Origin of the sequence: Cryobacterium soli, assembly GCF_003611035.1 — a bacterium.
Classification (GTDB): Bacteria; Actinomycetota; Actinomycetes; order Actinomycetales; family Microbacteriaceae; genus Cryobacterium; species Cryobacterium soli.
Map to the genome: position 1 here is coordinate 3,590,393 of NZ_CP030033.1, position 227,514 is coordinate 3,817,906.

A 227,514-nucleotide genomic window follows, 5' to 3' on the forward strand; every position below is an offset into this window, starting at 1 on the left:
GGCAGCACGTAGGACCAGAAGTTGGTGAACTCGCCCTTGAAGGCATCCGCCGGCGCCACGAAGGCGGGGATGCTCTGGATCAGCAGGAAGGCGGCGACGGCGGCGAGCACCGCCAGGATGAGGCTGCCTGCCACAACGGTGGCCGTGGAGAAGATACGGTCGCCCGGTCGTTCCTTGGCCTTGATCGCAATACGGTCAACTGCGGTCGTCATTCCGAGCGTCTCCCTGAGGGGCTGGGTCTTACCGGTACGGGTGGATCTGAAGCCTGACCCCACGCCTCAGTGTGCCCGACCGGGCGACCGCGTGCAACGCGGAGGCCCGGTCGGGCAGGGTGCTGAGGTGTGGAGCAGCGGATGTTTACTTGAGGGTGGCGAGGACCGCGGCGACCTTGGACTGCAGGTCGCTGGAGAGCGGCGCGGCACCAGCGGAAGACGCGGCGACTTCCTGGCCGGCTGCGCTGGCCATGTAGCTGACGTACTCCTTGACGAGGGCGCCCTGTTCGGCGTCCGCGTACTCGGTGCAGACCACGGCGTAGCTGACCAGAACGAGCGGGTAGTGCGTCGCGTCGGTGGTGGTGCGGTTCAGCTTGATGGCCAGGTCGTTGTCGGCGCGGCCGTCGACGAGGGGGGAGTCGTTGACGACGGCGGCTGCGGCCTCGGCGGTGTAGCCGACGAATTCCTCGCCGACCTTGATCTTGGCGACACCGAGGTCACCGGCGCGCGAGGCGTCGGCGTAGCCGATGGTGCCGGTGCCGTTGGTGACGGCGTCGACGACACCGGAGGTGCCCTGGGCGCCCTCACCGGACTGGTACGGGAACGGGTCGGCCGGCTTCTCGGTCCAGACGTCAGCGGCGTTCTGGTTCAGGTAGTCGGAGAAGTTCTTGGTGGTGCCCGAGTCGTCCGAGCGGTGCACGGCGGTGATCGGGGCGGCCGGCAGCTTGGCGTCGGCGTTCAGCGCGACGATGGCCGGGTCGTTCCAGGTGGTGATGTCGCCCTTGAAGATCTTGGCCAGGGTGGGAGCATCGAGGTTGAGGTCGGAGACGCCCTCGATGTTGAAGATCACGGCGATGGGGGAGATGTAGACGGGCAGGTCGACGGCCGTGGTGTCCGGCGCGCAGGCGGCGAAGGTGCCGGCGAGCTCGTCGTCGTTGAGGTAGGAGTCCGAACCGGCGAAGTCGCTGCCGCCGGCGATGAAGGTCTCGCGACCGGCGCCGGAGCCCGACGGGTCGTAGTTGATGGTGACGTCTGGGTTGGCCGTCTGGAAGGCGGAGATCCAGGCCTCCTGGGCCGAGCCCTGCGAGGAGGCGCCGGCGGCGTTGATCGTGCCGGAGAGGGTGCTCGCGGGAGCAGCGTCGTCGGTGGACGTGCTGGCGCCACCTTCGTTCGACGCGCAGGAGGAGAGAACGAGAGCTGCGGCGATGGCAATGACCGCGGGGCGGCCAAAACGCATGAGATTCACAAGGATCCTTTTCAGGTCGAATACAGGGAATGCGATCGCAGGAGAATCCCGCGAACATGGGCCGGTGCTGGCCCTCGTCAGACGCTATTCGCTGTGGTTAACGACACTCCCCCTCCCGGGTGAACGGGAGGTAAACGGCATCCGTCGTTTCGGGCTCGACGACAGAGCGCCCACAGCCCGTGTCGGGGCTGCGGGCGCTTTAGTCCGCGGGCTATGGGTGCGGCTGTCTACAGGCGCGGCGGGTGGGTTTCGATGGCGAGGATGCCCGCGCTCGGGTTGTCGGTGGACAGATGCACGACCGAGAACCCGCTGGGTGCGAGCGCCGCGGCGTTGGAAACCTGCTGGGTCACCGGCGAGCCGGTCGCAAGGGCGATCTCCCGCAGGATGTCGGGCAGCACCGGTCCGTGGCTGCAGAGCACGGCGGTCTTGCGGGCACGGATGCGCTTGCCCACGCTGTGGCGAACATCCGAGGTGCCCTGTTCCCAGGCGTCCTGGCTGATCAGGTCGGTGCGCTTGAACGGCACACCGGTGGCCGCCGACAGCGGGGCCACGGTGGTGACGCAGCGGGTGGCGGTGCTGGTGAAAATGCGCTGCGGATGCCACGCGCTCACGGTTCCGGCCAGGGCCGCGGCCTGCGTGACACCGCGTTCGCTGAGCGGGCGGGTGGCGTCGGGCCCTGGCCAGTCGTGCGGCGAAGTGGCCTTGGCGTGGCGGAGGGCGATGATGGCGAAGGTGCTCGTGATGCCCTGCGCCACCAGCCGGGCGAAGGCATCGATGATCTCCACGTCCGGGGCGTAGCTGAGGTAGGTCCTGGCCTTCTTGATGGTCACCCATTCCAGGGCGGCCACTTCGCCGTTGGGTACGAAGGTGGAGCGCAGGATGTGCTCGGGCAGCACCTCGGCGGCCCAGTAGTGCACGATCTTGTCCTTACCGTTGGGCATCGGGTACTCGGACACACCCAGCGGCATGCCCAGGGCGATGGCCAGGCCGGTCTCCTCCTCGATCTCCCGCACGGCCGTGACCGGCAGCGTTTCGCCGGGGTCGACCTTGCCCTTGGGGATCGTGATGTCGCCGTGCACGGTGCGGTGGATCAGCAGCACATGCATCTTGCCGTCGATCAGGCGCCAGCAGACGGCTCCGGCCGCGTACACGGCGGTGGCGGCGTCGCTCATCGGCGGCTCACCGGGCGCTTGCGCTGCCCGATCTGCTGCATCAGCCGGTTCTGCATGTCGTCGAGGGGCTTGCCCTCGGCGTCCTGGTGGTGCCGGGTCCACTCGCCGTTCTCGTCGAGCCACCAGGACGAGGTGCGCTCGTCCATGGCCCGGGTGAAGAGGGCGTCCACCTCGGTGAGGTGCCGCGGGTCGACGAGCCGCACGAGCGCCTCCACCCGGCGGTCGAGGTTGCGGTGCATCATGTCGGCGCTGCCGATGAACACCTGCGGCTCGCCCAGGGTGTGGAAGCAGAAGATCCGTGAGTGCTCGAGGTAACGGCCCAGGATGGAACGCACCCGGATGTTCTCGCTCATGCCCGGCACGCCCGGCTTGAGGCTGCAGATGCCGCGCACCCACACGTCGATGGGCACTCCGGCCTGGCTGGCCCGGTAGAGCGCGTCGATGATGTCCTCGTCGACCATCGAGTTCACCTTGATCCGGATGCCCGACGGCTTACCGGCCGACGCGTTCGCGGTCTCGTCGGCGATGCGCTTGAGCAGGGCCTTGCGCAGGTGCAGCGGGGCCACCAGCAGACGTTTGAACTTCTTCTCGATGGCGTAGCCGGAGAGCTCGTTGAACAGCCGGGTGAGATCCTTGCCGACCTGGTCATCCGCGGTCAGCAGCCCCATGTCTTCGTAGATGCGGCTGGTCTTGGGGTTGTAGTTGCCCGTGCCGATGTGGCTGTAGTGCCGCAGCACGCCCTTCTCGTAACGCACCACGAGCGCGAGCTTGCAGTGCGTCTTGAGCCCGACGAGCCCGTAGACCACGTGCACGCCAGCCTTCTCGAGCTTGCGCGCCCAGGAGATGTTGGCCTGTTCGTCGAAGCGGGCCTTGATCTCCACCAGTGCGAGCACCTGCTTGCCCGACTCCGCAGCGGCGATCAGCGCCTCCACGATAGGGCTGTCGCCCGAGGTGCGGTACAGGGTCTGCTTGATGGCCAGCACGTTGGGGTCGGCGGCGGCCTGCTCGAGGAACGCCTGCACGCTCGTCGCGAACGACTCGTACGGGTGGTGCAGGAGCACGTCGCCGCGGCTGATCGCGCGGAAGATGTCCGGGGTCTCGTTGGGTTCGCCGGTGAGCAACTGCGCGGCCGTGGTGGGCACGTGCTTCGTGTAGTGCAGGTCGGGGCGGTCGATGCGCAGGTCGAAAAGACCTCCGAGGTCCAGCGGCGCGGGCAGCCGGTACACCTCCTGCTCGGTCACGTCGAGCTCGCGCACGAGCAGGCCCAGGGTCACCTCGTCCATGTCCTCGGTGACCTCGAGGCGGATGGGCGGGCCGAACCGGCGGCGCAGCAGCTCCTTCTCGAGGGCCTTGATGAGGTTCTCGGTGTCGTCTTCCTCGATCACGACGTCTTCGTTGCGGGTGACCCGGAAGACGTGGTGTTCGAGGATGTCCATGCCGGGGAACAGGTCTTCGAGGTGGTTGGCGATGAGGTCTTCGAGGGTGATGAAGCGCACCTTGTCCACCGATTCGGTGCGGTCCACCCGCACGAAGCGCGGCAGCATCGAGGGCACCTTGAGCCGGGCGAACTCCTGCTTGCCGGTCTTGGAGCTGTGCAACCGCACGGCCAGGTTGAGCGAGAGGCCGGAGATGTAGGGGAACGGATGCGCCGGGTCGACGGCCAGCGGCATCAGCACGGGGAAGATCTGGTTGGAGAAGTAGCCGCGCAGCGACCGGCGGTCGTCGTCGTTCAGGCTGTCCCAGGTGACGATGTCCACGCCATGTTCGGCCAGGGCCGGGCGCACGAGCTCCTGGAACGCGTGAGCGTGCCGGTTCTGCAGCACGTGGGCGGCCTTGGAGATGTCGGAGAGCACATCCTGCGGGGCGCGGCCGATGTTGGTGGGTACTGCCAGCCCGGTGAGGATGCGGCGCTTGAGGCCGGCGACGCGCACCATGAAGAACTCGTCGAGGTTGCTGGCGAAGATGGCCAGGAAGTTCGCGCGTTCGAGCACCGGCAGGGCCGGGTCTTCGGCCAGCTCGAGCACTCGCTGGTTGAAGGCGAGCCAGCTCAGCTCGCGGTCGAGGTACCGCTCGCTCGGAAGTGCCGGATCGTTTTTGCCGATCTGAGGGTCAAAATCGTCGTCAAGTTCACTCTCGAGCCCCGAGGTGCCTGGGATGTTGTCGCCGTCCATCTGTCCATCTTGACACCCGGCGCCGAGCGGGCGCGACGCCCACGGTGAACGGAGTCTTAACGCGGGGCCCTGCGGTACTGCACATCCACGGTGCGGTCGGTGAAACCGAGGCTGCGGTACAGCCGCACGGGTGCGGCGCTTTCGGCCTCGACGTAGAGCTCGACGGCCGTGCAACCGCGTTCGCGAAGGCGACGCAGGCCCGCGAGCATGAGGGCGCGGCCGAGGCCGGCTCCCGCGGCATCCGGGTGCACACCGAGCACGTAGATCTCACCGAGCGTGGCGCCGGGCTCGATCTTGAGCCAGTTGTAACCGACGATCCCGCCGGGCTCGCCGGGCCGGGTCTCACGGACCAGGAGCACGTCGCCGGCGTCGAACCAGGGCTCATTCATGCGATCGGCGAGGTCGGCCTCGGTGATGGCGCCCTGCTCCGGATGCGTGGCGAAGACGAGGGCGTTCAGCCGCACCCACTCGGCGGCGTCGCCGGCGTCGCCGGGCGTGGCCGCACGGAAGACGTCGATGCCCAGTCCGCCGGGCAGCTCCGGGGTGGTCGCGGCGTCCGCGTCCGTGAGCGGGCGTTCCAGCTGCAGCAGGGTGCGCTCGGCGCTGAAGCCGAACCTGTCGGCGAGCCGGCGGGCGGCGGGGTGGTCGCGGTGCGCCCAGGCGGTGAGGTCGCCGGACATGCCGCCCTCGTCCTCGAACAGGCGACGGAGCGCGGCCGTGGCGTGGCCTTGGCGGCGGTAGCGCGGGTGGACGACCAGGTCGATCTCGCCGCGGCCGACGATGGCGGCGCCGACGGCGTCCTCGCCCTCGATCAGCAGTTGGGGGGAGCGCCGACCCGAGCGGGCGTCGAGCAGGGCCTGCTCGTTGAACGGGCGGTAGCCATCCGTGTGCGAGCTCGCGTCGGCGACGTCGTGGAACCGGGCCGCGAAGGCCGTGTCGGAGAGGTCAGGAGCCGACAGAGTGTGCGACACGTTCGCCGTCCTCTTCGTAGACGTTGAAGCGGTAGCCCACGTTGCGCACGGTGCCGATCAGGGATTCCTGGTCGCCGAGCTTGGCACGCAGGCGCCGCACGTGTACGTCGACGGTGCGGGTGCCGCCGAAGTAGTCGTAGCCCCAGACCTCGCTGAGCAGCTGCTCGCGGGTGAACACCCGGGACGGGTGCGCGGCCAGGAAGCGCAGCAGCTCGAACTCCTTATACGTGAGGTCGAGCGGTTTGCCGTGTACCTTGGCCGAGTAGCTGGCCTCGTCGATGACGACGCCGGCGGCGCGGATGGTGGGGGAGGGCTCGTTGTGCGGTGTGCGCCCGGCGGCCAGGCGGATGCGCGCATCCACCTCGGCGGGACCGGCCGTGTCGAGCACCACGTCATCCACTCCCCAGTCGGGGCTGACCGCGGTGAGGCCGCCCTCGGTGATCACGAGGAGCAACGGCACGCTGCTTCCGGTGGTGCGCAGGATCTGGCAGAGCGACTTGGCGGCCATCAGATTGGACCGGGCGTCGACCAGGATCAGGTCGGAATCGGGCGCGGTGATGAGCTGATCCGGCTGTGCCGGAATGAGTCGTGTGCTGTGCGACAGCAACGCCAGGGCTGGAAGAACTTCGTCGTTCATAGCCGAGGTTAGGATCAACAGCTGCGCCACGCAGGTCCTCCAAGTATCGTGCGGCCCATCCTAGCGTGCCACGGAAAGAGACTCGGGCGTGCAGAATGGGACAGTGAGCTGGAAGCGTTTGAGTGTAGTGATGATTTGGCTGGTCGCCGTGGTCTGCGCGGTCCTGACCGGTGTGCTCGTCGCCCCCGAGAATCGGCTGGTCTGGCTCAGCCTGTCGCTGGCCGGCTGCACCATCCTCACGCTGGCCGCTCAGCTGTCCACCGGGCAGAAGGAGGGCTACGTGCATCGGGTCACCCTCAGCGTGGTCGGCGCCGTCACGGTCCTGGCCGCGGCCACGGGCGTGTTCGCCTTCTACGGCCTGGTCTGACCCGCCCCACCCGCCGCATCCGGCGTTTGGTCCCAGGGTCGCACCCCTGCGGTGATCGAGCCTGTCGAGATCCGCTCAGGCCACGCAGGCGTCGCACCAGAGCGACTCTCCGCCCGATTCGGGCCTGCCGCGCCCGCCAGAGGATAGAGTTGGGGCATGTCAACGCTCGCACTCGAAATCCTGTTCCTGGGCCTCCTCGCGCTGGCCAGCCTGTCGATCGCCTGGGTCTCCGGCGTCGTGCTGTTCAAGCTCTTCCGCGGCCAGCGGTAACGTGTACGAACTTCCGGTCGGCTTGCCGTCCGAGCTCGTTCCCCTGTCATGGTTGATCGGGGTCTGGGAAGGTTCGGGAATCCTCGACTACACGGTCGACGGCGAAACCGTCACCCGCGAGTTCGGGCAGCGCATCAGCTTCAGCCATGACGGCCTGCCGCACCTCAACTACAGCTCCTACACCTGGCTCGAGCCCGAGATCCCGGCGCCGGATGCCTCCGCGCCCGCCTCGGGAGGCGCCGCCGGTGAGCCCGCAACAGCCCCGACCCCGATCCCGCTGGTGACCGAGACCGGGTACTGGCGGCTCAGCCGTCCGCAGCAAGCCGGCGACGCCGGCCCGGGCCTGCTCCCCGGCGTGGGTGCCGCCCCGTTCCAGACGGCCGAGGCGGTGGAGACCCTGCGGAACGCCGACGGTGGCTTCGATATCGAGGTGAGCCTCGTGCACCCCGGCGGAATCCTGGAGCTCTACCTCGGCCAGGTGAAAGGTCCCCGGATCGACCTCGCCACCGACGCGATCGTGCAGACCAGCGGCGCCAAGCCGTACGCGGCCGCGACCCGGCTCTACGGGCTGGTCGACAGCCATCTGCTCTGGGCGTGGGACATCGCCGCGCTCGGCCAGGATCTGCGCACGCACGCCTCCGGCCGGCTCAGCCGGGCCTCCTCTTAGGCGGAATCCCAGGCCGGTCCGGGCGTGCCGGGTGTCGGCCGCACCGTGATGATGCGCACCCGGCTCAGGCCGAACACCGCCGCGCCCGCGGCGATGAAGGCCACTGCGATCAGCAGCACGTAGCCGAAGACCGAGCCGTACCCCATGGTCGGGCTCAGGAACGGGTACGGCACCCAGCCGTCCGTCGCCCCGCGCAGGAGCACCACGGCGGTCCAGAGCACCGGGTAGACCAGCACCGTCCAGAGCCGCCGCCACGGCTGCGCGCCCCGGTCGGCCACGAGCAGCCAGTCCACCAGGCAGTACAGCGGGAACACCACGTGCAGCATGGTGTTCGCCCACGGCAGCGTGACCCCGCCGGTGAGGCCGGTCAGCAGGGTGTTGTAGACGAGTCCGACCACGATCATGTACGCCGTGGTCGCCGCCCGGGCCAGTTCCAGGCCGGGGGACACCCGTCGGCCCCGCAGGCCGAGCACGGCGGTGACGCCCAGTACGACGGCGGCGAGGAGGTTGCCCTGGATGGTGAAGAAGCCGAAGAAGTTGAACGGGTTCACCGTGCCGCGCCCGGCCGTGTCCAGGAACGTGGCGGTCACCGCCACCACCGTGATCAGCGTCGCGACCAGGCGGAGGGCAGCGACGTAACGGGCGGGAAGTGTCATCGGCGACTTTCGCTGTCTCACGGGTTCCGGCCGCCGGGTGGGAATACCCGATGCCGCACAGTCCGTTGGGTTAGCATATGGGCCTCGTGTTCCCGCTGTCGACCCTCCCGCATCGAGGCGACGGATCGAGTGCCCGCCACCCAACGCCGTTGTAGACGCCGTTACGAAGGAGACCCGATGAGCACCGTCGCCCCGTCCGTACCCGCCGCCGCCTCACCGCTGCTGAGCCTGGACGGTGCCGTCGGAGCCGAGGGCATCGACGCCGGCGTGGCCGCGCACTACGGCGGACCGAACGCCGAACAGCGCCGGCTGTTGGGCGGCACTGCCGTCGTCGACCTGTCCCACCGCGGGGTGCTCTCCATCTCCGGCCCCGACCGGCTCACCTGGCTGAACTCCATGTCCAGCCAGGAGCTGCGCGGGCTCACCCCCGGCCAGTCCACCGAGACTCTGCTGCTCGACCCATCCGGGCACCTCGAGTACGCCATCGCGCTCATCGACGACGGCGTGGAGAGCTGGCTGCTCATCGAGGCCGCCGAGCTGCCCGGCCTGCACGCCTGGCTCGACCGGATGCGCTTCACCCTGCGGGTGCAGGTCGTCGACCACACCCCCGCCTACGCCACCATCGGCACCATGGCCGCCGACCCGGCCGCCGTGGCGCTCACCCCCGCGAGCCCGAACGGGGTGCCGCTCGTCTGGCACGACCCCTGGAACGCCGTGACCCCGGGCGGCTGGCAGTACGCCGCCGAGACCGCCCACCCCGGCGCGGCCTGGCAGTGGAGCGAGGTGCTCATCGACCGGTCGGAGTTGCCCGCCCTCCGCGACGCCGTGGCGGCCGGTACCGTGGCCGCCGCCGGTCTGCTGGCCCTGGAGGCGCTGCGCATCGCCGCCTGGCGGCCGCGCGGTGCCCTCGACGCCGACGAGCGCACCATCCCGCACGAACTGGACTGGCTGCGCACCGCCGTGCACCTCAACAAGGGCTGCTACCGCGGCCAGGAGACCATCGCCAAGGTGCACAACCTCGGCCACCCGCCCCGCCGGCTGGTGCTGCTGCACCTCGACGGCTCCGACTCCGTGCTTCCCGCCCACGGCGACGAGGTGCAGGGCGACCGGTTCGTCGCCGGCGGCGAGCCCGACCGTCGCACCGTGGGCACCATCACCTCCAGCGCCATCCACTACGAGCTCGGTCCGATCGCGCTCGCCGTGATCAAGCGCACCGTGCCCGGCTCGGTGACGTTGCACGTGCTCTCGCAGGGCCTCTCGATCACCGCCAGCCAGGAGGTCATCGTGCCCGAATCGGCCGGCTCCGTCGCCGAGATTCCCCGGCTGCCCCGGCTGGGCGTGCGGGCACCCCGCGGCTGAGCGGGCTGCATCCGGCAGGACTTTCGTCACGCCGCCGGGTGCGGCAGGGCGGCGGACCGCTCGCTAGAGTTGGAACATGTCTGCTCCTTATACCCTCATCCTCCTCCGCCACGGCAACAGCACCTGGAACCAGCAAAACCTCTTCACCGGTTGGGTGGATGTGCGTCTGAGCGACCAGGGCCGGGCCGAAGCGCTGCGCGCCGGCGAACTGCTGGCCGAGTCGGGCCTGCTGCCCGACATCCTGCACACCTCGCGCCTCACCCGCGCCATCCAGACCGCCGACATCGCCCTCGAAGAGGCCGACCGCCTGTGGATCGACGTCAAGCGCTCCTGGCGCCTCAACGAGCGTCACTACGGCGCCCTGCAGGGCCTGGACAAGGCCGAGACCCTGGCCAAGTACGGCCCAGAGCAGTTCCAGACCTGGCGTCGTTCGTTCGACGTGCCGCCGCCCCTGCTCGACGACTCCTCCGAGTGGTCCCAGGTGGGCGACGCCCGTTACGCCGACCTCGGCGACGACGTGCCCCGCACCGAGAGCCTCAAGGACGTCATCGCACGGATGCTGCCCTACTGGGAGTCCGACATCGCCGCTGACCTCCGCACCGGCAAGACCGTTCTCGTCACCGCGCACGGCAACTCGCTGCGCGCGCTGGTCAAGCACCTCGATGGCATCTCCGACGCCGACATCGCCGAGCTGAACATCCCCACCGGCATCCCGCTGGTCTACCGTCTCGACGAAGACCTCAAGCCCATCGGTGCGGGCGAGTACCTCGACCCCGCCGCCGCAGCGGCCGGCGCCGCAGCGGTCGCCGCGCAGGGCAAGAAGTAACCCCAGCCCTCACAAGAAAAGCCCCCGTCGCAAGACGGGGGCTTTTGTCGGTGATCGAGCCGAACCGGTGATCGAGCTTGTCGAGATTTACGCCTCGGCCACCGCGGGCTGGTGCCAGTCGCCGGTGCCCAGGTACTGAACCTTCTTGGCGATCGACACCGCGTGGTCGGCGAACCGTTCGTGGTAGCGGCTGGCGAGGGTGGCGTCGACGGTGTCGGCGGCCTGGCCCTTCCAGGTCTCTCCGAGCACGGCGTCGAACACACTCAGGTGCAGCGCATCCACCTTGTCGTCCTCGTTGCGGATCGCCTCGGCCAGCTGCATGTCCTCGGTGGTGAGCAGCTCGGCGAGCATCTTCGCGATCTTCACGTCGAGCGCGCCCATCTCGGCGAACGTCGGGCGCAGGCTCTTGGGGATCACCTTGTCGGGGAACCGGTACCTGGCCAGCTGGGAGATGTGCGTGGACATGTCGCCCATCCGCTCGAGCGAGGCGCTGATGCGCAGGGCGCTCACCACGATGCGCAGGTCCCGGGCGACCGGCTGCTGACGGGCGAGGATGGTGATGGCCAGCTCATCGAGTTCGACGGTGAGCGCGTCGATCTTGTCGTCGTCGGCGATGACCTCTTCGGCCAACGCCACATCGGACTTGTTGAAAGCGTGGGTGGCCTTCTCGATCGAGATGGCCACGAGGCGCGCGATCTCGGCGAGACGATCCTGCACCTCGGCGAGCTCTTGCTGAAATACTTCACGCATGTGTTTGTGTGGTCCTTCCTGGTCGCGCCAAAGCGCGCGAACGCATGAGACCCGCCTGGCCCCCGGCCAATACTGGCGAACGTAGGTTAACGGCAGGTGCCGCACGATTGAACAGTTCCTAAAGTAGCGTGTGCTCACCCTTGCTGCTGCGAAAGCCCTGTGCAAGAGTCACTAATCTGGTGAAATGGAATCGACGTGGCTCGTGTTGCTGTCCCTGGCACTGGGCCTCACCGTCGGTGGAGGGTTCGTGACTCTCCTCAATGTGGCCGAGCGGCACGGCAAACGGGCCGCCGAAGTGGTCAACCCCGCCGTGCCGGACGGCATCGACCAGGTTCTCGACGCCCTCGACAGCGCCGGCGTGGTGCTCGACCCGTCCAACAACGTCATCAAGACCTCTCCGGGCGCGCTGGCCATGGGCATCGTGGTGAACCAGCAACTGGCCCATCCTGAGCTCCTCGAACTGGCCCGCGGCGTGCGCCGCACGGGCGAATCGGTGTCGGAAGACCTCGTACTCTCCCGCGGCCCGTTCGGCGACGCGAGCATGCACCTCAGGGTGCGCCTGGCCCGGCTGGGCTCCCGGTACGTGCTGCTGCTGGCCGAGGACCGCACCGAGGCGTTCCGGCTCGACGAGGTTCGCCGCGACTTCGTGGCCAACATCAGCCATGAGCTGAAGACCCCGATCGCCGCGGTGGGTCTGCTCGCCGAGGCCCTTGGACATGCGGCGGACGAGCCCGTGCAGGTGCGCCGCTTCGCCGACCGGCTCACGACAGAGGCGGGCCGGCTGGCCAGGCTCACCCAGGAGATCATCGAACTGTCCCGGCTGCAGGCCCAGGATGCGCTGCGGCAGCCCGAGCTGCTCGACATCGACGACATCGTGGCCGCGGGCGTCGACCAGAACCGGGTCGTGGCCGACGCCGACCGCATCACCATCGCGGTGGGCAAGAAGTGCCGCGCCCAGGTGTACGGCGACGAACGCCTGCTCGTGATGGCCGTGCACAACCTCGTGGCCAACGCCGTGCACTACTCGACTCCCGGTTCCCGGGTCGGTGTGGGCGCCCGTGTCACCGATGGCGTGATCGAGGTCACCGTGACCGACCAGGGCGTCGGTATCCCGGAGAGCGACCTCGACCGTATCTTCGAACGGTTCTTCCGCGTCGACCAGGCCCGCTCCCGCAACACCGGCGGAACCGGGCTGGGCCTGTCCATCGTCAAGCACGTCGTGCAGATCCACGGCGGTGACATCCGCGTCTGGTCCCAACCCGGCAGCGGCTCGACCTTCACCATCCGCCTCCCCGAGGCCACCCACCCCGCTACAGCGGCGACAGGAGACACCCCATGACCCGAATCCTTCTTGTTGAAGACGAGCAGGCGCTGAGCGAGCCGCTGAGCTTCCTGCTCGAACGGGAGGGCTACGAGGTGGCCGTTGCAGAGGACGGCCCGAGCGCCCTGGCCGAGTTCGACCGTGCCGGCGCCGACCTGGTGCTGCTCGACCTGATGCTGCCCGGCATCCCCGGCACCGAGGTGTGCCGCGAGATCCGCACCCGCTCGGCCGTGCCGATCATCATGCTCACCGCCAAGGACTCCGAGGTGGACATCGTCGTGGGGCTCGAGCTGGGGGCGGACGACTATGTCACCAAGCCGTACTCGACCCGGGAACTGCTCGCCCGCATCCGCGCCGTGTCGCGTCGGCACACCGACCCGGCCGACGCCGACGACAGCGTGCTCACCGCCGGCACCGTGCGGATGGACCTGGAGCGGCACACCGTGTCGGTCTCCGGCGCCGTGGTGAACATGCCGCTGAAGGAGTTCGAGCTGCTCGAGTTCCTGCTCCGCAATGCCGGCCGGGTGCTCACCCGCGGCCAGCTGATCGACCGGGTCTGGGGAACCGACTACTTCGGCGACACCAAGACCCTCGACGTGCACATCAAGCGCATCCGTTCGCGCATCGAGGTGACCCCGTCCGAGCCCACGATGCTCGTCACCGTGCGCGGGCTCGGCTACCGCTTCGAGGCCTGACCCGCGCAGGCGCCCGCCGCCCCGAGTCGCCGCAACGTCCCCCTTCAGCACGTCGGGAGGGGGACTTTCGCGCATCTGGGCCGATGCGGCCCGGCCGACAGGCGCGAAAATGCCCCGTGGCGCACGGCCACGGGGCATTCTCAGGCAACTCGACGGCGCTACTCCGGCGCGGTCGTGGGTTCCGGGGTCGCGGTGGGGGCATCCGTGGGCGCTTCGGTGACGCCGGGCGTCGACGTCGGCGTCACGGTGGGGGTGGGCGTTGGCACCAGCGTCGAGTACGCGGCGAGCGTGCCGTCGAGCACGGGGACCAGAAGCTCGGTGCCGGTGAGGTCGCCGTACTGGAAGAACACCGGGAACAGCGAGCCGGCCGAGGCGTTGAGGCTCTGCACTCCCACATTCGCGCCACCGGGCACGCCGATCTCGGTCGTGGCGTTGGCGTCGATGGTCACCGTCTCGGTGATCTTCTCGTCGGTGCCCTGGTACTGCACGAGCAGATCGATGTCGTCGCTGCCCTTGTTCACGACATGAACGAGCAAGTTGGCGTTCTCACCGTCGTCGGTGAGCAGGATCGCGTTGCGGATGGCGAGGTCGCCCAGATTGCCGCTCACACCGTCGCTCGCGTCGTAGTGGATGGTCGTCGCCTGGGGAGCGTACAGGTTGCATCCGGTCGTCCCCAACAGGATTCCGGCCGCCACAACGACGGTTGCCATGGTTCGCGCTCTCACAAGACCTCCACAAGAGTTCAGCGTTCAGCCGAAGTGGCGTGAACGCTGCAGATTTCCGTTGAGTTTACCTTACGGATGAGTCCCGCCCGGGCGCGTCGGATAGGAAGGCCCGTCGGGCTCTCCGGAGGGGGTCGGAGCGGGGTGGTATCATAGACGTTGCTGAAGGGATATCAATACATGTTATTTGAAGTCGGCGAAACGGTCGTTTATCCCCACCACGGCGCTGCGACGATCACCGAGGTGAAAACTCGCATCATCAAGGGTGAAGAAAAACTGTATTTGAAGCTCAACGTCACCCAGGGGGATCTCACCATCGAGGTTCCCGCGGAGAACGTCGACCTCGTCGGCGTGCGCGATGTGATCGGGCAGGACGGCCTCGACAAGGTCTTCGAAGTTCTGCGCGCACCGTTCACCGAGGAACCCACCAACTGGTCACGACGGTACAAGGCCAACCTCGAGAAGCTCGCCAGCGGCGACGTCATCAAGGTGTCGGAGGTCGTGCGCGACCTCTGGCGCCGCGACCAGGACCGCGGTCTGTCCGCCGGAGAGAAGCGGATGCTCGCGAAGGCGCGGCAGATCCTCATCTCCGAACTGGCCCTGGCCGAGAAGACCGACGAGGAGAAGGCCTCAACCGTGCTCGACGAGGTGCTCGCCTCGTAACCCAACCCTGTTCCCTGACAGGCGGCGCCCACCGGTGCCGCCTGCCGCATGTTCGGCCCCGTTTCCGCTCCGCCTCACCGCGCCCCACCAGATAGCCTCCAGACATGACTGAATTACCGGTTCCCGCCGTCGCGGTCATCGTCGTCGCCGCCGGCAGCGGCAGCAGGCTCGGCCGCGATCAGCCCAAGGCCTTCGTGCCCCTCGGCGCGCACAGTATCCTCGAACACGCCCTCACCGGGGTGTTCGGCCTGGAGGAGCCCGCCCAGGTGATCGTGGTGGCGCCCGACGCCCAGCTCGACGAGGCCCGCAGCATCGCCGCCCGCGTGGCCGGGCCCGCCGCCGGGTACCTCGACGTCGTGGCCGGCGGTGACACCCGCCAGGCCTCGGTGGCCCGCGGGCTCGCCGCAGTGCGCGCCGGCGTCAGCGTCGTCCTCGTGCACGACGCAGCCCGGGCGCTCACCCCGAGCAGCCTCATCGCGGCCGTCGTCGCCGCGGTGCGCGCCGCCGGCCACGGCATCGTGCCCGGACTGCCCGTGGTCGACACCATCAAGAGCGTCACCGCCGACGCCACCATCCAGGGCACCGTCGACCGGTCCCTGCTCTCCGCCGTGCAGACCCCGCAGGGCTTTCCCCGTGCCATGCTCGACGCCGCGTTCGCCTGGGCCGCCGGCCTGCCGGGCACGGACGCCGCAGCGCAAGACCTCACCGACGACGCGGCACTCGTCGCCGCGGCCGGCAACCCCGTCACCGTGATCCCCGGCGACCCGCTCGCGTTCAAGGTCACGACAGCGTGGGACCTCCGCCGCGCCGAGCTCCTGCTCGGCGAGAACGAGCCGACCCCCGCTTCCGCCCTGCCCCGCGTGGGCACCGGCCTGGACGTGCACGCCTTCGACGACACCAGCGCCCTCTGGCTGGCCGGCCTGCACTGGCCGGGCGAGCGCGGCCTGTCCGGACATAGCGACGGAGACGCCGCCGTGCATGCCATCTGCGACGCCCTGCTCGCCGCCGCTGGTCTGGGCGATATCGGCCAGGTGTTCGGCACCGCCGACCCCCGCCTCACCGACGCCCACGGCGAGGTCTTCCTCGCCGAGACCCTGCGCCTGATCGAGGAGGCCGGGTACCGGGTCGGCAATGTCACGGTGCAGATCATCGGCAACCGGCCCAAACTCTCGCCCAGGCGGGCCGAAGCCGAGGAGTTGCTCAGCGGCATCCTGCACGCCCCGGTGTCGGTGGCGGCCACCACCACCGACGCTCTCGGCTTCACCGGGCGCGACGAGGGCATCGCCGCACTGGCCACCGCGGTCATCTACCCGAGCATTTACCGGCCCTCGCCTAAACTGAACCAGTGAGCATGCGACTATACGACTCGAAGGCCCAGGCCCTTCGCGATTTCCTGCCGATCGTCCCGGGCCAGGTGGGAATCTACGTCTGCGGACCCACCGTTCAGTCGTCCCCCCACATCGGTCACCTGCGCAGCGCCCTGGTCTACGACCAACTGCGTCGCTGGCTCAGCTACCGCGGCAACGACGTCACCTTCATCCGCAACGTCACCGACATCGACGACAAGATCCTGCTGAACGCCCAGGGCACCACAGAGCAGTGGTGGGCGCTGGCCTACCGCTACGAACTGGAGTTCACCGCGGGCTATCAGAAGCTCGGCATCCTGGCCCCCACCTACGAGCCGCGCGCCACGGCGAGCGTGCAGGAGATGCAGGACATCGTCTCGCGGCTCATCGCAGCCGGCCACGCGTACCCGGCCGCGGACGAGTCGGGTGACGTGTATTTCGACACCCGGAGCTGGCCCGCCTACGGCGAACTCACCCGGCAGAACCCCGACAACATGGAGGCGGCCGCCGACGCCGACCCGCGCGGCAAGCGTGACGCCCGCGACTTCGCCCTGTGGAAGGGACACAAGGAGGGCGAGCCCGCCTCGGCCGCCTGGGCGTCCCCCTGGGGTTCCGGGCGGCCCGGCTGGCACATCGAGTGCTCCGCGATGGCTGCCCGTTACCTGGGCCCGCAGTTCGACATCCACGGCGGCGGCCTCGACTTGCGCTTCCCGCACCACGAGAACGAGCTCGCGCAGTCCACCGCGGCCGGCGACGCCTTCGCCAACTACTGGGTGCACAACGGCCTGGTCAACACCAACGGTCAGAAGATGTCCAAGTCGCTGGGCAATTCGGTCTTCGCAGCCGAACTGCTCGACCAGGCCCGCGCCATCGTGGTGCGCTACTACCTCGGCGCCGCGCACTACCGATCCACCCTCGACTTCCACGAGGGGTCCCTCGCCGAGGCCGAGGCCGCCCTCGAGCGCATCGAGAGCTTCCTCGACCGCGCCGACCGGCGCCTGGCCGACACCCGCTTCGCCGGCTCCGGCGTCGAGATCGTTCCGGATGCCTTCGCCGAGGCCATGGACGACGACCTCGCGGTTCCGCAGGCGCTTGGCGTGTTGCACGACACCGTGCGCGCCGGCAACGCGGCCCTCGACGCCGAGGACCTGCACGCCGCGGCGGCCGCTCGCGGTCAGGTGCTCGCCATGAGCGAGGTCCTCGGCATCAACCCCCTGTCGCCCGGCTGGGCCGTGGCGACAGACGAACCCGCCATGGTGGCTCTCACCGCCCTCGTCGAGCGCCTGCTCGATGACCGCGAGACCGCCAGGCAGAGCCGCGACTACGCGGCCGCAGACCGTATCCGGGACGAGCTCGTCGCCGCCGGCATAACCATCGAAGACACCCCGTCGGGTGCACATTGGAGTTTTGACTGATGAAGAACACAGATCGCAAGTCGCGCACCGGCGCGGTGCGCAAGGGCAGCAGGGGACCCCAGGTCGGCTCGGGCGGACAGGGCCGTCAGGCGCTGGAGGGCAAGAAGCCCACCCCCAAGGCCGAAGACCGTCCGTACCACCCCGCGGGCAAGGCCAAGGCCGCCAAGGACCGTTTCGCCGCGGCCGGCGGCGGACGCAGCCGCGCCCCCGGCGGCTCCGGCTCCGGCGCCCCGCGCACGGGCCGCAACACCGGCACCGGCAACACCGGCGGCGGCGGCTCGTCCACCCGCAAGGCCAAGTCCGAGGCCGAGTTCGAGGTCGTCACCGGCCGCAACTCGGTGCTCGAGGCACTGCGCGCCAAGATCCCCGCATCGGCGCTCTACGTGGCCACGCGCATCGAAATGGATGACCGGGTCAAGGAAGTGCTCAAGCTCGCGACGACCCGCAACATCCCAGTGCTCGAGGTCATGCGCCCCGAGATCGACCGGCTCTCGGGCAAGGACGCCGTGCACCAGGGCCTCGCGCTCAAGGTGCCCGCGTACGAGTACGCGCACCCGGTGGAGCTGCTCGACCTCACCATCAGCCGCGGCCACAAGCCGCTGTTCGTGGCCCTGGACGGCATCACCGACCCGCGCAACCTCGGTGCGATCATCCGCTCCACCGCAGCATTCGGCGGCCACGGTGTCATCGTGCCGCAGCGCCGCTCTGTGGGCGTCACCGCGTCGGCCTGGAAGACCTCGGCCGGTGCCGCCGCGCGCCTCCCCGTCGCCATGGCGAGCAACCTCACCCAGACGCTCAAGGCGCTCAAGGAGCGCGGCATGCTCGTGATCGGCCTCGACGGCGGCGGCGACACGCAGCTGCCCGAGCTCGGCCTCGGCTACGCGGAACGCCCCATCGTCGTGGTCGTCGGCAGCGAGGGCAAGGGCCTGTCCCGCCTCGTCACCGAGACCTGCGACGCCATCGTGTCGATCCCGATCAACGCGAACACCGAGTCGCTGAACGCCGGAATCGCCGCCGGCGTCACCCTGTACGAGATCTCGAAGCTGCGCGCTGACGCGCTTGCAGCGAAGGTCGCGAAGGCGGCGGCCGCGCAGGCGTAACAGCCCGCCCTGCACCCGAAAACGGCGCAGATCATCCCGCTGGGATGGTCTGCGCCGTTTTTTTCCTGGCCACCGTGGAAAATGCCGTGTCCGCGCCGTGTCCGCGGCGTGTCCGCGGCGTGTCCGCGGCGTGTTCGCGGCCTGCTCGCGGCGTGTTGCGGCGTGTTGCGGTGTCTTGCGGGACCGGTGCCGTGCAGGATTAGGGCGCGCCGCAGGCCGATTGCTGCGATCCGGGTCTCTGCCCGCACCTGACCGCGTGCTGCATCGGCACGGCCAACCCAGCCTCCAGTCGTGACTGGCCCATTTTTGCCAGTCGGACGTGTACCTGCACTAGCGATTTTGGGCCACCCATCGTTGGGTGAGCGTGCTCGTGGTCGCACCCGAAGATGACTGGCCCACTTTTGCTAGTCGGATGTGTACCTGCACTAGCGATTTTGGGCCACCGATCGTTGGGGCGGGGCTCGTGGTCGGCCCTCGAAGATGACTGGCCCACTTTTGCTAGTCGGATGCGCCCTGGACTAGCGAATTTGGGCCAGCCATTGCGGGGCGGGGGACCGAAGGGCGTGGGGGCCGATGTGAATGACATCACCGTCCGCGCGGGCGGGCGGGCGGGCGGGCGGGCGGGCGGGCAGTCAGACGTTCAGGCGCCAGTCGTCGGCGTCGGCCTCGTCGGCGTCGATTCCTTCGGCTTCGAGGTCGGGCAGGCTGATCGGCGTGGTGGGCGGGTCGATGACTGTGGCTTCGTCGCGGCGGTGGCGCAGCACATCCTGCACGTACGAGGTCACGGCCTCGGCCAGCGGGATGTCCCGGTTGGCGTTCTGCGCCATGTACCAGCGGTGGTCGAGTAGCTGGTGGAAGACCTCGGCGGGCTCGAGCTTGCCCTTGAGCTCGCGCGGGATGGCGCGCACGACGGGTTCGAACACCCGCACAAGCCACTCGTGAGCCATCATCTCCTCGTCGGCGTCCGGGTTGCCGTACGCGACACCGTAGGAGTCGAGGTCGTTCAGCAGGCGGCGGGCCTGGTTCTCCTCGGCGTCGAGGCCGGTGAGGCGCAGCAGGCGGCGCTGGTGGTGGCCCGCGTCGACAACCTTGGGCTGGATACGCACCGTCGTTCCGGTCTCATCCGTCTTGATGGCCAGCTCCTCGATGTCGAAGCCCAGGTGGTTGAGACGTTCGACGCGCTCCGTGATGCGCCAGCGCTCGTTGCTGGCGAACGACTCCGAGCCGGTGAGCTCCTTCCAGAGCAGCCGGTAGGCGGCGACGATGCCGTTGCTGACGATGATGGGGTCGAGCTCATTGGCGACCCGGCCGCCGGCCTCGAGGTCCATCAGCTCGCCGGCGATGTTGACGCGGGCGATCTCGAGGTCGTTCTCGCGCTGGCCGTTGGAGAGACCGCCCGGGTAGAGCTGCCCGGTCTCGGCGTCGACGAGGTAGGCGGCGAAAGCACCGGCGTCGCGGCGGAAGAGGGTGTTGGACAGGGAAACGTCGCCCCAGAACAGGCCGACCATGTGCACCCGCACGAGAAGCAGGGCGAGGGCGTCGACGAGCCGGGTGGCCGTGTCGGGGCGCAGGGCCTGCGAGTACAGCGCCCGGTACGGCAGCGAGAACTTGAGGTGCCGGGTGACGAGCACCGAGTTGAGCGGGTCGCCGTCTTCGTCGGTGCGGTTGGTGATCACCGCGAGCGGTTCGACACAGGGGATTTCGAGGCCCTGCAGGGTGCGGAGCATGTCGTACTCCCGCTTGGCCATCTCGCTGGTGGTCTCCTTGATGGCCACAACACGTCCGCTCAAATGGGCGAACCGTACGAGGTGCCGGGAGAGGCCCTTGGGCAGGGAGGCGATGTTCTCGTTCGGCCACGCATCCAGCGGCAGGTGCCAGGGCAGGTCGAGCAGGGCCGGATCGGCCGTTGCCGAGGTGATGTTGAGAGAACCGCTCATGGGGAGCCTAACTATCGAGAGGCCCGGCGGGCCGCAGGTGGCCCCGGCCGGGGTCGGCGCTGGGGCACGGGGAAATGTCGGCGACCGGAATCCGGCCGCCGAAATGACAAACTCGACCGCCGGAATCGACGGTCGAGTTTGTCAGATTGTGCTTAGTCGCTGACGGCGCCGCCGAGACGGGCGCCGGACTCGGCGTCGAACACGTGAAGGTGGTTCGGCGTCGGGGTCAGGTAGACGGTCTCGCCCGCGGACGGGTGCGAGCGGCCGTCGACGCGAGCGACGATGTCCGTGCGCTTGCCCTCGACGGTGGAGTGGCCGTACAGGTAACCGTCGGCGCCGAGCTCCTCGACCAGGTCGACGTCGACCGCGAGGCCCTCGCCGAACGTGGTGGACAGGTGGATGTCCTCGGGGCGGACACCGATGGTGACCTTCTTGCCGGTGGCGCCGGCGAGGGTGTCGCGCTGCACGGGGACCGTGGCGGTACCGAACTTGATGCCACCGTCGACGGCGTCGGCCAGGAACAGGTTCATGGCCGGGCTGCCGATGAAGCCGGCAACGAAGACGTTGTTCGGCTTGGCGTACAGGTCGCGCGGGGTGCCGACCTGCTGCAGGACGCCATCCTTGAGCACGGCGATGCGGTCGCCCATGGTGAGCGCCTCGGTCTGGTCGTGGGTGACGTAGACCGTGGTGACGCCCAGGCGACGCTGCAGCGACGCGATCTGGGTGCGGGTCTGCACGCGCAGCTTGGCGTCGAGGTTCGACAGCGGCTCGTCCATGAGGAACACCTGGGGCTGACGCACGATGGCGCGACCCATGGCAACACGCTGACGCTGGCCACCCGAGAGGGCCTTCGGCTTGCGGCTGAGGTAGGGTTCGAGGTCGAGCAGCTTGGCAGCCTCGAGAACGCGGGCGGCACGCTCGTCCTTGTTGACGCCGGCGATCTTGAGCGCGAAGCCCATGTTCTCGGCGACGGTCATGTGCGGGTACAGCGCGTAGTTCTGGAAGACCATGGCGATGTCACGGTCCTTCGGGGGAACGTCGGTGACGTTGCGCTCACCGATGAAGATGTCGCCGTCGTTGACCTCTTCGAGGCCGGCGAGCATTCGGAGTGACGTGGACTTGCCACAGCCGGAGGGGCCGACCAGGACGAGGAACTCACCGTCGGCGACCGACAGGTCGAGGTGGTCGACCGCGGGGCGGGTGGAGCCCGGGTACAGGCGGGTGGCCTTGTCAAAAGTTACTGAAGCCATTATTTCGTTATTCTCCTTCACCGGCAGGTACGTGCCGGACGATCCGTTGTGATGGGATTTGCTGTCCGGCTGACGTAGCACCAGCGCAAGACCTTCCTAGTATGGCATGTCCCAGGTGAGCGTCGCCTGAATCGGCATCCGGACTGCCGTCAGTGTGTCGCCCGTGAGCCCCCAGGGAGGCCGCTGTGAGGCTCCGGTTGGTTAATTCCCAGACTGGGGTCCTACTATTTGGAATGCAATCGCGCGCATTCGCGAGCGCACCCCCTCAACTCGGAGTGATCATCCATGACAACTGGTGGCCCTGGCGAACCTCGCCCCTCGAAGAATCAGCGACGCGACGCCGCACGCACCAAGGCTGCCCAACTCCGAGTCGAGCAGAAGAAGCGCGACCGCCGCAACCGGGTCTTCCTGCAGGGTGGCATCGCCATCGCCGCCATCGCGGTCGTCGCCGTCGTCGTGCTGATCATCGTGAACTCGGTTCGCCCCGACGGCCCCGGCCCGCGCAACATGGCCAGTGACGGCCTACTCGTCGGCGAGGGCCTGACCGCCGTGACGACCCCGGCCCTGCAGCCCAAGGCCGACCCGATTCCCTCCACCCCGGATGCGTCGGGCACCGTCGCCGACATCCGTATCTATATCGACTACCTGTGCCCGTTCTGCGGCCAGTTCGAGACCACCAACGCCGACCAGATCTCGCAGTGGGTCGACTCCGGCGCAGCCACGGTGGAGATCCACCCTATTTCCATCCTCACCAGCAAATCGGCTGGAACCCAGTACTCGCTGCGCGCCGCGAATGCGGCCGCCTGCGTGGCGAACTACTCGCCGGACGACTTCCTGCCGTTCAACGCGGCGCTCTTCGCAGACCAGCCCGTCGAGGGCACGGCCGGACTCAACAACGACGACCTCAAAGCCCTCGTGAAGAGCTCGGGAGTATCGACGAACCTGTCTGAGATCAACACCTGCATCGATGAGACCACGTACAAGTCGTGGGTGCAGGATGCCACCGATCGCGCGCTGAGCGGCCCGATCCCGAATTCCTCGCTCAAGGCCATCACCGGCACCCCCACTGTTCTGGTGAACGGCAAGCAGTACGTGGGCGCCCTGGACGACCCGAAGGAATTCGCGGCCTTCGTTTTACAGGCCGCCAGTGACGCGTACTCCACCGCCACGCCGACTCCGACGCCCGCCCCGGCCGGGTAGCCGCAACGGACCCCGACGGTGCCGGCGGCGCCGAATGCGTCGGCACGAGCGTGCCGAGTGATTTAGGATGAATGCTCGAGGCGCTTCGCGCGCCTCATGCCGGCCTGGCGCAATTGGTAGCGCACCACTCTTGTAAAGTGGGGGTTACGGGTTCAAGTCCCGTGGCCGGCCCCATCGCCCGCGTTCCCCCGGGCCCCGTAGAACGGCGACGAGGAGCGGAATGACCAGCCCACTCGATAAGGTCAGCCCGCACACAGCCTCCGCGTCAGCGCCCACGAGCATCTCGGCCGGCGATGAGGCGCATTTGCTGCGGGCCATCGCCGTGGCCGCACTGGCTCGAGCCAATGGCAACCACCCGTTCGGTGCCATCCTGGTGGCCGCCGACGGCACCATCATCGAGAGTCAGAACACCGTGGTGACCGGCAACGATCCCACCGGGCACGCCGAGACGAACCTCGTGCGCCTCGCCAGCGCCCAGCTCGACAAGACCGCGCTGCGCGCGAGCACCCTGTACACGAGCACCGAGCCCTGTGCGATGTGCTCCGGCGCCATCTACTGGGCCGGGATCGGGCGGGTCGCCTACGCGCTGCCGGAGCAGGACCTCGGCGCCATGGTGCCCGCCCAGGACGGCGAGCCCACGTTGGACCTGCCTTGCCGCGAAGTCTTCGCCCGCGGCGGCGGCACCGTGATCGTGGCCGGCCCGGCCCTGGTCGCGGAGGCGAGAGAGGTGCACCGCGGATTCTGGGACGCCCGCTAGTTCCGCTAGCCCAGGCCCGGAGCGTTCGGAGCCGGGCCAGGAGCGATCGGCGCGGGATCTCGGCGGAGCCACCGGCCCGGTGGCTCGGGCAGCCGGCCGGTGAGCACGTGCGCCACCACTACCGCCACGATGACCAACGGCATCACGGCGTAGGCGTCACTGGTGAGCAGCACGGTGGCCAGAAGCACGCTCGTGAGCGGCAACCGCAGCATCGACACACACATGGCGCCGATGCCCACCCCCACCGCCGGAACCAGGGCCATGCCCGGCAGGTGTGAGGCCATGATGCCCAGGGCGGCGCCGATGAACATGGCGGGGAACACCGGCCCGCCCCGGAACGCGCTGAGGGACAGGCCATAGGCCAACGCCTTGCAGAGCGCCAGCAGGCCCAACGCGCCGATCGGCCAGGAGGCGCCGTCGCTGATGAGCGCGGGCAGCGTCGACTGGCCGGAGAAGAGCACCTGGCCGGTGTCTTCCCCGGTGACCAGCGCGAACCCGATCGCGAGTCCGGCGACGAGCAGGCCGAGGACCGGAGTGACGAGCAGCCGCTGGGCATGCACCGCTGGGCGCACCACGCGAGCGAGCGCCTTGATTCCCCAGGCCAGGAGCGGGCAGGCCACCCCCAGCACGAGCGCCCAGAGGAACATCCCCAGGGTGGGCGTGCTGAAGGCCGGCAGATCGGGGATGGCGAGGGAGAACGTGCCCAACCCGGTCCAGGAATCCAGCCCGACGAAGACCAGAGAGCCGATACCCGCGGCGAGCAGCCCGGGCAGCAGGCCCACCCCGAGCATGGCCCCGCCCAGACCGGATGCTTCCATCAGAAGGAAGGCGCCCAACAAGGGCGAACCGAGCAGGGTGCTCACCGCAGCGAAGCTGCCCGCCGACGCGATCACCGCCAGGGCGGTGGGTGGCGAGTCCTTCTTGATCAGGAGCACCGCCAGGGCGCCCAGCCCGCCACCGAGGGCGATCAGCGGCGCCTCCGGGCCCAGCACTGCGCCCAGGGCGAGCGTGGCCAGCGACGCCAGTATTACGCCGGGCAGCTCTGGCGGTCGAGGGAACCCGCCGGCCGCGAAGCCCTCCGACGGTGGATGCCCGCTGGTTCCCGGCAGGAACCGGATGCACATCGCCACCAGCAGGCCCGACAGGGCCAACAGCGGAAGCGGCCACCACACCGGTACACCGCCGAACCCCAGAGCGGCCGGCAGCTCGGTGAACAGGTAGCCCTGCAGCCAGGAGACCAGGGCGAGGAACCCGTAGGACACCACCGAGACGGGCACGCCGATGAGCCCGGCCAGGAACAGCACCCGCAGGTAGCCGCGCGAGCGGATGACCGCCAGCGGGTCGACGGTTTGGGCAGGGTTGGCCGGGTGGCCATCGGAATCGGGGGCGGGGCTCGCCGGTGGCTCGGGGTGCGCGGGCATGTCGCGGTCCTCCTCGGCCGGTCTCCTCCGCCGATCTGGCACTCTGGCTGGACCGATCCGGGCCGGTTGGTCCCGGGTTGAGCCGGCATCGCTGACCACGCTGGCCCGGTGTTCGCGCGGGCGCAAGCCCCACGCCGGCGCCGCGGGTGCCCGCGGAACTGGGGGCTGGTCGCTCGTTCACAGCGTTCACTAAGCTGACCGCCATGTATGCGCTGTTCTCGATTGTGATTCTGGTGCTCGTCGTTGCTGCCCTCGTGGACATCATCACGCGACAGGACGGCCAGGTGAAGCATCTGCCCAAGGTGGTCTGGGTTCTCCTGGTGATCTTCCTCCCGATGATCGGCAGCCTGCTCTGGTTTGTGATCGGACACGACTACGACACCCCGGTGGTGCGTCCGCAGTTGGGTGCGCCCCGGCGTCGCGCGGGTTCCGCCTCGAGCGCGGAGGCGACCCCCACGGCCCAGGCGGAACGGCGGATCAGCAGCACCGAGGAACAACTCGCTTCGCTGGACCGCGAGATCGCGTTCCACGCAGAGCAGGCGCGCATCCGCCGCATCGAAGCCGAACTGGCCGAACGCCGTCGGCTGGCCGAAGGACCCTGACGACGATCGACGTGCGGGGGCCGCGGTGACGGGCTAGGCTCGTGTTTGTGGTTATAGACAACAAAATGCCCCCGGCCGTGGTCCGCTCCGAGTACGACAAGATGATCGCGGGGGAGTGGTACCGCTACCGGTCCGGGCCCGAACTTGCCGAGTTGACGACCAGCACGCAGCGCACCTGCCGGCAGATCACTGCCCTCTACGACGACGACCAGGCCGCGGCGCACGCCTTGTTCGTGGGGATGCTGGCCAGTGTCGGCGAGGGCGCCGACTTCAGGCCTCCGCTCTACCTCGACTACGGCTCCCGGCTGCGGGTGGGCGCCAACACGTTCATCAACGCTGACTTCCTGGCACTCGGCGGCGGCGAGATCACCATCGGCGCCAACGTGCTGGTGGGCCCCAGTGCCCGCTTCTACACGCCCAGCCATGCCGTCGACGTCGTCGAGCGCCGGGCCGGATATGAGCGGGTTTCCCCGATCGTGATCGAAGATGACGTGTGGCTCGGCGGTAATGTCGTGGTCTGCCCGGGCGTCACCATCGGGGCCGGGAGCATCATCGGTGCGGGCTCCGTGGTCACGCGGGACGTTCCGCCAGGAGTCATCGCCGTGGGCAACCCGGCGCGGGTCGTGCGGGCTATCGGCCCTGACGACCGGGTCGGGCTGGACGCGGCCTGATTCGTCGGCTCAGAGCAGGCCGAGGATCTCCCGGCGTTTGGCGTCATACTCGGCCTCGGTGACGAGCCCCTGGGCACGCAGCTGATCGAGCTGCGCCAGCCGGGCCGCGGGGTCCGTCGGGTTGCCGGAGCTTGCCGGGCGTCGCCGCGCAAGATACACGACCGTGAGCACCACGGCCAGCGCGATCAGGAGCATCGCGGCGAGGACGCCCGCGATGATGAGAAAGTGCCAGCCGGTCAGATTGCTGATCATATGAATCCCCCTGTGCCGGCGCGTTCGGCCGGACGCCGAGAGTCTATCCAGGCGGCGAGCGAGCGTACGCTGGAAGGATGACAACAACATCCCAGCACGCGCTCCCCTCCGGGTTCGGAGCGCGCACCACCGCCACCGAGGTGCTCGCCGGCATCGACGTGAACGGCCGCACGGCCATCGTCACCGGCGGCTACTCCGGCTTGGGCATCGAGACCGTTGCGGCGCTCGCCGCCGCGGGCGCTCGGGTCCTGGTGCCGGCCCGCCGGCCCGAGGTTGCCCGCGCCGCGCTCGACGCCCGCGGGTTGTCCGATGTTGAGGTTGAGACTCTCGACCTCGCCGACCTTGGCAGCGTACGCGCCTTCGCGGACCGCTTCCTGGCGTCCGGGCGCAGCCTCGACATCCTGATCAACAACGCCGCCATCATGGCCTCCCCTGAAGCCCGCGTCGGCGACGGCTGGGAGTCCCAGTTCGCCACCAACCACCTGGGCCACTATGTGCTCACCAACCTGCTCTGGCCCGCTCTGGCAGCCGGCGGGGGAGCCCGCGTCGTGGCCCTGTCGTCGACAGGGCACAAGCTCAGCGGCATCCGTTTCGACGACCCGCAGTTCGAGACGGGCTACGACAAGTGGCTGGCGTACGGTCAGGCCAAGACCGCCGACAGCCTGTTCGCGGTGCAGCTGGACGCCCTCGGCGCTGAGCAGGGCGTGCGCGCGTTCGCCGTGCACCCGGGTGGCATCATGACCGAACTGCAGCGACACCTGCCGCGCGAGGAGATGATCGCTTCCGGGTGGATGACCGAGGACGGCACCGTGAACTCCGTGTTCAAGACGCCGGAGCAGGGCGCCGCGACGGCGACCTGGGCGGCGACCTCCCCGATGCTCGACGGCCGGGGCGGCGTCTACTGCGAAGACTGCGACATCGCCGAGCCCACAGTGCCGGGCAGCGACACCGCGCGCATCCGGGGTGTGGACGCGCACGCGATCGACCCCACGGATGCCGCACGCCTCTGGGCGCTCTCGGCCGAGCTCACCGGCGTCAACGCGTTCGCCTAACCTGCCTCCGCCCATCTCCGCGGGCCGAGCAGTGGGCCCGGGCGGGCGGCGGGTTAGGCGGGGAGGGCGCTGAGGTAGTCGTCGACGTCGACCGGCTGGCGCACGGCGGGCTTGGTGGTCTCGGGGATCCCGCCCACGTAGAGCCAGCCGAGTAGCTCCTCGCCAGCGGCGAGACCGTGCACCTGGCGCACCGGTTCGGCGCGAGTGTGCCCGCCGGTGCGCCACATCACGCCCCAGCCCGCGTCCTCGAGCAGCAGGCCGAGGAAGTGGGCCACGCCGGCGGCGGCCGCGTCCTGCTCCCAGGCCGGGACCTTGTGGCTCGGCCCTCGGCTGGCCACCAGGGCCAGCAGCAACGAGGCGCGCAGGGGCTTGCCGGCCAGTTTGACGGCGGCCGGCCCCTCGAGGCCCGCGGCCGTCACGAACGCGTCGCCGAGGGCGGCCCGGGCATCGCCGCGCAGCTCGATGATCCGCCACGGTCGCAGCGCGCCATGGTCGGAGGCGCGCGCGGCCGCCTGGATCAGGGGGACCAGCTCGTCGCGGCCGGGCGCATCCGTGGTGACCACGGAATACGACCGGCGCGACGCGATCGCGTCAAGAACCGCCGACAAAACCGTTACTCGACGGGAGTGAAGTTGAGCGAGATCGAGTTCATGCAGTACCGGTCGCCGGTAGGCGTGCCGAAACCGTCGTCGAACACGTGACCAAGGTGCGAACCACAGGCTGCGCAACGCACCTCGGTGCGAACCACGCCCAGCGAGCGGTCTTCGATGAGCTCGACGGCCTCGGGGCGCACCGACTCATAGAAGCTCGGCCAGCCGCAACCGGAATCGAACTTGGTGCCGCTCTTGAACAGCTCGGCGTTGCAGGCGCCGCAGGTGTAGACGCCTGACCGTCCCTCGTCGAGGAGTTCGCCGGTCCAGGCACGCTCGGTCGCAGCGCCGCGCAACACGGCGTACTGCTCGGGGGAAAGCTCGGCCTTCCATTCGGCGTCAGACTTGGTGACCTCGTAGTCCATGGTGCGTCCCTTCAATACTTCTGTGCGGCATTACTCGTGCGGGTGGCTCAGCGGGCGGATTGCTGCCTCCAGCCTAAACTCGGCCGGGGCCCCGGGCATTCCCGTGGCCAGGGGATTCCCAGCCGCACGGCCTGCCCGCCCGTGGCGGGCGGTGACGATCAGGACAGGCCGCGCCGGTCAGCGAAAACCCAGTCCCCGCCAAATAGGATGACGCGTATGGCGACCAGCGAGCACGGCGAGAGCGATCGGGGCGCCGACGGCGTCACGGCGCTCGGCCCCCGCGACACCGCGGTGCTCGCTTTCGAACGGCGCTGGTGGTCCCACCCCGGCGCCAAGGAACAGGCGATCCGGGCCGAGTTCGGCCTCTCGGCTGCCCGCTACTATCAAGTGTTGGGTGCCCTGCTTGACTCCCCGCTTGCCCTCGCTCACGATCCCATGCTGGTCAAACGCCTGCAGCGGATGCGTGACGCGCGGTCCCAGGCCCGGTCGCGCCGGGCCATCCGCCCCATCGAGTAGGACACTCCTACCGCGTGTTCAGCCAAACGAGGATCGAACCAGACTCACGATGCCCACTTCGTACCCGAAAGACCGCTTCGACGACCTTCCGCACAAGCTCGACCGCGTGGGGGCGCACCGAGCCCCCGGTCGGAAGGGCCGCCGGTGGGTGGCCTTCTGGTGGGCGCTGGCGGCGACGGCCCTGCTCATCGGCGTGGGGGCGATCGGACTGACTGTGCTCAACAACCGGCTTAATTTCACGATCCCCGGCATCACCGCCGAGACCGGTACGGAGACGGCGACCGAGGCACCCGCCGCCGAGGTCGTGCCCACGGCCGAGCCCACCACCGACCCCAGTGCGAGTGTCACAGTGCTCAACGGCACCGCCACCAGCGGTGTCGCCCGCTCGGTGGGCGAACTGCTGACGGGCAGCGGCTGGAGCGTCGGCACCATGAGCGACGCGGACACCGAAGACGTCGCCACGACGACCGTGTACTACGCGGATCCCGCCCTGGAGGGCGCTGCGCGCGGGGTTGCGGCGCTGCTGCCCAATTCGACAATCCTGCTCTCCAGCGACTTCGCGGGCTCGGATGCCACGCTGACCGTTGTGGTCGGAGCCGACTACGCGATGCCGGCCGGTTGACCGCCGGATTCCTACCGGCCTGAGGGCCGCCAGTCAACCCCCTGTCGATCCCCGCTTTCGTTACTACTATCTGCAGTGGTCGCTCATTTTATGCGAGTTGCGTTCTCAACCTGAGAGCGCTCTTTCGCGGACGGTGGACGCAGCTACTGCGCCAGGCCCGGTAACACCAGCGGGTGAAAGCCGAAAGATAACACTGCACTAGGGGAGTTTCACATGGCGAACGGAACCGTCAAATGGTTCAACGCTGAAAAGGGTTTCGGCTTCATCACGGTCGATGGAGGTGGGCAGGACGTCTTCGTCCACTATTCCGCTATTGACATGCACGGATACAAGGTTCTCGAAGAAGGCCAGCACGTCGTCTTTGAACTCGGTACCGGAGCCAAAGGTCCGCAGGCAGAGTCGGTTCGTCCGGCGTAGCCCACGCGTAGAACAGCCGGTCCCAACGGGCCGGCAGCACACAACTGAACAGGCACCGACGATGTATCGGTTCCCGTGACGGTCAGCACGCCACCCATCTTGTCCCGCTCGGCAGACATACCTCGCGGAGCTAAGGTGTGTGGCGTGACTGCGTTACGGATGACCACGCCCGCTCGAGGCCCCCGCTTCCGCCGCGCCGGCATCCGCGCCTGGGCCGCCATCGTGCTGATCGGCGCCGTGGGTGCCCTGACGGGCTGTGTCACCGGGCCGCCCACCGCCCCGAGTCCCTCTGCGGAGACGCCCGCCGTGGCCCCGTTGCGCGGCACCCCGATCGACCCGGCGGAAGCGGAGCATCCGTCTCTGGCCGTGAAGATCGACAACCTCGCCGCCGCCCGGCCGCAGATCGGCCTCGAGCGGGCTGATCTGGTCTTCGAGGAGCTGGTCGAGGGCGGGCTCACCCGGTATGCCGCCCTGTGGCACTCCGATGTGCCCGACGACGTGGGACCGGTGCGCTCGATCCGGCCCATGGACCCGGACCTGCTGAGCCCGTTCGGCGGAATCGTGGCCTACTCCGGCGGGCAGCCGCAGTTCGTCGAGGCCATGCAGAACACCCCGGTGCTCAACGTGATCTTCGACCGGGATGACAGCGGAGCATTCCGGCGCGTGGACGACCGGGAATCGCCGCATGACGTCGTGCTCAGCGCGGCCGATCTCGTCGACCGGCATCCAGACCTCGCCGCGCCCGAACGGCAGTTCGACTACGCCGACAGCGCGGCCGCCGCCGGGGCGGCCACGGCAGGCGAAGCCGCCGGCACCATCGTCACCCGGTTCTCCGATTCCAGCGAGCGCTCCTGGACCTGGGACCCCGCCGGCGCCGCGTACCTGCGCAGTCAGGACGGCGCGCCCGATTTGGACGCCGACGACACCCGGCTGTCCGCCACCAACGTGGTGGTGCTCAGCGTCAGCGTCGACCGCAGCACCGACGTGCCCCGTACCCTCCTGGAGGGCACGGGCCAGGCCTGGGTGTCGGCCAACGGGTCGACCCTGCCCGCAACCTGGACCAAGGAGGCTCCGGCGGCCCCGATCCGGTTGACGGATGCCGACGGCGCGGCCATCGACCTCGCACCGGGCAATACCTGGATCGAACTGGTGCCCACCGACGGTGGCGGTGCCGTCGAGATCCAGCCGTAACCCGGTCCTGCAGGGGCATCGTGCAGCCGACGTTCACTTGCACTCTCGACCCCAGAGTGCCAGAATCGGTTTAGCACTCTGTGGTTTGGAGTGCTAACCCATCATCGTTTTGGTAACGTCCGGGAGGGACGAGAAACACATATGGCAAAGATCATTGCTTTCAATGAAGAGGCCCGTCGCGGCCTGGAGCGCGGCCTGAACATCCTCGCTGACACGGTCAAGGTGACCCTCGGCCCGCGCGGACGCAACGTCGTGCTGGAGAAGAAGTGGGGCGCCCCCACGATCACCAACGACGGCGTGTCCATCGCCAAGGAGATCGAACTCGACGACCCGTACGAGAAGATCGGTGCCGAGCTCGTCAAGGAGGTCGCCAAGAAGACTGACGACGTCGCCGGCGACGGTACCACCACCGCCACCGTCCTCGCTCAGGCGCTGGTCCGCGAAGGCCTGCGCAACGTCGCAGCCGGCGCCGACCCGATCAGCCTCAAGCGCGGCATCGAGAAGGCCACCGCTGCGGTCATCGCAGAGCTCATCTCCAGCGCCAAGGAGATCGAGACCAAGGAAGAGATCGCGGCCACGGCCTCCATCTCCGCCGGCGACGCCGAGATCGGCGCGATCATCGCCGAAGCCATCGACAAGGTCGGCAAGGAAGGCGTTGTCACCGTCGAGGAGTCGAACACCTTCGGCACCGAGCTCGAGCTCACCGAGGGCATGCGCTTCGACAAGGGCTTCCTGTCGGCGTACTTCGTCACCGACCCCGACCGTCAGGAAGCGGTCTTCGAAGACCCCTACATCCTGATCGTCAACTCCAAGGTCTCCAACATCAAGGACCTGCTGCCGATCGTCGACAAGGTCATCCAGAGCGGCAAGCAGCTGCTCATCATCGCCGAGGACGTCGACGGCGAGGCCCTGGCCACGCTCGTTGTGAACAAGATCCGCGGCATCTTCAAGTCCGTTGCCGTCAAGGCTCCGGGCTTCGGCGACCGTCGTAAGGCGCAGCTGCAGGACATCGCCATCCTCACCGGTGGCCAGGTCATCTCCGAGGAGGTCGGCCTCAAGCTCGAGAACGTCACCCTCGACCTGCTCGGTAACGCCCGCAAGGTCGTCATCACCAAGGACGAGACCACCATCGTCGAGGGTGCCGGCGACGCCGACGCCATCGCCGGTCGCGTTCAGCAGATCCGCAACGAGATCGAGAACACGGACTCCGACTACGACCGTGAGAAGCTCCAGGAGCGTCTCGCCAAGCTCGCCGGTGGCGTTGCCGTCATCAAGGCCGGCGCCGCGACGGAGGTTGAGCTCAAGGAGCGCAAGCACCGCATCGAAGACGCCGTCCGTAACGCGAAGGCAGCCGTCGAAGAGGGCATCGTCGCCGGTGGTGGCGTGGCCCTCATCCAGGCCGGCAAGACCGCGTTCGAGAGCAAGGCCATCCTTGACCTCGTCGGCGACGAGGCAACGGGCGCGAACATCGTGCGCGTCGCCATCGACGCTCCGCTCAAGCAGATCGCACTCAACGCCGGCATGGAGCCGGGCGTTGTCGCCGACAAGGTGCGCAACCTTCCCGTCGGGTTCGGCCTCAACGCCGCAACCGGCGAGTACGTCGACATGATCGCTGCCGGCATCAATGACCCGGTGAAGGTCACCCGCTCCGCGCTGCTGAACGCATCGTCGATCGCCGGACTGTTCCTCACCACCGAGGCCGTCGTCGCCGACAAGCCCGAGAAGAACCCGGCCCCGGCCGGCGACCCCTCGGGTGGCATGGACTTCTAAGTCCCGCCAGCAGTACCGCACGACCGGTAGTACCGCACGACCACAGGCTGGGCGTCTCCCTCGGGAGGCGCCCAGCCTTCGTCGTACCGCCGCCCGCCGCCGCCAGGCCCGCCCTAGCGCGCGAACAGCCGGGCGTTGGCCTGCTCCACCTCCGCATATTGCTGACCGGCCTGGCCGAGCGCCTGGTTGAGTGCATCCGCGCTCTGCTCCACGTGCTGTTGGGTCGTGCGCCAGGCCGACACCGCCCCTTGGAACTGGGCGGCGGCCTGCCCTGACCAGGAGCCCTCCAGCCCGGTGAGCTGCCCGAGGAGGGCGGCCACTTCGGCCTGGATACGCCCCATGGCGGCGCGCGCCGCGCCGGTAGTGCTGATCAGGGCCTCGCTGTCGACCTGGAACTGGGTCATGGTTCTCTCCGCTCGCTCGCCTGGACGACCGGTCGGCCGCCTACGGTTGACGGTACGACCCTCAGCCGGCCCGCCGCAGTGCGTCCCTGCGCTCTGGGGAAAACCGCGGCACGACGGCGCTGGGGAGGACCGGGCAGGCCCGCCCCTGCACGCGGCCGGAGCGGTCAGGCCTGGGGAGCCGGCAACGCCTGCGGGGCGGCGGGGGACTCCGCCAGCGGGAACCAGACCCGGAAGGTGGCACCGCCGCCCGGCGTTTCGACGACCTCGATGGAGCCGTTGTGGCTGGCCACGATGGACGCCACGATCGCAAGGCCCAGTCCGCTGCCGCCGGTCTCCCGGGCACGGGACGTGTCGGCCCGCCAGAACCGCTGGAAGATCTTGTCGCGAATCTGCGGGGGGATGCCCTCACCGTGGTCGATGACCGAGACGGATGCGCGCTGGTTGCGCCGGTCCACGGCCACCTCGAGCTCCACGGGACTGTCGGCCGGGCTGAAGCGCAGGGCGTTGCCCATCAGGTTGGTGATCACCTGGCGCACCTTGTTCTCCTCGGCCATGATCACGGCGTCGAGGGCCGGCGGAGCCTCGACGGTCTCCATGGTCTCGGCGACCGGAGCAGACGCATCCGTGCGCTTGGGCCGGCGAGTGCGGAGACGGGCAAGAGTGGCACCGGCGAAGGAGATCGTGCCGGTTGTCGAGCCGGACTGTTCGGGCTTGGCCGCGGCGGGTTTGGGGGTGGCCTTGGCCATGCCGGCCTTGCCTGCGGCGGCCTTGCCCACGGCGGCCGCGGTGGCCGGAACGGCGGCCGGCTCGACCGGGCGCGGCGCGGCGTCGGCCACCTCGCCCGTGGAGTGGGCCAGGTCGATCGGCGGTGCCACGATGTCGTCGTTGTACTCGGCAGGACGACTGGTGCGCACGGTGACGCTGCGGCCGGGAGACGAGGCCATGGCATCGAGCGCGGCGTCCTGAGCGAGCGGGAGCAGGTCGACCCGGGTGAGGGCGAGCGGTTTGGTCTCGTCGAGGCGGGCCAACTCGAGGAGATCCTCGACGAGGCCGCCCATCCGGATGGCTTCCTTCTCGATGCGCTCCATCGCCTGGGCGACGTCCTCGGGGGTCTGCAGCGCGCCCATCCGGTAGAGCTCGGCGTACCCGCGCACGGAGACCAGCGGGGTGCGCAGCTCATGGCTGGCGTCACCGACAAATCGGCGCATCTGGTCGATCGTGCGGGCGCGGTCCTTGAAGGCCCGGTCGATGCGGCTGAGCATGGTGTTGAGCGAGCGGTTCAGCCGACCCACCTCGGTGTTGGGAGTGGCTCCGCCCAGGCGTTGGCTGAAGTCGCCGTCGGCGATGGCCGCGGCGGTGCGCTCGGCCTCACGGAGAGGCGCGAAGGTCGTGGTGACGAGCAGACGGGTGAGCATGGCGCCCACCACGACCACGCCGACGCCGAAGCCCAGGAAGATGCTCAGATAGGTGTTGACGGTGTTCTGAGCCGACTGCAGCGACAGTGCGAGGAGGACGGTGCCGTAGGTCCCGCTGGAGTTGATGACGAAAGGCACGGCCACGGCGTGGAACTCCGTGTCGCCCTCGGCGTCGTGGAGTTTCTGGATCGACCCGTCCAGCTCATTGGAACTCTGCAGGTCAAGGGGGATCGTCACGACGGGCAGGCTGGCAACCGGCCGGTCTTGCCACGTACGGGCTTTGAGGTCGCCGTTCTGATCGAACACGGCCACGAAATAGTCGGAGTCCACGACGCCGTTGGCGCTGCTGGCGACGAACGGAGAGTCGAGATAATTGGAGGAGAGTCCCTGCGCGGACGCCTGTAGCCGGGCATCCACTTGCTGCACCATGTAATTCTGCAGGATCACCATGGTGCCCACCCCGGAAACGAGCAGGCCCAGCGTGAGCATCAACACCGTCACACCGGTGATCTTGGAGCGGAGCGAAACCCGGCTCCACGGGTCCATCAATGGCACACGCATGGGTCCAGTCTAGGAAGGGAAACTGGGTCTATGCCTTGGCGGCCTTGAGCATGTAGCCGAAGCCGCGCTTGGTCTGGATCAGCGGCTCGCTGGAGTGCATGTCGACCTTACGGCGGAGGTAGGAGATATAGGACTCCACGATGCCGGCGTCACCGTTGAAGTCGTATTCCCAGACGTGGTCGAGGATCTGCGCCTTGGAGAGCACCCGGTTCGGGTTGAGCATCAGGTAACGCAGCAGCTTGAACTCGGTGGGGCTGAGCTCGATGGGCTGGTCGCCGACGAGGACCTCGTGGGTGTCCTGGTCCATGGTGAGCTCACCGGCGCGGATGACGGCATCCTCGTCGGCGTGCATGGTGCGGCGCAGGATGGCCTTGATGCGGGCCACGATCTCGTCGAGGCTGAACGGCTTGGTGACGTAGTCGTCCCCGCCGACCGTGAGCCCGGTGATCTTGTCCTCGGTGTCGTCTTTCGCCGTGAGGAAGAGAATGGGTGCGGTGTACCCGGCCGAACGCAGGCGCTTGGTCACGCCGAAGCCGTTCATATCGGGCAGCATCACGTCGAGGATGATGAGGTCGGGCTCTTCTTCCAGCACAGCGGAGATCGCCTGGGCACCGTTACCCACGGCCCGCACGGCGAAGCCGGCGAAGCGGAGGCTGGTGGTGAGGAGATCCCGGATATTGGGTTCGTCGTCAACGATAAGGATGCGGGGGCCGTCAGTCATGTCCCTAGTATCTGCGCGTTAGCTGGTGCTTTCCTGTGAGTGGCCGGTACGGGTCCGGGGGAAACGGGGATAGGCCTTTCGGAGTGCGCCGGATGCCTCTACCGTCGAGCCCATGGCGCACCCTGGTGCGCGGGCGGAGGGCCGGGCAGGAGTGGGAGCAGCGGATGAGTGAGGCAACGCAGCAGGGCGCGGCGGGCGAGGACCCGGTGGTCATCGTGGGCGCCGGACTGGCCGGGGCGCGAGCGGCCGAGGCCGTGCGCGACGGCTTCGGCGGGCGGGTCGTGCTCGTGGGCGAGGAGGTGGCCGCGCCGTATATCCGTCCGCCGCTGTCGAAGGAATACCTCGCCGGCACGGCTGACCGAGATTCGGTGGACGTGCATCCGCTGGGCTGGTACGCCGAGCAGGCGATCGAGCGGATCGCCGGCCACCGGGCGGCAGTGCTCGACCGCGGTGCCCACCGTCTCACCCTCGACGACGGCCGCAGCCTGCGCTACAGCCGGCTGCTGCTGGCCACGGGCGCGTCGCCGCGCCCGTTCCCCGGCCCGGGCGCCAGCCTGCCCGGCGTGCACTATTTGCGCAGCGTGGACGACTCCAGCAGGTTGCGCACCGCCCTGGCTGAGGGCGGCCGGCGGGTGGTCATCGTCGGCAGCGGGTGGATCGGACTCGAGGTCGCCGCCACCGCCAAGGGGTACGGCAACGACGTCATCGTGCTCGGCCGTGGGACGGTGCCGTTGGAATCAGCCATCGGCGCCGAGCTGGGCGGGGTGTTCGACCGGCTGCACCGCGACCACGGGGTGCACCTGGGCAATGACACCACCGTCGTGGAGCTCGAGGGCGAGATCCGCAGCGGTGGCACCCGGGTGACCGGGGTGCGGCTGAGCGACCGCACCCTGGTGCGGGCGGACCTGGTGGTGGTGGGCATCGGGGCCACGCCGAACACCCAGCTGGCGTTGGGCTCCGGTCTCGAGGTCGACGACGGCATCGCCGTGTCGGCCACCTTCGCAACGAGTGACCCCGACGTGTTCGCGGTGGGCGACGTGGCGAATGTGTACCACCCGTGCCTGGGGCACGGGCTGCGGGTGGAGCACTGGGCGAACGCCGACACCGCGGGCGCGGCCGCAGGCCGGGCCGTGCTCGGCGACACGACCGGGTACGACGCCATTCCATACTTCTATACCGACCAGTTCGACCTCAGCATGGAGTATTCCGGGTTCGGCGAGCTGGCCTCAGGCGCGGAGCTCGTGTTCCGCGGTGACCGGGCCACGCGGGAGTTCGTGGCCTTCTGGCTCAGGGACGGTCAGGTCGTAGCGGGCATGAACGTGAACGTCTGGGACGTGAACGAAACCGTGCAGCGCCTCATCCGTTCGGGGGTGCGGGTGGATCCGAAGCGGCTGGCGGATGAGAACATAGCTCTGGGGGACCTGCTCACCGGATCGGAGTGACCCGGCCCGCAGTCCCCGACCAGCCCGAGGAGTACAGATGGCCCGTTCGACCGCCGCCGCCGGTGTGATTCTGCCGCGGCTGGACGTGCCGGTGCGCAGGATCGGCGGGCGCGACTTCGACTTCGCCCGCGAGATCGCGGTGATGGCCGTGATCAACCGCACGCCGGACTCCTTCTATGACCGCGGCGCCACGTTCGCCCTCGACGCGGCCGTCGCCGCGGCCCGTGCCGCCGTCGCCGACGGCGCCGACTGGGTCGATATCGGTGGGGCCAAGTTCGCCCCGGGGCCGGCGATCCCCGTCGCCGAGGAGATCGACAGGGTCGTCCCCGTTGTCGCAGCCCTGCAGGGCTCGGGCGCGGTCATCTCCGTCGACACCTTCGACCCCGACGTCGCGCTGGCCGGCATCCGCGCCGGCGCCCACGTCATCAACGACACCACCGGCGTGCACGACCCACGGATGGCCGAGGTCGTCGCCGACAGCGACGCCACCCTGGTGATCACGCACAGCCTGGCCCGCCCGCGCACGCCCTACCCGGCGCCGCAGTACGGCGATGTCGTCGGCGAAGTCGCCGAGTTCCTGCTCGCCCGCGTCGACCGGGCTCTGGCGCACGGGATGCCCGCCGAGCGACTGGTCATCGACCCGGGCCACGACCTGAACAAGAACACCCGGCACTCCCTCGAACTCACCCGCCGGCTGGGCGAGATCACCGCGCTCGGCCTGCCGACGCTTGTAGCGGTGTCCAACAAGGACTTCATCGGCGAGACCCTCGACCGTGACAGGGACCGCCGCGTGGAGGGCACCCTCGCCGCGGCCGTCTACTGCATCCTGCAGGGCGCCCGCATCGTTCGCGTGCACAACGTCGCGGCCGCCGTCGACGCCGTGCACATGACCGAGGCCATCCTGGGCTTCCGTGAGCCCGCCTACCTGCGCCACAACCTCGCCTGATGACCGGCCCTGCAGACCCCGATGGTCCCGACGCTGCCGAGGTGCTCCGCCGCTACCTCGTCGCCGACCGGGCCACGCCGCACCTGAGGGTCAACTTCGTCAGCAGCCTCGACGGAGCCGCCACGCACGACGGCGTCAGCGGAGGCCTCGGCGACGACGCCGACCGGCTGGTCTTCGACACCCTGCGGATGCTCACCGACGTGATCCTGGTGGGCGCCGGAACCGTGCGCGCCGAGGGGTACGGCGGAATCCGGTTCAGCCAGGAGGCCGTGGCCTGGCGGCTCGCCCACGGTCTGTCGGAGCACCCGCCGGTGGCGATCGTGTCCGCCCGGCTCGACCTCGACCCGGCGCACCCGGTGTTCACTCGCGCGGCCACCCGGCCGATCGTGGTGACCCGGGGGCAGGCGCCCGCCGAGCGACGGGCGGCACTGGCGGCGGTGGCCGACGTGCTGGTCTGTGGGGAGGCATCCGTGGACCACTCGCTGATGCTGACCACCCTGACCGAGCGGGGCTACCCGCAGGTGCTCTGCGAGGGCGGCCCCAGCCTGTTCGGGTCGCTGGTGGCCGCCGATGCCGTGGACGAGCTCTGCCTCACCCTGGCGCCGCTGATCGAGTCCGGTTCCGCCCGCCGCATCGCCGCCGCCGCGGAGGCCACACCGCGCCGGATGCGCCTCCTGCACGCCCTCCCGGCCGGCGACACCCTCCTCCTCCGCTACCAGCGGGCCCGCGAATTGTGACCTAGGCCACAAAAAACCCGGATTCTTGGGGCTTTTCTCGCAGTTCGCGGTGGGGGTCAGGGGACCGGGGCGGGGGTGGGAGCGTCGAGCGCGTGCGCGTCGAGGATCGTGTAGGAGTAGCCCTGCTCGGCGAGGAAGCGCTGCCGGTTCTGGGCGAAGTCCTGGTCGACGGTGTCGCGGGCCACGAGCGTGTAGAAGCTCGCGGTGAGGCCGGACTCCTTGGGGCGCAGCAGCCGCCCGAGCCGCTGGGCCTCCTCCTGGCGCGAGCCGTAGGAGCCGGACACCTGGATCGCCACCGACGCCTCGGGCAGGTCGATCGAGAAGTTCGCCACCTTGGAGACCACGAGCAGCTTCTCCTCGCCCACCCGGAACGCCTGGTAGAGCCGTTCGCGCTCGTTCACGGGCGTCGCACCGGTGAGCGTGGGGGCCTGCAAGACCTCGGCGAGCTCGTCGATTTGGTCGAGGTACTGGCCGATCACGAGGATGCGTTCGCCCGGGTGCATCGCGACCAGCTGCTTCACGACGTCCAACTTGGCCGGCGCTGTCGCTGCCATCCGATAACGCTCGTCATCGGGGGCGGCGGCGTAGCTGAGCCGTTCGGCGTGGGGCAGGTCGATGCGCACCTCGTAGCAGGCGGCGGGAGAGATGAAGCCCTGGGCCTCGATCTCCTTCCACGGGGCGTCGAAGCGTTTGGGGCCGATCAGGCTGAACACGTCGCCCTCGCGACCGTCCTCCCGCACCAGGGTGGCGGTGAGGCCGAGCCGGCGGCGCGCCTGCAGTTCGGCGGTGAGCTTGAACACGGGTGCGGGAAGCAGGTGCACCTCGTCGTAGATCACCAGGCCCCAGTCCATGGCGTCGAGCAGCGCGAGGTGGGCGTATTCGCCTTTTCGCTTGGCCGTGAGGATCTGGTACGTCGCGATGGTGACGGGTTTGACCTCCTTCACCTGTCCGGAGTACTCGCCGATCTCCTCGGCCGTGAGCGTGGTGCGCTTGAGCAGCTCGTCGCGCCACTGCCGGGCGGACACGGTGTTGGTCACCAGGATCAAGGTGTTGGTCTTTGCGGTGGCCATCGCGCCGGCGCCCACCAGCGTCTTGCCGGCGCCGCAGGGCAGCACGACCACCCCGGAGCCCGCGTCGAAGAAGTTGGCGACGGCCTTGTTCTGGTAGTCGCGCAGCGCCCAGCCGTTCTCGAGCAGCGCGATGTCGTGCGGCGTGCCCGGCGTGTAGCCGGCGAGGTCTTCGGCGGGCCAGCCGAGCTTCACGAGTTCCTGTTTGAGCTGCCCGCGCGCCCACGGCGCCACCAGGAACGACTCCGGCGTGGGGTGCCCGACCAGCAGTGGGGCGATCCGGCGGGCGCCGGCGACCTCGGTGAGCACGGGGGAGTCGGTGCTGCGCAGCACCAGCTGCCCCTCGTCGTCACGGTCGATCACCAGACGGCCGTACCGGCCGACGGTCTCCTCGAGGTCGACGGTGACCGACGCCGGAATCGGGAACTTGGAGTACTTCTCGAGCGTGGCCAGCATGTTCGCGGCGTCGTGGCCGGCCGCGCGCGCGTTCCAGAGGCCGAGACGGGTGATCCGGTAGGTGTGGATGTGCTCGGGCGCGCGTTCCAGCTCGGCGAACACGGCCAGGTCGTGCCGGGCATCCTCGGCCAGAGGGTGCGCGACTTCGAGCAGAACCGTGCGGTCACTTTGGACGATCAGCGGGCCATCGGACATAACCGTCAATGGTACGCCCGTGCGCCGCGAGCCTCAGCCCCACTATGCGGGGTGACGCCGCCGCTCAGGGCGCGGGCAGGATGCTGACGATGCTCGACAGCGGCAGCGTGCGTTCGATGTCGGCCCGACGGTCACGGGCGCGGAACCGCCCGCCGCCGACACTGGCGGGTTCGAGGAGGTAGTCCACCACCTCGCCGTCGGGCATCTGAACGCTCACCTGAACGGTCTGGCGGTGCTTGATCGCCGAGTCGAGTTGCCGGGCCAGCCAGGCGTGCGCGGCCTTCGCCTCGCCGCCGTCCGTGGCGCGCAGTTCCGCGACGAGGGCCACGGTGGGATCCGGCGACTCCGGGCGGTGCGCCGGTACCCGGGGGTGCCGGCGCAGGTGCACGATCTCGCCGGCCGGGTTCTCGGCGGCGACCGGATAGCGGGCGTCGGTGAGTGCCCAGAACACGGCCTCGGGCGAGTGTGCGCTGGTCAGCCGGGTGGGCGAGAGCGTGGTCAGAGTCAACGCCGAGAGCGTCTGGTCGACCGCGATGGCGCCGAGCGCCGCCGTATCGTCGGACCTGATGTAGCTCGCACCATCCGGCTGGGTCGCATCCACGCTGCCAACGCGCACCCGCCCGTACCGGTCGGCGGCGTCGCGGATGAGGTAGTCCACCGGTTGCGGGATTCCGGTCAGTGAGATGGAACCGAGGAAGGCCAGCAGCGTCTCGGCGTCGTCGCCGGTGGCCAGGGCGCGATTGACGGAGGGGCCGCTCAACCTGTAGCTGGAAGCCAGTTCGCGGCTCTCGACATCCGCGAACGTGCGCAGCCGTGCGTCGATCGCCGGCGACAGCGGGCCGGGCGCCACGATCGAGAGGTCGTGTTGCAGATAGACCGTTCCCACCTCGGCGGGCAGCGACGCGGTGATCAGACCGATCGCGCCGTCGATGTCGCCGGCGAGAACGGATGCTCCGGCCGCGCTGGTGGATTGCCGGGCGGTGATGCCGATCAGTTCGCCGTCCCGGGCGAAGTCGGCGATGCGCGCGTCCATCCAGGTGCCGCCGGCCGGGTAGAGCCAGGCGACGAAGCGGTGCAGGGCGTCGCCCCAGGCGACCTCGGGACGGCCCGCCACGATCTGCCGGATGTCTGCGGGCAGCGCAGCGAGCCAGGACCGGGCCAGCACGCCCCAACGGGCGCCGGCTCCGTCGACCAGCCAGGCCTCCCCGGCGGCCGATTCCGCCCAATAGCCGGCGTCGAGGACCACAAGTTCGGCGCGGGCGGCGATGCTGACCAGCGCGGCGACGTCGTCGAGGTCGACGCCCATCGCGGCCGAGAGTCGCTTGGTATCGGGCAGGCCGAGTCCGCCGCGGCTGAGCTCGCGGGCGGGCTCGCGGTCGAGCTCGGTGAGCAACTCCGCGATCGCGGACACCGAGGTGAGAGCCCGCTCGGCGGCGAGCCGTTCGGTGAAGCGGCCCTCGGTGGCCGAGAGTGGTGCCAGCGGTGTGGGGGCGGGCACGCCGGCCAGCTCGGCGGCGCTGGGCAACCCCTGCGCGGGCCAGTCGCGCAGTCCCGCGGTGACGGCGGGGTATGGCCGTACGGTGTCGCCGACGCGTGCGAGCAGCATCAGGTCGGCCAGCCGGTCGATGCGGGCGTTCATCTCCTCGGCGGGACCGGTGTCGTGGCCCAGGTCGGCCAGCCCCTCGGTGAGCTCGTCGAGAGTGGGGGCGCCCAGTTCGCCGGCCACTGCCAGCACGGCCAGCGTGCCGCGGTCCAGATGAGACAGTGCCGACTGGATGGCGTCGGGGTCGAGCAGGGCCTCTGCCAGGTCGAAGAAGTCGTGGATGCCGTGGGCCGGGATCGATCGGAGGGCGATCGTGCGGCGCAATGCTGCGTCGTCCAGTGCGCGAAGGCGGGAGGCGAGCGTCAGCATGGGTGTTACTCCCGGTTCTGTCGAGCCTCGCGTGCACGGCGGATTCCACTGACGATCATCAGCGTGATGATCAGGAGGAAGCCGAGGGGGAGGCCGAACAGGGGCAGGGTGAGTACGGCGGGCCACACTCCCTGGCTGAACCCGTCGTTGTCGCCGGCGCCGGCGGCAGTGCCGAGGATGACGGCGAGGAAGGCCAGGATGGACAGGCCGACCACACCCGCGACCATGTAGGCCAGGATCTTCTCGAGCCGGCCGGGGTCGTGTGGAGTTTGAGTGGTCACAGACCAAGGATACGGGGCATAGTCAGCTACAACGGAATAAGCTGGGTCAGGTTGGCACGCATTCTGCGCGCCCCAAAATCACAGCGAGGTTCAGATGCCCACCGGCAAAGTCAAGTTCTACGACGAGGAGAAGGGTTTTGGCTTCATCAGTTCCGATGATGGCCAGGAGGTCTTCCTGCACGCATCCGCGGTGCCCGCCGGAGTGACGGTGAAGGCCGGGATGAAGCTCGAGTTCGGCATCGCCGATGGCAAGCGCGGCGCGCAGGCGCTGTCGGTGCGGGTCATCGAGGCTCCGCCGAGCCTGGCCAAGCTCAGCCGCAAGCCGGCCGACGACATGGCCATCATCGTGGAAGACCTCGTCAAACTGCTCGACGGAATCGGCTCGAGCCTGCGCCGCGGACGTTACCCCGACAGCGCACACGGCAAGAAGATCGCGGCGATGCTGCGCAAGGTTGCCGAGGAACTGGATGCGTGATCCGTTCGATCCCACTCCGCCGCCCGCCCGGCCCGTTGAGACGACCGCGGAGCACGCTCTCGTAGCCGAGACGCCCGCTGACGTGACTGCTTCCGACGCGGTGCCGGCCGAGACTGATCCGGCCGCTGACCACGCGGCACCCTCAGAGGATGTCCCGATCAGCGCCGACGCCGCCACGGAGGTCGACGATGACGAGGTCTTCGAGGCCGACGAGGTGCTCGTCGGGGCAACCGACCAGGCCCGGACGGCTCTGGAGCTGATCACCCCGGCCGACACCATCGGGGAACCCCTCGGTTACATCGTCGAGGGGGAGCACGTGCTCTCGCTGCTCTTCGATTGCCTGATGACCGGTTACCCGGGGTGGCGCTGGACGGTGAGCCTGTCGCGGGTCGACGGCGAATCCGAGCCCCAGGTGCTCGAAACCGAGCTCATGCCCGGCGACGACGCGCTGCTCGCGCCGGAATGGGTGCCGTGGAGCGACCGGTTGGCTGACTCCAAGCTGGCCGAGGAACTCGCCGCGGCCGCCTTGACCGACGCCGACGATGACGACGACAGCGACGATGACGACGACAGCGACGACGACAGCGACGACGACGACAGCGACGATGACGACGACAGCGATGATGACGACGACGACGACAGCGATGATGACGACGACGATGATGAGGCCGACCTGCACGCCGACGACCTCGCCGATGACGGCATCGACGAGGCCCTAGCGGCGGCGGACCAGCACGAAGGCGAGTCCGGCCAGGCCGAGGGCCAGCCCGATCGCGGCGCACCACAGCCACCAGCCCAGGCCGGCGTCGCCCAGTTCAGTTCGGAAAACGAGCGCTAGAACCAGGGCAACCAGCCAGACGGCCGAACCCACCGCCACCGCTTTCCGCGCATTCGCGCGGGCGGGCACGGGGTCCGGCCGTCTTTCGCTGTCCTTGAGCCACAGGCGCATGAGAGCGACTAACCCAGGTTGGCCACTACGTACTCGATCGACGAGACGAGCTTCCGCACATCTGCCGGTTCGATGGCGGTGAAGGTGGCCACGCGCAGCTGGTTGCGGCCGAGCTTGCGGTACGGCTCGGTGTCGACGATGCCGTTGGCGCGCAGCACCTTGGCGATAGAGGCGGCGTCGATGGCGTCGTCGAAGTCGATCGTGGCGACGACCTGTGAGCGGTGGCTCGGGTCGGTCACGAACGGCGTGGCGTAATCCACGGTCGCGGCCCAGTCGTAGAGCACGGATGACGATTCCTGCGTGCGTGCCGACGCCCAGGCGAGTCCGCCGTTGCCGTTGATCCAGTCCAGCTGGTTCTCCATCAGCAGCAGCGTCGACAGCGCGGGGGTGTTGAGCGTCTGGTTGAGGCGCGAGTTGTCGATCGCGTTCTTGAGGCTGAGGAATTCGGGAATGTACCGGCCGCTGGCGGCGACGCGCTCCACGCGTTCGATCGCCGCGGCGGAGAAGAGCGCGAACCAGATGCCGCCGTCGGAGGCGAGGTTCTTCTGCGGGGCGAAGTAGTAGACATCCGCCTGGTCGGCGGCGAAGTCGATGCCCGCGGCGGCGCTGGTGGCGTCGATCACCGTGAGCGCGCCGGCGTCACCGTGCACCCGGGTGACCGGGGCCATCACGCCGGTCGAGGTTTCGTTCTGGGGCCACGCGTACACGTCGACGCCCTCGGTGGGAACGGCCTCGGCACGTGACCCGGCGGGTGCCTTGATCACATCGGGGGCGGTGAGGAACGGTGCGGCGGCGGCGGCGGCGAACTTGCCGCCGAACTCGCCGAAGACGAGGTTCTGGGCGCGGGTCTCGATGAGCGAGAACGCGGCGGCGTCCCAGAACGCGGTCGAGCCGCCGTTGCCCATGATGATCTCGTAGCCCTCGGGGGCGCGGAACAGGTCGCTGAGACCGGTGCGCACCCGCCCGACCAGGTTCTTCACCGGTGCCTGACGGTGGGAGGTGCCCAGAATGCTCGCGCCGGCGCCGGAGAGGTAGTCGAGCTGCTCCCGGCGGATCTTGGACGGGCCGCAGCCAAAACGTCCGTCGGCGGGCAGCAAGTCAGTGGGGATCTGTAGGTCCGGCATATCTGGATTCTAGTTGGCCGGGTCGCACGGGTAGTGTTGTGGCGTTGCACATATGGCCGAGCGGGAGGCTGCGGATGACTGACCTTATCGACACGACCGAAATGTATCTCCGCACGATCCTCGACCTCGAGGAGGAGAACATCGTTCCGTTGCGCGCGCGCATTTCGGAACGCCTGGGCCACTCGGGTCCGACGGTGTCCCAGACCGTGGCCCGGATGGAACGCGACGGTCTCGTCGTCGTCTCCGGCGACCGCCACCTCGAACTCACCCTGAGCGGCCGCAGCAAGGCCGTGCACGTCATGCGCAAACACCGTCTGGCCGAGCGACTGCTCAGCGACGTCATCGGCCTCGAGTGGGAGTTCGTCCACGACGAAGCCTGCCGCTGGGAGCACGTGATGAGCGAGCAGGTCGAGCGCAAGATCCTCGAAATCCTTGGTCACCCCACGGAATCCCCGTACGGCAACCCCATCCCCGGGCTCGACGAGCTGGGCGATTCACCAGCCGTCGCGTTCATGGCCGGTGTCACCAACCTGCTCGATGTCGTTGCCGCGTCGACCCAGCCGGTGAGCGCCGTCATCCGCCGCCTGGGCGAGCCCGTGCAGTTCGACCCCGAGCTGCTGTCTCAGCTGAAACAGTCCGGCGTGCTGCCGGGCAACACCGGCACGTTCTCCGCAGCGGGGTCGTACGTGCTCGTGCAGGTGGAGGGTTTCGGAGACGGGCTCGAGCTGCCGAACGAGGTTGCCGGCCACATCTTCGTGACCACACCGGTCGCTGCCGCAGCGGCCTGACGAGGTCCGCAAGTTCTGTAGGAATTCACAGGTTTGTTACCAATTCGTTAGATTCCGGCCTTTCAGGGTGACAAACGGAAACCCGTGACGTAGCCTCGAACCTGCTCATAGATCAGAAAACGATCGTCGGGCCCGCTCAAGACGTCTTTACCCTCCCGTCTCTTGCTGCGGAAAATTCACGCGATCACACGCATCGGACGGGGGCAACTCCCTAGTGTTGTCAAGGCGCCGGAGGTTCGATTTGGCTGTATTAGGCAGAAGACTGTCCCGGCGCGGTCGGCGTTCGACCGCTGTGGCCGTGCGCCCCGCCCCGCTCGACCCGCTGCGCGCGGCGCAGACCGAGGTCAACCCGCGCACCGTGATGCGTCCGGGGACGCCCGTCAAGCGGCCCGCCCGACGCAACGCCGTGGGCAACATCGTGATGATGACGCTCGCGACCGGCCTCGTCGCCACGATGGCGCTGCCGGCCTACGCCTTCGCGCCGTCTGACAACGCCGAGGGCTTCGCCGCGACCGACACGACCGAACTGGCCAAGGCCGGCGAGCAGGCTGTGGCCGTGGATGACACCGCCGCCACGGTCACCGTCGCGGAGGACGCCTTCGCCGCCACGCCCCAGGCGGAGCTCGACGCGGCCGACGCCGCCGCTGCCGCAGCGGTGGCTGCCGAAGCGGCGCGCACCGCCGCCGCCAGCTCCATGACCTCCTACGCGGCCTCGTACAGCGGCCCGACCGCGGCCGACTACCTGGCTAGCCCGGCCTATCCGAGCTTCAGCCTCTCCTCCGTCTACAACGTCGCGCTGCAGTACCAGGGCGTGCCGTACGTCTACGGCGGGGCCACCCCGGCCGGCTTCGACTGCTCCGGCTTCGTGATGTACGTGTACGCGCAGTTCGGAATCTCCCTGCCGCATTCCTCAACCGGGCAGGGCGCCGCCGGAACTCGCATCTCCCTGGCGGACGCCCAGCCGGGCGACCTGGTCATCATGGACGGTCACGACGGGTTCTACGCCGGGAACGGCAACATCCTGCACGCGCCGTACGAAGGCGCATCCGTGCGGGTGCAGCCGATCTGGACCAGCGACTACTACATCGTTCGACTGGGCATCTGAACCATCCCGCCCTCCCCAGACCGGTCTCCGCGGTAAACACTGGGTAACGCATAGCACAAATGGTGCGCCACGATACCGTGGCGCACCATTTGTGGGTTAACCTGATGCCCTGATGTTCTGCGGGATTTTGGGAGAGCCAATGCGCAAGCTACGCACGATCCACACCATGGATGTGCGCGGACGCTTCGTGCTGCGGCACAGCAGTCAAATTTGTCCGAGTTCCGTGTGCCCCGAGCGCACCGAAGCCCGTGGGGCGTTGTCATGATGACGACGCCCTTTTTGTTTGCCCGCATCTCCTCCCCGTCGACGCCAGGCAGCAGTTCGAATGGCTGGAAGCCGTCCAGCCCTTTTCGAAAGGGAGCGCATGCGCACACTGGTCCTCAACGCGGGGTATGAACCCCTCGCGGTCGTTTCGTTCAAGCGGGCACTCGTCCTCGTCATGAACCAGAAGGCAACAATCATCCAGGCCGATCAGGGTCACCCGGTCTGGGCGGCCACGGAGTCGTGGGAGCGGCCCAGCGTCATCTTGCTCACCCGGTACGTGCGCCTGCCGCGCTCACGGGCCGTACCGGTGAGCCGCAGGGGAGTTCTGCGCCGCGATGAACACCGTTGTTGCTATTGCGGCAAGTCGGCGAGCACCATCGATCACGTGCAGCCGCGGTCCCGCGGCGGGCGAGACACCTGGGACAACCTGGTGGCCTGCTGCCTGCGCTGCAACAACCTCAAGAGCGACCGCACACCCGCCGAGATGGGCTGGGACATGCATTTCGACCCGCGGATGCCGCAGGGCACCACCTGGGTGGTCAGCGGGGTGGAACGGCCGTTGCCGCAGTGGGACGAATTCCTCGCCCCCGTCGCCGCGTAGTCAACCGATGCGTCGGGTGGAACGGTCAGGCGCGCTAGCGGCCGGTCTGTGGCACTCAGGAGGCTCACGCCGACTGCCTCGGCATTCCCAGCAGACGCCCACCGCTGGTTAACCTGGTGCTTACCTTCAGGGCTGAGGATCAGGTCATGATCACCATGACAGCTATCGTGCGCCCGGTTGAACCACTCCGCAGCTTCCCGGTCCTCGGACAGAATCTTCGTCGGCACTACGAACACACTCTGCTCTTCACCGATCAGATGTTTGTGATCTTCCCCGGCATCGGCGCGGTCCTCGTGACCGAGCACGCCAACACCTATCGCTTCGATATCGTCGGCAACGATCAAGCAATTGCCGATCACCGCATCATGAAGCTTGAGGCGTATATCCTGAACGAAACGGGAGGTCAGCGCATCCGGTTCGACTGGGCCAAAGCGGCCCGGGTTCCCCTGCCCTTCCGTTAGCAGGGAGTGTTGTCGAGTTCACCTCCCTGTGGTTGCAGCGGCAGCCGTAGCGCTGGAGACTGTCGCTTATGAGCGAGCTAGACGAAACTCAAGCCATCGACCAAGTGATCGACCGGCTGTCGCAGCGGTTCCCGAGTTTGGCGCGAGATCACATCGCGAACGTTGTCCAAGATGAGCACGGGCAGCTCGGGGAGCGTCGGGTGCGTGATTTCGTTCCCGTCCTCGTTGAGAAGGCCGCGAAGAATCGGCTGAAGAAGGAAGCCAGCGAAACGTTCGTCTCGGTCGAACAACCGGAAGGGCTGGCTCCGCTGCCGGACGGCGCCGCAGACCCGGATCCGATGGAAGTCGAGCGCACAAGTCGCGAGGGTCATGGTAGCCATCTGTTCGGCGGTCTTGTCGGTAAGTCCGGAGAGAACGAGCGCTGACCGAGTTCCGCGCGCCCGCCTTTGCCGCCTGACCCGACCGCGGAAGGCCGCCCGGCACCCCGTTGTAGTCACATTGTCACGAAAACGTAACGCTCGAGGTGACATTGGGTGCGCTCATCCCATATGGTTGTGAGGTCCCCCCACCGGTTGTGGCTGTTAAGAGGATTGTCTGTGACTCATTCCGGCCCCGCCGGCTCGCCCGAGAGCGACGGCGTGCTCCCCACGCGCCGTGAGGCCCGCGCCCTCCGTGAAGCCGCCGAAGCCGCAGCCCTCGCCGCAACCGCCGACATCGCCGTGAGTGCGCTGTCGGCCGCCGCGCCGCTTTCGGAGCCCGCCGTGCCCGTGCCGGCCGTGCCTGTCGTATCGGTGTCGCCCGATTTGGCGGCAGTTGTTGAGAGCGCGACCACCTCCAGCATCTCCGTCGTCGCGTCGGCCCCGCTCAGCCGCCCGGAGACCGCCCCGCCGGGCTCGACGGTTCCTGGACTGTCGGTGCCGGAATCCGTGGTGTCCGCGCCGGCCGGAGACGAGTTTCCGCCCTCCCGCCGCGAGTCCCGTCAGCGTGCCGCCGTGGGGCCGACGCGGGTTGTGCGGGCGCCGAGCGCGCCCGCCAAGCCGGCCGCCGGCTCTGCCAAACCTGCCGGGTCGACACCCGTGCGCCGCCCCAAGCGCAACAAGCCGCTGGCCAAGCTTGTCACTCTCATGGCGATCCCCGCCGTCTTCCTCACCGCGGCCCTGCCCGCCTATGCGTTCTCGCCGCAGGGCTCGGCCGGCTTCAGCGCCCAGTCCTCGGTCGACACCCAGGCTGTGACCGTAGCCGCCGCCGCGGCTGCCGTGACCATCTCGGCCGACGGGTTCTCGGCCACGAGCCAGGCCGAACTCGACGACATCGAGGCAGGCCTGCAGGCCTCCCAGTCGGAGCAGCGCGCGGCAGAACAGGCACGCGCATCCGCGGCCGAGTACGCCGTGTACGGCATCCGCTCCGAGCGTGATGACTATCCGTGGCCTACCTCGGCCACGGATGCGCAGGGCGGCGGGCTCTCCCCCCTCGGCTACTACTACCGCGAGTGCGTGGACTTCGTGGCCTGGCGGCTCAACCGTGATGCCGGCAGTACCGGCAGTCCGTGGAAATGGACCTGGCACTCAATGACCCCCGGCGGCGGAGACGCATCCTCGTGGGCCAACGCCTGGTCGGCGAAGGGGTGGCCCACCAGCAAGACCCCGATCGTGGGCGCGGTGGCCTGGTTCACCTACAACCACGTGGCCTACGTGCAGTCGGTGCCCGGCGACGGCACCGTTGTGCTCGAGGAGTACAACTGGATGGGTTCGCACGCGTATCACACTCGCACCGTGCCGATCAGCGAGGTGCCGATGTACCTCTACCCGCCGTCCTAGGCGCAGCACAACCGGAACCATTGGGTTCTCCCGCCGCAGGCCGGTGCGATGAGTGGACGAACTCCTGCGCCGATTGAAGATAAACTTGCCCGGTCAGCCTCTGTAGCTCAATGGAAGAGCAGTTCCGTCCTAAGGAAAGGGTTGGGGGTTCGAGTCCCTCCAGGGGCACACACGTTTCACCTGCCCGACGGCGCATTCACAGCGAGTCGGCTGCGCGCAGTCCATCAATGAGAACCGTGATGAGTCCCTCCGCCTCTGTGTGCCAGTCCGGTCGATCGTGGGCTCCGCCGATGCCGTGCAACGCCACCATGACGGAGCCCGCGCTGACGTCTGACCGGATGCCGCCCTGCGCAACTCCGGCAGCCACCAGCTCTGTGATTGCACGCTCGAGCGCCCGACTGCCTTCCGTGAATTCGTCCGCTCGACGTGCCATGAGCGCGGCCAGTGTTCGCGCCAGCCTGTGGCGAGGTCCTACATAGTCGACGAATTCGGTCAGGAATCTGGTCAGGGCGACCACGGCCGGCAGCGTCGCTTGCAGTTCCTGGGCGCGCTGGCAGAGGGTGGCGACCTCCTCCTGGTAGACCGCGGCGACGAGCGCGTCCTGGGTGGGGAAATGACGGTAGAGCGTGCCCGTGCCGACGCCGGCCCGGCGTGCGAAGTCATCGAAGCGGATTTCATCCCCGGTCTCGAACACCTGCCGTGCGGCCGCGATGAGAGCTTCGCGGTTTCGCTTCGCGTCCGCCCGTAGCGGTTTGGTCACGTCCACTCGGCACCTCGCATGACACCCGAACCTCCCGCGCATTTGACAAGTGGAGATAATCTCCATATTTTTCAAGTGGAGACGATTTCCGTTTATCCATCAGCCTAACGGACGAGGTACACAGTGAAGATCTTGATGTTCGGCCGAGGCGTCATATCGAGCACCTATGGGTGGGCCTTTGAACGCGCGGGGCACGAGGTGGAGTTCTACGTGCGCCCCGGCCGATCGGTGGTGTACGGGCCGGCCATCGACGTCGACATCGTGGATGCCCGGAAGCGACCCTGGGGGCAGCGCTTTCTCGAGTCGTGGCCGGTGCGCTACCGAGAGGTGCTCGAGCCCAACCACGACTTCGACCTGATCGTGCTGAGCGTGGCGCACCATCGCCTCGCTGAGGCGGCAACGTTTCTCGCGCCGCGAGTGGGCAACGCTACCGTGTTGATCTTCGGAAACGTCTGGGCCGAACCGCTCTCCGCCATAACAAGCCTGCCTCCGGAGCAGGTCGCGTGGGGGTTTCCTGGGACGGGCGGTGGTTTCGGCACGGACGGAGTGCTCCGCACCGCGATTATCCCGTTCGTCACGTTTGGCACATTCGGGCAGCCGCCCACCGAACGAGAGCGAGCCGTGCGCGACGTGTTCCGCGGCGCTGGCTTCCGGATAACGGAACAAGCAGACTTTCGAGGCTGGCTCTGGATGCACTTCGTCTTCGACGCGGGCATTCACGCGCAGGGCTTGAGGTTGGGGTCATTGTCAGAATTGGTCGGGAAACGGAAGGAGCTCCGTGAAGCTCTCCTCACCAGCCGGGAGCTTCTCCCGATTCTCACAGCGCGTGGCGTCGATTTGGGGCGGCACCGAGGTGCCGTGATCGGGCTCAACGGGCCGACCTGGCTGACCGCCCTTGTGGTCTCCTGGCTGATCGTTCACGTTCCGTTGGCACGTCGGAGCCTCGAAGCGCACAGCGATCCATCCGCCGAGGAACCTCGGGTGATCTGTGTCGACACCCTCGCTGAGGCACACCGACGGGGAGTCAAGGCGCCCCGGCTGGAAGCCGCGGCCTCGTACTTCGGGTCTCTGGTCGGTGAGGCTTGACAATCCGCCCCACACGGAACTTGGTAGCGTGACGGCATGACAACTACACGGTGGGCAATCCTCGGACCGGGCGATATCGGCGGCTGGTTCGCGCGGGCGTTGCCCGGGTCGGCGCATGGTACGTTGCACGCCGTCGGCAGCACAGATCCAGGCCGGGCGGCCGATTTTGCGGCACTGCATGGCGCGCCGGTCACCGGTTCCTACGACGAGCTCCTCGCCCGGGACGACATCGACGCCGTGTACATATCCACCGTCAACACGACCCATGCCGACTTGGCCGTGGCGGCGCTGCAGGCCGGCAAGGCCGTGCTCTGCGAGAAGCCCGTCGCTCCGACCCTGGCCGAGGTGGAGCGGGTGCTGGCCCAGGCCGCGGGCTCCGGCCTCCCGTTCGTCGAGGCGTACAAGCACCGGTTCGGTCCGTTCGCCCGGGCGCTCGACGCCGTGGTCGCCGATCACGAGGTGGGCTCGGCGCTTCGGCTGAGAGCATCGTTCGGATTCGTCGCGGGCGAGCGCTCCGGTCGCCTGTTCGACCCAGCGCTGGCCGGTGGAGCGATCCTCGACGTGGGCGGCTACCCGGTGTCTCTCGCGGTCGGCCTCGCCGCCGCCGCCGGCCTCGACCCTGCGGACCTCGTTCTCACGGCCGCCGCTGGCCGGATCGGGGACACTGGTGTGGACGAGCATGCCACCGCAACCGTGTCCGCGCACGGGTTCACGGCGGAGGTGGCCTGCTCCATCGTGACCGAGTTGCCGAGATCGGCGACGCTGAGCGGCAGCGGTGGAAGCATCGAGCTGCCCGACGTGTTCGGCAGCAGGGCCGCCTCCGCGGCATCCTTCACCGTGCGCGCCGGCGCCGGCGATCGTGTCGTCGAACCGGCGACGGTGGACCCGTTCGCCGCGGAGGCCGACGCCGTGTCCCTGGCCCTGCTGGACGGCCGGACCGAAGCGGCCGAGGTGCCGTGGGCGCACAGCCGCGCCATCGCGCGCCTGCTCGATCAGTGGCGCGCGGGGCTCGGAGGCTGAGCATCCGCGTCGTCTGACGGTTCAGGGGGAGTGGCGCCACCGCGCGCGACTCCGATTCCCGTTCGGAACCGCGGAACGCTACGCGCGGGTCGGGCGCCGCCGCGCGCGGGGCGTGCCACGCGCCAAGCGGCGCCGTGCCCGCGGAGCGTAATACCCGGGGCGCGCTGCCCGCGGAGCGGCGCGGTGCCCGCGGAACGCGGCGCGCGGGTCGGGCGCCGGTACGCGCCGGGCGTGCCACCTGCGGAGCGGCGCGGTGCCCGCGGAACGCGGCGCGCGGGTCGGGCGCCGGTACGCGCCGGGCGTGCCACCCGCGGAGCGGCGCGGTGCCCGCGGAACGCGGAGACCGACGGCACCCGGTGCGCCGCCGCCGCCGAGGCGTCGGGGCGCACCGGGGCGCGGGCTGATCATCGGAACTGCGTGAGCTTGAGAACCAGGTACTGGTCTCGAGCGTTCTCCAGATCTCTCCGGGCCTGCACCGACTCGGGCGAGAACACGGGGCGTTCCCGACGGGGTGTGCGCACGGGGCGTCGACCCCACGCGATGAGGGCCATGCCCAGGTGCATCGCGGCACGGTCGAGCGGTCCCACTCGGCGCACGGGCCGGGGTTCGGGGTGCGGGACAGGTTGGGGCGGGTGGTCGTGGCGGCCCGGACGGGGCGCCAGTTGGGTATGCATGGTGATGATTCCTTCGTGAAGGGTGCGAATCCGGGCACGCCGAAGAGCGTCCGGGGTCGCCGAATGAGGATGGCCGCTCGAGGCGGCTAGAGGCGCGGCGCGCGAGGAAAGCGCGACGCGAGCGGGGTGAATGACCCTGGCTGCAGGCACACGAGTGCGGATGCTGCCTGGTCGGGCTTCGAGAGCGTCACCACCGTCTGGACCGGTGGGTTACCTACTGGCCGATCAGGCGGTGAAGACGCCGACGAAGCCGGCGGTGGTACGGATTGCGATTGCAGTCATCTGAATAAACACGCTGGGCTCCTTTCGTCGTATGGCGTAAGCATCACCGTAGTGGGCGGACCGGCCGCGCTGCAACACTTTTTTCGCACTTTCGTCGTTGTGCTCCTCTGGCTACCCTTAAAACATGTGTCGGAACATCCATCAGCTGCACAATTTCGAGCCGGCCGCGACGGACGACGAGGTGCACGCCGCCGCCCTCCAATTCGTGCGCAAAATCAGTGGGTCCACCAAACCGTCCCAGGCCAACCAGGACGCGTTCAACCGTGCGGTTGAGGAGATCGCCCACATCTCCCGGCATCTTCTCGAGGACCTGGTCACGACCGCTCCGCCGAAGAACCGCGAGGTCGAGGCTGAGAAGGCCAAGGCGCGTTCGGCCAAACGGTTCGCCGCGGCCTGACACCGTCGCCGATCGGTCGGCGAGGGCCGCCCGTCGGCACCGGATGCGTGGGGAGCGTCAGTCCGGGGCCGCCAGCGCATCGGCGGCAGCCCGGGCCTCGTGGGCGCGGCGGCTCGTCGCATCCGCCTCGGCCTGGGCGGCGCTGCGCGCGTGGACCAGGGCCTGTGCGTCGTCGGCGACGGCCGTGAGGGTGGATTCCGCCTCCCGCAGCTGCTCCCGCAGTTCCGCCACCTCGGCCTCCAGGCTCTGCCGACGCAGCTCGAGCCGGTGGGCGCGACGGTCGAGGGCATCGAGCTCCGCGGCCGCGGCCTCGGCGTCACCCTCGAGACGTTCGGCCTCCCGGCGTGCCTCTTTGCGGAGGCGCACCTCGTGCAGGTGCACCGGCGGGGGGCTCCCAGGGGAGGCTGGTTTCGACGAGGGAACGGCGGCGGCGCCCGGCACCGCGACCGCATCGAGCAGGTCGACGGGTTCGAAGCCCACGGCCCGCAGAGCACGCACGAGCAGACCGGCGGCAACCGCGGCCGCGGCATCCGGGTCGGAGGTGGCCGCCTGCAGCGTCTGCTCGGCCTCGCCGAGCACGCTCGCGGTGGGCGGATGCCCGGCCGCCTGGGCCAGGTCCGCCGCCTCGCGGGCGAGTCCGGCCACGGCCTCCCGGCGCTCGGCGCCGAGCCGGCGGAGCGCGTCTCGATCGAAGTGCTCCTGCGCCTGGCGCATCTGTTCGCCGAGCCGCAGGAGCTCCTCGAGCTTCTCCGCCCGCTCCCGCGCGAGGAGGTTCACCACCCAGGCCGCGGGCGAAGGCTTGCGCAGGGCGGCGACTTGCTTGGCCAGCGCGGCATCCGTCGGCGTGAGGTCTCGCGCCCGGGCATTGCGCTGGGCCGTGAAGTCTGCGGGGGCGAGACCGTAGAGTTCCCGGGCGACTTCGGTGAGCGAAACGGCCATGGCACCATCCTCACCCGCGGGCGCGCCCGCCGCCAGCCGCCGAACCGGCAACCCGGTGCCGGCCGGGGGTTTCGCCACCGCCCCTGTGCGGCTACCGTGAGCGGGAGAACCGGTCGGCCGGACCAGGAGAGGGAGCGCGTCATGACGACGGATGGGCGGGGCCGCGTGATTGTGCGCGACGGATCGTGGGGGTTCTTCTTCCTGCTGGCCTACATCGGGGCGGCGATCTACTTCATCTCGATCTCGGACGGCTCATTCTGGGGCTTCATCCTCGGCCTGCTCCAGGCCATCGTCTGGCCGGCCTACGCCACCTACCACGTGCTGCTCCTGCTCGGGGCGTGACCGGCGCAGCCCAACCGGCGGCTCGGCAGCGGGAGCCGACTCCTCCGGCAGGTGAGGGGCGCCTCAGGCGGTACGGGCGAGTTCGACCGGTTGGGCCGTCCACAGGGCCATCCGGTCGAGGGAGTGCGCCGGCGCCCGGTCCACAGAGGCGGGCAGATCGGCCGGCCCGTGCGTGCCGGCGGGCACCGCCACGACGCTCGCGGTCATCACGACGGGGTGGAGGGCCCGGTGGGCGGGACTGGTGCGCAGCAGGGTGGTCATGGTCTGTCCTCTCGACGGAACGGTCCGACCCTTCGCTTCCTGATCGGTGATTCCATCGTGCCTGCGGCGCTCCCGTCCCGGCATCCGCCAGACGGATGAACCGGTGTGCTCCGTTGGGTGTAGGCGCCGCGCCGATGGCTCAGCGGTCGGCCAGCTCCCGGGGCACTGTGATGGCGTCGACGAGGGCGCCGTTGCGCCACACCGTGATCTCGATGGGCTTGTCGATGGCGCCCTCGACCATGAGCTGCTGAACGGCCGTGGTGGTGGTGACGGGGTGCCCGGCCAGTTCCACCACGATGTCGCCGCGGTGCAGGCCCGCTTCGGCGGCCGGGCTGTCCGGCGACACCCCGGCCACCTGCAGGCCCGTGGGCGACCCGATCCGGGCGGCCAGCTCAGGGGGCAGCGGCACCTGGGCGCCGGCGATGCCGAGCCAGGCCCGCCGCACCCGCCCCGTGCGGAGCAGCGCGGTGATGATCTCCCGGGTCGTGGCGTTGATCGGCACCGCGAGGCCCACCCCGATGCCCGCCACGGCCGTGTTGACGCCGACCATGCGCCCGGCGCTGTCGGCCAGCACGCCGCCGCTATTGCCCGGGTTGAGCGCGGCGTCGGTCTGGATGACCTCGTCGACCACGCGCCCGGACCGGGTGGGCAGCGACCGGCCCAGCGCCGAGACGATGCCGGCCGTGACGCTGCCGGCCAGGCCCAGCGGGTTGCCGAGCGCCACCACGACCTGGCCCACTCGGAGCCGGGACGCGTCGCCGAGCTCCACGGGCGGCGGAGCATGGCCGAGTGCACGCAGCACCGCGAGGTCGGAGAGAGCGTCGCTGCCCACGATCTCGACCTCGACGGTGGTGCCGTCGGTGAACGCGGCCTCGGCCCGCGTCGCCCCGGAGACCACATGGGCGCTGGTGAGCAGCACGCCGTCGCCCGTGATCACGCTGGCGCTCCCCGCTCCGGCTCCGCGGGGACCCCGCACGGTGATGCTGGCGACGCTGGGCAGCACCCGGGTCGCCACGGCCATGACAGTTTTCGAGTAGGCGTCGAGGAGCCCGTCGTCACTCATCGGTGGCAGATCGTTCATGGCACCAGAGCGTACGTCGCACCGGGGCGGAAGTGGGCCGCGTTCGCTTCAGGCAGACGCGGAACGTGTTATCGGCCGCGGGACTGCAGGAAGACCATGACGAGGGTGCCCGCTCCGTAGAGCAACAGCTTGCCGCGGTAGCCGGCCCACCAGGCGCGGGGCGCGGGCTGCTCGTCGTCGGCGGGCGCAGCATCCGGGAACTCGGCCGTGCTGGAACCTTCGGCATCGGCAGAGCGCACACGGTCACGGCCGGCGGGTGCGGCCGGGGCCGGTCCGCCGCCGCCGAGGCGCTCGAAAGGCCGGGCCAGAAACTCGGGAATCTGGATACGGTCGAACTCGTCGTGCGGTTCGTCGCTCTTGTCCTTCTTCATCCGGATCACGCCCCCTTTGGTCCCAGTCTAGGGAATCCGCGGCGCCGTCGAGACGCCCGCGGTCCCATCGAGCCGCAGCTGTCAGAGGACGCCCAGTTTTCTGGCGTCGAGCACATCGGTCAGCGGCGTGCCGTGGTCTCGGTGTGGCTTGACACGGTGTCATCAGCGGACCGGTCGGGGCCTGAGCCGGCCGAGCGCCGCTTTCTCAGATGCTGCACGATCGACACCACGGTGATGATGACGAGGATCGTGTACAGGGTGATCGTGAATGGACTGGCGACCAGCACAGCGGGGTCACCCGCCGAGACGGCGAGAGCGCGTCGCAGCTCGGTCTCGGCAAGAGGTCCCAGCACCACGGCGATCATGACCGGGGCCAGAGGAATGCGGAAGCGTCGCATCAGCAGGCCGATGAGCCCGATAGCGATGAGCGCCCAGACGTCCACAACCGACGACCCCATGGCGTACACCCCGAGAACGGCGAGCACCGTGATGCCGGCGTAGAGGTAGTGCTTGGGCACCAGGAGCAACTTCGCCCAGAGCGAGGCGAACCCCATGTTCAGGATGAGCAGCGCGACCAGGCCGATGAACAGGGAGGCGATGAGGGTCCAGACGAGTTCGGGAGTGCGCGAGAAGAGCAGCGGCCCCGGCTGCAGGCCGTACTGCTGGAAGGCCGCGAGCATGATCGCTGCCGTGGCCGACGTGGGCAGGCCGAGAGCGAGGAGCGCTCCCATGGCGGTGCCGGCCGTGGCGTTCGCCGCGGCCTCGGGTGCGGCGACACCACGGATGCTGCCGATCGAGCCGAAGTTCTTGTCACCGCGCGCCTTCGCCAGACGCTTCTCGGTGCCGTAGGCGAGGAAGGTGGGAACCTCGGCGCCGCCGGCCGGGATGATGCCGAAGGGCAGCCCGAACGCCGTGCCCCGTAGCCACGCCGGAGCGGCGCGCCGGAGGTCCGAGAGGTTCAGCCAGGCCCGGCCCTGGCGGATGATCTGCACCGACTTGTCTTCGCGGTGGATGCGGGAGGCCACCGAGAAGACCTCACCAAGGGCGAGCAACCCCACCGTGATGACAACGATGGACAGGCCGTCGAAAAGCTGGGGCAGGCCGAAGGTGAATCGTTCGGTGCCGCTGGGGCCGTCTATGCCGACCAACATGAGCGCCAGCCCGACTCCGAGCGAAAGCAGCCCGCGCACGATCGACTCGGAGACGACCGAGCTTACGGCGAGGAACGCGAACGCCGCCAGTGCGAAGTACTCGGCGGGGCCGAACATCGTGGCCATTGACACGAGCAGTGGCATGGCGAAGACCGTCACGAGGGTGGCCAGCGTACCCCCGAAGAAGGCGCCGAGGGCCGCGGTGGCCAGAGCCTTGCCGGCACGCCCGCTCTTGGCCATCCGGTTGCCCTCGAAGGAGGAGGCGATGGCCGACGAGTTTCCCGGCGTGTTGAGCAGGATGCCGGCCGTGGAGTCGCCGAAGAGGCCTCCGAAGTAGATACCGGCGAACATGATGAACGCGGCGGTCGGGTCCAGGCTGAAGGTCACCGGCAGCAGGAGGGCCACCGCCATCGATGAGCCGAGTCCGGGCAGCACCCCCACGGCGGTGCCGAGAACGGCGCCGACGAGCACCCAGAGCAGGTTGATGGGGGTGAGGGCTCCGGAGAAGCCCTCGAGAAGAAGCGTGATCTGGTCCATGTCAGAAGATCCATCCGAAGAAGCCGGAGGGAAGGGCGAGGCCCAGCCCGGCACTGAAAGCGAGTTGTACCGCCGAGCTCAGAATGAGGGCGACGCCGATGTCGAAAACGGGCCGGCGGCTGCCGAGCGCGTACGAGACCAGCCAGAAGAGCAAAGCGGCGCTGAAGATCCAGCCCACGGGGTTGAGCAGCACAGCGAAGAGCACGACGGCGCCGAGCACGAGACCGAAGGTGCGCCAGTCGAACGCTGTCGTGTCGTCCTCGGCCTGGGTGGCGTGCCGGCGATCGAGCTTGATCAGTTCGGTGTCGGTGCCCGCCACATCGGCGAGCATGTCCTTCGAGATGTCGGGGGAGTGCCATACCTGCCGGTCCGCACGGCGGGGCAGGAGCGCCTGCACAGTGACCCAGCCACCGCTGAAGAGCAACAGGCCGATCACGATCACCGGGAAGAACTGCGGGCCTGGCTCCTGCTGGCCGCGCACGTTCATGGTGACGGTGCCGACGGTGAGCAGGGCCGCAGCAACCAGGGCCAGGATCCCCACAGAGAGTTCGCCTCTGCCGGTCCACCAGGACCGCCGACGGATGCCCGGCTGCGGGCCGGGCCGAGCAGTCACGGGCGTTGTGGATGGTGTCGTCATAGTCCGAGCTCCCCGATGATCACGTCAATCTGTTTCTGCTGGTCGATGAGGAAGTCCTCGAAGTCAGGCCCGACCAGGTACGAGTCGGTCCAGTTGTTCCGCTCCAGCACCTCGCGCCAGGCCGGCGACGCCTGCATCTCCTCGACGATCGCCGCAAGCTCCGCCGTCTCCTCGTCGCTCAGACCGGCCGGGGCTACGTAGCCCCGCCAGTTCGACATCGACACGTCGACACCGAGCTCCATGAACGTCGGCACGTCGACTCCGGGCATCCGCTCGGGGGAGGAGACCGCGAGAACCCTCAGCTGCCCCGCCTCGACTTGCCCGGAGATCTCGTTGTAGCCCGACATCCCCCCTGTCGTGGTGTGCGAGAGCATCGCGGAGAGCGCCTCCCCGCCGCCGGAGTAGGCGATGTAGTTGGCCTGCTTGGGGTCCAGTCCGATCGCACCCGCCAGCAGGCCGGTCATCAGGTGGTCGATGGATCCGAGCGAGCCGCCCGCTATCGAGGTTCCGGCGGGGTCGGCCTTCCACTCTTCGATGAAGTCGTCGAGCGAGGTGATAGGCGAGTCCGCGGGCACGACCAGGGCGGCGTAATCGTCGGCGACCCGGGCGATAGGGGTGACATCCTGCAGGGTCTCAGCGGTGTCGCCGAGCGAGATTGCGCCGATCATCACCCCGCCGGTGGCCATCAGGATGTCGTCCCGGCCGGTCATCTGGACCAGTTGGGCGAGCCCAATGGTGCCGCCGGCGCCGGGGACATTGGCGACCTGGACGTTGTTCACGATGCCCTCGGAGCGCAACGCCGCCTGGGATTCCCTGGAGAAGCCGTCCCATCCGCCACCGGGTGAGGCGGGGGCCATCACGGTGAGCTTGTTGCGCACCGTCGAGGACGATCCGGTGGAGACCGCATTGACCACGGCGAAGCCTGTGATGAGCGCGACCGCCGTGCTGAACACGACGGTGCGTAATACTTGATTCACGAAAGCACACCCTTACGACGTTGTAGGAGATCGATTGAGGCCCCAACTTATGGCGACTCAACGCCCCACGCCTGGTTGCGCACATATCTCGCCATATTGGACATTTCGGTCGTGACGAACTCGGCAGCACGTGTATCGCGGGATCGCCCGTGGTTTCGCGTGCGCCCCGAACGACGTGCGGCCGCTCGCCGGCGGGGCTTCGCTTTCGGCCTGTTCGTCGCGCAGGTCGGGGTGATCACGCTCATCGCGGCCGTCGCGGCGGGTGTTGCGGTCGCCGTGCAGACCGATCAGGTGCGTCGATCGGCGGAGGGCGACCTGGAGGTGCTGGCGGATTCCGTCGCAACGCTGCCGGTTGTGATCGAGGGCCTGCAGTCGCCGGATCCGCATACGCTCATCCAACCCGTCACCTCGGCCATGCAGAAGGCCGCGGGGGTGGAGTACATCACTGTGGTCGACCTGAACAATATCCGTGTAGCCCACCCGTGGCCCGAGCTCGTCGGTCAACCCGTCTCGAGTGACCATTCCGGTGTGCGCCGGGGCGAGCGTTACGTGGGAGCGGAGGAGGACGGCCCCGTGGGTCTGACTCTGCGCGCCAAGGTTCCGGTGATCGCCCCTGACGGCCGCGTCGTCGGCACTGTCTCCGCCGGCGTGCCGGTTCGCGCCGTGCAGCAAGAGGTGACGGGTCGGGCGCTGCAGATCATCGTGCCCACTCTCGTTGCGGCGCTCATGGGAGTCATTGTCTCCTGGACGGCGACCGCGCGGCTGCGTCGGCGGCTCTACGGTATCGAGCCGGGGGAGATGCTCGCCCTCGTGCAGTCCAGGGCCGCGATGACCGACGGGGTTCAGGACGGATTCGTCGGCATCGACGATGACGGGCGCATCGCCTTCATGAACACCGGCGCAAGACGACTGCTGGCCGTCACCGGTGACGTCGAGGGCGAACGGGCGGCAGAGGCGCTCCCTGCTCCCATCGTGAGGATGCTCGACACCGAGGGGCAACCGGACACGAGGCAGCTGACCACGGCAGGACGAACTCTCGTCGTGACCCGGTCCACGGCGGTGGCCGACGGCCGCGACGTGGGCACGACCCTTGTCATCCAGGACCGCAGCGAGCTGGAATCGATGCTCGCGACCCTGGGTGACGAGCGCGCCAGGTCCGGCCTGCTGCGTGTCGAGGCGCACGATTTCGACAACAGGATGCACGTCGTGTCCGGCCTGCTCCGGCTGGGCGAGTTCGACGACGCCCGACGGTACCTCGACAGCCTGCCGCGCGCCCAGCGACCGGGGGCGGCGGAACAATGGCACCGCATCGAACCCCCGATGTTGGCGGCACTGCTCGCGTCCAGGCAGGCTCAGGCCGACGCCGAGGACATCACCATGGACATCTCCGCCGACAGCCGGGTCGGCGCCGCCGTCGCCGTGGGAGCGGAGGAGCTCACCGTCGTCGGCAATCTGCTCTCCAACGCCATCGAGGCCGCCGAATCCAGCATCGACGTCTTCCTGGTCGGCGACGCGGACGGGCTGGAACTCATCATCGAGGATGACGGCCCGGGCGTGAGCGACCACGACGCTCAACGCGTGTTCGAACACGGCCACACGTCCAAACCCGCCGACGGCTGGCGGCACGGTATCGGTTTGAGCGTCGTGCGCGAGCACATCTCGCACCGGGGCGGCGAGATCAGCATCGAACGGGCCGACCTGGGCGGTGCCCGGTTCGTGGTGCGGCTGCCGGCAGCATCCGATTCCCCCCGACCCATCAAGGAGCATCTCGAATGACCGACACGATCCGGGTGCTCATCGTGGAGGACGACTTCGCCGTCGCCGCCCTGCATCGGCGGTTCCTCGCAAGACTCGACGGTTTCAGCGTCGTGGGCACCGAGCTGACCGCCGCCGCCGCTGCCGCCGCAATCGAGTCGGGCGAGGTGGACCTCGTGCTGCTGGACATGTTCCTGCCGGACGCGTCGGGCCTGGACCTGCTGCGCACGGTGCGCGCGGCATCCGCAGGTCAACTCGACGTCATCATGGTCACGGCCGCGCCGGATCCGGAGCTGGTCAGGCAGGCTCTGGAACTGGGCGTGGTCGACTACCTGCTCAAGCCGTTCCTGCCCGACGATTTCACCGCCAGGATGCGCCGTTATGCCGACCGACGCCACGAGGCACTGGCCTTGGACAGTGCCGATCTGACCCAGGCTCAGATCGACTCGATGCAGGGCAGGAAGGCGCAGGCTCCCCGTGCGCCCTTGCCGAAGGGGCTCTCCGAGAACACGGCCCGGCTCGTCAGCGAGACCCTGCTCGCCACCGAGACTCCGGTGACGGCGACGGCTTTGGCCGAGACTCTCGGCCTGTCCAGGGTGAGCGCCCGACGGTATCTCGAGCACTTCGCCGCCGTCGATTTGGTGGAGGTGACCGCGAAGTACGGCGACGTCGGCCGGCCGCAGAATCTATACCGCTGGACCGGCAGCAGCGGCTACTGACGAATCCCCGACGATTACGTCCAATATGGCCTAAATCCTCGGCGTGCCGGTGGGCGTCCTACGATCAATAAAGAATCTCGATGTCGAGATACTCGTCAAGGAGGATGACATGGCCGAGGATGACACGACCGCGATCGACGTAATCGTCGTGGGCGGAGGAAACGCCGGATTCAGCGCCGTGCACGCGGCAGCGGAACGAGGCCGCCGGGTGCTGCTGCTGGAGCGCGGCGAGCAGAACGAGGCCGGCGGCAACAGCTTCTACACCGCCGGAGCCACCCGGGTTCCGCACGACGGTCTCGACGACCTGCGTCCGCTGGTGCAGCCCGACGAACGGCACGACCGCTCCATAGTTCCGCCGTATTCCGTCGACGATTTCAGGGCGGACCTGGTGAAGGTCACCGAGGGTGGCAACGACCCCGACCTCACCGAGGTTCTCGTGCATGAGGCACGGCCGACGGTCGAGTGGCTCGCGGGCCTGGGCCTGAAGTACAGGCTCATGTACGAGCGTCAGGCCTACGACAGGCCCGACGGCTCCTACCTTTTCTGGGGAGGCCTGCACATCGGCAACGTAGGCGGGGGCGAGGGTCTCATTGCCGATCACACCCGGGTCGCCCTCGCGGAGGGCGCGGAGGTCCGGTACGGCCAGCACGTCGTCGATCTGGTCACGGGCGACTCAGGCGAGGTCGTGGGTGTGCGCCTGGCGGACGGAACCGAGCTGTACGCTCAGACCGTCGTCATCGCATCCGGTGGATTCGAAGCCAGCCCCGCCCTCCGCGAAGCCGAGATGGGCGCCGGATGGCAGAACGCCAAGGTGCGCGGCACACCGTTCAACACCGGCGAGCTGCTCGAGGCCGGGCTGCGGCTCGGCGCCGCCCGCGGCGGAGACTGGACGACCTGCCACTCGGTGCAGTGGGATGCCTTCACCGCGCAGAACGAGTCCAACCGGAGCCTGACCAACCGGCTCACCCGCCAGTCCTACCCGCTGGGAATCCTGGTCAACCGCGAGGGGACACGGTTCCTCGACGAAGGCGCCGACTTCCGCAACTATACCTACGCCAAGTACGGCCGGGAGATTCTCGCGCAGCCGGGTTCGGTGGCCTGGCAGATCTTCGACGAGACGCTGCGCCCGATGCTGCGCACCGAGGAGTACGACATGCCCGGCATCTCCGTCGAAACTGCCGACACCCTGGAGCACCTGGCCGAGAAGATCGGTATCCCGGTCGCAGCGTTCACCCGCACGGTGGCGGAGTTCAACGAGTCCATCGATCGCTCCGTCGCCTTCGACCCCACGGTCAAGGACGGCCGGAAAGCCGCCGTGCAGCCACCCAAGAGCAACTGGGCGTCCCCGTTGGAGACCGGACCGTTCTACGCCTTCGGCGTGACCTGCGGCATCACCTTCACCTTCGGCGGGCTGAAGACCGACACCAACGGACGGGTGCTGCGCGAGGACGGCACCGAGATCCCCGGTCTTTTCGCTTGCGGCGAGGCTCTCGGGGGCCTGTTCTCGAAGAACTATCCCGGTGGCTCCGGCCTCACCGCCGGCATGGTGTTCGGGCGCCGGGCGGGCCAGCTGGCGTAGCGGCGTCCCGGGCCGGGTCGGCGCGGCGCGGGTTGCCGCGAAGACTGTCTTGTTGAGGCCGGCCCCGGCCCGACCTGCCGAGGCTGCAGCGCCACAGCGGCACAAGGATCAGGGAAGGAGCCCGGCGATGGTCGCCACGGCCTCCTCGAAGATCTCGGGGCGAGCGCGGGAGTAGTTCAGCCGCAGGAACGAGCCGGTCGGTTCGGCGGGGAACCAGTCGTCGCCGGGGGAGAACAGCACACCGGCCGCGCGGCTGCGGCGGGCGAGGTCGCGCATGTCGACGCCGTCGCGTGTGCGCACCCAGAGGTTGAGGCCGCCCCGGGGAATCAGCTCGAGCGCATCTGTGCCCAACTGGCCGCGCACCTGCCGGGCCATCTCGTCGCGGCGGGCGCGCAACGCCGCGCGCAGTCGGGCGAGGTGGCTGCGCCAGCCGGGATCGGTGAGCACGTCGACGGCGGCGGACTGCAGGATGCCGCTGACATAGAGGTCGTCGACGGTGCGATCGGCCTGGATGCGCGCCAGCGCCGGGCCGCGCGCCACGACGGCGCCCACCCGGATAGCGGGGGAGAGGCTCTTGGTGAGCGACCGCACGTACACGACGTGCCCGTTGGCGTCGTCGGCCGCCAGCGGCACGACATCCGTGTCGATGCCGAAGTCGTGCGCCCAGTCGTCCTCGATGAGGTAGACCCCGCGGGCCCGGATCACGGCCAGGATTTCGGCACGTTCGGTGCTTGTCCAGAGCGCCCCGGTGGGGTTGGCAAAGTGCGGTTGCGCGTAGAACAGCCGCGCCCCGCTGGCCGCCAACGCGTCGTCGAGGTCGCCGGCGGCGGGCGCCCCTGCGCCCCGGCCGATGGGCACCACCCGCAGTCCGGCCTGGCGGGCGGCCGCCATCGCACCCCAGTAGGTGGGCGACTCCATCACGATGGCGTCGCCCGGCGCGGCCAGCGCCCGGAAGATCGACGACAGCGCGCTCTGCCCGCCCGGCGTGATCACGACATCGTCGGCGGTGGGCGGGGCGACCGCGGATGCGCCGGTGGGCGCCAACTCCGCGGCGAACCAGGTGCGCAGCTCTGCCAGCCCGGCCAGGGGAGCCCGCTCGACGGCGGTGCTCGTACGGGCCGCGCGCACGAGCGCCGACCGCACCAACCGGGTGGGCAGCAGCTCCTCGGTCGGGTAGCCCGAGTGCAGGGAGATGACTCCGGGGCCGGCGGTGGCCAGTGCGGCACCGATGGTGTCAGCGCCGGTGCGCGGGGTGCCCAGTGCGGTGGTCTGCCAGCCGAAGTCGGCCCGGTGCACCCCGGGCCGCCGGGCCACGAAGCTGCCCGCCCCCGGCCGGGTCTCCACGAGTCCTTCGAGCACCAGCCGCTGGACGGCACGCTGCACCGTGAGCGGACTGGCCGCGTGCTCAAGCACCAGGGTGCGCGTGGAGGGCAACCGCTCACCCGCGGGTCGGGTCGCCGCCAGCCGGCGCAGGCGCCGTTCGATCGCCAGGTGGGCAGATTCGCCGGGCGGGGCGTCGGCCGTGGTGCTATCCTCGTGCATGAAACCAGACAATAGCGCTATCGTCGCTCGGCCGCCAGTGTTATCCGGTCACGTCGAGGTCCCGGCTGCGGTCGCGGTCCCGTCGTCCCTTGCTACTCCTGCGGCCGGCCCGGCCGTGGAGAGTCAGGCAAAGCCGGCGCACCGTGGCTCATCCGCCGCCGGGCTCGGTTTCGGTCTGCTCGGCGTACTGGCGTTCTCCTTCACCCTGCCGCTGACCCGGGTGGCCGTGGGCCAGCTCGACCCGCTCTTCGTCGGCGCCGGTCGGGCCGTCGCGGCCGGGCTCCTCGCGACCCTGGTGCTCGCGGTGTTGCGGCAGCGGTTTCCGCGGGGCCGGCAGTGGGCGCGCCTGGCGCTCGTGGGGGCGGGCGTCATCGCCGGGTTCCCCATCCTCACCTCGTACGCGCTGCAGACCGTGCCGGCCGCCCACGGCGCCGTCGTGATCGGCTTGCTGCCCGCCGCCACGGCCGTGGTCGCGGTGCTCCGGGCCCGCGAACGGCCCACTCCCCGGTTCTGGCTGGCCAGCAGCTTGGGCGTGGCCGCCGTGGTCGGGTTCGTGGCGATCACCGCCGGCGGCCTCGAAGCACTGCAGCCGGCCGACCTGCTGCTGGCGGGCGCGGTCGCGCTCGCCGCGATCGGCTACGGCGAGGGCGCCCTGCTGTCCCGCGAGCTCGGCTCCTGGCAGACCATCTGCTGGGCCCTGATCGTGGCGCTGCCCGTGATGGTGCCGCTGATGCTCGTCGGGCTCGGCTCCGGCTGGCCCCGGGCGGATGCGCCGGCCTGGCTGGCCTTCGCCTACCTCGCCGGGGTGAGCATGTTCCTCGGGTTCTTCGCCTGGTACCGCGGGTTGGCGATCGGGCCGATCGCCCGGGTGAGCCAGATCCAGCTCGTGCAACCCGTGCTCACGATAGTGTGGGCCGCCCTGCTGCTCGGGGAGCGGCTCGACCTCGTGGTGCTGGTCGGCGCGGTCGCGGTGATCGCCTGCGCGGCGACCGCGGTGCGCGCCCGCATCCGCTGACGGCGCTCGCCACCGCCGCCCGAAAGCGGTGCCCCGAGTGCACAACTCCTGCACTGTGACCTGGCTGCACCCCACGGCCCCCGGAAATCCGCCGTTGGGGCCGGCCGGGCGGGAAAATTGCAGGAGCGGTGGACCCCCTTGGGGCACTGTGGGTACAGAAAATACGTCTGTGGTCGCGTTTGTGAGTCTGGCTTGCGGGGGCGATGTGGCGGATGATGTCGGTGTCTGTCACGGCGACGCCGATCTTAACTTGGTGCTGTTTTGTGAGCCTGCGCAGGAGCGTGGTGTGGAGGACTCCCACGGGAACCGTGGATTGTTGCTACGAGCACGAGTGTTAGATTCCGTTTTTTGCCCCTGTCCTCCCCGTGACAGATCCGAATATTGGGTTGAACGGTGAGGAGTTGAATCATGGATGTTGTTCACGACCGGGCCGCGGGAATCGATGTGTCCAAGCGCGACGCGAAGGTCTGTGTTCGAGTGCCGGAGGGCAGGCCGGGACGGTTCACCACCACGGTGACAACGTGGGGGTCCACAACGAATCAGATCCTGGAGCTACGGGCGTATCTGATGCGTCACCAGGTGACGACGGTGATCCTGGAAGCGACCAGCGATTACTGGAAACCGTTCTACTACCTCCTTGAGGAAACCCTGCCGTTGATGCTCGTCAACGCGAAGGCTGCCCGGAATATGCCGGGCCGCAAAACCGATGTTGCCGACGCGGTCTGGCTGGCTGAATTAGCCGCGCACGGTTTGTTGCGGGCGTCGTTCGTGCCGCCGGAACCGATCCGGGAACTGCGCGATCTGACTCGGGCACGCGCGACCGTGGTCCGGGACCGGACCCGGGAGATCCATCGGTTGGAGAAGTTCCTAGAAAGCACCGGCATCAAGCTCTCTTCGGTCGTCACTGACCTCACCGGTGTTTCCGCCAGGGCCATGCTCGAAGCGTTGATCGCGGGCGAACACGACCCCGACGTCCTCGCGGAGTTGGCTCAAGGACGGATGCGGTCCAAGAAACCCGAACTCGTCGAAGCGTTGGTGGGCCGCTTCGGCGAGCACCACGCATTCATGACCCGCTCACACCTGGGCCAGATCGATGTGTTCACCGACCGCATCACCGAGCTGGACGCGCGGATCGAGGCGTCGATGGCGCCCTTTCGTCCACTCCGAGACGCCCTCACCACCATCCCGGGAGTCTCAACCATCGTCGCTGACATGATCATCGCCGAGACCGGCGGTGACATGAATGTGTTCCCCACCGCTGAACAACTCGCGTCCTGGGCAGGCGTTTGTCCGGGCTCGAACCAGTCCGCGGGCCGCATCAAATCCACCCACATCTTGCCCGGAAACAAGTACCTCAAAGCCGCTCTCGGCACTGCGGCGATAGCCGCCGCCCGGTCGAGGAACACTTACCTCGCCGCCCAATACCGCCGAATCACCGCACGCCGCGGCCGGCCCAAAGCGATCGTCGCTCTCGAGCACACCATCCTCACCGCGACCTGGAACATGCTCACCACCGGCGAGTGTTACACCGACCCCGGAGCAGACTTCTATGCGCGGCTCGCCCCGGAACGCACGAAGAACCGAGCCCTCAACCAGCTCCGCACACTCGGATACGACGTCACCCTCACACCGGCAGCCGCATGACCTCACGTTTATTTTCGTGTTAGTTATGCGCATCGCCGGGCGGGATGGCGGGCAGGGGAGGAGAATGTGCCTGTGTGACGTGCGTTCACCCGCCGGTTACCTGATCGTCTTAGGCTGGCCGCGTCGCGGTTCGTCGCGAAAGCCGGACAGGAGCGTGCGTGACCCCGAACCATCCAGAGCCCGATAAGCGCTCAGCCGACTCACTCGCCAGCACAGTCTCGATGCCGGCCACCACGTCGTTTCCCGGCACCGCGATCTCAGACCCGTATGTGCACGCCCACGAGCAAGGCGTGCTGGATGCCGGCCATCTGGTGCACCCTGAGCGCACCCTCGTCGATATCCTGCGGGCCACCGCCGAGGAGTACCCCACCGCTCTGGCGCTCGAAGACGCCGCGGGGGCGCTCAGCTACCGCCGCCTGGTGCGGCTGGTCAGCGACCAGGCCGTGCAGCTCAGCCGCGCGGGCGTGCGCCGCGGCGACACCGTGGGCATCCGCATCCCGTCCGGCACCCGCGAGCTCTACCTGTCGATCCTGGCCACCCTCAGCGTGGGCGCCGCCTATGTGCCGGTGGACGCGGACGACCCCGACGAACGTGCCCGGTTGGTGTTCGGCGAGGCCCATGTCGTGGGGGTGATCGGGGCCGGCGGCCGGTTCGCCGTGCGCGACGGCCTCGACGCCGGTGTGCTCACCGAGCGCCCGGTGCCGGCCGGGGAAGACCCGTCGCTGGCGCACTGGGGCGAGCCGATGCCGGGGCCCGACGACGACGCCTGGATCATCTTCACGTCCGGCTCCACGGGTGTGCCCAAGGGTGTCGCCGTGACGCACCGCTCCGCCGCGGCGTTCGTGGACGCCGAGGCCGGGCTGTTCCTGGCCGGCGAACCGATCGCGCCGGGCGACCGGGTGCTGGCCGGCCTCTCGGTGGCGTTCGACGCCTCCTGCGAGGAGATGTGGCTGGCCTGGCGGAACGGCGCGTGCCTGGTGCCGGCCCCGCGCTCCCTCGTGCGCAGCGGCGCCGACCTCGGCCCCTGGCTGATCGCGCACGGCATCACCGTGGTCTCCACGGTACCCACCCTCGCCGCGCTCTGGCCCGAGGAGGCACTGGAATCCGTGCGCCTGGTGATCTTCGGCGGCGAGGCCTGCCCACCCGAGCTGGCCGCCCGTATCAGCGGCCGCGGCCGCGAGGTGTGGAACACCTACGGCCCCACCGAGGCCACCGTCGTGGCCTGCGGCGCTCTGCTCGACGGCAGTGACCCCGTGCGCATCGGCCTGCCGCTGGACGGGTGGAGGCTCGCCGTGGTCGACGCCGACGGCGTCCGGGTGCCCGCCGGTGCGACCGGGGAGCTGATCATCGGCGGCGTGGGCCTGGCCCGCTACCTCGACGCGACGCAGGATGCCGTGAAGTACGCCCCGTACGCCGGCCTCGGCTGGGACCGCGCCTATCGCAGCGGCGACCTGGTGCGCTTCGACCCCACCGGGCTCGTGTTCGTGGGCCGCGCCGACGACCAGATCAAACTCGGCGGGCGTCGCATCGAACTCGGTGAGATCGATGCGGCGCTGCAGGCCCTGCCGGGCGTGGCCGGTGCCGCCGCGGTGGTGCAGACGACCCCGGCCGGCAACCAGGTGCTGGTGGGCTACCTCTCTCTCGTCGACCCCGCCCCGGCCGGGCCGGCCGACCCCGCGGCCTTCGACCTGACCGCCGCCACCGAGGCCCTGCGTGTCGCGTTGCCGGCCGCGCTCGTGCCGTTGCTCGCCGTGGTCGACACCATCCCCACCCGCACCTCGGGCAAGGTCGACCGGGCCGCCCTGCCCTGGCCGCTGCCCAGCCTGGCCGGCGCCGGCACCGACACGGATGCGCTCACCCCCACGGCCGTCTGGCTCGCCGAGCACTGGGCCGCGATCCTCGGGCTGCCGGTCGCCGACGCCGACAGCGACTTCTTCGCCTACGGCGGCGGTTCGCTCTCGGCCGCCCAGTTCGTCTCCGCGATCCGGGAGCGCTACCCCGACACCCGGGTCAGTGACATCTACGACCACCCCCGCATCGGCGCGCTGGCCGCCGAACTCGACGGCCGCACCCCGCCGGTGGCCCGTCGGAGCCGCGCGGTGCTGCCCACCCCGGCGCGGAGCGGTCTGCTGCAGAGCCTGCTCGGCATCCCGCTGCACCTGCTCGTGGGCGCCAAATGGCTGGTCTACCTGGCCGCGGCCAACAACGTGCTGTCTGCCGCCGGCGCATCCTTCGCCCCCACAGTGTCGTGGTGGTGGATCCTCGCAGGGTTCCTCCTGCTCGTCACGCCGCTGGGCAAGATGGGCATCTCGGTGGCTGCGGCCCGGCTGCTGCTCCGGGGCGTCAAGCCGGGCGCCTACCCGCGCGGCGGATCGGTGCACCTGCGGTTGTGGCTGGCCGAACAGGTGGCCCAGTTCGTCGACGCCGCCAGCCTGGCCGGGGCGCCGTGGATCAGCTACTACGCCCGCCTGCTCGGCGCCCGCATAGAACCCGGCGTCGACCTGCACTCGGTGCCGCCGGTCACCGGGATGCTCAGCATCGGCGAGCGCGCCGCGATCGAACCAGAGGTGGACCTGGCCGGGTATTGGCTCGACGGCGACACCCTACGCCTGGGGCAGGTGAAGATCGGCGCCGAGGCCGTGATCGGCTCCCGCAGCACGCTGCTCGGCGGCGCGAAGATCGGCGCCGGCGCCGAGATCGAACCGGGCTCCGCGGTCTCCGGCCGGGTCCCGGCCGGCGAACGCTGGGCCGGCTCACCCGCCGCCCGGGTCGGCTCCGCCCGGCACGCCTGGCCGGCCGAGCGCCCGCCGAGCGCCCGCCGCTGGCTGCTCGCCTACGGTGCCGGCTCGGTCGGTCTCACCGCCATCCCCACGGCCGCGGTGCTGCTCGGCGTGCTCATCGTCGGGCTGCTCGTAGGGGATGCCGCCAGCCTCGGCGCCGCCGTGGGCCGTGCGGCCCTGGCCGTGCCGCTCGCGGTGCTCGCCGCCGGCCTGCTCTACGCCGGGGCCGTGATCGGCGCGGTGCGGCTGCTCGGCTTGGGGCTGTCCGAGGGGCACCATCCGGTGCGCAGCCGCGTGGGCTGGCAGGTCTGGATGACCGAACGCTTGCTCGACGGCGCCCGCACCCTGCTCTTCCCGGTCTACGCGAGCCTGATCACCCCGGTGTGGCTGCGGTTGCTCGGCGCCAAGGTCGGCCCCGGCGTCGAGGCCTCCACGGTGCTGCTCGTGCCCGCGCTCACCACCATCGCGCCCGGCGCGTTCCTGGCCGACGACACCATGGTCGCCTGCTACGAGCTCGGCGGCGGCTGGATGCGCATCGACCGGGCCAAGATCGGCCGCCGGGCGTTCCTGGGCAACAGCGGCATCGCCGGCCCCGGCCGCACCGTGCCACGGGACGGCCTCGTGGCCGTGCTCTCCTCCACCCCGCGGAAGGCCAAGCGCGGCTCGTCCTGGCTGGGCAACCCGCCGGCGCGGCTGCGTCGCCGGGTCACCGACATCGACGAGGCCCGCACCTTCCACCCGCCGGCGCGGCTGCGGCTGGCCCGGTCGCTCTGGGAATTGCTGCGCCTGGTGCCGGTGTTTGTCTCCGCCTGGATCGCCCTCGGCGTGCTGGCCGTGCTGGAGACGCTCTGGCTTGCGGCCGGCCCCGGCTGGGCGCTGCTGCTGTCCGGGTTCGTGCTCATCGGCGCGGGCGTGGTCGCGGCGGCGGTCAGCACGGCTGCCAAGTGGCTGCTCGTGGGCCGCATCCGCGCCACCGAGCATCCGCTCTGGTCGTCGTTCATCTGGCGCAACGAGGTGTCCGACACCTTTGTGGAGATGGTGGCCCGGCCCTGGTTCGCGCAGAACGCGTCGGGCACCCCGGCCCTGGCGCTGTGGCTGCGCTCGCTCGGCGCCCGGATCGGCCGGGGCGTGTGGTGCGAGTCGTACTGGCTGCCCGAGGCGGACCTGGTCACCCTCGCCGCCGGCAGCAGCGTCAACCGCGGCTGCGTGGTGCAGACGCACCTGTTCCACGACCGGATCATGCAACTGGACACCGTGCACATCGGCGCCGGCGGCACCCTGGGGCCCAACAGCGTGATCCTGCCCGCGGCTCGGATCGACGACCATGCCACCGTAGGGCCCGGCTCCCTGGTGATGCGCGGTGAGCGGGTGCCCACCGACTCGCTCTGGGCCGGCAACCCGATTGCGCCGTGGCACCGTCCGCCATGGAAGACTTGACCCCGTTATGTTGTCTCCCACGCCTCCCATCATCGGCTCCACGTCAGCGGGCGACCCCTACCTGCCGGCGAGTGGGAACGGCGGCTACCAGGTCGAGCACTACGACCTGGTGCTCGACTACCGGGTCTCCTCCAATCGGCTGACCGCGACCGCCACGATCACCGCGCGCGCCCTCACCCGGCTCGACCGGTTCAGCCTCGACCTGGCCGGCCTCAGCGTCGACAAGGTCACCGTGGCCGGGCGGATGCCCACCAAGACCACGCACACCGCCCGCAAGCTGGTGCTCACCCCAGCCGTGCCGCTGCAGCCGGGCGAGCGATTCGACGTGGTCGTGGCGTACCGCGGTGCGCCGCACCCGGTGCGCAGCCACTGGGGCGAGCTGGGCTGGGAGGAACTCACCGACGGCGTGCTCGTCGCCGGGCAACCGAGCGGCGCACCGTCGTGGTTCCCCTGCAACGACCACCCCAGCGACAAGGCCACGTTCCGCATCCAGCTCAGCTGCGAGGCCCCGTACACCGTGGTGAGCAACGGGCCGCTCGTGGCCAAGACCAGCAGGTCCGGCCGCACCACCTGGACCTTCGAGGTGCGCGAGCCGATGGCCGCCTATCTGGCCAGCGTGCAGATCGGCCGGTACCGCCGGCAGGACGTGACCGCCACCCCGGTGGCCTACAGCCTCTTCTACCCGCCCGCGCTGGCCCGGCCGGTCGCGGTGGACTTCGCCAGGCTGGGCGACATGATTTCAGTGTTCGGTGAGGCATTCGGCCCCTACCCGTTCCCGGCGTTCTCCGTGATCGTCACGGCTGATGAGCTGGAGATCCCGCTCGAGGCGCACGGGTTGGCCGTGTTCGGCCGCAACCACGTGGACGGCCTGCACGGCAGCGACCGGCTCATCGCCCACGAGCTGGCCCACCAGTGGTTCGGCAACAGTCTCACCCTCACGCGGTGGGCGGACATCTGGCTGCACGAGGGCTTCGCCTGCTACGCCGAGTGGATCTGGGCGGAGGCCAGCGGCGGACTCACCGCGCACGAGAGCGCGGTGCAGCACCGGGCCGAGGTCGACCTGCTGCCCAAGAACATCGTCGTCGGCGACCCCGGCCCGCAGGACATGTTCGACGACAGGGTCTACAAGCGCGGCGCCCTGGCCCTGCACGCCGTGCGCCAGGCCATCGGCGATGAGGCCTTCTTCACGGCGCTCCGCGCGTACACGCGCACCCACCGGCACGGCAGCGTCACCACCGACGACCTGCTCGGCTGCTTCGATGTGGCCTCCGGTACCCGCGTCGCCGACAAGATCATCGCCCGCTGGGTGTCGGGCAAGAGCCTGCCGCCGCTGGCCGCCTAACCTGCCGCCGGCCGGGGCTCGCGCGCCCGACGTCCACGAGGCGCCGCCCAAGTCACAGTCGGCAGCCGGGACGGGGCACTTCGAGGCGACTCGAGCGAACGTTCTCGCCGCATCCGTCACGGGCCGCGACCTGCCCGGCGGATGCCCGGGGAGGGTTTCGTGCGGACGCCATGCGAGCAGCGCGTCTCCGGGCCGGTTTCCGCAAGCCAGACTCCTCGGCTCGCTCGACCCCCTGTGCTCCGTTCGATGAGTTGTCACTTTGCGCCCGCACACGCTCACCGAATGGCCGACGTGCACCGCGTGGCCAGCGCGCCCGCGCACGAGTGCGTGTTCCATCACGATCGAGTTCTCCCCGATGCTGATCGCGCCGCCGACGCCACTGCAGGCGAACTACACGGTGTCGGGCTCGAAGACCTCGAAGACCTCCAGAAGCGCGGTGCAGGCCGCGATGGCGCGGTGGGCGGCGGGACCGCAGGAGGCCCAGTGCGGGCGGCCCGGCAGCATCCGCTCGCAGGCCGCCATCGAGACGGATGCGGCCTCACGACAGGCGCGCAGCAGGGCCTGCGTCGTGGGCCCGTCGGTGCCGGAGCGCCAGCCCAGCAGCCGGGTCGTGGCCGCGCAGACCTCCACGCAGTCCAGGTCAGCCAGGAAGCATGTCGTGACGACCCCGTCGCCGCCCAGCCGCAGGCAAGCCTCCGCACAGTCCTCACTCACCCGCTCGAGCTCGGCGCAGGCGTCGATGCAGTCCTGTACCTCTACAGGTGGGGCTATGGTCAACCGTTTGGCGTCCATCACCTCACGCTAATCCCGACGACCGGGACGGTGCCAGCCCTGCGCCGATTCGGCTGTCGCCGGCACACCGCGCGGCCGTCGTGGCGACTACGGTGCGATCGCGGAGAGGCGGAGGTAATGTGGCCGGTGCCGGCCGTGGCCGGGCGGGTGAGAAGGGACACACGGTGACCATTGCTGCGACCGGGTTGAGTGCCGTTGAGGTTGAGGAGCGCGTGGCCACCGGCCGTACCAACGCCTTCGTGCAAGACACCAGCCGGAGTATCTGGAGCATCCTGCGTGCCAACGTGCTCACCCTGTTCAACGGCATCATCCTGGCCTGCTTCCTTGTTCTGCTCGCGATCGGGCGATGGCAAGACGCTCTGTTCGGCTTCAGCGCCATCGCGAACGCGGTCATCGGCACGGTGCAGGAGTACCGCGCGAAGCTGGCGTTGGACCGGCTGGCGCTCCTGAACGCACCGAACGCCCGCGTGCTGCGCGAGGCGGGGGAGGAGGAGATCCCGATCGAGGCGGTCGTGCTCGACGACATCCTCGTCTTGCGGGCCGGCGATCAGGTCGCTGCCGACGCAATCGTGACCGGCTCCCGCGGCCTTCAACTCGACGAGTCCATGCTCACCGGCGAATCGGATGCCGTCGAGAAGTCCCCGGGCGACCGGGTGCTGTCCGGCTCCGTCGTTGTAGCCGGGGAAGGCACCGGCGCCGTCGACAGGGTGGGCGCCGACTCCTTTGCCAATTCCCTCGCTGCCGAAGCGAAGAAGTTCTCCCTGGTGGCGTCGGAGCTCCGCTCGTCGATCAACCGGGTGCTCACCTGGGTGGCCTGGATCATCGGGCCGATCGCGCTGTTGGTGCTGAACGCCCAGATGGTCGCGCAGGGTGGCTGGGAAGATGCGACCGCCAGCGGGGCGTGGCGGGACGCGGTCACCGCCACCATCGCCGCCGTCGTGGCGATGGTGCCGCTCGGGCTGGTGCTCATGACGAGCATCACTTTCGCGGTGGGAGCCGTGAAGCTGGCCCGGCAGCAGGTGCTCGTGCAGGAACTGCCCGCCGTCGAGGGGCTGGCGCGGGTGGACCTGATCTGCCTCGACAAGACGGGAACTCTCACGCAGGGCGACATCGTCTTCGATGCGGCGCATCCGTTGACCGCCGTGACCGGTTGGCAGGGCGTGCTGGCCTGGTACGGGATTCAGAACGATGCGAACGCGACCGCGCGCAGCCTGGCCGGGCGATTCGACGACCCGGTCGGGGAGGAACCGCTGGACCGGGTTCCGTTCTCGTCCGCCCGCAAGTGGAGCGCCGTGATCTTCGGCGACGGCATGTGGGTTCTCGGCGGGCCCGAGATGGTCTTCCCGGCCGCCGCTTCCGGAGACCCGGTGCTGCAGGAGCTTGCCAGCCGGGCCGGAGAGCTTGCCGCGACCGGCCGGCGCACCCTGGTTCTCGCGCACGGCAGCCCCACCCACGACGAAACCGTGCCCGTGGACGCCGTGCCGGTTGTGCTGCTCACGTTCAAGGAGAACATCCGGCCCGACGCCGCCGAAACGCTCTCCTTCTTCGCCGCGCAAGGCGTGGGCGTGCGGATCATCTCGGGGGACAACCCGCAGACCGTCGCGGCGATCGCCCGTGAGGTGGGTCTGGATGCGCCGTCCGGCTTCGACGCCCGCGAACTGCCGGACACCGACGCCGAGTTGCTCACGGTGCTCGACGACTACCTGGTGTTCGGCCGCGTGACGCCCGACCAGAAGCGTCGCATCGTGGTGGCTCTCAAATCGGCCGGGCACACCGTGGCCATGACCGGCGACGGTGTGAACGACGCGCTCGCCATCAAGGAGGCGGACATCGGCGTGGCCATGAACTCCGGCGCGGCCGCCACGAAGGCCGTGGCCCGGCTGGTGCTACTCGACGGACGCTTCTCACATCTGCCCAGCGTCGTGGCGGAGGGGCGGCAGGTGATCGCGAACATCGAACGCGTCTCGATGCTCTTCCTCACCAAGACGTCGTACGCGACGTTCCTCGCGATCACCTTCGGCATCCTCCTGCTCCCGTTCCCGTTCCTGCCCCGGCAGCTCTCGGTCACCGACGGGCTCACCATCGGCATCCCGGCGTTCTTCCTCGCGCTGCTGCCCAACGCGCAGCGCTACGTGCCCGGGTTTCTCCGCCGCTCCCTGACCTTCGCGGTCCCGGCCGGTCTGGCCGTGACCTTCGGCCTGGCCGTCTACGCGCGGCTCGCGGCGGACCTGGCGATCCCGGAGGCGGAGATCCGCAGCGGGTCCACCCTCATCCTCACCATCATCGGCCTGTGGATCCTCGTGGTGCTGTCCCGTCCCGTCACGCGCTTCAAGGGGCTCGTCATCGGAACCATGATGATCGGGCTGGTCCTGATGTACACGCTGCCGATCAGTCGCGACTTCCTGCAGCTGGTGGACCTCACCCTGGCCACGGCGGTGCTCGCGCTGGGCACCTCACTGGTGTGCATCGCACTCATCGAGATCGTGCGGTTCGTGCACCGGCGGGTCTCCCGCCGCGACGCGGAGCGGGCGTCGCGTCAGCGCATCGCGAAATAGCGCCGGCCCGGCCCGACCCACAGCGGCAGGACCACGGCTGCCACCAGGACCAGCTGGATCGTCACCCCCGACCAGTCCCCGTCGTCGGCGACCACCAGGTCGATGACCGAGAGCGCCAACCCCAGCAGGATCACCACGGTCGCGCCCAGCCGCGACGCCCTGCTGCCGCGCGCGACGCCCGACGCGAGGGCCACCACGAACAGGCCGAACAGGATGATGCCGGCTCCGACCAACGTGACGCCGAGCGCGATACCGTCGGCAGCCACGTCGGGGGCGTAGCGCAGGAAGAGGGTCACGATCCCGAGCGCGATCTGGGTGATCCCGCCGATGTACATCAGGACCACGGCCCAGGTGACCCAGCCGGGGCGGGAGGGTTCGTCGCCTGTCATGACAGTAGGACACCGTTCGCGCGGTGGTGCAGCCTGTACGTCATCGAAACCGGCCTCCTCGCCGATGCGGTCAGGCTGCAGGCTGTCGAACTGACAGGGCAGCCAACCGATGTTGCGGTCAGGATACCGACGCAACATCCGTCTGTGCAATCACCGCCGAGAGGGTGACACGAACGAGCCCCGCCCTGCCCGAAGGCAGGACGAGGCTCGTCGGCTGAACGGATCGGCCGCTGGCCGTCGCGGCTACTTCACCGTGGCCGTCTTCGCGCTGGTGTTGTACAGCGTGACGTAGCCGGGCTTGGTGGCGGTCACCTTCACCGTGATGCTCTTACCCGCGAGAGCCGGGGTGAGCTTCAGCGTTTTGGTGTTGCCACCGATCGCGTGCAGGTTGGCGTACCAGGTGTACGACAGCGTGACGCCGGCGTCGTACGTCGCCGTCTTCACCGCCAGAGTCTGGCCGACCTTGGCCGTGCCGGTGATGGTCGCTCTCGGGGAGAGCGTCTGCACTCCTGCGACGATGCGCTTTCCGGCACTCGTCTTGCTGGCCGACGTGTACCCGGCCTTCGAACCGGTCACCCGGACGGCGACGCTGTGGGCGTTGTCCGCGGCGACGGGTTTGTAGGCAGTGCCGGTCGCTCCGGCGATCGCCTTGCCGTCTCGGAGCCACTGTATCTTCAGAGCGGTCCCGGAATCCCAGGTGCCTGTCGTGGCGGTGAGCGTCCGGCCCACCTGAGCTGTTCCGGTGACGACAGGGACCGGCGTCGCCGACAGGGTTCCGGCGGCAATGGAGGCTGTCGCACGGCTCGTCCGGATGACCGTGGCATAGCCGGCCTTCGACCCCGTCACTGTGACGGTCAGGGTATGACCGTTGTCTGCGGCGATCAATTTGTAGGCCGTGCCGGTCGCTCCGGTGATCGGCTTACCGTCTCGGAGCCACTGCGTTTTCAGTGCGGTACCGGTGTCCCAGGTGCCCGTCGCAGCGGTGAGCGTCCGGCCGACCCGTACCGTTCCGGTGACGACCGGGACCGGCGTCGCCGACAGAGTGCCGACAACAACGGACGCTGTCGAGCGGCTCGTCGTGGTGAGTGAGGCGTAGCCCTTCTTGGATCCGGTCACCGAGACGGCCAGCGCGTGTGCGAGGTCCGCAGCGGCCACTGTGTACGATCCGCCGTTCGCTCCGGCGATCGCCTTGCCGTCTCGGAGCCACTGGATGCGGAGCGACGTCCCGGCGTCCCACGTTCCGGTGGCGGCCTTGACGACCTTGCCCACCTGCACCGTGCCGGTGATGGTGGGGACCGGAGTCGCCACCAGACTGCCGGACGCGACCTTGGCCGTAGCCGTGCTGGTCGTGCTCAGCGGCGCGTATGCGGTCTTGGTGCCGGTCACTGTGACGGTGATCGTCGAGCCGACAGTGTTCGCGGTCGGACTGTACGTCGCCCCGGTAGCGCCGGAGATCGCCACACCGTCGGCAAGCCACTGGTAGGCCAGGGTCGCCCCGTCGTCCCAGGTGCCGGGGACGACGGTGAGCGCGACGCCCACCTTCGGTGCGCCTTGGATGAGAGGAACCGGTGTCGACGTGAGATGCCCAGCGGCGACCTTGCGGGTCGCCGTGCTGGAGGTGACAACCGTGGCGTACCCGGTCTTGGTGCCTGTGACCGTGACGGTGATGACCGAACCGAGCTGGTTCGCTGCGGGGGTGTAGGTCGGGCCGGTGGCGCCCTCGACGGGTGTGCCGTCGACGTTCCACTGGAAGGTCAGGTCGGTGTCCGCGTCCCAGGTGCCCGGATCGGCTGTGAGTTCGACGGCGACCTGGGCGGTTCCGGTGATGGTGGGAACGGGCGCGTGCACCAGGGTCCCGGGAACGACCGCCTTGGTGGGCTCGCTGGATTCGGAGACCGTGACGTACCCGGTCTTGGTGCCTGTGACCGTGACGGTGATGACCGAACCGAGCTGGTTCGCTGCGGGGGTGTAGGTCGGGCCGGTGGCGCCCTCGACGGGTGTGTCGTCGACGTTCCACTGGTACGTCAGGTCGGTGCCCTCGTCCCAGGTGCCCGGATCGGCCGTCAGGTCGAGGCCGACCTGGGCGGCTCCGGTGATGGTGGGTACGGGCGCGTGCACCAGGGTCCCGGGAACGACCGTCTGGGTGGGCTCGCTGGATTCGGAGACCGTGACGTACCCGGTCTTGGTGCCCGTGACCGTGACCGTGATGACCGAACCAAGCTGAGCGCCGGCGGGGGTGAAGCTCGCGCCGGTGGCGCCGTCGACGGCTACGCCGTCGGCCATCCACTGGTAGCTGAGCGTCGAGCCCTCATCCCAGGTGCCGGGGTGAGCGCTGAGTTCGACATTCACCCGAGCGGTTCCGCTGATGGTCGGCGTCGGCGTGAAGCTCAGGGCTCCGGCCGCGATGGGGGCCGTCGGGTTGCTCGTCTTGGACACGTCAGCGTAGGAGTCCTTGGTGCTCGTGACGGCGACCGTGATGGTGTCGCCCACCATGCTCGCCTCGACGGCGAAGGTGAGGCCGCTGGCCCCGTCGACCGCGGTACCGTTCCTCAACCACTGGTAGCGGAGAGCGGTTCCGGAATCCCACACGCCGGGATCCACTGTCAATGTGGAATCGACCTGTGCCGATCCACTGATCACCGGGGTGGGCGTGAGGGTCTGGGCGGCGGGCGCGATCTTGACCGAGTCGCTGGACACCGTGACCGGTGAGAACCCGATCTTGGTGCCGGTGACGGACACGACGAGTGATCCACCGATCTGGCCGATCAAGGGCGTGTAGCTCGCGCTCGTCGCACCGCTGACGGGAACGCCGTCCACCGACCACTGGTAGCTGTACGTTGTGCCGTCCGCCCAGAATCCGGGCACGGCCTGGACAGGCGACTGTGCTCGCGGTGTGGAGGAGAGCGTGGGGGATGGAGGCGTCGTGAAGGCGCCGGCGGCAACGGCAGCGGATGCCGCGCTCGTGCGGGCGAGGGTCGTGTAGCCGGCCTTCGTGCCCGTGACGGTGACGGCGAGGGTCTGCCCCAGTTGCGTCGCCACAGCAGGGGTGTAGACCGGAGCGGTGGCGCCCGAGATCGGGGCGCCGTTTGCGGACCACTGGTAGGTGAAGTACGCACCGGAATCCCAGGTTCCCGGGTCGACGGAGAGCGGCTTCCCGAACTGCGGGGTTCCGACGATCACCGGCGTGGACGCCGCGAACGTCGCTCGCGTCACAACGGCGGAGGCCGCGCTTGTCGTGGTGACCGGGGATGAGGAGCCGTTGGATCCGGTGGTCTTCAGCGTCAGGGTAAGACCGAGCGTTCCAGGTGTGGGGGTGTAGGTGTTGTTCGTGGCGCCGTCGATGGGCGTACCGTCGACAAACCACTGGTAGGACAGCTTTGTGCCCGCGCCCCATCCGGCGGTGTCTGCGGTGAACGGCTGGCCGACGGAAGGGGTGCCGGTGAAGGTCGGCACCGCTGACGGAGCAACCGGCTCGGCGCCGATGACGAGACTCGGTGAGCAGTCAATGCAGGTCGAGCCCAGCGTGTCGGCTCTCGCGACGGCGCTGAGGGTTGCCCCGACGGTGCCGGCGCGGGGCACGGCCGTGAACGACGCCGTCGTGGTGGCGCCGACCGCCGTCGACGGCACGGCCCAGGTGAGCGTGGCGCCCGAAATCGTGACGCCCTCCGGAAGGGTGCCCAGTTCCGCCTTGTCGACGATCTTGCTGATGTCGACCGTCACCGTGCTGCCCGCTTGAACGACCTTGCCCGTGTTGCGGCTGGTGAGGGTGTAGGTGGCGGTGTCGCCCTCGTTGAGAGGTGCAGCGGGGCCGGTGAGGCTGAGGTTGAACTTCGCGGGCCACGCCGGCTTGCCCGGCGTGTAGATCCAGGAGGCGAAGAACGCCGTGAGATCGCGGCCCGAAATCTCCTCGGCCAGGTCGATGAACTCCGCGGTGCTCCTGCTTGTGCCCGTGTGTCGGAGCTGGTCCTGCTGCATGACCTGCGCGAAGTTCGCCGCTCCGATGGCGGTGCGCAGTGCCTCCAGCGCGATCGAACCCCGCGTGTAGGTCTGGTTGCCGAAGAGCTGAGATGCCTGAGTCATCTTGGCGGTCGGAACGGTCCAGAGCGAGCTGGTCGACGAGGCGGAATTCCAGGCGGAGTAGTAGGACGTTTCGGGGGAGTTGGCTGTCGAGCCGGCGCTTTCGAAGGGGACCTGCTGCTCGGTGTACGTCGCCGATCCCTCGTTGAGCCAGATGTCATTCCAGTCTTTCGGGGAGACACCGTCACCGAACCACTGGTGCATGATCTCGTGGATCGCAGTGCCGCGACTGGCGCTGTTCGGGAAGAACGAGCGGTCCTGGGTCTCCAGGGCATAGTTGATGGCCGAGGGGACGATATCGGTGACGAAACCCACGCTCTTGCCGGGGTAAGGGCCGTACTTCGACTCCAGGAAGTCGAGGATCGACTTCAGCTGGGCTCGGGTGGCATGGGTGGTGGCCTGGTTGGCCACCGAGATCGCCGGGTCGATGAACGTCCATTCGTGGAGGGTGCGTCCACTGGCCAGCAGGATGTCCGATTCATAGCTCGTGTACCGGCCCACCGAGATCAGAACCAGCTCGCTCGCCATGGGCTTGGTCTCATCCCACTGCCAGGTGGTGCGGCTGCCGTCGGCGCTGGGCGTCCGGGAGATCAACTCTCCGTTGCTCACCACGGCAGCGTCCCGCAGACCTGGATTGGCGGTGGCGGCGGTGGCCGATGTGCCCAGCTTGCTCGGGGCGTCGACCGTGATCGTGTACGTCGCCTTGTCGCTGGGCGTGTTGTTGTTCGGGAAAGCGGTCATGGCCCCGACAGGCTGGTTGACGAACGTGGCACCGTCGGTGGTGTTGTTCCACCCCTCGGACGAACCATCGGTGTCGGTGTGCGCGACCGGTGTGCCGGAGTACTTCACGACGGTGGTGAAGGTGCCGTCGACGGGTGTGGCCGGTGTGACGATGAGCTTGTGCACATCCGTTGTCGCATTGGCGGTGGTGGTGTTCTCGATGCGCGTGAACGTCGCCGCCGCTCCATTCACGGAGACAGATTCCACGTTGAGCGTGCTCGCCTCGAGGGTGCTCGTGGAACCCTGGAAATCGAAGGAGTAGGACGACAGGGGGCCGGCGGTGGTGGCGGCCTGAATCGAGGCGGTCGCCGCGGAGATGGTGGTGGAGGAGACAGCGTTGTTGGTGGCCGAGACGGCGACCTTGACGGACATGTTGATGTCGTAGTGCAGGGCGTCGTAGCCGGAGTTGCCCTGATTGGGGAACAGTGTGTCACCGGACGTCTGACCGCCGGCGGCTGCATCGGCCGCGTGGGCGGAGGCGGAGACCGGGATCTGGCTGCCCGCGACAAGCCCGGTGATCAGCAGCGCGGCTGCCGCTCGGTTGGCTCGCCTGTTCGGTTGCCGGGATGGGGGGAATCGGTATTCGTGCATGGCTGTGGCATCTCCTCGATGAGTGGGACCTGACGGCGCGGCATCGATCCCGGGTGCACTGAATTCGAGGTGGAGAAGGGGGGTAAAACCACATCGGGATGGATGCACAGAATGCAGCATAGAAGTGGGTCATTTCTTGCGTATTACAAAAGGAATACGAGAAAAATCTCGCTATATCCCCTGATTTTTGCTCAAATCACGTGTCAAACGTCGTTGCGAATCTGATTTATTGCGCTCAGCACCTTTTCTGGGCTGATCCGGACGGATGGGCCGGGAAATGCGCTCGGTGCCCGCCAATCATGCCCGCGGCGCGACGCTTATGAGGATCACCAAAATAGGGGGCACCCGCACAGGGGAGGGTGCGTCGGTCTCGACACGGGTCGGCTGCAGGACGGGCGGACCCGCCCGCTATCCGACCCGGGCGGGCATCACGTACAGCTCCGGGCGGCAGGCGCCGACGATGGCGACGGTCGCCGCGGTTCCTGGGGGAGAGGACACCGGCAGCAGGTGCAGCGCGGTCGGGGGAAACGGAGACTGAGGCCAGTCGACGAGTCGGCGGCGCGCCATCGTGGCGTTTGGCCCTGGGGCGGTGGCGGGCCCGTCGAGAGAGACGGTGAGGTCACGGGGGTCGACCCGGAGACCCACCCCGGCGACCTTGAGTATCGCCTCTTTCGTGGTCCACAGTGCGGCCACTGCTGCTTGGGCGACGTGCGGGGACAACGCGCTCAGGGCATCCGTTTCGGCTGGGGACAGCAGAACGTCGGTGATCGGTGCCCGGGCGAGGTCGGCGAGCGACTCGAGGTCGATGCCCACCGGGCCGGCGGCGGTGACCGCAAGGGCCAGCCGCCCGCCCGCCCGGGCCAGGCTCACCCAGGGCGCGACGGAGGTGGAGCCCGCGATGCTCACCCGCAATGGGCCGTGGTCGCCCGCGCCGCAGCGGGGGCATCGTTGGGTGAGGGTGACGGATGCGGCGTCCACGCCGGTCAACCGGGCCACCAGCTCGGCGAGGAGGGCATGGTCGCCGGCCTTGGTGTCCGCGCAGTCGCCCAGCGCCACGACCACGGTGTGCGGCAGATCGACCGCGGAGGGGCCGCCGCTCGGCCGGGCGTTGCCCGGCGGACCAGTCGACGGCAGGCCGTTGACGGGGGCGGGAGTATCGGGCACGCCCTCACCCTAACGCCGCCGGCCTTCGGCGGGGTCTGGCGCTGGCAAACCGCCTGCGTGGCCCTTGTTCGGGGGCCGTGCGGGTGCGAGAATCAACGGGACCAGCCCTTCTGGATGCACGTTGGCGTGCGAGGGCTGTCGAGGCTCCAGGCGCGGTGGGTGAGGATTCAGTGAAGCGGTTCGAAGGTCTGGCGAAGCCATCCACCCTCGCTGCCGGAGCGGTCTTCCTGATCGGCGGCATCCTCGACCAGGTCTTGCGCCTGACCGGGGATCCGGCCAGCGAGGTCGTGCTGAGCCCGCTCTACGCGGTGCGCTCCATCGCCCTGCTGGGCGGGGCGCTCCTCCTGATCCTGTCTTTGGTGTCGATCTACGAGCGCCACGCCAAACAGATCGGACCGTTCGGGTTCTCCGCGGCCATCGTGGCCGGCACCGGCACCATCCTGCTCAGCGGCCAATTCTGGGCCGAGTCCTTCCTCTATCCCACCCTGGGCCGCGTCGCCCCCGGACTGCTCGACGGCACAGATCGGGCCGGCTCCTACGCGTTCGGGTTGCTGCTGACCGCTGCGGTGTTCGGGGTCGGCTGGCTGCTGCTCGGCAGCGCGATCCTGCGCGCCCGGGTCTACCGGGTGCTTCCCGCCGTCGTGATCATGGCCGGCGGCGCCGTCTCGCTGCTCCCCGGCAACGCGCTGGGCCAGGCGGTGCTTGGCGCCGGCCTTGTGCTGCTCTCCTTCAGCCCCACCTATCGCAAGCACGAGGGCCCGCAGCGGCAAGCCAGCCCGGCGCGCTGACGCCCGGCTGTGCGGTGCGCCCCTCCGCTGGTGGCACACTTGTACGGCGAGTGAGGAGCAGCAGTGGCGCTGATTGATGACGCGATCTATGTGGATGGCCGTCGGGTGGCAACCCCGGAAACGTTGCAGGATGTGTTCGAGGTACTCAAAGAGAAGGACGGTTTTGCCTGGATCGGCCTGTACCGGCCGACCGACGACGAGGTGCGGTCGGTCGCGGACGAGTTCACGCTGCACCACCTCGCCATCGAGGACGCGCTCAAGGGCCATCAGCGAGCCAAGATCGAACGCTACTCCGACACCCTGTTCCTGGTGCTGCGTCCGGCCCGCTACATCGACGCAGAGGAGCGGGTGGAGTTCGGCGAGCTGCACGTCTTCGTCGGCCCCGACTTCGTCGTGACCATCCGGCACGCCGAATCGCCCGACCTCGCCTCGGTGCGGCAGCGACTGGAGAGCACGCCCAAGCTCCTCGCCTTCGGCCCGCAGGCGGTGCTGTACGCCATCCTCGACCAGGTGATCGACGAGTACGCGCCGGTCGTGGCCGGCCTCGAGAACGACATCGACGAAATTGAGGACCAGCTCTTCGACGGCGACCAGGCCGTCTCCCGGCGTATCTACGCCCTCTCCCGGGAGGTCATCGAGTTCCAGCGCGCCACTCAGCCGCTGATCGGCATGCTCGAGTCTCTCCAGGAGGGCTTCGAGAAGCACAATGTGGACGTGGAGCTGCATCGGCACCTGCGAGATGTGCTCGACCACACCATCCGGGTCGTCGAACGGGGGGATGCGTTCCGGCAGCTGTTGCAGAACGCGCTCACTGTGCACAGCACCCTCGTGGCCCAGCGACAGAACGACGAGACCCGCCGACTCTCCGAAACGGGTCTGGCGCAGAGCGAAGAGGTGAAGAAAATCTCCAGTTGGGCGGCGATCTTGTTCGCCCCCACACTGGTCGGCACCATCTACGGCATGAATTTCACCCACATGCCCGAGCTAAAATGGCAGTTCGGCTATCCGTTCGCGATCACCTTGATGGTCGCCATGGGGTTCGGGCTCTACGCCGTCTTCAAGCGCAAAGACTGGCTCTAGACACCCGATTGTGGTCAAACACCCCCAGAATCCTGCGAATGCGGCAAATAAGCGGGTGGCCTAACCAAGATCGGACCGGCGGAGAAATAGGGTGTGGGTGTGTGGCGCCTCGATAGAAAACCAGAAGATGACGATTTCACATCGGATTACCCCGATGTGTCCTCGCCCGGCTCGCGTCAAGCGACCTCCCCGGACTCGGTGAGCCTGGGGGACCCGTCGCTGGTCGCCGGGAACATCGCCGAACCGACCTGGCAACGCTGGCGGGACGAACTCGCCCTGGTCGGCGGGCACTCTCCACTGCTGCACTTCGGTGACAGCCCCCGCTCCCGCATCGAACTGTCCGCCACCCACCCGGGCGGACTGCCGCAATTCATCACGGGCAAGACCACCTTGCTGTCCAACCTGATCCGCGACGAGCTGGCGCTGCGCAACGCCCGCCTGGCCGCCAACGAGATCACCCAGAAGGGCATCGAACTGCGCTCCATGCGCGGTATCGAGTCGGTGCACCTGGCCATCGGACTGGCCCAGTGGCGACACGGCGACGTGGAGTTCACCGCGCCGGTGCTGCTGCGCCCCCTCGCCATCCGCCGCTACGGCCGCGACTTCGAACTCAAGCTCAAGGGCCAGCCGTTCCTCAACCCCGAACTGGCCAGGGCCCTGCACGATCAGTTCCAGATCACCCTCGACGCCGACGCGTTCGTGGCGCTGGCCGTGACCAACGGCGCGTTCAAGCCGCAACCCGTGATCGACCGGCTGCGCGGCCTCACTTCGCACCTGCCCTGGTTCAACGTGGTGCCCCGCCTGGTGGCGTCCTCCTTCGCCGACGTCGGCCGCGCCATGGCCGTCGACGCGCACAAGCTCACGCATCCGGTGCTCGACGCCGTCGCCGGCAATCCCACTGCCCGCCGCGCCATCGAAATGGCGTACAACCCGGTGCTGCCGATCGGCCAGGACGTGCGCCCGCCCGGTACCGACACGTTGCTGCTGGATGCCGACGCCGAGCAGGAGAACGTCGTTGCGCAGATCAGCGCCGGCAACTCCCTCGTCGTGAAGACCCTGCCCGGCACCGGCGGCACCCAGACCATCGTGAACGCCATCGGCTCGCTCGTCGCGCAGCACAAGCGCGTGCTCGTGGTCAGCGCCCGGCGCTCCAGCCTCGACGGCATCGCGCACCGCCTCGTGCAGGTGGGCCTGCCCGGTGTTGCCGTGACGCCGCGTACGCTCCGCCGCGACCTGATCCAGTCGATCACCCGCAACGAGAAGGCCGCCCAGCCGCGCGTCGGCGACGTCGACGACGCGCTGGTGCGCCTGCGCAAGGTGCTGCTCGACTACCGCTCCGCCCTCACCCGCAAGGACGGCGCCCTCGGCGTCTCGGTGCTCGACGCGCTCGGCGAGCTCGCCCGGCTCGCCCAGTTGCCCGCGCCGCCGTCGACGACTGCCCGGCTCGACCGGGTGGCCCTCGAGCGCCTCGCCCACGACCGGTCCAGTGCCGCCGCGATCCTGATCAAGGCGGCCGTCCTCGGCCAGTTCCGCTACGGCCCGGGCGACTCACCCTGGTACGGCGCCTCCTTCTCCTCCACGGCGGATGCCGGTGCCTCGCACGAGCTCGCCAAGCGGCTCAGCAACACCGACGTGCCCCGGCTGCTCGAGCGCGCCGGCCACCTGGTCGGCCAGACCCGACTGCGCCCGTTCGAAACGGTGCACGAGTTGGGCATCTACCTGCGCCTTCTCCTGGATATCCGCGAAACCCTGGACAAGTTCCAGCCCGCTGTATTCGACCGGTCGCTGACCGAACTCATCGCCGCCACCTCGGCCCGCCGCGACTCGCCGGAGATGACCTCGAGCAACCGTCGCCGGCTGCGCAAACTCGCCGACGAGTACCTGCGGCCCGGCGTGCACGTGAGTGACATGAACGAGAGCCTGCGCCGCATCCAGCAGCAGCGCACCCTCTGGCAGCGCTACGCCGCCGCGGGCGTCACACCCGAGGTTCCCGTGGGCATCAACGATGTGCACGTGGCCTTCCAACGGGTCTCCGAAGACCTCGGCAAGCTCGATGTGCCGCTCGGCAACGCCGGGACTCCGCGCCAGTTGGTCTCCCGTCCGGTGAAGGAGCTGCTGCGCACACTCGTGGGCCTCGCCGCCGAGAGCGAGGTGCTCGCGAACCTGCACGAGCGCACCGCCCTGCTCGCCACCCTGCGCGAGCACAACCTCGACCCGCTGATGACCGACCTGTCCCAGCGGCACGTGTCGGAGCAGAACGTGGCCGCCGAGCTCGAACTCGCCTGGTGGCAGTCGGTGCTCGAGGTCATGCTCAGCGGCGACAGGGCCCTGCTCAACGCCAATACCCAGGTGCTCGACCGGCTCGAGGCCGACTTCAAGCTCGTCGACGAGGCGCATGCCTCCACGACCGGGCAGATCCTGGCCTGGCTGCTCGCCGAGACGTGGAAGATCGGCGTGGTGGACTGGCCAGAGGAGGCCGACCAGCTGCGCCGCCTGCTGCGCGCCGACCGTGCCACCCCTGCCCGCATCAACGAGGCCGCCCCGCACCTGGGTCGCGTGCTCGCGCCGGTCTGGCTCGCCTCGCCGTACGAGGTCGCCGGACTCGACGACACGATGACGTTCGACGCCGTGCTGCTCGTCGACGCCGGCGCTACCACCCTGGCCGAGAACGTCGGCGCGATCCGCCGCGCCAAGCAGGTCGTGGCCTTCGGCGACCCGGTCACCCAGACGCCGTCCGGCTTCGAGACCGGCATCGTGGAACCGGCCGACGTTCCCCGCCCGCAGGAGACCAACGTCGACGCCCTGCACGCCGACTCTGCGCTGGCCCGGCTGGGCGAACTGCTGCCCACCCTCACCCTCACCCGCAGCTACCGGGCCGGCGGCGAGGACCTCGCCGAGCTGGTCAACCACCGGTTCTACGGCGGCCGGATCGACTCGCTGCCCTGGGCGGGCAGCTTCCTCGGCCACGGCAGCCTCACCCTGAATTACGTCAAGGGCGGCCACGGCATGCCCGACGTCGACAGCGGCGCCGTCGAGAGCGTCGATGCCGAGGTCGCGAAGGTTGTCGACCTGGTCATGGACCATGCCGTCAAGCGCCCCCGCGAGTCCCTCATGGTGATCACCGCCAGCGCCCGGCACGCAGTGCGGGTGCACCAGGCCGTGCTCGCCGCGTTCGCCAAGCGCACCGACCTGAGCGACTTCATCCTCAAGGACCGCGCCGAACCGTTCACGGTGCTCACCCTCGAGCAGGCCGTGGCGCAGAGCCGCGATCGGGTGATCTTCTCCATCGGCTACGGCCGCACCCCGCACGGCCGGCTGCTGAGCAATTTCGGTTCGCTCGGCGAACCCGGCGGCGAACGCCTGCTCGCGATCGGCATGACGCGTGCCCGCCGCGCCATGGACATCGTCTCGTGCTTCCGCCCCATCGACATCGACGCCGACCGCCAGCGGCACGGCATCCTGGCCCTGTCGCAGGTGCTCACCGAGACCGAGGCGCGCCGCAACGAGGTCGCGGTGCCGGATGCCCGCGAGGCCATGCTCGTCGACCTCGCCCGCCGCCTGGAACGTAAGGGCCTCACCGTCTCGCTCGGGCACCGTGGCAAGCTCGCGCTGGCCGCCTCGCACGCCGGCCGCGCCGTCGTGGTGGAGACCGACGCCGTGGTCAACAGGGCCAGCCTGCGCGAATCGCTGCGCCTCCGCCCCGAGGTGCTGCGCCGGCTGGGCTGGCACTACCTGCGTGTGCACAGCTTCGAACTCTTCAGCAACCCGGATGCCGTCGCCGCCCGCGTCGCCGCCCTCGCGGGCGTCGTGCCGGCCGAAGGGTCTGGCGGTCCGGCGCACCGTGCCTGACCGGGCGGGCGCGCCTGAGGGTGCTGCGGTGCCCGAGGAGGCCGCTGGGTTCGAGGGCGACGCTGCGTCTCAGGGAGATGCTGGGTCTGAGCGTGCCGTGGACCTCGAGGATCGCCCCGATCCCGAGAAGAGGCCTGTCCACGAGAGCGACACGGTACCCGCGGCATCCGTCGGCGAACCCGGATCGGTGGAGCCGCGCCAGTCGGTGATCCGGTCGGCCGGTGCTCGCCGCGCCCGCCTGACGCCCGCGCCGAACACCGACACCCGCCCGGAGCCGCCCTCCCGCGAAGAAGGCGGCCAGACCTCCGGCGATGGTTCGTCGACGAGCGCAAACGACGCCCGGCTGCGCCAGGACAAACCCCCGCACTGGTAGGGCCGCCCCGCGCCCGACTGGCGCATCCGCGATTCTGAGTTGCCACTTCAGGCCCTCTGGGACGCGCCCAACGGGCACGAACTGGCAAGTCAGCTCGTGTGAGTGTTGCACGTGGACGCGAAGGCCCCAGCCGGCCACCGATGGCGCCAAGGTGCCTCATCCAGGGGATCCACCCGGTCCCGAGATGCAGCAAAGCTCCCTCTCCGCTGCCGTGAGGGGGCTCTATGCCGCAAGTCGGCCCTATGCAACTCGGCGAGATGCAGCAAAGTGCCCCCTCCGGCGCCGTGAAAGGTGCTCTTGCGGCAAGTCGGCGACGTGAAAGTCTTTGCGTCTTTGCGTCTTTGCGTCTTTGCGTCTTTGCGTCTTTGCGTCTACGCAGCGGATGCAGCGGATGCAGCGAGGAGTGCGGGGTGACGCTCCTGCGGGTGCATCGGGGGAGAGGTGGGACGGCTAGAGGGTGTGCTTGGCGCCGTCGGGCCCACTGGGAGAGGTGCCTGCGGTGTACGGAGCGGGGGCATCCGTGGCGGCGGAGGGCGTGACGGCGGCGTTCTGCGCAGCGAGCAGGTCGCGGATCTCGGTGAGCAGGTCGAGGTCGGTGACGGGGTTCTTCTTGGGGTCCAGCGGCACGCCGGCCTGACGGCGACGGGCCTGGTGCTCTTTGAGTGTGTTGAGCGGCATCACGAAGGCGAAGTACACGACCGCGGCCACGAGCAGGAATTGGATCAGGGCGGCCAGGACGACTCCGAACGAAATGACGCTGGCGCCCAGCGGCACGTTCAGGGAACCGTTGAGGGACTCCGCGTTGAAGAGCGCGCCGATCAGAGGGTTGAAAACGCCCTCGACGATAGCCGTGACCACCTTCGTGAACGCGGCCCCGATGACAACGGCGACAGCGAGCTCGATGACATTGCCGCGCATGATGAATTCTTTGAAACCGTTGATCATGCCCATTCGATTACTCCTTGTTGTGCTGCAGTGCGCGTGCGTGGTCGTGCAGGTGCGTTGGTGTCTGACGGATCAGGTCGACTTCGGCGCCGGAGTCGGCGATGAACTCGAGGAGGAGGAGGAGGAGGAAGACGACGACGACCCGCCTGACGACGACCCGCTCGACGAGGTAGATGCGGCGGCGCCGGACTTCTCGGCCGGCTTCGCGGCCGGGGACGAGTCGGACTTGCTGTCCGACTTGGTCGCGCTCTTCTCTGCGGACAGCGATGACTTGCCGCTGGACTCAGCGCGCGAATCGTTGCGGTAGAAGCCCGAGCCGGTGAAGCTCACCCCGATCGACGAGTAGACCTTGCGCAGCTTGCCGCCGCAGGTGGGGCACTCGGTGAGGGTGTTGTCGGTGAACGCCTGCTGGATATCGAAGGCGGTGTCACACTCGGTGCAACGGTAGGAATAGGTAGGCACTGCGTCTTTTCGGTTCGTGAACACGGGTGGTTCGTGGATCAGGCCGGCAGGTGCCGGTCGGCAAAGTCTAGAAGACGACGATGCGAGTGGGCGTGACGAGACCGTTCACCGGCTGGTCGTGCACCTCGCGTGGAACCTCGTCCACATACTCATTGTCGTAGACGACGGCGTACACCGGCGGGCATTTCTCCATCGAGCCGAGGGTCTTGTCGAAATAACCGCGCCCCCAGCCCATCCGCAGGCCGGTGTGGTCGATGGCCGCGGCCGGAACGATGATCAGGTCGACGTCGTTGATGGCGATGGGTCCCAGCAGTTCGCCCTGGGGCTCCGGGGCACCGGAGATACCCTGCACCTCGGTCTCCTCCTCGCCGACGGTCCAGTCGAGCAGGCCGTCGTCGCGCGACACCGGGAACAGCACCCGGATGCCGCGGGCCTCGGCCCAATTCACGAACGGGCGGGTATTGGGCTCGGTGGGGCTGGAGAGGTAGCAGGAAATCGACCGGGCGGACAGGTCGAGCACGATGCTCTGCAGGTTTTCGGTGAACCCGGCGGTGGCCGCGTCGCGTTCAGCCGCCGTCATGGTGTGCCGGCGCTCCCGCAGCTCTGCGCGGAGCGCCCGCTTTCGGTGCTCGATGTCAGAATCCATACAAGTCATCCTAGGTGCGTAAGCCTTTCAGCTTGCCGCTAACCTAATGCCATGGTTACTCACATTACGAAGGCTGTTATCCCCGCTGCCGGTATGGGAACCCGGTTTCTGCCGGCGACCAAGGCCATGCCCAAAGAGATGTTGCCGGTGGTGGACAAGCCCGCCATCCAGTACGTCGTCGAAGAGGCCGTCGCCGCCGGACTCACCGACGTGCTCATGATCACGGGCCGCAACAAGAACGCACTGGAGAACCATTTCGACCGGGTCACCGAGCTCGAGGCGGTGCTCATCCAGAAGGGTGACCGCGACCGTCTCGCCAAGGTGAACGAGTCGACCGACCTCGCCGACATGCACTACGTGCGTCAGGGTGACCCGCTGGGCCTGGGGCACGCCGTGCTCCGCGCCAAGATGCACGTGGGCAACGAGCCCTTCGCCGTGCTCCTCGGCGACGACATCATCGACGCCCGCGACCCGCTGCTCGACAAGATGCTCGCCGAGCAGATCGGCCGCAACACCAGCGTCGTCGCGCTCCTCGAGGTCGACCCGTCGCAGATCCACCTCTACGGTGCCGCTGCGATCGAGAAGACCGACGACCCGGACGTGGTGCGCATCACCGGCCTGGTCGAGAAGCCGTCGGCAGCGGATGCGCCGTCGAACCTGGCCATCATCGGCCGTTATGTGCTGCGCCCCGAGGTGTTCGAGGTACTCGAGCACACCGCGCCGGGCAAGGGCAACGAGATCCAGCTCACCGACGCCCTGCAGGAGATGGCGGTCAACCCGGAGACCACAGGCGGCGTGTACGGCGTCATCTTCCGCGGTCGTCGCTACGACACCGGTGACCGGCTGGACTACATCAAGGCCATCATCCAGCTCGCCGTGGACCGGGACGACCTCGGCACCGAGCTGCGCCCGTGGCTGAAGGAGTTCACCGCCACTCTCGAGTAGGTCGGGCGCGGGCTAAGCTGCGAGACATCATCGGGCCTCGGCCCCCAAGTAGACGGGCTCATCGTGCCGACCGCGATACCTACGCTCCGCGAGGGTGCAGTGACCCTGCGCCCGATCCGCCTGCGGGATGCCCGCGCCCTGGAGCGCGAGCTGATGGCGAACCGGTCCTGGCTGCGCACCTGGGAGGCGACCAGCCCGTACGCACCCATGTCGTTCGACACCCGGGCGAGCATCCGCAGCCTGCTCGCCCACTCGCGCACCGGCAGCGGGCTGCCGTTCCTGATCGAGTACAACGGGGAACTCGCCGGTCAGCTGAACGTCTCGTCGATCACCTGGGGATCGCTCTCGAGCGCGTCGATCGGTTACTGGGTGGGCGAGGAGTTCGCCGGCCGGTCGATCACCCCCACGGCGGTGGCGCTGGCCACCGACTACTGCTTCGCCCAGCTGGGCCTGCACCGGATGGAGATCTGCATCCGCCCCGAGAACGGGCCGTCGCTGCGGGTCGTGGAGAAACTGGGTTTCCGCTACGAGGGCCTCCGCCGCCGGTTCATCCACATCAACGGTGCCTGGCGCGACCACTTCGCCTTCGGCCTGGTGGCCGAGGAAGTGCGCAATGGTGTGCTGCGCCGCTGGCAGGACGGCCTCGTACCGCCCGGAAACGCCACCGTGAACGAGTACGACCGGGCCGCCGCGCAGCATCCGTTGCAGGTGGCCGACAAGTGACACACCCCTCGGTAATCAGGCACGGAGGGGCGCGGGACTCATACCGTAGGGAGCATGAGTAGCGAAGTCCTGGGTGGGGGAGTGATGGTGGCCGTGGCCGCCGCGCTCTGGGTGACGTATCTCATGCCGACATGGGCGAGACGACGGCAGTATCTCGCCACCGAACGCAACGCCGTGCGACTGCAGCAGACCCTGCGCATTCTCGCCGAGACGTCGGAAATTCCCCAGGAGGTTCGCGTGGAGACCAACGCGCGCGGTGTGTCCGCCCAACGCAAGCTGCTGGCCCAGGCCGAAGAAGACGCCCGGATCGCCTCCAAGGCCGCCGGTGACGCCGCCACGGCCGCCCGTCGTGCCGCAGTGCTGCGCGCCGCCGCCGCGCGGCCCAAGGCGCTCACCCCGGCCGGCAAGGCCCGCCGCCTGCGCGCCATGCGGGCCCTCTCGACACTGCTGCTGCTCATCGGCCTGGTCAGCGCCGTCGCCGGGCTCACCCTGCTCTCCGCGGGCCTGTGGACCCTTCTGGTCGGGGGCCTCGTCGCCGCCGGCACCGCCCTCGCCGCGCTCGGCCGACTGGCCAGCGTGAGCCGGTCCGCCCGCGCCCCGCGTCGGGCGACGGATGCGGTGACCACCGAGACCCGCCGCGTTCCCGCGGGCACCCGCGGCCAGCGTTTCGAACCCGTGCACTTCGAGGAGGCGCCCGTGGCAGCGCCGACCCCGTGGACCCCGCAGCCGCTGCCCAAGCCCCTGCACCTCTCGCCCGGCTCGATCGCCCAGGCGGCCATGGCGTCGGTGGATGCCGCAGCCCAGCTGCGCCAGGCGGCCGCAGAGGCCGAGCTGCAGCGCCGGGCGCAGGCCCTCGCCGACGCGATCGCGCCATCTGAGGTCACCCCGATCACCCGCCCGGTGGCCGCGCGCGCCGCCGCGGCCAAAGCGTCGCCGCAGGCCGCGCCGAGCCGGTTCGCGAAGATGGGCATCGTCGGCGAGACCGAGCCGGGCATGACCGACCTGGACGACGTGCTGCGCCGCCGTCGGGCCGTCGGCTGAGGCCCGGCCCGGTTCGAAGCGGTAGCGCTCGCGTGATATTGTAAATACGCAGTCTGGGGCTATGGCGCAGTTGGTAGCGCGTCTCGTTCGCAATGAGAAGGTCAGGAGTTCGAATCTCCTTAGCTCCACCACTGAAGAAGAAGGACCGCAGCCCCCGGGTTGCGGTCCTTCGTCGTTTCCCGGGTATTCCTGGCCCGTGCTGCGCATATCTCCTGCAATTCAACGCCGGGCGAGCAGCGGATGCCGAAATCACGCGGGTGAACACGGCTTCCCCGGAATTCTGCAGGAGTCATGCTCCCCGCCGGGGCGGGGTGGCCGGGCGGGCGGGGCGGAGGCGTTGGTTAGGATTGGGGTCACTGCCGGGGCCGGGCAGGCCGGGGAGCCTCGCGGTTCCACTGTTCGAGACACGCGGAGACGATCATGACAGCGCACCAGGACCAGCCGGTGACGGCGCCACCCGCAGAGGTCGTCGAGGGTGTCTTCGCTCTGGCGAGGGAGGGCCGCACCGGCCCGCTCGGCGAGATGCTCGACGCCGGGGTGTCGTTGGACCTGGTCAACGGTCGCGGCGACAGTCTGCTGATCGTGGCCGCGTACGCGCAACACCGGGACACCGTGCTGGAGCTCCTCCGGCGCGGCGCCGACACCGCCGTGGTCAACGAAATGGGCCAGACCGCTCTCGCCTGCGCCGTGTTCCGGGGCAACGAGGCGATTCTCCTCGACCTGCTCGCGGCCGGCGCCGACCCCGACCTGGGTAGCCACACCGGCATCCAGATCGCCGACCAGTTCGCCCTGCCGCGGATGCGAGAGGTCATCGAGGCCCACACCGGCGCCTGAGGGACCCTCCGCGCACCCATTTGCGGACATCCCGCCTTCCCCGACGAAACGAAGCCCGGAAGTCCGCAACTCATTTCGCGCACCCGGGCGCCGATGTCGCCGGTCGAGGTTACCGTGGTGGCACCTCGACTTCGAGGTGCAGCAGCGACGGGCAGATGCGGATGGACCAGGACTCGGGCACGGCGGGCATCGCCGTGCGGTTCCGCTGCGGGCACGGGGCGGATGCCGCCGAGGCGCGCATCACCCTGCAGCGGGCCTGCCCTCTGTGCATGCTGCTCGGCGAGACCAAGCGCAGCCGCGAGGAGCTGCTGCGCCGCGCGGCACCGGCCGGCCGGGCGGCCTTGGCCCGGGAGACCCGCATCGGCGCGACTTACCAGTGGATTTGCACGCGCGGGCATTCCCGGTACGAGGCCACCGTGCGAGAAACCCTCACCGGTCCCGGCTGCCCGAAATGCCAGCGGAACGCGGCTGCGCCCGCGGCCCGGCACGAGGGCGGGGTGCCGTTCATGAAGCCCGGGCTGAAGACCCGTACCTCGCAGGCGGAACAGAAGCTGCGAATGCTGCTGGGCGAGCGCATCCGGCTGCCGCACCGGGTGAACGCCATCCGGATCAACCGGAGCTTCTACGGCAAGCCCGAGGCATGGCCCGACATCATCATCCCGGGGCTGTTGGTGGCGATCGAATACGACTCGCCGGGGCGGGAGCGCACCGCGCACCGAGGCCTCAAAGAGGCTTCCGACCGCGAGAAGGACGCGGCTCTCGCCGAGGTGGGCTGGGCGGTGATCCGGGTGCGCGCCGACGGGCTGGAACCGCTCGGACCGTACAGCATCGCCTGCGCCGGGGTCACCGCCGCGGTGGTGGACGAGGTGCTGCGCACGCTCGTGCTGATTCGCGGGGAGGAGGCCGTGGCCGCCCTTATGCGAACAGATCCGAGTGGCTAGAGTGGGCCGGGTAAGGGGCTCACGGTCGAGCAGAGGAGTCGAGCAGTTCGTCGAGCAGGGGGACGGCACGTGGGCACACTCTCGCCAACCGAAGGAGCCTGGTCGTGCTGCACACCGATATACCCACCCGAGACGACGTCGACACCCTGGCCGCGGTGCGGCAACATCCCTGCGTCTCGGTCTACCTCAGCACGACCCCGCTGCCGCAGGATTCGGACAAGGCCCGGGTGGAGCTGAAGAACTGCCTGGCGGAGGCGGTGCAGCAGCTGCGCGACGCGAACACCGACAAGGGCGTCATCGAGGCGGTGCAGGAGATCCTCGGGGACCTCGTTGAAGACTCCGACTTCTGGCGCTCCCTGTCGTACAGCCTGGCCATTTTCGCCACGCCCGACAGCGTGCGTACGTTCCGGCTGCCCAACCGGCTCAGCGGCGCCCTGGAGGTCTCCGACCGGTTCTACCTCAAGCCCCTCTTGCGCGCGGTCACGTTCCCGCAGGCGGCATTCGTGCTCGCACTCGCGCAGAACTCCGTGCGGTTGCTTGAAATCAGCGCAGAGGGTCCCGTTTACGCGGTGCCCGTACCCGGCCTCCCCAGCGACGTGGCCAGTTCGGTAGGGCTGCCGTCGATCAGCGGCCGCAGCCAGGACGGCCACAGCATGAACGGGCGAATCCAGGGCAGCGAGGGCCAGAAGGTGCGGATGCGCCAATACGCGCGGGCCATCGACCGGGCGCTCCGCCCGGTGCTCAGCGGCCTCGACCTGCCATTGGTGCTCGCCGCCGCCGAACCCCTTGCGGGCATCTACAGGTCGGTGAACAGCTACCCCAACCTCACCGAGGGCATCATCGCCGGCAACCCGGAGGAGACCCCGGATGAGGAGCTCGGCCGGGCGGCGCGGGGGATCCTCGACCAGCTCTACGCGGCCGAACTCGACGCCCTCAAGGACCGGATGGCCAGCCGGGCCGCGCACGGTCGCGCCGTCACCGACCTGAGCGACGTGGCCAGGGCGGCCACCTACGGCGCCGTCGAGACCCTCTTCGTGGACATCGACCGGAGCGTGCCCGGAGTGGTCGACGAGCAGACGGGGGCGATCACCCTGAGCGACACCGAAGACGCCGTGACGTACGGCGTGGTCGACGAGATCCTGCGCCGGGCGCTCTTGTCGGGTGCCGAGATCTTCGCGGTGCGGGCCGATGACATACCGGGCGGCGGGGCGGTGGCGGCCGGGGTGCGGTTCGTGGTCTGAGTCACCGCGCCGGCCGGCGTCGGGTTGCTATCGAGCGGGGCCGGGGCGGCGGGGGCGAGAAAAACCGGTGCCGCCCGTGGACGGGCGACACCGGTGAGTCTGGCGGGTCGGGCGAGTTCGCCCGGCCGGAAGTGGTCAGCGCTTGCGAGCCTTCTCGGTCTCAGCGGACTTGGCCTGCTTGTCGGCGCGCTTTTCCTTGAGCGACTTGCCGGCGACCTTCTTGGTCGCATCCTTCTTGGGTGATTTGTCAGCCATGTGTACTCCTTCGGACCTGGCCGTGCGGCCAGATGCTTTGACCCTACGCGGGTTCGCCGCAAAGATCATCTCGACGCGGCGGGCCAGCTCAAGCGGGGGCCCGCGCGGCTGCCGGAGCGGCATCCAGAGGTGCGCTGCCGGTGCCCTGTGCCTTTTGATCGTGTCGACGTAGGCTGTCTGCGATGAGACGCCTCGTCAGTGGGACGGGAAGGCGCAGGAGGCCGGGAGATCATGAGCTCACAGGGAACATACAAGGCAGTGCTGTTCGGTCCGAACGTGATCGGGTCCGGCACGGAGGTGGAACTGCACTACGCCAACGGCGGGTACCAGGACGTGGTGGTGCTCGAAGCCGTCGAGGACGGCCAGAAGATCACCCGCACCTACAAGAAGGGCCGGGAAACCGAAGAGCCCATCCCGTACCGTTTCGTCGACGAAGACGTCAGCGACGAGACCGCCGAGGGCGAAGTCCCCAACTAGCTGTACTGAGCCGACAGGTTGGTGACAGTCGGGGTTGAAAAAAAGGAGAACCTCCGGTTCTAGTGGAGATGTCTAAGTCGCCACGAACACGGAGGTTCTCATGCCCCACGCTAATACCCGTTTGACCCTTCACGGTAGGGCATTGCTGATCGAACGAGTCATCAGCGACAACGCCTTCGCCTACCGAAAATCAACAAAGTTCAAAGAAGCCGTCGCCAGGATCGGTGCCGAGCAACGCTTCATCAAAGCGCACTGCCCGTGGACCAACGGCAAGGTTGAACGGCTCAACCGCACCCTCGCCACCGAGTGGGCATACAAGCGCAAGTACACCAGCAACCAACACCGCGCTGACGCTCTTGCACCCTGGCTGCAGTTCTATAACACTGAACGCATCCACACCGGCATCGGAGCAACACCCATCAGCCGAGTGTCACCAACGTGATGGCTCAGTACAACTAGCCGGCCGGCATCCGAGCGGCACGAGCGTCGTACGAAAGCGCGGATGCGTGCCCGTGCGACGCTCTCGTGCGCCCGGGCCGGGTCAGATGCGGGTGCCTGGGCCGGGGTTGCGGCCCAGCCGCACGGGCAGGGCCATGAGCGGACCGACGAAGCGGCGCTGCAGGCGCCGGCCCGGACCCCAGACGTACTGCACGATCAGTTGCGCCAGGATGGCGCTGGCCGCCAGCGCCACGGCGATCGCACCGGCGGTGAGCAGGTTGAGCAGCCCGTTGATGTCGCCGTCGGACATCTGCAGCAGCCCGCGGAACAGCGCGAGGCCCGGCACCAGCGGAACCAGGGCGCAGACGATGATCACCAGCGGCGGGGTGCGCACGATGCGCGCGCCGACCGCCGCGAGGAGGCCCGCCCCCATGGCTGCCGCGCCTGAGGACCAGACCAGCCCGAACCCGGAGCTGGTGGCGCCGAGGTAGATGGCCTCGGCCACCGCGCCGAGCAGGGACACCACCCAGATCGCCCGCCAGGGCACCTGGGTGGCCAGGCCGAAGCCGACCACGATCACCACGGCGGCGACGAGCTGGATGGCGAGGTTGCCCAGCGTGGGGGAGACATCGGCGTTGATGCGCAGGTCGAGACCGAACCGGGCCAGCACCAACGAGGACCCGGCGACCCCGGCGACCAGCCCGCCGGTGATCAATAGCGCCTCGATCAAGCGCGCGGTTCCGGTGAGATAGAACCCGGAAAGGGTGTCGTGCACCGCACCGAAGGTGGTGACCCCGGCCAGGAGCATGATGATCGTGGCGACGACGACGAGCGACGGAGTCGCAGTGGGGTCGACCAGGGGTACGAACGCGGCGAAAATCGGCCCGATGGCCCCGCCGACGACGGTCTGGTAGAACAACGGCACCCGCCGGTTGTCCAGTGCGGTGGTGAGCAGGTCGATCACGAACGCGGCCACGAAGGCGGCCAGGATCACGATCGGGCCACCGCCGATCAGTGCGGCGGCGCCGGCGCCGACCAGGCTCCAGCCGAAGCGCCGGTAGAGCAGCGGCACCTGCGGCTTCGAGCTCACGATGGTGGCCAGGCGCTTGCGGGCCTCCGCGACGTCCGTGGGCTCTTCGATGAGATCGGCGATGAGCTCGGAGGTGGCGGTGAGCTTGGCGTAGTTGAGGGTGCGGTACTTCACGTCACGGCTGCGGGAGATGGCCTCGTGCGTGGACTGGTCCTCATGGGTGAGGGTGATGATGGTGTGCGTGATGTTGGCGTCGGTGCCGCGCAGCCCGTAGGCGCGGGTGAGTGCGTGCATGGCCGCTGTGGCGTCCTCGGCGCCGGCGCCCGACGCGAAGATCACCTCCGCCAGCCGCATGGTGAGGTCGAGCACCGAGCGGGTGTACGCGGCGATGTCGATCACCGGAACGGCGATCGTGGACGTGCTCGGGGCATCCTCGTAGGCTCGCACGGCGGCGATGCCCGTGGCGTCGGCACGCAGGATCGGGATGCTCGTGGTGACCGGGCGCGGGGTGGTGGGGTGCGGCGCCCGGTAGGGGGTGCGGGCGACGTTCACCGGTTCGGTGGGTGTGGGGCTCACCGTGGGGGCGGTCACGGTCGGGCTGGTCTGGGGCACTGCAGTCAACGGGACAACTTCAACACTTCGGGGATCGGGGATGCGGGTGGGAATGGGGCGGGTGCGCTCACTCATCGAGGGGACCGAGCCAGGCGGCGGCCACGGTGGCGTGGGCTGAGTCGGCGTTGGACGGGTGGAACAGCCCGGCCAACACATCGCGATAGAGCCGGCCGAGCTCGTCGCCGGTGAAATAGCTGGCCCCGCCGTTCACGCGCACCATGAGGTCGACCACCTCTTTGGCGCTCTCCACCGCCCGGTGTTTCAGGCCGGACAGCCGGGCGAACCAGAACGGGCCGTGGTCGACGAGGGCGTCCACATCGCGGGCCAGGGTCTCGATCTGTGGGTACAGGGCATCCAGCAGCATCGCCGCCTGCGCGATGCGGCGGCGGATGTCGGGATCCTGGCTGAGCGCCCGACCGTCGTTCTTGGCCGAGCGGCGTCGCTTCGCCGCCAGGACGCCCAGCTCGAGCGCCCGTTGCGCCAGGCCCGTGTACACGGAGGCGAGCAGGATCTCGAAGGTGGCGAAGATGCCGAAGATCAGCGGGTCGGCCACCGGACCGGGCGGGAGTTTCCGCACCACGCGGTGGGCGGGCGCGTACACGGCGTCGAGCCGGGTGGTCTGGCTCTGGCTGCCGCGCATGCCCAGGGTGTCCCAGTCGTCGGACCGGGTGATGCCCGCCTCGGCGCGGTCGAGGAACGCCCAGACGATCAGGGGCCGGTCGGGGTCGCTGGCGTCCAGGCCCATGGTGCCCAGGCTGGTCCAGACCGGGGAGAGCGAGGTGAAGACCTTGGTGCCGGTGAACCTGTAGCCGCCGTCGGGCTGGGGCGCGGCCTCCGTGCCCGACCCGAACAACACCAGGTCGTTGCCGGGTTCGCTCACCCCGAAACCGAAGATCGCTCCGGCGGCGGCTTCGGTGAGGACGAAGTTCAGGGTGGTGTCCCCCCGGTCATGCATGGCCTTGGCGACGCCGGTCCAGACCAGGTGCATGTTGACGGCGAGTGCCGTGGCCGGGGCGTGCGCGGCGAGCCGGGCCTGCTCGGCGGCCAGCTGCGGCAGGGTGAGGCCGAGCCCGCCGAACCGGGTGGGCACCAGGGCGCGGAGGTAGCCGGCCTCGGCGAGTTCGGCGACGTCGTCGAACGGGAAGGAGTTGGCGGCGTCGTGGGCCGCGGCGCGCGAGCGGATGCGGGCCAGGAGTGCGTCGTCGAGCAGCGCCGGTGGGGCGGCGGCGGAGGATGCAGCGGGACGGGAAGACTCGGTCACACCTCCAAGCCTACGTAGCCTTTCCCTTGCGGGTGAACAGGCGCACGATGAGAAAGACGATCCCGCCGAAGACGGCGAGGATCGCCAGCCACGGCAGGGCGAATCCGATGCCCACCAGGAGGCCACCGAGCGCCGCCACGAGGGTGTCCCAGCCGGCCACGATGCCGGTCCAGAAATTGTCCGGCGCGCCGGGGGCGACGGTGCCCGTGGAGTACAGCTCGAGGCTCACTGTGGAGTACTCGACTTGGTCGCTGAGGTAGTCGCGCTGCGAGCGCATGCTCTCCAGCTCGGCCTGCCGGGTGGAGAGTTCGCCCTCGATGGCGACAAGGTCGGTGGTGCTCGTGGCCTGCGTCATGAGCGCGAGCAGCCTGTCGACCGAGGTGCTCAACGCGGTGATGCGGGCATCGAGATCCTGGCTCTGCTGGGTGACGTCGGAGGCGTTCAGCGACACGTAGTTGACCGTGCCGAGCGCGCGGAGTTCGTCGAGGGTGCGGTCGAGGTCGCCGGCGGGGATGCGCAGCGACAGGTTCGCGCTCGCGGGCTGGTTCTCGGTCCTGGGGTTCTCGGTGCGGGAGTCGACCCGGCCGCCGGCCTCCTCGACGATGGTCACGGCGTCCTCGGCCGCGCCGATCGGGTCCTCGACGGTCACCGACACCGAGCCGGTTGTGATCACGGACCGGTCGGTGCTGGCCGCGTCGCCGGCGGCGGGCTCGCCGGGCGCGACGGGTTGGCCGGGAACGGCGCCGGCATCCATCGACTCGGCGGACTGGGCGTCGGAGGTGCCCGAGCTGGAGGTCGTGCACCCGGCCAGGAGGACGGCCGCGAGGACGACCCCGGCGGCCAGGCCGAGCCGCGGGCGGCGCCGGGCCGCGCCGGTGCGAGCCGGCCGGCTGAGTGTCGCGCGGCTACCGCCGGCCGGGTCGCTGATGGCCGGACTGACTGTCTCCGCGGTGTGGCTCATGGCCCCACTGTAGGGTCGGGTCGCAGCCGAAATCTGGGTGGATTCTGGGAGTCGGATCACAATCGAGTCTCGGCCCGGGCCCGCGTCGTACGCTCGAAGAGGCGCCGGAATCGTGCGGCGCCAGTGCCCGATCACCGATTCAGTTCGTGTTCTAGGAGGAACCATGGGATTCGCAGACGACGCCAAAGATGCCCTCGCGGCCACCGGCCAGAAGATCGGACGAGCCGCCGAAGACGCCAAGGAACGCGTCTCCGACAAGGTCGACGAGGTCAAGGCGGACGCCGAAGTCAAGAAAGCCGAGGGCGACGTCAAGCGCGCCGAGGCCGAGCGCGACGCCACGAAGGCCAAGAACGACTACAAGGAAGAGCTGCGCTAGCGCCCAGCGGAGCAGACGCTGCCTGATGCCGCCCAGCCAGGGTGAGGGTCCGGCGCCGACGGGATGGTTCCGTCGGCGCCGGGCCCCGCGTCTGCACATCCACTCCGACACCGGCTCCGGCCCGGTCGTGATCCTGGTGCACGGCATCGCCTCCACCGCGGTCACCTTTCGTAAGGTCGTACCGTTGCTCGCCCCGAACCATCGGGTCATCACCGTCGACATCCTCGGCCACGGGGCCTCACCGAAACCAGTCGGCTGCGAATACACCCTCGACGATCACGTCGCGGCGCTCGCCGCGACCATCCAGCACCTCAGGTTGCGGGAGCCGTTCGTGCTCGTCGGACATTCGCTGGGCAGTCTCATCGCCACCCGGTACGCCTCGGAGCGACGCTGGTTCTCCCCGTCGGGCAGCCGCGTCTCCCGGCTGGTTCTGGTGGGCCCGCCGATCTACCTCTCGCCCACCGACATCGGCGACCCGTGGGTGCGGGCCAGGGTCACCGCGTACCTGCGCGCCTACGAGTTCCTGCGGGCGAACAAGGACTTCACCCTCGCCAACGCCGCGGTGCTGGCCCGACTGCTACCCAAGGGCATCCTGGAACTCACCGCGGAGAACTGGACGCCGTTCGTGAAGTCGCTCGAGCACTGCATCGAGTCGCAGACCATGGTGAGCGACATCGCCGGCCTGCGGATCCCCGTCGACCTGATCTACGGGGCGCTCGACGCCTTCGTCGCGCCCGGCAGCCTCCGGGTGGTCGAGCGGATGCGGCACGTCACCACGCACCGGGTGGAGGCCAACGACCACATCGTGCGCAGCCGCATCGCCAAGGTGCTGGTGCGGGTGATCGATGGTGCGTCCGGCTCGGCGGCCGACACAGCGGGTGGGCCGACACCGGCCGAGGTGGCGGGCTGAGCCGTCGCGCGCGACCGGGCGCGCTGTCCGGGTCGGCGAGGAGCATGTGCAGCCGCTGGACGACGCCTCGACGGAGTCGCCTGGGCCGAGCTGTGTGAACCGAGTTGCCTGGACGTTGGGGTGCTGCCAGCATGGACCCGATGACACTAGCCACGGACTACCTGCAGGCCTACGACGCCCAGCTCCGAACCGATGCCGAAACACCCAGCGCTCTCAGCGTCACCCGACTGGGCCCGTTGCGGCTGGTGACCTTCGCCGGCGGGCGAGGCTTCATCACCTACCAGGATCTCGCCGGCGCCGACGAGCCGGCGATCGCGGCTCTGGTGGCGGGCGCGCTGGAGCACTTCCGAGCCGACCGGGAGATCACGACCGTGGAATGGAAGAGCCGCGGCCACGACCGAGCGCCCGGGTTGCACGAGGCATTGCTGGCGAACGGGTTCTCCGCGGACGAGCCCGAGTCGATCATGATCGGCCCGTTGGAGGCACTGTGCCGCAACGCTCCCACACCCGCCGGCGTCACCCTGCGGCAGATCACCGCTGAGGCCGACGTGCGCGCGATGAGCGCGGCGGTCGACGAGGCGTTCGGGGAAGCCGTCGACACCCGGATGGCCCAGGCGCTGCTTGAGCGCCTCGCCCGTGACGACGGCATGGAACTGTGGGTGGCGGAGACCGATGGCCGGATCGTCTGCGGCGGCCGCCTCGAGCCGGTCCCCGGCACCGACTTCGTCGGCATCTGGGGCGGCGCCACCCTCCCGGCCTACCGCGGCCGCGGCATCTACCGTGCGCTGACGGCCGCTCGGGCCCGTTCCGCCCTCGCGTTGGGCAAGAAGTTCGTGCACAGCGACTCCACCGAGGACTCGAGGCCGATCCTGGAGCGATCCGGGCTCCTCCGCGTGTCGACGACAACCCCATACAACTGGACCCGGTAAGTCGACCGGGTTCTGTCGGGCCGCGTCGTTAGGCTGGCTTCATGGATAAGAGAACACTGGGCAGAACCGGCCGCACCGTCTCCGTCATCGGACTGGGGACCTGGCAGCTGGGCGCCGACTGGGGCGACGTCACCGAGGCCGACGCCACCGCCGTGCTCGCCGCATCCGTGGATGCCGGCGTCACCTTCTTCGACACCGCGGACGTCTACGGCGACGGACGCAGCGAGCAGATCATCGGGCATTTCCTCGAGCACGGTGCCCCCGGAGTGGACATCACCGTCGCCACGAAGATGGGCCGCCGCCTCGAGCAGCTGCCGGAGAACTACGTTCTCGACAACTTCCGCGCCTGGACAGAGCGCTCGCGCCGCAACCTGGGCACCGAGACCCTCGACCTGGTGCAGCTGCACTGCCCGCCGAGCGCCGTGATCGAGTCGGGTGAGGTCTACGACGCGCTCGACACCCTCGTCGACGACGGTGTCATCGCCAACTACGGCGTGAGCGTGGAAACCTGCGAGCAGGCGCTGACCGCGATCGCTCGGCCCGGTATCGCGACGGTGCAGATCATCCTCAACGCCTTCCGGCTCAAGCCCCTCGACGAGGTCGTGCCGGCCGCGCGCGCCGCGGGTGTGGGCATCATCGCCCGGGTGCCGCTGGCCAGCGGGCTGCTCACCGGCAAGTACACCCGAGACACGGTGTTTGCCGAGAACGACCACCGCAACTACAACCGCGACGGCAGCGCTTTCGACGTGGGCGAGACCTTCTCCGGTGTCGACTACGAGACCGGCCTGGCCGCGGCGGCGGAATTCGCCGCCCTGGTGCCCGAGGGCCTCACGCCGGCTCAGGCGGCCTTGGCCTGGGTGGCGCAGATCGACGGGGTGTCCTCGGTGATCCCTGGCGCCCGATCGGTGAAGCAGGCTCAGGGCAACGCATCCGCCGGCGCCGTGCCGGCCCTGCCCATCGAGTTCATGGAAGGCGTGCAGTCCATCTACGACCGCCTGCTGCGGGAGTCCATCCACCACCGCTGGTAGCTCGCTCCACCATTCCGCGAACTGTGACCAAAGCACGCCTCCGAGCCCCGAGGCGTGCTTTTTTCACAGTTCGCCGAGTGGTCGCGAGGGTCAGTCGAGGTCGTCGGGGTCTTTGCCGGTGCGTTCGCCGGCATCGAGCGCGGCGATGGCCTCTCGGTCGGCCGCATCCAGGGTGAAATCGAAGACGTCGAGGTTCTGGCGGATGCGCGACGGCGTCACCGACTTGGGAATCACCACGTTGCCGAGCTCGAGGTGCCAGCGAATCACCACCTGGGCCGCGGACTTGCCGTGCCGGGCACCGATGGCGTCGAGGGTGGCGTTGCCGATCGCGCGGCCCCTGGCCAGCGGCGACCAGGCCTCGGTGAGGATGCCGTGGGCGGCGTTGTACGCGCGCGTCTCGGTCTGCGCTAGCCACGGATGCAGCTCGATCTGGTTGACCGCCGGCACGATGTCGGTCTCGTCGAGGAGCCGGTCAAGGTGGTGTGGGTGGAAGTTGGATACTCCGATCGACCGGGCGCGGCCATCCGCCCGCAAACGTTCGAGCGCGCGGTAGGTCTCGACGTACCGGTTCTGCCGGGGTGCCGGCCAGTGGATCAGGTAGAGATCGACGTAGTCGAGGCCGAGCCTGGCCAGGCTCTCGTCGAAGGCGCGCAGGGTCTCGTCGTAGCCGTGCTGGTCGTTCCAGACCTTGGTGGTGACGAAGACCTCGTCGCGGGGCAACGCAGCCCGGGCCAGGCCCTCGCCGACGCCGCGTTCGTTGGCGTAGAGCGCGGCCGTGTCGATGTGCCGGTAACCGTCTTCCAGGGCGATCTGCACGGTGCCGGCGGCGAGGTCGTCGGGGATCTTGTAGACCCCGAGTCCGAGCTGGGGGATGGCGTGACCGTCGTTGAGCGTCAGAGCATGTTCCATGCCCCCATTAAACCTGCCCCCGCTGGTGTCCCCGCCCCGTTCCGCGAACCGAGAGAAAAGGCTCGGAATTCGGCGATTTTGGGTGTTTAACTCACGGTTCGCGGGAGGGGACTAGGAGACCTGGATGCTGATGGGCTCGGTGTCGGGGATGGGGCTCACGTCTCGTCCGCGCAGGTCGGGGTGCCAGCGGCGGCCGAGCGCGGGGATGAGCGTCCCCAGCGCGGCGAACCCGGCGGCGACGTAGATCGCCGAGCCGGCGCCGGAGTGGTCGATCGCGAAGCCGGCCAGGGCCGAGCCGAGCGCCGCTCCGATGAGCTGACCGGTGCCGATCCAGCCGTAGGCCTCGGCGGTGTCGCTGAACTTGACGCTCGCCGAGACGATGCCGAACAACACCGCGAACGACGGGGCGATGCCGATGCCGGCGATGAGCAGCGCGCCGGAGAGCCACCAGAAGTTGAGGAACAGGCCCGCGATGGCCAGGCCGATCGTGACGATGAGCATCCGGCTGGCCAGTGCCCACGGGCCGATCGGGAGGTGCCCGAGGGCGAGCCCGCCGATGAGCGAGCCGACGGCGAAGATGCCCAGCACCCAGCCGGCGTTGGCGCTGCCGTGGCCGAACACGGCGACGACGCCGGCCTCGACAGCGGCGCAGGCGGCGACGAGCATGAAGCCCACGACGGTGCTGAGCAGCACCTCGGGCTTCTTCAGCACCACGCCGAGCTTGCGGCGGCTGCGGGGGATGCGCACCCGGCCCACCTCGGGCAGCGCCACGAACCAGATTCCGCCGGCGACGAGGAAGAACGCGGCGAGCAGGATGCCCGCGGTGGTGCTGACCTGGATGGCGACGAAGGTCGCGATGACCGGGCCGAGCACCCAGATGATTTCCTGAGCCGAGGCGTCCAGGGAGAACAACGGGGTGAGCTGGCGGGAGTTGACCACCTTGGGGTAGATGGTGCGTACGGCCGGCTGGATGGGCGGCATCGACAGGCCGGCGATGAAGCCGATGATCATGAGCCCAATGATCGGCAGCGGAACGAGAGCCATCGCCACGATCGACACGGTGCAGATGACCATGGTCGCGATGAGCACCGGGCGCATGCCGAGGCGGCCCATCAGCCGGGAGGTGAGCGGGCCGGCGATGGCCTGGCCGATACTCATGGCGGCCAGAACGAGGCCGGCCGCGGCGTAGGAATCGAAGAGCTTCTCGATGTGGATCAGGAATGCCAGCGAGAGCATCCCGAACGGGAATCGGGCGGTGAGCTGGGCTCCGATGAGACGGGCAACGCCCGGAGTTTTCAGAAGGGTCCAGTAGCTGCTCACAACCGTCCAGTCTACGGCCGGAGGAGGGCTCGGCGTATCACGAGGGGCCGAGGTCGGCTGACCGTCTGCTGCGTGGTGTCGGGTGGGGTCGGCGCGGCTACGGCTAACGTGAACGGGTGCACACTCTGATCACGCCGGCGGATCTGGCCGCGCTCCTCGTCGTCGGGCCCGCCCCGCGAATCCTCGATGTGCGGTGGAAGCTCGGCGGCCCTCCCGGTCGTATGGAATTCCGCCGCGGTCACCTGCCCGGCGCCGTGTACGTGGACCTCGACACGGAGCTGGCCGGGCACGGCGAGCCGGCCGATGGCCGGCATCCGCTGCCCGCGCCGGCCGATCTGCAGGCCGCCGCGCGCCGGTGGGGCCTGAACGACGGCGACACCGTGGTGGTCTACGACGACCTGGGCAACATGTCGTCCGCCCGCGCGTGGTGGTTGCTGCGGCACGCGGGCGTGCGCGACGTGCGCCTGCTCGACGGCGGCCTCGGCGCCTGGCGCGCGGACGGCCTTCCCGTGGTGGAGGGCGAGGAACCGGTGGCGCCGGGTTCGGTGTCCCTGGCGTTCGGCGCGCTGCCCACGCTCGACGCGGATGCCGCGGCCGCGCTCGCCCAGGACGGCGTGCTCCTCGATGCTCGCGCCGCCGAACGCTACCGGGGCGACACCGAACCGATCGACCCCCGCGCCGGGCACATCCCCGGTGCGCTGAACGCGCCGACGGGCGGCAACCTCGACGCCGACGGACGCTTTCTGCCGGCCGCCGAGTTGCGAGCACGGTTCGAGGCGCTCGGGGTGCGGGCGCGTAGCGGGGCGGATGCGCCTGCCGAACGGGCCGCGGAGGTCGCTCCACCGACTGAATCTGCTTCGCCGATGGAGACCGTGTCGCCGGGAGCAGCGGGCGCCGACGAGACGGCAGCCTGGACCGGCGCATCCGGCAGCACGGCCGCGGTGCCCGATGAGGCCGGGCCGGGCGCATCCGGTGGCACTGACGCAGGGTCCGACGTGGGCGTGTACTGCGGATCCGGGGTGACGGCCGCGCACGAGGCGGTGGCGCTCACGCTCGCGGGCTTCGCTCCGGCGTTGTATCCCGGCTCCTGGTCGCAGTGGTCGAACCTGCCGGGCCGCCCGGTCGCGACGGGCGACGCTCCCGGACACTAGTCCGGAGCATTGCGCCGCGCAGGATGCGTCTCGCAGCCCGTGGTAATCACACCCAGCGTGCACTAAGGCTCGCAGCGTGCCCTAAGGCGCACGCCGCGAGCGCTGCCGCACGCTGCCGGCATTTTCGCGGGCTGCGAGCCATGGATGCGCGGCCGTCCACGCGTGGTTTCGTGGTGAGGCGGACGCGGAACGGGTGTTGCTGGCATGCGGTCTGCAGCCCCGCAGGGTCGTCGTGGCGCAGGTTAGGCCTCGTGGCGCACGATACGCGGCCCTTTTTCCTGCGCCGCGAGGTTTTTCCTGCGCCGCGAGGTTTTTCCTGCGCCGCGAGGTTTTTCCTGCGCCGCGAGGTTCTTCCTGCGCCGCGAGCGGTCAGGCGATCTCCGCGGCGGCGCCGCTCACCACGATGCCGCCGGTGACGGGCACGTCCACCAGGAGCAGGCTCGGCCGGCCCACGTGCCGGCCCTGGTGGATGACCACCCGGGTCGGCGGGCGCACCAACCCGAGCTCGCGCAGGTAGCCGCCCACCGACGCCGCGGCCGAGCCGGTGGCCGGGTCCTCGACGAGTGTGCCGACCGGGAACAGGTTGCGCGCCTCGAACTCTCCGTCGCCCCGGACCGACAGGGTGGTGACGGTGCCGGCCCAGCCCTGCTCGTCCATCAGCGCGCGCATGGCCGCGGGGTCGAAGGTGAACGCGTCGAACTCGGCCGCGTCGGTGAAGACCAGCACCGGATGCCAATTGCCCGCGAACGCCAGCCGGGGCGGGTATCCGGGATGCAGCGACGAGGGGGATGCCCCGAGCAATGCCAGCAGCCGGGCGAGGACCTCGGGTGCGAGGGCGCGCACCTGCGGATCGACGCTCGTGAACGACGCGGTGAGGCCGGCATCCGTGGCCCGGGTCTGGATGGTGATGGGACCCACGCTGGTCTCGAACGTGAGGGCGCCCACGCCGTCGCGGCGGGCCAGCGCCACGGCGGTGGCGACGGTGGCGTGCCCGCAGAACGGCACCTCGGCTACGGGGGAGAAGTAGCGCAGCCGGCTGTGCCGCGGGTCGCCTCCGACCGACCGCTCCGTGACGAAGGCGGTCTCGGCGTAACCGACCTCGGCCGCAATCGCCTGCATCGCCGCGTCGTCGAGTGCGCTCGCGTCAAGCACGACCCCGGCCGGGTTGCCCCCGGCGGACGCATCGGCACGGTTGGGGTCGGTGAAGGCGGCAAGGCGCAGCACGGGCACGGTCATGCCTCCATGGTGCCAGCCCGCAGCCCGCTCGGCGACGGTCCAATCCGCAATCCGTGGACGTCTCCTCTGCCAGCCAACCGGCCGCAGCCCGATTGTCGCGGCCCCGCCGCCGCCTGTCATACTTAGGTAATGCTTACCTCAGTGGATCCGGGGACGACGGGCGCGCCCGCTCGCGGCTCGGCGCTGCCCACCGAGGCGGTGCGGATGCCGCGCCGCCGGCAGCTGGCCGGCCTGCTGATCGCCGTGGCGCTTCTGGTGCTCGCGATCACGGCCTCGCTCGTGGTGGGCAGCCGCGAGATCCCGCTGGGCACCGTGCTCGACGCGTTGCTGCACCCCGACCTCAGCCTGACCGACCACACCGTGGTGCTCGACCTGCGCGTGCCCCGCACCGCCATCGGCCTGCTCGCGGGCCTCGCCCTCGGCCTGGCCGGCGCGCTCATGCAGGGCATCACCCGCAACCCGCTCGCCGACCCCGGCCTGCTCGGCGTCAACGCCGGCGCCTCGCTCTTCGTCGTGGCCGGCATCGCGTGGTTCGGCGTCAGCTCGGCGCTCGGTTACGTCTGGTTCGCGTTCGCCGGCGCGTTCGTCGCGGCGGTGATCGTCTATGTCATCGGGTCGCTCGGCCGCGAGGGCGCCACCCCGGTGAAGCTGGCGCTGGCCGGCACCGCGCTCACCGCCTCGCTCACCTCGCTGATCACCATCGTGCTGCTCGGCGATTCCGCGGCCTTCGACAAGTACCGGTTCTGGTCGGCCGGGTCACTCGTGGCCCGTGACCTCAGCTCTGCCCTGCAACTGGCCCCGTTCATCGGCGTCGGGGTGCTGCTGTGTCTGCTGGCCGGGCGGATGCTCAACGCTCTGGCGCTCGGTGACGACCTGGCCCGCGGCCTCGGCCAGAACCTCGTCGCGGCGCGCATCGTCTGCGCGGTCGCCGTGGTGCTGCTCTGCGGTTCCGCCACCGCGCTGGCCGGCCCGATCGTTTTCGTGGGTCTGGCCGTGCCGCACATCGCCCGCCGCTTCACCGGCCCCGACTACCGCTGGATCCTGCTCTACTCCGCGGTACTCGGCCCGGTGCTGTTGCTGGCTGCCGACGTGCTCGGCCGTGTGATCGCCCCGCCCGGCGAGATCGAGGCAGGCCTGGTCGTGGCGTTCCTGGGTGCCCCGATGCTCATCGCCCTGGTGCGCCGCGTGAAGCTGGCCGGCCTGTGAGCGCCGGCCGCGGAGCATCCGTGCGCCCCCGCCCGCGCACCGGTGCCGCGAACTTGACGACCGAAGCGGAGGCCGCCGCCCCGCTGGTTCTCGCCCGATTCGTGCGGCACCGCCGGGAACGCCGGGTGGTGCTGGTGCTGGCCAGCCTGGTGCTCCTCGTGGCCGCCGTGAGCCTGATGGTGGGCGCGTACAACCTCAGCGTGCCCGACCTGCTCCGCACCCTGGTGGGCCAGGGCGCCACAAGCGAGAACTTCATCGTCTTCAAGCTGCGCCTGCCGCGGCTCACCCTGGCGATCCTGGTGGGCGTCGCATTCGCGGTCTCCGGCGCCCTGTTCCAGACCGTGCTGCGCAACCCCCTGGCCAGCCCCGACATCATCGGCGTCACCGGGGGAGCGAGCGCCGCCGCGGTGTTCGGCATGCTCGTGCTGGGCGTGGGCAGCGTGGCGACCTCGTTCATGGCGTTCGGCGGCGCGATGGTGGTGGCCTGCGCCATATACCTGCTCGCCTGGCGTGGTGGCGTGGCCGGCTACCGCTTCGTACTCATCGGCGTGGGCGTCGCATTCATGGTGCAGGGCCTGCTCGGCTACCTGCTCTCCCGCGCCGACCTCCGGAACGCCGAGGACGCCCTCACCTGGCTGGTCGGCAGCGTCAGCGGCGCTCGGTGGCCCGAAATCGCCGTACTGGCCGCCTTCCTCGCGGTGCTGTTGCCGGGTGTGGCCGTGTTGGCGGGGCGGATGCGGATGCTCCAGCTCGGCGACGACACCGCCAGCGCCCTCGGGGTGCGCGCCGAGCGGTCCCGGCTGGCGTTGCTCGTGGCCGCGGTCGCGCTCGCGGCCCTCGCCACGGCCTTCGTGGGGCCGCTCGCCTTCGTCGCCTTCGTGTCCGCGCCCATCGCCCGCCGGCTCGTCGCCACCGGCAGCCTCGCCCTGGTGCCGGCCGCACTGATCGGCGTGCTCATCACCACGGTGGCGGACTTCACCGCCCAACACCTGCTTCCCGGCGCCCTCAACCTGCCGGCCGGCATCATCACAGGTGCCATCGGCGCGCCCTATCTGCTCTGGCTGCTGGCCACCCAGAACCGAATCGGAAAGGGAGCCTGATGCCCCAGCCCACCGACCAGCCCACCGACCAGCCCACCGACCAGCCCGCCACCGTGGCCGCCACGACCGGCCCCGTCACCGCGCCCGCCGCATCCGCCCGCCACGAACTCACTGCCAACGGCCTCAGCCTCGGCTACGACGGGGCGCGCATCGTCGACGGCCTCGACCTGGCCATCGAGCCCGGCGCGATCACCGTGATCGTGGGTGCCAACGCCTCGGGCAAGTCCACCCTGCTGCGGGGGCTCGCCCGGCTGCTGCCACCGCAGGCCGGCACCGTCACGCTCGACGGCCGGAACATCGAGAGCCTGCCCAGCAAACAGGTCGCGACCATCGTCGGGCTGTTGCCGCAGCAGCCGGTCGCCCCCGACGGCATCGGCGTCGCCGACCTCGTCGGCCGCGGTCGCTACCCGCACCAGGGCTGGTTCCGGCACTGGTCGAGCACCGACGATGCCATCGTGGCGGCGGCGATGGCCGCCACCCAGACCCTCGAGCTGGCTCCGCGGCGCATGGAGGAGCTCTCCGGCGGACAGCGCCAACGGGTGTGGATCGCCATGGCCCTGGCCCAGAAGCCCGACATCCTGCTGCTCGACGAGCCCACGACCTTCCTCGACGTGACCCACCAGATCGAGGTGCTCGACCTGCTGCACGAGCTCAACCATGAGCAGGGCACCACCGTGGTGATGGTGCTGCACGACCTCAACCTGGCCGCCCGGTACGCCGACCGGCTCGTGGTGATGCGCGCCGGCCGCATCATCGCCGAGGGGCCGCCCGCCGAGGTGCTCACCGAGGCCGTGGTGCTCGAGGCGTTCGGGCTCACCGCGCGCATCATCGCCGACCCGGTCTGCGGATCCCCGATGATCGTTCCCGTCGGACGGTTCCATGGCACCGTCTGACCCGCTATATTAGGTGAGGCTACCCTAATCACGGGCGGCCTTCCTTTTCCAGAACCGGAGTTACCTGTGCCCAGACGTCTGACCACCGTGCTCGCCGCCGCCGCGGCCATCGCCGCCCTCACGCTCAGCGGATGCTCCGCCACGCCCGCCACCGACACGACCACCGACGGTGCAAGCAGCGATGCGTTCCCCGTCACCATCGAGCACGCCTTCGGCGAGACCACGATCGACGCCGAACCGACCCGCGTGGTCACCTGGGGCTGGGGCAGCGCCGATGACGCCATCGCGCTCGGCGTCATCCCCGTCGCGATCCCGTTCCAGGCCTACGGTGGCGACGACAAGGGCGTGCTGCCCTGGATCTCCGAGGCCCTCGACGAACAGGGCGTCGAGACGCCCACGGTGCTCTCCGACTCCACCGAGCCGCCCTACGAGGAGATCGCGGCCGCCGCACCCGACGTCATCCTCGCTGCGTACTCCGGCCTCACCGAGGAGCAGTACGAGCTGCTCAGCGACATCGCCCCCGTGGTGGCCTACCCCGACGAGCCCTGGTCCACCGACTGGCGCGAGCTGATCACGATCACCGGCACGGCCCTCGGCAAGTCCACCGAAGCCACCGCGCTGCTCAGCGACATCGACGCCACCATCGCCGAGAAGGCCGCCGCACACCCCGAATTCGCCGGCAAGTCCGTCGCGCTCACCTCCGACAGCGGCGGAGTCTTCTACGTCTACACGGATGCCGACCCGCGCGTGACCTTCGCCACCGACCTGGGCTTCACCAGTGCCCCGAGCGTCGCCGACCTCGCCAACGGTGAGTCCTCGTTCTACTACACGCTCAGCTACGAGCAGCTCGACCAGCTCTCCAGTGACGTGCTGGTCAACTTCGGCGCCACCCAGGAGGAGTCCGACGCGTTCCTGAGCGCCGGCTACGCCCAGGTCATGCCGCAGGTGCAGTCCGGCGCCGTGGCCTCCCCGGTCGGTGCGGCCTTCATATCGTCGGTGTCGCCGCCGACGGGCCTCTCGCTGCCGTGGGGCATCGACGACTACGTCGACCTGCTTTCCACCGCAGCCCTCGCCGCGGACGCCGCCAAGTAACACCACCGCTCGCACGAGCGCTGCGCCCGGCCGGATTCGGCCGGGCGCAGCGTGCTGCCTGGAGCGCGATAACCTTGACACGCGTCCGTGTCGACTGATCCCGAAGCCGCGATCGTACGAGCCGCATCCCAGCGCAGGGATTCTCAGGCTCGCTCCAGTCGAACCGTTCACGGACCGCTCAGTCGACTCGATCCCGTGAGGCCTCGAGACCCACGAAAAGGTTGTGCCATGCGCGCTAAATACGTCCTCCCCGCCCTCGCCGCCGTAGCGGCGCTCACGCTCACCGGATGCGTCGACAACTCGACGCCCGCGACGTCCGGGTCCGCCGCAAGCACGGCTCCCGCCATCGCGAAGGACGACACGGCGGCAGCGCTGGTCCCGGCCGAGATCACCGATCGTGGCACCCTGATCATCGGCACCGAACCGACCTACGCGCCGAACGAGTTCAAGAACGAGGCCGGAGACCCCATCGGCTGGGACATCGAGCTCGCCGGCGGCATCGCCGCCAAGCTCGGCCTCACGCCGACGTTCCAGGTCGCGAAGTTCGACAACATCATCCCGAGCGTGGCCGGCGGCAAGGCCGACATCGGCGCCTCTTCCTTCACCGACACCGTGGAGCGCGAACAGCAGGTCGACTTCGTCAACTACTACAACGCCGGCATCCAGTGGGCGTCGGCCACGGGCACGGACGTCGACCCCGACAACGCCTGCGGCCTGAAGGTGGCCGTGCAGACCGCCACCTACGAAGACACCGATGAGGTGCCCGCCAAGAGCGACGCCTGCGTCGCCGCCGGCAAGCCGCCGATCGACAAGCTGAAGTTCGACACCCAGGCCGACGTGGCCAACGCGGTCGTGCTCGGCCAGGCCGACGCCCTCAGCGCCGACTCCCCGGTCACGCTGTACGCGATCGCCCAGACCGGCGACAAGTTGCAGGCGGCCGGTGAGACCTTCGATGAGGCCCCGTACGGCATGGTCGTCGCCAAGGGTTCCGACCTGACCGCCGCCGTGCAGGCAGCACTGCAGTCCATGGTCGTCGACGGCAGCTACACGGCCATTCTCGATGCCTGGGGTGTCACCGACGGTGGCGTGGCCGAGATCACGATCAACGCAGCCGCGAACGGCTGACCCCGGCAAGACGCCCCCAGGAGTCCGGCCCCGCGGGACGCGGTAGCCTTGGCGGGCGTCCGTTGGGCTGTTCCCGAACCGATATCGCCGAGCCGTTCCCCCAGCGCAGGGGTGTATTAGGCTCACTGCAGTCGTACCGTCCAGTCGAATCGAAACCTCGACGCCCTACGAAGAAGGTCGTGCCATGCGCGCTAGATACGTACTCCCCGCCCTCGCCGCCGCTGCGGCCCTGATGCTCACCGGATGCGTCGACAACTCGACGCCCGCGACATCCGGGTCCGACGCCAGTACGGCCCCCGCAATCGCAAAGGACGACGCCGCGGCGGCGCTGGTGCCCGCCGAGGTCGCCGACACCGGCAAACTCGTCATCGGCACCGACCCGACCTACGCCCCCAACGAGTTCAAGAACGAGGCCGGCGAGCCGATCGGCTGGGGCGTCGAGATCGCCAGCGGCATCGCCGCCAAGCTCGGTCTCGAGCCCGAGTTCCAGGTCGCCAAGTTCGACAACATCATCCCGAGCGTCTCCGGCGGCAAGGCCGACATGGGCTCGTCGTCGTTCACCGATACCGTCGAGCGCGAGCAGCAGGTCGACTTCGTCAACTACTACACCGCCGGCATCCAGTGGGCTTCCCAGGCTGGTAAAGACGTCGACCCCAACAACGCCTGCGGCCTGAAGGTCGCCGTGCAGGCCACCACCTACGAGGACACCGACGAGGTACCCGCCAAGAGCGACGCCTGCGTTGCCGCCGGCAAGCCCGCCATCGAGAAGCTCAAGTTCGACACCCAGGACGCCGCGACCAACGCCGTGGTGCTCGGCCAGGCCGACGCGCTCAGCGCCGACTCGCCGGTCACGCTCTACGCCATCTCGCAGACCGGCGACAAGCTGCAGCCGGCGGGCGAGACCTTCGACGTGGCCCCGTACGGCATGGTCGTCGCCAAGGGCTCCGAGCTCTCGAAGGCCATCCAGGCCGCCCTTCAGTCCATGGTCGACGACGGCAGCTACACGGCGATCCTCGATCAGTGGGGCGTCGCGGACGGCGGCATCGACGAGATCACGATCAACGCGGCCGCGAACGGTTAAACCGTGAGCACCACGAACGTGAACGAACCCGCGGCGGCGACCCCGCCGCGTGGCGAACCCGCACCCAGTGAGCCGATCAAGGCCATCCGGCTGCGGCACCCATGGCGCCTCGTGTTCGCCGTGCTCCTGGTGGCGATCTTCGCGTGGTTCGTCGTGGATGCGGCCTTCCGCCCGGCCTACGACTGGCCGTCGGTAGGCAAGTACCTCTTCGACCGGCGCATCTCGATGGCCGCGCTGGTCACGATCGAGCTGACGGTGTTCTCGATGGTGATCGCCATCATCCTCGGCGTGATCCTGGCCGTGATGCGGCTGTCGCCGAATCCGGTGGTCAAGAGCGTGGCCTGGTTCTACCTGTGGATCTTCCGCGGCACCCCGGTGTACGTGCAGCTGACCATCTGGGGCCTGATCTCGCTGATCTACACGAGCATCGACATCGGCCTGCCGTTCATGACGCCGTGGATCTCGTTCAGCACCAATGCGGCATTGAACACCTTTACACTGGCCGTCATCGGTCTGGCGCTGAACGAGGCCGCGTACATGGCCGAGATCGTGCGTGCAGGACTGCTCTCGGTCGACAAGGGCCAGGAAGAGGCCTCGGTCGCCCTGGGCATGAGCTGGTCGCAGACGATGACCCGGGTCATCCTGCCGCAGTCGATGCGGGTGATCATCCCGCCGACCGGCAACGAGGTGATCTCGATGCTGAAAACCACCTCGCTGGTCACGGCCGTGCCGTTCAGCCTCGAGCTGTTCACCCGGTCGCGGGACATCTCGGCCGAGACCTTCAACCCGATCCCGCTGCTCATCGTGGCGTCGATCTGGTACCTGTTCTTCACCTCGATCCTCATGGTGGGCCAGTACTTCCTGGAGAAGCGCTTCTCCCGTGGGGTGGGCGACCGGCAGACCGACAAGAACGACGTGGGTACCGGCACCGGCGTCATCACGGGCGTGGTGCCCGTGGTGGGCGCGGGCCAGCCGACCGTGATCGCGCCGCCGAAGACCGACAATCCGGGTGCGCCCGGCGACGGGGGAGCACGATGAGCGACACGATAGTGGGGGGCGTCGCATCCGACGTGCCGATGGTGCTGGCCGAGCAGGTGACCAAGAGCTTCGGCTCGCACGAGGTGCTCAAGGGCATCACGCTCGAGGTGAAGCGCGGCGAGGTGATGTGCCTGGTCGGACCCTCGGGCTCCGGCAAGTCCACGTTCCTGCGCTGCATCAACCACCTCGAGGTGCTCTCGGCCGGCCGGCTCAGCGTGGACGGCGAGCTGATCGGCTACCGCGAGGCCAACGGCAAGCTCTACGAAATGGCGCCGAAGGAAGCCGCGAAGCAGCGCCGGGACATCGGCATGGTGTTCCAGCGGTTCAACCTGTTCCCGCACATGACCGCTCTGCAGAACGTCATGGAGGCGCCGATGCGCGTCAAGGGCTTGCCCAAGGCGAAGGTCGAGTCGAGCGCGCGTGACCTGCTGGCCCGGGTGGGCCTGGCCGACCGTGCCGACTACTACCCGGCGCACCTCTCCGGTGGCCAGCAGCAGCGAGTGGCGATCGCCCGGGCGCTGGCCATGGAACCCAAGCTGATGCTCTTCGACGAGCCCACCAGCGCGCTCGACCCCGAACTCGTCGGCGAGGTGCTCGACGTGATGAAGGGCCTGGCCAAGGAGGGCATGACCATGATCGTGGTGACCCACGAGATGGGCTTCGCCCGCGAGGTGGCCGACTCCCTGGTGTTCATGGACGCCGGCGTCGTCGTCGAATCGGGCCTCCCCTCGGAGGTCCTGGCCAACCCGCGGCACGCCCGCACCCAGGCGTTCCTCTCCAAGGTGCTCTAGGTGTACTGCCCAGGGACGTTGGTTGAATCGGTGTGACGACTCGCTGTAGTCGCTGAAACGGGGTGAGGGCCCCTCGATGCAAAGTGGAGCTGCTTAGACAACCACTGTCGCGACCGAGAGGCCCTCATGACCCACGCTAATGCTGCCCTGACCCCGCGTCACCGATTACGGATTGCGCGCCTGATAATCGACGACGGCTGGACCGTCGCGGCGGCGGCGAAGTACTTCCACGTGTCTTGGCCGACCGCGAACCGGTGGGCCACCCGGTATGAGGCGATGGGCGCTGCCGGCGTCGAGGACCGTTCCTCCCGTCCGCACGTGAGCCCGACGAAAACGTCGCAAGAGCTGGTGCGAAAGATCGGGCACCTGCGGTGGAAACAGCGCCTGGGACCGGTCGGGATCGCCGCGAAGCTGGGTATGCCGGCATCGACGGTGCATGCAGTGTTGGTGCGCTGCCGGATCAATAAACTGCACCACATCGACAAGCGCACCGGCGAAGTGATTCGCCGTTACGAGCACCCCTACCCCGGATCGATGATCCACGTGGATGTGACGAAGTTTGGCAATATTCCTGATGGTGGCGGGCATCGCTTCGTCGGCCGGGTCCAAGGCAGCAAGAACCGCATCACAACTCCTGGGGCAGCGGTCAACAAATACCACAACCGCAATGTGGGCAAGGCGTTCGTGCATACCGTCATCGACGACCATTCCCGGGTCGCCTACGCAGAGATCCACACTGACGAGACAGCCGACACTGCTGTTGAGGTGCTGAAGCGGGCAGTGTCCTGGTTTGCCGACCGTGGCGTGACCGTCGAGCGCGTCCTGTCGGATAACGGCAGCGCATACCGGTCACATCACTGGCGCGACACGTGCGCGCAGCTGGGCATCGCCCCGAAGAAGACCCGGCCCTACCGGCCGCAGACCAACGGCAAGATCGAACGCTTCCACCGCACCCTCGCCGAGGGCTGGGCGTTCCGGCGGATGTATTCAACCGAGTCCGCGCGCCGCAACGCTCTGCCCGGCTGGTTGCATGAATACAATCACCACAGGCCCCACACGGCCATCGGAGGACACCCACCCATCAGCCGATTAACCTACGTGCCTGGGCAGTACATCTAGGGCAGGCGCTCTGGCCATCGGTGACGGTCGCCAATAAGGAAAAAGGTCGCAAAAGAGGACGGAATCTGCGATTCCGTCCTTTTTTGGTGACTCTTTCCTGATTTACCTGTGCGCCCTAGAACGCCCAGGGGCCGAAGCGGGTGATGGCCACGACGAGGGCCAGGATGCCGAGGATCACGCTGGGCATGGTCTCCTTCGCGCCATCGCCGGCACGCACGTGCCAGACGACCGCGCCGATCATGATCACGGTGAGGGCGGCCGCGGCGATGGGCACCAGGATCGGGGCGATACCGGTGACCGCGGGGAGGATCAGGCCGAGGCCACCGAGCAGTTCGGCGAGACCCACGAGCTTGACGCCGGCATCCGAGTAGTCGTTGGTCCAGGCCATGCCGCTGGCGGCGAGCTTGGCGCGCGGCTGGGCGACCTTCATGATGCCGGCGGCGATGAAGGCGAGGGCGAGCAGGCCGGTGATGATCCAGATGGCGATGTTCATGGGGGACTCCTGGGGTGGTGGCCGGGTCGAGGCCGAGGTGATTGCATCCGAATTAGTTGACGCGTCAAATAAGTTAGCGCGAACTACTTTCCGTGTCAACTAATTCTCGGTAGGCTGGGGTCATGGCTGAACCGGAGTGGCTGACCCCCGTGGAGCACGACGCCTGGATGGCCCTCGCGGAGGTGCTGTTCCGGCTCCCCGCCGGGCTCGAGTCGCAGTTGCAGCGGGACGCCGGGCTGGCCATGGCGGACTACATGGTGCTCGTGATGCTCTCCGAACGGGACGACCACTGCATGCGCATGAGTGAGCTCGCATCATCCGCCAGCACGTCGCAGTCGCGGCTGTCACGCATCGTGGCCCGGCTCGAGGCCGCGGGCTACGTGACCCGAGAGATGGCGGCGGATGACCGGCGCGCGGTGATCGCGACCCTCACCGAGTCGGGTCTGGCCAAGCTCGTCGCCGCAGCGCCCGGCCACGTGGCCCAAGTGCGCAAGCTCGTCTTCGACCGCCTGACGCCGGCCCAGGTGCTCTCCCTCACCGACATCGCGCGCTCCCTCGCCCACCCCGACGATTCCGAAGCCTGCGACGGGGCCCCCTAACGCAGGCGTGGTCACCCGGTCTCGACAAGCTCGACCAGCGTGTGGGTCGCGACCAATCGTTGATCGAGCTTGTCGAGCGCCGTACTGAGCTTGTCGAAGTGACCTCGCGAGGCGAGGCTAGGAGGCGAGGACCTTCTGGATGCGCTGCAGGGAGACGGACTCGGCGGCTCGCAGCTCCTGGGCGAAGAGGCTGATGCGCAGCTCCTCGATCATCCAGCGCGCCCGCACCAGGTTCGGTGCCGCGGTCTCCGGCAGCGGGATACGCCCACCCGCGTCGGTGAACTTCGCTGTGGCCGACTGCACCTCGTTCATCCACACCCGGTCGCGGTTGGGGTTGTCGAGGAGCTTCTCGATGCGGGCCGTGATGCCGCCGAGGTAACGTGGCAGGTGCCGCAGCTGGGCGAGGCCGGTGGCACTGACGAAACCGGGGTAGACCAGCCCGTTCAGTTGCTCGCGGGCATCCGTGAGAGCGGCCAGAAGGGCCATGCTCGTGGAGGCCTTGAGCGCCTTGTCGGCCGCGCGCGAGGCCGTGAGGATGCGGGCCACGAGGCCGACGGTTTCGAACATCGAGTCCATCACCACGCCGGAGACCCGGTCGCGGATGCTGTCGAATTCGGCCTTCATGAACACCTGGCCGTCGGGCCGCACCCTGTAGAGCACATCGTCGACGGCGGCCGCGAGGCAGTCGTCGAACAGGGCCTGGGTGGAACGGTACGGGCTGGTGGCCAAAGAGAGCTTCTCGCCGCCCTTGAGGTGCTGCTGCACGTAGGCCACCGGGGAGGCCGTGGCCAGCAGCAGCAGCCGGCGCACACCATTGGGCAGCGTGCGGGCCTGCTCGTCGACGGTGCTCATCATGCGGATGCTCACCGAGGTGCCGTCGTCGATCAGGGTGGGGTAGCCGCGGATGGTGTTGTCACCCTGCTTGGTGTCGATGAAGCGGGGCAGCTCGACGAAGTCCCAGGTGGTGAGGCCCGAGCGCTCGATCGCGTTCGTGGGTACGGCGGCGGAGGCCTTGGCGACGGACTCGCGCACCTTGTTGCCCAGGCGCCGCTGCAGCTCCCCGAGGTCCTTGCCGCTGGCGACGCTCTTGCCGCGCTCGTCGACGACCCGGAAGGTCATGCGCAGGTGCGCGGGCACCCGGGTGAGGTCGAAGTCGCGCACGGTGACGGGCACGTAGGTGAGGCGCTGGATGAGTGCGGCGAGGGTTTCGGCGAAGGAGGGGTCGGACGAGTCACCGTGAGTGTTGCTGCGATTTGAGGCACCGTGCGGGGTCTCGACAGGCTCGACCGACGAACGCACGACACCGGGGGCTTCCGGCAATTCGGCGAGCAGGCGCACCGCCCAGTCGGCGGCGGGCACCACGTTACGGCGGATGGCCTTGGGCAGCGACTTGATCAGCGAGGTGACCAGGTCGGCGCGGAGGCCCGGCACCTGCCAGTCGAACCCGGTGGGGGAGACCCGGGCCAAGAGCGCCAGCGGCACCTGCACGGTCACACCGTCGTCTTCGGCGCCCGGTTCGAACCGGTAGCTCAGCGCGAAGCGCTGGTCGCGCTGCTGCCAGGACGGCGGGAAGAGGGACTCGTCGATCTCCGGCGCATCCTCGGGCACGAGCGCCTCGGCGGTCATGGTGAGCAGGTCGGGCGTTGCCGCGCGGGCCACGCGCCACCAGGTCTCGAAGGTGCGGGTGCTGTGCACCTCGGCGGGGATGCGCCGGTGGTAGAACTCGAACACGGCCTCGTCGTCGAAGAGGATGTCGCGGCGCCGGGTGCGTTCCTCGAGCTCGGCCAGTTCCTTGCGCAGGGCCGTGTTGGCGCGGTCGAACGCGGTGACCCGCTGGTCGACCCGGTCGAGGTCCCACTCGCCGTCGACGAGGGCGTGCCGGATGAACAGCTCGCGGGCGTAGGCCGGGTCGACCCGGGAGAACTGCACCCGGCGGCGCGGCACGATCGGCACGCCGTAGAGGGTGACCCGCTCGTAGGCAACCACGGCGCCCTGCTTCTTCTCCCAGTGTGGCTCCGAGTAGCTGCGCTTGCAGAGGTCGCCGGCGAGCTGTTCGGCCCAGGCCGGGTCGACGACGGCGTTCATCCGGGCGAACAGACGGCTGGTCTCCACCAGTTCGGCGCTCATCACGGCGTTGGGCTGCTTCTTGGCCAGCGCGGAGCCGGGGAACAGCACGAAGCGCTGCTGCCTGGCGCCGATGTAATCCTTCTTGGCCACGTCCTTCAGGCCGATGTGCGAGAGCAGGCCGGAGAGCATGGACCGGTGGATGCCGTCGGGGTTCACGGCCGGGTCGCCGATGTGCAGGCCGAGCGGCTTGGCCAGCTGGCGGAGCTGCTTGTAGACGTCCTGCCACTCGCGCACCCGCAGGTAGTTGAGGTACTCGTTCTTGCACAGCCGCCGGAACGCGCTCGAGCCGAGCTCCTTCTGCTGCGTCTCGAGGTAGTTCCAGAGGTTCAGCAGCGAGAGGAAATCGCTGGTGGGGTCGGCGAACCTGGCGTGCTTCTCGTCCGCGGAGCCGCGGCGCTCGAGCGGGCGCTCGCGCACGTCCTGGATGGTGAGCCCGGCCACGATGGCCATCACCTCGCGGCTGGTGCCCTGCACCTTGGACTCGATCACCATGCGGCCGAACCGGGGATCGATGGGCAGCTGGGCGAGCTGCTGGCCCACCCGGGTGAGGCTGTGGGTGCCGGCCGTCACGGCCATCCGCCCGCCCTGGCCACCACGGCCACCGTCACGGCCGCCGCGCCCGCGCCCGCCGTCTCGGCCGGACCGCCCGCCGGCCTGGCTCGGGTCTTCGGTGGGGGTGCCGGTGGGAGCCACGACGGCCTTGACGGCGCCGAGCTCGGTGAGCAGGTCGAGGCCGTCCTTGATGTTGCGGGAGTCCGGCGGGGTGAGGAACGGGAACTGCGCGATGTCGCCCAGACCCAGCGAGATCATCTGCAGGATGACCGCGGCGAGGTTGGTGCGCAGGATCTCGGGCTCGGTGTACTCGGGCCGGCGGGTGAAGTCTTCTTCGCTGTACAGGCGGATGGCGATGCCGTCGCTGGTGCGGCCGGAGCGGCCCGAGCGCTGGTTGGCGGAGGCCTGGGCGATGGCCTCGATCGGCAGCCGCTGCACCTTCGAGCGCACGCTGTAGCGGCTGATGCGGGCGGTGCCGGCGTCGATGACGTAACGGATGCCCGGCACGGTGAGGCTGGTCTCGGCCACGTTGGTGGCGAGGATGATGCGGCGGCGCACTCCTGCCACGGTGGAGGGCTGGAACACCCGGTGCTGGTCGGCGGAGGAGAGCCGGCCGTAGAGCGGCAGCACCTCGGTGGGGCTGGTGCGGTCGCCGCCGGCGAACTTGCCCTGCAGGGCGTCGGCCGCGTCGCGGATCTCGGTCTCGCCGGAGAGGAACACCAGCACGTCGCCGTTGGACTCCCGCTCGAGTTCGTCGAGCGCGGCGGAGATGCCCTCGATGTAGTCGCGGTCCACGCTGGGCGCGGCATCCGAGAGCTCGTCGTCGTCGTCGATCGCGGCCTCGGCCACGAGCGGGCGGTAGCGGATCTCAACCGGGTAGGTGCGGCCGGAGACCTCGATGATGGGCGCCGGGGTGCCGTCGGCGGCCGCGAAGTGCTTGGCGAAGCTGGCCGGGTCGATGGTGGCGCTGGTGATGATGAGCTTGAGGTCGGGCCGTTGGGGGAGCAGCTGCTGCAGGTAGCCGAGCAGGAAGTCGATGTTGAGGCTGCGCTCGTGGGCCTCGTCGATGATGATGGTGTCGTACTTGCGCAGCATCCGGTCGCGGTGGATCTCGTTGAGCAGGATGCCGTCGGTCATCAGCTTGATGCGGGTGTCGGCGCCGACGCGGTCGGTGAAGCGCACCTGGTAGCCGACGAGTTCGCCGACCTCCTGGCCGAGTTCCTCGGCGATGCGCTCGGCGATGGTGCGCGCGGCGAGCCGGCGCGGCTGCGTGTGGCCGATACTCTCGCGCCCGAGCTCCAGGCAGATCTTGGGCAGCTGCGTGGTCTTGCCCGACCCGGTGGACCCGGCCACGATCACGACCTGGTTGTCGCGGATGGCGCGCGCGATGTCGTCGCGGCGCTGGCTGATCGGCAACTCGGGCGGGAAGGTGATTGTGACGGGAATCATTAGCCCTCCATGCTATTGCCTCGCGGGCATACCCCACTTCGAGCCAAACCCTTGTCGCGCAAAGTACTTTGTGTTACAAAGTAGGTATGGATGACACCAGAACCCCCGCCGTAGACCTCGACGAACCCCTGGGCGACCCGCGCGAGATGCTCGCGCTGCTCGAGAAGCAGCAGCGCCAGGTGACGGATGCGCAGATCGCGCCCGTCGTCTGGCTGTACTTCATCTGGGGCATCGCCTGGTTGGTCGGCTTCCTCGCCCTCTGGTCGGGCGACGCCGACGGCAACCCCTGGTTCACGATTCCGGCCGGGCTCGCGACACCACTGTTCATCGTGCTGCTGGTGATCTCGATCGTGTCCTCAGCGGTGATCGGTATACGGATCAACCGGGGCGTGCGCGGAGTCTCCAGCTTCTCCGGCGCCGTCTACGGGCTGTCCTGGTCGGTCTGCGGCACTGCGTTCGCTTTGCTCGGCACCGCCCTGATCAGCCACGGCATGTCCACCGACCTCGCCAACCTCTACTTCCCGTCCGGCTACGCGCTGATGTGCGGAACCATCTACCTCGGCGGCGCCGCACTCTGGCGGGAGAAATCCCAGCTCATCCTCGGCCTGATCATGCTCACCGTCGGCGCGGCCGCACCGTTCGCCGGGTCGCCCGGCAACGACCTGGTCTTCGCTCTCGCCGGCGGCGGGGCCTTCCTGGTCGTCGCCGCCATCATGGCCGTGCGGCTACGCCGGAACCGCTGATGGACGAACTCGACCCGGTGATCCACGCATCCGCCCGGCTCAAGATCACCGCCACCCTGGCCACACTCGAGGTGGGCGACCAGATCGCCTTCCCCCGCCTGCAGGAACTGCTCGGCATGACCGCCGGCAACCTGTCCACCCACCTGCGCAAGCTCGAAGACGCGGGCTATGTTGACGTCATCAAGTCGCACCAGGGCCGCACCCCCGCCACCTACCTGGCCCTGTCGCGCACGGGCCGGCGCGCATTCGAAGACTACCGAGAAGCCCTGCGCGACCTATTGGGAGAATCCGCATGACAGTCCTAGCCCGCCTCGACCACGTCACCCGCCGCTTCGGCGAGGTGCTCGCCGTCGACGACGTCACCCTCGACATCCACTCCGGCAGCATCCTGGGCCTGCTCGGGCCCAACGGCGCCGGCAAGTCCACCGTGCTCACCATGCTGCAGGGGCTCCGCAAGCCGACAACCGGCACCGTCACCCTGTTCGGCGGGTCGCCCGGCGACTACCGGATGCGCCAAAAGCTCGGCGGCACCCCGCAGGAGACCGCTCTGCCGCCGACCCTGCGGGTGGGCGAGGTCATCGACTTCGTCGGCCGGCACTTCGACGAGCCGCTGAGCACCGCGGCCGTGGCCGAGGAGTTCGGACTGGGGGACCTGCTCAAACGCCAGACCGGCGCGCTCTCCGGTGGACAGAAACGCCGGCTCAGCGTGGCGCTCGCGTTCGTGGGCCAGCCACGGCTGGTGCTGCTCGACGAACCCACCACCGGGCTCGATGTGGATGCCCGCCGCACCCTGTGGGATGCCGTGCGCCGCCAGCACGACCGCGGCGCCACCGTGGTGGTCACCAGCCACTACCTCGAGGAGATCGAGGCGCTCGCCGAACGCGTGGTGGTGATGGGGCACGGCCGGGTGATCGCCGACGACACCGTCACCGCCGTGATCAACCAGGTCTCGCTGCGGCAGGTGCGCCTGGTCACCGACCAGCCCGACCGGGTGAGCGGACTACCCGGCGTGGTCGGCCGCGACCTCGGCGACAACGGCAGCACCACCTTCTACGCCAACGACAGCGACCGGCTGATCGTGGAACTGGTGCGCTCCGGTATCCCGTTCACCGACCTCACCGTGCGCGGCGCCACCCTCGAAGAGGCGTTCCTCACCCTCACCGGGGCGACGGATGCGGCCACCGGGCAACCGGCCCGGCCCCCGCACGATGCCGAACCACTCGGCACCGCCGACCCGCGCGCCCACACCGGCTCGGCCCCGTCTGCTGTGCCCGCCGTCCAGAAGGAGATGAACCGATGAGCACCCTCACCCCCACCCCGGCAGGCACCGCCCCCGGAACCGGGAGCCGCGTCCCGGCACTCGGCGGGCGCACGGGCGTCCTCGCCCTCACCTTCGTGCACGCCCGCATCAACCTCGTCGAGACGTTCCGCATCCCGGCCGCCCTGATCGGGTCGCTCGTGTTCCCCGGGCTCTCTTTGCTGTTCTTCGTGGTGCCGCAGCGCACCGTCGCGGACAACCCGGAGTTCGCCACCCAGGCGGTGATCGCCCTGAGCGTGTTCGCGCTGATGTCCAACTCGCTGTTCAGCTTCGGCCTGAACATCTCGGCCAACCGGGAGCAGCCCTGGGACCCGTACCTGCGCACCCTGCCGGTGCCGGGCGTTTCCCGGGTGCTCGGCCAGATCTTCTCCACCGGGTTGATGGGGCTGGTCTCGATTCTGCCGGTGATCGCGATCGGGGCCCTGTTCACGGCGGCGGAGGCATCCGTTCTGGGCGTTCTCGGCGGGCTGGTGGCGCTGGGCATCTCGGCGCTGCCATTCATGTTCATCGGCATCTCGATCGGCTACTCGATGTCGTCCAAGGCCGCGATCGCGGTGGTGCAGATCGTGATGTTCGCCCTGGCGTTCGCGGGCGGGCTGTTCCTGCCGCCGTACCTCTTCGCCGACTGGCTCGACACGCTGTCGAAGCTCCTGCCGTCGCGGCAGGCCCGGGAGTTCGTGATCTGGGCCGTGCAGGGCGGCGAGCTCGAGCCGTGGGTGTGGATCGGCATCCTGGTCTGGACCGCCGTGACCTTCGCCCTGGCCCTGCGGCTCTTCCGCCGCGACGAGGGCCGTCGCTACCACTGACCCCCTCGGTGCCATGACTCGCCCATTTTCGCTAGTGCACGGCCGCCTCGACTAGCGAACTTGGGCCACTCACGTCGGGCCCCTGTCCCGGACCGGGTGAAGCGCCGGCGCGAAGCGCATGACTGGCCCATTTTCGCTAGTACGACGGCAGATTTACTAGCAAAAATGGGCCAGTCATGTCTGGGCCGGGGCGTTGGGCGGGCCAGCCTGGGATTGAGGGGCTGTGGCGTGGGGCGGATTACGCTGTCGGCATGCGTGACGTGCGCCCCGGCCGCGCGCTCCGTAGGCTCGTTGGATGACGAATTCTGTACCCCTCATCACCCTGAACGACGGCCACACCATCCCGCAGCTCGGCTTCGGGGTCTTCAAGGTCGACCCGACCGAGACCACCCGGATCGTGTCCGACGCCCTCGAGGTGGGCTACCGCCATATCGATACCGCCGCCATTTACGGCAACGAGGAGGGCGTGGGCCAGGCACTGGCGTCCTCCAACATCGACCGCTCCGAGCTGTTCGTCACGACGAAGCTGTGGAACGACAAGCAGGGCACCGAGTCGGCGCTGGATGCGTTCGACGCGAGCCTGGAGAAGCTCGGCCTGGACTACGTCGACCTCTACCTCATCCACTGGCCCGCTCCCGCGAATGACAAGTTCGTGGAGAGCTGGAAGACCCTCGAGAAGATCCGCGAGTCGGGCCGTGCCCGCTCCATCGGCGTCTCGAACTTCCTGGTGCCGCAGCTGGAGCGCCTGCTCGCCGAGACCGACGTCGTGCCCGCGGTCAACCAGATCGAGCTGCACCCTGCACTCCAGCAGACCGAGCTCACCGCGTTCGCCCGCGCCAACGGCATCCACATCGAGGCCTGGGGCCCGCTCGGCCAGGGCAAGTACCCGCTGCTCGAGGAGGGCGTGGTCACCGCCGCGGCCGAGGCACACGGCAAGACCCCTGCGCAGGTCATCATCCGCTGGCACCTGCAGACCGGCAACATCGTCTTCCCCAAGTCCAACCGCCGCGAGCGCATGATCGAGAACTTCGACGTTTTCGACTTCGAGCTCAGCCACACCGAGCTGGCGACGATCACCGCCCTCGAGCGCGGCGGCCGGGTCGGCTCGCACCCCAACGACGTCAACTAGCCCCACCCGGCTCCTGGCGTGCCACAAACGGCCCCTTCCGCACTCCGGAAGGGGCCGTTCTTGGCATCTCAGGGCGGCGTCGCGCATCGGAAGCGCCCGGGCCCCGTCGCCGACTTGCCGCACCGTGCCCTCTCCATGCCCGTGAGGGGGAGGTTTGCCGCGACTCGGCGAATGCGCCCGTCGTTCACTTGCCGCAAAGTGCCCTCTCCGCGCCCGCGAGGGGGTCGTTTGCCGCAACTCGGCGGATGCGGCTGGGCCGGCGAGCATCCGCCGTCTTACGCCGTGTGTCGGCGCGGGTGGCGGCATCCGTGGCGGGCACTTAGCGTCGAAGCATGTCGTACACCCTGAACGTCGTCGCCGTCTCCGGCAGCCTGCACGCGCCCTCGAAGACCACCGCGCTGGTACGGGCCATCCTCGCCGCGCTGGAGCGCGAGCTGTCGATCGACGTGCACCTGATCGAGCTCAGCCAGGTGGGCCGGGAGTTCTCCGGGGCGCTCCGCCGCGACGAGCTCTCCGCCGCGGCCGAGGCCGACCTCGTGCGCATCGAGGGTGCCGACCTGCTCATCGTGGCGTCGCCGGTGTACCGGGCGTCGTTCACGGGCCTGTTCAAGCACGTTTTCGACTTCGTCGACCAGTATTCGCTCGTCGACAAGCCCGTGCTGCTGGCTGCAACAGGCGGCAGTGATCGGCACGCGCTCATCCTCGAGCACCAGTTCCGGCCGCTGTTCAGCTTCTTCCAGGCGCTCACCCTGCCGATCGGCGTCTACGCCAAGGACGCCGACTTCACCAATTACGAGGTGACCAACGCCGAGTTGAGCGACCGCATCGACCAGGCCATCCGCCGGGGGCTGCCACTGGTGCGCGCGAGCCTGCCAGCCGTGCTCTCCGCCGACTCCGCTGCCATCGTCTGGTGACGGCCGGGGAATAGGCGCCCGCCTCAGCGCCTTACATTGGGACGTGCACGGATGCGAACCATCCGGGAGAGAAGTATCTTGTGTCCCTGATCACCTGGCTGTTCGACGCTCAACTCCAGATCGGCACCCAGACCATCCTCTGGCGGGAGATCATCGGCAATGTCTTCGGCATCGCCAGCGCTGTCGGCGGAATGCGCCGCAAGCTCTGGGCCTGGCCCGTGGGCATAGTCGGCAACGCGCTGCTCTTCACGGTTTTCCTCGGCGCGGTGTTCGGCACGCCCAACCCGGTGAACCTGCTCGGCCAGGCCGGCCGGCAGGTCATGTTCATCGTGGTGTCGGTCTACGGCTGGGTGCAGTGGTCGCGCAGCCGCTCCACCGGCACGGCCGCCGTCGCGCCGCACTGGGCCGGCGCCCGGGCGCGCATCGGCCTGGGGGTGGGCCTGGTCGCCGGCACCCTCGTGCTCACGCCGATCTTCCGGGCCCTTGGCTCGTTCGAACCGGTCTGGGCGGATGCCTGGATCTTCACCGGGTCGCTGCTGGCCACCTACGGCATGGCCCGCGGCTGGACCGAATTCTGGCTGATCTGGGTGGCGGTCGACATCGTCGGGGTGCCGTTGCTGATCAGCGCCGGCTACTACGCCTCTGCCGTGCTCTACCTGTTCTACGGCGCGTTCACCATCACCGGTTTTGTGATCTGGACCCGGGTGCAACGCCGCCGGCAGGCGCTTGTCGAGGTCGCGCCGCTCTGATCGGGGCGGTCTCGGGTAGCTCTCGACTGACCGGCCCTCAGCCGGTCAGCCGACCGGCCGCGGCGGCGCCGGAGGCGGGACCGGGCCGAGACGGCGGCGCAACTGCTTGGGCCGGCCGAGGGCCACGAGCCCCAGCACCGGCGCGATGAGCAGCTGCAGCGTCACGAGCGGACCGAACGACGCGAACAGCACCGTGAGTACGGCGGTCGCGGCCCCGAACACCAGGACTCCCACGAGGAACACCGGCCGGCCCGTGCGGGCGAACGCCACGCTGGCCAGGCCGAGCGGCACCACCCGCAACCACAGGTCGGCCGCCGAGTGCGGCAGCGGCCCGCCGAGGTACGAGATCGCGGCCGCGAGCCCGAACAGGCCCGTCCACACCCAGAACAGCCACGGCCCGGCGGGCGGCGCAGGCTCGTAGGGCTCGTCGGCCGCCCAGTTGGGATCCGCCCAGGCGGAGCTGTCGGCCGGGTGCCGGCCCGGTGCAGCGGATGCGCCGGATGCCGCGGGGTGCCCGGGCGGCGCGTCGGCGGGGGAGGGGCGCATCCGCTCGGCGTCGGCCTCGCGCAGCATCGCGCGCGCCTGGGTGAACCTGTCGAACCGGGCGGCCGCCTCAGCCAGCTCCGCCGGGCTCGCCGAGGTCATCCGGTCCGGGTGCGACCGTTGCGCTTGGTAGCGGTAGGCGCGTTCCACCTGCTCGGGATGCGCATCGACCGCGACCTCGAGCAGGGCCGCGGCTTCGGCGAGGGTCATCATGGACGGCACTCGATCCGGTCAGCGCCGCCACGCCGCGAGTGCGCGCGGGAATTCGTGCTGCCCGGAACCAGTGCCCAGATCGTCATCGCGCCCCTTCCTCCCTCCAAGTCTCACAGCAGCAATCCGGCGCGGCAAGCCTCTCGTGCGGCCCGGTTTCCGGGGCGCGAATCCGCGCGTACGCAGCATCCACTTGCGGCGAAGTGCCCCCTCCGGGGCTTGGAAGGGGCGCTATGCGGCAACTCGCGGGATGGACGGCACCCGCGGGCAGCGGCACGACCAGCGGGCGCGGAGGCGGCGGAGCGACAATGGAGGCATGACGAACCGCCTCGCCGACGCCATCAGCCCATATCTCCGCTCGCATGCCGAGAACCCGGTGGACTGGCAACCCTGGAGCGCGGCCGCATTCGACGAGGCCAGGGCCAGGGACGTGCCGGTACTCGTGAGCATCGGCTACTCCACCTGCCACTGGTGCCACGTGATGGCTCGAGAGAGCTTCAGCGATCCCGCGATCGCCGCCTACCTCAACGCGAACTTCGTGAGCATCAAGGTGGACCGCGAGGAGCACCCCGACGTGGACGCCAGCTACCTCGCGGCCGCCGGAGCCTTCACGCAGAACCTCGGCTGGCCGTTGAATGTGTTCGTCACCCCGGCCGGCCGGCCGTTCTACGCCGGCACCTATTCACCGCCCGCGCCGATGCCGGGGCACCCGGCGTTCCGGGAGGTGCTCGCCGCCGTGACGGATGCCTGGACCACCCGCCGAGACGCCGTGGAGGACAGCGCCGCCGGGCTGGCCGAGGCCCTCGCCCAGGCGGCGCCCGCCGCGGAAGCCGGCGAGCTGCCCGGCCAGGACCGGCTCGCCGAGAGCGTTGACCTGCTCGCCACCGCCGAGGACCCGGTCTATGGCGGCTTCGGCGGCGCCCCCAAGTTTCCGGCCTCACCCGCCCTGGCGCTGCTGCTCGACCGCGACGACGGGCGCGACCTTGCCCTGCGCACCCTCAAACGGCTGGGTGCCACACCCCTCCGCGACCCCGTGGAGGGCGGGTTCTTCCGCTACGCCGTCAACCGGGACTGGAGCGAGCCGCACTACGAGCGGATGCTCTACGACAACGCCCAACTGCTCGAGCTGTACACCCGGGCCTGGATGCTCACCGGTGACGCGTGGGCCCGACTGGTGAGCGAGGGGCTGGTGCGGTTCCTCGGCGAGGTGTTGCAGCTGCCCGGCGGCGGCTTCGCCAGCGCCCAGGACTCGGAGAGCACCGTGGACGGGGTACGCGTGGAGGGCGGCTACTACGCCCTCGACGAAGACACCAGGCACGAGCAGGTTCCGCCGGCGCTCGACACCAAGATGCTCACCGGCTGGAACGGCCTCGCGATCGGCGCTCTCGCGCTCGCCGGGTCGGCCTTCGGTGACGACATCGCGCTCACCCTGGCCCGCCGTGCGGCGGACCGGTTGCTGCAGCTGCACCGGAGGGAGGACGGCGCTCTGGTGCGCGCATCCATCGACGGTCGGCTCTCGAGCGCCGTGGCCACGCTCGAGGACTACGGCATGTTGGCGGCCGGTCTACTCGACCTCGCCACGGCGACGGGCGAGGTGAGCTACGCGGTGGCGGCGCGCGAGCTCGTCGACCGCACCCTGCCCGACCCCGCGTCGGTGGTCTTCGTCGCACCGGAGGGCGCTGACCCGGTGCTCACCGGCCACGGCCTCGACCTGGCGACCGACCCCTCCGAGGGGGCCTACCCGTCGGGGCTCAGCGCCGTCGCGGCCGCGGCCTGGCGGCTGTACCTGGTCACCGGGGCGGCCCGGTACCGCCAGGCGGCCACCGCGGCGATGGTGCGTCTGGTGGGCGCGGGCAGTCTCAACCCGCTCGCGTTCGGTGCCGCCCTGCGCCTGGTCAACGCGCTCACCTCGCCCGTGCGGCAGCTGGTGGTGGTGACCCCGGCCAGCACGCCCGGCGCGGGTGTCACCCCGCCCGGTGGCCTGGTCGACACGGCGCGGCGCCGGAACGGCCTGGTGGCCGTCGTCACCGAGGAACAGGGGCGCGAGTGGGCGGCGGCCGGCTTCGAGCTGTTCGCCGATCGCGGCGTGCGCGATGGCGTGCCCACGGCCTACCAGTGCCGCGATTTCGTCTGCCGACTACCCGTCACGCAGGCCGCTGACCTGGTCTGACCGGCCTCTTCGGACCGTCCGGAACCTCGTCCCGGCGCGGGTCGCCAGGGTGCGTCGTGCACGACGTACACTAGGTCTTACGACACTGTTCCCAGCGGGCTTCAAGCCCGGCCTGGTTCGGTGCGGGGGATGCCCGGGAGACCCGGGCGCACATTCCGGGGCCTGGCGCATGGATGCCCGCCCAACGGAGCTCCCTCTCGACGACCTGTTACGAATCACCGCATCTCCCTCGCAGCCCGACTGCACCCGTTGCCCGTTCCACGCTATTGCTCCAAGGAGGACCATGGCTCGCTTTGACCGCACCGACTCCGCACGACACGCTCGCAACGCCTCAGGCCGCGGCTTCTCCGAGGCCCAGCCGGCACCCTTCGACGAACCGGCTCCCGATACCGCGTCCATGCCCATCCTCTCGCTGAGCAACGAACCCGAATTGGTGCTGCTGTCCCTCGACGAGCGCACCCGCCGCTTCGACCGCGACGACGTCGTCGTACGGAAGGGCGAGATCGCCCTGATCAACGGGCACTTCACGCCGCACGAGTCCATGGTCATCGACCTTCTCGCCCTGAGCAATGCCCTCGACGCCGCCGGCATCGACTACCTGCTCGTGCGCGGCGACCACGACCGTCCGGTCATCGCGGTGAACCGCAAGCGACGCAAGCAGATCAGCAAGATCCTCGGCGCGGCCTTCGCTGACGCCCCCTTCTACATCAAGCCGCTCGACAACGACGAGGCCCGGGCCGGGCTGCTCGCCGACGGTGCCCTCGCGCAGCTGCGCAAGTCCGACGTCTTCCGCGCCTACCAGCCGCGCATCGAACCCATCGGCCGGCTCCGCTACGGCGCCGAGACCGCCTTCCAGCTCGAGCTCTGGACCTTCGGCGAAGACGAGATCATCGCCCCCGTCGAGAACGTCTTGATGCGGAAGCGCCTGCCCCGCTCCGAGGCGCGCGAGACCACTGTCGAGATGTTCGGCCGCAGCTGGCGCACCCTGCAGAACATGTTCGACGACCTCGTGAGTGACATCAGCTTCGACATCGACCTGGTCTTCTCCTGGGTCGACGGTTCGTCCAGCGACTTCCAGAAGGCCCGCGCTGCGCGCATGAAGGGCTACGTCGTCGGCTCCGGTGACGAGTCCGAGGCCCGGTTCCGCCAGATCGACGAGCTCAAGTACGCCCTGCGCAGCGTCTACATGTTCGCGCCGTGGGTACGCCGCATCTTCATCGCCACCGACTCGCCGGCCCCCGAGTGGCTCGTCGACCACCCCCGGGTGACGATCATGAACAGCGAAGACTTCTTCCCCGACACCAGCGTGCTGCCCACGCACAACTCGCACGCCGTCGAAAGCCAGCTGCACCACATCCCGGGTATCGCCGAACACTTCATCTACTCCAACGACGACATGTTCTTCGGCCGCCCGGTGGGCCCGGAGCTGTTCTACTCGCCCGGCGGCATCACCAAGTTCGTCGAGGCGGCCACCCGCATCGGCCTGGGCGACAACGACCCGAGCCGCAGCGGCTTCGAGAACGCCGCGCGGGTCAACCGGGCGCTGCTGCGCGAACGCTTCGGCAAGGTCACCACCCGGCACCTCGAGCACACGCCGGCGCCGCTGCGCAAGAGCGTCATGTTCGAGCTGGAGGCCGAGTTCCCCGAGGACTTCCGGCGCACCATGGCCAGCCGGTTCCGCTCCGCCACCGACATCTCGGTGACGAACTCGCTCTACCACTACTACGCCCTGGCCACCGGCCGGGCGGTGGAGCAGACCCAGGCGCGTTCGCTCTACGTGGAGACCACCCTCAAGCTGGCCCTGCGCCAGATGAGCAAGCTGCTCAAGCGCCGCGACCAGGACATGTTCTGCCTCAACGACGGCAGCTTCCCCGAGATCTCCGACGAGGTGCGCACCGAGGCCGTCACCGATTTCCTCGAACGCTACTTCCCGATCGTGGCACCGTGGGAACGCGAAAGCGTCATCGCGGAGAGCCAGCACGGCGAGGACACCCTCATCGAGAGCGTCCTCGGCACCGGCTCCGCCGCGATGGCGGGCGACGTCAGCGCAGAACCGGGATCGGCCTGGTCATTGGCGGCTCGCGGTACGCGGGCAGAGACCCAGCAGGCATGATCTCGATACCGGATGCGGCCAGTCGGCGGGCGCTTTCGGCCGGGTCGATGTAGTCGAGAGCTTCGTACTCGCCCAGCGGCACCACCGAGTGCAGCACAGTGTCTGCGTAGACGTGCACGAGGTTGAACGCCCGGGCGCCGTCGCGGCCGCGGGTGCCGCCCACGGGAACGTTGAGGTCCTGCGTGTAGCAGGTGGCCGAGGCCACCGACACAGGGATGCCGGCGAAGGTCGCCGTGGACGAGTAGTGCAGGTGCCCGGCCAGGATGCTTCGCACATCCGTGCCGCGCAGCACCTGCGCGAGGCTGGCCTGGTCGCGCAGCTCCACCGACACCGACAGGTCGAGCATGCTCGGTACGGGCGGGTGGTGCATGGCGAGAATGGTGCCGTCCGGCGCCGGGAAGCTGAGCTGTTCGCTGAGCCACTCGAGTTGGCGTTCGGAGATCTCGCCGTAGTGGCTGCCCGGAACCGTGGTGTCGAACGTGATGATCCGCAGCCCGCCGACGTAGTCGACGTGGTCGATCGGCGCGAGGCTGGGCTCCTGGCCGAGCAACTCGGTGCGGAAGTTCGCCCGGTTGTCGTGGTTGCCCATCACCCACAGCACCTTGGCGCCGAGACGGGCGGCCGCGGGCTCCACAATGCCGCGCAGTTGCGCATAGGCATGCGGTTCGCCCTTGTCGGCCAGGTCGCCGGTGATGATGATGGCGTCTGGCCTGCTGCCCGACGCCTCCACATCCGCAAACAACCGTTGCACGTGTGCGGCACTGTCCACGCTGCCGTAGAGACGATTGCCGTCTGCGAGCAGGTGCGTGTCGCTGAGGTGGAGAAGGAAATAATCCGGCCTGGGGTATTCGGCCGTTCGAATGCTCACGGAGCTTCCATTCGTTTGGTACTTAGGCACTTTACGGGGATTGCGCTGCGGATGCTACAAATTCAGTCGATCAGAGAAATATGAACATAGCGTGTACAACACGCGAAAAGACAGGACCCGGAGGGAATTCCCTCCGGGTCCGTGGGTCGACCGGGCGTATCCGGCGTCTTACTTCTCCAGGTGTTTCTCGCCTTCCTTCACCGTCAGGGTCTCCTGCTGGTCGGCGTTCTCGGTGCTCACCTCGATCTTGCGGGGCTTGGCCGCCTCGCTCACGGGGATGGTCACCGACAGCACGCCGTTGGCGTACTTCGCGCTGATGTTGTCGAGGTCGATGCCCTGGCCCAGGTTCAACTGGCGCAGGAACGACCCCGCGGTGCGCTCCCGAGTGAGCCACTTCACGTTGTCGTGGCTGGCCAGGGTGCGCTCGCCCCGGATGGTGAGCAACTGCCCGTCCACATCGATGTCGACGGATCCGGGGTCGATGCCGGGCATGTCGGCGTCCAGCACGTAAACGTCACCGGACCGGTACAGGTCCATGGGCATCACCCGCGGGCCGCGCACATCCATCAGGGCGCCGGCGACGCGATCCAGTTCGCGGAAGGGATCGTAGTTCATGGCCATGTTCAACTCACTTTCTTCGATATCGTCGGCACGGGCCTGCTGGCCCGGCCGGGGGTTCCAAACTTGAGTCCAGTCGACTCAACTACAACTATTATTTGACACGATCTCACGGCTCGCAACCCGTGCGCGGACCCGTTCAGCGAAGTCTCAGCCGCGCCTGCGGGCACGGTGAACCACCGGATGCGCTCCGGGAGAATGCCACCATCCAGCGGTCAGGGGTGGGTGAGGCCGGGCGTCGTAGACGGCAGTACCGGGGTCTCGCCCTCGCCGTGCTCGTACGGTTCGCCGTGCTCGTTGCTGGCGGTCACTGCGCGACGGCGCTCCGATTCGAAGTCGCCCTCCAGCCCGGGAAAGCCGCCGCGGTCGCGGGGGTCGTCGGGCTCCTGACGCCGCACGGCCGCGCGGTCGGCGCGCTCCTGCTTCGTCTTCTTACTGAACATATTCCGACGCTACGCCGCCGGTATCGCCTGTCAAGGGGCGGCCGGCACGACGTCGCATGCAGGACTCGTGCACGGCCCTTTCACGGTTCACTCATGCTCGCGTGGGACAGTAGAGGGTGTCTTCGACCTCCCGCCTCACGCCCGCTCGTTACGTGGGCGCCGCTGTGCTGTGCGCCGTGGCATTCCTCGCGCTGTACCTGTTCTTCGTGCGTGATGAGACCGGGCAGGCCATCGACCAGCTGGCCTTCAACGGAGCCGAGAATGAGACCACGGGCACCGAGGTCACCCTGAGCCTGCTGGATCTGATCCCCTCCGTGATGGTCGGCGTCGGGGCCGTCGTGAGCCTCGCCATCGCCGCCGTGCGCCGGGCCTGGTTCCCACTTTTCGTGGCCGTCGGCAGCGCCATGGCCGCGGTGATCACCACCCAGCTGCTTAAGAACATCGTCCTCACCCGGCCGGACCTCGGCGTGGAGGGCTATGTGTCCAACTCATTCCCGTCCGGGCATACGACGGTGGCGGCGGCCTCCGCTCTCGTGGTGTTCCTCGTGGCGAGCCCGCACACGCGCTGGCTCGCGGGCACGATCGGCGCCGCCTTCGCGGTGGCGGCGGGCGTCTCCACCCTGGTCAGCCTGTGGCACCGACCCAGTGACGTGATCGCCGCCCTGCTCGTGGTGTCGTTCTGGGGATGCGTCGGCGGCGCCGTGCTCACCAGGGCCGGCGGCCGACAACGCGCCGCCCGCACGCCCACCCCCGCGCAGGTGGGCCTGCGCCTGCAGACCTGGATCGCCGTGCTGGCCGCGATCGTCACCGCCGTGGCCGTGGGGATCGGCGCGACCGGCGCGTTCGGCACCTCCGCCGCCCCGGCCGCTTACCTCGGCGCGGTCACCGCCATCGTCGCCGTGGGATTCGCGCTGGCCATCACCGCGACCCGGCTCTTCGACCGGCTGCCGTAACCGTCGGGCCAAGTCCCGGGCGGGCGCATCCGTTCGCGCCGCGCCGCGCCAGGGGGGTGTGCGGCCACGAAAGTGCGTGTAACACTGGGGCATGGCCGTCACGCTGAGAGCGCTCCAGACCGTTGTACCGCCCACCGTGCTTGTGCAGGAGCAGGTGCGGGACATTTTCGCCGCCCAACCGGGCCTGAGCCGGTTGGCCCAGCGGTTGGTCACGGCATCCTTCAATCTTTCGGGCATCGACACCCGGCATACCGTGATCGAGGAACTCACCCTCGACTCCACCGTGGCCGAGCCGCAGTTCTTCGACGCCGCCACGCAACGGCTGCTCATGCCGGGCACCCGGGTGCGCAACGAGCTCTACATCGAGCAGGCCACGAAGCTGTTCGTGGAGGCCGGCCGCCGGGCCATCAACGCGTGCCCTGGGCTGGAGGCCTCCGACATCACCCACGTCGTGACCGTGTCCTGCACGGGCTTCTACGCGCCAGGCCCCGACTACATGCTCGTGCGCGAGCTGGGCCTGGCGCCATCGACGCAGCGCTATCACCTGGGCTTCATGGGATGCTACGCGGCGATGCCGGCGTTGCGCACGGCCAAGCAGTTCGTGGAGGCCGACCCGAACGCCGTGGTGCTCGTAGTCAGCGCAGAGCTGTGCTCGTTGCACCTGCGCACCTCGAGCGACCCCGACACCATCGTGGCGTCGTCCCTCTTCTCGGATGGCGCGGCCGCCGGCATCGTGAGCAGCCGCCCGCCGGCCGCCGGTGAGAACGCCCTCAACCTCGACCACTTCGAGACCGTGATCACGCCCGTGGGGGAGGGCGACATGGCCTGGAAGATCGGCGACGAGGGGTTCGAGATGATCCTCAGCTCCTACGTGCCGCACATCATCGACGAGCACATCGAGTCGGCGCTCGCGCCGCTGTTCGGCCGGGACGAGTCCCTCACCCGGGCACTGGCCGCGGGCGTGGTCGCCGAGGCCGGAGCGGTCGCGGCGGAGGCGCAGGGCGACGGCGCGGATGCCAGTGCTGCAGCCGCCGAGCCGGGCCAGGTGCTCACCGCTGCAGCGCCGGGTTCCCCGCTCAGCACCGCGATCGCGCACTGGGCGATCCATCCGGGCGGTCGCAGCATCCTCGACAAGACCGAGACCAAGCTCGGCCTCACCGAGGCCCAGTTGGTTCCCTCCCGGGAGACCCTGCGCACCAACGGCAATATGTCCAGCGCCACCATCCTCTTCGTGATGAAGGCGATTCTCGAACAGGAGAACGCTGCCGCGGGGGACAGAGTCTGCGCCATGGCGTTCGGACCTGGCCTGACCGTGGAGTCGAGCCTGATGACCGTGTTGCGCGGCTGACGCCGTGTCTTTCTCGTTGCGGGACCGGGCCGTGGACACCGCCGAGATCATGGACGATCCGGACTGCGACCCCGACATGCTCCGCCGCACCTACGCGAACTTCCGGTACGTCAACGCTGTGGTGTCCGGTCTCCGGCACACCTACAAGCACGACATCCGGCCGCTGCTCTCGGCTGCGGTGCCGCGCACACTGCTCGACATCGGCTCCGGCGGCGGCGACGTCGCCCGTTCGCTGGCCCGCTGGGCCGCCAGGGATGGGGTGCGCCTGGCCGTGACGGGCATCGATCCGGATGCCCGCGCGCACGACTACGCCACGAGCCAGCCGCCGCTGCCCGGGCTCACGTTCCGCCGCGCGCTGAGTAGCGATCTCGTGGCCGGCGGGGAACGGTTCGACATCGTGCTGTCCAACCACGTGCTGCACCACCTCAGCGGCGGCGAACTGGGCGCGCTGCTCGTCGACTCCGAACGACTCAGCCGGGGTCTGGTGCTGCACGGCGACATCGAACGGGCGCCGCTGGCGTACCTGGGCTTCGGGCTGGGCACCTGGCCGTTCTTCCGGCGCTCGTTCATCCGCGCCGACGGGTTGACCTCCATTCGGCGCAGCTTCACCCGTGCGGAACTGGCCGCGTCGGTGCCGCCCGGCTGGACCGTGCACCGCGAGGTGCCCTACCGGCTGATGCTGCGTTGGAGCGCACCGTCGGGCACGCTGACCGCGGCGCGGCAGACGGGCCGGGCCCATGCGTGACGTGATCGTCGTGGGCGGCGGGCCCGTCGGTATCCTGCTGGGTTGTCTGCTCGCCGAACGCGGGGTGGACGTGGAGGTTCTCGAACGGCGCACCGAACCGTCGATGCACAGCAAGGCCATCGGCATCCACCCGCCGTCGATGCGGGTGCTGCGGCAGGCCGGCGTGGCCGAGGAGGTGCTCTCCCGCGCGGTGCGTATCGAATCCGGCAGCGTGCAGAGCGGCGGGCGCACCCTCGGCCGGTTGTCGTTCGCGCAGGTCACCGGCCGGTTCCCGTTTGTGGTGACCCTGCCGCAGCACGAGACAGAGGCCGTGCTGCGGGAGCGGTTCGCGGCGCTCAAGCCCGCGGGACTGCGCTCCGGCGTGGGCGTGGGCATGCTGCAGGAGCGCGGCGACCATGTGGACGTGCTCGCCGAGCCCAATGCGGCCAGAACGGAGTCCGACGGCGGCGGGCCGGAGATCGTGGCCCAGGCCCAGTATGTGGTGGTCGCCGACGGCGCCCGCGGTGCCCTGCGCGACGCGGTGGGCATCGAGTCCCGTGCGTTGGGCGGCGCGGGCACTTATCTCATGGCCGACTACCCTGACACCGGCGAACACGGCGACGAGGCGGTGCTGTTCTTCGAGGAGGGCGGCGTCGTCGAGTCGTTCCCGCTGCCCGGTGGCCGGCGTCGCTGGGTGGCCGCGACGCCCACCCTGCGAACGGATGCGTCCATCGCCGACCTGACCGCGCTCATCCTGCAGCGCACCGGCGTGCGCCTGCCGCCCTCGGAGTCCGTGCCCAGCTCGTTCTCGGTGCGGCAGCGGCTCGCGTCGACCATGGTGCACGGGCGGGTGCTGCTGGCCGGGGACGCGGCGCACGAGATCAGTCCGATCGGCGGGCAGGGCATGAACCTGGGCTGGCTCGACGCCGTGGCGCTCGCACCGGCGCTCGAACACGCCCTCGCCCAGCCCATCGAGGCGGCCGTGACGCTGGCCGGCTACGACCGGCGCCGCCGCCGCAGCGCCCGCATGGCCGTGCGGCAGGCCGGGTTCAACATGGCCATGGGCCGGCCGGTGAGCGGGCTGCGCTTGCGCGTGCGCAACGCCCTGGTGCGAGCCCTGGCGCTGCCGCCCCTGAACGCGCTGCTCTCCCGCGCGTTCACCATGCGCTGGCTCTGACCGTCCCTGCCGTTCGTCACCCCTGACGCGATCCGTTTTGCGGGTCGTGCCCGGTCGTCGGTCGAGCTTGTCGTGACCTGGTGACCGTGTTCGCGGGTCGTGCCCCTGTCGTCGGTCGAGCTTGTCGAGACTTGGTGACGCGGTCTGGAGGGCGGTGGACACGCTCGCGGGGTTTCGACAAGCTCGACCGACGTATCGTGGTGGGTCTGCCCGGATGCCGGGCGTGCAGTTGAATGGAGGGGTGACCGCACCTCTGATCGACCAGCTCCGCGCCGACCTCACCGCCGCCAACTTCTCGGTGACGGCTCTCACCGGGCTGTGGGGCATCGACGCCGATGCCGCCCTGCACCGCAACCAGCGGGTGCCGGCCCTCCGGGCTCTCGCCCGGCTGCGCGGCAGCCTCGTCCTGCTCGAGCCCAACGTCGTGCTCGCCCAACTCTTTGTGCTCGGCCTGCCCGTCGAGCGGGACGAGCTGGACACCGCCCTGCCCACCCTCGGCGCGGCCGGCGCCGAGCTGCTCGGCCTCGTCACCGCGCACCACGCGCATGCCGGCACCGCCGAGAATCCCACCGTGGACACCGGCCCCCGGCAGGTGGAACCCCTGGTGGACCTGCGCCCGTACAGCTTCGTCGACGCGCACGGCGCCGGCAGTTGGTGGATCACCTCCGACCTGGGCGAACTGGCTCTCGGGCATCCGCTCGGCGAGAACCACGTGCTCGGCGTGGGCGGCGCCTCGCTCACCCTCAGCGCCCTGATGATCCCCGACCCGGTCGACAGCGCGCTCGACCTGGGCACCGGATGCGGCATCCAGGCGCTGCACGCCTCCCGGCACGCCGCCCGGGTCGTGGCCACCGACATCTCCGAACGGGCCCTCGAGCTCGCCGCTCTGAACGCCCGGCTGAACCAGGTCGAGAACATCGAGTTCCGGCTCGGCAGCCTGTTCGAGCCCGTGGCCGGTGAGCGCTTCGACCACATCATCTCCAACCCGCCGTTCGTGATCACGCCGCGGGTGGAGGGCGTGCCCAGCTACGAGTATCGCGACGGCGGCCTCGTCGGCGATGCCCTCGTGGAGGCCGTCGTGCGCGGCGCTGCCGCCCACCTCACGCCGGGCGGCGTCGCCCAGCTGCTCGGCAACTGGGAGTACCACGACGAGACCGACGCCTTCGCCCGGCTCACCGGCTGGATCGACGCGCCGTACCCCGAGGCCGGCGCGGGCGACGCGGCATCCGCCCCGCTGGACGCCTGGATCATCGAGCGGGAGGTGCAGGCACCCACCGGGTACGCCGAAACCTGGATTCGCGACGGCGGCACCCGCCCCGAAACCCCCGATTTCGACAGGCTCTACGGCGCCTGGCTCGACGACTTCGAGGCCCGCGGGGTGCGCCAGGTGGGCTTCGGCTACATGCTGCTGCGCCGCCCGGCCTCGGATGCGCCCGCGCGCCACTCCGGGCACGTGCGCCCCCGCCTGCTGCGCCTCGAACGCCTGCCGGAGGCCCTGGGCCACAACGCGGCCGGCATCGGCAGCCACCTCGCCGCGTGCCTGGCCGCCCACGACTGGCAGGCCGGGCTCGACGACGACTCCCTCTCGCGCAGCACCCTCACGGTGGGCTCGGACGTCACCGAGGAGCGGCACTTCTGGCCCGGCCAGGAGGATCCGACCCTGATGACCCTGCACCAGGGCGGCGGGTTCGGCCGTTCGGTGCCGCTGGACACGGCCCAGGCCGCCCTGATCGGCGCGTGCGACGGAGAGCTGCCGGTGGGCGCGATCATCGATGCGATCGCCCAGTTGCTCGATGCCGACGCGGCGGCCCTCCGCGCCGAGCTGCTCCCACGCGTGCGCGCCCTGCTCGACGACGGCTTCCTCGAGCCGCCGGCGGCCGGTTCCGGCGCCTGACCGCCCGCCTCCGCCTCCGCGCCCGCCCGCCCGCTTCGCACCTGTGCCCCGTACGGACTTCTGCGTCCGGTGTGCCGGGTGCACACGTTCGCACGGGCAACTATTGAGCGGGGGCCGATCGGGATAGTGTGCACGCTGTCACGAAGGCCGCTGCAGCCACGCTCGAGCCGCTGACGAGACCAGCCGCAACACTCCAGCTCCATCGAAGCGAAGTGAGGCTCCTCGTGATTCCACGCACCTCTCAACCCGGCGCCGGCCGGGCTCGGCGGACCGCCGCCACGCTCGCCATCCTGTTCTCTGCCGTCCTGGCGGGAGGTGTGGTCGCGCCACCGGCGATGGCCGCGACCACAGGCACCGCAGACGTGACGATCGAAGGTACCGGTGCGGACTTCTACTTCGCCAACGTTGAAGCAATGTTCATCGGCCAGGTGAGTCCCGTCGACCGGTCCCTGGGCTGGCCGACCGGCAGCGTGAGAGTCATCTCTCAGGAGCCAGGCCATCCCACCGAGGAGGCAGAGCTCTTCTCCTTCCAGGGGGAGGGCGGCATTTTCTCCAGTTGGGCCCACCCCACCCAAGTCGGGGTTCGGCAGGTCGTCATCGAGTATTCCGGCGACGCCACGTTCGCGCCGAAGACGCAGGTCCTCAACTACTCAGTGCCGCCGGGTCCCCTGACGAAGACCACCCTGACGGCCAATGCGACCGGCCCGGTAAGGGTCGGGCAGAAAGTCACCTTCACCTCGAACACGACAGATGAGGAGGGCAGGACGCTGGAGGGCAGTGGCGCCACGGGCGGCGTCGTGTTCTATGACAACGGCGTTCGTTTCGGCGATGAGGTCCAGGTCACTTCCGGGACGACACCGGGCAAAACCCTGTACGCCACAGCATCCAGAAGTTTCTCTTCGGCCGGTGTGCACACGATCACTGCCTTCTTCGAGTCGGGGTCCACGTTCTACTATGAGTCCACATCGGCACCGGTCGTGATCACGGTCACGGGGTCACCGACCCCCACCGCGACGCCCAAGCCGACGGCCACGCCCAGGCCGACCACCACGGCGACGCCGAAGCCGACGGCCACGCCCAAGCCCACCGTGACGCCTACCCAGCCCGCCGCTGTCGGCGGATCGGTCGTGGTTTCACCTGGTGGCTCCGTCAAGGCGGGCAGCGCCGTGCGGGTCTCTGTGGAGATCCACTCCCGCGCGAGCGGCATTCCGGTGACTGGGTCGGTGCAGTTCTACGACGGAAAGACCAAGGTCGGCAAGCCGGTGGTTCTGGCAGTGGGTCACGCGGCCATGAAGTACAGCGGGTTATCGGCCGGACAGCACGTGCTCAAGGTGAAGTACCTGGGTACGAGCGCCTTTGCCGCCGCTTTCACCCGTAATGTGACCGTCAGCGTGCGCCGCTGACCGGCACCCCACTCCCGACTCCGTGGCCTGTGGTGGGGGAGGCGCGCGCTGTAGCGGCGCGCCGCTCCCGACCGAAACCGGCTGCCCTCAGCCTGAGGTAGCGTGAGAGATACCACTGCGAGGGGCTGAGAGGAGTGCGTCACCCAGTGTGACGCGAATCGGATGAAACGTCGGACTTTCCTGATCAGCTCCCTGTCCGGGCTCTCGCTGCTCGCGCTGAGCGGATGCGTGCCACCCCAGCGCACCCCCACCGGCACCCCCACGCCGACGGCCACACCGGCCCCTTCCCTCGTGCCGCAGCCGGCCGGGATGCTCCGCAGCTCCTGGTCGGAGGACCCGTTCGCCCGCGGCTCCTACAGTTTCGCCACGGTGTCGTCCACGCCCCAGCAGCGGGAGGACCTCGCCGAACCCGTTCTTGACCGGCTCTTCTTCGCCGGAGAAGCGGTCTCGGCCGACGCGCCGGGCACTGTGCAGGGAGCAAGGGCCGCCGGCCAGCGCGCCGCCCGGCTGCTTCAGTCCGCCGCAGAGCCCGGAGAGCGGGTGGCCGTGATCGGCGCCGGCGCGGCCGGCCTCGCCGCTGCCCGGCAGCTCGCCGACGCCGGATTCTCGGTGATGGTGATCGAGGCGCGCGACAGGCTCGGCGGCCGCGTCGATACCGTGACCGATGACGCGTGGCCCGTGCCCGTGGAGCTCGGCCCCTCGTTCATCGTGGGCGCCGACGGGATCTCCCTCGACGAGGAACTCACCGGGCTGGAGATCTCGCACTCCCCGTTCCCGCTCACACCGGAGGCCCGCACCCCGGCCGGGACCGTGACAGAGGTCTCAACCGTGGGCGCCGACAGCGTCACGGCGGCGCTCACCTGGGCCGCCGCCCAGGCGCAGGACACCTCCCTGGCCAAGGCGCTCATCGCGACCGGTTCGGCCACCCTCTCCCAGACGGATGGCGATGCGGGCGTTTCCGACGCCGATTGGCTGGACTACCAGCTCGCCACGTCCACCACCCTGGAGTCGGGTGCCCCCGCCGACACGATGTCCGGCTGGTACACGCCCACCCCGCAGGCCTCCGCCTCCGCCGACGTGCGCATCGTGCTCGGCGGCTACAGCGGACTACTCAAGGAGGACGCCGCCGACCTCGACGTGCTCTACTCCAGCGTGGTGACCCGGGTGGCGTACACCGACGCGTCCGTGAGCCTGCGCCTGGGTACCGGGGAGTCGCTCACCGTGGACCGCGCCATTGTGACCGTGCCGCTGGGCGTGCTGCAGGGCGACGTGATCGAATTCGACCCGGCGCTGCCGTTCGCGCATCGCGGGGCGATCGCAGCGCTCGGCATGGGCACCGTGGACAAGATCTGGCTGCGCTTCGACGAACCCTTCTGGGACACCGAGGCGGCCCTGTGGACCACCGTGGGCGACGACACCCTCGATTTCCGGGTGTGGGTGAACATGATGCCGCTCACGAACGAGCCGGTTCTGGTTGGTTTTGTCAGCGGGGACCAGGCGCTGAAGCTGGCAAAGTCGGGCAACACCGAGTTCACCGACGCCGCGCTGCGCAGCCTGGAGCCGTTCGCGGCGCTGCCGACCGACAGCGCCACCCCCAGCCCTGCGGCCTGACCGGGCTTTCTCCCGCGGGCCCGCGCAGCGCATGTTTCAACGGCAATAAATTATCGAGCAAAACTCAGATATGCGGTGTAAGCTCACCGAAACGTCTAGTCGGTGAAGGGGCCGTCCATTCAGGGGCGCCCCACGGGGAAGATCCAGTCGTTTCCCGACCGTACGTGCCGACGGAGTGCGATCGGGTCAATCCAGCGGGCCCGCCCGCCGGGTGCCGTGCCTTCCGCCGTCGGCCGTCGGGTGTGGTCGCGATCCCGACGTCCTCCAGCTCCGCGGCCAGTGCCTCTCCTGATTGACCGTGTGAACCATGTATATCCTGACAAACCTTGATGCGATGTCGTTACTCGACTTCGACACCAATCTGCCCTGTGAGGGCAGCCACCACCATCGCAGCCTGAGCGGACACTCCGCCGCCGAGCCGGGCGCCTTCATGGTGATCTCGCCGTGCTGCGGCCCCAAAGTGATCCAGTGCTCGCCCCGGGTCTCGGCCATGCAGGCCTCCGGTGTGCTCTACTGCGGCACCTGCGAAACCGAACACCTCACCAGCCAGTACACCTTCGTTCCCGTCGAGGCGTAGCGGCGGATGCCGGCCGGCCGGCGGCGCATCCGGGGGATGCGCCGCCACAGCCGGGGTCTACCGCACCGGAGGTCGCACCGGGCCGCCGGTCTCGCCGGTCAGGCCTAGTTGGGCACGGATGAGCTGCGGTCGCCGCGCGCGCGGGGCCGCCAGCTGAGCCGCGACGTGGCCACAAGCACCGAGGCGATGCCGAGGAACAGGGCCACGGCGATCAGGCAGTAGAGCACCGTCTCGAGCGGGCCGCTGACCTGGGCCGGGTCGAGGAAGAAGTACGGGTACCAGCCCACGAAGGATCCGCGCACGAGCGTGAAGATGCCCCAGGCGAAGGGGTACGGCAGGATCCAGCGGAGGAAGCGCCAGGACAGCCGGGCCTTGCCGGTATCTGTCAGCCAGTCCAGCAGCGCGAGCGTTGGGATGTAGAAGTGCAGAATCTGGCTCGGCCAGGGGACCTCGATCGTGTAGTCGCGCGACGACGACTGGATGACGATGGTGAGGAAGACGATGCCCGACACGATGATGTAGGTCGTGACGAGGGCCCGGAAGGTGTCGAGCCACTGCGGATCCCGGTCGTGCCGGAACGCGACAACGGCGCCGAGGATGAACGCGACCACCGCGGCGATGGCACTCTGCACCGTGAAGTAGGTGAACACGTTGTACGCGGCGAAGGTCGGAAACAGCAGTACGTATTCGTAGTTGCCGACCAGTCCGACGATGCCGGCCGTGGCCAGGAGCAGCCGCCCGTAGCCGTATCCGGCACGTAGCGTCAGGCGTCGGCGCGCGCGCAACGGCTTGCGCGCCATCGTGTCCGCCCGGGTATCGGGGGAGTCGCGCACCGTTGGTCCCGTCCGGCCTGGACCGGATGCCTGCGCGCCCATGCTCCCACGCTACGCCAGAGAGCCGGTCGCCCGCGGCCACCGGCCCGTCGGTCGCGCTCTACCTGTCGTTCAGTCGCGCTCTACCTGTCGTTCAGATGATCGGGCTGCCGCTCAGATGCGGATGCTGAAACTCGCCTCGCCGTGCTCGGCCAGGTCGGTCACCTGCACCGATTCCACACTCGCGGAGCGCGGTCCTTGGTGCAGCCAGGTGAGCATCCGCTCGACGGCGTCGTCGTCGCCCTCGATCTCGGTCTCCACGGCTCCGTCGGCCCGGTTGCGCACGTACCCGCCCAGACCGAGCGAACTGGCCTGCGCCTCGGTGTAGTACCGGAAGCCCACGCCCTGCACCATCCCGTTGACGATCACCCGCTTGCGACTCACGGCACCATTCTGCGCGTCCTCGCCAGCCCCGACAACCCCGCGCACGCCGCGGCCCGGCCGCATCTGGTGCCCGAACGGACATCTGCGCCCGGTACGCCGGGCGCACTTGTCCGTTGCGGGAACAGTCGTGCCGGGAAACGGCGCGGGTTGTAGCGTCGAGCCATGACCTCTTACGCGTGGGCCCGGGCCGAATCGGCGGATGCGCCGGTCGCGGTGCTGCTGCCCGGGGTGAACTATTCGGTTCAGGCGCCGCTGCTCTACTGGTGTGCCACCCTGCTCGCAGAGCGCGGCTGGCACGTGCAGGCCGTGGAGTGGGCAGTGGACGACGAGGCTCGCGCGCATCCGCTGCCCTTCGTCGAGCAGGCGGCGGCCGAGGCGTTCGACGCGAGCCCGCCGACCTCGCGCCGGCTGATCGTGGCCAAATCGTTCGGCACCTACGCGCTGCCGTGGGCCCGAAGCGCGGGCATCGCGGGCGTCTGGCTGACACCGCTGTTGAGCGAGGAGCCCGTGTGCGAGGCCCTGCGTGGGGCCACGGCCGCCGACCTGGCGATCGGCGGCGAGTTGGATGCGTTCTGGCGGCCCGACAGCGTCGCCGGCACGGCCGCGCAGCTGCTGTCGGTGCCTGGGGCTGGCCACGGGCTGACGCGTCCGGGGGACTGGCGCGGGTCGCTCGAGCTGCAGGCCGTCATCCTGGAGCGGATCGCCGGGCACATCGATGGGATCTAAGGGGCCGCCTGTTGCGAGTCGCACCCAGGGCATTGGTTGAGCTTGTCGAAACCTGGTGACGTGCATCGGCGAGTCGGCTCACGAGCTCGACGGGCTCGACCGACCATCGGGGCGCTGGCGGACTCGACCAGTTGGGCCCGGGTCCTTCGCCTGTGCGGGTCAGGCGGAGTCGCGCCAGACGATCTCGGTCTCGAGCAGGATGCCTCCGAGCTCCGGGGCCTCGCCGCGCAGCTGGCTGAGCACCGATTCGGCCGCGCGCTGGCCGAGGCCGTTGGCGGGCTGGCGCACCGTGGAGAGCAGGGGCTGGCAGCGCAGCGCCCAGGCGCTGTCGTCGAAGCCCACGATGCCCACGTCGCCCGGCACGCTGCGGCCGGCCTCGCGGAGGGCGTTGAGGGCGCCGGCGGCGATGACGTCCGAGGCCGCGAACACCCCGTCGATCAGGGGGTCCTTGGCCAGCAGGGCACGCATGCCGTCGCGACCGTCGGTGTAGGTATACAGCGGCACCGGGGCCACCAGGGCGGGGTCGAACCGGTCGCCCAACGCATCCGTGAACCCGGCCAGCCGGTCGGAGCCGGAGTCGCGGTCCAGCGCCGCTGCGATCATGCCGATGCGGCTGCGGCCCGTGCCGATCAGGCGTTCGGTGATGGCCCGCGCGGCGGCCCGGTTGTTGATTCCCACGTACGGCAGGTCGCGCAGGTCCTGCGGATGCCCGACGAAGGCCGCGGGCAGGTCTAGGCGTTCGATAACGCGTGTGATCGGGTCTTGTTCTCGCGCGGAGACCACGACGACACCGTCGACGAAGCCGCCGCTGAGATAGCGCGCCACCCGTTCGGTGTCGCGGTCGGACTCGATCACGAGACTGACCATCTGGTAGTCCGCCCGGGAGAGCGCGCTGTTGGCGCCGAGCAGGATCTCGCCGATGTTCGGGTCCTCGAGGAACAGGGAGTGCGGCTCGTGCACGATCAGGCCCACGGCCTGTGAGCGCTGCATGACGAGGTTGCGGGCGGCGGTGTTCGGCACGTAGCCGACCTTCTCGATGGCCGCCTCGATCGCGATGCGCGCCTCGGCGGACACGTAGGGTTCGTTGTTCACAACCCGGCTCACGGTGCCGCGGGAGACCCCCGCCTCCGCGGCGACGTCGTGGATCGTCGCGCGCTTGCGCCGGCCCGGAATTGTCACCATTCGATAACTGTACCGGTCGCCCGGCTTGACATCGATGCCGCGCTGTACTTACTCTGTGTACGTTCACAGACACTCAATGAGGAGTCATTTGCTCCCCGACCTGTGCACGTTCACAGAACGTCAGACCGAGGATGGCCCGTCAGGGCCGGCCGCCGGGCCGGCACCGCACACCCCGTCCAAGCAGGAGCACATGAACACCCCAGTAGCCACCCCGGTCGTGACGCACCAGGTCACCCGGACGACCCCGTTCGTGCAGAACGGCATCGCCTACGGCTGCGACTACAACCCCGAGCAGTGGGGTCCAGAGGTCTGGGCCGAGGACGTGCTGCTCATGCAGCAGGCCGGCGTGGACCTGGTGGCGATCAACATCTTCGGCTGGTCCAACCTCGAGCCCGCGCCCGGCGTCTACGACTTCACCCTGCTCGACACCATCGTCGACCTGCTGCACGCGCACGGGATCCGGGTGAACCTCGGCACCGGCACCTCGTCGCCGCCGCCGTGGCTGACCACGCTGCACCCCGAGATCCTGCCCGAGACCGAGGACGGCACCACCCGCTACTCCGGCGGCCGCCAGGCCTGGTGCCCCAGCTCACCGGTCTTCCGCGAGCACGCCCTGCGCCTGGTGGAGAAGGTCGCCGAGCGTTACGGCTCCCACCCGGCCGTGGCCCTCTGGCACGTCTCCAACGAGCTCGGCTGCCACAACGCGCTCTGCTACGACGACGACACCGCCGCCGCCTTCCGCCGCTGGCTCGAGCAGAAGTACGGCAGCATCGCCGCGCTCAACACCGCCTGGGGCACGAGCTTCTGGAGCCAGCGCTACAGCGCCTGGGCCGAAGTGCACACCCCCCGGCTCACTCTCTCCAGCCGCAACCCCGGCCAGGTGCTCGACTTCCACCGGTTCAGCTCCGACGAACTGCTCGGCTACTACCGAGCCGAAGAGGCCGTCATCCGCCGGCACAGCGAGGTGCCGGTCACCACCAACTTCATGGTCACCGCGCACATCAAGAACCTCGACTACTGGTCCTGGGCATCCGCCGTGGACGTCGTCGCGAACGACCACTACCTCGACCACCGGCTCGCCGACCCCACCACCGAGTTGGCGTTCGCCGCCGACCTCACCCGCGGCCTCGCCGGCGGCGACGGCTGGCTGCTCATGGAGCAGGCCACCAGCGCCGTCAACTGGCAGCCGCTGAACGTCGCCAAGACCCCGGGGGAGATGACCCGCAACTCGCTCTCCCACGTGGCCCGCGGCGCCGACGGCATCTGCTATTTTCAGTGGCGCGCCTCGCAGCAGGGCTCGGAGAAGTTCCACTCCGCCCTGGTGCCTCACGCCGGCACCGACACCGTGCTCTGGCGTGAGGTGGTCGAACTGGGCGCCACCCTCGACAAGCTCGACGAGGTGATCGGCACCCGGGTCGTTGCGGATGCCGCGATCCTCTTCAGCTGGGAAGCCTGGTGGGCCGGCGACAACGAGTCCCGCCCGTCCCAGTCGGTGAAGTACCTCGAGCAGGTGCACGCCGCCTACACCGCGCTGCACCGGCTCGGCGTCACGGTCGACATCGTCTCCCCGGATGCCGACCTCAGCGGGTACAACCTCGTCGTGGTGCCCGCGCTGTACCTGGTCACCGACCGGCAGGCCGAGAACCTCGCCGGGTTCGTCGCCGCGGGCGGCCACGCCCTGGTGACGTTCTACAGCGGCATCGTCGACGAAGACGACCGGGTGCGCCTCGGCGGCTACCCCGGCGCATTCCGCGACCTTCTCGGCATCACCGTGGAGGAGTTCTCCCCGCTGGCCCCCGGCCACCCCGTGCTTCTGGACGGCGGCCCGGCCGGACTGTCGAACACCGCCACCGGCACCCTCTGGAGCGAACGACTGCGCCTGACCGGCGCCGAGGCCCTGGCCGGCTACGCCGCCGGGCCCCTCGCCGGTGTGCCCGCCGTCACCCGCAACGCGCACGGTGCCGGTGCCGCCTGGTACCTGGCGACCGCGCCCGACGCCGACGCCTACCGCGACCTGCTGCGCACCATTGCCCAGCAGGCCCGCGTCACCGCGGTCGGCCCGGAGGGCGACGGCCTCGTCGAGGTCATCCGTCGTGCCGCGCCCGACCGCTCCTACCGCTTCATCATCAACCACGGCGACACCGACGTGGAGGTGAGCGCGGCGGGGGTCGAGCTCGTCACCGGCGCCGACGTCTCCCGCACCCTGCGCGTACCGGCCGGAGCCGTGCGCGTTCTCAGAGAGGACACCGCATCATGAGCGCACCAGCCCTTCCGGCCGCGGATGCCCGGAGCGCGGCACCCCGCAGCCCGGCACCGAAGCCCCGCAAGATCAAGGTGGCGCACCCGAAGGCGATCGCCGTCTTCATCGTGCCGTTCGCCGTCTTGTTCACGCTGTTCTACCTGATCCCGATCGGGTACGCGATCTACCAGTCGCTGCTCGTGGTGGAGCGCGACGGCACCTTCGGCAAGGCCACCCAGGTCTTCGGTGGCCTGTCGCAGTACATCGCGGTGTTCCAGAACGGCCCGTTCTGGGAGTCCATCGGCCGGGTGCTCGCCTTCGGCGTGGTGCAGGTGCCGGTGATGCTCGGCCTGGCGCTGCTCTTCGCGCTGCTGCTGGATTCCCCGCTGCTCCGCGGCAAGCGCTTCTTCCGGCTCGCGTTCTTCGTGCCCTACGCGGTTCCTGGCGTCATCGCCGCGATCATGTGGGGCTTCCTCTACTCGCCCAACCTGTCGCCGTTCACGGCGCTGACCAGCAACATCAGCTTCCTCTCCGCCGACCTGGTGCTCTGGGCCATCGCGAACGTCGTCACCTGGGTCTACGTGGGCTACAACATGCTCATCATCTACTCGGCCCTGCTGGCCATCCCCACCGAGATCTACGAGGCCGCCCGCCTCGACGGCGCCGGGCAGCTGCGCATCGCCTGGTCGATCAAGATCCCACTGATCATGCCCGCGATCGTGCTCACCGGCATCTTCTCCATCATCGGCACCCTGCAGCTGCTCGCCGAGCCGCAGGTGTTCCGCACCTTCAGCTCCGCCGTGACCAGCACGTTCACCCCGAACCTGATGGTCTACTCCACCTCCTCGATCCCCAACGTGAGTCTCGCCGCCGCTTTCAGCGTGGTGCTGGCCCTGGCCACCTTCGTGCTCTCGTTCTCGTTCCTCAAGTTCACCCAGCGGAAGGAAGGCAAATGAGCGCCCTCACCGAGTCTCCGGCCGTCGCCCGGGCGTCCAAGCGCGCCAGGAACGCCGCCAACCCCGCCCCGAAGGGACCCAAGGAGAGCCCGCTCTCCCGCGTCGGCGCGATGACCGTGATGCTCGTCTTCACGCTCTACTTCCTCATCCCGATCTGGTGGCTGTTCATCGCCGGCACCAAGTCGAGCAGCCAGTTCACCAGCACCAACCCGCTCTGGTTCGCTGACTTCAACCTGTTCGCCAACATCGGCAACCTGGTCGCCTACCGTGACGGCGTCTTCCTCAAGTGGATGCTCAACAGCGCCCTCTACGCCGGCGCCGGCGCCCTGCTGGCCACCCTGTTCGCCGGCATGGCCGGGTACGCCCTGGCGAAGTACCGCTTCCCGGGCCGGGAACTGCTCTTCAACATTGTGCTCGGCGGGGTGCTCGTGCCCGCCACCGCGCTGGCGCTGCCGCTGTTCCTGATCTTCAGCCAGGTCAGCCTGACCAACACGTTCTGGGCGGTGTTCCTGCCCAGCCTGGTCAGCCCGTTCGGCGTGTACCTCACCCGCATCTTCGCCTCGGCGAGCGTGCCGGACGAGCTCATCGAGGCCGCCCGCCTCGACGGCGCCGGCGAGGTGCGCACCTTCTTCACAGTGTCGGTGAAGCTGATGTTCCCCGCCCTGGTCACCGTGTTCCTCTTCCAGTTCGTGGCCATCTGGAACAACTTCTTCCTGCCGCTGATCATGCTGCGCGACGAAACCCTGTTCCCCGTCACCCTGGGCCTCTACGCCTGGAACTCCCAGGTCAACCAGATCCCCGAACTGCGCGGCTACGTGCTCATCGGCGCCCTGCTGTCGATCATCCCGCTGATCATCCTGTTCCTGCTGCTGCAGCGCTTCTGGCGCAACGGCCTCGGCGCCGGCAGCGTCAAGTAACCTCTCGACTTTTCGACCGTACGACCAGCCTTACCCGCACCATCCGCACCATCCGCACCACCTTGCACCACTCCTTTTCAGCGAAAACCCAACAAAGGAAAACAATGCGAATCACGAAAAGAGCGGCCACTGTTGCCCTGCTCACCGCTGCGACGGTCGCCCTCACCGGCTGCTCCACCGCCGCATCGACCGGCGGCAGCGCCGATGCTGCCGACTGTGCTCCCTCCGATGGCAAGGTCAACCTGACCTTCACGTCGTGGATCCCCGGCATCGAAGACGTCGTCGACGTCTGGAACAAGGCCAACCCCGACATCCAGGTTGCCGTGCAGACCGGCCCGAACGGCAACGGCGGCACCTACGCCAACTTCTTCAACCAGCTCGAAGCCGGCAACGCGCCCGACCTCGGCCAGATCGAGTACGACGCCCTGCCCAACTTCCGCGTGCAGGACGGCCTGATGAACCTCGCATCCTGCGACGGCGTCATGGATGCCAAGTCCGACTTCGTGGACTGGACCTGGGGCCAGGTCAGCTTCAACGAGGACGACTCCGTCTACGCGATCCCGCAGGACTCCGGCCCCATGGCCATGTTCTACCGCGCCGACCTCTTCGAAGCCAACAACATCGCGATCCCCACCACCTGGGCCGAGTTCGCCACGGCGGCCGAGCAGGTGCGCGCCACGGGCTCGTACATCACCAACTTCTCGCAGAGTGACATCAACCAGTTCGCCGGACTCGTCTGGCAGGCCGGCGGCACCTGGTTCGGCAACGACGGCACCGACTGGAACGTCGACCTGACCGGCGACGAGTCCATCAAGGTCGCCGACTACTGGCAGGACCTGATCGACCGGGACCTCGTCTCGACACAGCCGCCGTGGACCACCGAGTGGGACAACGCCTACAACACCGGCGCAGCCTGGACCTGGAACTCCGCAGCCTGGGGTGCGAACTCCATCGCCAGCGGCGCGCCCGACACCGCGGGCAAGTGGGCCGTCGCGGCCTCCCCGCAGTGGGAAGCCGGCGATGAGGCCAGTGGCAACTGGGGTGGCTCGTCCACCGCTGTGTTCACCGGCTCCAAGCACCCGTACGAAGCCGCGCAGTTCGCCCTGTGGCTGAACAGCTCCAGCGAGTCGCTCACCATGCTCAACGAGTCGGCCAACCTGTACCCGGCCGCCAAGGACGGACTCGACCTGCCCGTTCTCAAGGAAGGCGTGGAGTTCTACGGCAACCAGCCGATCTACGACGTCTTCGCGAAGGCATCCGGCGAGGTCTCCAGCGACTTCGTCTGGGGTCCGACCATGACCCAGACGTACAACGACGTCTCGGACGGCTTCAAGGCCGCAGTGAGCGGCAACGGCACCCTCGCCGAGGCCCTCACCACCGGTCAGAGCGCCACCATCAAGGCCCTGCAGGCGCAGTCCATTCCCGTCAAGGAGTAGGCACCGCCGTTTCGCCTGAGTCACCCGTACCGCCCGGCGCAATTCGCGCCGGGCGGTACGGTCGTCTGCCGGGCGGTTCCACCCGCGAGGGGCGCTCCCGGCGGCTCCGGTCGGCTCCCGGCGGTGCGCGGGTATGGCGCCGTTACGCGGGCGGCGTGCCACCAGCGTAGTGGCGTGTGACCCGCGCAGCTCCGCTGGGCTCCGTCGCGGTGTCGGCTCAGGATGGCGTGTGACCCGCGTACCGGCGTGTGGCCCGCGTTCGGCGGTGCGCGGGTGTGGCGCCACTACGCCGGTGGCGTGCCCCCCGCGTAGCGGCGTGTGACCTGCGCAGCTCCGCTGGGCTCCGTCGCGGTATCGGCTCAGGATGGCGTGTGACCCGCGTACCGGCGTGTGGCCCGCGTTCGGCGGTGCGCGGGTATGGCGCCACTACGCGGGCGGCGTGCCTCCCGCGCAGCGGCGTGTGGCCTGCGCAGCTCCGCTGGGCTCCGTCGCGGTATCGGGTCAGGATGGCGCGTGACCCTCGTAGCGGCGTGTGACCCGCGTACCGGCGCGTGACCCGCGCAGCGGCGTGTGGCCGGCGTTCGGCGGTGCGCGGGTGTGGCGCCGCTACGCCGGTGGCGTGCCTCCCGCGCAGCGGCGGGTTGCCCGCGCAACTCGAGGCGGCAGATCGGCAGGAGCGCCCGGGTAGACAGATATCGTTCCCCATAACCATCGAAGAAAGCAGTGTCATGATCCACCACCTCCGCGCCGCAGGCACCAGCCTCATCCTCGATGCCACCGGGCCGGGCGCCCCGGTGATCGTGCACTGGGGCGCCGACCTCGGCGAGCTGACCGACCCCGAATTGCAGACCCTGGCCGCGGCGAGCGTGCCGCCCGTGGGCCCCAGCTCGATCGACTCGCCGCTCCGGCTCTCCCTGCTGCCGACCCTGCACGAGGGCTGGAGCGGACGCCCCGGCCTCGGCGGGTTCCGCCCCGGGGCGGGACACACCGACCTGGCCCTCGAGCTCGTCGACGTGCGGGCGCGGGGCGCGAACGCGGTGACCGTCGAGATGACGGATGCTGCCGCATCCGTCACCGTCGCCACCGAACTCGAACTGACCGTGCAGGGCGTGCTGCGTCTGCGGCACACCCTCACGAACACCGGCCACAGCGGCTTCGAGCTCGCCGGCCTCGACGCCATCCTGCCGGTGCCCGACCGGGCGGGGGAGATCCTCGACTTCACCGGACTGTGGAGCCACGAACGCCGCCCGCAGCGCAGCACCCTCGGGCACGGCGTCTGGAGCCGGGAGTCCCGGCACGGCCGGCCCGGCCACGACGACTCGTACCTCACCGTGGCCGGCACGCCCGGTTTCGGGTTCCGGCACGGCGAGGTCTGGGCCGTGCACCTGGCCTGGAGCGGAGACAAGCGCGTCTGGGCCGAACGCAGCGCGCTCGGTTACGCCGTGCTCGGCGCCGGTGAACTGCTCGCGCCCGGCGAACTCAGCCTCGGCGCCGGCGAGAGCTACACCAGCCCGTGGACCGTGGCGGTGTACTCCGATACCGGCCTCGACGGGCTCAGCGCACGCCTGCACCCGTGGATCCGGTCCTGGTCGACCGTGCGCGGGCCGCGCCCGGTGCTGCTGAACACCTGGGAGGCCGTGTACTTCGACCACGACCTGGAGACCCTCGGCCGCCTCGTCGACGCCGCCGCCCGGGTGGGCGTGGAGCGCTTCGTGCTCGACGACGGCTGGTTCTCCGGCCGCACCGACGACCAGCGTGCGCTCGGTGACTGGTTCGTGGACGCCGCCAAGTGGCCGGAGGGCCTGCACCCGCTGGTGCGTCGTGTCACCGACGCGGGCCTCGACTTCGGTCTCTGGGTGGAACCCGAGATGGTCAACCCCGACTCCGACCTGGCCCGCGCGCACCCGGACTGGCTGCTCGGCTCCGCCGCCGCGCCCACCTGGCGCGGCCAGCGCGTGCTCGACCTCGGCAACCCCGACGCGTTCGCCTGGCTGCTAGAACGCCTCACCGCACTGCTCGCGGAATACCCGATCAGCTACCTCAAGTGGGACCACAACCGGGACCTGCTCGGCGGGTCAGCGCACCGGCAGACCGCCGCGCTGTACCGGCTGATCGACGCCGTGCGCGCCGCGCAGCCAGGCCTGGAGATCGAGTCCTGCGCCTCCGGCGGCGCACGCATCGACCTGGGCATCCTCGAGCGGGTGGACCGGGTCTGGACCAGCGACACCAACGACCCGCTGGAGCGCCAGCAGATCCAGCGCTACACGAGCGTGCTCGTGCCGCCGGAGTACCTGGGTGGCCACCTCGGCGCCGCGACCGCGCACACCACCGGTCGCACCTCCGCGCTGGGGTTCCGGCTGGCCACGGCGCTGTTCGGCAGCGCCGGAATCGAGTGGGACCTCACCCAGGCCAGCCCGGCCGAGCTCGACCAGATCGCCGCCTGGATCGCGGTGTACAAGGAGCGACGCGCGCTGCTGCACAGCGGGGTCGTGGTGCACACCGACGGGTCCGACCCGGCGATCGAACTGCACGGCGTCGTGGCGGCGGATGCGTCCTCCGCGGTGTTCGCGCAGGTCGCGTTGGCCGCCCCCCGGGCCGCGCTGCCCGCGCCGATCCGGTTCGCCGGGCTCGACCCCGAGCGGCGCTACCGGGTGCAGGCGTTGCTCGTGGGCCCGGCTCCACACGCCATGCAGACCGTGCCGCCGGCCTGGCTGGCCCAGGGCGCAGCCGAGCTGGTGCTCACCGGCGCTGTGCTGAGCCGGGTAGGCCTTCCCGCCCCGCTGCTCACCCCCGAGCAGGCCGCCCTGTTCACCCTTGATGCGGTCTGACTCGCCCCGCCTGCTCTCGAGAGAGGGCCCGTCTGGCTGCCTCGTGGCCCTGAGGTAGCCACACGCCCGCTCTCGCGAGCTGCGAGGGGCTCTCGCGGCGCTAACGTAATGGACATGACCGACGCCCGCACCGCACCCGCGCCGCGCCGACCCGGGGGCGTCCTGGTCACCGGGGCCTCCGGCACCATCGGCCGGGCCGTCGTCGACGCCCTCCTCGAGGCCGGTGAGTCCGTGGTGGCCGGGATGCGCGACCCGCGCGCCTGGATCGCCGACGGCGCTCGACGCGCCAGCGGTGTCTCCGTCCGGAGTGAGGCCGGCGGCAGCGGATTCGGCGCGGGTGTGCCCGGCGGTGGCGCCGGCAGCAGAGCCGGCGGCGCACGCGCGGACGGCGCCGGCCCGGGCCGGCCGCTCGGGAAACCGCTCCGAGCGCCCAACCAGAAGCCCCTGCAGAACCCCACCCGCAAGCCCGGTGCCGGGGCCGCCGCCGCCGCCCCGAGCGGACGGGCGGGGGCGCTCGCCGCGGCCGGGCATCCGGCTCATACCGTCTCAGCCGCCTCGCCGGCCGGAGCTTCGGCGGCAACCGTGCGGGCCTTCGACTTCGCCGACCGAGGCACCTGGTCGAGCGCGCTCGGAGGGGTCGACCGGGTGTTCCTGATGCTGCCGCCGACCATCGGCGAGGTGGGTCGCACGCTGATTCCCTTCATCGACACGGCCATGGAGAACGGGGTGCGCCAGATCGTGTTCCTGTCGCCACAGGGCGTGCCACTGCAGGCCCGCTCGCCGCAGCACGACGTTGAGCGCTACCTCAAACGCACCCGCGCGCCCTATACGGTGCTGCGGCCGAACGTTCTGCTGCAGAGCCTGAGCACCGGCTTCCGGGACGACATTCGCCGGCGCCGCGAGCTCGCCGTACCGGCCGCCGCCGCCCGGGTGGCGTTCGTGGACGGGCGGGATGTGGCTCGGGTCGCCGCGCGGGTGCTCGGTGAGCCCGGACATCTGCGGAAGACCTACGCCCTCTCTGGCGAGCAGGCGCTGGGGTACGCACAGCTTGCGTCGCTGCTCACCGAGGTACTCGACCGGCCGATACGGTACTCGGCGACGAACGAGCCCGACTTCGAGCGGCGGATGGCCGAGCAGGGTGCCACTCCGAACGAAATCGCCCGGCAGTCGGCAGTATTCCGAGCGGTGCGGCTGCGGGCGTTGAGCCTGCCGAACCGCAACATCCGCCGGCTGACCGGCCTGCCCGCCACAACCGTGCGCCGCTTCATCGAGGACCACCGCGACTCCTGGCTGTGATTCTCCCCGAACGTGGGGGACCCGTATTGGGGTACAGCCGATGCCCATCCGGGGGACCCCCGATTGGTACGGTCATCACTGGGTCACTGACCCGGGCAGCAATAGCTGAGGAGATGGGGACCACATGGCTGGTTTGAATTCGGGCGCGGCGGTGTTCGGCGAATTCGCCGCCTATCCGGCCGTCGTTCTGCTCTGTGCGGTGCTTCCGTTCACGGTGTCGTTCGTGATCGACGCGGTGAACCTCATGCTGCGCCGGGAGCGCTCCGGGGTCCCTGCCCTCGTCAGCGCTCTGGTGCTCTCCTTCGTCGTGGCCGCCACCGGGTTCCTGCTCCTGCAGCTGGGCCTGGTCGGTATCGGTGCGGATGCGGCGGTGCTGGACAAGCTGACGTCGGTGGGCGGCGGGCTGCTGCTCGTCTGCTCTCCGCTGGCCCTTGTGGCCGCCGTGGCCCGTCTGTTCATCTCGACACTCCGCGCCCGCGCCCTGGTGCGCCGGGCCGACGTGGGTGGCAGCCTTCCGGCCACACCGGGACGGGTGCCGGGGACTCCCCAGGGTGCTTTCCCCAGTCTGGCGGGAACGCTGCCCGGTGCCGTGGCCGGGCCGCCGTCGTCCCGCCGGGGGACCACGATGCTGGCCCGGTTCGCCGACCACGTGGCCTGAACCGCCCGCAGCGGCCCGACGCGGCTTCGCGACTAGACGGCCGGTGCGCCGTCGATCTTCACCACCGCGAAGTCAGCCCCGAGTTCGACGTCGATGTCCTCGCCGTTCTCGAGCGTGATCTCCACCTCGTAGGCGTGGTCGAAGTCGTCGCTGCGCTCGACCTCGGTGACCATGCCGACGGTGCCGGCGGGCAGGGCGGCCAGGGCCGCCTCCGATGCGGACGACCGGTCGGCGTCCGTGAGCGGGGCCAGATCGCCGGAGCCAGGGGTGGCGCTGCTCGTCGGCGTTGAACCCGCCGGGGCGGATGCGTCGGCGGGGGCGCGGCCGTCGACCCGTACGACCGCGAATGACTCGTCGAGCTCCACGTCGATGTCCTCGCCGTTGGCGAGAGTCACCTCCACCTCATAGGCGTGGGTGAGGCCGTCGCTGGTTTCGGCGTCGGTGACGGCGCCGGAACCGACGGCATCCAGGGCTGCGCTGCTGGCCCGCTCGAGGGTCGTGCCGCTGAGCCGGTCGTTGTCGGCCAGATCGAACGGGTCTGTGACGGCGACGGCGATGCCGGCGCCACCGAGAACGAGTACGGCTCCAACGACGGCGGAGGTGATCCAGATGGTTTTCTTCTTCACGATGTGTCCCTTGCGTCCTGATGCGATTGCAGTGGCACGATCCTTGCGTGCCCGATGGCCTCAGTGTGGCGGGGCGGTGCTGAAGCCAGGCTGAAGCCTGCTGAAGGCGCCTTCAGAATCGTCGGGCGCCCGTGTCGCACGCGTCAGGCGTCGTCGGGGGTGTCGTCGTGCGCCGGCAACCGCACCTCGAAGCGGGCGCCGCCGAGGTCGCTTGCGCCGACCCGCACCGAGCCGCCATGGGCCTGCACGGTTTCCCGCACGATCGCCAAGCCCAGGCCGGTGCCGCCGGATGCGCGGGCTCGCGACTCGTCGAGGCGCACGAACCGCTCGAAGACCCGCTCGCGCTCGGCGGCCGGCACCCCGTGGCCGTCGTCCTCCACCACCAGCACGGCCTCGCCGGCCTGCAGCTGCAGAGCCAGAGTGACCTGGGCGGAGGCGTGCTGGGCCGCGTTGTCCACCAGGTTGCGCACCACCTGGCCGAGCAGATTCTGATCACCGTGCACCCGGGCGGGACCCACGTGGGTGGCGTCGACGGTGAGCGCCATGCTGTCGCGCAGTCGCCGGGCCTCGGCGAGCACGAGGTCGTCGAGGTCGACGGCCCGGCCCGTGGCCAGCAGCGACCGCTCCGTCACCTGGGCGAGCAACAACATGCCCTGCACGAGGCGTTCCAGCCGGGCGCCCTCGTCGAGCACGGCCTCCGAGAGGTCCTCGAGGCTCATCCGGTCGGGATGCGAGCGGGCCACCTCGGCGTACTGGCGCAGTGACGCGAGTGGGGAGCGCAACTCGTGCGACGCATCCGAAATGAACTGGCGTTGCATTCGCTGCGACCCGTCGAGCCTGTCGAGCATGTTGTTCATGGTCGTGGCGAGCCGGGCGATCTCGTCGTACCGGCCGGAGTCGGCCACACGCAGGTCGAGGCTGGTGGCGGTGACCTCGTCGACTTCGCGGCGCATCCGTTCGACGGGGGCCAACGCACGCCCGACCACGATCCAGCTGAGCAGGGCGACGATGCCGATCAGGAGGGGAACGGCGCCCGCAAGGAGCGCTCCGACGGTGTTCACCGATTCGTCGACGTTGTCGAGGGAGTGGCCGGCGACGACGGTGATGTCGCCGTCGATCGTCTCGACCACGACCAGGTAGTCGGCGTCTTCGTCGGCAACCCGGATGACCTGGCCGTCGGTGGTATCGGTGACGCCCAGCAGCCGGCCTTCGAGCGCCTCGCTGCCGGCGATGAGAGCGCCGTTCGCGTCGGTCACCTGGAAGAGCACGTCGTCATCGTCGGGGTCGAGCCCGGTGACGGTACCGCCGGCGGCGAGTTCGAGCTCGATCTGCTCGAGGTCGCGGTCCACTGCGGCGTGCACCTCCTCGAGCAGAACGCCGCGCAGCACGAGCACGAAGACCAGAGCACCCACCACGAGGGTGACGCCGACGACGGCGGTCGCCACCACGGTGATGCGCCCGCGCAGCGACCGGCGGCGATCCGGCCGGTCGGGTGCCGCCGAGGTAGGCCGGTCGGGCGCCGACACGGCCCGGGAGGGCGCTTGTGCAGGATGGCGTTCGGCCGTCGGCTCAGCCACCGTCGGCCGCCAACCTGTAGCCGGCCCCGCGCAAGGTCTCGATCGCGGCCCGGTCGAACGGCCGGTCCACCTTGTTGCGCAGGTGCCGCACGTACACCTCCACGATGTTGGGGTCGCCCTCGAAATCGAAATCCCAGACGTTGTCGAGCACGTCCCGTTTGGACACCACGGAGCCCCGGTTACGCATCAGATACTCGAGCACGGCGAACTCCCGGGAGGTGATGTCGACAACGATGTCCCCGCGACTGACGCGGCGGGTGGCCGGGTCGAGGTGCAGGTCGCCGGCTCGCAGCACGGTCGGCCGCGCGGTGGTGCCGCGACGGATCAGCGCGCGCATCCGGGCCAGGAGCACAGCGGAGGAGAACGGTTTGGTGAGGTAGTCGTCGGCGCCGGTGTCGAGCGCCTCGATCTGGTCCCACTCGCCGTCCTTGGCGGTGAGCATGAGGATCGGGGTCCAGTTCTGTTCGGCGCGCAGGGTCTCGCAGACCCGGTAGCCGCTGAGCCCCGGCAGCATGATGTCGAGCAGGATCACGGCGTACTCGTTCTCCCGGGCCAGCCAGAGCCCGTCGGGCCCGGTGCCGGCCACGTCGACCGCGAAGCCCTCGGCCTCGAGGCCGCGCTTGAGCCCGGTCGCCAGCCGCACCTCGTCTTCCACCACCAGCACTCGCATCCGGCCCCCATCGTCGTGTCGGTATTGTCGTGTCTGGTGCCGCTGTTGCCGCGGCCATCCGGCCCAGTCTGGCGGATGCCGCTGAAGGCAAGCTGAAACCGCCCTGACCGGCGCGAATGCGCGCGGCGAGGTGTGGGTGCGCCCTGCTCGTTGGTCGAGCCTGTCGAAACCCCGCTTGATGCTCACCGGCATCGAACTCCGTCGTCGCGGTGCGGCTGCGAACTGAGTGTGCGCCGCGCGGAGCCGACGTGGCCGACGCCGCTGAATCGGCCCTACGTCCGGTGCCGGCGGGTGCGCACGAGCAGCCGGGCCAGCGACAGGTTGGCCAGGAGGAGCAGCGCCACGATCACGAGGATCGCCGGCCAGAGCCCGTTCGAGTCGTAGACCGCCAGGGCCACGAGCGGCCCCGCGACCGCGCCGAGGTCGCCGGCGGTACGGGTGATGCCCACCACCAGTCCGCTCTGCCGGGCCGGCACCGCCTCGCTCATGAGCACCGTCGGCACGATACCGGCCACGCTGGTGGCCAGGCCGTAGAGCACGATCGCCAGGGCGAACAGCCACGGCCCGTTGGCGACCGGGAAGATCAGCAGCGCGGCGGCCGAGGCGATCACCCCGGGCACGAGCACGGCGAGCCGGTATCCGCGGTCGATGAGCGAGCCCACCACGGGCAGCGCGGCCAGGGACAGCAGAGTGGCCGCGGCCAGCGCCACGCCGAGCGTGAGCGGAGTGAGACCGCCGGTGTCATAGGCCGCCACCGGCACGAGCCCCTGCTCGCCGCCGAACCGGGCGAAGAAGGTGGCGAAGGAGCTCAGCGCCAGCGCGATGACGATCGCGGCGACGCCGACGCCGATGTAGTTGGGCGCCGCGGGGCTGGTTTCGGATGCCGCGGGGCGCGACGCGGGAATGGCCCGCGGGGTCTCGACAGGCTCGACCACCGTCGGGGTCGCGCCGGCCTCGAGTGACGCGGCCCGCGTGTGGGTCGCGACCATCTCGTCGGTCGCGCCTGGTTTGTGGGGCTCGGCCGTCTCGTCGGTCGAGCTTGTCGACGCCGTACTGAGCTTGTCGAAGTGGACCTGGTGAGGTGTCTTTGGAGGCTCGACCAGCGGGCGGGGTGCATCCGCCGGCTTCGCGGAGCGGCCGCGGGGGAGCCAGTAGTGCGCGGCGGGGCGCACGGCGTCCCAGGCGAGAACAAGTGCGAGGGGCACGCTGGCGACCAGGAACACCACCTCGAGCGGGAACCAGGTGAGCACCAGCCCGCCGAGGAACGACCCGATCGCCCCGGCCGACATCTGCACCGCGGTGACCGTGGCCATCACCCGGCCGCGCCGGGCGGGCGGGGCTCCGGAGACGAGGATCGCGAAGCCGATGGTGATCGCGGCGCCGCCGAGCACCCCGGCAAACACCCGGGCACCGATCAACCAGTCGGCGCCGGGGGCCAGCCCGGTGAGGCCGGTCACCACCACGAGAAGCAGGCTCACCGCCCACAGGTAGGGCCGCGGCTTCCACCAGCGCAGCAGGATGCCCGCGGGAATGTTGGCCAGCACCCGTCCGAAACCGAACGCGGCGATGATCGGGCCGAGCACCAGGGCGGTCGCTCCGAAGCGGTCCACATAGAGCGGCAGCGCGGGCACGATGGTGCCCCAGGTCATCTGGGTGGCGCCGATCAGGCAGCACAGCAGCAGGGTCTGCTCGCCGAGCGAGGGGCCCCGGCCGGCGGCCTGGACGCCCGCAGCATCCGTCGAACCGGCGCCGTTCACGGAGGCTGCGCCGCCGACGGAGACGGGGCCAGCGCCGGAGTCTGCGCCGCCGACCAAGCCGCCGCCGACGGAGGCTGCGCCGCCGACCGGGCCGGGGCCCGAGCGGCCCCGGCCCGCGCGGGGGCTCACGACGCCAGGTTGGCGCGCAGCGTCGAGCCGGGGTACGCCGCACCCATCGTGCCGCGGCGGCGGAGCTCCGGCACCAGCAGGTCGATGATGTCGGTGTACGAGGCGGGCATGCTCAGCGGGTTGCCGATCATGTAGCCGCCGCGGGAGCCGGTGGCCGCGAAGTTCTCCTCGAGCTGGTCCGCCAGCTGCGACGCGGTGCCGCTGAGGGTCTGGTTGTAGCCCACCGCGTGCTCCCAGCCGCGCTCGAAGAACTCGGTGCGAGAGAGCGAGTGGTCGGCGCCGAGCTCCTGCACGAGTTGCCCGACGAACCCCGACGGGGACGCGTGGCCGGCCACGATCTCGGCCTGCAGCTCCCCGAGCACGATGGTGTCGCCCACGGTCGAGAAGTCGTAGCCGGCGTTGTAGGAGAGATACGCGCCCACAGCTTCGTCGCCCCAGTACTCGAGCATCTCCTTCTTGCGGGCGGTGGCCTCGTCTTCGGTGCGGCCGATCACCAGCTGGGTGGCCCAGAGGATGCCGACGTCGGCGGGGTTGCGCCCGTTGGCGGCGAGCTGCACGTCGAGCTGCGACCGGTGCCGCTGCTGGCCGGCCAGGTTGCCGCCGAACCCGAAGATCAGGTCGGCGAACTTAGCGCTCGTGGCAATGCCCTGCGGCGAGTTGCCGGCCTGCACGAGCACCGGGTGCCCCTGCGGGCTGGGCACGCTGGTGAGCGGCCCCTGCACGTCGAAGAAGTCGCCGTGGTGCCCGATGGCGTGCACCTTGCCGGGGTCGGCGAACCGGCCGGTCTCCCGGTCCATCACGATCGCATCGGGCTCCACCGAGTCCCAGAGCTGCTGGCACACCGAAATGAACTCGTCCATGCGCTCGTACCGCTTGCTGTGCTCGAGCAGCTCGTCGAAGCCGTAGTTGGCCGCATCCGCTCGCCGGGTCGACGCCACGACGTTGAACGCGATGCGTCCGCCGGTGACGTGGTCGAGCGAATTGAGCAGCCGGGCCACATAGAACGGATGCATGAACGTGGAGGAATACGTCAGTCCGAAGCCGATGTTCCGGGTCACGGCGCTCATCGCGGCGATGAACGGGCTCATGTCGTGCCGCGGCCACTGCACGCCCCACTCGACGGCGGCGTCGGGGGAGCCGCGCCAGGTGTCGGGGAGGCCGGTGCCGTCGCCGAAGAAGAGCATGTCGATGCCGCCACGCTCGGCCGTGATCGCGAGTTCCTGGAACATCTTGACGTCGGGAAAGGTGCGGCCGGTCCAGGAACCCGGCCGGGCCCAGCGGCCCTCCGAGTGCGTGAACGACAGGTCGAAGGCCAGGTGCAGGTGTTTCGGGTCCTGCTCGGGCGCGGTCATGCCGACACCGCCGAACCGGTCAGAACGGATGCCGCGGGCACGCCGTGCGCCGTCGCATCCGCAGCCGGCGCGGGGAAGAACCCGGCCAGCTCGTCGCTCGTCACCACGTGCGCCGTGGTCAGCGCCAGGATCTCGAGCGCGTTCTCGTGCACCCGCACCTCATACGCGGCGGTGGCGTCGCTGGGGATCAGCACCGGGTAGTCCAGCTGGAACGCGTCCGTGGCGGTCGCGGCGATGCAGCACTCGGTGGTGAGACCGGCCACCGCCACCCACACCACGCCGAGGCCCTGCAACAGGGCGTGCAGCTCGGTGCCCTGGAAGCCGCTGTAGTGCCGTTTCTGAACGCGCGGTTCGCCGGCGGCCGGCTCCAGGCCGTACCAGTCGGCGCCGGGCGTGCCGATCACGCAGGGTTCGGTGTCGTCCATCGGCTCATCGAAGCCGCGGCCGCGCAACCAGTTGCTGGCGCCCCAGAGCCGGTCCGGGTCCGAGGCCAGCTCGATCCAGACCACGGGCACGCCCGCCGCGCGGGCGGCGTCGACGAGGCCCGCGGTGCTGCGGATGGCCGCGGCGATGGAGTCCTCGGCCGCGGTGTCGAGGCCGTAGTCGGCGAGGTAGCCCAGGTCGGCGAAGGAGCGCTGCACGTCCACGACGAGCAGGGCGCCGGACCGGTTGGACAGGCCCACGAAGGCGTCGTCGGGGGTCACGAGGTGACCAGTCCGCTCGTCTGGCGAGCGGCATCCTGGGCCCGGAGGGTGGGCAGCACGGCCTCGCCGAAGGCGGGCAGATCGGCGTGGTAATCGGGGAAGATGAGCATCAGGCCATCGAGTTCGGCCCCCTCGACGACGGTGTTGATGTGGCCCAGCACGGTGTCGGGTGAGCCGACCACGTAGGGGGTCTGGAAGGCGTCCTGCCCGGTGGCGGACTCGGTCCAGGAGGTCGCGCGATCGCGCGGCATGCCCCAGGAGACCCGCATGTTGGCCAGGGCCTCCACGTCGACGCCGGCGCCGATCACGTCGACACGTCGCTGGGCGTCGGCATCCGTGTCGCCCATCACCACGGTGAGCATAGCGTAGGTCTTCACGGAACGATTGAGCGCCGCGGCCTGGTCGTGTACGTCGCGGGAGGACTCGCGCAGCTCCTCCATGGTGTCGCCGGAGAGGAACGCGCCGTCGCAGAGTTCGGCCTGGAACTTGCGTCCGCGCGGCGAGCGGCCGGCGCTGATCAGGGTGGGCTGCACGCGCGGGTGCGGCCGGGAGACGCAGTCGGTGAGGGTGAAGGTGTCGCTCTGCATGGTCACGGAGTCCTCGGTCCAGAGCCGGGTGACGGCCCGGGTCCAGTCCTCCACCATCTGGTAACGGGCCTCCTTCGACATGGTCGCGTCCCAGAGGCCCATCTGCTCGAACTCGTCGGCGTAGGAGCCGGAGACGATGTTCATGCCGGCGCGGCCGTTCGAGATCTGGTCGAGGGTCACGAACATCTTCGCGGCGATGGCGGGGCTGTGGATGTTGGCGTGTACGGTGGCCCAGATCTTCACCTTTTCGGTGGCCTCGGCCAGGCCCGCCATCATGGTCATCGACTCGAGGGTGTTGCCCCAGTGGTCGGTCGAGCCGCCGAAGCCGCGCCACTTGGCCATCGACATGACGAAGTCGAGGCCGGCCTGCTCGGCGAGCACCGCGGTGGTCTTGTTGTACTCGTAGCTGCCGTCTGGGTGCGGCGCGGTGGTGGACACCAGCCACCCGCCGTTGCCGATCGGGAGGAAGACGCCGTACTCGCGTGCTGACATGGGAAACACTCTTTCTCTGCTGTGGTGGAACACCGGGGAGGCTGCGACGGAGACGGCGAGGGCCGAGACGGACGTGGTGCGGGAGGGAGATGAAGGTTGGGGGTGGTTCAGTTGCGGACATCCCGCCATCGTTCGCGAAAACGAAGGAGGGATGTCCGCAACTCAGTGCTGCGAGGCTGCGCGTCCGCGCGGCGCTGCGGTGAGCCGGGTTACGGGGCCGGCCAGATGAGGGTGGTGCCGTCGTAGATCGCCTCGATGAAGCTGTTGTCGAAGTAGGCGGTGGGGTCGGCCGGTGCGGTGGCGATCTGGCCGCTGTCCACGAGGAACCCGGACTCGGCGGTGACGTTGTCGAAGTCGATCAGGCCGATCGGGGCATCCGTGGCCTGGTTGTCGACGACGATGTCGTACTCGGTGGTCCAGACCTTGAGGTTGTGCGCGGCGTCGAAGCCCTCACCGGAGAGTTCGGCGGCGAAGTCGACGCACTCCTCGCCGTTCTCCCCGCAGTAGTCGAAGGCGTGCTGGCTGGCGCGCAGGAAGTCTTCGACCGCGGTGGGGTTATCGGCGGCGAACTCGTTGTTCACGGCGAGGCTGCCGAGCGACCCGGCCACGCCGAAGTCGTAGGGGCGCCAGACGGTGACGTCTTCGCCGGCGGCTTCGAGCAGGTTGGGCTCGTTGGAGATGAAGCCGGTGAGCGAGTCCACCTGGCCGCGCGGCAGGATCGAGGGGTCATAGCCCACGACAACCTGCTGGATCGACGCGAGGTCGGCCCCCGCGTTGGTGAGCATGGCGCCCACGGCCGGCGGCAGGTTGCCCTTCTGGCCCAGGATGGTGCCGTCGAGCTGCTTGAGGTCGGTCACGTCGGTGCCGGTCATCAGGATCTCCAGGCCCACGTTGGAGTAGGTGGCGATGCCGGTGACGTCAATGCCGTTGTCCTGCGCGGTGATGAGGTTCTGCTCGTCGACGCTCGTGATGGTGACTTGGCCGGAGGCGAGCAGCTGGGCGTTCTGGCTGGTGTCACCGGTGCCGGGCTGGATGTCGACGTCGAGGCACAGGGCGTCGAAGTAGCCCAGGTGGTCGGCGGCGATGATGTTGAGGATCGACACCGACGCCTGGTACTGGTACCCGGTGAGGAAGTTGATGGTGCCGGCGGCCTTGTTCAGCTCGCAGCGGTCGGCCGAGATGGCGCTGGCGGCGGCGGCCGTGTCGGTGGAGGGGGCATCGTCGGCGGCCGGGCTACAGGCGGCGAGGCCGAGGGTGAGGGCGGCGATGGCAACGGCGGCCAACGCGTGGGTGGGGCGAATGGGCATGGCGGTCTCCTGGTGCGGTGGGGGAAGAGGGGACGGGTGATGCGGGAGGCAGTGCGTGAAACGGGTACGCATGAAACAGGGCTGTGGTGCGGATGCTGCGGGTGCTGCGGCAGAAAAGGTTCGGGGGTGTCAGCTCGTGGCGCCCTGGCGGGACTCGTGCCAGTGCAGCACGCGGTCCTCGATGGCGGTGATGATGAGCAGCAGCAGCGAGCCCATGATCGCCAGGCACAGGATGGCCGCGTAGACCACGGCGAGGCGGTTGTTCGAGGAGGCGACGCTGATCACGGTGCCGAGGCCCTCGGCGGCGCCCGGGGCGGAGAGCTCAGCGACCACGGCGCCGATGATCGAGAGCGGGAACACCACGCGCAGGGCGGTGAAGAGGTAGGGCAGGGCGCTGGGCATCCGCACGTGCCAGAGCATCTCGAGGCGTGAGGCGTGCAGGGTGGTGAAGACCTGCAGCACGGCGGGGGAGACCGAGCGGAGGCCGGTGGCGACGTTGATGAGGATGGGGAAGAAGCAGATCAGCGCGGTGACGATGAGCTTGGGCTCCGGGCCGAAGCCGAACGCCACCACCAGGGCCGGGGCGATGGCCACGAGCGGGGTGACGCTGAGCACCACGGCGATGGGCATGATGGCCCGGCGCGCGATGGGCAGTTCGGAGACGAGCACCGCAAGGATGAACGAGGCGACGAAGCCGATGGCCAGGCCGACCAGCGCCACGGCGAGGGTGGCCCACGCGTTGCTGAGGTAGAAACCGGGGTTGGCGGCCAGCGCCTCACCGACCGACGCGAGCGGCGGGAGCAGGTACGGGCTGTCGGCGGCGGTGATGGTCCACAGGAAACCCAGCGCCACCAGCAGCACCGCGAGCGGCAGCCAATAGGCCGGGCGCAGGAAGCCGAGCTGTTTGGGCAGGCCGGACTTGGTGGCGGACTTCTGGGCGGGCGGGGCCGCGGGTGCGGTCACGGGGCTCTCCTGAATCGTTGCGGGTTCGGTCATGACGCTCACTGGGCGGCTCCTGCCGGGATCGGGGTGGACCCGGTGATCGGGTTCTCCTGCCAGGCGGTCTGCAGGTGGTCGCGGATGACGTCTTCGAAGTGGTGGAACTCGGCGGTCTTGAGCATCGCCTGGCTGCGCGGGCGCGGCAGGGTGATGTCCACGGATGCGGTGATCCGGCCCGGGCGGGCCGACATCACGAGCACCTTGTCGGAGAGCCGCACCGCCTCGGAGACCGAGTGGGTGACGAAGACGACCGTGGTCTTGTTCTCGTCCCAGATGTCCAGCAGCTGCTCCTGGATGGACTCGCGGGTGAATTCGTCGAGCGCTGAGAACGGTTCGTCCATCAGCAGCACGTCGGGCTGCACGCCGAACGCCCGCACGATGGCGGTGCGCTGCTGCATGCCGCCGCTGAGCTGGGCGGGCAGCTTGTGCACCGCATCCGTCAGCCCCGCCTTGCCCAGCAGGTCGAGCATGTCGGGCGCGGGGCGTTCGAGGTGTCCGTGGATGCGGCGGCGCAGCTTGTCGGCGCGGCGGTTGACCTTGGCGGGCATGCTCACGTTGCCCAGCACGTCCTTCCACGGCAGCAGGGCGGGAGCCTGGGGCACCAGGCCGATCATCTTGGCGGCGCAGGCGCGCTCGGGGGTGACCCCGAACACCTCGGCGGTGCCGGAGTCGGCGGTTTCGAGGCCCGCGATGAGGCGGAGCAGCGTGGACTTGCCGCATCCGGACGGGCCGATGATGCTGACGAACTGGCCGCGCTTGATGTCGACGTCCACGTTCTGGAGTGCCACGTGCTGGCTGGCGCCGGAGCCGTAGATCTTGACGGCGCCGCGGATCGAGATCGAGTCGGCCGTGCTGCTGGGGGCTGAGGTCGGTGCGGAGGGGGAGGTGAGGGTCATGGGGTCAGACCAGCTTCCTGAACTCGCGGTTCTGATAGACGAGCGGGATGCGCTCGGTGCGGATGACCTCGTCGACCTGCACGATGATCATGAGGTGGTCGCCCACGGTCCAGCGTTCGTGCACCTGGCCGAGCAGAGAGGCCTGGGCGCCGGTGACGACGGGAACGCGGTCGTAGTCGCCGTGCAGGGTGACGGCGGAGAACTTGTCGATGCCTTTGGTGGCGAAGTGCCGGGCCACGTCGCCCTGGTCGTCGGCGAGGACGTTGATGGCGACGTGGTCGGTGCGGGCGAAGGCCGGGTAGCTCTCGGCGGTCTCGGCCAGGAACACGGCCACGAGCGGCGGGGTCACCGAGACGCTGGTGAAGCTGTTGGCGGTGAAGCCGTACGCGGCGCCGTTCACGTTCGTGGTGACGAGGGTGACGGAGGTGGCCATGCCGGCGAGAGCCCGGCGGAGTTCGGCCGGGTCGAAGAGGGACGCATCCGTCTCGGCGGGTCGGGGATCGGTGTGCTGCACGCTGGCCTCCAAGGCACGTTTCGAGAGTTCGAGAGGAGGAGAGCGAGCGGGTGAAGTGATCAGCCGACTGAGTGAGTCGAGTGGCAAATGGCCCGCGGAGGTCCGTTGGCTTTCACAGTAGGCGGCGCAGATTTCGCGAAAGTCCGTCTGCTGTTACGCGCAGGTAAACTCCCGAGCCATCTCGGCGGTCGAGCTTGTCGACGCCGTGCCGAGCCTGTCGAAGTAGACCCAGTGAGGTGCCTGCGGGACGTGCCCATCCCGTTGGTCGAGTTTGTCGAGACCCCGTGACGTGCGCGCGGGCGCTCCCGCAACTCAGTTCCGGGCGGGGTGCGTGAGAAGCTGGGCGAGCACCTCGAGGGCGCGCCCGAGCTCCAGGTCGGTCGGCGCGCCGTAGCCGAGCACGAGGCCCTGCTGCCCCCGGTCGACAACCGCGTAGTCGGCCAGCGGCGCGACGCGCACCCCGTGCGCGGCGGCGTGCGCGACGAGAGCGGATACATCCGTACCGGTGGTGCCCGCCTCGGTGGCCGGCGAGAGATGCACCACAACGTGCAGCCCGCCGTCGAGGCCGGACAGCCTCACTCCGGGCAGCGCGCCGAGGGCGCCGATCACCAGGGCGCGACGGTGGGCGTACTCGCGGCGCACCCGGGTGACATTGCGGGCCAGGCCGCCGCTGCCGAGGTAGTGTGCGAGCGCCGCCTGCTGCACTCCGGACACCGACGGGCCGAGGTCGTTCCGCACCTCGTTCAGCGCCGCCCCGAGGTCGCCGGTGGCCACGATGTAGCCGCACCGGATCCACGGGGTGACGGTCTTGGAGAAGCTGCCGACGAGGGCGACCCGGCCGGACGTGTCGAGGGTGGCGAGGGCCGGCAGCGGCGAGGTGCCGAAGCGGAACTCGCTGTCGTAATCGTCCTCGATGACCGCGGCGCCGGATGCCCGGGCCCACTCGAGCAGGTCGAGCCGCGCCTGCACCGAGAGGCTGCTGCCGAGCGGGTACTGGTGGCTCGGCGTGACCAGCACGGCATGCGGCGCCGGGGCGAGCGCGGCGAGCGCGGTCAGGTCGATGCCGTTCTCATCGGTGCGCACGGGTTGCAGGTGGGCGCCCACCCGGCGCAGCACCCGGCGTGCGGTGGGGTAGCCGGGGTCCTCCACCGCGATCCGCGGGGCGGGGTGGGGCTGGTGCTCGCCGACGAGAGTCGCGAGGGCAAGCCCGATGCTGGCCAGGGCGTCGCTGGTGCCGGCCGTGACGATCACGTCTTCTGCCCGGCAGGCCAGGCCCCGCGCACGCCGCACATGGTCGGCGATCGAGGTGCGCAGCTCGAGCGTGCCGCTGGGTGGCGGCGAGTCGCTGCGCCCCGATGCGGCGACGGCGGACCGCCAGGCCGCGGTCCACGCGGGGTCGACGAGCCCCTGGGTCGACGGATGCCCAGGAGCCAGATCGATCATCGCCGGGTGAGTGAGGTGGGGAGCTGGGGTGTCCTGTGTCCTATCGCCGGGAGCCCGGCGCTGGTTCGCCGCCGGAACCTGGCGCGGTGCCGACCTGCGGGTAGCGCCGGGCCCGACAGCACCCGCTGCACTCGGGTGGGGAACCGAGATACGGGCCACGTCGGAGGAGAGCGGGCCGCGGCTGCCGACAACGGCGCCGGTGAGAGTGTCGGGACGCTCCACCATCACCCGCGTCGCCGAGCCCGGACGTGCCAGCAGGTACCCCTCGCCGGCGAGTTGGTCGTAAGCGGCGACCACCGTTCCACGCGACACCCGCACCGAGCTGGCGAGCGTGCGTGTCGACGGTAGAGCCTCGTCGTGACGCAGGATCCCGTCGAGGATCGCGCGTCGCAGTGCCGTGGCGAGTTGGGCGGCGAGCGGCAGTTCCGACGCCCGATCGAGCACAATCGGCAGCTCGTGAACGTTCATGCTGGTTCCTCCTGCGGTGGGCTCGCGCCGGGCAACCGGTCTAGTTGAAGTGGTCAGAACTGGCCCTGTCGCCGATCCAGTCCGCGCTCGATCCTAGTAGCATGCCCCACTCCACACACCCCCGAGCCCACACGCCCGGCGCCGAAAACGCGACCGAAGCACCCACCGCCCGGCCCCGAGCCACCGCGCACGGCGCCGCATCCGGCCCCCTCCCCGTCACCGACCGAACCCGCATCACCCGGGCGCCCGAGCGCCAGCGCACCGACCGGACCGAGCTCTACGGCATCCTGGACGACGCGCTCGTCGCTCACGTCGCGATCGTGCGCGACGGCCTGCCGCTGGTGCTGCCGATGGGCTTCGGCCGCGGCGGGGATGCCATCTATCTGCACGGCTCCACCGGCAGCGGTATCTTCCGGGCCATGGCAGCCGGCACCCCGATCTCGGTCACGGTGACCCACCTCGACGGACTCGTGTACGCCCGCTCGCTGTTCGACAGCTCGATGAACTATCGCAGCGCCGTCGTGTTCGGCGTGCCGACGGTTGTTGCCGCCGCCGACAAGGAGGAGGCCATGCGCGTCGTCTCCGAACACCTGATGCCCGGGCGCTGGACCGAGGTGCGCGACATGACCAAGCGCGAACTCGCCGCAACCCTCGTGCTGCGGCTCCCCTTGGACGAGGCCAGCGTGAAGGTGCGCGCCCACGGCGCCTCCGAGACAGCGGATGACGGCGACGACCGGTCGATCTGGGCCGGGGTGTTGCCGCTGCGGGTGGCGGCCCTGGCGCCGGAGACCTCCGCGCTCACCCCGGCCGGCACCCCGGTGTCGGCCGCCGCGTTGGCCTACGCAGCCAGCCTCGCGTCCGTGGCGTCCGGGTCCGGACGCGCGGCCGGATGATCGTCGTCTTCTGCGCGGGCCTGGTCGCCCTGGCTGCTGTCGGCATCGTCTTCACGCTCAGGGCCACCGTCACGGACGGTCATCGCCGCATCCCGCCCCGCTGAGCGTCTCCGACCGTGCGTTGTCCGCTCAGTTCGGAACTTTGCACAGTGCGGCGGCCCGTCAATCGTGCGAAGTTCCCAACTCAGCGCCCGGATGGTGTTCCGGAGGCCAGGGTTCAGCGGGTGAGGAGCTCCAGCGGCGCATCCGGACGGAAGATGTAGACATCCACGTGCATATCGGCCGCGGCGGCGCTGGGCCAGGATGCCGGGGTGAAGAAACGGGCCAGCGGCTCGCTGATGCAGATCACCAGTCGGGGCCGGGTGGGCAGCACGCCGCGCAGCCACACCAGCTTGAGCATGTCGGCGATGGCCTTGTTGCGGTGCGACGACTTGGGAGTGCCGGTATTGGCCACGAGCTGCACGAGCACGCTCGCGGCGGGGTCGATGCCCTCGACCTCCACGCGCAGTCCGCCGGGAACCGTGAGGGTACGCGACTCGAGCGCGACGCCGAGGCGCTCGCCGAGGGCGCGCAGCATGGCGTGCTCGGTCGACTCGGGCTGGATACGCCCGGTGGCTCCGATGTCCGTCATACCGCTGGTCCTCTCGCCGCTGCTGTTCTCGAGCCCGGCCGTTCGCAAGCCCGGATGTTCGCGATCGTGGCTGTTCTCGATGGCTCAGTGTACGGCCCGCGCTGCGGGCCTCCGCTGCGACCGGTGCCGGCTCCGCGGCCGGACTGTTTCAGAAGCGGACAATTGCGGCCGGCGCACCGGGCGCAAATGTCCGTTCGAGCAACAGCTGTGCCCGCTGCACCGCGAGACCATGCCGGGCCGGATGCGCCGGGCTCCGGTGCGCCCGCGGCCCGAGGAACCCGGCGGCGGACACCCGCCCGCAAGACCGGCCGCGCGGCATCCGGTGACATAGTCTGAGACTCATGAGCGCTGGCCATTCGACGAGCTACGACGTGGCCCGTGCGGCAGGCGTCTCGCAGTCCACGGTGTCCCGCGCCCTGCGCGACGACCCGCGGGTGTCGCCGGCCACGCGGGAGCACATCCGGGAGATCGCCCGCACCATCAACTACTCGCCCAACCTCATGGCGCAGAGCCTGATCACCGGGGTGAGCCGCTCGATCGCGGTGCTCGTGGCCGACCTGCAGAACCCGGTCTACCCGCAGCTGGTCGACGCGGTGCAGACGACCCTCAATGAGCGCGGCTACCGGATGCTGCTGCTCAGCGACCGCTCGGAGGGCGAGCGCGAACGCGACGTCGACGCCCTGCGCGGCGGGCTCGTGGCCGGGGCGATGTTCATGCAGGCCCGGGTGGGCTCCACCCTCGCCGAAGACCTCGTGGCCCGCGGACTGCCCCTCGTGGTGATCGGCCGCGACGTGACCTCGCCCAACGCTGGCGCCATCGACCGGTTCGTGGCCGACGGCAGCCACGGCGGTGTGCTCATCGCCGACTACCTCTACGGGCTCGGCCACCGCCGCGTCGCCATGATCGGCGGCCCGGAGAACAACCCGAGCATCAACTTCCGGGAGGTCGCCTTCCGCGCCCGGCTGGGCGATCTGGGCATCCCACTGCAGCCCGGCCTCGTGCGCCGCGGCCTGATCGAACACGAGACCGGCCTCAGCATGGGCACCGAGTTGCTCTCCCTGGCCGAGCGCCCCAGCGTGGTCTACTGCGGCACCGACTACATCGCCTACGGGGTCATCGACGCGGCGAACCGGCTGGGCCTGTCCATTCCCCACGACGTGCAGGTGATCGGCTACGACGACCTGCGGATGTCGAGCTGGTCGATGTTCGACCTCACCACGGTGCGCCAGCCGCTGCTGGAGATCGCCACCGCCGGCACCAACCGGCTGCTCGACCGCATCGAGGGCACCTTCACGGATGCGCCCGAACGCACGGTCTTCCCCGTGCACCTCGTGGAACGCGGCACCACCGCGCCCTGGCCCGTCCCCGCCGCGTAGCCCGCAGAGCCGACACGCCGCCGCTTTAACGCGGCCGTAACAGTACCGACCAGAGACCGTTACGCCGGGGGCCCGTTTGTGCGTTTTCGCGTAATTTACGTCGGCTACATTCGAATGCATTCGGTATCCATTCGAATGCACAGCCTTCCGACCGGCGACACCCACCGTCAACAGGAACCCTGCTTTTCCAGTCCCGCACCGCCTTCCCCCAAGCATCCTCAAGACGTGCCCGCACCTAGGAGAACCACATGCATACTCGTTCCCGGCAATTCCTCACCTGGTCCGCACTCGGGGTGAGCGCCGCCCTGATGCTCACCGGCTGCGCCGCCACCACGGCCGCCAGCAGCACCACCGACTCAAGCGGCACCGCCGATGGCCTCGCCTACGCCACCTCGCAGATCGAGAAGTTCAGCGCCGACCCGGAGTTCACCTTCGACGCCGAGCCGTTCGCCATGGCCGACATCGCCGGCAAGACCATCTTCAACATCCCCAACACCAGCGCCATCCCGTTCATCGTCACGGTGAGCGAGGAGACCCAGAAGGTGGCCGAGCGCTACGGGGCCACCTGGGTGGAGTACACCAACCAGGGCAGCCCCACCGAGCACACCGCCGGCATCGACCAGGCGATCAGCCAGAAGGCCGACGTCATCCTGCTCTCCCAGGGCATCAACGGTGAACTGCTGGTCCCCGCCCTCGAGCGGGCCAAGGCCGCCGGCATCCCCGTGGTCGTCACCCACACCATCCAGGACGGCGAGCCGATCCCCGACTCGATCAAAGACCTCGTCGCCGCACAGGTCACCGCCCCATTCAACGAGTCCGGCCGGCTCAGCGCCGACTGGGCCATCCAGGAGACCGAGGGCACGGGCAACATCCTCCTCGTCAACACCGCGGAGGTGCCCGTCGCCGGCGGCATCATCGACGCGATGAAAGACGAGATCGCTACGAACTGCCCCGAGTGCACCGTCAAGGAGGTCAACGTTCCGCTGGCCGACTGGGCCACCAAGATCTCCACCAGCGTGCAGTCCGAGATCCAGATCAACCCCGAACTCGACTACGTGCTGCCGGTCTTCGACTCGATGGCCCTGTTCGTCGAGGCCGGAGTCGTCGCCGCCGGCAAGGTCGGCCAGGTGAAGGCAGCGTCGTTCAACGGCACCCCCGCCGTGCTCAAGATCATGCAAGAGGGCGAGGTGCTCGCCATGGACGTCGGCGAGTCGATGCCCTGGCTCGGCTGGGCCACCATGGACCAGGTCGGTCGCGTGCTGACCGGCGCCCCGGTCGTTGAAGACGGCTTCGCGCAGACCCCGCTCAAGGTGTTCACCAAGGAGAACGTCGACGAGACCGGCACCCCGCCGGGCTCGACCGAAGGCTACGGCGACGCCTACATCACCGGCTACGAAGCGCTGTGGGGCCAGCCGTAGTGATTCCCTCCACGTCGACACCGTCAGAGCGCACCCCCGAGGCGCTCGCGCCCCTGCTGAAAATTGAGAACCTGTCGAAGACCTTCGGCGGCCTCACCGCGCTCTCTCACGTCGACCTCGACGTTCTCCCCGGGCAGATCCATGGTCTGCTCGGGGAGAACGGCTCGGGCAAGTCGACGCTGATCAAGATCCTCAGCGGCTTCTACACCCCGGATGCGGGTGCCCGCGCCTGGCTGCGCGGCACCCCGATCACGCTCCCGATCGCCCCCGGCTACTTCCGCACCCTCGGCATCAGCTTCGTGCACCAGGACCTCGGTCTGGTACCCGAGCTCAGCGTGGTGGAGAACCTGCGGATCAGCAGCATCGTCGCCGGCCGCGGACCGCTGATCAACTGGAAGAAGGAACGGGCCACAGCGGCCGAGACCTTCGCCCGGTTCGGCCTCACCATCGACCCGGGTGAGACCGTCGACCGGCTCGGCGACACCGACCGGGCCCTCATCGCCATCCTCCGCGCCGTCAGCGAACTCGGCGATCACCGCTCCCTGTTGGTGCTCGACGAACCCACCGTGTTCCTGCCCAAGGAAGACACCGACCTGCTCTTCCGCGTGGTCAAGGAACTGGTCGCCGACGGCGGTATGAGCGCGCTGCTCGTGTCGCACGACATGACCGAGGTGCTCGAACACACCGACCGGGTCACCGTGCTGCGCGCCGGCGAGGTGCAGGCACACCTGAACACCGCCGACACCACCGACGAGCACCTCGTGCAGCTGATCGTGGGCCGCACCCTCCGCCCCGCCAAACAGGGCGCACCCGCCGCCACCCACCATGCCGGCGCCGTCGCCCGGGTCGACGACCTCGCCACCGGACACGTCGACAAGCTCAGCTTCGACGTCGCCGCCGGCGAGATCGTGGGCCTGACCGGCCTGGCCGGCTCCGGCTTCGAAGACGCCCTCGCCGGCATCTACGGCGCCCACGCCGCCACCGGCCAGCTCACCCTCCGCGGCACCCGCAGCAACCTGGCGGATGCGTCGCCCCGCACCTCCCTCACCGCCGGCATCGTCTTCGTGCCGGCCGACCGCAAGACCCAGGGCGGCGTCGGCGAGCTCACCGTGGAACAGAACGTCACCCTGCCCGTGATCGGCAGGTTCCGCTCCTGGTTCGGCCTGAACACCGCCGGTCTCAGCGGCCGCGCCGACGAGATCGCCGAGAGCTACGACATCCGCCCGCGCAACCCCGAGGCCCTGTTCAGCACCCTCAGCGGCGGCAACCAGCAGAAGGCCGTGCTGGGCAAGTGGCTGCAAGACGACCCGCAGCTGATCCTGCTCCAGGAACCCACCCAGGGTGTCGACATCGGCGCCCGCAGCATCATCTTCGACTTGCTCCGCTCCACCGCCGCCGGGGGAGTGCCCATCATCTGCGCCTCCAGCGACTACGACCAGCTCGCCGCGGTCTGCGACCGCGTCATCGTGCTCGCCCATGGGCGCCCGCACGCCGAACTGACCGGCGACGACCTCACCCATGAACTGATCGCCGCATCCGTCATCACCAGCCTGACCGAGACCCCGGCCCGGCCGAAGGAGAGTGTTTCATGACCGTCACGACAGCACCCGTCAGCACCACGGATGCCGCACCCGGCACCCCGCCCGGCCCCGGCACCCCCGCCAAGCGCGGCCGCCCGGCCGTGCCCGCCCGCAGCTTCTGGCTGCACACCGAGCGCTACGCCCTTCTGATCGCCTGGCTCGCCGTGATCGTGGTCTTCAGCCTGGCGTTGCCGAACACCTTCTTCACCCTCGGCAACCTGCAGAATGTGCTCGGCTCCCAGGCCGTGCTCCTGATCCTCGCCCTCGGCCTGCTGTTCCCGCTCACCGCCGGCGAGTTCGACCTGTCGGTGGCGTCGACCCTGTCGATGTCGTCGATGACCGTGGCCGTGCTCAACGCCCAGTTCGGGGTGCCGCTGCTGCCCAGCCTGGCCGCCGCGCTCGTGGTGGGTCTGGCCGTGGGCCTGATCAACGGGGTGCTCGTGGTGGTGTTCAAGATCGACTCCTTCATCGTCACCCTCGGCTCGGCCACCGTGATGCTCGGCCTGGTGCAGTGGATGAGCAACTCCTCCTCGGTCACCGGTGTCGACTCGGCGCTCGTGCAGGCCACCGTCGGGTTCCGCGGGCTGCTCGGCATGCCCTTGCAGTTCTTCTACGGCCTCATCGCCGCCGCGATCATCCTCGTGATCCTGACCTCCACCCCGATCGGCCGCCGGCTGCTGTTCGTGGGCCGGGGCCGCCAGGTCGCCGAACTCAGCGGCCTCAACGTCAACCGGCTCCGGATCGGCGCGTTCGTCGGCTCCGGCCTGGTCGCCAGCATCGCCGGCATCGTCTACGCGGGCAGCCTCGGCGGCGCGGACCCGTCCAGCGGCCAGTCGTTCCTGCTGCCGGCATTCGCGGCCTGCTACCTCGGCGCCACCGCCATCGTGCCCGGCCGGTTCAACGCCGTGGGCACCTTCATCGCGGTCTTCTTCCTCTTCACCGGGGTCGTCGGCCTGCAGATGCTCGGCGCGCAGAGCTTCGTGCAGCAGCTTTTCTACGGCGGCGCCCTGATCGTGGCCGTCGCCCTCTCCCAGGCGATCCGGCGGCAATCCGCCAAAGCGCACGCCTGACCCACAGCTTTTCCGGCTCCACCAACCGCCCCTCACCCCAGAAAAGGACCTCTCATGGACATCGGCGTATTCATCCCGATCGGCAACAACGGCTGGCTCATCTCCAACACCTCGCCGCAGTACAAGCCCAGCTACGACTTCAACCTCGAGATCGTCAAGAAGGCCGAGGACTACGGTTTCGAGTTCGCGCTCTCGATGATCAAGTTCCGCGGGTTCGGCGGCGACAGCGAATTCTGGGACTACAACCTCGAGTCGTTCACCCTGATGGCCGGGCTCGCCGCCGCCACCGAGCGGATCAAGCTCTACGCATCCGCCGCCGTGCTGGCCCTGCCGCCCGCGGTCGCCGCCCGGATGGCCACCACAGTCGACTCCATCTCGCACGGCCGGTTCGGCGTCAACCTGGTCTCCGGCTGGGCGAAGGACGAATATGCCCAGATGGGCATCTGGCCCGGCGATGTGCACTTCGAACGCCGCTACCGGTACACCGAAGAGTACGTGCGCGTCATGCAGGACCTCTGGACCACGGGCGTCAGCGACTTCAAGGGTGAGTTCTTCACCATGGAAGACTGCAAGATGCTGCCGATGCCCGAAACCCACATCCCCGTGGTCTCAGCCGGCCAGAGCGCCGTGGGCATCGAATTCGCCGCCAAGTACGCCGACTACAACTTCGTGATGGGCCTGGGCGTCAACACCCCCACCGCACACGCCTCCGGGGTCACCGCGCTGGCCGTGGCCGCCGAGAAGACCGGCCGTGACGTGGGCGCCTACGTGCTGTTCATGATCATCTCCGGCGAGACCGACGCCGAGGCCCAGGCCCTCTGGCAGAACTACAACGACGGCATCGACCTCACCGCCATCGGCTGGATGATCGGCCAGGCCGCCAGCGACACCGGCGACGAGACCAGCACCGCCAAGACCATCGCCGCGCCAGAGGGCGCCGTCAACCTCAACATGGGCACCCTGGTGGGCTCCTACGAGACCGTCGCGAAGCTGCTCGACGAGGCCGCAGAGGTGCACGGCACCAAGGGCATCATGCTGGTCTTCGACGACTTTATCAAGGGAATGGACGACTTCGGCACCAAGATCCAGCCGCTGATGACCTCCCGCGCCGACGTGGTGGCCGACCTGTCGGTGTCGTGAGCGGCTCCGCCGACAGCCTGCACCGCATCCTGAACGTCGCCGTGGTGCAGTCGGGCGGATGCTCGCCCGACCGTGCCACGGCCGTGGCCGGCCTGCTCGACCTGTTCGAGCAGGCCGCCGCGCCCGGCGTGGACGTGGTGGTGTTCCCCGAACTGGCGACCACGCCGTATTTCGGCGGCAGCACCGACGACGCCTTCACGGACTGGGCCCAGACCATCCCCGGCCCCGACACGGATGCGTTCGCCGCGGCCGCCCGGCGGCTGGGCACCGGGGTGATCTTCGGGCTCTACGAACGGGCCGCGGACGGCACGCTGTACAACTCGGCCGTCGTGATCGACGCGCAGGGCGCCCTCGTGCCCGGCACGAGTTTTCGCGGTGATACCGTGCCGGCCTACCGCAAGGCGTCGATCCCGATGAACCAGGTCGGCGACGTGGCGATCAACGAGAAGCGGTTCTTCGAGCCCGGCGAGGGCACCGTGGTCTTCGAGGCCTTCGGCACCCGCATCGCCTGCCTGATCTGTTACGACCGCACCTTCCCGGAGCACTGGCTGGCCGCCCGGGCCGCAGGGGCGGAGGTTGTGGTGGCGCTGGTGAGCTCTTTGGGCACCCGCGAGGCCCTCTTCACGGCGGAACTGCAGGTGCGGGCGCTGGAATCCCAGGTCTGGATCGTCGCCCCCAACCGCGGCGGACCTGAGACCCTGGCCGGGGTCACCACGAGCTACTTCGGGCTCTCCTGTGTCGTCGCCCCCGACGGCGTGGTCGTCGCCGCGGCCCCTGCGCACACCAATCCGGTGCTGCTGCACGCCGGGCTCGACCTCGCCGAGGTCGAGCGGGTGCGCGCCGCCTTCCCGCTCAGTCGCGACCGCCGCCCGCAACTGTTCCACTATCTCGCCGAGCAGGCCGACCTGCTGCACGCGACCAACCACTAGACCGCGCCGCCTTCGGCGCTGTCAGCAGAACGGGTACCCCATGAGCACCACCACCGGCACGAACACCGTCTTCGGCAACGAGCAGGCGCGCCTCACCATCACGCCCCTGCTGCAGGCTGGGCTGGAGGAGAGCCGCCGCCACCCGATGCCGGCGTCGCCCTCCGCCGACGCCAACGAGCCCGGCCACGCAGACCTGCTGTTCCGGAGATTGCTCGCCGCCGCAGATCCGGCGGGGCCAGGCGCGACCGGTGTGGTGGTCGGTCAGCCGGCGGGGGAGCCGGCCGGTGAGGCCGTTGGTGCCGTGGTGCCCGCCGTCACGACCGCCGCCGCGCCTGCCATCCTGGCTGCGGGCGCGGCCACCATGCCGGGTGCGGCACCCCTCCACGTTCCCACCCTTACCGTCACCGAACTGCTCGCCGCCTATCGCGCCGGAACGCTCACGCCATCCGCGGCCATGGCGCTGCTCGAGCCACGGTGGGCCGCCGACGGTCCGGCTCCGGCCGCGGTGCTGGCCGGGATCGCGGGCATCCGGCAGGCCGCCGCGGCCAGCGACGAGCGCTACCGCACCGGTACCGAGCGCCCGTTGGAGGGCATCCCGTTCACCATCAAGGACATCATCGACGTGGCCGGCACCCCGGTGACGGCCGGTTCGAACCAGACCGGCGACCGCATCGCCCCGGCCGATGCCACCGTGGTCAGCCGGCTGCGGGCCGCCGGGGCGATCCCGGTGTTCATGTCGGCCACCACCGAGTTCGCCTGTGGCTCCCCGCACAACGACCGCTACGGCCCGGTGCCCAACCCCTGGGACGAGACCCGCTGGACCGGCGGCTCCTCCACCGGGTCGGCCGCCGCGCTGGCCGCCGGACTCGTGCCGTTCGCGCTCGGCAGCGACACCGGCGGGTCGATCCGGGTGCCGTCCGCGCTCTGCGGCCTCACCGGCATCAAGCCCACCTACGGGCTCGTGCCGCGCACCGGAGTGGCCTCGCTGTCGTGGACCATGGACCACGTGGGCCCGATGGCCCGCTCCGCCGCCGACCTGGCCCTGCTGCTGCCGCTCATGGCCGGCCCCGACGGTGTCGACCCGACTGCCGGCGCCACCGTGCCCCGCCTCGCCGCCGACCCGGTCCTGGTCGCCGGGATGCGCATCGGCGTGCCGCGCGGCTGGTTCACCGACCGCTGCGACGCCGCCGTGCTCACCGCGTACGAAGACGCGATCGCGATATTCGCCGGGCTCGGGGCCCAGATCGTGCCGATCGAATTCGATGGCCTCGAGGCCGTGCACGACGAGTCCTGGAACGTGTTCTACGGCGAACTCGCCTCCAACCAGGAGGCCAACAACGACCGACGCGACCTCTTCGACGCGGGCACCAACGCCCGGCTGGACTGCGGTTTTGTACCGCTCGCGGTGGACTACCTGCGGGCGCTGCGCCGTCGGCCGCTCGTGCAACAGCATGTGCTCGACCGGATGGACGCCGCCCACGTCGACCTGCTGCTCACGCCCGGCATCGGCGCCACCGCCCCGCGGCTCGACGACCTCACCATGACCGTGGACGGTGAGGTGTTCAACCTGCACGACGTGGTGCCGCGCAACACCCGGCTCTGGGACTACACGGGCTTCCCGGCCCTGATGGCACCCGCCGGGCTGGCCCCGGACGGCCTGCCCGTGGGCATCCAGGTCATCGCCCGGCCCTGGCAGGATGAGCTCTGCCTGGCCGCCGCGATGGCGTTCCAGGACGCCACCGACCACCACCGCCGGCTCCCGGGCGTGGCCGGCACCGGGGCGCCCGAGCGCCCGGTTTCATGAGCGCCGGCACCGACGCGCGCAGGGCCTGGCAGATCCTCTTCGCCACCAGCCTCAGCGTCATCCTCGTCTTCATCAACTCCAGCGGCCTGTCCATCGCGCTGCCCAGCCTCACCCGCGACCTCGGGGCGTCCACGATCCAGGTCACCTGGGTGCTGCTGGTCTACATGCTCGCCACGACCACGCTGATCCTGGTCTTCGGCCGGGTCGCCGACATCCTCGGCCGCCGCCGGCTCTACCTGGCCGGCATCGTGATCTTCATGCTCGCCACCCTGGGCTGCGGTCTCGCCGCCGACCCCGCCTTCCTCATCGCCATGCGTCTCGTGCAGGGCGTGGGCGCCGCGGCGATCATCACCAACACCACCGCCCTGCTCACGGATGTCTTCCCCGGCCACATCCTCTCCAGCGGCTTAGGGCTCAACGCCACCGTCGCCGCGGTCGGGCAGGTGCTCGGCCCGCTGCTCGGCGGGGTCGTCACCGATGTCGTCGGCTGGCGCTGGATCTTCCTCGGCGGCCTGCCGATCAGCCTGATCGGGCTGCTCTTCTCGATGAAGCTCATCCCCCGGTCCGGGCCCCGGGTGCGGCACGAGAGCATGGACTACCTCGGCAGTGTGCTCTCGGTGCTGGGCATCGCCTTGCTCGTGATGGTGGTCTCCTTCGGCGGCGAGCTCGGCTGGAGCAGCCCGGCGATCCTGGCCATGGTGGTGGCAGCGGTCGTGGTGTGGACCTGGTTCGTCCTGCTGCAGAAACGCCGCGAGCATCCGCTGATCGATGTGAACCTGTTCAAAAGTCGAACTATCTCGTTCATCTACCTGGCTGCGTTCTTCAATGCGATCAGCAACTTCGCAATCGTGCTGCTGGCCTCGCTGTACCTGCAGGGGGTGCAGGGGCTCAGCGCCATCGACGCCGGCGTGATGATCCTGCCCGCCCCGGTGGGCACCATGCTCGCCGCCGGGTTCGCCGGCCGGTTGGTGCGCACGGTGAACCCCCGCTGGCTCACCTCAGGCGGCATGCTGCTGATCTGCGCCGGGGCGCTGCTGTTCGCCGCCACCCTCGGTGCGCACACCGCGTATCCGTTCATCGCCGCGGCGCTGTTCCTGGTGGGGCTCGGCGTGGGGCTGTTCATGACGCCGAACACCTCGGCGCTGATGTCGCGGGTGCCGGCCACCCGGCGCGGCATCGCCAACGCCATCCGGTCGACCCTGCAGAACGCCGGCTACCTGTTCAGCACCGCGATCGCGCTGGCCATCGCCACCGGCGGGCTCAGCGCCTCGGAGCGGCTCGCCGCCTACAACGGCACCCTGTTCGGCATGGACCCCGGCGGCCTGAACGCTTTCGTCACCGGAGTGCAGTGGGCGCTGGTGCTCTTCGCGGTGCTCGCGCTCATCGGCGGCATCCTCAGCGTGATCGGCCCGCGCCCGGGCCGCGCCCGAACCCTGCCTATCATCGTGATCACCGATCCATGATCCGGCCCTCGACCCTCGACCCTCGACCCCCGACCAACGCGAACCGACATCAGGAGCAGCCATGAGCACCACCCCAGACACCACCGCCACAGTAGGCGCAGCGACCCCGGATGCCGCGGCCGACTACGCCGCCGCCGGCTACACCGGGGGCCTGGAACCGGGTGCCCGGCCGGCGCTGATCATCGTCGACCCGGTCGTGGCCTACATCGACACGACCTGCGGCCTCTACGCGGGGGTGGAGAAACCCGTCGAGCAGATGAAGGTGCTCGCCGAGGGCGCCCGCGCCGCCGGCGTGCCCGTCTTCATCACCACAGTTCTGCTCGCCGCGGACGGGTCGGACGCCGGGGTCTTCTTCCGCAAGGTGCCGGCCCTGGCCGCGTTCCTGCCCGACAGCCCGTACTCCGCGTTCATCGACGGCCTGGCCCCGCTGCCCGGCGACACCCTGATCACCAAGCAGTACCCGAGCGCGTTCTTCGGCACCTCGCTGGCGTCGAACCTCGTGGCGCGCGGCATCGACACCGCCGTGATCGCGGGGCTGAGCACCAGCGGATGCGTGCGCGCATCCGCGATCGACGCCATGCAGAACGGTTTCATCCCGATCATCGTGGAAGACGCCGTGGGCGACCGGCTGCCCGAGGTACACGCCGCCAACATCTTCGACCTCGGCATGAAGACCGGCGAGATCTACTCCACCGCGCTGGTGCTGGCCTACTGGCAGTCGCTCTAGCGGCGGGGCCCGCAGCCCCGGAGCCCTCAGCAACGGGGTCCGTTCAGCCCTGGTCCGCTAACTGTTCCCCAAGCGGACAATTGCGTCCGGTGTGCCGGCACCATTTGTCCGAACGGGGAACAGTTGCACCGCCGACCGACCGGCGGGCTTGCCTGTTCCGCGCTGCGGTGCCGGCGTAAGCCCATTGACCTTCGTCGATGTTCCCGCCATACTGGGCAATATTGACGTCCGTCGATATGTGCTGGAGGTAGGACCGCAGATGACCGAGAAGAGCGTAACTGAGAAGTCGGCCATCACCGAGCTGGTGCGCGAGCGATACGCCGCGCAGGCGCTGCAGATCACGGACGTGAGTAACGGTTCCTGCTGCGGTACGCCGTTGGAGACCAGCGACGTCTTCGGCTCGGCGCTGTACACGGTCTCAGAGCAGACCGAGGTGCCGGATGCGGCGATGCTGGCCAGCATCGGCTGCGGCAACCCCACCGCGGTGGCCGACCTGCGTGCGGGTGAGACCGTGCTCGACCTCGGCTCCGGCGGCGGCATCGACGTGCTGCTCTCGGCCCGGCGGGTAGGCCCAACGGGTTTCGCCTACGGCCTCGACATGACCGACGAGATGCTGGCCCTGGCCCGCGCGAACGCCGCCAAGGCCGGCGCCACGAACGTCGAGTTTCTCAAGGGCTTCATCGAGGAGATCCCGCTGCCGGATGCCACGGTCAACGTGATCATCTCCAATTGCGTGATCAACCTCTCGGCCGACAAGAGCGCCGTCGCCCGCGAGATGTTCCGGGTGCTCGCACCGGGCGGACGCCTCGGGCTCTCTGACGTGGTGGCCGAGAACCAACTCAGCGAGGCCGAGCGTATCGAGCGGGGCTCCTACGCGGGCTGCATCGCCGGGGCGCTCTCCGACGAGGAATACCGGGTGGCGCTGACCGCCGTGGGGTTCACCGACATCAGCGTGGAGTTCACCCACGAGGTGGCCGCCCAGATGCACGGCGCCATCATCAAGGCCGTCAAGCCGATCTAGCTGCCGAGCCCACGCCTGCAGGTCGTCTCGCGTGGTCTCGACAGGCTCGACCGACGAAATGGTCGCGCCCACACGTTGGTCGAGACCTCGTGAGGTGCGGGATGGTCGCGCCCACGCGTTGGTCGAGCGTGTCGAGACCCCGTGACCTGCGTGCGCGACGCGCCCACGCGTCGGGCCGCCTCCTGCGGGGCTGAGCGGCCCCGCGACCGCGCTCAGTACGAGCCTGGCAGCCCCAGGAACTTGATCGCCGCATCCCGGAACGCCCGGGAGGTGGGCGCGTTGAAGTGATTGCGGCCGGGGATCTCGAAGAACGCCGCGCGCGGGGTGGCTTCGGCCAGGGCGCGCGAGGCCTCGAGGATGCGGTCCTCGCTGCCGGTGGCGAAGAGCACCCGCTGTTCGGGTGCGTTCGCGGCGTGCGGCTGCGGGCCGTCGCGCATGCCCTCCACGAGGGCGATGAGCGCCTCGAGGTCGTTGTCGCGGATGGCGCCGGCCATTTTCAGGTACGCGGCGGTGAGCGCATCCGTCACCGGGGTGCCTTCGCGCACGAACGCGAGCGCCTCGTCGACTCGGAACCGGGTGAGCGGGTCGCCGTCGGGGATGCCGCCGAAGACCGCGCGGTTGATGCGCGTGGGCATGAACCGGGCGGCGTGCCAGCCGACCCGGGCGCCGAGCGAGTAGCCCACGTAGTCGACCTCGTCGAGCATGAAGGTGTCGAGCACGGTGAGCACGTCGGTGACGAGCAGGTCCATCGAGTACGCATCGGAGGAGTGCGGCTTGTCGCTCTGGCCGTGGCCGCGCTGGTCGATCGCGATGACGTGGTACCCCTCGCGCACGAGGTCGCGGATCCAGCCCGTGGCATGGAAGTTGGCCAGCGCGCTCGAGGCGAAACCGTGCACCGCGAGCACGGTGGGGGCATCGGGGTCGCCGAATTCGTAGGTGGCGATCTGCACGTTGTCGGGGGAGATGACAGTGCGGGCGGGCGGGGCTGGGGGAGTATGCATCGGCTCTATTGCACCACATGGCGCGGGTCCGGTGCCCGCAGCGACGGCGTGCGCGGTGGGTGCGGTGCGGCGGCAACGGATGCCCACCCATCCGCCCGCGCCCGCAGCCGGGGTGGCCGGTACAGGCGGAGGATCTCGTGACACGCCGTCGCAGCGGCCCGCGCACCGGGGCGTTTCGCCAATGTGCCCGCCTTTATGGCCGCCGGCCCCGGCGTGAGGCCGCAAAATGGCCGGTCAGGAGGCCCCCGAACCCACCGGTCGACGGCGAAACACAGATGTAATGAACGGGACACGTCACGGCAACCCGGCGACCGCAGACTATGAGTGCGACGTAAGCCGTTGCTCACCATCTGAGACACCAATCCTCAGTGGCTCACTCATCGAATTCGATGACGAAGCTATGCACGTCGGTGCTTGATGTGTGCGTTCCGCGCACGCCTGAGCACCCGGATTGGTAGCCGGCATCGAGTTCGAGACCTGATCCAGTGGTTCGATGGAGGAACACGATGCTGAAAATTACCATTCTGGTGGGCAACCCCAAGCCCCAGAGCCGCACCCTCAAACTTGCGGAAACGCTGGTCGACGAGCTGCTCGTCGCCGGTACCTACGACCTGCGGGTCATCGACCTGGCCGAGTACTCGAGCCACATCTTCGAGTGGCCTTCCGCCGAGATGGCCGAGCTCAACCAGGCCGTCGCCGACAGCGACCTGCTCGTCGTCGCCACCCCCACCTACAAGGCCACCTACACGGGCCTGCTCAAGGGCTTCCTCGACCGGTATGCGGCCAACGGTCTGCGCGGGGTGACGGCGATCCCGGTGATGACCGGCGCCGACCTCAGTCACTCGATGGGCCCGGACGTCAACCTGCGTCCGCTGCTCGTCGAGCTCGGCGCGAGCGTGCCCACCAAGGGCCTCTACTTCGTCACCGGCCAGATGGAGAAGATGGAGGAGATCGTGGCCGCCTGGGCCGCCGAGAACCTCGCCGTGCTCCGTCTGTTGCAGCCCCTGGTGCTGGGCATGCTGGGCAAGAATCCCGAAACGGATGTCGAAAGCGCCTCCGACGCATCCGCCCCCGTGTCGACCGGAGCGAGCGCATGAGCCCCCGCGACCGCACCGACGGCCCGGCCGACCTCGACCTGGCCACGGCCCTCGAACCGACCGACCAGCACGGCCTGGAGACCATCAGCAGCGACCCGAGCGCCATCCGCGGGGCGTTCGGCAAGTTCCCCTCCGGGGTTGCTGCGCTCTGTGCCGTGATCGACGGTGAGCCGACCGGCCTCGTGGCGTCGTCGTTCTCGGTGGGCGTCTCGTACGAGCCGCCGCTGGTGCTCTTCTCGGTGCAGAACAGCTCCACGACCTGGCCCGTGCTGCGCCGCGGCGGACGCATCGGCGTCTCGATCCTGGGCAGCGACCACGGCCGCGAGTGCTACCAGCTGGCCTCCCGTAAGGGCGACCGGTTCGCCAACATCGACACCCGCACCACCGACCTCGGTGCGCTGTTCGTGGAGGGCTCGTCGCTCTGGCTCGACTGCGAGATCTACTCGGAGACCCCAGCCGGCGATCATACGATCGTGCTGCTCGAGGTGAAATCGCTCAAGGTGAGCGATGACCGCGACCCGCTGATCTACCACTCCGCGGCGTTCCGCAGCCTGGTTCCCGCGGAGCCCAAGGCCGCGTAGCCGGCTTCGGCCCTCATCGGCCGGCGTGGCACCTCACACCTCGTGCCACGCCGGTTCTTCTTCCGCGCCGGTGCCGTTGCCAGCGCCGCGCCGACGACGACGTCGCGGATTCAGTGCCGGCGCGGATGCCTGCTCGCCGCCGCTGCGCCGACTTGCCGCGTAACGCCCCTTCGCGGGCGCCGAGAGGGCACTTTGCGGCAAGTCAGCAAGTGACTTTTCGCCGAGTTGCCGCATAACGCCCTTTCGCGGGCGCTGAAGGGGCACTTTCCGGCAAGTCGCGGATGCGGCCAGCGCGCCGGCAACGCGCATCCGGCTCGCGACGGCCGTGTCGGGCTGTCGCCGCCGGTGCTCTCGAAGTGGTCGTGCTGCACGGTCTGGACCGGGGTGCGTTCGCTCAAGCGTCCCAGCCCCAGGCGGTAGCTGAGGCGCTCGCTGGAGTGGGCTAGAGGTGATCGTGCTCGGCGTGGGCGCGGGGCACGACCGGCACCGCCAGCGCGGGGAAGATTGCCGCAGCGGCGAAGGTGAGCGGGTAGCCGACCACCCCGATCAGGGCTCCCATCAGCGGCCCCACCAGGGACGCCGCGATGAACTGGCCGGTGTTCTGCACACCCAGCGCCTTGCCCGACCAGCCCGGGCCGGCCATCTCCGCGACCGAGGTGAACGCCAGCCCGTTCGGCGCCACGGTCACCGTCGTCGCGAGTACGAACACCACGGCGGCGGCGCCCCAGTGCGCGGCATCCACCGCGGCCAGCACGAGCAGCACGCTCGCCACGCTCACCGCCACCCAGCGCAGCGGCCGCACCCGGCTGCCGACTCGGTCGCTGACCACGCCGATCACGATGCGCCCGATCGCGCCCACGAACTGCGCGGCGCCCACGAGCACACCTGCGGCCAGCGCATCCCAGCCCTGGTCGCTCACCAGCCAGACCAGCCCGAAGGTGGAGATGGTGAATTGCGGCACCACCAGCAGAACGGATGCCGCGTGGATGCGCCAGAGGAAACCGCTCGTGCGATACGGGTTGCGTGCCGGCGCGACGGGGGCGCCCACCGGCGGGGCGACGCGGGGCGGGTTGGCCAGGCCGATGGCGCAGGCGAGAGCCAGCACCGCGGTGAGCGCGAACGGCACGACCAGGGCGGCGCCCACCCCGGAGGCGGCGGCGATCACCGGGATGGTGACGGCCGCGACGGTGACGCCGAGCGGCTGAGACATCTGGCGGATGCCCATGGCGAGTCCGCGCTTGTGCTTGGGGAACCAGCCCACCACGATGCGTCCGCTGGCGGAGTTGGTGCTGGCGGAGGCCATGCCGCCCAGCAGTAGGAAGACGCCGAGCGCGAGGTAGCCTTCGGACAGGATCGCCCCGCCGGCCGCGAGCGCCGTGAGCAGCAACCCGCCGGCGATCACCCACTTCTCGCCGATGCGGTCGGCCAGGGCTCCCCAGAGGATGAGGGTGAGCACCATGCCGAAGGTGGGGATGGCTGCGAGCAGTCCGGCCTGCGCCAGGGTGAGCCCACGTTCGGTGTGCAGCAGCGGGATGAGGAACGCCGGAGCGCTGACGAAAACCGTGCCGGCGGTCTGCGCGGCCACACCGAGGGCGAGCACGACCCAGGCGCGGGCGCTCACGGTCTGCGTGTCGGTGGGCGGGCTGGCGGTCATGGTGGCTCCTCGGGGGTTCCTGCTAATCTTCTGGTACACCAGCTTGGTATACCAAATCGCGCGGAGCCGCCAGCGTGAGCCCCACGCATCCGCGAACCGCGAGTGAAGTCCCAGAATCTCCGGATTTCTGGTGCTCGAGTGATAGTTCGCGGGACGGGTCGGGCGTGTGAGGAAGGGAATGATGATGACGACGAACGTGCCCAGCTCGCAGACCGTGCAGCTGTACGACCGGCTGCGGGCGGCCATTCTCTCGCTGCAGCTCGCGCCGGGGGAGCGGCTGACCGAGCGCGGCCTGGAGGCGAGTTTCGACGCATCCCGCACGCCAGTGCGCGCCGCCCTGGGCCGGCTCGACGCCGAGGGGCTCGTGCAGCGTGACGGCCGTGGCTGGATCGTCTCGCCCATCGACCTCGCGGAGATCGGGGCTCTGGCCGAATTGCGCGAGGCCGTGGAGGCCGCCGCCGTGCGCCTGGCGGTCGCGCGGGCATCCGACGACGACATCGCCGTTCTCGCCGCGGTGCTCGATGCCGCGCGTCCCGCCCCGTGGGCGTCCACCGACGACGAAGCGGATGCACCGGCCGCCGGGCACGGCGACGCGGAAGAAGGGGTACGCGCCGGCGGCGACTTCCATGTGGAGCTCAGCCGGCTCTCGGGCAACCCCGTCATGGTCGATGCCGTGCGCGGCGCCATGACGCGGCTGGCCCGCACCCGGTGGCTCGAGGTACGCACACCCGCCGCCCGCGACCAGGCCTGGCGCGAGCACCGCGCGGTGCTCGATGCCCTCGAGTCCCGCGACGCCGACACGGCTGCCCGGTTGCTCGCCGACCACATCCGCGGGACCAACGACCGGCTGCTCGCCGCCCTCGCCGCCGACAGCCGCCGGCTGCGCGGGCACGGCCTGTCGATCGTGGCGGATGCACCGGCCGCGACGGTCCTCTAGTCGGCTGCTGATGCATCCGGCTGGGCTCTGCGGCCCTTGACAGTTCACTTGCTTTTTGCAAGTATCGCCTGCATCAACGGACACCCCAATGGGACACCGACTAAGGAGACCACCATGCCCTCAATGTTCGTCAACCTGCCCGTGACCGACCTGGAGCGCGCGAAGGCGTTCTATACGGCGGTCGGCTTCACCATCAACCCGGCTTTCTCGGACCACAACGCGGCCTGCGTCGTCGTCGAGGAGGACCACAGCTACTTCATGATCCTGGTGCGCGAGTACTTCCAGACCTTCACCGAGCTGCCCATCGGCGACCCGGCGGTGCACCCCACGGCGTCGACGGCGATCTTCCTCGACAGTCGGGAGGCGGTCGACACCTCGATCGCCCACGGCATCGCGGCCGGCGGCTCCGAGCCGCAGCCGGCGACGGACTACGGCTTCATGTACCAGCGCCAGCTCACCGACCCCGACGGCAACTTCCTCGAATTCGGCTGGATGGATCCGGTGGCCGCCGCCCAAGGCCCCGAGGCCTTCGCGGCGCAACAGGCGACTGCGCAGGACTGAGGTCCATGGCCGCACGCGACTACGGACAGTACGGCGGCGTCACGCGAGGACTCGAGCTCGTTGGCGAGCGCTGGGCGCTGCTCATCGTGCGGGACCTGCTCGTTGGGCCGCGCCGCTACGGCGAACTCGCTTCCGGACTCGCCCGGATCCCGAGCAACATCCTGGCGGCCCGGCTCAAGGAACTGCAGGCGGCGGGCATCATCCGCCGGGTGCCGCACTCACGCGTGATCGTCTACGAGCTCACCCCGTACGGCCGCGAGCTCGAGCCGGTGGTGCTCGCGCTCGGGGCCTGGGGCTTCAAGGCCCTGGGCGATCCGCGCGCCGAGCAGGTCATCACGCCCGATTCGATGACGATGGATCTGCGCACCGCGTTTCGGGCGCACGTGGCCGAGGGCCTGCCGGCGACCGCCTACGCGGCGCGGTTCGGCGGCGCCGAGCTGCTGATCCGGGTGGATGGCTCCGCCCTCGACGTGACCCGCGGGAGCCTTGACGTGACGCCTGGCGGCGGACCGGTCGACCTCGCCTTCGCGGCCGGGCCGGGCATCCGTCTGCTGATCTCGGGCGAGCTCGCCCCGGAGCGCGCGATCGAGACCGGCGTGGTCGAGGTGCTGCGCGGCCGCAGCGCACTGCTCACGCGGTTCGCGAGCACCTTCCATCTGGCCGCGTGATCGGGCCCCGTCCGGCCCGGTGTAACTGGTTCCGGAACGGACATGTGCGCCCGGCGTACCGGCCCCATATGTCCGATCGGGCAACAGTCGTGCGTGGCGGCGCGGGTTTGCCGCGCGGGGGCCGCGACCACGACCATCCGCTGTGTGGCGTACCTCGTTATGGGGGTGCCGCCGAAGCCTCCGCTCTCGCTAACCTCAGACCACCGAACGCGGTGGGCGCTCCGCCCGCACTGCTCCCGGATGGTTTGCACGCCCCGAAGCGGCGCACATTCTGGAGGCAGTCCCGGCACGACTGCCCCGTCCACGCGCACACCCCGGGCGCAGCCGTGTCCGGGCACGCCCGAAGGAGCACTGTGACCCTGCATCCCCCCGCCATGCGTAATCGCATCGCCGCCCAGCTGGTCATCGAACACCTCCTTTCCCGCCAGACCGCGGTACCGCCGCGCACCCCGGTGGCCCGGCTGTTCGGCAAGTCGCCGCTCTGCCCGGAGAGCGTGAGCTGGTACCTCGGCGCGCAGGGCGAGATCACCGTGGGCAAGGTGCTCGCCACGCTGCCGCCGGACTGGACCGCCTTCCACGCGGTGCCGATCGGCAAGAACGACACCGACATCGACCACATCCTGGTGGGCCCCGGCGGCATCTTCACCATCAACACCAAACATCACTGCGGCAAGCACATCTGGGTGGGCGCGCGCACCGTCATGGTCTCCGGGCACAAGAAGGCCTACCTGCCCGCCGCCGAGCACGAGGCCGAGCGGGTCACGACCGTGCTGCGTGAACGGATGCCGCTGCTCGCGCCTGTGCAACCCGTGATCGCGCTGGTCGACCCCAAGCAGATCACCTTCCGCGACAAGCCCGTGCAGGTGAAGGTGCTCGACGCCCGGGTGCTGCGCCGTTGGCTGCTCAAGCTGCAGCCGGTGCTCAGCGACGACGAGATCGCCGAGGCCGTGGTGATCCTGGACAGCCCGGCCACCTGGCGGCAGCATCCCAGCCCGGCACCCGCCGACGTCATGGCCCGGTTCGCCGCGCTCGACGGCCAGGTGCGGCGGGCGCGCATCCGCCGGGTGGGTTGGTCGGTCGTCGCCTCGCTCTCGCTGTGCGGCGGCGCGGTGACCGCGGCCCTGCTGATCGAACAGGCGATGCTGGGCGGCTGACTCAGTCCAGCCGACGCCAGGTGGTCACGGCCGCGGCGATGAGAACCCCACCGGTGTACGCAATCAGGTCGATGACGTCGAAGGATGTGCCGAGCACGAAGCGCGCCGGGGGAAACACCGCGGCGATGCTGACCGGCAGACCCGTGAGCTGGAAGAGCTCAATACCCGTGCAGAACAGGATCGCGATGACGGCGACTCGCCAGCTGTTCATCCGCACGAGGATGAAGGAGGCCAACAGGAACACGAGCACCGCGTAGAGCGCGTCGCCGACGAGATCGCCCACCAAACCCACGGTCGCGTAGGTCACGACGAGTCCGGTGATGACGATCATGACCGCCGCCGCAGCCAAGGACAGGCGTCGGCGCAGGATGAGCTGCTCCCGGCTGGCCACGGTCGGCACGACCTCGAGCAGGCGATTGTCGTGCTCGTCGCCCATGCCGAAGATCGGTCTCACGCTGTCGAGGTCCGACGTGCCGATCTTGCGTCCCATAGCCAAACCGTATCGTGCGCAGGGGCCCGCCAGACACCGCTTCGGGTTACGAATGTGTTGCGCTCCGGTGCGAGCGACCCCGGCGGGGCCACGCGCACGGCGCCTCCGCCGGGCCCTGTCCGCTCCAGGCCGTGCGCCCCCGCGGCCGCAGCCCTTCCACGCGAAAGTAGCCTCTGGCCGGCGGTATATCCTCCGTTTCCCGCTCAGGGGCGGGCCGCATCCACAAGCGCCCTGGTGGCCGGCGCCACGGTGTCTCCGAGCCGGGCGATGGCACTCGAGTCGTCGGTGGCGACGATGAACGTGTCGATTCCGTAGCCGAGCGCCAGCTGCGCCAACCGCTCCGGTTCGGCGTCGGCGACGGCCACGTTCAGCAGGCGGCGGATGCTCGTCGGCTCACGCCCGGCCGCCCGTGCGGCGTCATCGATGCGGGCATTCCCCTCGCCGAGCAGCTCCGGCGCGGCGAGGCGCCCGAGCGAGGGCAGCCAGCCGTCGGCCGCGGTGCCGACGAGCCGCAGCATCCGCGGGCCGTAGGCGCCGAGCCAGATCGGAATCGGATGCGCCGGCGCCGGTCCCCGCTTGGCACCGCTGAGCCGGTAGAACTCGCCGTCACGGAAGATGCCGTCGCGGGCGTCGGTGTTCCAGATCTCACGGATCACCCCGATCGCCTCCGCCAGGGCCGACACCGCCTCGCCGGGGCTGCGCCGGTCGGCACCCATGGCCACGATGGCGTCCCAGAACCCGCCGGTGCCCAGACCCATGGCCACCCGGCCGCCGGTGAGCAGGTCGAGCGACGCTGCCGCCCGCGCGAGCACCGCGGGCGGCCGGAGCGGAAGATTGTGCACATCCCCGGCCAGGTGCACGCGTTCGGTGCGGGCGCCGACCCAGCTCAGCAGGGTCCAGGTGTCGAGAAACCGGGGCTGGTACGGATGGTCCTGGAACGTGACGAGGTCGAGCCCGGCCCGCTCGGCGGCCACGGCCAGCGCCACCGTGCCGACCGGGTCGGCCGCGGCCGGCGTGATGAAGGTACCGAAACTCAACGTTTGTCCGTGGTCGCCGCCCATGGCATTCTCCCTGTCCGCAACGGTCCGGCCCCCACGCAGCCGGGCGGTCGTCTCTGCACAACCGTGGACACGACGGTAGAACCATCCGCCGGCATCGGCACCCCCTGGCGCACCCCTCGACCATGTCGGCGGCCGCTGCTACCGTGCTGGCATGAGCAACACCGACTCCTCCAGCTCCGACGCGCCCGTGGTCGGCTGCGTCTTCGTCGGCACCAGTCTCGACGGATTCATCGCCCGTGAGAACGGTGATTTCGACTGGCTCACCGCCGCCGGCGACGCCCTGGGCGAGACCGGCTACGACGAATTCTTCGCCGGGGTCGACGCCATGGTGGTGGGCCGCGCCACCTTCGACACCGTGCGCGGTTTTCCCGATTGGCCCTACGCCGGCAAGCGGGTGTTGGTGCTCAGCCGCACCCTGTTGCGCCGGGTCGATGCCGAGCAGGAGCCCGACACGACCGTGCACGCCACCCTCGCCGAGGTGATCTCGACGTTGCAGCAAGAGGGGCGCCGCCGGGTCTACGTCGACGGTGGCCGCACCATTCAGAGCTTCCTGCGCGCGGGCCTGATCCGCGAGATCACCATCACCCGGGCACCCGTGTTGCTCGGGTCGGGTATCCCGCTGTTCGGCCCCCTGGGCACCGATGTGCACCTGCACCACGTGGGAAGCCGGGACCTCGGCGCAGGTTTCACGCAGTCCACCTACGAGGTGCTCCCGCCCGACTAGCGCGCGACCCGGTCACGACCGCCGCCTGGTGCGCTGGTTGAGCCTGTCGAAACCCGGTGAGGTGCGTCGAGAGCTCGGTTCGAGGGTCCGTGGCGCGGCTCAGCGAAGATGGCCTTCGTCGCCGCGCTGGCCCGTGCTGCAGCTGTGGCAGCGCAAGCGCCCCGCACAGCGTCCTAGTACCCGCGATAGCTGAGGCCCACCAGCGCCAGCACAACGACGACGGCTCCCGTCACGAGGAGCAGGTTCACCAGCCACACCCACAACGGAGCGGACCCGAGTCCGGCATGGCGGCGCAGCACCACGGTGCGGGCGATGAGGTACACCGGCGCGCCGAGCAACGACCAGGCCCAGTGCGCCACCGTGCGATGCCGCCAGATGCGCAGCCGCAACACGTCCCGCTGCGCCGCCGCCAGCGTGAGCAGGTATGGCAGCAGCAATGCCCCGAGCTGCCACCACCAGGCCCGCGGTGCGGTCAAGGCCACGACCAGCGCCGCATACCCGGCCACCACCGAGATCCAGGGCATGAACGCGATCACCCACACGGATGCGCTGCTCCAGCGGCTCGGGATGTCCACGTAACGGTCGGCGGGGTGGTCGCGGCCGGCCGGCTGCAGGGACACCGTGTGTTCGAAACTGTCCTGGGCCGGCTCCGACTCCCGGTCCCAGCCGTAGCTGGTGATCGGGGCGATCCGCGGCACCGGCGGCGGCAGCGCCCGCGTCGCATCCGCCTGCTCGTCCAGCAGACGACGCTCCCGCCGGGTCAGCGGGCGGTCAGGGGCCTGGGCGGCGTCCGGGGTGCCGGGTGGTGTGTCAGAGGTGCCCGGCTGCGCGTCTGCGACAGGGGACGCATCCGGGGCGCCGGGCCGGGCGGCCGGGTCGGGGGACACATCCGGGGAGCCGGGCTGCGCGTCAGCGTCGCCGATGTCGCGCCCGGGCGGCCGCTGCCGGTCGGTGTCGGTCGCCGGCCGGGCGTCGGGCTCCGGCCGGTGTTCGACCATGGGCGCGCAGTGCTCGGTCCAGTCCAGCCCGCTCCACCAACGCAATTGGACGTCGTCGCCAGGGTCGACGTACCAGCCGGCCGGGGCCACGTATCCCGGATGCTCGTCCACGTGATCCCCCGATCGGGCATCTGCCCACCACTTCAGAGTGGCCGCCGTGAGCGCCGGGGCGCTCACCCCAGTGTGGGGCGTGGCAAATCAACAGGTGATGGTCTGAATGCCCGCGAACTCAGGCGCCGCGCTGAGGCCCTCCTCCACGATCAGGAACGGGACCTCCGCTTGTGCGGCCACCTGCCTGGTGGTCGTGCGGGTGGACGCCCCGTCGGGGGTGTCGGAGAAGCCCACGGTCACGGTCGCGACGGGGCAGTTCGTCTGGGTCGTGACCGACCAGACCCAGCAGCCGAACTCCGAGGTGCAGTTCGCCATCAGGGTGGCGTCGTCCACCACCGGCAGAACGGATGCCTGCACCAGCAGGTCGGTGTTGGTAGATGCCTCTCCCGGCGGTGGAACCAGCACCTGGGTGATGCCGGGGGAGAGTTGGTTGCTCAGCAGCATCGCCAGGTACGCGCCCACCACGAGCACCCCCAGAACCGTGAGGAACACCCGCCACGGCGTGCGGGAACGCCGGGGCACAGGGCGCCAGGGGCCGCCCGTGGCTCCGGACGGAGCCGGGGGAGCCCAGTCTCGCGGTCCGCCGGGCCGGCCGTTCTGTGCCCCGGCCGCCGGCGATCGGGGGTCCGGTGGCCGGGTAGTCTGCGCGCGGCCGCCGTCGGCCCGGCCGCCCGGCTGCGGGGCGGCGTGCGGCGGGGGAGGCCAGTCACGTGGTGGGCCCGTCTGACTCGCGTATGTCCAGGATGCGGCGTCCCGGGCCCGAACGTAGTCGGCGAAGGTGAGCGTCTGCGGTGTCGAGGTGCCGGACCGGGGGCGCCCGCCCGACGGTGGCGGCCGGGTCGCGCCCGGTGCCGGCCGGGTCCCGCCTGGCGCTGCGGGTCGTGTCCCGTCGGGCGGCGTCGGTGGTGCGCCCGGCGGCGTGGGCCGCGTCGCGCCGGACGGCGCCGCCGAGCCGGGCGACGGCGTGCTGCTGCCGGCGTGCCGCCCCGGACCGGCCGGACGCCGTGCTTCCTCCGCTGCCGCCGCAGTCAACCTGTTGTGCAGCACATCCCGGGCGTCGCACGCCCGGATGAACTCCGCGCTCGCGGCAGCCTGCTCGGCGGCCGACGCCCCCGCGAACCGGTCCGGGTGGCAGAGGCGCGCCCGCGCCCGAAAGGCCCGGTCCACCTCCTGCCGCGAAGCCGCCATGCCCACAGTGAGCACGGCCGAGGCGGCGGTCGGCGACATCGGTACCCGCGCCATCAGCGCTCTCCGGTCGAACGCAGGTATCGCGCGTAGTGGGCCCGGTCCGACGCGGCCTTCAGCTGTTCGGCCGTGTCCCGGATGCTGGTCACCAGGGCGGCCTCGATCTGCCGTACCCGGGCGCGGGCCTGCCAGGTCTTGATTCCCACGGTGATCAGGGCGGCCAGGTGAAGCAGGATGCGCCAGCTCGGCTGAGTGCCCTCGACTATCCCGAAGACGGTGTAGCCGGCGAAGAGCACACAGAGCACCACACCGGCGTACAGGTTCCAGCGCGCTCGGCGCAGGGAGGGGCGCGCCATCCGCCGCCAGGCCGCATCGTTGCGGCTCCAGAATGTCCAGCGCGGGGGCGAGTGCGGGCAGCCCGGTACGGGCACCCAGCCCGGCGGCGGCTGCCAGCCCAGGTGGGTGTTCACCCACTCGAGGGTGGGTGTGGGCCAGCCGGGTGGACCGTGAAAGACCAGCGGCAGGTGCTCGGCAGCGGTCTGCGCAATGGGCGTGGTCGACACCCGCCGAGGCTAGTGGCGCGTGCCAAGCCGCGCCAGAACCCCGTCCGGGGCGGCACCGCGTCTCGTTCTGAGGAGATAGTGGATTTGAGAGGACGCGATCGTTTCGGGCGTATTCGGCGGGTGCCGGCTCAGGGCACCAGGTTGCTGAGCGCGAGAATCCCGTAGGCCATCACCAGCGGGGCGATCTGCACGAGAAACACGCCCGCGCCGAGCAACAAGCCCAGCAGCGCGAACGCCGTGCCGCGCAGCGTCTTGTCGCGTCGCAGCTCCCGCCGCGCGGCACCGGCGATGAGCACCGCGATACCGCCGAGGAGCATGTTGAACGGCGCCGGCAGGAACACCGCGATCAGCCCGACCGGGAACGCGAGGACCGCCTTGCCTGAGTAGCGGGGCACGGAAGCTCCGGCTGACGTTGCGGTGCTGTCCTGGACGGTCATGGTGCCCAATCTACGACCTCTTGCGGGTCGGCGTTGCGGGCTTCGACGAGCTCGACGGTCGATGCCCGCGTCCATTCACTACGAGGTCAGGCGGCCCACGTAAGGAACCAGGCCGTCATCAGCCACGGCAGCAATTGGAACAGAACGACCCCCGCTCCGAGCAGGAAGCCCAGCAGCGACAACCTCGCACCGCGCAGGGTGTCGTCCCGTTTCAGCTCGCGTCGGGACAGTATCGCCACGACGATCGCGAACACTGCGACGATCGTCCCGAACGGCGCCGGAACGAAGACGGCGAGCAGCCCCGCCGGCAACGCCAGCACGGCCTTGCCCGAGTATCGGGGCGCGACCCCGGCCGGGGTCGTTACGGGGGTGATCTCAACGGCCATGGTGCTGACGCTAGCGCCCCGGCGCCGTCAGCACCAGCACTGGGCGCGCCCGCCGTTGAGGTGGAGACTTTCGCCACACGCCGGTACCGCGGGCGGCGGATGCGGCGATTCGCGGGAATCTGAGCCTTTGCAACCGCTCCGCTCGAGCGACTGCGGCACTAGAGCATTGACACGCAAGTCATAACTTGCCTATCGTGGGCACCGTGGCTGACATCTTCAAGGCGCTGGCGGACCCCACCCGCCGCATCATCCTCGACGAGCTGACCGCCCGAAACGGCCAGACGCTTTTCGAGCTGTGCTCACGCCTGCTGACCAACCACGGGCTGGCGTCATCCCGGCAGGCGATTTCGCAGCACCTCGACGTGCTCGAGGGCGCTGGTCTCGTCGAAACCCGGCGGGAGGGCCGCTACCGGTACCTCTACATCCAGACCGGGCCGCTCGAATCGATGGCGGACCGGTGGCTGCCGGCAGAGGCCGCCCCGGACGATGCGAGAGCCGACACCGAATTGAGAGAGGAAACGACATGAGAATCCAGATGGCGAGTGTGTTCGTCGACGACCAGGCGAAGGCGCAGCAGTTCTATACCGAGGTACTCGGGTTCACCACGAAGAACGACATCCCCCTGGGGGATGACCGCTGGCTCACGGTGGTGTCGCCGGAGAACCCCGACGGCACCGAGCTGCTGCTCGAACCCAGCGGGCACCCCGCGGTGAAGCCGTTCACCGAAGCGCTCGTGGCCGACGGCATCCCGTTCACCCAATTCACGGTCGACGATGTCGCCGCCGAATACGAACGGATGCTGGCGCTGGGGGTGCGCTTCACCCAGCCGCCGACCGTGATGGGTCCGGTGACCACCGCGGTGTTCGACGACACCTGCGGCAACCTGATCCAGCTGGTCAGCCCCGTCTGAGGCCGAAGCGCGGCCGACCCGGACGGTCTGCGCGCGTGGACGCATCCGTCGGCGGCCGCGCCCGGCGCGGCACCCGGCGGCGGCGCCAGGCCGAGACGCCGGCCGGGCTACAGCCAGCGGCGCTGCTTGAAGATGCCCCAGAGCCCGAACCCCATCAGCGCCATCGCGGCCACGGCCAGCGGGTAGCCGTACTGCCAGTGCAGCTCGGGCATGGTGTCGAAGTTCATCCCGTAGATCGTGCCCACCAGGGTGGGGGCGAACAAGATCGCCGCCCACGCGGAGATCTTCTTCACCTCCTCGTTCTGCGCCAAACTCACTTCGGTGAGCCGTCGGGTTTCTTCGTTCTGGGCCAGGCCGGCCTCGGAGATCCGGCGCATCTCGTCGTTCTGCTGCTGGGTCACCAGGGTGGCGTGCACGGTGAGGGCGTTCTCCAGCAAGGCCCGGAATGAGTCGGCCTGCTCGGTGACCCGCAGCACGTGGTCGAGCACGTCGCGGAATGAGCGCTGCAGTTCCACGTCCACCTGATACTTCTCCGAGCCGCGCAGCAGCCCCTCGAGCATGCCGCGCAGGGGCCGGGTGGCGCGCTGGAACGCGATGACCTCACTGAGCAGCTCGTAGATGCGCCGGGACACCGAGGGGTCTCCGCCGAAGAGCTGGTCCTCGATCTCGTCGATGTCGTTCTCCAGGCCGGCGATCACCGGCCCGTAGCCATCCACGACCTCGTCGAGCACGGCGTGCAGCACGGCTTCGGGTCCACGGGCCAGCAGTGCCGGGTTTGACTCCATCCGCCGGCGCACGTTCGCCAAGTCGGGGTTCTCGGCGTGCCGCACGGTCACCACGAAGCCCGGGCCGATGAAGACGTGCACCTCGCCGAACTCCACGGTCTCCTCGGCGTCGAGGTACCAGGCCGGCCGCAGCACCACGAACAACGTCTCACCGAAGCGCTCGAGCTTGGCCCGCTGGTGGCCTGTCAGAGCGTCTTCCACGGCCAGCGGATGCAACGAGAACTCGTCGGCAACGCTGCGGATCTCGCTTGCATCCGGGCGGTACAGGCCGATCCATGCCATGCCGGCATGCGCATGTAACTGCGCGTACGTCTCGTCGAGGCTGTGCGGGCTCGCGGTGCGTCGCCCGGTCACGTAGATGCCGTTGTCGATGAGTGCCATGGTCGTACTCCGTCGGTCGGTCGACGAGAGCGCGCAAGCAAGCCGGGGGAGGAACCGCGCGTCAGAGATCGACGGACGGAGAGCCACCCCGCACAGGGAGGTTCAGGAGGCGCACCATCTCAGCGCGGGCCGCTCCCGACGAATCAGAGAGACAGGACGAAGACGACACCCGCAGCGGAGATGGAGCGCGGACTATCACCAGCCATGGCCGCTCACCCGCCTTCGATCGAAGTGTGTCGTGGCCCTGCCTGGGCCTCGAATACCGTACCACCCGAAAATGACGGATGCGTCGCGCTTCACCGCACCTCGTATGGCTGGATGCGCCCCCTATAGCGGGCGCTATCGCCGGGAGGTGGTGCGGTGAGCATCCGCGGGGCTTCGCTGCACAGGGGGTGCACCGGCCAGCCTCGCACGATCCCTTCACAGAGGCGACCCATCCGCTGGTCGAGCCTGCCGAGACCTCGCGACCCGCTAGACCGGCGCAACCACGTTGTGCCGGCCGATGGGCAGCATCATCGGGCGGCCCGACGTCGGGTCCTCGAGCACCCGGCTCGAAAGCCCGAACACCGCCTGCACGGTCTCCTCGGTGAGCACCTCGTGCGGGGTGCCGACGGCGTGCACGCGGCCATCCGCCAGGGCGATGAGGTGGTCGGCGTACCGGGCGGCGAGGTTGAGGTCGTGCAGCACCATCACGATGGTGGTGCCGCGGGCCTGATTGAGGTCGGTGAGCAGGTCGAGCACCTCGATCTGGTGGCTCACGTCGAGGAACGTCGTGGGCTCGTCAAGCAGCAGCAAGTCGGTCTGCTGGGCCAGCGCCATGGCGATCCACACCCGCTGGCGTTGCCCGCCGGAGAGCTCGTCCACGGCCCGGTCCGCCAGCACTGCGATCGAGGTGGCGTCGAGCGCCGCCGCGACGGCCTCGTCGTCCGCAGCGCTCCAGCGGGAGAACATGCGCTGGTGGGGGTTGCGGCCGCGGCCCACGAGGTCGGCGACCGTGATGCCCTCCGGCGCGATCGGCGATTGTGGCAGCAGCCCCAGCGTGCGGGCCAACTCCTTGGCGGGCATCCGGTGCACCTGCTTGCCGTCGAGCAGCACCTGGCCGGCCCGAGGCGGCAGCAGCCGCGACATCGAGCGCAGCAGGGTGGACTTGCCGCAGGCGTTGGCGCCCACGATCGCGGTGATGCGCCCGGCCGGCACGACCAGGTCGAGGCCCTCGATCACGGTGCGGTCGCCGTAGCCGAGGGTGAGGTTCTCCACCGCCAGGGTATGAATGACTGTCACAGGGAGCCTCCGGCGCGGTTGGTGCGGATGATGAGGTAGATCAGGTACGGCGCCCCGAGCACGCCGGTGACGACGCCGACGGGAAACCGGGTGCCGAACGCGTACTGGCCGGCGAAGTCGCCCACCAGCACGAGCAGCGCGCCCACGAGCGCGGCCGGCACGAGCAGCGAGACGCCGGGGCCCACGATGCGGGAGGCGATGGGCCCGGCCAGGAAGGCGACGAACGCGATGGGCCCGGCTGCGGCGGTGGCGAACGCGATGAGCCCCACGGCAGCGATGATCATGATCACCCGGGAGCGTTCCACGCGCACGCCCAGGGCGGATGCGGTGTCGTCGCCGAGCTGGCTCATCGACAGGTTGCGGGACTGCCCGAGCAGCACCGGCGCGAGCACCAGCAGGGCCACGAACACCGGCAGGGTCTGCGTCCAGCTGCTGCCGTTCAGGCTGCCGGTGAGCCAGCGCATGGCCACCTGCAGGTCCCATTCGGCGGCCTGGGAGAGCACGTACGCGGTCATGCTGTCGAGCATCGCGGCCACACCGATGCCGATCAGGATCAACCGGGTGCCGGCCACACCGCCCTTGTACGCCAGAGCGTAGATGGCCAGCGCCACGACGAGGCCCGAGACGATGGCGACGATGGAGACCGCGGTGGACCCGTAGCCCAGCACGATGATCGAGAACGCGGCGGCGGCACTGGCGCCGGAGCTGATGCCGATGATGTCGGGGCTGGCCAGGGGGTTGCGCAGCATGGTCTGGAAGGTCACGCCGCCCAGGCCGAAGCACAGCCCGGCGAGCACGGCGAGCGTGGCGCGGGGCAGCCGCAGCCGGCCCACCGTGAAACCGGCGCCGGGCACGTCCTGGCCGAACACCACGCGCAACACATCGGCGGGGGAGTAGTTGGTCTGGCCGACCATCAGGCTCACGAGGTAGCCGGCCACGATGAGCAGCGCCAGCACGGTGATCACGGTGCGGCGACGGATGCGGCGGCGCGCTCGGCTCTCGGCCACGGCCTGCGCGGTCGACCCGGTCGGGTGGGTCGCAAGGAGGCTCACAGTTCACGCACCTTGCGGCGGCGCACGATGTAGATGAACACGGGGGCTCCGATCAGCGCGGTGAGGATTCCCACGTCGATCTCCGCGGGTCGGGCGATGATGCGGCCGATCACGTCGGCGCCGGTGAGGAGGGCGGCGCCGAGCACGGCGGAGAACGGCAGCAGCCACCGGTGGTCTACGCCGACGAGCAGCCGGCAGGCGTGCGGAACGACGAGGCCGACGAAGCCGATCGGCCCGGCCACGGCCGTGACCGCGCCGCAGAGCACGACGGCGCCGATCGCCGCGGCGCCGCGGGCCACGGCCACCCGTTCGCCCAGGCCCGCGGCGAGATCGTCACCGAGCGCCAGCGCGTTGAGCGCCCGGGCGGAGAGGAAACTGAGCACGAAACCCACGATCAGGAACGGCGCGACCACGCGGATGTTCTCCATCGTCGCCCCGCCGACGCCGCCGATCTGCCAGGAGCGCACGCTGCCGGCGATGTCGTTGCGGGGCAGCACCACGGCGGTGACGAACGAGGCCAGTGCCGCCGAGGTCGCGGCCCCGGCCAGGGCGAGCTTCAAAGGGGTGGAGCCGCCGCGACCCAACGACCCGATCGTGTAGACGAACAGGGCGGTGGCGCCGGCGCCCACGATGGCCACCCAGATCATCGAGGTGGCGCTGCTGAGTCCGAAGTAGGCCATGCCGCTCACCACGGCGAGGGCCGCGCCCACGTTCACGCCCAGGATGCCCGGGTCGGCCAACGGGTTGCGGGTCACCCCCTGCATCACCGCGCCCGACATGCCCAGGGCAGCCCCGGCCACCACGGCCAACAGTGTGCGGGGGATGCGGGTGGCGACGGCGGCGCGGTCGAAGCCATCCGCTGCCCCGCCGAGCGCCGCAAAGATGTCATCCCAGCCGACCTCGCGGGAGCCGATGGTGATCGAGACCAGCATCAGGAGGGTGAGCACCCCGAGCGCGGCGAGCAGCCACAACGACCGCAGCCGCTTCGGGCGTCGCACACGGGCGACGCTCGAAGCGGCTGATGAAACAGGGGAAAGAAGGGTCACTTCGCGTTGTCGGCCGCAGCGGCGAGCAGCGCCGCGTAGTCGTCGAGGATGTACGAGATCGACAGCGGGGTGGGGTTCGCGGCGGTGCCCATGGGGCCGTCGCCGGAGAGGTTGACGATGGACTTGTTGGCCACCGCGGGGATCTGCGACAGCAGCGGGTCACCCTCGAGGGTGGCGACCAGGTCGGCGCCGCCGTAGGTGACGATCACGTCGACGTCGTTGAACGCATCCGCCTGTTCAGCGCTCTGGGTGAGGGAGTACTGGTCGGTGGTGGCGGAGGCCGTGATGATGCTCGGCGCACTGACCATACCGAGGTCGTCGAAGAACATGGTGCGGGTGTCGTGCGTCGTGTAGAAGCTGACCTCGCTGAGGTCGGCCTCGTCGACGTGGGTGAGGAACATCACGGTCTTGCCCTCGAGCGACGGGTACTTCGCTGCGGTGTCGGCGATCTCGGTCTCGAGTTCGGCGATGAGGTCGTCGCCCTCGGCGACCATGCCCAGGCCGGCGGCGTTCTGCTTGATCATGTCGCGCCAGGAGGTGCCCCAGGCGTTCTCCGGGTAGGCCACGACGGGCGCGATGGCGCTGAGGGTGTCGTAGTCCTCCTGGGTGAGACCGGAGTACGCGGCGAGGATCACGTCGGGATTGGTGTCGGCCACGGCTTCGAAGTCGATGCCGTCGGTCTCGTCGAACAGCACCGGGGTCTCGGCGTCGAGCTCGTCGAGCTTGGCCTTCACCCAGGGCAGCATTCCGTCGTCGTCATCGTCGCCCCAGGTGGCGGCGGCCATGCCCACGGGCACGACGCCGAGCGCCAGCGGCACCTCCTGGTTGGCCCAGTTGACGGTGGCCACGCGCTCGGGCTTGGCGTCGATCACGGTCTCGCCGAAGGCGTGTTCGATGGTGATCGGGGTGAAATCGCCGGATGCGGCGGCGGAGTCGGTGTCGGCCGCGGGGGACGAGCAGGCGGCGAGGCCCAGGGTGAGAACGGCGGCGGCCGAGAAGGCTAGAAGTGCGGATGCGCGGGGCATGGTTTTCCTCGTGATCGTGGTGCAGGGGGTCAGGGAGTGGACCGACGGCGCTGTGATGCCGCGCCCCGCCGTCGCGCGCAGGGGTCCAGCCCGGCGCATCCGTAAGGGTTGCCTAACCTTACCAGCACGCCGCGGCCCCTCCGCAAGTCACGGCGCGCTCCGAGCGTGGGCGCACGTCCCGAGCACGTATCGTCAGGGATATGAACCGAACTGACCGCCTGTACGGCATCGTTGAGGAACTCCGCGCAATCGCTCCGCGCCCTCGCAGCACGACCTGGCTGGCCGACCGGTTCGAGGTGAGTCGGCGCACCGTTGAGCGCGATATCAGTGCGCTCCAGCAAACCGGGGCACCGATCTGGGCGCAACCCGGTCGAACCGGCGGGTACTGCCTCGACCCCTCGATGACCCTGCCGCCGGTGAACTTCAGCGCCGACGAGGCGGTGGCCGTCGCGGTCGCCCTGCGCAGCGTCGAGGGGACGCCGTTCCACGGCGCCGGCCGAACGGCCCTGCGCAAGCTGCTCGCGGCCATGGCTACGGGCGACGCGGGCGACGCGGACGATCTCGCGGGCCGGGTCCATTTCATCGGGCACAGCCCCGAGCCGCCGCCGATCCCATCGGTGCTGACGCAGGCCGTCTCCGAACGGCGTGTTCTCCGACTCCGGTACACCGACCGTGACGGGCGCAGCACGCTGCGGGATGTCGAGCCCCTGGGATACGTCGGGTCCACTACGGCCTGGTACCTGCTCGGATGGTGCCGGCTGCGCGGCGGCATCCGCGCGTTCAAGCTCGACAGGGTGGATCAGGTGACGGCCACCGCCGAGCGAGTGCCTCGACGCACCGTACACCCCGACGAGATCCAGGTGCCGGGCGGGGATCTGCTCACCCTCGCGCTGCTGTGAGAACGGATGTCGAAACACCGACATAGGGGTGTCGCCCGGGGTTGTCAGCATGGTCGGTGTCGCGGATGGTCCGCGACGACGTCTGCCCCGAAAGAGCTGCCATGAACCTTGTCTCCCTTCGCCTGATCACTGACGATGTGACCCGACTCGCCACTTTCTACGAACGCATCACTGGAGTCGCCGCCGAACGCCCGAATGACGATTTTGCGGAACTGCGCACACCGAACGGCACCCTCGCCATCGGAAGCACCCGCACGGTGGCCGTCTTCGGTCCCGGCTCCGCACGCCCGGCCGCCAACCACACCGCCATCATCGAATTCCTGGTTCACGATGTCGATGCGGTCTACGCCTCTCTCAGGGCCGACGGCGTCGAGCCGCTCGGTGAACCTCGGGACATGCCGTGGGGCAATCGGTCGCTGTTGGTCCGCGACCCTGACGGCACCCTCGTGAATCTGTTCACGCCGGTCACGCCGGCCGCGATCGCCAAATTCGCCGAGACCCCGCGTTAGCCTCACTGCGGCCGGTGGCGCCTCGGGCCTCCGGCCGCGAGGCCCCCGGGCGTCCCGGCATCGCGCTGCAGAGGGTCCAGTCGCACACCCGTATCGCACCCGCCGCTCCCGCCGCAATGGCTTGCACGGGCGCATCCGGCTGCGTAGCGTCGAAGGATGAAAATCGGATACAAGCTGATCGCTGAGGGATTCGGCCCCCAGGAACTCGTCCGTCAAGCCGTGCGCGCCGAACAGGCCGGCTTTGATTTTGTGGAGATGAGCGATCACTTCCACCCCTGGGTGGAGGCCCAGGGTCACTCGCCGTTCGTGTGGAACGTGCTCAGTGTGATCGCCGCGAAGACCAGCACGTTGGAGCTGGCCACCGGGGTCACCTGCCCCAGCGTGCGGTATCACCCGGCCATCATCGCCCAGGCCGCCGCCACGCTCGCGCTGCTCTCCGACGGCCGCTTCACCCTCGGTGTGGGCGCGGGCGAGCGCCTCAACGAGCACATCGTCGGGCGCGGGTTCCCCGGTATCCATGAGCGGCACGCCACCTTCAACGAGGCGCTCGAGATCATCCGGCTGCTCTGGAAGGGCGGCTACCAGAACTACGACGGCCGTTACCTCAAGCTCGAGGACGCCCGCATCTTCGACCTGCCCGACGTGCCGCCCACCCTGGCCGTGGCCGCCAGTGGCCCGAGCTCCGTGGCGCTGGCAGCCGAGCACGGCGACGGCCTCTTCGCTACCGAGCCGAACGCCCAGCTGGTTACCGGCTACCGCGGCGCCGGCGGCACCGGCCCGCTATACGCCGAGGCCCCGCTGGCCTGGGCTCGCACCGAACAGGAGGCCGTGACCGCCGCGCACACGACCAACGCCTGGGCGCTGAGCGGCTGGAAGGTGATGAGCGAGCTCCCGAACCCGGTGAACTTCGAGGCCGCAGCCGCCACGGTCCGAGAGGACGACATCCGCGAGCAGTTCGCCTGCGGCCCGGACGTGGAGCGGCACCTCGAGGTGATCGGCCAGTTCACGGATGCCGGCTTCGACCACGTGGCCCTCATGAACGCCGGTCCCGACCAAGACGGCTTCTTCGACTTCTTCGAGCAGGAGCTGCGGCCCCGGCTGCTCGCCGAGAGCACCCGATGACCGCGGCGAGAGCGGTTCTCTTCGACATCGACGGCACCCTGGTCGACTCCAATTACCTGCACGTCGACGCCTGGCAGCGCGCCTTCCAGACGCTCGACACCGACGTCGAGGCGTGGCGCATCCACCGGTCGATCGGGCAGGATGCCGGCCAGTTGCTGTCGTCTCTGGTGGGGGAGCGGCCGGACGACTGGGTGAGCCGTGCGAAGGAGCTGCACGCCGAGAATTACAGGGAACTCGCTCCCCGGTTGCGCGTCTTCCCGCAGGCGCGGGAACTGCTCGCCGCCCTGGCCGGGAGGGGAATCACGGTGGTGCTCGCCACCTCCGCTCCCGCGGAGGAGCTGAACATCCTGCTCGAGCTGCTCGACTCCGATGACGCTATCCACGCCACGACCAACTCCGACGACGTGGATGTGGCCAAGCCCGACCCCGACATCGTGCGGGTGGCGCTGGACCGTGCAGGCGTCGAGCCCGCCGAGGCGCTCTTCATCGGCGACTCGGTCTGGGATATCGAGGCCGCGGGGCGCGCCCGGGTGCGGTCGCTCGGAGTTCTCTCCGGCGGGATCGCCGGCGACCTGCTCACCGACGCGGGTGCCTGGAGCGTCTTCGGAGGCACGAACGAGATCCTCGACCGACTCGACGAACTGGGTCTGAGCGCCTAACCGTCCCCTCGCCGGTCGACCCGTCCTTCCGTCATCGAGCCAGCCCATCGCCGGTCGAGCTTGTCGACGCCGTGCTGAGCCTGTCGAAGTAGACCTCGTGGCAAGCCTCGAGACCGGCTCACGGGGTCTCGACGGGCTCGACCGACGGAGTGGGCTCGACCGACGGAGTGGGTGCGACGCGCGGCCTACTTCGCGATGAACGCGAGCATGTCCTCGTCGAACTCGTCCTGGTAGTCGCCGTAGACACCGTGCGGGGCGCCCCCGTAGATCTTGAGCGTGCCGTGCTTCACCAGTTCGGCCGACTTCAGCGCGGCTGCGGCGATCGGCACGATCTGGTCGTCATCACCGTGCGCGATGAAGATCGGCACCTCCAGCGCCTGGAGGTCCTCGGTGAAATCGGTCTCCGAGAACGCCTTCACGCAGTCGTACGCTGCGGCGAGGTTCAACAGCATGCCCTGGCGCCAGAAGTCGTCCTTGGCGCCCTGCGACACGTTCGACCCCTCGCGGTTGGCGCCGAAGAACGCCTCGCTGAGGTCTTGGTAGAACTGCGAGCGGTCCTTGAGCACACCGGCGCGGATGCCGTCGAACGCCTCGATCGGAGTGCCCTCTGGGTTGCTGTCGGTCTTCACCATCAGCGGCGGAACGGCCCCGGCGGTGATGACCTTGGCAACCCGTCCCTTGCCGTACTGGGCGGCGTAGCGCACCACTTCTCCGCCACCGGTGGAGTGGCCCACGACCACGAGGTCGGTGAGGTCGAGCGATTCCACCAGCTCGGCGAGGTCCTTGGCGTAGGTGTCCATGTCGTTGCCCGTGTAGGTCTTCGACGAGCGCCCGTGACCGCGGCGGTCGTGCGCGATGGCGCGGTAGCCGGCATCCGCCAGCAGCTTGAGCTCGACCTGCCAGGCGTCCGACGACAGCGGCCAACCGTGGCTGAGCAGCACGGGCCGGCCGGTGCCCTGCTCGGTGTAGTAGATCTCGGTTCCGTCTGAGGTGGTGAAGTAAGGCATTGTTCTCTCTCTTTCGGGGTTGATGCGGACTTCTTCGGGAGGGGAGCTGGTTACGCCAGATACGCCAGGGCGCCCACGATGAGGTCGGCGACAGCGTTGGGGTTGGACACCATGACCGAGTGCGAGGCGTCCGGGATCTCGACGGTCTTCAGGGAACCGGCGCGCTCCGCCATGAAGCGCAGGCCCTCCACCGGGATGTTCTTGTCGGCGGTGCCGAAGATGAACCAGGACGGCAGCGTCTTCCACGCGGGGGTTTCGGCGGGCTGTGGTTCGCCGAGGGCGAAGTCGCGAATGGCCCGCTGCGTCGCGGCGGCGATCTTCGCCTCTGCGAGGGGAACGTCACCGGCGAACTGATTCGGGAAGAGCTCACGGTCCACGATGAGGTCATTCGTCCCATCGCCCAGGGCATACGGGCGCACCGTCTCGCCCAGAGTGCTGCCAGGGAATTGGCCGGTGAGCCCGAGCGAGGTTTCGCCGTGGTCGGGCGCGAAGGCGGCGACGTAGACCAGTCCGGCCACAGCTTCGCTGCCAACGGCCGCCTCGGTGATAACGGCGCCGCCGTAGGAATGGCCGACCAGGAGCACCGGGCCGCCGACCGACTCGACGGCGCGGCGCACGTTGTCGGCGTCGGTGCTGACGCTGCGGAGTGGGTTCGGGGTAGCGAAGGCGGCGATTCCGCGGTCAAGGAGATTCGCCAGGACGCCGCTCCAGCTGGCGGATTCGGCGAAGGCGCCGTGCACGAGAACGACGGTGGGGGAGTCAGACATGAGTGCTCTCTTCCGGTTGTGGTCTACGGGTGGACGGTTAGCTGAATTCGACGATGAGCTCGACTTCGACCGGGGAATTCAGCGGCAGTACGGCGACGCCCACGGCGCTGCGGGCGTGCACGCCGGCGTCGCCGAAGATCTCTCCGAGCACCTCTGAGGCACCGTTCAGCACTGCAGGCTGATCGGTGAATCCGGGGTCCGACGCCACAAACCCCACGACCTTGATCACCCGGGTGACCCGGTCGAGGGAGCCGAGCACACTCGCCACGGCGGCCAAGGCATTCAGGGCGCTGAGGCGGGCATAGCCCCGTGCCTCATCGGCCGTGACGGCAGCGCCGACCTTGCCGGTGGCAGGCAGCACGCCGTCGACGAAGGGGAGCTGCCCGGCCGTGTAGACCTGGTGGCCGCTGATGACGGCAGGAACGTACGTGCCAGCGGGCGCTGCGGCCTGCTGCGGCAGTGTGATCCCGAGTTCATCCAGGCGATCGGTGATCGTGGTCATGGCGCACGCTCCCTAGGGTTCCCTCCCCGGCTCGGGGAGAACTCCCTTCACGGTACGGTCGATGCTCCTGGTGTGCGTGTCCCTGCTGGTACCCCTGTCGCGGAGAGGGTGGTGACGGATGGGTCGAGGGAGGCGGCCAGGCGAGAGAACACCATGGCCGTGATGCTCTGCGGCGGCGCGGACAGCACGGTCAACTGGTACCCGGGCATGCTGCGCACCGCGAAGTTCTGCACGTCGATCTCGATGGCGCCCACGGCCTCCACCACCATATTGATCCGGGCGTCCTCCGAACCAGACACGTCGTACCGCGCCCACATCCGCTCGAAGTCGGGATCGTCGGAGAGTGCGTCGACGATCTCCTTCAGCCGTGGTGAGCGCGGATCGGCATCCCGCCGCAGGCCCGCCAGGCTGGAGCGGGTCATTTCCTCCCACTCCACGAGGGAGTGCTTCATCCGGTCCACGAAGAGGCGGAGCACAACGTTGGATCCGGCCGAGAGCCCGCCATTGCCGAACACGTGGGCGAGCGGGTTGGCCGCCACGATGTCGCGGTGGCTGTCGGACACGTATGCGGGGGTGTGGGTCCAGTGGCCGAGCACGCGCGTGATCCGCTCGGCCGATTCCGCGTCGGGTTGCACGGGCTGGGGCAGCTCACCGCTGGCGACCCGCAACAGGTACTGCCGCGAATCGGCGTCAAGCCCGAGTGCTCGAGCGAGGGCGTTCAGCACCTGATCGGATGGCCGGCCGCCGCGGCCCTTCTCCAATCGCAGGTAGTACTCGGCGCTGATCCCGGCGAGCCGGGCGACCTCGTCCCGTCGCAGCCCAGGCACCCGGCGACCCGTATCCCGCACGATCCCCGCGTCCTCCGGCTGGCAGACATGGCGGCGAGCCCGTAGGAACTCGCCCAACACGATCAACCCCGCAGACATATGCGCTCCTACCGTTCGGATAGGTCCACCGTACGTCGTAGAGCGATGCCTCCACATCCCCTTGACGTGGGAAAGTCAGGCCGTTCGTGACGCCGGTTTCGGCGGTGAGATCGGCCAGGGACGCCCTCTGGTAGCCGTGCACCCAGAACAGCTCGATGGCGGCGTCGAGGAGGGCGTCCTCGTCGAAGGTGCGGGTGCGCGGCATCCCATCACGCTACTCCTGCACGGAAGTGTCCTTCCGCAGGCAGCGCCCTACAGATCGACCTCGCCGCAGAGGTGCACCTGCACACCCAGCTCGGCGAACAGCGCGGCCTTGGCCATGAGGGCGCGGTCTGCAGTCTCGGCGTCGGGCGCGTAGACCACCTGCAGGTGGTTGGCCTTGTGCCGGGCCATCAGCTGGTCGCGACTGACACCGTGCAGCACGCCGTGCATGATCGGCCACTGCTTGTCGGTGGCGTTCAGGCGCCGCTGCGTTTCTTCCTCGGGCAGGTCGGCCACGTGTCCGCGTCCGAGGTCGACGTGCAGGATGCCGTCCATGATGAACACCCGCGACCACACGATCTCGCCCGGCTTCGAGGTGCCGGAGAGGGTCGAGCCGCCCTTGGGGAAGAACACGGCGGGCTGCCGGTTGCCGTGGGACTTGTCGTAGCCGCCGTTGTGCGAGGCCGGAACGGCGCCGGAGATCTCGAAGACCCAGACGAACTCGTCGCCGTACTGCTCACCCCAGCGGATGTCGTGCAGGGTGTTGGCCGGGTCCAGCCCCATGGCCACCCAGATGCGGTTGGTCACGAGGGCGTCAACGGCCACCCCCTCGTCCACCTCGTTGAAGTGCGGCAGGGCGGCGCCGGCATACAGCTCGCGGGCGCCGTCCCGGGAGAACACCGGCGGACGCTCCACGTTGTTGAGCAGACCCTCCACCAGATCGGAGGCCGGCACCATGTCTTTCAGGCCCTGCTGGTACTGGATGCCGATCGCATCGGCGCCGAAGTCGTCGGCGATGCGCAGCGCGGCCACGTACATCTTCAGCTGCTCGTGCACCTGCGCCTCGGTGAGGTCGGCGGTGTCGTCCGGGCCGAAGTGGAAGGTGAAGCCCACCCCGTCGAGCCAGGACCGCACGGCCTGCGCCTCGGCATCCGTCACCGTGTACATCTCGGCGAGCAGGGCCGATTGGGAGAGCCGCTCCTTGTAGATGCCGAGTGCGTTGAGCAGTTCGTCGTCGATGATGGCGTTGTACATGCCCATGCAGCCCTCGTCGAAGACGCCGATGATGGCCTTCTCCTCCTGCAGCTGCCGGGCGAGGCTGCGGCCGAGGGCCACCTCGGCGGTGTCGGGGAGGGTACCGAGGTCACGGACGTGGCTGAGATCGTGCACGATGCTGCCGGTGGCGAGCCATTCGCCCACCTTGTCCACGGCCCAGTCATCGCTGAAGTCCTTGCTCCACAACGAGGAATAGCCGATGCCGGCCTTGGTGAGCGAACCGGTGAGGTTGAGCAGCCCCACCAGGCCGGGAAAATCACCCGCCCAGTTGGCCACGGCCAGGATCGGGCCGTGGTGCGAGCGGAGGCCGGCGAGCAGATGGTGGCTGTACTGCCACACGGCGTCGACCACCACGAGCGGGGCATCCAGGGGGATGCCGCGGAAAACATCCAGCCCGGCGCGCTGGCTGTCGATGAAACCGTGGCCGGTCTCGGGGTTCACGTCGTGCGCGCGGTGCACCTCGTACCCGAAGCCCGCCACGGCGCGGGCGAAGTCCGCTTCGAGCTGCTGCTGGGTGAGCCAGCCGGCGGTGTTGGCGCTCAGGCGGAGGTCGCCGCTGGCCACCACGTACACGGTCTTCGGGGCGACGGCGGGGCGTTGGAGGGTTGGCGGAAAGGCGTAATCGGTCATAAGAAGGCTCCTTGGGTACGGGTGCGAGTGAGGGTGCAGGTCAGCGGTTGTTGGCGGCCATGTCGAGCAGGTCGCCGTGGAGCGTGTCGTCGATGGCGGCCATCGACATACGGGAATCCCACTGGCCGGGCACGTTGGCGGACACGGCAGCCTTCAAGCGGATGATCGACGGTCCGGTGAGGGCCACCAGCTGCACGACGGTGGCCTGCAGCCCGGCGGCGGCGGCGCCGTTGTGGTCGTCGTCGAGAGCCGCGGCGAGGCGACCGAAGGTCTCGGGGTAGGCGGCCGACACTCCGGACACGACCCCGGTTCCGCCTTCGCTGAGCACCGTGGGCAGGGTGGAGTCGTCGCCGGAGTACAGCTCCTGGCCGGGCTGCAGCTCGGCGATGTACTGCACGAGCAGGTCGGTGGCCGCGCCGGACAGTTTCGCGCCGCGCACCCCGGGCAGGCTCATGATCTCGCGGAATGCGGCCGGCGACACGACGATGCCGGTGCGCTCGGGGAACAGGTAGACGTAGTGTTCGATGCCGGGCAGGGCTGCCGTGACACCCCGGTAGAACTCGATCACCGCGGCGTCGTCGGCGGGCAGGTAGTAGGGCGTGAGGGTGGCCATCCGGGTGATGCCGAGCGTGGCGGCAGCACGGCCGAGGCGCACCACCTGGTGTTGGCTCGCGTGGCCGATGTGCGCGATCACCCGGTCGGCGCCGAGCACGAGGCAGGCGCGGCGGAACGCTTCCTGCCGTTCGTCGTCGTCCAGCGCCGGGAACTCACCGGTGGTGCCGGCGACGAGGGCGGCGTGCACGTGCGGCTCGACCCGGGTGAGCAGCGCGTCAAAGGTGTCCCACTGCACGGCGCCGTCGGCGCTGAAGGGGATGGGGAGGGCGCTGACGATTTGTGCGGTCATGGTTGCACCTTTCGGTTCGGTTCTGAGTGGGCGAGCAGTGAGGGGCAGGTGAGCAGGGAGAGGGGCACGGTGGCGCTGGCGATCCCGCGGCGCTGCCAGGTGTAGGTGATGACAAGATCGTCGCCATGCACGATCGCGGCGGGGTACGAGTACTCGCCGGTGCCGTCGGTGCGCACTCCGTCGTCGCGGGGGTCGAATCCGGTCTCGGATGCGGCGGGCAGGCTGGGCGTGAACGCGCCGAGCGGCATCCGCCCGTTGTCGATGATCGCCACGGTCTGCCAGTGCCTTCCATCGCGCGAGACCGCCAGGGCCAACGGGCAGCGGGCGCCCCAGCTGGTACCGGTGGGATTGTGCACGCCGGCGAGGGTGCCGTCGGGCAGCTGCGCCACGGTGAGGCCGCTGTTGTTATTCGGCAGGTCGCTCGGCACGGCGGGGGCGAAGCTCCGGCCGTTGTCGGTCGAGAACGCGACGAAGGCGTGTCCTTCCGACGACCGCAACAGGGCGCCGACGGTGTTGCCGGTGACCCACAGGGCCGGCTGGATGACGCCCGCGCCCGCTAGCGTCGACCGGTCCAGCGGGATGGCGACGCGGTTCCAGGTGCGACCGTTGTCGGGGGAGCGGTCGACGAAGCTCTCCCAGACCGGCCCGCCGGACGCCCAGGTCTCGGTGGAGGCCGGAGCGAGCCAGGCGCCGTCGATCGTGCGCACCGGCGGATTCTTCACCGGTCCGCGCCCACCGACGTCGCCGGGAACGAGTTCCCGCGGTGCCGACCAGGTAGAACCGTGGTCGTCGCTGGTGCACAGCCAGGTCGACCATTCCGAGATGCGCGGGCCACGCTTGAAGAACAGCCACACCGCTCCGTCCGGGGCCTGGGCGAGCACCGGGTTCCAGTGCGCGACGGCGTCCCCTGGGCCACCGCTGCCGGTGACCCGCCGCGGCTCGCTCCAGGTGCCGCCGGGCTGCCGCACGGCCACGAGGATGCCGTTGTCGGGGGTGCCTTCCGCGGTGCCCGCGAACCAGGCGCACACGAGGGAGTCGCCCACGGCCAGCACCGTGGAGGCGTGGCACTGCACGCCGCCGGTTGTGCCGGGCCGGGCCACCCAGTCGCGGGTGACGCCGGCCGTGATGTGGAGAGGGATGTCGGTGGGGATGTCAGCGGAGACGCTGGTGGCACGCATCAGCGCTCGGACTTCGACTCGGCGGCCTCACGCTGGGTGCGGTCGGCGAGGCGGTCCTCGAGCGAGCCCGGGTCGACCGTGCCGCGCCGGGCGGCACGCACCTTGGCGATGATCGGCACCAGGATCGCCACGGCGGCCAGCGCGAGCATGACGGCCGAGATCGGCTGGGTGAAGAAGATCGTCGGCCCGTCGATCAGCAGCGCCCGGCGCAGGTTGGCCTCGGCCAGCGGGCCGAGCAACAGCCCGAGCACCACCGGACCGGCGGGGAAGCCCGTGCGCTTCATCACGAGCCCGACCACGCCGGAGATGAGCATGACGATGACGGTGTACATGTTGTTGGTCACGGTGTACGTGCCGACCACGCAGAAGATGAGGATGGCCGACCAGATGTAGTAGTTGGGCAGGTCCATCAGTTTCACCATGCCGCGCATCCGCACCAGGCTGATGCCGAGCGACACGACCGTGGCGACGATCATGATCGCTGCGATGGAGACGACCAGGTCGGGGTTGTTGGTGAACAGCTGCGGACCGGGCTGCAGCCCCCAGATGATCATGGAGCCGATCATCACGGCCATCACCGAGTCGCCGGGGATGCCCAGCGCCATGGTGGTGATCAGCGATCCGCCGAGCGTGGCGCTGGACGCACCGTCGGCGGCCGTGATGCCCTCGATGGAGCCCTTGCCGAACTTGTCCTTGTTCTTGGACACCGCTCGGGCGCGGTCCCAGCCGATCAGTCCGGCGATGTCGCCGCCGGCGGCGGGAACGATGCCGACGACGATGCCGACCCCGGTGCTGAGCGCCATGGGTTTGCCCATCTCCTTGTACTCCTTCTTGGTGGGCCACCAGCGGCCCAGGGAGGAGATCGGCTTGGTCTTCTGCTCGCGGTGGGTCAGCAGCTGGTCGAACAGTTCGGCGATGCCGAAGAGCCCGATGATCACCGCAATGAAGTCCAAACCGCCGGACAGGTCGTTCAGTCCGAAGGTGAACCGCTGGTCGCCGGTGATCGGGTCGCGGCCGATGGTGCCCAGCGTCAGGCCCACGGCCCCGGCGAGCACACCCTTCACGATCGACTTCGACGAGATCGAGATCATGATGGTGAGGCCGAACACGACGAGGGCGAACATCTCGGGCGGCCCGAAGTTGAGCGCCAGCTTGGCCACGGGCTGGGCAGCGATGATGAAGACCACCATCGACACCAGGATGCCCACCGTCGAGGCCAGCGCCGAGACCACCAGCGCAAGGCCGGCCTTGCCTTGTTTGGCCATCGGGTAGCCGTCGAAGGTGGTGGCGATGGCGGCGGGAGTGCCTGGCGTGTTGACCAGGATGGCGGGGATGCGGTCGCCGTAGTTGGCGCCGACGTAGATGCTCAGCAGCACGGCCAGACCCTGAACGGGTTCGAGGGTGAGGGTGAAGCCGGCGGCCAGGGCCACCGCCATCGATCCGGTGATGCCGGGGAACACGCCGACCAGGGTGCCCACGAGCAGGCCGATCATGAGGCACAGCAGGGTGACCGGGTCGAGGACCGCGCTCAGCCCGGATTCCAGGGGGTTCATAGGGGCACTCTCAAAAGGAGGTTGAACATGGCGTAGAGGGCGCCGGTCATCACGACCGGGTAGATGATGAGGGCACGGATGCCGCGGCCACCGCCGATCGCGGTGACCGCCGAGACGAACACCGGTGCGGCCACGACGAATGCCGTCAGCGGCCATACGACGATGAAGGCGATCGTGGCGGCCACCGCGAGCAGCAGCTTGATCCAGCCCGGCCGGGTCGTTGCCTCGTTGTCGGTGTTCGGGTGAGGTGCCTTCACGAGGGCGGTGACCAGCAGGATGAGGGACAAGCCGAGGCCCAGTGCGCCCAGGAAGGTGGGCCAGGACCGGGGCGTCAGGCCCGGCAGTTCCAGCCGCAACTCGATGGCATTGGCCAGGAGGAGTACCGAGCCGGTCAGGGCCACTGCGGTGAGTGCGATGGTGATTTCGGGCCATCGGGGCGCCGTGGTCGGGCGCTCGCCGCCCGCATCCACCTCACCCTCACGGCCACTCGTCGTGGACGAACTGGGCGTCATGATTACTTGACTTCGAGCAGGCCGGCGAAGCGGGTGTACTCGCTGTCGATGAACTCGGTGAAGTCCGCCGGAGTCTTGTAGACCGACAGGGCGCCGCTCTTGGTGATGGTGTCGACGAACGTGTCCGACTGGGCGGAGGTGGCGATCGCGTCGGCGAGGGCTTCGCGCACGTCATCGGGCAGTCCGGCCGGTGCGTAGACACCGCCCCAGCCACCGAACTTGAGGTCGTAGCCGAGTTCCTCAGCGGTTTCCACGTCGGGCAGCAGCGGGTGGCGCTCGTCGTGGAGCACGGCGAGGGCGCGCAGCTGGCCGCCGTTGTGCGCCGCGGCGGTCTCGGCGGTGCCGCCCACGGCGGCGTCGACCTGGTTGCCCATCACAGCGGCCACGGCGGGGCCGCCGCCGTCGAAGGGCACGGGAACAACCGTTGCACCGGTGAGGTCGGCCAGGCCCAGCTCGGCGGCTTCCCAGATGGAACCGGCACCGGCGTTTGCCATGGTGACCGAGCCCGACTTGCCCGCGGCGACGAGGTCGTCGAGGGTCTTGAAGGGGCTGTCGTTGGGCACCGAGATCACTCCGGGGGCGAGCATGATCTGGCCGAGGAAGTCGTAGTTGTCCGGTTCGATGTCGAAGCCCTGGTGGGCCAGCATCGAGATCTCCACGGGGACGAAGCCGATGGTGTAGCCATCCGGGTCGGAGTCGGCGATGTACTGCATGGCCGTTGAACCCGATGCGCCGGGCCGGTTCTCGACGATCACCGACACACCGAGTTCCGTTTCCAGCTCGCTGGCCAGGGCGCGGGAGGTGAGGTCGGAGCCGCCGCCGGCGGCGGCCTGCACGATGAAGGTGATATCACCCTCGGGGTAGGCCGAGACGTCCTCGGCGCCATCGGCGCCGGGGGAGGAGGAGCACGCCGTGAGGGTGAGGGCGGCGGCCGCCAGAACACCGGTCAGCTTGAGGGTACGTGGCATTGTCATTTTTCAACTTCCTTGTTGGAAACGGGGCAGTGCGGTGCAGTGCGGGGGTACTGCGGGGGGTGAAACGGGCATAACGGATTGCGGGACGACGCTAGGAATCAGCGGGACGGATTGGGGGAGGGTCAGGCCTCGGCGTGCAGCCGCTTGAAGGCGTTGGTGAGTCGGTCGCGGGAGCCCTGCAGGTGCACGCGGAGCATCTCGACGGCGGTGGGGATGTCGCCGTTGCGCAACGTCGTGTACAGGTCGAGGTGGTCCTGATAGGTGGGACCGAGATCGCGGTCTTCGGCGTTGGTGAGCTCGAGCATCACCGCGAAGGTGGGCTCGTACATCTTCCACATGCTCTCGAGCCGCTTGCCGCCGGCCACCGAGTAGAACGCGGAGTGGAAGTTGAGGTCGGCCCGGGAGAAGCCCAGGGAGTCGTTGGCTGCCACCCGGTCGCGCATGATGTTGAGGTTGCCCTCCACCAGGTCCCAGCTGGCGTCGGTCGAGTGCGCGCGGGTCAGTTCGAGGGCCTTGACCTCGAGGATCTCGCGGAGCATGTACAGCTCGTCCACGTCACTGGCACGCAGCCCCACAGCGAACACGCCGCGGCGGTGGCTCTCGACCAGGCCTTCGGACTCCAGTTGGCGCAGGGCGTCGCGGATGGGGCCGCGGCTCACGTCGAACCGGATCGACAGCTGGGATTCGACGAGGTGGGTGTTCGGCGGGATCTCGCCGGCGACGATGGCGTGGCGTAGCTGGGTGACGACGTGGTCGCCGAGCGCCAGTGCCTGGGGCACGGGGCTCCGTCCATTCACGAAAGACACGCTCGTCATCATTGACTCCTCTTGCTAACCGATAACGGTTTACCGTAAACCAAAGCTAGAGGGCGCGCGAGGATTCGTCAACCTTTTGCCCGGATTGGGTGGGTCGAGGATCGGCAAGGCCCAGAGGAACTACCTCAGGCAAGGCCGCGACCACGGCACGCGCCACCAAGTCTGAGTACGCCGTGTCAGCGATCCAGGCGACGCACGTCTAGCGGCGGAAAGTGCGCAAATTAGGACCGAATCCCGGATTTCGTCCTTCTAAGCTCACTTTTGCCTCAGAACCAAGCGCGCCCACTCGTGACACCTGTCACGGACACCGATGACACCCGGGTACTTCCGGGCCCCAGCCGGGATTGATTGGCTGGTCTCACACCGCCGGAGCGATCCCACCGCCCGGCCAACCGAGACGAGTCCCATGAAGAAGCCCCTGCGCATCGCGCTTACTACCCTCGGCGTGCTCGTGGCGATTCCGGTGCTGTTCGTCGCCACGACGGCAGTGGTCAACGCCGTCGCCACGGCCTCAGAGGCCTCCGCGATCACCGACTATGGGCAGCGGGTGCCCGTCGACGGCAAGCAGATGAACGTGGTGCAGAGCGGCGACGGCGACCAGACCATCGTGCTGCTGCCCGGACTTGGCACCGCCGCACCCGGCCTCGACTTCCAGCCCCTGATCGACGAACTCGACGACACGTACCGGGTCGTGGCCGTCGAGCCCTTCGGCACCGGACTGAGCGACCAAACCGACACCCCGCGCACCGCCGCGAACATCACCCGGGAGGTGCACGAGGCGCTGCAGTACCTCGACGTGGACCGGTACGTGCTGATGGGCCACTCCATCGCCGGCATCTACGCCCTCAGCTACAGTGCCGCCTACGCGGACGAGCTCGTCGCCTTCGTCGGCATCGACAGCAGCGTGCCCGACCAGCCCGGCGCGGACGAGCCGATTCCGGCCGGCCTGATCTCGACCATGAGCACCCTGGGCATCACCCGCGCCCTCACCGCCCTGGCCCCCGACCCGTACCTGGGCCTGCCCTACGACGAAGAGACCATCGAGCAGATGAAGCTGCTCGGCAGCAAGAACGCGGCGGCTCCGACGCTGGTGAACGAGATGGACAACACCCCCGCCAACTTCGCGTCCGTCAGCGGTGCCACGTTCCCCGCCGACCTCCCGGTGCTGCTCTTCGTGCGCTCCACCGACACCGATGTGGACGGCTGGGTCGCCCTGCACGACAAACAGGCCGCCAGCGTCGACACCGGCCAGGTGATCACCCTCACCGGCGACCACTATCTGCACCACACCCTCTCGCCCCAGATCGCCCAGGGCACCACGGACTTCCTCGCAGCGCTGTCGATACGCTGAGGTCATGTCGCACACCGAGCAGGCCGCGCCCACCGCCGACCTGCGGATGATGCGCCGCTCCACCGTGCTGACGCTCGGGCTGGTGGTGCTCGTGGGCGGCTTCGTGCAGCTCCTGTTGGGGGTCGACCTGCCCCTGACCCCGCGGATGATCGTCCTTGCGGCGCTCACGCTGGCCGCCGTCGCCGGCGCGCTTGCCACCATTCCGCTGTTACTCCGGGGGTCGGGGGAGGCCGCACCCACGCATCCGGTCGCGCTCGCCCTGCTCGGCACGAGCGGTGCGGCATGGCTGCTCGCCGTGCCGGCGCCGTTCGCCGGCTGGGGTTGGGCGTTCCTGTTCGCGCTGGCCGGCGGGGTGCTCGGCTGCCTGGTGACCGGATGGTGGAAGGCCGCGGTGGTGCTCGGCACCAACGCGGTCGTCGTCGGAGGGGGTGTGATCGGCATCCTCACCTCTCCGCCCGCGGTCGTCGCCCCGGCCGGCGCCGACGACACGGCCGATCTCATTGTTCTCGGCACCCTCGCCTTGTTCACGCTCATGCCGTTGAGCGCGGTCTGGGCGTTGCAGGTGGTGCTGCGCCTGGAGCACGCCCGGCAGACCGCGGCCGAGCTCGCGGTGGCGAAGGAGCGGCTGCGGTTCGCCACCGACCTGCACGACATCCAGGGCCACAACCTGCAGGTGATCGCCCTCAAGAGCGAACTGGCCGAACGGCTGCTGGCCGCGCGTCCCGAGCAGGCCGCCCGCGAGATCGCCGACATCCGGGTTATCGCGCAAGCGGCGCTCGACGACACTCGCGCGGTGGTGAACGACTACCGCACGGTCACCGTGGCCGTGGAGGTGCGGAACGCGGCGGCGGTGCTGCGCTCCGCGGGCATCCGGTGTGAGGCGCGCATCGACACGCCTGGCATGCCCACCACGATCGGCGCCGTGTTCGCGGTCGCGATCCGGGAGGCGGCCACGAACGTGCTCCGGCACAGCCGGGCCACCGAGGCCACGATCGAGCTCGTGCTCGCGGATGCCGGCGAGTACCGGTTGACGGTGAGCAACAACGCCGCCGGTGCGGCGCGGCTCGGCGGAACGGGCCTGTCAGGCCTCGCCCACCGCGTCGCCGCGCAGAACGGCACGGTCGTGACCACCCGCACCGACGACATCTTCACGCTGGTCGTGCGGGTGCCCACCACGGATGCCGCCGTCCCCAACCCGGCGCAGGTCGGTGCGGCCGACGATGGCATGCCCGCCGACGGCCGAGTCCCGGCCTCCGCACCGACTCGACGGGAGGCCGGCCGATGATTCGAATCGTGATCGCCGACGACGAGGAGCTCATCCGCGGCGCCCTCGTGGCCCTGCTCTCGCTCGAACCCGACCTCGAGGTCGTCGCGGATGTCGCCGATGGGGAGCAAGCGGTGGCCGCGGCGATCGCGCATCG

Annotated in this window: 213 protein-coding genes, 3 tRNA genes and 3 pseudogenes (2 of these 219 only partly in view); 125 read left to right on the plus strand and 94 right to left on the minus strand. The window is 69.5% G+C overall.

What is annotated here, in order from left to right; all coding sequences use genetic code 11:
- The 6 genes from pstC to DOE79_RS16700 form a co-directional block, all read right to left on the minus strand.
- Positions 1-212: the 5' portion of a phosphate ABC transporter permease subunit PstC gene (pstC, locus tag DOE79_RS16675; protein ID WP_120339456.1), read on the minus strand. It extends 733 nt beyond the left edge of the window; only the first 212 of its 945 coding nucleotides appear in the window; its start codon is at positions 210-212; its stop codon lies off the left edge, out of view.
- 145 nt (positions 213-357) lie between these two features.
- Positions 358-1,458: a phosphate ABC transporter substrate-binding protein PstS gene (pstS, locus tag DOE79_RS16680; protein WP_425455656.1), complete on the minus strand. Its 1,101-nt coding sequence runs from the start codon at positions 1,456-1,458 to the stop codon at positions 358-360.
- 227 nt (positions 1,459-1,685) lie between these two features.
- A complete protein-coding gene (locus DOE79_RS16685) occupies positions 1,686-2,630 on the minus strand; it encodes an NUDIX hydrolase (protein ID WP_120339458.1) in 945 nt (314 codons plus the stop codon).
- The gene (locus tag DOE79_RS16690; protein WP_120339459.1) at positions 2,627-4,801 is read right to left on the minus strand and encodes an RNA degradosome polyphosphate kinase; all 2,175 of its coding nucleotides are present in this window, start codon (positions 4,799-4,801) and stop codon (positions 2,627-2,629) included. Before DOE79_RS16690 ends, DOE79_RS16685 begins: the two co-directional genes overlap by 4 nt.
- Positions 4,802-4,857: 56 nt before the next feature.
- Positions 4,858-5,772: a mycothiol synthase gene (gene mshD / locus DOE79_RS16695; RefSeq protein ID WP_120339460.1), complete on the minus strand. Its 915-nt coding sequence runs from the start codon at positions 5,770-5,772 to the stop codon at positions 4,858-4,860.
- Positions 5,747-6,439 (minus strand): winged helix-turn-helix transcriptional regulator, encoded by a 693-nt coding sequence (locus DOE79_RS16700; RefSeq protein WP_066597389.1) that lies wholly within the window; start codon positions 6,437-6,439, stop codon positions 5,747-5,749. Before DOE79_RS16700 ends, mshD begins: the two co-directional genes overlap by 26 nt.
- A 100-nt stretch (positions 6,440-6,539) precedes the next feature.
- Between DOE79_RS16700 and DOE79_RS16705 the strand changes: the two genes are divergently transcribed.
- Positions 6,540-6,776, plus strand: coding sequence for a hypothetical protein (locus DOE79_RS16705; protein WP_120339461.1), 237 nt, complete (start codon positions 6,540-6,542; stop codon positions 6,774-6,776).
- 271 nt (positions 6,777-7,047) lie between these two features.
- Positions 7,048-7,713: a heme-binding beta-barrel domain-containing protein gene (locus DOE79_RS16710; RefSeq protein WP_120339462.1), complete on the plus strand. Its 666-nt coding sequence runs from the start codon at positions 7,048-7,050 to the stop codon at positions 7,711-7,713.
- On the opposite strand, the gene DOE79_RS16715 is transcribed toward DOE79_RS16710, so the two are convergent.
- A complete protein-coding gene (locus tag DOE79_RS16715; RefSeq protein WP_120339463.1) occupies positions 7,710-8,369 on the minus strand; it encodes a Pr6Pr family membrane protein in 660 nt (219 codons plus the stop codon). The two genes, DOE79_RS16710 and DOE79_RS16715, sit on opposite strands and share 4 nt — an antisense overlap.
- 177 nt (positions 8,370-8,546) lie before the next feature.
- On the opposite strand from DOE79_RS16715, the gene ygfZ reads away from it, so the two are divergent.
- Together ygfZ and DOE79_RS16725 are read left to right on the plus strand one after the other, a co-directional pair.
- Positions 8,547-9,728, plus strand: coding sequence for a CAF17-like 4Fe-4S cluster assembly/insertion protein YgfZ (ygfZ, locus tag DOE79_RS16720; protein ID WP_120339464.1), 1,182 nt, complete (start codon positions 8,547-8,549; stop codon positions 9,726-9,728).
- Between the two features lie 76 nt (positions 9,729-9,804).
- Positions 9,805-10,554, plus strand: a complete 750-nt coding sequence (locus tag DOE79_RS16725) for a phosphoglyceromutase (protein ID WP_066597380.1) — start codon at positions 9,805-9,807, stop codon at positions 10,552-10,554.
- A gap of 87 nt (positions 10,555-10,641) precedes the next feature.
- Here the strand turns inward: DOE79_RS16725 and phoU are convergent, their stop codons facing one another.
- Positions 10,642-11,304 (minus strand): phosphate signaling complex protein PhoU, encoded by a 663-nt coding sequence (gene phoU / locus DOE79_RS16730; RefSeq protein ID WP_120339465.1) that lies wholly within the window; start codon positions 11,302-11,304, stop codon positions 10,642-10,644.
- A 184-nt stretch (positions 11,305-11,488) separates the two neighbouring features.
- On the opposite strand from phoU, the gene DOE79_RS16735 reads away from it, so the two are divergent.
- A complete protein-coding gene (locus tag DOE79_RS16735; protein ID WP_120339466.1) occupies positions 11,489-12,643 on the plus strand; it encodes a sensor histidine kinase in 1,155 nt (384 codons plus the stop codon).
- A complete protein-coding gene (locus DOE79_RS16740; protein ID WP_066597376.1) occupies positions 12,640-13,320 on the plus strand; it encodes a response regulator transcription factor in 681 nt (226 codons plus the stop codon). The genes DOE79_RS16735 and DOE79_RS16740 overlap by 4 nt, the downstream gene beginning before the upstream one ends.
- Positions 13,321-13,478: 158 nt before the next feature.
- On the opposite strand, the gene DOE79_RS16745 is transcribed toward DOE79_RS16740, so the two are convergent.
- Positions 13,479-14,030 (minus strand): hypothetical protein, encoded by a 552-nt coding sequence (locus DOE79_RS16745; RefSeq protein WP_120339467.1) that lies wholly within the window; start codon positions 14,028-14,030, stop codon positions 13,479-13,481.
- Positions 14,031-14,222: 192 nt separating this feature from the next.
- On the opposite strand from DOE79_RS16745, the gene DOE79_RS16750 reads away from it, so the two are divergent.
- The 4 genes from DOE79_RS16750 (at position 14,223) to rlmB (ending at position 18,566) form a co-directional block, all read left to right on the plus strand.
- Positions 14,223-14,705: a CarD family transcriptional regulator gene (locus tag DOE79_RS16750; RefSeq protein ID WP_066597369.1), complete on the plus strand. Its 483-nt coding sequence runs from the start codon at positions 14,223-14,225 to the stop codon at positions 14,703-14,705.
- A 104-nt stretch (positions 14,706-14,809) separates the two neighbouring features.
- Positions 14,810-16,054, plus strand: coding sequence for a 2-C-methyl-D-erythritol 4-phosphate cytidylyltransferase (gene ispD / locus DOE79_RS16755; RefSeq protein WP_120339468.1), 1,245 nt, complete (start codon positions 14,810-14,812; stop codon positions 16,052-16,054).
- Positions 16,051-17,466, plus strand: coding sequence for a cysteine--tRNA ligase (cysS, locus tag DOE79_RS16760; protein ID WP_120339469.1), 1,416 nt, complete (start codon positions 16,051-16,053; stop codon positions 17,464-17,466). Before ispD ends, cysS begins: the two co-directional genes overlap by 4 nt.
- Entirely contained in the window at positions 17,466-18,566 is a 1,101-nt protein-coding gene (gene rlmB / locus DOE79_RS16765) for a 23S rRNA (guanosine(2251)-2'-O)-methyltransferase RlmB (RefSeq protein ID WP_120339470.1), read from the plus strand. The genes cysS and rlmB overlap by 1 nt, the downstream gene beginning before the upstream one ends.
- Positions 18,567-19,198: 632 nt before the next feature.
- On the opposite strand, the gene DOE79_RS16770 is transcribed toward rlmB, so the two are convergent.
- Positions 19,199-20,503, minus strand: coding sequence for a DUF4032 domain-containing protein (locus tag DOE79_RS16770; RefSeq protein ID WP_120339471.1), 1,305 nt, complete (start codon positions 20,501-20,503; stop codon positions 19,199-19,201).
- Positions 20,504-20,655: 152 nt separating this feature from the next.
- Entirely contained in the window at positions 20,656-21,753 is a 1,098-nt protein-coding gene (locus tag DOE79_RS16775) for an ABC transporter ATP-binding protein (protein ID WP_066597361.1), read from the minus strand.
- Between the two features lie 285 nt (positions 21,754-22,038).
- Between DOE79_RS16775 and DOE79_RS16780 the strand changes: the two genes are divergently transcribed.
- The 3 genes from DOE79_RS16780 to DOE79_RS16790 all read left to right on the plus strand — a co-directional run bounded on the left by DOE79_RS16780 (position 22,039) and on the right by DOE79_RS16790 (position 23,710).
- Complete coding sequence (locus DOE79_RS16780) at positions 22,039-22,953, plus strand: DsbA family protein (protein WP_120339472.1); 915 nt, start codon at positions 22,039-22,041, stop codon at positions 22,951-22,953.
- A 98-nt stretch (positions 22,954-23,051) separates the two neighbouring features.
- Positions 23,052-23,127 (plus strand) — tRNA-Thr (locus DOE79_RS16785).
- 46 nt (positions 23,128-23,173) lie between these two features.
- Complete coding sequence (locus tag DOE79_RS16790; RefSeq protein WP_120339473.1) at positions 23,174-23,710, plus strand: nucleoside deaminase; 537 nt, start codon at positions 23,174-23,176, stop codon at positions 23,708-23,710.
- Positions 23,711-23,715: 5 nt separating this feature from the next.
- Here the strand turns inward: DOE79_RS16790 and DOE79_RS16795 are convergent, their stop codons facing one another.
- The gene (locus DOE79_RS16795; protein WP_120339474.1) at positions 23,716-25,131 is read right to left on the minus strand and encodes a chloride channel protein; all 1,416 of its coding nucleotides are present in this window, start codon (positions 25,129-25,131) and stop codon (positions 23,716-23,718) included.
- A gap of 203 nt (positions 25,132-25,334) precedes the next feature.
- Here DOE79_RS16795 and DOE79_RS16800 point away from each other — a divergent pair, with 203 nt between their 5' ends.
- Both DOE79_RS16800 and DOE79_RS16805 read left to right on the plus strand, forming a co-directional pair.
- A complete protein-coding gene (locus DOE79_RS16800; RefSeq protein WP_120339475.1) occupies positions 25,335-25,733 on the plus strand; it encodes a PLD nuclease N-terminal domain-containing protein in 399 nt (132 codons plus the stop codon).
- 65 nt (positions 25,734-25,798) lie between these two features.
- Entirely contained in the window at positions 25,799-26,404 is a 606-nt protein-coding gene (locus tag DOE79_RS16805) for a sugar O-acetyltransferase (RefSeq protein WP_220094249.1), read from the plus strand.
- A 9-nt stretch (positions 26,405-26,413) separates the two neighbouring features.
- On the opposite strand, the gene DOE79_RS16810 is transcribed toward DOE79_RS16805, so the two are convergent.
- Positions 26,414-26,656, minus strand: coding sequence for an SHOCT domain-containing protein (locus tag DOE79_RS16810; RefSeq protein ID WP_162942809.1), 243 nt, complete (start codon positions 26,654-26,656; stop codon positions 26,414-26,416).
- Between the two features lie 77 nt (positions 26,657-26,733).
- On the opposite strand from DOE79_RS16810, the gene DOE79_RS16815 reads away from it, so the two are divergent.
- Positions 26,734-27,708 carry an SDR family NAD(P)-dependent oxidoreductase gene (locus tag DOE79_RS16815; protein ID WP_120339477.1) on the plus strand — a complete coding sequence of 325 codons (975 nt, stop codon included), beginning with the start codon at positions 26,734-26,736 and terminating at the stop codon, positions 27,706-27,708.
- A gap of 53 nt (positions 27,709-27,761) precedes the next feature.
- On the opposite strand, the gene DOE79_RS16820 is transcribed toward DOE79_RS16815, so the two are convergent.
- Together DOE79_RS16820 and msrB are read right to left on the minus strand one after the other, a co-directional pair.
- A complete protein-coding gene (locus DOE79_RS16820; protein WP_120339478.1) occupies positions 27,762-28,316 on the minus strand; it encodes a nitroreductase family protein in 555 nt (184 codons plus the stop codon).
- Between the two features lie 5 nt (positions 28,317-28,321).
- Positions 28,322-28,723, minus strand: coding sequence for a peptide-methionine (R)-S-oxide reductase MsrB (msrB, locus tag DOE79_RS16825; RefSeq protein ID WP_066597342.1), 402 nt, complete (start codon positions 28,721-28,723; stop codon positions 28,322-28,324).
- 207 nt (positions 28,724-28,930) lie between these two features.
- Here msrB and DOE79_RS16830 point away from each other — a divergent pair, with 207 nt between their 5' ends.
- From DOE79_RS16830 to groL, 5 genes are all read left to right on the plus strand, one after another.
- On the plus strand, positions 28,931-29,239 hold the full coding sequence (locus DOE79_RS16830) for a DUF3263 domain-containing protein (RefSeq protein WP_120339479.1): 309 nt from the start codon (positions 28,931-28,933) through the stop codon (positions 29,237-29,239).
- 49 nt (positions 29,240-29,288) lie between these two features.
- On the plus strand, positions 29,289-29,861 hold the full coding sequence (locus DOE79_RS16835; RefSeq protein WP_120339480.1) for a LytR C-terminal domain-containing protein: 573 nt from the start codon (positions 29,289-29,291) through the stop codon (positions 29,859-29,861).
- A 213-nt stretch (positions 29,862-30,074) separates the two neighbouring features.
- Positions 30,075-30,278, plus strand: a complete 204-nt coding sequence (locus DOE79_RS16840; RefSeq protein WP_066597336.1) for a cold-shock protein — start codon at positions 30,075-30,077, stop codon at positions 30,276-30,278.
- A gap of 144 nt (positions 30,279-30,422) precedes the next feature.
- The gene (locus tag DOE79_RS16845) at positions 30,423-31,469 is read left to right on the plus strand and encodes a DUF3048 domain-containing protein (protein WP_162942810.1); all 1,047 of its coding nucleotides are present in this window, start codon (positions 30,423-30,425) and stop codon (positions 31,467-31,469) included.
- A 141-nt stretch (positions 31,470-31,610) separates the two neighbouring features.
- Positions 31,611-33,239 (plus strand): chaperonin GroEL, encoded by a 1,629-nt coding sequence (gene groL, locus DOE79_RS16850; RefSeq protein ID WP_066597333.1) that lies wholly within the window; start codon positions 31,611-31,613, stop codon positions 33,237-33,239.
- A gap of 113 nt (positions 33,240-33,352) precedes the next feature.
- Here groL and DOE79_RS16855 read toward each other — a convergent pair whose 3' ends face one another.
- The 3 genes from DOE79_RS16855 to DOE79_RS16865 all read right to left on the minus strand — a co-directional run bounded on the left by DOE79_RS16855 (position 33,353) and on the right by DOE79_RS16865 (position 36,340).
- Positions 33,353-33,643 (minus strand): WXG100 family type VII secretion target, encoded by a 291-nt coding sequence (locus DOE79_RS16855; RefSeq protein WP_120339482.1) that lies wholly within the window; start codon positions 33,641-33,643, stop codon positions 33,353-33,355.
- Positions 33,644-33,807: 164 nt separating this feature from the next.
- Positions 33,808-35,619, minus strand: a complete 1,812-nt coding sequence (locus DOE79_RS16860; RefSeq protein WP_120339483.1) for a sensor histidine kinase — start codon at positions 35,617-35,619, stop codon at positions 33,808-33,810.
- Between the two features lie 28 nt (positions 35,620-35,647).
- Positions 35,648-36,340 carry a response regulator transcription factor gene (locus tag DOE79_RS16865; protein ID WP_066597326.1) on the minus strand — a complete coding sequence of 231 codons (693 nt, stop codon included), beginning with the start codon at positions 36,338-36,340 and terminating at the stop codon, positions 35,648-35,650.
- A gap of 164 nt (positions 36,341-36,504) precedes the next feature.
- Between DOE79_RS16865 and DOE79_RS16870 the strand changes: the two genes are divergently transcribed.
- From DOE79_RS16870 to DOE79_RS16880, 3 genes are read left to right on the plus strand one after another with little or no spacing between them, the layout of a single operon-like run.
- Positions 36,505-37,782, plus strand: a complete 1,278-nt coding sequence (locus DOE79_RS16870) for an NAD(P)/FAD-dependent oxidoreductase (RefSeq protein WP_120339484.1) — start codon at positions 36,505-36,507, stop codon at positions 37,780-37,782.
- Positions 37,783-37,819: 37 nt separating this feature from the next.
- Positions 37,820-38,728: a dihydropteroate synthase gene (gene folP / locus DOE79_RS16875; RefSeq protein WP_120339485.1), complete on the plus strand. Its 909-nt coding sequence runs from the start codon at positions 37,820-37,822 to the stop codon at positions 38,726-38,728.
- Positions 38,728-39,465, plus strand: coding sequence for a pyrimidine reductase family protein (locus DOE79_RS16880; protein WP_120339486.1), 738 nt, complete (start codon positions 38,728-38,730; stop codon positions 39,463-39,465). The genes folP and DOE79_RS16880 overlap by 1 nt, the downstream gene beginning before the upstream one ends.
- Before the next feature lie 56 nt (positions 39,466-39,521).
- Here the strand turns inward: DOE79_RS16880 and DOE79_RS16885 are convergent, their stop codons facing one another.
- The 3 genes from DOE79_RS16885 to DOE79_RS16895 form a co-directional block, all read right to left on the minus strand.
- Positions 39,522-41,183, minus strand: coding sequence for a DNA repair helicase XPB (locus DOE79_RS16885; RefSeq protein ID WP_120339487.1), 1,662 nt, complete (start codon positions 41,181-41,183; stop codon positions 39,522-39,524).
- A gap of 64 nt (positions 41,184-41,247) precedes the next feature.
- The gene (locus DOE79_RS16890) at positions 41,248-43,095 is read right to left on the minus strand and encodes a helicase-associated domain-containing protein (RefSeq protein WP_120339488.1); all 1,848 of its coding nucleotides are present in this window, start codon (positions 43,093-43,095) and stop codon (positions 41,248-41,250) included.
- 5 nt (positions 43,096-43,100) lie between these two features.
- Positions 43,101-43,376 (minus strand): multidrug ABC transporter ATPase, encoded by a 276-nt coding sequence (locus DOE79_RS16895; RefSeq protein WP_162942811.1) that lies wholly within the window; start codon positions 43,374-43,376, stop codon positions 43,101-43,103.
- A gap of 94 nt (positions 43,377-43,470) precedes the next feature.
- On the opposite strand from DOE79_RS16895, the gene DOE79_RS16900 reads away from it, so the two are divergent.
- Complete coding sequence (locus DOE79_RS16900) at positions 43,471-43,851, plus strand: cold-shock protein (protein WP_066597311.1); 381 nt, start codon at positions 43,471-43,473, stop codon at positions 43,849-43,851.
- Complete coding sequence (locus DOE79_RS16905; protein ID WP_120339490.1) at positions 43,844-44,689, plus strand: DUF3027 domain-containing protein; 846 nt, start codon at positions 43,844-43,846, stop codon at positions 44,687-44,689. The genes DOE79_RS16900 and DOE79_RS16905 overlap by 8 nt, the downstream gene beginning before the upstream one ends.
- On the opposite strand, the pseudogene DOE79_RS20965 reads toward DOE79_RS16905, so the two are convergent.
- Together DOE79_RS20965 and serC are read right to left on the minus strand one after the other, a co-directional pair.
- Positions 44,630-44,800 (minus strand): annotated as a pseudogene (locus DOE79_RS20965) (DUF2530 domain-containing protein); the annotation flags it as partial. The gene DOE79_RS16905 and the pseudogene DOE79_RS20965 overlap by 60 nt on opposite strands.
- A gap of 8 nt (positions 44,801-44,808) precedes the next feature.
- A complete protein-coding gene (gene serC / locus DOE79_RS16915) occupies positions 44,809-45,924 on the minus strand; it encodes a phosphoserine transaminase (protein ID WP_120339492.1) in 1,116 nt (371 codons plus the stop codon).
- A 74-nt stretch (positions 45,925-45,998) separates the two neighbouring features.
- On the opposite strand from serC, the gene DOE79_RS16920 reads away from it, so the two are divergent.
- The 7 genes from DOE79_RS16920 (at position 45,999) to DOE79_RS16950 (ending at position 51,128) form a co-directional block, all read left to right on the plus strand.
- Entirely contained in the window at positions 45,999-46,712 is a 714-nt protein-coding gene (locus DOE79_RS16920) for an iron-dependent transcriptional repressor DtxR (RefSeq protein WP_120339493.1), read from the plus strand.
- A 298-nt stretch (positions 46,713-47,010) separates the two neighbouring features.
- Entirely contained in the window at positions 47,011-47,817 is an 807-nt protein-coding gene (locus DOE79_RS16925; protein ID WP_220094251.1) for a C40 family peptidase, read from the plus strand.
- Between the two features lie 364 nt (positions 47,818-48,181).
- Positions 48,182-48,682 (plus strand): HNH endonuclease, encoded by a 501-nt coding sequence (locus DOE79_RS16930; protein WP_120339494.1) that lies wholly within the window; start codon positions 48,182-48,184, stop codon positions 48,680-48,682.
- A gap of 146 nt (positions 48,683-48,828) precedes the next feature.
- Entirely contained in the window at positions 48,829-49,143 is a 315-nt protein-coding gene (locus tag DOE79_RS16935; RefSeq protein WP_120339495.1) for a hypothetical protein, read from the plus strand.
- A gap of 68 nt (positions 49,144-49,211) precedes the next feature.
- A complete protein-coding gene (locus tag DOE79_RS20755; protein ID WP_181445829.1) occupies positions 49,212-49,568 on the plus strand; it encodes a three-helix bundle dimerization domain-containing protein in 357 nt (118 codons plus the stop codon).
- A 171-nt stretch (positions 49,569-49,739) separates the two neighbouring features.
- Positions 49,740-50,960 carry a CHAP domain-containing protein gene (locus tag DOE79_RS16945; RefSeq protein WP_162942812.1) on the plus strand — a complete coding sequence of 407 codons (1,221 nt, stop codon included), beginning with the start codon at positions 49,740-49,742 and terminating at the stop codon, positions 50,958-50,960.
- A gap of 96 nt (positions 50,961-51,056) precedes the next feature.
- Positions 51,057-51,128: transfer RNA gene (locus DOE79_RS16950), tRNA-Arg, on the plus strand.
- A 28-nt stretch (positions 51,129-51,156) separates the two neighbouring features.
- On the opposite strand, the gene DOE79_RS16955 is transcribed toward DOE79_RS16950, so the two are convergent.
- Positions 51,157-51,726: a TetR/AcrR family transcriptional regulator gene (locus DOE79_RS16955; RefSeq protein ID WP_120339497.1), complete on the minus strand. Its 570-nt coding sequence runs from the start codon at positions 51,724-51,726 to the stop codon at positions 51,157-51,159.
- Positions 51,727-51,843: 117 nt separating this feature from the next.
- Between DOE79_RS16955 and DOE79_RS16960 the strand changes: the two genes are divergently transcribed.
- Both DOE79_RS16960 and DOE79_RS16965 read left to right on the plus strand, forming a co-directional pair.
- Positions 51,844-52,806: a ketopantoate reductase family protein gene (locus tag DOE79_RS16960; protein ID WP_120339498.1), complete on the plus strand. Its 963-nt coding sequence runs from the start codon at positions 51,844-51,846 to the stop codon at positions 52,804-52,806.
- A gap of 36 nt (positions 52,807-52,842) precedes the next feature.
- Entirely contained in the window at positions 52,843-53,826 is a 984-nt protein-coding gene (locus DOE79_RS16965) for a Gfo/Idh/MocA family protein (RefSeq protein WP_120339499.1), read from the plus strand.
- 404 nt (positions 53,827-54,230) lie between these two features.
- Here the strand turns inward: DOE79_RS16965 and DOE79_RS16970 are convergent, their stop codons facing one another.
- Positions 54,231-54,500: a hypothetical protein gene (locus DOE79_RS16970; protein WP_162942813.1), complete on the minus strand. Its 270-nt coding sequence runs from the start codon at positions 54,498-54,500 to the stop codon at positions 54,231-54,233.
- Between the two features lie 406 nt (positions 54,501-54,906).
- Here DOE79_RS16970 and DOE79_RS16975 point away from each other — a divergent pair, with 406 nt between their 5' ends.
- Positions 54,907-55,179 carry a DUF2277 domain-containing protein gene (locus DOE79_RS16975; RefSeq protein ID WP_066597288.1) on the plus strand — a complete coding sequence of 91 codons (273 nt, stop codon included), beginning with the start codon at positions 54,907-54,909 and terminating at the stop codon, positions 55,177-55,179.
- Between the two features lie 57 nt (positions 55,180-55,236).
- Here the strand turns inward: DOE79_RS16975 and DOE79_RS16980 are convergent, their stop codons facing one another.
- Positions 55,237-56,118, minus strand: a complete 882-nt coding sequence (locus tag DOE79_RS16980; protein WP_120339501.1) for a hypothetical protein — start codon at positions 56,116-56,118, stop codon at positions 55,237-55,239.
- A gap of 141 nt (positions 56,119-56,259) precedes the next feature.
- On the opposite strand from DOE79_RS16980, the gene DOE79_RS16985 reads away from it, so the two are divergent.
- Positions 56,260-56,460 carry a hypothetical protein gene (locus tag DOE79_RS16985; protein WP_066597280.1) on the plus strand — a complete coding sequence of 67 codons (201 nt, stop codon included), beginning with the start codon at positions 56,260-56,262 and terminating at the stop codon, positions 56,458-56,460.
- Positions 56,461-56,523: 63 nt separating this feature from the next.
- Here the strand turns inward: DOE79_RS16985 and DOE79_RS16990 are convergent, their stop codons facing one another.
- The 6 genes from DOE79_RS16990 to DOE79_RS17015 all read right to left on the minus strand — a co-directional run bounded on the left by DOE79_RS16990 (position 56,524) and on the right by DOE79_RS17015 (position 61,475).
- Entirely contained in the window at positions 56,524-56,721 is a 198-nt protein-coding gene (locus DOE79_RS16990) for a hypothetical protein (RefSeq protein WP_120339502.1), read from the minus strand.
- A gap of 139 nt (positions 56,722-56,860) precedes the next feature.
- Positions 56,861-57,802, minus strand: a complete 942-nt coding sequence (locus tag DOE79_RS16995; RefSeq protein ID WP_120339503.1) for a S1C family serine protease — start codon at positions 57,800-57,802, stop codon at positions 56,861-56,863.
- A gap of 68 nt (positions 57,803-57,870) precedes the next feature.
- On the minus strand, positions 57,871-58,173 hold the full coding sequence (locus tag DOE79_RS17000) for a hypothetical protein (protein WP_120339504.1): 303 nt from the start codon (positions 58,171-58,173) through the stop codon (positions 57,871-57,873).
- 119 nt (positions 58,174-58,292) lie between these two features.
- Positions 58,293-59,861, minus strand: a complete 1,569-nt coding sequence (locus DOE79_RS17005; RefSeq protein ID WP_120339505.1) for a tripartite tricarboxylate transporter permease — start codon at positions 59,859-59,861, stop codon at positions 58,293-58,295.
- Position 59,862: 1 nt separating this feature from the next.
- The gene (locus DOE79_RS17010; RefSeq protein ID WP_120339506.1) at positions 59,863-60,498 is read right to left on the minus strand and encodes a tripartite tricarboxylate transporter TctB family protein; all 636 of its coding nucleotides are present in this window, start codon (positions 60,496-60,498) and stop codon (positions 59,863-59,865) included.
- A complete protein-coding gene (locus tag DOE79_RS17015) occupies positions 60,495-61,475 on the minus strand; it encodes a Bug family tripartite tricarboxylate transporter substrate binding protein (protein WP_120339507.1) in 981 nt (326 codons plus the stop codon). Before DOE79_RS17015 ends, DOE79_RS17010 begins: the two co-directional genes overlap by 4 nt.
- Positions 61,476-61,634: 159 nt before the next feature.
- Between DOE79_RS17015 and DOE79_RS17020 the strand changes: the two genes are divergently transcribed.
- From DOE79_RS17020 to tcuA, 3 genes are all read left to right on the plus strand, one after another.
- Positions 61,635-63,251, plus strand: coding sequence for a sensor histidine kinase (locus tag DOE79_RS17020; RefSeq protein ID WP_162942814.1), 1,617 nt, complete (start codon positions 61,635-61,637; stop codon positions 63,249-63,251).
- Positions 63,248-63,949, plus strand: a complete 702-nt coding sequence (locus DOE79_RS17025) for a response regulator (protein WP_120339509.1) — start codon at positions 63,248-63,250, stop codon at positions 63,947-63,949. Before DOE79_RS17020 ends, DOE79_RS17025 begins: the two co-directional genes overlap by 4 nt.
- Positions 63,950-64,058: 109 nt before the next feature.
- The gene (tcuA, locus tag DOE79_RS17030) at positions 64,059-65,528 is read left to right on the plus strand and encodes an FAD-dependent tricarballylate dehydrogenase TcuA (RefSeq protein ID WP_120339510.1); all 1,470 of its coding nucleotides are present in this window, start codon (positions 64,059-64,061) and stop codon (positions 65,526-65,528) included.
- Positions 65,529-65,636: 108 nt separating this feature from the next.
- Here tcuA and DOE79_RS17035 read toward each other — a convergent pair whose 3' ends face one another.
- Entirely contained in the window at positions 65,637-67,070 is a 1,434-nt protein-coding gene (locus tag DOE79_RS17035) for an aminotransferase-like domain-containing protein (RefSeq protein WP_120339511.1), read from the minus strand.
- Between the two features lie 115 nt (positions 67,071-67,185).
- Between DOE79_RS17035 and DOE79_RS17040 the strand changes: the two genes are divergently transcribed.
- From DOE79_RS17040 to DOE79_RS17055, 4 genes are all read left to right on the plus strand, one after another.
- The gene (locus DOE79_RS17040; RefSeq protein WP_245976987.1) at positions 67,186-68,085 is read left to right on the plus strand and encodes a DMT family transporter; all 900 of its coding nucleotides are present in this window, start codon (positions 67,186-67,188) and stop codon (positions 68,083-68,085) included.
- Positions 68,086-68,493: 408 nt separating this feature from the next.
- The gene (locus tag DOE79_RS17045) at positions 68,494-69,729 is read left to right on the plus strand and encodes an IS110 family RNA-guided transposase (protein ID WP_120339513.1); all 1,236 of its coding nucleotides are present in this window, start codon (positions 68,494-68,496) and stop codon (positions 69,727-69,729) included.
- Positions 69,730-69,950: 221 nt separating this feature from the next.
- On the plus strand, positions 69,951-73,946 hold the full coding sequence (locus DOE79_RS17050) for a Pls/PosA family non-ribosomal peptide synthetase (protein WP_120340397.1): 3,996 nt from the start codon (positions 69,951-69,953) through the stop codon (positions 73,944-73,946).
- 7 nt (positions 73,947-73,953) lie between these two features.
- The gene (locus DOE79_RS17055; RefSeq protein WP_120339514.1) at positions 73,954-75,288 is read left to right on the plus strand and encodes a M1 family metallopeptidase; all 1,335 of its coding nucleotides are present in this window, start codon (positions 73,954-73,956) and stop codon (positions 75,286-75,288) included.
- Between the two features lie 390 nt (positions 75,289-75,678).
- Here the strand turns inward: DOE79_RS17055 and DOE79_RS17060 are convergent, their stop codons facing one another.
- The gene (locus DOE79_RS17060) at positions 75,679-76,080 is read right to left on the minus strand and encodes a four-helix bundle copper-binding protein (protein ID WP_162942815.1); all 402 of its coding nucleotides are present in this window, start codon (positions 76,078-76,080) and stop codon (positions 75,679-75,681) included.
- Positions 76,081-76,244: 164 nt separating this feature from the next.
- Between DOE79_RS17060 and DOE79_RS17065 the strand changes: the two genes are divergently transcribed.
- Complete coding sequence (locus DOE79_RS17065; RefSeq protein WP_120340398.1) at positions 76,245-78,635, plus strand: HAD-IC family P-type ATPase; 2,391 nt, start codon at positions 76,245-76,247, stop codon at positions 78,633-78,635.
- Here DOE79_RS17065 and DOE79_RS17070 read toward each other — a convergent pair.
- From DOE79_RS17070 to DOE79_RS17080, 3 genes are all read right to left on the minus strand, one after another.
- Positions 78,617-79,024, minus strand: a complete 408-nt coding sequence (locus DOE79_RS17070; protein ID WP_245976988.1) for a hypothetical protein — start codon at positions 79,022-79,024, stop codon at positions 78,617-78,619. The genes DOE79_RS17065 and DOE79_RS17070 overlap by 19 nt on opposite strands.
- A gap of 243 nt (positions 79,025-79,267) precedes the next feature.
- Positions 79,268-84,472, minus strand: coding sequence for a M1 family aminopeptidase (locus DOE79_RS17075; protein ID WP_120339516.1), 5,205 nt, complete (start codon positions 84,470-84,472; stop codon positions 79,268-79,270).
- A 408-nt stretch (positions 84,473-84,880) separates the two neighbouring features.
- Positions 84,881-85,636, minus strand: a complete 756-nt coding sequence (locus tag DOE79_RS17080; protein WP_120339517.1) for a 4'-phosphopantetheinyl transferase family protein — start codon at positions 85,634-85,636, stop codon at positions 84,881-84,883.
- A 170-nt stretch (positions 85,637-85,806) separates the two neighbouring features.
- Between DOE79_RS17080 and DOE79_RS17085 the strand changes: the two genes are divergently transcribed.
- The 4 genes from DOE79_RS17085 (at position 85,807) to DOE79_RS17100 (ending at position 91,726) form a co-directional block, all read left to right on the plus strand.
- Positions 85,807-86,424, plus strand: coding sequence for a hypothetical protein (locus DOE79_RS17085; protein WP_120339518.1), 618 nt, complete (start codon positions 85,807-85,809; stop codon positions 86,422-86,424).
- A 63-nt stretch (positions 86,425-86,487) separates the two neighbouring features.
- Positions 86,488-87,504 carry a magnesium/cobalt transporter CorA gene (gene corA, locus DOE79_RS17090; protein ID WP_120339519.1) on the plus strand — a complete coding sequence of 339 codons (1,017 nt, stop codon included), beginning with the start codon at positions 86,488-86,490 and terminating at the stop codon, positions 87,502-87,504.
- Positions 87,505-87,660: 156 nt separating this feature from the next.
- A complete protein-coding gene (locus DOE79_RS17095) occupies positions 87,661-91,353 on the plus strand; it encodes an AAA family ATPase (RefSeq protein WP_245976989.1) in 3,693 nt (1,230 codons plus the stop codon).
- A gap of 97 nt (positions 91,354-91,450) precedes the next feature.
- Positions 91,451-91,726 (plus strand): hypothetical protein, encoded by a 276-nt coding sequence (locus DOE79_RS17100; protein WP_245976990.1) that lies wholly within the window; start codon positions 91,451-91,453, stop codon positions 91,724-91,726.
- Between the two features lie 450 nt (positions 91,727-92,176).
- Here the strand turns inward: DOE79_RS17100 and mscL are convergent, their stop codons facing one another.
- The 3 genes from mscL to DOE79_RS17115 form a co-directional block, all read right to left on the minus strand.
- A complete protein-coding gene (mscL, locus tag DOE79_RS17105; protein ID WP_245976991.1) occupies positions 92,177-92,677 on the minus strand; it encodes a large conductance mechanosensitive channel protein MscL in 501 nt (166 codons plus the stop codon).
- A gap of 66 nt (positions 92,678-92,743) precedes the next feature.
- A complete protein-coding gene (locus DOE79_RS17110; RefSeq protein WP_120340403.1) occupies positions 92,744-93,133 on the minus strand; it encodes an FmdB family zinc ribbon protein in 390 nt (129 codons plus the stop codon).
- Positions 93,134-93,200: 67 nt separating this feature from the next.
- Positions 93,201-93,779 carry a 5-formyltetrahydrofolate cyclo-ligase gene (locus DOE79_RS17115; protein ID WP_120339520.1) on the minus strand — a complete coding sequence of 193 codons (579 nt, stop codon included), beginning with the start codon at positions 93,777-93,779 and terminating at the stop codon, positions 93,201-93,203.
- A gap of 51 nt (positions 93,780-93,830) precedes the next feature.
- On the opposite strand from DOE79_RS17115, the gene galU reads away from it, so the two are divergent.
- From galU to DOE79_RS17160, 9 genes and pseudogenes are all read left to right on the plus strand, one after another.
- Positions 93,831-94,724, plus strand: coding sequence for a UTP--glucose-1-phosphate uridylyltransferase GalU (gene galU / locus DOE79_RS17120; protein ID WP_120339521.1), 894 nt, complete (start codon positions 93,831-93,833; stop codon positions 94,722-94,724).
- A gap of 99 nt (positions 94,725-94,823) precedes the next feature.
- Complete coding sequence (locus tag DOE79_RS17125; RefSeq protein ID WP_425455657.1) at positions 94,824-95,447, plus strand: GNAT family N-acetyltransferase; 624 nt, start codon at positions 94,824-94,826, stop codon at positions 95,445-95,447.
- Positions 95,448-95,501: 54 nt separating this feature from the next.
- Positions 95,502-96,488 carry a hypothetical protein gene (locus tag DOE79_RS17130; RefSeq protein WP_120339523.1) on the plus strand — a complete coding sequence of 329 codons (987 nt, stop codon included), beginning with the start codon at positions 95,502-95,504 and terminating at the stop codon, positions 96,486-96,488.
- Between the two features lie 55 nt (positions 96,489-96,543).
- Positions 96,544-96,619 (plus strand) — tRNA-Ala (locus tag DOE79_RS17135).
- A gap of 289 nt (positions 96,620-96,908) precedes the next feature.
- A complete protein-coding gene (locus DOE79_RS17140) occupies positions 96,909-97,322 on the plus strand; it encodes an ankyrin repeat domain-containing protein (RefSeq protein WP_120339524.1) in 414 nt (137 codons plus the stop codon).
- Positions 97,323-97,483: 161 nt separating this feature from the next.
- Positions 97,484-98,263, plus strand: a complete 780-nt coding sequence (locus DOE79_RS17145; protein ID WP_120339525.1) for a hypothetical protein — start codon at positions 97,484-97,486, stop codon at positions 98,261-98,263.
- Between the two features lie 104 nt (positions 98,264-98,367).
- A complete protein-coding gene (locus DOE79_RS17150) occupies positions 98,368-99,504 on the plus strand; it encodes a baeRF11 domain-containing protein (protein WP_120339526.1) in 1,137 nt (378 codons plus the stop codon).
- Positions 99,505-99,990: 486 nt separating this feature from the next.
- Positions 99,991-100,236, plus strand: a complete 246-nt coding sequence (locus DOE79_RS17155) for a hypothetical protein (protein ID WP_120339527.1) — start codon at positions 99,991-99,993, stop codon at positions 100,234-100,236.
- A gap of 148 nt (positions 100,237-100,384) precedes the next feature.
- Positions 100,385-100,678 (plus strand): annotated as a pseudogene (locus DOE79_RS17160) (integrase core domain-containing protein); the annotation flags it as partial.
- A 99-nt stretch (positions 100,679-100,777) separates the two neighbouring features.
- Here the strand turns inward: DOE79_RS17160 and DOE79_RS17165 are convergent.
- The 3 genes from DOE79_RS17165 to DOE79_RS17175 all read right to left on the minus strand — a co-directional run bounded on the left by DOE79_RS17165 (position 100,778) and on the right by DOE79_RS17175 (position 104,538).
- Complete coding sequence (locus tag DOE79_RS17165) at positions 100,778-102,316, minus strand: threonine/serine exporter family protein (RefSeq protein WP_245977340.1); 1,539 nt, start codon at positions 102,314-102,316, stop codon at positions 100,778-100,780.
- 67 nt (positions 102,317-102,383) lie between these two features.
- A complete protein-coding gene (locus tag DOE79_RS17170) occupies positions 102,384-103,577 on the minus strand; it encodes an acyl-CoA dehydrogenase family protein (RefSeq protein WP_120339530.1) in 1,194 nt (397 codons plus the stop codon).
- Positions 103,578-103,587: 10 nt separating this feature from the next.
- A complete protein-coding gene (locus DOE79_RS17175; protein ID WP_162942817.1) occupies positions 103,588-104,538 on the minus strand; it encodes a DUF4349 domain-containing protein in 951 nt (316 codons plus the stop codon).
- Positions 104,539-104,701: 163 nt separating this feature from the next.
- Between DOE79_RS17175 and DOE79_RS17180 the strand changes: the two genes are divergently transcribed.
- The 4 genes from DOE79_RS17180 (at position 104,702) to DOE79_RS17195 (ending at position 107,781) form a co-directional block, all read left to right on the plus strand.
- Entirely contained in the window at positions 104,702-104,914 is a 213-nt protein-coding gene (locus DOE79_RS17180) for a hypothetical protein (protein ID WP_066597220.1), read from the plus strand.
- 25 nt (positions 104,915-104,939) lie between these two features.
- Positions 104,940-105,824, plus strand: coding sequence for an alpha/beta fold hydrolase (locus tag DOE79_RS17185; RefSeq protein ID WP_120339532.1), 885 nt, complete (start codon positions 104,940-104,942; stop codon positions 105,822-105,824).
- Positions 105,825-105,964: 140 nt separating this feature from the next.
- Complete coding sequence (locus DOE79_RS17190; protein ID WP_120340404.1) at positions 105,965-106,753, plus strand: GNAT family N-acetyltransferase; 789 nt, start codon at positions 105,965-105,967, stop codon at positions 106,751-106,753.
- Between the two features lie 41 nt (positions 106,754-106,794).
- Positions 106,795-107,781 carry an aldo/keto reductase gene (locus tag DOE79_RS17195; protein ID WP_120339533.1) on the plus strand — a complete coding sequence of 329 codons (987 nt, stop codon included), beginning with the start codon at positions 106,795-106,797 and terminating at the stop codon, positions 107,779-107,781.
- A 90-nt stretch (positions 107,782-107,871) separates the two neighbouring features.
- Here the strand turns inward: DOE79_RS17195 and DOE79_RS17200 are convergent, their stop codons facing one another.
- On the minus strand, positions 107,872-108,690 hold the full coding sequence (locus DOE79_RS17200) for an aldo/keto reductase (protein WP_120339534.1): 819 nt from the start codon (positions 108,688-108,690) through the stop codon (positions 107,872-107,874).
- A 111-nt stretch (positions 108,691-108,801) separates the two neighbouring features.
- Positions 108,802-110,010 (minus strand): MFS transporter, encoded by a 1,209-nt coding sequence (locus DOE79_RS17205; RefSeq protein ID WP_120339535.1) that lies wholly within the window; start codon positions 110,008-110,010, stop codon positions 108,802-108,804.
- Between the two features lie 116 nt (positions 110,011-110,126).
- Here DOE79_RS17205 and DOE79_RS17210 point away from each other — a divergent pair, with 116 nt between their 5' ends.
- A complete protein-coding gene (locus DOE79_RS17210) occupies positions 110,127-111,161 on the plus strand; it encodes a sulfurtransferase (protein ID WP_120339536.1) in 1,035 nt (344 codons plus the stop codon).
- Positions 111,162-111,530: 369 nt separating this feature from the next.
- Here DOE79_RS17210 and DOE79_RS17215 read toward each other — a convergent pair whose 3' ends face one another.
- Positions 111,531-112,397: a PhzF family phenazine biosynthesis protein gene (locus tag DOE79_RS17215; protein WP_120339537.1), complete on the minus strand. Its 867-nt coding sequence runs from the start codon at positions 112,395-112,397 to the stop codon at positions 111,531-111,533.
- 129 nt (positions 112,398-112,526) lie between these two features.
- On the opposite strand from DOE79_RS17215, the gene DOE79_RS17220 reads away from it, so the two are divergent.
- The 9 genes from DOE79_RS17220 to DOE79_RS17260 all read left to right on the plus strand — a co-directional run bounded on the left by DOE79_RS17220 (position 112,527) and on the right by DOE79_RS17260 (position 121,842).
- Positions 112,527-113,603, plus strand: coding sequence for a FecCD family ABC transporter permease (locus DOE79_RS17220; protein ID WP_181445830.1), 1,077 nt, complete (start codon positions 112,527-112,529; stop codon positions 113,601-113,603).
- A complete protein-coding gene (locus DOE79_RS17225) occupies positions 113,600-114,703 on the plus strand; it encodes a FecCD family ABC transporter permease (RefSeq protein ID WP_245976992.1) in 1,104 nt (367 codons plus the stop codon). Before DOE79_RS17220 ends, DOE79_RS17225 begins: the two co-directional genes overlap by 4 nt.
- Complete coding sequence (locus DOE79_RS17230; RefSeq protein WP_120339539.1) at positions 114,703-115,596, plus strand: ATP-binding cassette domain-containing protein; 894 nt, start codon at positions 114,703-114,705, stop codon at positions 115,594-115,596. The genes DOE79_RS17225 and DOE79_RS17230 overlap by 1 nt, the downstream gene beginning before the upstream one ends.
- Positions 115,597-115,662: 66 nt before the next feature.
- Positions 115,663-116,688, plus strand: a complete 1,026-nt coding sequence (locus DOE79_RS17235) for an iron-siderophore ABC transporter substrate-binding protein (RefSeq protein WP_120339540.1) — start codon at positions 115,663-115,665, stop codon at positions 116,686-116,688.
- A gap of 228 nt (positions 116,689-116,916) precedes the next feature.
- Positions 116,917-117,813, plus strand: a complete 897-nt coding sequence (locus DOE79_RS17240; RefSeq protein WP_120339541.1) for an ABC transporter substrate-binding protein — start codon at positions 116,917-116,919, stop codon at positions 117,811-117,813.
- A 184-nt stretch (positions 117,814-117,997) separates the two neighbouring features.
- Positions 117,998-118,894 (plus strand): ABC transporter substrate-binding protein, encoded by an 897-nt coding sequence (locus DOE79_RS17245; RefSeq protein ID WP_120339542.1) that lies wholly within the window; start codon positions 117,998-118,000, stop codon positions 118,892-118,894.
- A gap of 3 nt (positions 118,895-118,897) precedes the next feature.
- Entirely contained in the window at positions 118,898-119,932 is a 1,035-nt protein-coding gene (locus DOE79_RS17250) for an amino acid ABC transporter permease (RefSeq protein WP_425455658.1), read from the plus strand.
- Between the two features lie 38 nt (positions 119,933-119,970).
- Positions 119,971-120,723, plus strand: coding sequence for an amino acid ABC transporter ATP-binding protein (locus tag DOE79_RS17255; RefSeq protein ID WP_120339543.1), 753 nt, complete (start codon positions 119,971-119,973; stop codon positions 120,721-120,723).
- 126 nt (positions 120,724-120,849) lie between these two features.
- Positions 120,850-121,842: an IS481 family transposase gene (locus DOE79_RS17260; RefSeq protein WP_120339544.1), complete on the plus strand. Its 993-nt coding sequence runs from the start codon at positions 120,850-120,852 to the stop codon at positions 121,840-121,842.
- A gap of 115 nt (positions 121,843-121,957) precedes the next feature.
- Here DOE79_RS17260 and DOE79_RS17265 read toward each other — a convergent pair whose 3' ends face one another.
- Positions 121,958-122,335 carry a DoxX family protein gene (locus DOE79_RS17265; protein ID WP_120339545.1) on the minus strand — a complete coding sequence of 126 codons (378 nt, stop codon included), beginning with the start codon at positions 122,333-122,335 and terminating at the stop codon, positions 121,958-121,960.
- A 122-nt stretch (positions 122,336-122,457) separates the two neighbouring features.
- Here DOE79_RS17265 and DOE79_RS17270 point away from each other — a divergent pair, with 122 nt between their 5' ends.
- Positions 122,458-122,934 (plus strand): MarR family winged helix-turn-helix transcriptional regulator, encoded by a 477-nt coding sequence (locus DOE79_RS17270; protein ID WP_120339546.1) that lies wholly within the window; start codon positions 122,458-122,460, stop codon positions 122,932-122,934.
- A gap of 117 nt (positions 122,935-123,051) precedes the next feature.
- On the opposite strand, the gene hrpA is transcribed toward DOE79_RS17270, so the two are convergent.
- A complete protein-coding gene (hrpA, locus tag DOE79_RS17275; RefSeq protein ID WP_120339547.1) occupies positions 123,052-127,062 on the minus strand; it encodes an ATP-dependent RNA helicase HrpA in 4,011 nt (1,336 codons plus the stop codon).
- Between the two features lie 86 nt (positions 127,063-127,148).
- Between hrpA and DOE79_RS17280 the strand changes: the two genes are divergently transcribed.
- The 7 genes from DOE79_RS17280 (at position 127,149) to pnuC (ending at position 132,721) form a co-directional block, all read left to right on the plus strand.
- Positions 127,149-127,805 carry a hypothetical protein gene (locus DOE79_RS17280; RefSeq protein ID WP_120339548.1) on the plus strand — a complete coding sequence of 219 codons (657 nt, stop codon included), beginning with the start codon at positions 127,149-127,151 and terminating at the stop codon, positions 127,803-127,805.
- Entirely contained in the window at positions 127,805-128,101 is a 297-nt protein-coding gene (locus DOE79_RS17285) for a transcriptional regulator (RefSeq protein WP_066597199.1), read from the plus strand. Before DOE79_RS17280 ends, DOE79_RS17285 begins: the two co-directional genes overlap by 1 nt.
- Entirely contained in the window at positions 128,098-129,105 is a 1,008-nt protein-coding gene (locus tag DOE79_RS17290) for an ABC transporter ATP-binding protein (RefSeq protein WP_120339549.1), read from the plus strand. Before DOE79_RS17285 ends, DOE79_RS17290 begins: the two co-directional genes overlap by 4 nt.
- The gene (locus DOE79_RS17295) at positions 129,102-129,929 is read left to right on the plus strand and encodes an ABC transporter permease (protein ID WP_245976994.1); all 828 of its coding nucleotides are present in this window, start codon (positions 129,102-129,104) and stop codon (positions 129,927-129,929) included. The genes DOE79_RS17290 and DOE79_RS17295 overlap by 4 nt, the downstream gene beginning before the upstream one ends.
- A 295-nt stretch (positions 129,930-130,224) precedes the next feature.
- Complete coding sequence (locus tag DOE79_RS17300) at positions 130,225-131,058, plus strand: aldo/keto reductase (protein WP_120339550.1); 834 nt, start codon at positions 130,225-130,227, stop codon at positions 131,056-131,058.
- 332 nt (positions 131,059-131,390) lie between these two features.
- Positions 131,391-131,972 carry an FMN reductase gene (gene msuE, locus DOE79_RS17305; protein WP_120339551.1) on the plus strand — a complete coding sequence of 194 codons (582 nt, stop codon included), beginning with the start codon at positions 131,391-131,393 and terminating at the stop codon, positions 131,970-131,972.
- Between the two features lie 80 nt (positions 131,973-132,052).
- Positions 132,053-132,721 (plus strand): nicotinamide riboside transporter PnuC, encoded by a 669-nt coding sequence (pnuC, locus tag DOE79_RS17310; RefSeq protein WP_120339552.1) that lies wholly within the window; start codon positions 132,053-132,055, stop codon positions 132,719-132,721.
- 45 nt (positions 132,722-132,766) lie between these two features.
- Here pnuC and DOE79_RS17315 read toward each other — a convergent pair whose 3' ends face one another.
- Positions 132,767-133,477, minus strand: coding sequence for a hypothetical protein (locus tag DOE79_RS17315; RefSeq protein WP_120339553.1), 711 nt, complete (start codon positions 133,475-133,477; stop codon positions 132,767-132,769).
- A 313-nt stretch (positions 133,478-133,790) separates the two neighbouring features.
- Between DOE79_RS17315 and DOE79_RS17320 the strand changes: the two genes are divergently transcribed.
- Together DOE79_RS17320 and DOE79_RS17325 are read left to right on the plus strand one after the other, a co-directional pair.
- Positions 133,791-135,644: a thioredoxin domain-containing protein gene (locus DOE79_RS17320; RefSeq protein WP_120339554.1), complete on the plus strand. Its 1,854-nt coding sequence runs from the start codon at positions 133,791-133,793 to the stop codon at positions 135,642-135,644.
- Positions 135,645-136,041: 397 nt separating this feature from the next.
- Positions 136,042-137,757 (plus strand): stealth family protein, encoded by a 1,716-nt coding sequence (locus DOE79_RS17325; RefSeq protein ID WP_120340408.1) that lies wholly within the window; start codon positions 136,042-136,044, stop codon positions 137,755-137,757.
- On the opposite strand, the gene DOE79_RS17330 is transcribed toward DOE79_RS17325, so the two are convergent.
- The 3 genes from DOE79_RS17330 to DOE79_RS17340 all read right to left on the minus strand — a co-directional run bounded on the left by DOE79_RS17330 (position 137,687) and on the right by DOE79_RS17340 (position 139,686).
- Positions 137,687-138,625 carry a phosphodiesterase gene (locus DOE79_RS17330; RefSeq protein ID WP_120339555.1) on the minus strand — a complete coding sequence of 313 codons (939 nt, stop codon included), beginning with the start codon at positions 138,623-138,625 and terminating at the stop codon, positions 137,687-137,689. The genes DOE79_RS17325 and DOE79_RS17330 overlap by 71 nt on opposite strands.
- A gap of 168 nt (positions 138,626-138,793) precedes the next feature.
- A complete protein-coding gene (locus DOE79_RS17335) occupies positions 138,794-139,246 on the minus strand; it encodes an Hsp20/alpha crystallin family protein (RefSeq protein ID WP_120339556.1) in 453 nt (150 codons plus the stop codon).
- Between the two features lie 212 nt (positions 139,247-139,458).
- Entirely contained in the window at positions 139,459-139,686 is a 228-nt protein-coding gene (locus DOE79_RS17340) for a hypothetical protein (protein ID WP_120339557.1), read from the minus strand.
- Positions 139,687-139,802: 116 nt separating this feature from the next.
- Between DOE79_RS17340 and DOE79_RS17345 the strand changes: the two genes are divergently transcribed.
- The 8 genes from DOE79_RS17345 (at position 139,803) to DOE79_RS17385 (ending at position 149,373) form a co-directional block, all read left to right on the plus strand.
- Positions 139,803-140,639 carry a phosphatase PAP2 family protein gene (locus tag DOE79_RS17345; protein WP_162942818.1) on the plus strand — a complete coding sequence of 279 codons (837 nt, stop codon included), beginning with the start codon at positions 139,803-139,805 and terminating at the stop codon, positions 140,637-140,639.
- Positions 140,640-140,730: 91 nt separating this feature from the next.
- A complete protein-coding gene (locus DOE79_RS17350) occupies positions 140,731-141,987 on the plus strand; it encodes a type III polyketide synthase (RefSeq protein ID WP_245976995.1) in 1,257 nt (418 codons plus the stop codon).
- Positions 141,988-141,991: 4 nt separating this feature from the next.
- Entirely contained in the window at positions 141,992-142,732 is a 741-nt protein-coding gene (locus tag DOE79_RS17360) for a methyltransferase domain-containing protein (protein WP_120339559.1), read from the plus strand.
- Complete coding sequence (locus DOE79_RS17365) at positions 142,725-143,888, plus strand: FAD-dependent oxidoreductase (protein ID WP_120339560.1); 1,164 nt, start codon at positions 142,725-142,727, stop codon at positions 143,886-143,888. Before DOE79_RS17360 ends, DOE79_RS17365 begins: the two co-directional genes overlap by 8 nt.
- A gap of 241 nt (positions 143,889-144,129) precedes the next feature.
- Positions 144,130-145,782: a DUF7059 domain-containing protein gene (locus DOE79_RS17370; RefSeq protein ID WP_425455659.1), complete on the plus strand. Its 1,653-nt coding sequence runs from the start codon at positions 144,130-144,132 to the stop codon at positions 145,780-145,782.
- A 224-nt stretch (positions 145,783-146,006) separates the two neighbouring features.
- Positions 146,007-147,185 carry an Ig-like domain-containing protein gene (locus DOE79_RS17375; protein WP_220094252.1) on the plus strand — a complete coding sequence of 393 codons (1,179 nt, stop codon included), beginning with the start codon at positions 146,007-146,009 and terminating at the stop codon, positions 147,183-147,185.
- A gap of 162 nt (positions 147,186-147,347) precedes the next feature.
- A complete protein-coding gene (locus DOE79_RS17380; protein ID WP_120339563.1) occupies positions 147,348-148,796 on the plus strand; it encodes a flavin monoamine oxidase family protein in 1,449 nt (482 codons plus the stop codon).
- 307 nt (positions 148,797-149,103) lie between these two features.
- Positions 149,104-149,373, plus strand: a complete 270-nt coding sequence (locus DOE79_RS17385) for a hypothetical protein (protein WP_157109234.1) — start codon at positions 149,104-149,106, stop codon at positions 149,371-149,373.
- A gap of 104 nt (positions 149,374-149,477) precedes the next feature.
- On the opposite strand, the gene DOE79_RS17390 is transcribed toward DOE79_RS17385, so the two are convergent.
- On the minus strand, positions 149,478-150,248 hold the full coding sequence (locus tag DOE79_RS17390; protein WP_162942820.1) for a Pr6Pr family membrane protein: 771 nt from the start codon (positions 150,246-150,248) through the stop codon (positions 149,478-149,480).
- Positions 150,249-150,359: 111 nt separating this feature from the next.
- Positions 150,360-150,629, minus strand: a complete 270-nt coding sequence (locus tag DOE79_RS17395; protein ID WP_245976996.1) for an acylphosphatase — start codon at positions 150,627-150,629, stop codon at positions 150,360-150,362.
- A gap of 162 nt (positions 150,630-150,791) precedes the next feature.
- On the opposite strand from DOE79_RS17395, the gene DOE79_RS17400 reads away from it, so the two are divergent.
- Positions 150,792-151,355, plus strand: coding sequence for a hypothetical protein (locus DOE79_RS17400; RefSeq protein ID WP_120339566.1), 564 nt, complete (start codon positions 150,792-150,794; stop codon positions 151,353-151,355).
- A 159-nt stretch (positions 151,356-151,514) separates the two neighbouring features.
- Here DOE79_RS17400 and DOE79_RS17405 read toward each other — a convergent pair whose 3' ends face one another.
- Positions 151,515-152,537 (minus strand): LacI family DNA-binding transcriptional regulator, encoded by a 1,023-nt coding sequence (locus DOE79_RS17405; RefSeq protein ID WP_120339567.1) that lies wholly within the window; start codon positions 152,535-152,537, stop codon positions 151,515-151,517.
- A gap of 190 nt (positions 152,538-152,727) precedes the next feature.
- Here DOE79_RS17405 and DOE79_RS17410 point away from each other — a divergent pair, with 190 nt between their 5' ends.
- The 7 genes from DOE79_RS17410 to DOE79_RS17440 all read left to right on the plus strand — a co-directional run bounded on the left by DOE79_RS17410 (position 152,728) and on the right by DOE79_RS17440 (position 162,867).
- Positions 152,728-154,794, plus strand: coding sequence for a beta-galactosidase (locus DOE79_RS17410; RefSeq protein WP_120339568.1), 2,067 nt, complete (start codon positions 152,728-152,730; stop codon positions 154,792-154,794).
- Positions 154,791-155,732, plus strand: a complete 942-nt coding sequence (locus DOE79_RS17415; protein ID WP_066597170.1) for a carbohydrate ABC transporter permease — start codon at positions 154,791-154,793, stop codon at positions 155,730-155,732. Before DOE79_RS17410 ends, DOE79_RS17415 begins: the two co-directional genes overlap by 4 nt.
- Positions 155,729-156,649, plus strand: a complete 921-nt coding sequence (locus DOE79_RS17420; RefSeq protein ID WP_120339569.1) for a carbohydrate ABC transporter permease — start codon at positions 155,729-155,731, stop codon at positions 156,647-156,649. The genes DOE79_RS17415 and DOE79_RS17420 overlap by 4 nt, the downstream gene beginning before the upstream one ends.
- A gap of 104 nt (positions 156,650-156,753) precedes the next feature.
- Positions 156,754-158,085: an ABC transporter substrate-binding protein gene (locus tag DOE79_RS17425; protein WP_120339570.1), complete on the plus strand. Its 1,332-nt coding sequence runs from the start codon at positions 156,754-156,756 to the stop codon at positions 158,083-158,085.
- A gap of 728 nt (positions 158,086-158,813) precedes the next feature.
- Positions 158,814-160,913, plus strand: a complete 2,100-nt coding sequence (locus DOE79_RS17430; RefSeq protein ID WP_120339571.1) for an alpha-galactosidase — start codon at positions 158,814-158,816, stop codon at positions 160,911-160,913.
- A gap of 114 nt (positions 160,914-161,027) precedes the next feature.
- On the plus strand, positions 161,028-162,209 hold the full coding sequence (locus tag DOE79_RS17435; RefSeq protein WP_120339572.1) for an NmrA family NAD(P)-binding protein: 1,182 nt from the start codon (positions 161,028-161,030) through the stop codon (positions 162,207-162,209).
- 124 nt (positions 162,210-162,333) lie between these two features.
- Positions 162,334-162,867 carry a hypothetical protein gene (locus DOE79_RS17440; RefSeq protein WP_120339573.1) on the plus strand — a complete coding sequence of 178 codons (534 nt, stop codon included), beginning with the start codon at positions 162,334-162,336 and terminating at the stop codon, positions 162,865-162,867.
- Between the two features lie 32 nt (positions 162,868-162,899).
- Here DOE79_RS17440 and DOE79_RS17445 read toward each other — a convergent pair whose 3' ends face one another.
- The 12 genes from DOE79_RS17445 to pdxR all read right to left on the minus strand — a co-directional run bounded on the left by DOE79_RS17445 (position 162,900) and on the right by pdxR (position 176,388).
- Entirely contained in the window at positions 162,900-163,493 is a 594-nt protein-coding gene (locus tag DOE79_RS17445; protein ID WP_120339574.1) for a PepSY domain-containing protein, read from the minus strand.
- A 143-nt stretch (positions 163,494-163,636) separates the two neighbouring features.
- Complete coding sequence (locus DOE79_RS17450) at positions 163,637-165,070, minus strand: sensor histidine kinase (RefSeq protein ID WP_245976997.1); 1,434 nt, start codon at positions 165,068-165,070, stop codon at positions 163,637-163,639.
- Positions 165,063-165,740: a response regulator transcription factor gene (locus DOE79_RS17455; protein WP_120339576.1), complete on the minus strand. Its 678-nt coding sequence runs from the start codon at positions 165,738-165,740 to the stop codon at positions 165,063-165,065. Before DOE79_RS17455 ends, DOE79_RS17450 begins: the two co-directional genes overlap by 8 nt.
- 272 nt (positions 165,741-166,012) lie before the next feature.
- On the minus strand, positions 166,013-167,626 hold the full coding sequence (locus tag DOE79_RS17460) for an MFS transporter (protein ID WP_120339577.1): 1,614 nt from the start codon (positions 167,624-167,626) through the stop codon (positions 166,013-166,015).
- Complete coding sequence (locus DOE79_RS17465; RefSeq protein ID WP_120339578.1) at positions 167,623-168,978, minus strand: NtaA/DmoA family FMN-dependent monooxygenase; 1,356 nt, start codon at positions 168,976-168,978, stop codon at positions 167,623-167,625. The genes DOE79_RS17460 and DOE79_RS17465 overlap by 4 nt, the downstream gene beginning before the upstream one ends.
- A complete protein-coding gene (locus DOE79_RS17470) occupies positions 168,975-169,682 on the minus strand; it encodes a cysteine hydrolase family protein (RefSeq protein WP_120339579.1) in 708 nt (235 codons plus the stop codon). Before DOE79_RS17470 ends, DOE79_RS17465 begins: the two co-directional genes overlap by 4 nt.
- The gene (locus DOE79_RS17475) at positions 169,679-170,761 is read right to left on the minus strand and encodes an LLM class flavin-dependent oxidoreductase (protein WP_120339580.1); all 1,083 of its coding nucleotides are present in this window, start codon (positions 170,759-170,761) and stop codon (positions 169,679-169,681) included. Before DOE79_RS17475 ends, DOE79_RS17470 begins: the two co-directional genes overlap by 4 nt.
- A 209-nt stretch (positions 170,762-170,970) precedes the next feature.
- Positions 170,971-172,068 (minus strand): ABC transporter substrate-binding protein, encoded by a 1,098-nt coding sequence (locus DOE79_RS17480; protein WP_120339581.1) that lies wholly within the window; start codon positions 172,066-172,068, stop codon positions 170,971-170,973.
- Positions 172,069-172,197: 129 nt separating this feature from the next.
- The gene (locus DOE79_RS17485; RefSeq protein ID WP_245976998.1) at positions 172,198-173,031 is read right to left on the minus strand and encodes an ABC transporter permease; all 834 of its coding nucleotides are present in this window, start codon (positions 173,029-173,031) and stop codon (positions 172,198-172,200) included.
- Between the two features lie 38 nt (positions 173,032-173,069).
- A complete protein-coding gene (locus DOE79_RS17490) occupies positions 173,070-173,963 on the minus strand; it encodes an ABC transporter ATP-binding protein (protein ID WP_120339582.1) in 894 nt (297 codons plus the stop codon).
- Positions 173,964-173,967: 4 nt separating this feature from the next.
- The gene (locus DOE79_RS17495) at positions 173,968-174,477 is read right to left on the minus strand and encodes a flavin reductase family protein (protein WP_162942821.1); all 510 of its coding nucleotides are present in this window, start codon (positions 174,475-174,477) and stop codon (positions 173,968-173,970) included.
- Positions 174,478-174,789: 312 nt separating this feature from the next.
- A complete protein-coding gene (gene pdxR / locus DOE79_RS17500; RefSeq protein WP_120339584.1) occupies positions 174,790-176,388 on the minus strand; it encodes a MocR-like pyridoxine biosynthesis transcription factor PdxR in 1,599 nt (532 codons plus the stop codon).
- Positions 176,389-176,489: 101 nt separating this feature from the next.
- On the opposite strand from pdxR, the gene DOE79_RS17505 reads away from it, so the two are divergent.
- On the plus strand, positions 176,490-177,281 hold the full coding sequence (locus DOE79_RS17505; protein ID WP_120339585.1) for a pyridoxamine 5'-phosphate oxidase family protein: 792 nt from the start codon (positions 176,490-176,492) through the stop codon (positions 177,279-177,281).
- A gap of 217 nt (positions 177,282-177,498) precedes the next feature.
- On the opposite strand, the gene DOE79_RS17510 is transcribed toward DOE79_RS17505, so the two are convergent.
- Positions 177,499-177,912, minus strand: a complete 414-nt coding sequence (locus DOE79_RS17510) for a hypothetical protein (RefSeq protein ID WP_120339586.1) — start codon at positions 177,910-177,912, stop codon at positions 177,499-177,501.
- A gap of 341 nt (positions 177,913-178,253) precedes the next feature.
- Between DOE79_RS17510 and DOE79_RS17515 the strand changes: the two genes are divergently transcribed.
- The 10 genes from DOE79_RS17515 to arsM all read left to right on the plus strand — a co-directional run bounded on the left by DOE79_RS17515 (position 178,254) and on the right by arsM (position 190,440).
- Positions 178,254-179,288 carry a LacI family DNA-binding transcriptional regulator gene (locus DOE79_RS17515; protein WP_120339587.1) on the plus strand — a complete coding sequence of 345 codons (1,035 nt, stop codon included), beginning with the start codon at positions 178,254-178,256 and terminating at the stop codon, positions 179,286-179,288.
- A 248-nt stretch (positions 179,289-179,536) separates the two neighbouring features.
- Complete coding sequence (locus DOE79_RS17520; RefSeq protein ID WP_120339588.1) at positions 179,537-180,706, plus strand: sugar ABC transporter substrate-binding protein; 1,170 nt, start codon at positions 179,537-179,539, stop codon at positions 180,704-180,706.
- Positions 180,691-182,298, plus strand: coding sequence for a sugar ABC transporter ATP-binding protein (locus DOE79_RS17525; protein ID WP_220094253.1), 1,608 nt, complete (start codon positions 180,691-180,693; stop codon positions 182,296-182,298). The genes DOE79_RS17520 and DOE79_RS17525 overlap by 16 nt, the downstream gene beginning before the upstream one ends.
- The gene (locus tag DOE79_RS17530) at positions 182,295-183,356 is read left to right on the plus strand and encodes an ABC transporter permease (protein ID WP_120339589.1); all 1,062 of its coding nucleotides are present in this window, start codon (positions 182,295-182,297) and stop codon (positions 183,354-183,356) included. Before DOE79_RS17525 ends, DOE79_RS17530 begins: the two co-directional genes overlap by 4 nt.
- 54 nt (positions 183,357-183,410) lie before the next feature.
- The gene (gene rutA, locus DOE79_RS17535; protein WP_120339590.1) at positions 183,411-184,496 is read left to right on the plus strand and encodes a pyrimidine utilization protein A; all 1,086 of its coding nucleotides are present in this window, start codon (positions 183,411-183,413) and stop codon (positions 184,494-184,496) included.
- Positions 184,493-185,425: a carbon-nitrogen hydrolase family protein gene (locus tag DOE79_RS17540; RefSeq protein ID WP_245976999.1), complete on the plus strand. Its 933-nt coding sequence runs from the start codon at positions 184,493-184,495 to the stop codon at positions 185,423-185,425. Before rutA ends, DOE79_RS17540 begins: the two co-directional genes overlap by 4 nt.
- Positions 185,426-185,465: 40 nt before the next feature.
- On the plus strand, positions 185,466-187,229 hold the full coding sequence (locus tag DOE79_RS17545; protein WP_220094254.1) for an amidase: 1,764 nt from the start codon (positions 185,466-185,468) through the stop codon (positions 187,227-187,229).
- A complete protein-coding gene (locus DOE79_RS17550; RefSeq protein ID WP_120339591.1) occupies positions 187,226-188,692 on the plus strand; it encodes an MFS transporter in 1,467 nt (488 codons plus the stop codon). Before DOE79_RS17545 ends, DOE79_RS17550 begins: the two co-directional genes overlap by 4 nt.
- Positions 188,693-188,753: 61 nt before the next feature.
- Positions 188,754-189,419: an isochorismatase family protein gene (locus DOE79_RS17555; RefSeq protein ID WP_120339592.1), complete on the plus strand. Its 666-nt coding sequence runs from the start codon at positions 188,754-188,756 to the stop codon at positions 189,417-189,419.
- 259 nt (positions 189,420-189,678) lie between these two features.
- The gene (arsM, locus tag DOE79_RS17560) at positions 189,679-190,440 is read left to right on the plus strand and encodes an arsenite methyltransferase (RefSeq protein ID WP_120339593.1); all 762 of its coding nucleotides are present in this window, start codon (positions 189,679-189,681) and stop codon (positions 190,438-190,440) included.
- A gap of 212 nt (positions 190,441-190,652) precedes the next feature.
- Here arsM and DOE79_RS17565 read toward each other — a convergent pair whose 3' ends face one another.
- Positions 190,653-191,441: an alpha/beta fold hydrolase gene (locus DOE79_RS17565; protein ID WP_120339594.1), complete on the minus strand. Its 789-nt coding sequence runs from the start codon at positions 191,439-191,441 to the stop codon at positions 190,653-190,655.
- A gap of 506 nt (positions 191,442-191,947) precedes the next feature.
- On the opposite strand from DOE79_RS17565, the gene DOE79_RS17570 reads away from it, so the two are divergent.
- Positions 191,948-192,538: an NADPH-dependent FMN reductase gene (locus tag DOE79_RS17570; RefSeq protein WP_120339595.1), complete on the plus strand. Its 591-nt coding sequence runs from the start codon at positions 191,948-191,950 to the stop codon at positions 192,536-192,538.
- Entirely contained in the window at positions 192,535-193,119 is a 585-nt protein-coding gene (locus tag DOE79_RS17575; RefSeq protein ID WP_120339596.1) for a flavin reductase family protein, read from the plus strand. The genes DOE79_RS17570 and DOE79_RS17575 overlap by 4 nt, the downstream gene beginning before the upstream one ends.
- 442 nt (positions 193,120-193,561) lie before the next feature.
- Here the strand turns inward: DOE79_RS17575 and DOE79_RS17580 are convergent, their stop codons facing one another.
- A complete protein-coding gene (locus DOE79_RS17580) occupies positions 193,562-194,773 on the minus strand; it encodes an MFS transporter (protein WP_120339597.1) in 1,212 nt (403 codons plus the stop codon).
- Between the two features lie 178 nt (positions 194,774-194,951).
- Between DOE79_RS17580 and DOE79_RS17585 the strand changes: the two genes are divergently transcribed.
- The 4 genes from DOE79_RS17585 to DOE79_RS20970 all read left to right on the plus strand — a co-directional run bounded on the left by DOE79_RS17585 (position 194,952) and on the right by DOE79_RS20970 (position 198,093).
- The gene (locus DOE79_RS17585) at positions 194,952-195,710 is read left to right on the plus strand and encodes a GntR family transcriptional regulator (protein ID WP_245977000.1); all 759 of its coding nucleotides are present in this window, start codon (positions 194,952-194,954) and stop codon (positions 195,708-195,710) included.
- 114 nt (positions 195,711-195,824) lie between these two features.
- The gene (locus DOE79_RS17590; RefSeq protein WP_120339598.1) at positions 195,825-196,271 is read left to right on the plus strand and encodes a VOC family protein; all 447 of its coding nucleotides are present in this window, start codon (positions 195,825-195,827) and stop codon (positions 196,269-196,271) included.
- A 5-nt stretch (positions 196,272-196,276) separates the two neighbouring features.
- Positions 196,277-196,939: a winged helix-turn-helix transcriptional regulator gene (locus DOE79_RS17595; RefSeq protein WP_120339599.1), complete on the plus strand. Its 663-nt coding sequence runs from the start codon at positions 196,277-196,279 to the stop codon at positions 196,937-196,939.
- Positions 196,940-197,292: 353 nt separating this feature from the next.
- Entirely contained in the window at positions 197,293-198,093 is an 801-nt protein-coding gene (locus DOE79_RS20970; protein ID WP_245977001.1) for a nuclease-related domain-containing protein, read from the plus strand.
- A 1-nt stretch (position 198,094) separates the two neighbouring features.
- Here the strand turns inward: DOE79_RS20970 and DOE79_RS17605 are convergent, their stop codons facing one another.
- Positions 198,095-198,583, minus strand: a complete 489-nt coding sequence (locus DOE79_RS17605) for a ribosomal maturation YjgA family protein (protein WP_181445905.1) — start codon at positions 198,581-198,583, stop codon at positions 198,095-198,097.
- 203 nt (positions 198,584-198,786) lie between these two features.
- Complete coding sequence (locus DOE79_RS17610) at positions 198,787-199,644, minus strand: LLM class flavin-dependent oxidoreductase (RefSeq protein WP_120339601.1); 858 nt, start codon at positions 199,642-199,644, stop codon at positions 198,787-198,789.
- 151 nt (positions 199,645-199,795) lie between these two features.
- Between DOE79_RS17610 and DOE79_RS17615 the strand changes: the two genes are divergently transcribed.
- Positions 199,796-200,368, plus strand: a complete 573-nt coding sequence (locus DOE79_RS17615) for a dihydrofolate reductase family protein (RefSeq protein ID WP_120339602.1) — start codon at positions 199,796-199,798, stop codon at positions 200,366-200,368.
- Positions 200,369-200,541: 173 nt separating this feature from the next.
- Here the strand turns inward: DOE79_RS17615 and DOE79_RS17620 are convergent, their stop codons facing one another.
- The 5 genes from DOE79_RS17620 to DOE79_RS17640 form a co-directional block, all read right to left on the minus strand.
- A complete protein-coding gene (locus DOE79_RS17620) occupies positions 200,542-201,477 on the minus strand; it encodes a DUF2510 domain-containing protein (protein WP_162942822.1) in 936 nt (311 codons plus the stop codon).
- Positions 201,478-201,564: 87 nt separating this feature from the next.
- The gene (locus DOE79_RS17625; RefSeq protein WP_120339604.1) at positions 201,565-201,999 is read right to left on the minus strand and encodes a hypothetical protein; all 435 of its coding nucleotides are present in this window, start codon (positions 201,997-201,999) and stop codon (positions 201,565-201,567) included.
- 719 nt (positions 202,000-202,718) lie between these two features.
- A complete protein-coding gene (locus DOE79_RS20665) occupies positions 202,719-203,225 on the minus strand; it encodes a hypothetical protein (protein ID WP_162942823.1) in 507 nt (168 codons plus the stop codon).
- A gap of 128 nt (positions 203,226-203,353) precedes the next feature.
- The gene (locus tag DOE79_RS17635) at positions 203,354-203,662 is read right to left on the minus strand and encodes a hypothetical protein (RefSeq protein ID WP_120339606.1); all 309 of its coding nucleotides are present in this window, start codon (positions 203,660-203,662) and stop codon (positions 203,354-203,356) included.
- An 86-nt stretch (positions 203,663-203,748) separates the two neighbouring features.
- Positions 203,749-204,048 (minus strand): hypothetical protein, encoded by a 300-nt coding sequence (locus DOE79_RS17640; RefSeq protein WP_120339607.1) that lies wholly within the window; start codon positions 204,046-204,048, stop codon positions 203,749-203,751.
- A gap of 203 nt (positions 204,049-204,251) precedes the next feature.
- On the opposite strand from DOE79_RS17640, the gene DOE79_RS17645 reads away from it, so the two are divergent.
- Together DOE79_RS17645 and DOE79_RS17650 are read left to right on the plus strand one after the other, a co-directional pair.
- Complete coding sequence (locus DOE79_RS17645; RefSeq protein ID WP_120340415.1) at positions 204,252-204,575, plus strand: ArsR/SmtB family transcription factor; 324 nt, start codon at positions 204,252-204,254, stop codon at positions 204,573-204,575.
- Positions 204,572-204,958, plus strand: a complete 387-nt coding sequence (locus DOE79_RS17650; protein WP_120339608.1) for a VOC family protein — start codon at positions 204,572-204,574, stop codon at positions 204,956-204,958. Before DOE79_RS17645 ends, DOE79_RS17650 begins: the two co-directional genes overlap by 4 nt.
- Positions 204,959-205,065: 107 nt before the next feature.
- Here DOE79_RS17650 and DOE79_RS17655 read toward each other — a convergent pair whose 3' ends face one another.
- The 5 genes from DOE79_RS17655 to DOE79_RS17675 form a co-directional block, all read right to left on the minus strand.
- Positions 205,066-206,124, minus strand: a complete 1,059-nt coding sequence (locus DOE79_RS17655) for a magnesium and cobalt transport protein CorA (protein WP_120339609.1) — start codon at positions 206,122-206,124, stop codon at positions 205,066-205,068.
- 471 nt (positions 206,125-206,595) lie between these two features.
- A complete protein-coding gene (locus DOE79_RS17660; RefSeq protein ID WP_120339610.1) occupies positions 206,596-207,405 on the minus strand; it encodes an ABC transporter ATP-binding protein in 810 nt (269 codons plus the stop codon).
- A complete protein-coding gene (locus DOE79_RS17665; protein ID WP_220094255.1) occupies positions 207,402-208,457 on the minus strand; it encodes a FecCD family ABC transporter permease in 1,056 nt (351 codons plus the stop codon). Before DOE79_RS17665 ends, DOE79_RS17660 begins: the two co-directional genes overlap by 4 nt.
- Positions 208,454-209,503 (minus strand): FecCD family ABC transporter permease, encoded by a 1,050-nt coding sequence (locus DOE79_RS17670; protein WP_425455660.1) that lies wholly within the window; start codon positions 209,501-209,503, stop codon positions 208,454-208,456. The genes DOE79_RS17665 and DOE79_RS17670 overlap by 4 nt, the downstream gene beginning before the upstream one ends.
- A complete protein-coding gene (locus tag DOE79_RS17675) occupies positions 209,500-210,528 on the minus strand; it encodes an iron-siderophore ABC transporter substrate-binding protein (protein WP_120339611.1) in 1,029 nt (342 codons plus the stop codon). The genes DOE79_RS17670 and DOE79_RS17675 overlap by 4 nt, the downstream gene beginning before the upstream one ends.
- Positions 210,529-210,728: 200 nt before the next feature.
- On the opposite strand from DOE79_RS17675, the gene DOE79_RS17680 reads away from it, so the two are divergent.
- The 4 genes from DOE79_RS17680 to DOE79_RS17695 all read left to right on the plus strand — a co-directional run bounded on the left by DOE79_RS17680 (position 210,729) and on the right by DOE79_RS17695 (position 213,717).
- Positions 210,729-211,427, plus strand: coding sequence for a helix-turn-helix transcriptional regulator (locus DOE79_RS17680; RefSeq protein WP_120339612.1), 699 nt, complete (start codon positions 210,729-210,731; stop codon positions 211,425-211,427).
- 101 nt (positions 211,428-211,528) lie between these two features.
- A complete protein-coding gene (locus DOE79_RS17685) occupies positions 211,529-211,936 on the plus strand; it encodes a VOC family protein (protein WP_120339613.1) in 408 nt (135 codons plus the stop codon).
- 156 nt (positions 211,937-212,092) lie between these two features.
- The gene (locus DOE79_RS17690; RefSeq protein ID WP_120339614.1) at positions 212,093-213,058 is read left to right on the plus strand and encodes a TIGR03557 family F420-dependent LLM class oxidoreductase; all 966 of its coding nucleotides are present in this window, start codon (positions 212,093-212,095) and stop codon (positions 213,056-213,058) included.
- A complete protein-coding gene (locus DOE79_RS17695; protein ID WP_120339615.1) occupies positions 213,055-213,717 on the plus strand; it encodes an HAD family hydrolase in 663 nt (220 codons plus the stop codon). Before DOE79_RS17690 ends, DOE79_RS17695 begins: the two co-directional genes overlap by 4 nt.
- 185 nt (positions 213,718-213,902) lie before the next feature.
- On the opposite strand, the gene DOE79_RS17700 is transcribed toward DOE79_RS17695, so the two are convergent.
- The 12 genes and pseudogenes from DOE79_RS17700 to DOE79_RS17755 form a co-directional block, all read right to left on the minus strand.
- The gene (locus DOE79_RS17700; protein WP_120339616.1) at positions 213,903-214,724 is read right to left on the minus strand and encodes an alpha/beta fold hydrolase; all 822 of its coding nucleotides are present in this window, start codon (positions 214,722-214,724) and stop codon (positions 213,903-213,905) included.
- Between the two features lie 50 nt (positions 214,725-214,774).
- Positions 214,775-215,491 carry an alpha/beta fold hydrolase gene (locus DOE79_RS17705; protein ID WP_120339617.1) on the minus strand — a complete coding sequence of 239 codons (717 nt, stop codon included), beginning with the start codon at positions 215,489-215,491 and terminating at the stop codon, positions 214,775-214,777.
- A 37-nt stretch (positions 215,492-215,528) separates the two neighbouring features.
- Entirely contained in the window at positions 215,529-215,993 is a 465-nt protein-coding gene (locus DOE79_RS17710; protein WP_120339618.1) for a RidA family protein, read from the minus strand.
- A 47-nt stretch (positions 215,994-216,040) separates the two neighbouring features.
- Positions 216,041-216,919 (minus strand): helix-turn-helix domain-containing protein, encoded by an 879-nt coding sequence (locus tag DOE79_RS17715; protein WP_162942824.1) that lies wholly within the window; start codon positions 216,917-216,919, stop codon positions 216,041-216,043.
- A 121-nt stretch (positions 216,920-217,040) separates the two neighbouring features.
- Positions 217,041-217,124, minus strand: a pseudogene (locus tag DOE79_RS21190) (TetR/AcrR family transcriptional regulator); the annotation flags it as partial.
- Positions 217,125-217,171: 47 nt separating this feature from the next.
- Positions 217,172-218,806, minus strand: a complete 1,635-nt coding sequence (locus DOE79_RS17725; RefSeq protein WP_120339620.1) for a fucose isomerase — start codon at positions 218,804-218,806, stop codon at positions 217,172-217,174.
- A gap of 40 nt (positions 218,807-218,846) precedes the next feature.
- Positions 218,847-219,710: a dihydrodipicolinate synthase family protein gene (locus DOE79_RS17730; protein WP_120339621.1), complete on the minus strand. Its 864-nt coding sequence runs from the start codon at positions 219,708-219,710 to the stop codon at positions 218,847-218,849.
- Entirely contained in the window at positions 219,707-220,888 is a 1,182-nt protein-coding gene (locus DOE79_RS17735; RefSeq protein WP_120339622.1) for a sialidase family protein, read from the minus strand. The genes DOE79_RS17730 and DOE79_RS17735 overlap by 4 nt, the downstream gene beginning before the upstream one ends.
- A complete protein-coding gene (locus DOE79_RS17740) occupies positions 220,888-222,441 on the minus strand; it encodes a tripartite tricarboxylate transporter permease (RefSeq protein ID WP_120339623.1) in 1,554 nt (517 codons plus the stop codon). Before DOE79_RS17740 ends, DOE79_RS17735 begins: the two co-directional genes overlap by 1 nt.
- On the minus strand, positions 222,438-222,953 hold the full coding sequence (locus tag DOE79_RS17745) for a tripartite tricarboxylate transporter TctB family protein (protein ID WP_120339624.1): 516 nt from the start codon (positions 222,951-222,953) through the stop codon (positions 222,438-222,440). The genes DOE79_RS17740 and DOE79_RS17745 overlap by 4 nt, the downstream gene beginning before the upstream one ends.
- 2 nt (positions 222,954-222,955) lie before the next feature.
- A complete protein-coding gene (locus DOE79_RS17750; protein WP_120339625.1) occupies positions 222,956-223,927 on the minus strand; it encodes a tripartite tricarboxylate transporter substrate binding protein in 972 nt (323 codons plus the stop codon).
- A 122-nt stretch (positions 223,928-224,049) separates the two neighbouring features.
- Positions 224,050-224,706 carry a GntR family transcriptional regulator gene (locus tag DOE79_RS17755; RefSeq protein WP_220094256.1) on the minus strand — a complete coding sequence of 219 codons (657 nt, stop codon included), beginning with the start codon at positions 224,704-224,706 and terminating at the stop codon, positions 224,050-224,052.
- Between the two features lie 442 nt (positions 224,707-225,148).
- On the opposite strand from DOE79_RS17755, the gene DOE79_RS17760 reads away from it, so the two are divergent.
- The 3 genes in view from DOE79_RS17760 to DOE79_RS17770 are tightly spaced (at most 4 nt apart) and all read left to right on the plus strand, a layout consistent with a single transcriptional unit that may run on beyond the window.
- Positions 225,149-226,093, plus strand: a complete 945-nt coding sequence (locus DOE79_RS17760; RefSeq protein ID WP_120339627.1) for an alpha/beta hydrolase — start codon at positions 225,149-225,151, stop codon at positions 226,091-226,093.
- A gap of 4 nt (positions 226,094-226,097) precedes the next feature.
- On the plus strand, positions 226,098-227,378 hold the full coding sequence (locus tag DOE79_RS17765; protein ID WP_120339628.1) for a sensor histidine kinase: 1,281 nt from the start codon (positions 226,098-226,100) through the stop codon (positions 227,376-227,378).
- On the plus strand, positions 227,375-227,514 hold the start of the coding sequence (locus DOE79_RS17770; protein WP_120339629.1) for a response regulator transcription factor. Its footprint extends 463 nt past the window's final position; 140 of the gene's 603 nt are visible here — the first part of the coding sequence; it begins with the start codon at positions 227,375-227,377; the stop codon falls past the right edge of the window. Before DOE79_RS17765 ends, DOE79_RS17770 begins: the two co-directional genes overlap by 4 nt.

Bases quoted from the DNA above. Each gene is read 5' to 3' on its own strand.
- DOE79_RS16685 (WP_120339458.1), bottom strand. From the start codon at position 2,630: ATGAGCGACGCCGCCACCGCCGTGTACGCGGCCGGAGCCGTCTGCTGG.
- DOE79_RS16690 (WP_120339459.1), bottom strand. From the start codon at position 4,801: ATGGACGGCGACAACATCCCAGGCACCTCGGGGCTCGAGAGTGAACTT.
- DOE79_RS16705 (WP_120339461.1), top strand. From the start codon at position 6,540: ATGATTTGGCTGGTCGCCGTGGTCTGCGCGGTCCTGACCGGTGTGCTC.
- DOE79_RS16715 (WP_120339463.1), bottom strand. From the start codon at position 8,369: ATGACACTTCCCGCCCGTTACGTCGCTGCCCTCCGCCTGGTCGCGACG.
- ygfZ (WP_120339464.1), top strand. From the start codon at position 8,547: ATGAGCACCGTCGCCCCGTCCGTACCCGCCGCCGCCTCACCGCTGCTG.
- DOE79_RS16725 (WP_066597380.1), top strand. From the start codon at position 9,805: ATGTCTGCTCCTTATACCCTCATCCTCCTCCGCCACGGCAACAGCACC.
- phoU (WP_120339465.1), bottom strand. From the start codon at position 11,304: ATGCGTGAAGTATTTCAGCAAGAGCTCGCCGAGGTGCAGGATCGTCTC.
- DOE79_RS16735 (WP_120339466.1), top strand. From the start codon at position 11,489: ATGGAATCGACGTGGCTCGTGTTGCTGTCCCTGGCACTGGGCCTCACC.
- DOE79_RS16740 (WP_066597376.1), top strand. From the start codon at position 12,640: ATGACCCGAATCCTTCTTGTTGAAGACGAGCAGGCGCTGAGCGAGCCG.
- DOE79_RS16745 (WP_120339467.1), bottom strand. From the start codon at position 14,030: ATGGCAACCGTCGTTGTGGCGGCCGGAATCCTGTTGGGGACGACCGGA.
- DOE79_RS16750 (WP_066597369.1), top strand. From the start codon at position 14,223: ATGTTATTTGAAGTCGGCGAAACGGTCGTTTATCCCCACCACGGCGCT.
- ispD (WP_120339468.1), top strand. From the start codon at position 14,810: ATGACTGAATTACCGGTTCCCGCCGTCGCGGTCATCGTCGTCGCCGCC.
- rlmB (WP_120339470.1), top strand. From the start codon at position 17,466: ATGAAGAACACAGATCGCAAGTCGCGCACCGGCGCGGTGCGCAAGGGC.
- DOE79_RS16770 (WP_120339471.1), bottom strand. From the start codon at position 20,503: ATGAGCGGTTCTCTCAACATCACCTCGGCAACGGCCGATCCGGCCCTG.
- DOE79_RS16775 (WP_066597361.1), bottom strand. From the start codon at position 21,753: ATGGCTTCAGTAACTTTTGACAAGGCCACCCGCCTGTACCCGGGCTCC.
- DOE79_RS16780 (WP_120339472.1), top strand. From the start codon at position 22,039: ATGACAACTGGTGGCCCTGGCGAACCTCGCCCCTCGAAGAATCAGCGA.
- DOE79_RS16790 (WP_120339473.1), top strand. From the start codon at position 23,174: ATGACCAGCCCACTCGATAAGGTCAGCCCGCACACAGCCTCCGCGTCA.
- DOE79_RS16795 (WP_120339474.1), bottom strand. From the start codon at position 25,131: ATGCCCGCGCACCCCGAGCCACCGGCGAGCCCCGCCCCCGATTCCGAT.
- DOE79_RS16800 (WP_120339475.1), top strand. From the start codon at position 25,335: ATGTATGCGCTGTTCTCGATTGTGATTCTGGTGCTCGTCGTTGCTGCC.
- DOE79_RS16805 (WP_220094249.1), top strand. From the start codon at position 25,799: ATGCCCCCGGCCGTGGTCCGCTCCGAGTACGACAAGATGATCGCGGGG.
- DOE79_RS16810 (WP_162942809.1), bottom strand. From the start codon at position 26,656: ATGATCAGCAATCTGACCGGCTGGCACTTTCTCATCATCGCGGGCGTC.
- DOE79_RS16815 (WP_120339477.1), top strand. From the start codon at position 26,734: ATGACAACAACATCCCAGCACGCGCTCCCCTCCGGGTTCGGAGCGCGC.
- msrB (WP_066597342.1), bottom strand. From the start codon at position 28,723: ATGGACTACGAGGTCACCAAGTCTGACGCCGAATGGAAGGCCGAGCTT.
- DOE79_RS16830 (WP_120339479.1), top strand. From the start codon at position 28,931: ATGACGCGTATGGCGACCAGCGAGCACGGCGAGAGCGATCGGGGCGCC.
- DOE79_RS16835 (WP_120339480.1), top strand. From the start codon at position 29,289: ATGCCCACTTCGTACCCGAAAGACCGCTTCGACGACCTTCCGCACAAG.
- DOE79_RS16840 (WP_066597336.1), top strand. From the start codon at position 30,075: ATGGCGAACGGAACCGTCAAATGGTTCAACGCTGAAAAGGGTTTCGGC.
- groL (WP_066597333.1), top strand. From the start codon at position 31,611: ATGGCAAAGATCATTGCTTTCAATGAAGAGGCCCGTCGCGGCCTGGAG.
- DOE79_RS16855 (WP_120339482.1), bottom strand. From the start codon at position 33,643: ATGACCCAGTTCCAGGTCGACAGCGAGGCCCTGATCAGCACTACCGGC.
- DOE79_RS16860 (WP_120339483.1), bottom strand. From the start codon at position 35,619: ATGCGTGTGCCATTGATGGACCCGTGGAGCCGGGTTTCGCTCCGCTCC.
- DOE79_RS16865 (WP_066597326.1), bottom strand. From the start codon at position 36,340: ATGACTGACGGCCCCCGCATCCTTATCGTTGACGACGAACCCAATATC.
- DOE79_RS16870 (WP_120339484.1), top strand. From the start codon at position 36,505: ATGAGTGAGGCAACGCAGCAGGGCGCGGCGGGCGAGGACCCGGTGGTC.
- folP (WP_120339485.1), top strand. From the start codon at position 37,820: ATGGCCCGTTCGACCGCCGCCGCCGGTGTGATTCTGCCGCGGCTGGAC.
- DOE79_RS16880 (WP_120339486.1), top strand. From the start codon at position 38,728: ATGACCGGCCCTGCAGACCCCGATGGTCCCGACGCTGCCGAGGTGCTC.
- DOE79_RS16885 (WP_120339487.1), bottom strand. From the start codon at position 41,183: ATGTCCGATGGCCCGCTGATCGTCCAAAGTGACCGCACGGTTCTGCTC.
- DOE79_RS16890 (WP_120339488.1), bottom strand. From the start codon at position 43,095: ATGCTGACGCTCGCCTCCCGCCTTCGCGCACTGGACGACGCAGCATTG.
- DOE79_RS16900 (WP_066597311.1), top strand. From the start codon at position 43,471: ATGCCCACCGGCAAAGTCAAGTTCTACGACGAGGAGAAGGGTTTTGGC.
- DOE79_RS16905 (WP_120339490.1), top strand. From the start codon at position 43,844: ATGCGTGATCCGTTCGATCCCACTCCGCCGCCCGCCCGGCCCGTTGAG.
- serC (WP_120339492.1), bottom strand. From the start codon at position 45,924: ATGCCGGACCTACAGATCCCCACTGACTTGCTGCCCGCCGACGGACGT.
- DOE79_RS16920 (WP_120339493.1), top strand. From the start codon at position 45,999: ATGACTGACCTTATCGACACGACCGAAATGTATCTCCGCACGATCCTC.
- DOE79_RS16930 (WP_120339494.1), top strand. From the start codon at position 48,182: ATGCGCACACTGGTCCTCAACGCGGGGTATGAACCCCTCGCGGTCGTT.
- DOE79_RS16935 (WP_120339495.1), top strand. From the start codon at position 48,829: ATGATCACCATGACAGCTATCGTGCGCCCGGTTGAACCACTCCGCAGC.
- DOE79_RS20755 (WP_181445829.1), top strand. From the start codon at position 49,212: ATGAGCGAGCTAGACGAAACTCAAGCCATCGACCAAGTGATCGACCGG.
- DOE79_RS16965 (WP_120339499.1), top strand. From the start codon at position 52,843: ATGACAACTACACGGTGGGCAATCCTCGGACCGGGCGATATCGGCGGC.
- DOE79_RS16970 (WP_162942813.1), bottom strand. From the start codon at position 54,500: ATGCATACCCAACTGGCGCCCCGTCCGGGCCGCCACGACCACCCGCCC.
- DOE79_RS16975 (WP_066597288.1), top strand. From the start codon at position 54,907: ATGTGTCGGAACATCCATCAGCTGCACAATTTCGAGCCGGCCGCGACG.
- DOE79_RS16980 (WP_120339501.1), bottom strand. From the start codon at position 56,118: ATGGCCGTTTCGCTCACCGAAGTCGCCCGGGAACTCTACGGTCTCGCC.
- DOE79_RS16985 (WP_066597280.1), top strand. From the start codon at position 56,260: ATGACGACGGATGGGCGGGGCCGCGTGATTGTGCGCGACGGATCGTGG.
- DOE79_RS16990 (WP_120339502.1), bottom strand. From the start codon at position 56,721: ATGACCACCCTGCTGCGCACCAGTCCCGCCCACCGGGCCCTCCACCCC.
- DOE79_RS16995 (WP_120339503.1), bottom strand. From the start codon at position 57,802: ATGAACGATCTGCCACCGATGAGTGACGACGGGCTCCTCGACGCCTAC.
- DOE79_RS17000 (WP_120339504.1), bottom strand. From the start codon at position 58,173: ATGAAGAAGGACAAGAGCGACGAACCGCACGACGAGTTCGACCGTATC.
- DOE79_RS17005 (WP_120339505.1), bottom strand. From the start codon at position 59,861: ATGGACCAGATCACGCTTCTTCTCGAGGGCTTCTCCGGAGCCCTCACC.
- DOE79_RS17010 (WP_120339506.1), bottom strand. From the start codon at position 60,498: ATGACGACACCATCCACAACGCCCGTGACTGCTCGGCCCGGCCCGCAG.
- DOE79_RS17025 (WP_120339509.1), top strand. From the start codon at position 63,248: ATGACCGACACGATCCGGGTGCTCATCGTGGAGGACGACTTCGCCGTC.
- tcuA (WP_120339510.1), top strand. From the start codon at position 64,059: ATGGCCGAGGATGACACGACCGCGATCGACGTAATCGTCGTGGGCGGA.
- DOE79_RS17035 (WP_120339511.1), bottom strand. From the start codon at position 67,070: ATGCACGAGGATAGCACCACGGCCGACGCCCCGCCCGGCGAATCTGCC.
- DOE79_RS17045 (WP_120339513.1), top strand. From the start codon at position 68,494: ATGGATGTTGTTCACGACCGGGCCGCGGGAATCGATGTGTCCAAGCGC.
- DOE79_RS17050 (WP_120340397.1), top strand. From the start codon at position 69,951: ATGCCGGCCACCACGTCGTTTCCCGGCACCGCGATCTCAGACCCGTAT.
- DOE79_RS17055 (WP_120339514.1), top strand. From the start codon at position 73,954: ATGTTGTCTCCCACGCCTCCCATCATCGGCTCCACGTCAGCGGGCGAC.
- DOE79_RS17060 (WP_162942815.1), bottom strand. From the start codon at position 76,080: ATGGACGCCAAACGGTTGACCATAGCCCCACCTGTAGAGGTACAGGAC.
- DOE79_RS17070 (WP_245976988.1), bottom strand. From the start codon at position 79,024: ATGACAGGCGACGAACCCTCCCGCCCCGGCTGGGTCACCTGGGCCGTG.
- DOE79_RS17075 (WP_120339516.1), bottom strand. From the start codon at position 84,472: ATGCACGAATACCGATTCCCCCCATCCCGGCAACCGAACAGGCGAGCC.
- mscL (WP_245976991.1), bottom strand. From the start codon at position 92,677: ATGGGCATGATCAACGGTTTCAAAGAATTCATCATGCGCGGCAATGTC.
- DOE79_RS17115 (WP_120339520.1), bottom strand. From the start codon at position 93,779: ATGGATTCTGACATCGAGCACCGAAAGCGGGCGCTCCGCGCAGAGCTG.
- galU (WP_120339521.1), top strand. From the start codon at position 93,831: ATGGTTACTCACATTACGAAGGCTGTTATCCCCGCTGCCGGTATGGGA.
- DOE79_RS17130 (WP_120339523.1), top strand. From the start codon at position 95,502: ATGAGTAGCGAAGTCCTGGGTGGGGGAGTGATGGTGGCCGTGGCCGCC.
- DOE79_RS17140 (WP_120339524.1), top strand. From the start codon at position 96,909: ATGACAGCGCACCAGGACCAGCCGGTGACGGCGCCACCCGCAGAGGTC.
- DOE79_RS17145 (WP_120339525.1), top strand. From the start codon at position 97,484: ATGGACCAGGACTCGGGCACGGCGGGCATCGCCGTGCGGTTCCGCTGC.
- DOE79_RS17155 (WP_120339527.1), top strand. From the start codon at position 99,991: ATGAGCTCACAGGGAACATACAAGGCAGTGCTGTTCGGTCCGAACGTG.
- DOE79_RS17175 (WP_162942817.1), bottom strand. From the start codon at position 104,538: ATGAGCCACACCGCGGAGACAGTCAGTCCGGCCATCAGCGACCCGGCC.
- DOE79_RS17180 (WP_066597220.1), top strand. From the start codon at position 104,702: ATGGGATTCGCAGACGACGCCAAAGATGCCCTCGCGGCCACCGGCCAG.
- DOE79_RS17185 (WP_120339532.1), top strand. From the start codon at position 104,940: ATGCCGCCCAGCCAGGGTGAGGGTCCGGCGCCGACGGGATGGTTCCGT.
- DOE79_RS17190 (WP_120340404.1), top strand. From the start codon at position 105,965: ATGACACTAGCCACGGACTACCTGCAGGCCTACGACGCCCAGCTCCGA.
- DOE79_RS17195 (WP_120339533.1), top strand. From the start codon at position 106,795: ATGGATAAGAGAACACTGGGCAGAACCGGCCGCACCGTCTCCGTCATC.
- DOE79_RS17200 (WP_120339534.1), bottom strand. From the start codon at position 108,690: ATGGAACATGCTCTGACGCTCAACGACGGTCACGCCATCCCCCAGCTC.
- DOE79_RS17215 (WP_120339537.1), bottom strand. From the start codon at position 112,397: ATGACCGTGCCCGTGCTGCGCCTTGCCGCCTTCACCGACCCCAACCGT.
- DOE79_RS17220 (WP_181445830.1), top strand. From the start codon at position 112,527: ATGCTTACCTCAGTGGATCCGGGGACGACGGGCGCGCCCGCTCGCGGC.
- DOE79_RS17230 (WP_120339539.1), top strand. From the start codon at position 114,703: ATGCCCCAGCCCACCGACCAGCCCACCGACCAGCCCACCGACCAGCCC.
- DOE79_RS17240 (WP_120339541.1), top strand. From the start codon at position 116,917: ATGCGCGCTAAATACGTCCTCCCCGCCCTCGCCGCCGTAGCGGCGCTC.
- DOE79_RS17245 (WP_120339542.1), top strand. From the start codon at position 117,998: ATGCGCGCTAGATACGTACTCCCCGCCCTCGCCGCCGCTGCGGCCCTG.
- DOE79_RS17255 (WP_120339543.1), top strand. From the start codon at position 119,971: ATGGTGCTGGCCGAGCAGGTGACCAAGAGCTTCGGCTCGCACGAGGTG.
- DOE79_RS17260 (WP_120339544.1), top strand. From the start codon at position 120,850: ATGACCCACGCTAATGCTGCCCTGACCCCGCGTCACCGATTACGGATT.
- DOE79_RS17265 (WP_120339545.1), bottom strand. From the start codon at position 122,335: ATGAACATCGCCATCTGGATCATCACCGGCCTGCTCGCCCTCGCCTTC.
- DOE79_RS17270 (WP_120339546.1), top strand. From the start codon at position 122,458: ATGGCTGAACCGGAGTGGCTGACCCCCGTGGAGCACGACGCCTGGATG.
- hrpA (WP_120339547.1), bottom strand. From the start codon at position 127,062: ATGATTCCCGTCACAATCACCTTCCCGCCCGAGTTGCCGATCAGCCAG.
- DOE79_RS17280 (WP_120339548.1), top strand. From the start codon at position 127,149: ATGGATGACACCAGAACCCCCGCCGTAGACCTCGACGAACCCCTGGGC.
- DOE79_RS17285 (WP_066597199.1), top strand. From the start codon at position 127,805: ATGGACGAACTCGACCCGGTGATCCACGCATCCGCCCGGCTCAAGATC.
- DOE79_RS17290 (WP_120339549.1), top strand. From the start codon at position 128,098: ATGACAGTCCTAGCCCGCCTCGACCACGTCACCCGCCGCTTCGGCGAG.
- DOE79_RS17295 (WP_245976994.1), top strand. From the start codon at position 129,102: ATGAGCACCCTCACCCCCACCCCGGCAGGCACCGCCCCCGGAACCGGG.
- DOE79_RS17300 (WP_120339550.1), top strand. From the start codon at position 130,225: ATGACGAATTCTGTACCCCTCATCACCCTGAACGACGGCCACACCATC.
- msuE (WP_120339551.1), top strand. From the start codon at position 131,391: ATGTCGTACACCCTGAACGTCGTCGCCGTCTCCGGCAGCCTGCACGCG.
- DOE79_RS17315 (WP_120339553.1), bottom strand. From the start codon at position 133,477: ATGATGACCCTCGCCGAAGCCGCGGCCCTGCTCGAGGTCGCGGTCGAT.
- DOE79_RS17320 (WP_120339554.1), top strand. From the start codon at position 133,791: ATGACGAACCGCCTCGCCGACGCCATCAGCCCATATCTCCGCTCGCAT.
- DOE79_RS17325 (WP_120340408.1), top strand. From the start codon at position 136,042: ATGCCCATCCTCTCGCTGAGCAACGAACCCGAATTGGTGCTGCTGTCC.
- DOE79_RS17335 (WP_120339556.1), bottom strand. From the start codon at position 139,246: ATGGCCATGAACTACGATCCCTTCCGCGAACTGGATCGCGTCGCCGGC.
- DOE79_RS17340 (WP_120339557.1), bottom strand. From the start codon at position 139,686: ATGTTCAGTAAGAAGACGAAGCAGGAGCGCGCCGACCGCGCGGCCGTG.
- DOE79_RS17350 (WP_245976995.1), top strand. From the start codon at position 140,731: ATGGCCGTCACGCTGAGAGCGCTCCAGACCGTTGTACCGCCCACCGTG.
- DOE79_RS17365 (WP_120339560.1), top strand. From the start codon at position 142,725: ATGCGTGACGTGATCGTCGTGGGCGGCGGGCCCGTCGGTATCCTGCTG.
- DOE79_RS17380 (WP_120339563.1), top strand. From the start codon at position 147,348: ATGAAACGTCGGACTTTCCTGATCAGCTCCCTGTCCGGGCTCTCGCTG.
- DOE79_RS17385 (WP_157109234.1), top strand. From the start codon at position 149,104: ATGTATATCCTGACAAACCTTGATGCGATGTCGTTACTCGACTTCGAC.
- DOE79_RS17390 (WP_162942820.1), bottom strand. From the start codon at position 150,248: ATGGGCGCGCAGGCATCCGGTCCAGGCCGGACGGGACCAACGGTGCGC.
- DOE79_RS17400 (WP_120339566.1), top strand. From the start codon at position 150,792: ATGACCTCTTACGCGTGGGCCCGGGCCGAATCGGCGGATGCGCCGGTC.
- DOE79_RS17405 (WP_120339567.1), bottom strand. From the start codon at position 152,537: ATGGTGACAATTCCGGGCCGGCGCAAGCGCGCGACGATCCACGACGTC.
- DOE79_RS17410 (WP_120339568.1), top strand. From the start codon at position 152,728: ATGAACACCCCAGTAGCCACCCCGGTCGTGACGCACCAGGTCACCCGG.
- DOE79_RS17415 (WP_066597170.1), top strand. From the start codon at position 154,791: ATGAGCGCACCAGCCCTTCCGGCCGCGGATGCCCGGAGCGCGGCACCC.
- DOE79_RS17420 (WP_120339569.1), top strand. From the start codon at position 155,729: ATGAGCGCCCTCACCGAGTCTCCGGCCGTCGCCCGGGCGTCCAAGCGC.
- DOE79_RS17425 (WP_120339570.1), top strand. From the start codon at position 156,754: ATGCGAATCACGAAAAGAGCGGCCACTGTTGCCCTGCTCACCGCTGCG.
- DOE79_RS17430 (WP_120339571.1), top strand. From the start codon at position 158,814: ATGATCCACCACCTCCGCGCCGCAGGCACCAGCCTCATCCTCGATGCC.
- DOE79_RS17435 (WP_120339572.1), top strand. From the start codon at position 161,028: ATGACCGACGCCCGCACCGCACCCGCGCCGCGCCGACCCGGGGGCGTC.
- DOE79_RS17440 (WP_120339573.1), top strand. From the start codon at position 162,334: ATGGCTGGTTTGAATTCGGGCGCGGCGGTGTTCGGCGAATTCGCCGCC.
- DOE79_RS17455 (WP_120339576.1), bottom strand. From the start codon at position 165,740: ATGCGAGTGCTGGTGGTGGAAGACGAGGTGCGGCTGGCGACCGGGCTC.
- DOE79_RS17465 (WP_120339578.1), bottom strand. From the start codon at position 168,978: ATGACCGCGCCCGAGCAGGACCCGAAACACCTGCACCTGGCCTTCGAC.
- DOE79_RS17475 (WP_120339580.1), bottom strand. From the start codon at position 170,761: ATGTCAGCACGCGAGTACGGCGTCTTCCTCCCGATCGGCAACGGCGGG.
- DOE79_RS17480 (WP_120339581.1), bottom strand. From the start codon at position 172,068: ATGCCCATTCGCCCCACCCACGCGTTGGCCGCCGTTGCCATCGCCGCC.
- DOE79_RS17490 (WP_120339582.1), bottom strand. From the start codon at position 173,963: ATGACCCTCACCTCCCCCTCCGCACCGACCTCAGCCCCCAGCAGCACG.
- pdxR (WP_120339584.1), bottom strand. From the start codon at position 176,388: ATGAACGTTCACGAGCTGCCGATTGTGCTCGATCGGGCGTCGGAACTG.
- DOE79_RS17505 (WP_120339585.1), top strand. From the start codon at position 176,490: ATGCCCCACTCCACACACCCCCGAGCCCACACGCCCGGCGCCGAAAAC.
- DOE79_RS17510 (WP_120339586.1), bottom strand. From the start codon at position 177,912: ATGACGGACATCGGAGCCACCGGGCGTATCCAGCCCGAGTCGACCGAG.
- DOE79_RS17515 (WP_120339587.1), top strand. From the start codon at position 178,254: ATGAGCGCTGGCCATTCGACGAGCTACGACGTGGCCCGTGCGGCAGGC.
- DOE79_RS17520 (WP_120339588.1), top strand. From the start codon at position 179,537: ATGCATACTCGTTCCCGGCAATTCCTCACCTGGTCCGCACTCGGGGTG.
- DOE79_RS17530 (WP_120339589.1), top strand. From the start codon at position 182,295: ATGACCGTCACGACAGCACCCGTCAGCACCACGGATGCCGCACCCGGC.
- rutA (WP_120339590.1), top strand. From the start codon at position 183,411: ATGGACATCGGCGTATTCATCCCGATCGGCAACAACGGCTGGCTCATC.
- DOE79_RS17545 (WP_220094254.1), top strand. From the start codon at position 185,466: ATGAGCACCACCACCGGCACGAACACCGTCTTCGGCAACGAGCAGGCG.
- DOE79_RS17550 (WP_120339591.1), top strand. From the start codon at position 187,226: ATGAGCGCCGGCACCGACGCGCGCAGGGCCTGGCAGATCCTCTTCGCC.
- DOE79_RS17555 (WP_120339592.1), top strand. From the start codon at position 188,754: ATGAGCACCACCCCAGACACCACCGCCACAGTAGGCGCAGCGACCCCG.
- arsM (WP_120339593.1), top strand. From the start codon at position 189,679: ATGACCGAGAAGAGCGTAACTGAGAAGTCGGCCATCACCGAGCTGGTG.
- DOE79_RS17565 (WP_120339594.1), bottom strand. From the start codon at position 191,441: ATGCATACTCCCCCAGCCCCGCCCGCCCGCACTGTCATCTCCCCCGAC.
- DOE79_RS17570 (WP_120339595.1), top strand. From the start codon at position 191,948: ATGCTGAAAATTACCATTCTGGTGGGCAACCCCAAGCCCCAGAGCCGC.
- DOE79_RS17575 (WP_120339596.1), top strand. From the start codon at position 192,535: ATGAGCCCCCGCGACCGCACCGACGGCCCGGCCGACCTCGACCTGGCC.
- DOE79_RS17580 (WP_120339597.1), bottom strand. From the start codon at position 194,773: ATGACCGCCAGCCCGCCCACCGACACGCAGACCGTGAGCGCCCGCGCC.
- DOE79_RS17585 (WP_245977000.1), top strand. From the start codon at position 194,952: ATGATGATGACGACGAACGTGCCCAGCTCGCAGACCGTGCAGCTGTAC.
- DOE79_RS17590 (WP_120339598.1), top strand. From the start codon at position 195,825: ATGCCCTCAATGTTCGTCAACCTGCCCGTGACCGACCTGGAGCGCGCG.
- DOE79_RS17595 (WP_120339599.1), top strand. From the start codon at position 196,277: ATGGCCGCACGCGACTACGGACAGTACGGCGGCGTCACGCGAGGACTC.
- DOE79_RS17605 (WP_181445905.1), bottom strand. From the start codon at position 198,583: ATGGGACGCAAGATCGGCACGTCGGACCTCGACAGCGTGAGACCGATC.
- DOE79_RS17610 (WP_120339601.1), bottom strand. From the start codon at position 199,644: ATGGGCGGCGACCACGGACAAACGTTGAGTTTCGGTACCTTCATCACG.
- DOE79_RS17615 (WP_120339602.1), top strand. From the start codon at position 199,796: ATGAGCAACACCGACTCCTCCAGCTCCGACGCGCCCGTGGTCGGCTGC.
- DOE79_RS17635 (WP_120339606.1), bottom strand. From the start codon at position 203,662: ATGACCGTCCAGGACAGCACCGCAACGTCAGCCGGAGCTTCCGTGCCC.
- DOE79_RS17640 (WP_120339607.1), bottom strand. From the start codon at position 204,048: ATGGCCGTTGAGATCACCCCCGTAACGACCCCGGCCGGGGTCGCGCCC.
- DOE79_RS17650 (WP_120339608.1), top strand. From the start codon at position 204,572: ATGAGAATCCAGATGGCGAGTGTGTTCGTCGACGACCAGGCGAAGGCG.
- DOE79_RS17655 (WP_120339609.1), bottom strand. From the start codon at position 206,124: ATGGCACTCATCGACAACGGCATCTACGTGACCGGGCGACGCACCGCG.
- DOE79_RS17675 (WP_120339611.1), bottom strand. From the start codon at position 210,528: ATGCCCCGCGCATCCGCACTTCTAGCCTTCTCGGCCGCCGCCGTTCTC.
- DOE79_RS17680 (WP_120339612.1), top strand. From the start codon at position 210,729: ATGAACCGAACTGACCGCCTGTACGGCATCGTTGAGGAACTCCGCGCA.
- DOE79_RS17685 (WP_120339613.1), top strand. From the start codon at position 211,529: ATGAACCTTGTCTCCCTTCGCCTGATCACTGACGATGTGACCCGACTC.
- DOE79_RS17690 (WP_120339614.1), top strand. From the start codon at position 212,093: ATGAAAATCGGATACAAGCTGATCGCTGAGGGATTCGGCCCCCAGGAA.
- DOE79_RS17695 (WP_120339615.1), top strand. From the start codon at position 213,055: ATGACCGCGGCGAGAGCGGTTCTCTTCGACATCGACGGCACCCTGGTC.
- DOE79_RS17700 (WP_120339616.1), bottom strand. From the start codon at position 214,724: ATGCCTTACTTCACCACCTCAGACGGAACCGAGATCTACTACACCGAG.
- DOE79_RS17705 (WP_120339617.1), bottom strand. From the start codon at position 215,491: ATGTCTGACTCCCCCACCGTCGTTCTCGTGCACGGCGCCTTCGCCGAA.
- DOE79_RS17710 (WP_120339618.1), bottom strand. From the start codon at position 215,993: ATGACCACGATCACCGATCGCCTGGATGAACTCGGGATCACACTGCCG.
- DOE79_RS17715 (WP_162942824.1), bottom strand. From the start codon at position 216,919: ATGTCTGCGGGGTTGATCGTGTTGGGCGAGTTCCTACGGGCTCGCCGC.
- DOE79_RS17725 (WP_120339620.1), bottom strand. From the start codon at position 218,806: ATGACCGATTACGCCTTTCCGCCAACCCTCCAACGCCCCGCCGTCGCC.
- DOE79_RS17730 (WP_120339621.1), bottom strand. From the start codon at position 219,710: ATGACCGCACAAATCGTCAGCGCCCTCCCCATCCCCTTCAGCGCCGAC.
- DOE79_RS17735 (WP_120339622.1), bottom strand. From the start codon at position 220,888: ATGCGTGCCACCAGCGTCTCCGCTGACATCCCCACCGACATCCCTCTC.
- DOE79_RS17740 (WP_120339623.1), bottom strand. From the start codon at position 222,441: ATGAACCCCCTGGAATCCGGGCTGAGCGCGGTCCTCGACCCGGTCACC.
- DOE79_RS17745 (WP_120339624.1), bottom strand. From the start codon at position 222,953: ATGACGCCCAGTTCGTCCACGACGAGTGGCCGTGAGGGTGAGGTGGAT.
- DOE79_RS17750 (WP_120339625.1), bottom strand. From the start codon at position 223,927: ATGACAATGCCACGTACCCTCAAGCTGACCGGTGTTCTGGCGGCCGCC.
- DOE79_RS17760 (WP_120339627.1), top strand. From the start codon at position 225,149: ATGAAGAAGCCCCTGCGCATCGCGCTTACTACCCTCGGCGTGCTCGTG.
- DOE79_RS17765 (WP_120339628.1), top strand. From the start codon at position 226,098: ATGTCGCACACCGAGCAGGCCGCGCCCACCGCCGACCTGCGGATGATG.